Below are 230686 nucleotides of genomic sequence, written 5' to 3'. Positions count from 1 at the left end.
ACTACAAACGCGTCAATGTAGAAACGACAGCTGAAGATGTGGAGTTACAGAAAAGCAATATTTGCTTGATCGGACCAACAGGTTCAGGTAAAACATTTTTGGCACAAACGCTAGCACGTTCACTGAATGTGCCTTTTGCAATCGCTGATGCAACCAGTTTAACAGAAGCCGGCTATGTCGGTGAAGATGTGGAAAATATTCTTTTGAAGCTTTTACAAGCTGCTGATTATAATGTAGAAATGGCTGAAAAAGGGATTATCTATATTGATGAGATCGATAAAATCGCCCGTAAGAGTGAAAATGTATCGATTACTCGTGATGTCTCCGGTGAAGGTGTTCAGCAAGCTTTGCTGAAAATCCTAGAAGGAACCACTGCTAGTGTGCCGCCTCAAGGGGGACGGAAACATCCGCATCAAGAGATGATCCAAATCGATACGACCAATATTCTCTTTATCGTTGGTGGGGCGTTTGACGGGATCGAAACAATTGTTAAAAACCGCTTAGGTGAAAAAACCATTGGGTTTGGTACAAACAACAAACGTCTTGAAGAAGGCGAGAGCGTGATGCAACAGATCATTCCTGAAGACTTGCTTAAATTCGGTTTGATCCCTGAATTTATCGGCCGTTTGCCAGTGATGGCTGCTTTAGAGAAATTGACGGTAGATGATTTAGTGCATATTTTGACTGAACCAAAAAATGCCCTTGTCAAACAATATCAAAAATTGATGGCATTAGATGACACAGAACTCGAATTTGAGCCAGAGGCTTTACGTGCGATTGCTGCGCAAGCAATTGAGCGAAACACCGGTGCTCGTGGATTACGTTCGATCATCGAAAATATCATGATGGAAGTCATGTTCAATGTTCCTTCTGATGAGTCGATTCAAAAAGTCACTATTACGGAAGAAGCTGCGAAAGGACTTGGCGAACCAAAAATCATTTACAATGAAGAGACAAAAAAAGCAGTCTAATCGAGACCAAGTCGGATAGTTTCATTGCTATCCGGCTTTCTTTTTGAAAAAAATGAAAAGGAGCGATCCAATGAAAGTACATGAAGCTGAGATCGTCATTAGTGCTGTTTCACCAGCACAATACCCAGATACACCCTTACCGGAGATTGCCTTAGCAGGGCGCTCCAATGTCGGTAAATCTTCCTTTATCAATACATTGATTAACCGTAAAAACTTAGCCCGAACCTCGTCAAAACCGGGGAAAACCCAAACATTGAATTTTTATTTGATTGAAAATACGCTGCATTTTGTCGATGTCCCTGGCTATGGCTATGCAAAAGTATCAAAAACCGAGCGAGCAAAATGGGGAAAAATGATTGAAACGTACCTCGAACAAAGAGAGCAGCTGCGAGCAGTAGTATCTTTGGTAGATTTGCGCCATGCACCTTCCCAAGAAGATGTTCAAATGTATGAATTTTTAAAGTATTATGAGATCCCTGTGATCGTTGTTGCCACCAAAGCAGACAAAATCCCTCGTGGGAAATGGAATAAGCATGAAAGTATGATCAAAAAAGCGTTGTCCTTTGATCCAGCTGATACGTTCATTCTTTTTTCTTCCATTACCAAACAAGGAAAAGAAGAAGCATGGAAAGCCATCGAAGCAGCAATCAAATAATTTTGAATAAAGAAACGAAGCGAGCAAGTCGCTCCCTTCGTTTTTTTGCTTTTTAAAAGTAAAAATTGGGGATTTAGGCTATTCTACGGAGCGTAGAGTGCCAAATTTGCCCAATTTCAGCGAAAATCTCCTTAATATTTGTTAAACTTGTAACAAGGAGGTGTGGTGGAATGCATGAAACATTAAGTAAAAAATTAAAAGAGTATCGATCAAGACATAACTTAACCCAGAAGGAATTAGCTGCGAGGTTATTTGTTTCTGATAAGGCCATTTCAAAATGGGAACGAGGAAATGGGTTGCCAGACATCGAGACATTGGTTCGTCTCGCCGATTTATTAGGCACTCCAGTGGAAGAGCTATTAAAAGAAAAGAAAGAAACCTACTATTATGAATACAAAAGTGAACGGAGGGTTCTACGGCTTCCGTTAATGCACATTTTGATTCCCAATTTATTCTTATTACTGAATCAAGTGACGAGCGTTCGAGAGTTTTTTGTTCTGATGAAAGAGGTACCAACTGCCAGCGGCTGGTTTAGTCTTGGTGTCAAATCCAAAGGGGTTATTGCTTTGGGAATTGTCAGCTTAGGTTTTTTATCGATTGGCTTATTGTCCTTCGGAATGCTGGGGATTGGGACAGTCAGCACCGGTGTTATTGCAATAGGGAACCTCTGTTTTGGCTTTTTAGTTGGGATTGGCAATCTTGCTGTCGGCTCGATTGTTGTCGGTAATCTTGGCATTGGCTGGCTCGCTTTAGCAAATGTCGCAATTGCGTGGATTGGGGTTGCCAATTACGGCGTGGGGAGTTTTATGGCTGTTTTGCCATCAAATTCAACCACAGAGGATTTTAACCAAGCCATTCAACAACTCTTAGCTTCGGAGATCCCTGACTTGATCAAGACCACTATCTTTGAACCAATGATTCATTTTACAAATTCACCGATTTTTGTGGTGATCTTCGTGATGACGATCTTAGCAGCCGTCTTCCTTATTCTCTGCTTGTTGACCATTGGCTTGGTGCGCTTACGTCAAAGCATGATGTATGAAGAGCTATAAGGAAACCATTAGATGCCAATTCTGATTGCTGCATTTAAGTAGACTCAGTGGCTCATTTTCTATTCGCATAAGTAAAAAGGCAAGGGACGGAAGCGTCCTTTGCCTTTTTTATTAGTCTGCTTTCTTACTATCTTTTGGTTGTTTTTTATTCTCATCATCAGGTTCGTTTTTTAAGAAACGTTCAATATCGTTTTGTTGCTTTTTATTGTCCTTATCGTTATCGGGAAGAAAGGCAAAATCATCAAACATTTTATCTAGCGAGTCTTCTCGTTGGAATTTTAAGCCCATAAGGTTCACCTCCAAGCGCCTTTAGTTTACCACGAACGGTCGTAGATTTCACCAAAAAAAAGCGAAATAGTGTTCAATCGTTTCTCCCTTTACTATAATTAAAGAAAGGGGATAGAAAAGAGGGATAGCGATGATCAAAACTGAAAAAATTTACGGCTTTCTACAATCGACACAAATGGAAGCATCACAGTTACGTTTGTTGATTGAAAATTGGTTCGCTTTGGTTCGTCTTAGCTATCAGCCGACGGAATACTATTACAATCAGCAAGAAAAGAAACCTTATGATTTTGATGAGGTCAGTCAACTGCTGCATAGCGCCCCTGAAGAAATCAATACTGAATTGATTGTGACGGACGGCCAAAATGAGTCCAGTATCCATATCATTCAAGAGGCTGTTTTACAACGGCACCTGTTTACGAAAGACGTATTTTCCACACAGAAAACAGTGATTTTAAGTTACTTCGATGAAACGATGCAAAGAGATGGATTGTTTGGCTATTTGCGTTCATATGATGAGTACCTGATGCATAACGTCGAGCGAATCGAGAAAAGACAAAATTTTCAATCGATTGCTGAAATCAACGCGTTACCGAAGCGGAAAAATTTTGAACAAGAGATCGTTATTGATTGCAATCAATTTGCTGGGTACGATGTTTTTTACAATGGCTACACACTGACCTCTTGTTGGCGAATGTACTTTTCGGTATTCTATGCCCGTATTATTCCTCAGGTGATCATTACGGATGCGCAACAAGTCGAGCAGGTCCAAGTTAGAGATCAGGGAATCGTGATGGTGGAATTGTATCGCGATCCGTTTCAGTGGGATCACGAGTTGAATCTTTCATACCAGCGTTTGTTTCGCGATCAAACTGGGATCGATCAATTGACATGGGATAATGGCGTCGGTATTTTGAGGGAACCATATATTGAGTACGCCTTTGGCGACCAATTGATCCAAACCATCCAGTACCAAAATGATCGGCTGCAGCCGACGACTAAGCGTAACGCGACACATTTCGTCACTCGAAGCTTCGATTTGGTGAACGAAGAGTACCAGGAGCGACGGGTGAAAGGTTACTTGAATGCACAAGCGTATTTTCCTTGGATCGACCAAGACCGGTTGCACATGATGGATTATATTGTATTAAAACCGGAATTGACTATAGATGATGGAATTGAGGCATATGCCTTTTATATTCGGAATCACCTCGAAATTGATTACTCAGAGGATCGCTTTAAAGACTATACAGCTTGCTTACAATTTTATTTACCAGAAACAGCCTTGAAGGAGCTGCCGATAGACGGATTGAAAGCAGCGATGCCGGATGTTCATTTTGGCTATTTGCACCGCACGCGCAAATATACGTGGGTTAACCTAAAGAAGGATGGGAAAAAACTACGAGTGTATTTTATGAATACCCAAAAGCTAGTCGAACAGCAGCTCTTTACCAATCAAGAATGAAAAAGACCCGCAAGATCACGAGGATCTTGCGGGTCTTTTCAATTAGGCAGCTTGTTCAGGCGCTTTTTTCAACAAACCGAATACAACGCCAGAAACGATCGCACCGATTAAGATGAATAGCAAGAACAAAATTGGTTTAGATAATAATAGAACAACGAAGATCCCACCATGTGGTGCCATTAATTGGATATCAAAGGCACCGACAAGCGCACCAGTCAGTGCAGAACCAACGATAAAGCTTGGGATCGCCCGCAATGGATCTGCTGCTGCAAATGGGATCGCACCTTCTGTGACGAAGGATAGCCCCATGACGATGTTTGTTAAACCAGCTTCTTTTTGGTCTTTGGTGAATTTATTTTTAAACAATAACGTTGCGACAAAGATTGCCAATGGAGGAACCATTCCGCCCGCCATTACAGATGCCATCACGACGCTACCACCTTCAGCAACGGTCGTTGCCAATGTTGCAGTACCGAAAACATAAGCGGCTTTGTTGATTGGGCCACCTAGATCGGCTGCCATCATTGCTGCTAACAAAGCACCAAGTAAAGCGGCGTTGGTACCACTTAAGCCAGTCAAGAAGCTATTCAAACCGTCATTGATGGCTTTCATTGGCACGTTGATCAGTAACATCAAGAAGCCAGTGATCAATAGGCCGAAAACAGGGTAGAAAAGGATCGTTTTGATTCCTTCTAATGATTTTGGTAAACCTTTGAATAATGAACGCAAGAACTTGATGACATAACCAGCTAAGAAACCGCCAATCAATGCTCCTAAGAATCCAGCACCACCCGTATTTGCTAGGGCACCTGCTGCGAAACCGACGATCAATCCAGGTCGGTCACTGATACTTGAAGCGATGAAACCAGCTAAGACAGGTAACATAAAACCAAATGCCGCGCTACCGATTTGATTGAACCAAGAAGCGGCTTGGTTGTAGTTTCCTAATTGACTCAAGGCATCTTGAGGGACACCCATGAACTGGTCCACCATGAAGGAAATAGCGATCATGATTCCACCGGCAATAACAAATGGTAACATGTGAGAAACACCATTCATCAAATCTTTATAGATTCGTTGACCGACTGAACCATCAGCAGAAGCGTCCTCTTTATCAGAAGCTTGGCCACTACCGTGAAAAACAGGAGCAGTTCCGCTCAATGCTTCATTGATTAATTGCTCGGTTTTACGGATACCATCGCTCACAGGACGGTTTACTAAATGTTTGCCGTCAAAGCGATCCATTTCAACTTTTTTATCGGCAGCTACGATCACACCAGCAGCTCGGGCGATATCAGCTTCTGTTAAACGATTTTTGATTCCTTCTGAACCATTTGTTTCGACTTTGATGTCAACACCAAGTTCTTTGGCTTTCTTTTTCAAAGCATCTTCTGCCATGTAGGTGTGGGCGATCCCTGTCGGGCAAGCTGTAACTGCGACGATATAGGGACGTTCGCTAGCAGGTGCTGCTTCTTGGTTTGCCGCTTCTTCTGCTAAAGCATCGGCTTCTTGCTGTGCCTCAGCTTCTGAGAAAAGTTGTTGTACTTGATCAGCAGTTGTCGCTGTTTTTAGTTTAGCAACGAAATCTGGATCGATCAATAAGCGAGATAGAGCTGCTAACGCTTGTAAATGAGTATCATTTGCTCCTTCTGGTGCTGCGATCATAAAGAAGAGGTACGTTGGTTGTCCATCTAACGCCTCATAGTCGACACCCGCATTACTCTTTGCGAATAAAACCGTCGCTTCTTTGACTGCACTGTTTTTGGCATGGGGCATTGCGATGCCGTCACCTAACCCTGTTGAGGTTTGGGCTTCTCGGGCAAGAATTCCTTCTTTGTAGATTTCGACATCTGAAATCCGTCCGACAGCATATAATTTTGCTACCATTTCATCAATGGCACCTTTTTTGTCTGTTGCTTGCAAGTCCATGATCATGGCATCTTTCAGCATCAACTCATTGATTTTCATTTTTTCCATCCTCCTATAGATTCACTTGTTCAATAATGACTTCCGGTAGTAATTCTTCGATAAATGACGCCTCAGCTAAATCATCTGAGAACGCAGTGGCACTGCCACAAGCGACCCCCCATTTGAATGCTTCAACCACATCTTTGGTCTTTGCGTAACGCCCAATGAATCCAGCAATCATGGAATCTCCAGCGCCAACTGAATTTTTCAAAGGTCGTTTCAACACATTGGAGCGATAGATCTCATTGCCAGTAAAGAGCAGGGCACCATCACCACCTAGAGAGACGATGACATTTTTAGCGCCATCCTTTAGCATTCTTTGGCCATAAGGCAAAATATCTTCGATTGTTGAAAAAGAAGTTTCATAAAGTTCCGCTAATTCATGATTATTTGGTTTGATCAGCAAAGGCTGATCGGATAAGGCATCAAATAGTTCCGCACCAGTCGTATCAATGACAAATTCTGCACCAGCTTCTTTAACGATTTTGATCAATTCTTTATAAAAGTCGGCTGGAAGACCAGCTGGTTTACTTCCTGATAGGATGACGATGTCTTCGGCAGAAAGAGCGGCTAATTGGTGTTTCAATTCAGCGATTTCTTGCTCTTGAATGACTGGACCAAGGCCGTTGATTTCTGTTTCTTCACCGGATTTTAATTTGATATTGATCCGGGTATCGGCAGCGACTTGCGTAAAATTGCTGTTGATTTCCTCTTTGGTCAGCCACTCTTCAATAAAACGACCAGTAAATCCGCCAACAAAACCAAGGGTAGTCGAGGAGATGCCAATTCGCTTCAAAATCCGTGAGACATTGATTCCTTTGCCACCAGGTAGTTTAAAGTCTTGTTTCATTCGATTAAGGGTACCGATCTCCAAATGATCGACGTGGACGATAAAGTCGATCGATGGATTGAGTGTTACTGTGTAAATCATTGTATTACCTCCATAATGGTTGTTTTTGCTCTGAATTTCGCTAAATAGTTTTTTGGGCAATAATCGGTGATGATCGTTGCACCTTCAATAAAAGCAACTTGAGCAAAAGTTGTTTGCTGAAACTTGGAATGGTCTAGCAAGACATAGGCTTGTTGACTGTGCTCTAGTGCAATCTGCTTGATCAGGGCTTCTTCAGGATCGGGTGTGGTGAAACCAGCTTCCGAATGAGCACCGTTCATGCCCATAAAACAGCGGTTAAAGCGCAATTTACGCAACTGTTCACCGGCATTGATTCCTAAAACAGCGTTCGTAGCTATCTTAATGGTTCCCCCTAAAATCATGGTGTCGATCCCGTGATCAATCAGTAGGGAAGCGTGCTTGACGGAGTTCGTGACAACTTTCAGCGCTGTGATGGACGATAAGAAAGGAATCATTTCAAGGGTCGTTGTTCCTGCGTCTAGATAAATGACTTCACCATTTTTGATCGTTTGTGCGGCTGCGCGAGCAATTTTTTGTTTTTCTGTTTGAAATTTCGCTTTTTTTTCAGACATGTTGGGTTCAAAACCTAATTGCTGGCTTTTTTTGGCCCCGCCGTGAATTCTAACTAGAAACCCTTTATCTTCCAGTTCTTGGAGATCTCTGCGGATCGTTGATTCTGAAGCATCCAGCAGTTGGATCAGTTCACTGACTTTGACGATCTCCTCTTGCTCTAATCGTGCCAAAATCGCTTGATGCCGCTCCTCTGTAAGCATTTACATCACCTCTTCACCTGCCATAGTAACATATGATTCATTCAAAATCAATCATAAACAGTAAAAAACATTCAAAATGAAAGCGCGAATAATAGAAATCGGTCACAAACGGTCATGCTAACCTTCATTTTCCTGAGATTGCTGTCCTTATATTTGACAATTTTTACTATTATTTGGCTTAATTGAATTAAGGGGGGATAAATAAATGAATAACAAAGTCATTTTACAAGGGTTCGAATGGTACCTGCCGGCAGATAGCCAACACTGGAACAAATTGAAAGAAATGAGTAAAGAAATCAAAGAGTATGGATTTACCGCAATTTGGCTGCCGCCTGCCTATAAAGGGACAGCTGGGTCCGAAGACGTTGGATATGGTGTCTATGATTATTATGATCTAGGCGAATTCGATCAAAAGGGGTCGGTGCCAACAAAATATGGGACAAAGGATGAATACTTAGAAGCCATCAAAGCACTGCAAGAACAAGGAATAGAGGTTTATGCCGACATCGTTTTCAATCACTTGATTGGTGCCGATGAAAAAGAAGTCGTTCCAGCGGTTAAATACAATACCGAAAACCGTAATGAACCGATCAGTGATGAGGAAGAAATCGAAGCCTGGACCAAGTTCACATTCCCAGGACGTCAAGGGACGTACAATGATTACGTTTGGACGTGGCATAATTTTTCTGGTGTTGATTATGATGACCGTAACAAAGACCACGGGATTTTTAACTTCGCTGATAAGGGCTGGGAAAGCCAAGTGGATGATGAGATGGGCAATTATGACTACTTAATGGGTTGTGATCTGGACATGGAAAACCCTGAGACGGTGGAACAGCTCAATAAATGGGGGCAATGGTACCAAGAGCTGACTGGTGTTGATGGCTATCGCTTAGATGCGGTCAAACACATTGAGTTCAATTATTATGCGGACTGGATCTTGAACCGTCGGGAAGAAAAAGGCAAACCGCTATTCGTTGTGGGAGAATATTGGTCAGGGGATCTGCCAAAATTAGAAGAGTATTTAGATTCTTCAGGAAATCTGATTTATTTATTCGATGTGCCTTTGCACTATAATTTATATGAAGCATCTCACTCAAATGGCGAATATGATATGAGTCAAATTTTTGCCGGTACACTGACTGCCGCGCGCGAAGATTATGCCGTGACTTTTGTGGACAATCATGATACACAGGTTGGTCAAAGTTTACAATCTTGGATAGACGGTTGGTTTAAAGTCCATGCTTATTCATTGATCCTTTTACGAAAAGCGGGTGTACCGGTTGTTTTCTGGGGTGACTTATTCGGAATCCCAGCGCAAGAAATCGCTCCTGTTGGTGATGCTTTGATCCATATGTTAAAACTTCGAGAGAAGCTTGCATTTGGGAATCAAGTGGACTATTTTGATGATTCTAATTGTATTGGTTGGGTATTAACGGGGGATTATGAACACGAACTTTCTGGATTGGCGGTCGTGATGACCAATGCTCAAGGTGCGGAAAAAGAAATGACCATCAGCGCGATCCATGGTGGAGAGACCTTCGTGGATATATTGAGAAATAATGAAGCGAAAGTTGTTTTAGATGATACCGGAAAAGGTGTTTTCCCGGTCAATGATGGGCAAGTGTCAATCTATGTGAATGAAAAGCTAGTAGAGAAATACTTTAGCTGATCTCTTTCAATAGTCATAATAAGAGGCTGGTAAGTTTACAGCCTTTTTATTATGTAAACAAACAACGGACTGACTTTTTTCTTTCAAAACTGATGGCATCGTGAGTACTAAAATCAAAGCGCTTTTAATTAAAAGTTTTCAAAGCGTTCGGTTTTCCCCATTCACGGATAATGCTATAATTGAGAAGATTGAGAAAGAAAGGATGTTTAAAAGCATGTCATCCAAAAGTGAATTACTTAAACGCATGAATCCACGGCAAAAAGAAGCCGTTATGCATACGGAAGGGCCGTTGCTGCTGATGGCAGGGGCAGGAAGCGGGAAGACCCGTGTCCTAACCCACCGAATCGCCTATTTAATAGAAGAAAAAAATGTAAATCCATGGAATATTTTAGCCATCACATTTACGAATAAAGCGGCACGTGAAATGAAAGAACGGGTCAGTCAACTATTAGGATCGGGTGGTGAAGACGTTTGGGTTTCAACCTTCCACTCGATGTGTGTCAGAATTTTGCGCAGGGATGTTGATCGAATCGGGTATTCGAAGAATTTTACTATCATTGATTCTTCTGAGCAAAATACGCTGATGAAACGAGTATTAAAAGAATTGAATATCGATCCCAAAAAATATGATCCTCGTTCTATTTTGGGAACGATCTCTCATGCAAAGAATGAGCTGTTGACACCTGAAGCTTACCAAGCCATGGAAGGTAGTCTCTTTGAGCAAATCGTAGGTCGTTGTTATGAAAAATATCAAAAAGAGCTGCGTAATAATCAATGCATGGACTTCGATGATTTAATCATGAATACGATCCGCCTCTTCCAAGACAATGAAGATGCGCTGCAATTTTATCAACGGAAATTCCACTATATCCATGTCGATGAATACCAAGATACCAACCATGCCCAATACACGCTAGTCAATTTATTGGCCGCTCGTTTTCGAAATCTTTGTGTCGTTGGGGATGCGGACCAAAGTATTTACGGTTGGCGTGGCGCCAACATGCAAAATATTTTAGACTTTGAAAAAGACTATCCGGATGCCGCAACGATATTGTTAGAGCAAAACTATCGTTCAACGCAAACGATTTTAAATGCGGCAAACCAAGTAATCAAAAATAACCGCAACCGCCCAGACAAAAATCTGTGGACAGAAAATCGTGATGGGGAAAAAATCACTTATTATCGCGGGGATAGTGAACGAGATGAGGCGCGATTTATCGTCAGTGAAATGCAGAAACAAATTGCAGAAAAGAACCGTAAATTCGGTGATTTTGCGATTTTGTATCGGACCAACGCCCAGTCACGGATCATTGAAGAAATGCTTTTAAAAGCCAACGTTCCTTATACGATGGTCGGCGGCAGAAAGTTCTATGATCGCAAAGAAATCCGTGATATTTTGGCTTATTTATCGGCGATCGCCAATCCTCGTGATTCCATCAGCTTGGAACGAATCATCAATGTACCAAAACGTGGGATCGGTGCGACATCCGTCGAAAAACTACGAGATTTTGCGAATCTTCATGAGTGGTCATTGCTAGAAGCAGCCATGAACGTCGAGTTGGCGAATATTTCTGGAAAGGCCGGCAAAGAATTAGGAAGCTTTGGGATGATGATGGATGGCTTCGCCCAAATGGTTCCTTACCTCTCAGTAACTGAACTGACGAAAGAAATATTAGAAAAGACGGGTTATCGTCAAGAGTTAGTCAACCAGAATAATTTAGAAGCACAAGCTAGACTTGAAAACCTGGAAGAATTTTTATCGGTTACCCAAGAATTCGATAAACGATTTGAGGCGCAAAACGAAGACGATGCAGATGCACCAGATGAGAAGTTGAGTGTTTTCTTAAATGACTTAGCTTTATTGTCAGACGTCGATAGTTATGAAGAAGAAAGTAGTCAAGTGACTTTGATGACCTTGCATGCGGCAAAAGGACTGGAGTTTCCAGTGGTATTCTTGATTGGTTTGGAAGAAAATATCTTCCCGCTTTCTCGGGCTTTAATGGAAGAAAGCGAACTCGAAGAAGAACGGCGCCTTGCTTATGTGGGAATCACTCGTGCTGAGGAAGAGCTCTTTATGACCAACGCTTTTTCCAGAACATTATACGGTCGTACCCAATACAATCGTCCGTCACGGTTTATCGAGGAGATTGAACAAGATCTGCTGCAATCATTAGGCGAGCGTTCACAACCGAAAGCTGCTGCACCGTTTCAACCAAAAGTCTTTAAACCGAGCTATACACAGCCGCGTCAAACGACCGTCGCTTCTAAGCAACAGACCTCTGCAGCTGGTAATACATGGCAAGTAGGCGAGAAAGTTCAACATAAAAAATGGGGAATCGGTACGGTCGTTCGGACGACTGGCAGCGCGCAAGACATCGAATTAGATGTGGCGTTCCCACAACAAGGCGTCAAACGATTGTTGGCGGCCTTTGCGCCGATTGAAAAAGTTGAAAAATAAGGAGGATATTAGGATGGATGTCCCTTCAAAAGAAATCCAATCACGAGCAGAAGAGCTGCGTACGCAATTAAATCAGTACGCGTACGAATACTATGTAAAAGATCAACCTTCCGTGGAAGATTATCTCTATGATCAGCTGTATGCAGAACTGGTTGAAATTGAAACCAATTATCCGCAGCTAATAACCGAAGACTCGCCCACCCAACGAGTAGGCGGCATCATTTTACCTGGCTTTGAAAAAGTCACCCATGATATCCCACTTTATAGCCTGAACGATGTCTTTGACAAAGAAGGAATCGTGGCTTTTGATGCTCGTGTTCAAAAAGCATTGGGGAAAGCGGTAGATTATGTCTGCGAGTTAAAGATCGATGGATTGTCAATTTCCTTGAAATATGAAGAAGGGCGCTTTGTTCGGGGAGCGACTCGAGGAGATGGTACGGTAGGTGAAAACATTACAGAAAACCTAAAGACTGTCAAATCGATCCCACTGAAATTAAAAGAACCGATCTCGTTGGAAGTTCGTGGCGAATGCTATATGCCAAAGGCTTCGTTTTTGAAATTGAATCAACAGCGAGAAGAAGAAGGGGTGGAGGTTTTTGCCAATCCGAGAAACGCAGCTGCTGGAAGCTTACGTCAATTAGACACTCGGATCGCAGCCCAAAGAAACTTGAGCACCTTTTTATACACACTAGCTGACTTTGGTCCAATTGAAGCTAATGATCAATTTTCAGCATTGAATGAACTGGATCAATTAGGCTTTCGTACAAATCACGAACGCAGAGTGTGCCACACCATCGATGAAGTGTGGGCATATATCGAAGAGTTTCATGACAAGCGCAGTGAGCTCCCGTATGAGATTGACGGCGTAGTCATCAAAGTCAATAATTTTAAAGATCAAGATGCGTTAGGCTTTACCGTAAAAGCACCCCGATGGGCGGCGGCATATAAGTTTCCACCGGAAGAAGCGGAAACAGTGATCGAAACGATCGAATGGACCGTGGGACGGACGGGTGTTGTGACACCGACCGCTGTTATGACTCCTGTTCGTGTTGCTGGAACGACGGTCAGCCGTGCTAGTCTCCATAATGTAGATTTCATTAAAATGAAAGACATCCGCATTGGCGATTCGGTCATCATCTATAAGGCGGGGGACATTATTCCAGAGGTTGCGAAAGTCTTGGAAGAAAAACGAACAGAATCAAGTCAACCCTTTGAAGCGCCTACACATTGTCCCGAATGTGGGAGTGAGCTGATCCATTTAGATGAAGAAGTTGCCTTGCGTTGTATCAATCCGAAGTGTCCAGCGCAGATTAAAGAGGGCTTAAGCCACTTTGTTTCCCGAAATGCTATGAATATTGATGGTTTAGGGCCACGTGTTTTAGAGCAAATGTTCGATAAATCCTTAGTCAAAGATGTGGCCGACTTGTACTTTTTAACAGAAGAACAATTGCTGACCCTCGATAAAATCAAAGAGAAATCAGCTAATAACCTTTTGCGTGCCATCCATCAAAGCAAAGAAAATTCAGTTGAGCGCTTGATTTTCGGGCTAGGCATCCGTCATGTTGGTGCCAAAGCGGCTCGGATTTTAGCGGAACATTTTGGTGACCTTCGGACCCTTAGCAAAGCCAAAGAAGAAGAGATCATTTCGTTGGAAACCATTGGTGCTACAATTGCAGAAAGTGTCGTTACGTATTTTGACAATCAAGAAGTTCACGACCTTTTAGATGAACTTGAAAAAGCGGGTGTTAACTTTGCTTATCTAGGGCTGAGAACGGATCAATTGGAAGAAGTGGAGTCGCCATTTAAAGAGAAAACAGTCGTTTTGACAGGGAAATTGAGTCATTTCACCCGCGAAGAAGCCAAAGAAAGAATCGAAAACCTTGGTGGAAAAGTCACAGGAAGTGTGTCGAAAAAGACTGATATCGTTGTTGCCGGGGAAGAGGCTGGCAGTAAACTGACCAAAGCACAGTCCCTAGGCGTTACCGTTTGGGATGAAGCTCAAATGGTGGCTGCGATCGAAGGCAGTCATTCGGCAGAACAATAACTGTTAAGTATTGTCACAGACGAGAAGCAGTTGTTTCTTCTTGTCTAATTGAAATCATTTCTTCCCTGCAATACGAGGAAAGAAATGATTTCTGCTTTTATTTGCAATTATATTTGATAATTTTCAAATTCTATTTCATGATTTGTTAAAAAAATGATACAATACATTGGAAAAACGTAAACGTAGATTACGGATACGAGAAAGAGGAGGATTTTATGGCGATCAGCGAAGAACAAGTCAAACACGTTGCCAAACTAGCAAAACTTTCATTCTCAGACGATGAATTACATGAGTTTACCTCTCAGCTAGGAAAAATTATTGATATGGTTGAAACACTTGAAGAAGTGGACACCACAGGAGTACCATTCACATCGAATGTCGCAGAAACGATCAATGTGATGCGTGAAGATGTAACGACAGGTGGCTGGGACCGTGATGAATTAATGAGAAATGTTCCAGAATCCGAAGAAGGCTTTATTAAAGTGCCTGCAATCATTGACAATGGGGAGGCGGGTGCCTAATGACTGAACTATATAATAAAAGCTTAGAAGAATTGCATAGCTTATTAGTGTCAAAGGAAATTACTGCGACAGATCTAACGAGGGAAACCTTTGCTCGCATTAAAGAAACAGAGCCAAAAGTCGATGCGTTTCTTGCATTGAACGAAGAAAAAGCCCATGCGTTAGCGCAAGCTATCGATCAAAAAGGTATCACTGAAAGCAATGTGTTGGCAGGGATTCCCATTGGGATCAAAGATAACATTGTTACCAAAGATCTACGCACAACAGCTGCTTCAAAAATTTTAGGCAACTTTGACCCAATCTACGATGCAACCGTCATGGACAAAGTTTACCAAGCAGACATGATTCCAGTAGGTAAGTTAAACATGGATGAATTTGCGATGGGGGCGAGTACGGAAACGTCGTTCTTTAAGAAAACAAAAAACGCTTGGGACGAGACAAAAGTACCTGGTGGTTCATCAGGTGGCTCGGCGGCTGCCGTTGCAGCGGGACAAATCCCCTTATCATTAGGTAGCGATACGGGTGGTTCGATTCGCCAACCAGCAGCTTTCAATGGAATCGTCGGGTTGAAGCCAACATACGGACGGGTTTCTCGTTTTGGTTTGATCGCGTTTGCATCTTCGTTAGATCAAATTGGTCCAATGACCCGTGGTGTGAAAGACAATGCCATCGCATTAAATGCCATCAGTGGGTTTGATGCAAAAGATAGTACGTCAGCCGGGGCAGCTGTTCCTGATTTTACAGCAGGTCTGACTGGTGATATCAAAGGCATGAAAGTTGCTTTGCCAAAAGAATACTTAGGCGAAGGAATTCAAGCGGGCGTCCGAGAAGCGATCTTAAAAGCTGCAGACACTTTCCGTGCGTTAGGAGCGACCGTGGAAGAAGTCAGCTTGCCACATTCAAAGTATGGGGTAGCTGTTTACTATATCATCGCTTCTTCAGAAGCAAGTTCTAATTTGCAACGTTTTGACGGTATCCGTTACGGTTTCCGTTCAGAAAATGTCCGCAATTTAGAAGATGTCTATGTCAATTCGCGTAGTGAAGGATTCGGGGAAGAAGTCAAACGCCGGATCATGTTAGGTACGTTTTCACTAAGTGCTGGCTACTATGATGCCTACTTCAAAAAAGCCGGTCAAGTTCGGACGTTGATCAAACAAGATTTCGATAAGGTCTTCAGCCAATACGATTTGATCATTGGCCCAGCATCACCAACGGTAGCATTTGGTATTGGAGAAAATATCAATGATCCAATTACCATGTACTTAAATGATATTTTAACCATTCCTGTGAACTTAGCAGGACTGCCAGGGATGTCGATCCCAGCAGGTTTTTCTGAAGGACTGCCAGTCGGCTTGCAAATCATTGGGAAACATTTTGATGAAGCAACCATGTATAAAGCGGCTTATGCCTTTGAACAAGCAACTGATTTCCACACGAAAAAACCAGTGATTTTAGGAGGGGATAAGGCATGAACTTCGAAACAGTCATTGGGCTTGAAGTCCACGTAGAATTAAAAACAGAATCAAAGATTTTTTCTCCAGCACCTGCTCACTTTGGCGCTGAACCAAATAGCAACACGAATGTGATCGACTGGGGCTATCCAGGTGTTTTACCAGTAATGAACAAAGCGGCTATCGAATTTGGGATGAAAGCTGCGCTTGCGTTGAATTGTGAAATCTCAAAAGAAACGCATTTCGACCGCAAAAACTATTTCTATCCTGATAATCCAAAAGCCTATCAAATTTCACAATTCGATCAACCGATAGGTCATGATGGGTGGATTGAAATCGAAGTGGAAGGTAAAAAGAAAAAAATCCGCATTGAGCGAGTTCATTTGGAAGAAGATGCCGGGAAAAACATGCACGGCAAAGGCGGTTATTCTTATGTTGATCTAAATCGTCAAGGAACCCCTTTGATCGAGATCGTTTCCGAAGCGGATATGCGTTCACCAGAAGAAGCATATGCGTATCTAGAAGCATTGCGTTCAATCATCTTGTTTACAGAAGTATCCGATGTGAAGATGGAAGAAGGATCTATGCGTTGCGATGCGAATATTTCGTTGCGACCTTACGGCCAAGAACAATTCGGAACAAAAACAGAACTGAAAAACTTAAACTCTATGTCCTTCGTGAAAAAAGGCTTAGCATTTGAAGAAAAACGCCAAGCCAAAGTATTGCTTTCTGGAGGCGAGATCCAACAAGAAACTCGTCGTTTTGATGAAGCAACCAGCAAAACATTATTGATGCGTGTCAAAGAAGGTTCTTCTGATTATCGTTACTTCCCAGAACCAGATATCCCACGATTTGTGATCGATGATGAATGGATCGAACGTGTACGTCAAAGCTTGCCAGAAATGCCGCAAAAACGTCGTGCCCGTTACATCTCTGAATTGGGCTTACCAGAATACGATGCAATGGTCTTGACTTTATCAAAAGAAATGTCCGATTTCTTTGAAAAAACCATTGATGCCGGTGCGGATCCCAAACAAGCTTCTAACTGGTTGATGGGTGAAGTTTCAGCGTATCTGAACAGTGAAAAATTGGAACTGCCAGAAACGAAATTAACCCCAGACAATTTAGCGGGAATGATTCGTTTGATTGCCGATGGCACGATCAGTTCGAAGATTGCGAAAAAAGTCTTCAAAGAATTGATCACAAACGGCGGCGACGCTGAAGAAGTCGTAAAAGCCAAAGGATTGATCCAATTATCAGATCCTGCGCAATTATTACCAATGATCAATGAAGTACTAGATAACAACCAACAATCCGTCGATGACTTTAAAAACGGAAAAGACCGCGCAGTTGGTTTCTTAGTTGGTCAAATCATGAAAGCAACCAAAGGACAAGCGAATCCAGGCGTTGTGAACAAGCTGTTGCAAGAAGAACTAGCAAAGCGATAAGAGGCAAGCGATGAAAAGAGCAAGAGTAATCTATAACCCGACATCTGGGAAAGAATTGATTCGAAAAAATTTAGCAGATATTTTAGATGTTTTGGAAAGAGGCGGTTATGAGGCGAGTGCGTTTGCCACGACCGCTGCACCATTTTCCGCCCGTGATGAAGCAAGAAGAGCCGGTGAAGCTGGTTTTGATTTGGTGGTAGCGGCCGGTGGCGATGGTACGATCAATGAAGTCGTCAATGGGATCGCTCCTTTAGAAAAGCGACCAAAAATGGCGATCATTCCTGGAGGCACGACCAATGACTACGCACGAGCACTAAAGATTCCCCGTACAGATATCAAAGCAGCTGCGGAAGTGATTTTGAAGCAGCAAACGGTGAAGATGGATGTCGGAAAAACACCCAATACGTATTTTATCAACATTGCTGCTGGTGGACACTTAACGGAACTGACCTATGATGTTCCTTCTGAGTTGAAAAGTGTTTTTGGCTACTTAGCTTATCTAGCAAAAGGAGCCGAATTACTGCCCCGCGTCAAACCAATCAAAATGCATCTAAAGTATGAAGACGGAGAATACATTGGCGGAGCCTCAATGTTCTTTTTAGGACTAACGAATTCAGTAGGGGGATTTGAACAGATTGCCCCTGACGCTAAGCTTGACGATGGGAAGTTTTCACTGATTATTGTCAAAACAGCCAATATTTTTGAGATCGTCCATTTAGTCGCTTTGATGATGAATGGTGGCAAGCACATCAACGATCGTCGTCTGATTTATACGAAAACATCTTTTCTTGAAGTAGACGCGCCAGAGCAGGTCAATCGATTAATGATCAACCTTGATGGTGAATACGGCGGAGATGCTCCTATGCGCTTTGAAAATCTACACAATCATATTGAGTTTTTTGCGAATGTCGATCAAATTCCTGATGATGCGGTCGTTGGTGAGCAGAACTATCAAGAGATGAGCGAAGGTTTTATTAAAGAAGTCGAACGTCTTTCCGATGAGGACATCAATGGCGATGGCAAGATCGGCGACGAAACAAGATAAACGATTTTTCTTTTCATGCAAAGTGAAAGAACAGGGACTTTTGGACCTGTTCTTTTTTTAAAAAATAAATTGTGGAAAAAGTAACAGGAATATTTTTAAGAAAAGTTGATAGAGCAGCTTTTCTTAAATTTTAGTAAAGGACGTTTTTTGCGTTATGTTCCACATCGGGTGTTTGTTTCACGGCTATCAGCGCGATTCATGAAGATAAAGCGAATGAAAAAATGAAAAAACGAACGATCTTCGCTAAAAAAACGAACTTTTTGAAAATATACTCGTTAAAGTTCGTCATTTACGTATTTCTATGCAATCTAATGATGCAAAAGCCAGAGAGAATATGCTATAATGGTGAAACGAAGAAATGGGGGGACCGGAATGGAGCACATCGATTCTACAAAAGCGCTAGATCTGCTTAGAGATGACGCAGAACGAATCAAAAAGCTGATCCGAAACCAAGAAAATAGTTTATGTATCGCACAATGCAAAGCATTTGAAGAAGTGGTTGATACCCAAATGTATGGTCTATCACGGCAAGTGGCATTTGCGATCCGCTTGGGGATCGTCGATAATCAAACAGGACAACAATTGATGGCGGATCTCGAAAAAGATCTGAACCAATTGTACAGCGAGGTCTATGAAGACCAGCGGACACCTGAAATCGGCAAGGAGGCATAAACTTGCCAGAAAAAGTAAAGAAAAGACATTTATTAGATTATAGTATTTTGTTACCATATATTGTTATGTGTGTCACGGGCTTGATGATGGTTTATAGTTCCACATCTTATGTGGCGATGACCGCCACACAACCGACCACAGCTGCTTCTTACGTCATCAATCAAACATTATTTTGGTTGGTGAGCCTAGTAGCGATCACTGTCATGTATAAAATGAAAACGGATGTTTTTCGGAATAAAAAATTTGTCCAGATCGCCATGATCGTCATCTTGTTTTTATTGATCGCTGCTTTCTTTTTCCCAAGAAGAAACGGGGCCCATGGTTGGTTAACGATTGCGAGCTTTTCTATTCAACCAGCTGAGTACTTGAAATTTATTGTCATCTGGTTTTTATCGGTGACGCTATCTTATCGTCAAAAAGGCATCCAACAAGAGTTTTGGAAAACGGTTTGGCGTCCAATCGGAATCGTTTTCGTCTACACCGGGATCATGGCCTTTTATCCCGACTTAGGGAATGCTGTGATCGTCATGCTACTGGCTTTTGTCGTTTTATTATCTAGTGGATTGAATTACTTGTACACTTTGATATTGGGGTTGGCAGGTATCGTTGGGAGTATGTTGATTGTCCTATTTGTGAATCTAACTGGCGGTAAGCTTTTACCAGCTTATGTTTATAGTCGCTTTTCATCCTTTTTGAACCCGTTTGCTGATGAATACAATACAGGTCATCAAATGGTCAATGGGTATTACGCAATGTTCAACGGTGGGCTTTTCGGACGCGGACTTGGAAATAGTATCCAAAAACGTGGCTTCTTAAACGAAGCGCACACCGATTATATATTTTCGATCGTTATGGAAGAATTAGGCTTGATCCCATCGATCATTATCTTAGGTGTTTTGTTCTATATGGTGGGACGGATCTTTCTTGTCGGTATCCGTTCAAGAGATCCCTTTAATTCCATGATGTGTATCGGCATAGGGACATTATTTATGTCTCAGATTTTCATCAACTTAGGGGGGATCACTGGTTTGATCCCATTGACGGGAATCACTTTTCCGTTTTTAAGTCAGGGTGGGTCAAGTTTGCTGATGCTGTCGATTTGTATTGGTTTTGTATTAAATATCAGTGCCGAAGAAAAGAGGAAACAATATTATTTGAATTATTGATCAATTGAATGGAGTGGATTAGATGAAGAAAATTCTTGTTGCCAATCGTGGAGAAATCGCGATTCGTGTCTTCCGCGCATGTGCGGAGTTAGGAATCAAAACAGTCGGTATTTATGCTGCGGAGGATGAATACTCCGTCCATCGTTTTAAAGCAGACGAAGCGTATTTAGTGGGGAAAGGCAAACGGCCGATTGATGCGTATTTAGACATTGAAGATATTATTCGCACAGCGAAAAAAGCCGGGGCTGAAGGGATTCATCCAGGGTATGGTTTTTTATCAGAAAACCTGGGCTTTGCTCAGCGCTGTGAAGAAGAAGGTTTGATTTTCATCGGACCATCCACTCACCACTTAGATATTTTTGGCGACAAGATCAAAGCAAAAGCAGCAGCGATCGAGGCGGGGATTCAATCCATTCCCGGATCTGACGGTCCAGTGGCATCGATTGACGACGTTTTAGCATTCGCTGACGAACATGACTATCCAATCATGATCAAAGCAGCTCTTGGCGGCGGTGGTCGAGGCATGCGTGTCGCTCATGATGAAAAAGAAGCACGTGATGGCTACGAACGTGCCAAAAGTGAAGCGAAAGCGGCATTTGGTAGTGACGAAGTTTACGTTGAAAAATATATTAGTAATCCAAAACATATTGAAGTCCAAATTCTAGGGGATACGCACGGAAATGTCGTCCATCTATTTGAACGTGACTGCTCTGTTCAGCGCCGTCACCAAAAAGTAGTCGAAGTGGCACCTTGTGTGTCAATGACGACTGAACAACGGGAAAAAATTTGTCAAGCTGCCGTTCAATTGATGAAGCATGTTGGCTATATCAATGCCGGAACAGTGGAATTTTTAGTTGAAGGCGATAAATTTTACTTTATCGAAGTAAACCCTCGGGTCCAAGTGGAACATACAATCACTGAAATGATCACCAATTTAGATATCGTGACGACACAAATACTAATTGCACAAGGCAAGGATCTGCATAAAGAAATTGGGATTCCTGAACAAAAAGATATTCGCTTCGAAGGGGTTGCGATTCAATGTCGCGTGACAACGGAAGATCCAGCGAATAATTTTATGCCAGATACTGGTAAGATTGATACCTACCGTTCTCCAGGTGGATTTGGGGTTCGTTTGGATGTCGGAAATGCTTACGCCGGTGCGGTGGTAACCCCGTATTTCGACTCACTGCTTGTAAAAGTCTGTACACATGCGGCAACCTTTGATCAAGCGATTCAGAAAATGATGCGCTGTTTGAAAGAATTTCGTGTACGTGGGGTAAAAACAAACATTCTCTTCATGCGAAATGTCGTTTCTCATCCAGCCTTTCGTTCGGGTGAAGCCAAAACCACCTTTATCGACAATACGCCGGAACTATTCAATTTCCCTCGGATTCGTGATCGTGGAAACAAAACCATGAAGTATATCGGGGAAATTACCATCAATGGATTTCCGGGGATCGAAAAACAAAAGAAACCATTTTATAATGAGCCACGGATGCCACAACACATCCAAGCAACGCCCGATTTTGTCAGCGCCAAAAATATTTTAGATACGAAAGGTGCCGAGGGTGTCGTTGAATGGATCGGTCAACAAAACAATGTCTTACTGACGGATACAACCTTCCGAGATGCCCATCAAAGTTTGTTGGCAACTCGTGTAAGAACCCATGACTTTAAGAAAATTGCCGCGATGACGGAAGCTGGCCTGCCACAATTGTTCTCAAGTGAAATGTGGGGTGGAGCAACGTTCGACGTTGCCTACCGTTTCTTAACAGAAGATCCATGGGAAAGATTGCGGATGTTCCGGAAAAAAATGCCGAATACCTTGTTGCAAATGTTGTTTAGAGGCTCCAATGCTGTGGGATATTCCAATTATCCAGACAATGTATTGGAAGAATTCATCAAAGAATCTGCAGCGCAAGGAATTGATGTGTTCCGAATCTTTGATAGTTTAAACTGGGTTCCACAAATGGAGAAAAGTATTCAAGCCGTTCGCGATACAGGAAAAATTGCAGAAGCAACGATTTGTTATACCGGGGATATCAATGATCCGACCCGTCAAAAATATTCAGTACAATATTACAAAGATATGGCGAAAGAATTGCAAAACCTTGGTGCCCATATCATTGCTATCAAGGATATGGCTGGATTATTAAAACCGCAAGCGGCTTATCGTTTGATCAGTGAGCTAAAGGATACGATCGATGTGCCGATTCATCTGCATACCCATGATACGAGTGGAAATGGGATCATTACTTACTCAGCGGCTACTAAAGCCGGTGTTGACATCGTGGATGTCGCTATGTCAGCGGTCAGTGGAGCAACGAGTCAACCAAGTATGAGTAGTTTGTATTATGCACTATTGAACGGCGAACGCTGCCCAGAAATCAATGTAGACAATATCCAACAGTTGAACCACTACTGGGAAGATGTCCGCATGTACTACCATTCCTTTGAAAATGGCTTGAACGCACCTCAAACGGAAGTGTACAAGCATGAAATGCCGGGGGGACAATATACCAATCTCCAGCAGCAAGCCAAAGCCGTTGGTTTAGGCGAAAAATGGGATGAAATCAAAGAAATGTATCATGAAGTCAATATGATGTTTGGAGACATCGTGAAAGTGACGCCTTCTTCGAAAGTCGTTGGGGACATGGCACTCTTTATGGTTCAAAATGGCTTGTCTGAGAAAGATGTTTTTGAAAAAGGCGATACATTAAGCTTCCCTGAGTCAGTAATCACATTCTTCCAAGGTGAGTTAGGTCAGCCAGTTGGTGGCTTCCCGAAAGAATTACAGCGCATTATCTTGAAAGGACGTCCAGCCTTTACCGAACGTCCCGGAACATTTGCGAAGCCAGTTGATTTTGCTGATGTGAAGCAAGAACTAGCGGAGAAAATCGGCTATGAACCAAAACATGAAGAAGTCTTGAGCTACTTGATGTATCCGCAAGTCTTCCTTGATTATCGAAAAGCTTATGAACAGTTTGCAGATGTGAAAGTTCTTGATACTCCAACTTTCTTTAACGGCATGCGCTTAGGTGAAACGATCAATGTTGAATTAGAAAAAGGCAAAATCTTGATCATTCGTCTAGATGAGATCGGTGAGCCAGATATTGAAGGCAACCGAACCCTCTTCTTTAACTTGAACGGACAACGCCGAGAAATCGTTGTTAAGGACAACTCAATCATCAGCTCTGTTCAAACGAAACGTAAAGCAGAGCCAACGAACAAAGAACAGATCGGTGCTTCGATGAGTGGCTCAGTTTTAGAAGTATTAGTCAAAAAAGGCGACCGGGTGGCACGTGGACAAACCTTGATGGTCACGGAAGCGATGAAAATGGAAACTTCGGTTGAAGCCCGCTTCTCAGGCGTAGTTGAACATGTGTATGTAACCGATGGGGAACCAATTCAGTCAGGAGATCTTTTGATTGAAGTCAAAGAGAAGTAAGGAGTCGATCCACAGATGAAGCGAAGAGGATTATTGTTTTGCGGCTTATTTGTCCTAGCCCTAATAATCGTGTATTTGCAGCCAGTTTTCATGCAAAACGCTTCAGATTCAAGAGTGACGATCGAAAACCCAATCAAAGCACCAACAAACATGAATTACGAACCAATCGCAGCTCAAGGATTAGCTGAATTGATCGGGGAACCTGTTTCGGATTTCGAAGAAGTCTATGGTCTTCCAGTTCAAACATATCGATCAGGTTACGAGTTTGAAATTCGGGTCTACAATCAATTAGACGATCAACAGTATGTTGAGATCAATACCGATGGTGAAAGTGTGCAAGCAATCAAAGTAATCGGCGCCGGGGGCTCTTCCCTGGCACCTTTTACGATGGGCATGACCTTGACTGACTTGACGGAGTTGACCATGATCTATCCTAACTTTACCTTGACACAAAATGATCGTGCGATCAGTTTCGAATTGATGGAAGAAGATATGAACTACCGTCCATTAGTGGCTTTTGACAACGGGACATTTGCTGTTTTGTTCTTTGATCAGGAGACTGCCCAACTGCAAGCCGTCACTTACTTGGATCAGACCACATTACTTAAACTGGCACCTTATCCCTTGACGGAAGGGCAGCGACCGCTGTTTCAAGTTTCGCAAACAATTGACCAAGCCCAAGCCAACCTTGAAAAAGAGACCCTGGCGTTTGTTATCATCGATAAAATTCGCCAGCAAATCGGCTTAGACAGCTTCTCACAGGATACCCAAACACATCAAGAAGCAGCTGGACTTTTATTTAATTTGACGAATAACCTATCAGACTATTTGACTTCTCAACGAATCCATTCTTATCAACGAGCACTTTCTTCGGAAAAGACAAGTAATTTTGTCTTATCGAATGACGAATGGCGAGAGTTGTTAGCGGAAAAGGAATTGGAAGCATCTGCTTCAATCTTCGAAGCGCCTGTTTATGATCCAACTTTTACGATTTTATCTTGGTTCAGTAATCCAAGATTTACTGAGCGCCTGACCCATGAACAATCAGAAAAGATAGGAATTGCTTTTTCTGAAGCAAATATGGTAGTCTTAGTGCAAGAAGATGTGGAAGGGACCGAGGATAGTACGTCAGATGATTTACGATGAAGCCTTTTTTGAGATTGAAGATCAAATCGAAGCACTTGTGAAGGCAATCAAAGCAAGTGAAACGTGTAAAACCTATCAAAAAGCGAAACAGGTCATGCATCAAGACCCTGATGTTCAGACGTTGATGCGATCGTTTTTAGAAAAAAAACTAGATTTTGAAAGAATTGAAGCTTACGGTGAGTATGCGCCTGATTTCAAAGAAAAAAAACGGGCGTTGCGCACAGCCAAGCGGCAGTTGGATCTTAATGAACAAGTAAGTGAGTATCGCTGGAGTGAAACACAACTGCAGCGTTTGCTGGATGAACTGACTGTGGCGATCTCTACTTGTTTTTCTCCCTCTGTCAAAGTCGACGCTGGGAGTCCCTTTTTTCAATCAAAATCAAGTTGTGGAGGAAATTGTCATGCACGAGGATAAAGAGCCTTTTACGATGCAAAAGCGTCGAGGATTGATCGTATGGGTTTACAGCCTACGTCAACTAAAGAATTTGCGCCGTTTTGGTTTTGTTCATTATGTGTCACGCAAGATGAAATACGTGGTCATGTATTTGAACGAAGAAGAATACGAAAGCAAAAAAACAAAAATCGAGCAGTTTCACTTTGTTCGACAAGTTGAAGCTTCCTATCGACCAGATGTCGAAATGGATTTTGCTGAAAAAATTGGTACGTCAGCAGCCTATCCAGTGAAAGATGAAGGGTTTGATATCGAAGAAAAAAATACGATGATTCGATTGGCAGAAAACGTGTAATAAAAAAGTGGGGGTGCCTTGAGTCACCGCCATTTTTTTATTGCTATTTATAGAAACAGTGCTATATTTGTATTTACGAAGATCTTGGAGGGAAAAAAGCATGCGTGTAGTAGCCGGAGAATATGGTGGCCGCAGATTAAAAAGTCTCGCTGGAGACAACACTCGCCCCACGACAGACAAAGTAAAAGGGGCGATTTTTAACATGTTAGGGCAATATTTAGATGGAGGTGTTGTACTGGATTTATTCAGCGGAAGCGGGGGCTTAGCTATCGAAGCGGTCTCTCGGGGAGCTGATCATGCGGTTTGTGTCGACCGTAGTTTTCCAGCAACCAAAGTGATCCGCGAAAATATTGCTATAACCAAAGAACCCGAAAAATTCACGGTGTTAAAAATGGATGCGAATCAAGCTTTACGGCAGTTTGCAGCTGAGGGACGAGGTTTTGACTATTTGTTTTTAGACCCGCCATACGCAAAGCAAGAGATTCTGCAACAGTTAGAAGCTATGCTGAAGGATGAATTGATTCGTCCGTCTGCATACGTAGTTTGCGAAACAGACAAGTCCATCGATTTACCAGAACAAATCGGCTCGTTGCATTTGGACCGTGCCCAAACCTATGGCATATCGGCAGTGACGATCTATAGAAATGAGGGATAACGTGAAAAAGATTGCTTTATTTCCAGGGAGTTTTGACCCATTGACGTCCGGTCATGTTGACCTGATTGAGCGAGGAGCCACGCTTTTCGATGAATTGATCGTCGGCGTTTTTACAAACACCAATAAAAAAAGTTTTTTTACGAGTGAAGAAAAAGTTCATTTGATCGAAGAAGCCCTCGCCCATATTCCTAACGTCAAGATTTTGGCACAAGAAACGGAGCTGACGGTTACGATCGCAAAAAAACTAGGTGCTCAGTTTCTGCTTAGAGGCATTCGCAGTGTGAAAGACTATGAATATGAGCGGGACATCATGGAGATGAACCATCACCTAGAACCCTCATTAGAGACCGTTTTTCTTTTAGCAGACGCAAAGCACAGTTTCATCAGTTCCAGTTTGTTGAAAGAGATCTTAACCTTTAACGGCGATGTTGCCGAATATTTACCTCAAAATATCTACGATGCTATAGTAAAGAAGCGTGATACCAATGAATCTTAAATCAACGATCAAATATTTCCTCCTGTTTGTTTTAGCGCTAATCATCGCCGCTTGTGCCTTTTTGCCGATTCCCTATTATATCGAGCAACCAGGAGCAACGATCGATTTAAAAGAGCTGATTACCGTCAATCAAAAAGAAGACACATCAGCCGGCTCCTTTTCTTTGACCAGTGTTGGGATTCGACAAGCTACCGTGTTCACAGCGATTGGAACGAAATTCAATGAATTCCAAGACTTGATCAGTGAGGAAGAACTTTTAGGCGGTGCGACAAATGAGGAGTACAACCGCATTCAACGCTACTATATGGAATCCTCGCAAAATAGTGCGATTGAGCAAGCATTAAAGCTAGCAGACTTACCTTATGAAATGACCTATAAAGGGGTCTATGTCATGGGGATCGATCCAAATTCCAGCTTTGCTGGGAAAATATCCGTTGGAGATACCGTCACCGCAGTCAATGGTAAAGAATTTAAAAGCAGTCAAGATTTTATCGACTACGTCCAAAGTCAAACCATTGGTGATGAAATCACCGTGACTTACTTGCAAGATGGCGAAGAAAAAGAAGCAACGGGCAAACTAATTGAACTGGAGAGCAATCAAAAAGCCGGTATCGGCATCTCCCTCGTCGATCATACAGAGATCACTTCTGATGAAGAGATCGTGATCGATTCTGGCAATATCGGAGGACCTTCCGCTGGTTTGATGTTCACCCTTGAAATCTATGAACAGTTGACCGGAGATAACCTACGTAAAGGCCACAACATAGCTGGGACAGGAACGATCTCAGCTGACGGAACCGTTGGTCGAATCGGTGGGATCGATAAAAAAGTAGCGAGTGCCAGTGAAAGTGGTGCAGAAATCTTCTTTGCCCCAGATGATGAAATCACTGACGAAGAGCGTGAAATAGATCCTTCCATCAAAACAAATTATGAAGAGGCAGTGGCAGCAGCGAAGAAGTTAGACACGGATATGAAAATCGTTCCGATCGCCAATGTCCAAGATGCCTTGGATTATCTAGCAACACTAAAAGAAGCAAATTAAAACGGCGCTCGCCGTTTTTTTTATTGTCTAAAGAATACAGTAGGCTCAAAGAAAAGGTTATGCTATACTTTTAGATAAGGAGTGTGAATCTAGTGGAATTAAAAAGACAACAACCGATCGTTGAAGCATATCATTTCGATATGAAACCGAAAGATAAAGAAATGGAAACTAAATTGAATGTAGGCTTTGCGCCGTTAAAAGTCAAAGATGAAGAATATATGGAAAAAAACAGTATTATTGGCGCCCGGCTAGAATTTCAATTAGTGTTCCCTGATTATGTTTTGTCAGGACGTGTCGGACAGGTCAATCATATTTTGAATCGTAAAGTCAATTCTGGAGAAGATCTAACAAAAGCTGAAACTGATCGCTTGGTTGAGCCATTGTTTGATATCGTTAAACGCTTGACTTATGAAGTGACAGAGATCGTAACCGACAAACCAGGGTTACAATTGAACTTTAATACCAATTCGAATGCTGCGCAAGAAGCGAAGGAAGAAGACAAATAACGAGAAAGAGGAGGGATGCCCATTGTTTTCCAATCAAATGCAAGTGATGCTATACGTCGATGATGTGACGAAAGCAGTTGAGTTTTGGCAAGAACTAGGGTTTGCGATCATTGAACAACAAACCGTTGATGGAACATCCGTTGTCGAAATCGCGCCATCAAAAGAGGCAGAGGCTCATTTTGTCTTATATGACCGTGAGTTCATCGAAACGCACTCACCTGAAGTCGCATTAAATTCCCCATCGATCATGTTTTTTGCTGAGGATATTACAGCTCTCTATAAAAAACTTATAGAGATGGAAGCAGAAGTCGGCGAATTGATTCAGATGGAAGAACAGCTGGTTTTCAATTTTGCCGATCCGGATGGCAATTATTTTGCTGTTTCAGGAAAATAGGTTTTACCGATCGTAATCAATCATTCGTCTTTATGAACCCGACTCTATGCTGTCGAACCGTTCAAGACGAATGATTGTTTTTTGATTTTAATGCAAGACATTTTGCAGCCAAAGGGCTAAAATTGATAATAAGAGATTCAATTGCCTTTAAGGAGGGAATGACTATGCAAAACTATCTTTATGCAATCAGTGATATTCATGGAATGGCCGATCTTTTTAAAAGTCTTCTTGCGGAATATGATCCTAAAATCCATCAGTTGCTTTTGATTGGTGATCTAAATGACCGAGGACCAAAGTCCAAAGAGTGTTTAATGCTCGGAAAGAAATTAGTTGAAGAACATCAAGCGATTTATTTACGTGGCAATCACGAAGAGTATTTTCTGCAATTTCTAAATGCCCCAGAGGATTGGTTCGCCGCCTACGTACGCAATGGCGGCAAAGAAACGATTGAAAGTCTTTTACATTCAGGAGCTACTGAAGAGTATTCGCCAACGGAAATTGCCTTGATGATCCGAAGTAGATATGGAGACTTAATAGAGTTTTTGATGGAGCGGCCGCTTTATTACGAATGGGGGAAGTATCTTTTTGTCCATGCGGGCGTGGATTTAAGTAAAAAAGATTGGCGGAAGACCGCCGACCACGATTTTATCTGGATTCGCGAGCCATTTCATAAAGGAAAAAACCGTACAGGAAAAACGATCGTTTTTGGTCATACCATCACGCCAATGCTGCATGGAGATATGCAGACGACGGATCTTTGGCAACAAGACGACAAAATCGGCATCGATGGCGGGGCAGTATTTGGTGGATCGGTGCATGGCGTGATTTTTTATGACAAAGGGGTCCTTCAGGATATCGAATATCAAAATTTAGCAGGACCTTGGCAACCAGACTTTTAAAAGTCTTTTCTAAAAAGAGAAAAGCAGCCATTACAAGAGCCCCGAAGCAATGTTCCTTTCGTGCCTTCTTGTTTCCTCAATGGCTGACTTTTTTATGTTAAAATAGCAAAAGCAACAAAGGAAAGGTGAGAACGAATGGCAGAAATGAATCAAGAGGTACTTGATTTAGTGAAACAAGAACTAACCTCTTTTACCCAAAAACAAATCAGTACGGTGTTACAATTATTGCAAGAAGGAAATACCGTTCCGTTTATTGCCCGCTACCGTAAAGAAATGACGAATGGACTTGACGAAGTTCAGATTCGAGAAATCGAAGAGCGGTATCAGTACTTAGAAAACCTAGAGAAACGCAAGCAAGAAGTTTTGCGCTTGATAGAAGAACAAGAAAAGCTAACGCCTGAACTATCACAGGCGATTTTAGCTGCGACAAAAATGCAGGCCGTCGAAGACCTGTATCGTCCTTATAAACAAAAACGACGCACCAAAGCGACGATCGCCAAAGAAAATGGCTTGGAACCATTTGCTCAGTGGCTGTTAAGCTTCTCAAAAATAGGTGACGTACAAGAAAAAGCGACCGAATTTATGAGTGATGCTGTTCCTACTGTAGAAGATGTCTTGGCTGGCGCCCATGAGATCATTGCAGAAGGCGTTGGTGATACTGCAGAATTTCGAAGTTGGATTCGGAGCTATTATTCTAACAAAGGACTGTATAAGAGCACGGTCAAAAATGCTGAAAAAGATGAAAAAGGCGTTTATGAAATGTATTACGATTTCCAACATCCTATCAATAAGATGGTTTCACACCGGGTTTTAGCCACCAATCGTGGAGAAAAAGAAGACATTTTGAAGGTAACGCTTGTGGCAGATGAAGAAAAAATCATGGAGTACCTACGTCGGAAATTGATCACAAATAGTGATTCACCCGCAGCCAGTTTTGTCCAAACTGCTGCTGCTGACGCCTTGAAACGTTTTATCTTACCAGCGATCGAACGAGAGATCCGCAATGAGTTGACAGAAAAAGCCGACGAACAAGCAATTGCGATTTTTGGAGAAAATCTTCGCAATCTGCTGCTGCAGCCTCCGTTGAAGGGGAAAGTCGTTTTAGGGTTTGATCCAGCGTATCGAACGGGCTGTAAATTGGCCGTCGTTGATGAGACAGGAAAAGTATTAGCGATCGAAGTGATCTATCCCCATAAACCGGCGCCGATGAATAAACGAGAAGCGGCTGGACCAGCGTTTCGTCGCTTATTGCAAACCTATAAAGTTGAAATGGTCGCAATCGGCAATGGGACGGCGAGTCGAGAGTCAGAGCAATTCGTCGCTGAACAATTAAAATTGATCGATCAAGAGGTATATTATGTGATCGTGAATGAGGCAGGCGCTTCTGTTTATTCGGCCAGTCCGATCGCCCGGCATGAATTCCCTGATCTGCAAGTGGAAGAACGAAGTGCCATCAGTATTGGTCGCCGTCTCCAAGATCCCTTGGCAGAATTAGTTAAAATCGATCCACAATCGGTGGGCGTCGGGCAATACCAACATGACGTTTCGCAAAAGCGCTTAGCCGAACAATTGGATTTTGTCGTGGAAACGGTCGTCAACCAAGTAGGCGTTGATGTCAATACCGCAAGTGCGGCACTTTTACAGCACGTGGCGGGCTTAAATAAAACGACTGCCCAAAATATCGTGACCTATCGAGAAGAAAACGGGGTATTTACGCAGCGCAATCAACTGAAAAAAGTCCCTCGCTTAGGGCCAAAGGCCTATGAACAGGCGATCGGTTTTATGCGGATTCCTGGCGGAAAAGTCATTTTGGACAATACCGGGATTCATCCAGAAAGTTATGACACTGCCAAAGAAATTTTGGCGCTCGCGGATATTTCTCTAGCGGAGCTTGGGAAAGAACAATCGGAAGAAAATAAAGTGAAGTTGGCGCAAATGCGTCCAGCAGAACTTTCTGCTAAATTGTCTGTCGGGAAAGAAACCATCACAGATATCTTAAAAGCGTTAATGCAGCCAGGACGTGATATGCGGGATGAAATGCCAGCCCCATTATTGCGCAAAGATGTGTTGAGTATGGAGGATCTAAAACCGGGAATGGAATTGAAAGGAACTGTTCGAAATGTGATCGACTTTGGTGCTTTCGTCGATATCGGTGTCAAACAAGATGGACTGGTTCATTTGTCGAAGCTGAGCCGTTCGTTTGTAAAACATCCGAAAGACGTTGTTTCCGTTGGTGACGTCGTAACCGTTTGGATCGAGCAAGTAGATGTCAAAAAAGGCCGTATCAGTTTAACAATGGTCGATCCAGGAAATGCTAAATGACCCAACAAGAATTGCAGCGTTTGGTGGAAGAGCTTTCGCTGTCTGTTTTCAATAAACCATTTACGCATCGAGCGGTATTTAATTCTCGCTTAAAAACAACCGGTGGCCGTTACCATCTAAGTGATCACCACTTGGATTTCAATCCAGTGATGCTTACTGAACACGGGATGGAGGTTTTTATCGGCATTATCAAGCATGAATTATGTCACTATCATTTGCATTTAGCAGGTCTTGGTCATCGTCACCAAGATCCTGCTTTTAAAGCATTGCTGGCAAAAACGGGAGGCCTGCGGTATGCACCTCCTGCCAAAAGGACAGCTAAACATCGCTATCGATGTCAAAATTGCGGCTGCGAGATTCGGCGGCAGCGGCGTGTGGATATCAAAAAATATGTTTGTGGAAAATGTCGTGGACGTTTGTTAGAAATAGGAAATGATGAGAAAAGTCAAGTCGAAAAATAAAACTCGTTGCTATTTTTTTCATTTTGTATGATAATGTAGGTCGTGTGACAACCTGATATTTGTCAATACACGCGTTTTTTTACGACGCGGATTTGAGAAAAGAGGATTATAATAATGGAAAATCAAAACAAAATACATCATTTTGTTGGAATCAAAGGTTCCGGTATGAGTTCATTGGCTTTGATTCTGCACGAAAAAGGCTACCAAGTACAAGGCTCTGATGTGGAAGAATATTTCTTCACTCAACGTGATCTAGAAAAAGCAGCAATCAAATTGTTGCCTTTCGATAAAGCAAACATTCAACCAGAAATGGTCATTATCCAAGGGAATGCTTTCCCTGACACCCACGAAGAAATCATACGGGCCAAAGAACTTGGTTTAGAAGTCACTCGTTATCATGACTTTATTGGCCAATTCATTCAGCCCTATACGAGTATTGCTGTGACTGGTTCTCACGGAAAAACCAGTACGACAGGATTGCTTTCTCATGTTTTAAGCGGCATCCGGCCAACAAGTTTCTTGATTGGCGATGGTACCGGTCATGGAGAGCCCGATGCGGAATTCTTCTCGTTTGAAGCTTGTGAATACCGCCGTCATTTCTTAGCTTATTCACCGGACTATGCAATTATGACCAACATCGATTTTGATCATCCGGACTATTTCCACTCGATTGACGATGTCTTCTCAGCCTTTCAATCGATGGCAAGTCAAGTAAAAAAAGGCATTTTTGCTTTTGGTGATGACGAGTACCTGCGTAAACTTGAAGCAGATGTCCCGATCTACTATTACGGCGTCAACGATAACGACGATGTTCAAGCAAAAAACATTGAACGCACCACCCAAGGTTCAGAGTTCGACGTCTTTATCCATGGTGAAAATATTGGCCATTTTGTCTTGCCAGCGTTTGGTCAACACAACATCAACAACGCACTCAGTGTGATCGCTGTGGCTTACAAAGAAGGATTGGACATGAAAGAAGTTGCCGCTGAGATGCTCTCATTCCCTGGAGTGAAACGTCGCTTCAGCGAAAAAATCGTAGCGGATATGACGATCGTAGACGATTACGCCCATCATCCTGCAGAAATCAAAGCAACGATTGATGGCGCTCGTCAAAAATATCCGGATAAAGAGATTATTGCTGTCTTCCAACCTCATACCTTTACCCGTACGATCGCTTTAATGGATGAATTTGCGGAAGCGTTAGATCTTGCAGACCATGTGTATCTATGTGATATTTTTGGATCTGCTCGTGAATCCCGAGGGGATGTTAAAATTGAAGATCTGGGCAATAAAATTCAAAGAGGCGGAACTGTGATCAAAGAAGAGAACGTTTCTCCGCTACTAGATCATCAAAATGCTGTCGTGATTTTTATGGGAGCAGGCGATGTGCAAAAATTTGAAACAGCCTATGAAAAACTACTAAGCAATACAACTCGTAACGTATTGTAATCAAAGACTCTTGTGGCGTGTTTGCTGCAAGAGTTTTTTACATCTGAAGTTTTTGCAAAAGCAGCACCGCGAACTTGCACTTTTGTCGGCATCTGATAGAATATACTCAGATGAAACTATTCTTTTTGGAGGAATTAAATTTTGAATATAGGAAAACCGCGAAAAATAGGGAAAAGTATTGAAGATATCGAGGAAGGCGATTCGTTATCCTTAACAGAATCGATCGAAGACAATCAACTGTTGTTATATTTAGGACTTACTAATGATGCAAACCCTTTGTATATTCAACATGACTACACGCAAAATACTGAGTATCAGCGTCCAATCGTCCCATCCATCATGTTGATGGGGATCATCACCAGTGCCGTATCGAAACATTTGCCTGGTCCTGGCTCTCATGTAGTCAATTTTTCGGTGAACTTTATTGAACCTGTATATCATTATGAAACATTGACCTTTGAATTCGAAGTGATCAAAGTGGATAAAATGAAAGACGTGGTAACTATTTCGGTTGAAGCGATCAACACAGAAGATCATCGTATTTTAGATGCTGTGGTCATGGTCCAGCCGCCAAAAGCAGTAGCAGTAAATGAGGAGGAACAACAAGATGAATAATTTAAACAATGAAACCGTCCAAGCCCAAGGCTTAAATCGCTTTTATTCAAAAGTGTATTTATTCTTCGGCGTTGGGCTTGCGATCAGTGCGATTTCAGCCTATATTTTTGGGGAAGTCTTCCAAGCGCAAACCCTGCAATTTATCAACAATTTTCCGCTAGGATTTACCGGTCTTTGGATCTTACAGATCATTTTAGTCATTGTATTAGGTGTGAAGGCGCAGAAAAATCCATCCTTGACCGTTGCTGGCTTTTTAGTCTATTCGCTCTTGAATGGATTGACCTTGTCTGTGACATTGATGATCTATGACTTTGGATCGATCGTGGGAGCATTTGTTTCAGCAGCCGTCACTTTTGGTGTCATGTCAGCATTTGGGATCATGACCAAACGTGATCTAAGTGTGGTTGGTCGTATCGGCTATGGTCTGTTGATCGGGATCATCATCTCAACGCTCTTGAATGTATTTATTTTACGCAGTCAACCGGTTGACTTTTTCTTATCGATCGTGACCGTCTTTGTCTTTATGGGAATCACCGCTTATGACAATCAGCAAATCCGCAATGTATACTTCGCAACGAATGGTGGCGCAAATACAGGAGTGGCCGTTTTCATGGCATTACAACTGTATTTAGACTTCATCAACTTATTCCTAGCGTTATTGCGAATCTTTGGCAAAAACAACTAAAAAAAGTGCGAGGAAACTCGCCTTTTTTTTTGTATAAAATGAGAGAGAAAACAAAGCAATTCATCGCTTTTGTGCCCGTTCTTTGATAGAATAAAGAGGAACTTTTTGAGAAAAGGAGTAATCAAATGCCAAAAAATAAATTACTACTCGTTGATGGGAATAGTGTGGCTTTTCGCGCGTTTTTTGCGTTGCATAATTCATTAGAACGGTTTAAAAATGCCAACGGGCTGCACACAAATGCCATCTATGCGTTTCATACTATGTTTGAAAATGTGATGGCAAAAGAACAGCCAACACATGTTTTAGTGGCTTTTGATGCTGGAAAAACCACCTTCAGGACAGCGATGTATGAAGATTATAAAGGTGGGCGTTCAAAAACCCCTGGGGAATTTAAAGAACAAATGCCTTACATTCGCGAATTGATCAACGCGTTAGGTGTTCAATACTACGAATTAGATAACTATGAAGCCGATGATATCATTGGCACATTGGCAAATAAAGTCGATAAAGAGCTATTTGATGTCGTCGTTTTATCTGGCGATCGCGATTTGACCCAGCTGGCAACGGAGCACGTGAAAGTTGACATTACGGTCAAAGGCGTTAGCGAAATTGAAAGTTATACGCCCGCTCATGTGGCTGAAAAATATGACGGCCTAACACCCTTACAAATCATCGACATGAAAGGACTAGCTGGCGATGCTTCCGATAATATTCCCGGCGTCACCAAAATTGGTGAGAAGACAGCCATTAAGCTTTTAAAGGAATATGGCTCCGTTGAGGGAATCTATGAACACATCGATGAAATGAAAAAAAGCAAGATGAAAGAAAACTTGATCAATGACCGTGAGATCGCCTTTCTTTCAAAACAATTAGCAACCATCGATGTGGATGCGCCCATTGAGGTCGATGTCGACAAACTGAAATATGAAGGCAAAGATTTAGAGAAATTGGTGCCATTCTACCAAGAAATGAACTTTAATAGCTTCTTAGATAAGCTGCAAATTACAGCTGAACCAGTTGAGATGGAAGACATTTTGTTTTCGGTCGTTGAAGAAGTAACGGAAGATATGTTCCAGGGAGACACAGCATTGTATGTCGAGATGATGGGGGATAACTATCATTTGGAAGACATTGTCGGTGTTGCTTGGGGCAATCAAGAAAAAATTTATGTCAGCAATCGTGAAGAATTGTTTGAAAGTCCAGCCTTTACCGATTGGTTAAAAGACGAGAAACGTAAAAAATTCGTCTATGATGCCAAACGCACGTACGTGGCGTTAAACCGGTACACGACAGCACCAAAAGGAATCGCTTTTGATGTTTTATTGGCAGCTTATCTTTTAGACACGAATGATACAAATAATGACATCGCAGGTGTTGCCGCTCACTATGGCTATGATGCGATCCAATCGGATGAAGCGATTTATGGAAAAGGAGCGAAAAAAGGGCTGCCGGCGGATGAGGAAGACTTCTTTGCTCATTTAGCCCGTAAAGTAGCGGCGATTACAAACCTAACACCAAAACTTACGGAAGAATTGGCAGCGAAAAATCAAACAGCGCTCTTTGAAGAAATGGAACTGCCTTTATCAATGATTTTAGCTGAGATGGAGATTACCGGCATCAAAGTTGATGCGTCTCGCTTGCATCAGATGAAGGGCGAATTTGCACAACGGTTGCATGAAATTGAAGAAAAAATCTACGCCGAAGCTGGAGAAACCTTCAACTTAAACTCGCCGAAACAACTGGGTGTGATTTTATTTGAAAAAATGGGCTTACCAGTTATCAAAAAAACCAAAACTGGCTATTCGACCGCAGTCGATGTGTTAGAACAACTAAAAGAGCAAGCACCAATCGTTGAAGACATTTTGACTTATCGTCAAATCGCTAAGATCCAATCAACCTATGTAGAAGGCTTATTAAAAGTGATCCAAGGAGATGGCAAAGTCCATACGCGATATGTACAAACCTTGACCCAAACTGGTCGTTTAAGTTCTGTCGATCCAAACTTACAAAACATTCCGATTCGTTTAGAAGAAGGTCGAAAGATCCGCGAAGCCTTTGTGCCACGAGAAGCTGATTGGGTTATCTATTCTTCTGACTACTCTCAAATCGAATTGCGGGTGTTGGCACATATTTCAGATGATACCCATTTGAAAGAAGCCTTTATCGAAGGTCAAGATATCCATTCAAGCACAGCGATGCGAGTCTTTGGTATCGAAAAAGCAGAAGATGTGACACCAAATATGCGTCGTCAAGCCAAAGCGGTCAACTTCGGTATCGTTTATGGGATTTCTGATTATGGATTATCACAGAATCTAGGAATCACCAGAAAAGCCGCCCAACAATACATCGATACGTATTTTGAAAAATATCCTGGTGTGAAAACGTATATGGAGGATGTGGTTCGTGAGGCGAAGGACAAAGGGTACGTTGAAACCTTGTATCATCGCCGTCGTTACTTACCTGATATTAATTCTCGCAATTTCAATATTCGAACTTTTGCTGAAAGAACCGCCATCAATACACCGATTCAAGGAAGTGCGGCGGATATCTTAAAAATTGCCATGATCGATCTGGCGAAACGTTTGAAAGAAGAAAAATTAGCAGCAACGATGCTGCTGCAAGTACACGATGAACTAGTCTTTGAAGTACCTGAATCTGAATTGCCTCGTCTTGACGCTTTAGTGAAAGAAGTGATGGAGCAAGCCGTTGCATTGCATGTCCCTTTACTGACAGACAGCAATTGGGGCAAAACATGGTACGATGCAAAATAAATGAGGTGAACAGAGGTGCCGGAATTACCAGAAGTTGAAACGGTCCGTAAAGGACTTGAAAAACTTGTTTTGAATAAAACGATCGAATCGGTCGAGATCCTGTGGCCGCGAATCATTGAAAGTCCTGAAGTACCGATCTTTTCGGCGCTTTTGAAAGGGCAACGTTTTGAAAAATTTGAACGACGTGGAAAATTTTTGATTTTTAAATTGACAGATTATGATCTGATCTCTCATCTACGAATGGAAGGCAAGTACGAGTATTTTGAGTCAGACCCGATTGTCGATAAACATACACATGTCATTTTCCATTTTACGGATGGCAGTCAGTTAAATTACCATGATGTAAGAAAATTTGGACGTATGACCTTAGTGGATAAAGACCAAAGCGCAGCCTATAAAGGCATCATGCAATTAGGTCCTGAGCCTAAGCCTGAATTGTTTTTATTAGAGGCATTTGAACAAGGATTGAAGCGTTCGAAAAAAGCCATCAAACCGTTATTGCTTGACCAAAAGCTCGTTACTGGTTTGGGCAATATTTATGTAGATGAGGCGCTGTGGCAAGCAAAAATCCATCCAGAGCAACCAGCGGATTCATTAATGCCAACTGAAGTAGATGTGCTGCATAAAGCAATCATCGATGTCTTAGAACGAGCTGTTGAAGCAGGCGGAACTACCATTCGGACCTATCTCAATGCACTAGGAGAAGCCGGGAAATTCCAAATGTCATTAAATGTCTATGGCCAGACAGGCAATCCTTGTGGCCGATGTGGCACACCAATCGTCAAGATCAAAGTTGCCCAACGGGGGACGCATTTTTGTCCTCAGTGTCAAAAACTGCATGTGAGGTCCAACAAATGAGTTTTGTTTTAGGCGTCACTGGGGGAATCGCCACTGGAAAAAGTACTGCAGTCGCGCATTTTCGATCACTGGGTTTACCGATTATTGATGCCGATATCATCGCAAGAGAAGTCGTTGAACCGAATACGGAGGGCTTGCAGGCGGTGACGCAAGCCTTTGGTCCGCAGATTTTGACAGATGATGGGCACCTAGATCGACAAACCCTCGGTGCTTTGATTTTTAACGATCCAGAAAAACGCCGCATGCTGAATCAGACGTTATCTCCTTTTATTCGACAAGAGATTTTGTCTCAGATCGAAGAAAAAAAACAGGAAGTGCCCTTGTTGATCGTTGACATTCCTTTGCTTTATGAAGCCGACTACGACCAATACATGGATCAAACCGCAGTCGTTTATGTGCCAGAAGCGCTTCAAAAAGAGCGGTTGATGGCACGTAATCAACTGAGTGAGCAAGAAGCGCAACAACGAATCGACAGTCAGCTTTCCATTGAGAAAAAGAAACAACGGGCAGATATTGTCTTTGATAATCAAGGAACGATCGCCCAACTCAATCAGCAGATCGATGATTGGTTAGCATCCTTAAACAAATAGATAAGACAGCAGGTTCCCTTCAGTAAAAGGGAACCTGCTATTTTATCTTTCAATAGCAAACCTAGCCCTATCATTTCCAAAAACAACTGGCGCTGAAACATGTCGGAAACTGTTTGGTTTGGAAAGTAAGACGATCGTGTATGAATGGTTAAATATCAAAGTACCAGCCCTGATTTATTTTGGGGTCACGATCACGCGATTGCTGGAAAAGGGGTGAAGAATGATCGGCTGATCATAAAAAGAGGTGAGAACCTCCTCAGTAAAAATCGTCTCTCGTTGACCAGCGGCGTGGACTTTGCCGTTTTTTAACATCAGCAAATGAGTGAAAATCGGTAGTAGCTCTTCCGTATGATGGGTAACGTAAAGAAGAGTCGGCGTATTCGGCAGATGTGAAAAAGCCTCCAGACGGGTTAGCAGTTCTTCTCGCGCAAATAGATCAAGGCCCGTACAAGGTTCGTCCAAAATCAGGATCTCTGGTTGTGCCATCATGGCCCGTGCGATCATGACAAATTGTTTTTCCCCTTGAGAAAGGACGTGATAGGAACGATTGATCAAATGCGACAAACCTAAGTCAGTCAAAAGCGCTTTTGCTTGGATCAGCTGCTCTTCTTCATAGGACTCATAAAGACCAATACTGGAATAAAGCCCCGAAAGAACGATCTCTTCGGCAAGATCGCGACCATAAAACTTGCTTTGCAGCGCTGAACTGACCCAACCAATGCGCCGTTGAAGATCGGGCACAGACGTTTTTCCGTAACGCTCACCTAAGACCGTTCGTTGACCAGAAGAAGGCCATAAACTTCCCGTGATCATTTGGAGTAATAAACTTTTGCCAGCACCATTCAGACCTAAAATCACCCAATGCTCATTTTTTTTCACTTGCCAATTGATCGCTTTTAATAAATAGTTCTTGTCGCGAACGAATGAAACCTGTTGGAAATCGAGGATTGTCATCTATTGTCGAACCTTAAACAGGTTCTTCACCTCCAGTTGTAAGAATATTCAGAAAATAATCGCTCATATTATAGCATAAAGAAAAACATTTTGCTGACTGTTTGGTATCGCATTCATATCTTTTGTCAGAATTCAGAATGCTTGTTATGATGAAACTATACAGGAGGGATGATAACTATGGGTACTTTTAAAGACGAAAAAGATGTGATCGTTGGCAAGGCTAAAGAAAAAATCGGTGAGTGGACCAATAATGAAGAACTTGCCCATTCTGGGAAAGAACAAGCACACGAAGGTCAGATCAAGAAAGAGCACGATCAAAAAAGAGTCAATGAATTAGAAGATCAAAATGACGAGCGCGATGCCCGCAATGATCGAACTACCCCAGAAAATGTCAGCAGTGAAGAATTGTTGCGAGCTGAAAATCCTGATGCCAATAAAATTTCTTCTGCCGATCGTCGAGATGCAGACCAGCTGAAGCATTATACTGGAATTGAAGATAAATTATAACTGAACACGGATGCCTTCGTCTTCTAGACGAGGCATTTTTTTGTTAACCAGAGTGGATGAAGAGTCAAGAGACTACTGCTCAGTTGACAATTGCTCAACATCTCATTATAATCCATTAAGATCGCATAGAGAGAAGCAAAGAAATTGGGAGGTGGTCATCAAATGCTTATTTATGCATTGTGTACGACTGTCAAGAAAGTAGAACAGCCGCAATAGGAAACGGAAAATTAGAAAGAAGGCTTTTTTATGATCGAACCTTACCAATTTCATTCAATTAAACATCAAGTATACCAATTAGTTCGAACCTATCAATCGGTGAATGATCCTCGAACGATCAAAACGGTTGAAACGATGACCAAAGACGCCATAGAACATTTTTTTCCTGAAGAAGAAACAGCACCACGTGAAATTTTAGCTGCTTTCTTTCAACAGGGGATGACGATCAGTCGCAGCAATGAGCTGTTAACAGAACTCAAAGAGTACGTCCGACCCTTTCAGGTGCCGACAACAAAACAAATTGAAAAAATGTTTCGGAAAGTAAAAAAACTGAAAATACCTGATTTTGCTTCCGTTGATTTAAAAGAGACCACTTATCTTGCTTGGGATGATATCGGTAGTCAAAGCAAGTTTATGATCATAGTCACTGAGCAGGGATTTACAGGACTTCACGGTCATGTGTCAACCGAGGTCAAAAAAGGGATCTGTCCCTTGTGCCAGCATGAAGGAAATGTGTCGATGTTTCTTTCTTTGACCAAGAGCAACGGCGATGGAACATATACGAAACGCGGGAATTATATTTGCCGTGATAGCCAAAGGTGCAATCAGCAGTTGGAACAGCCAGCAAATTTGCATGATTTTGTTTCTTTGCTGCAAATGAAAGATAAATAACGAAATGAAACGGCAGAAATCTTTCTGCCGTTTTTTCTCATTGAAAAAAACAACAGTTATAGCATTATTTAAATTTTGTATTAAATGAACAGAATAAACCACTTTGGCTATTGTACCAATGGATTTCATGTTATAATTAATCATAGAAACCGATGACTTTACGTGAAAACGTAAGCGCATAAGAGAGAAAATGAGGTGGAACTATGCAATGTCCAAAATGTCATCATAACAATTCGAGGGTAGTTGATAGTCGACAAGCCGATGATGGACGTGTGATTCGCCGTCGTCGTGAGTGCGAAAATTGCGGCTATCGCTTTACAACATTTGAACGTATTGAAGAGGCACCCTTGCTTGTGATCAAGAAAAATGGTGCCCGTGAAGAATTCAACCGAGAAAAAATTTTACGGGGCTTGATTCGTTCTGCTGAAAAACGACCAGTGACAATGGATCAGATGGAAACAATCGTCGATCATGTGGAAAGTCGTGTCCGTGCTCTTGGTGAAAATGAAATATCTACGACACAAATTGGTGAGTATGTGATGGAAGATCTAGTTGATTTAGACGAGATCGCTTATATCCGTTTTGCCAGTGTATACCGCCAGTTTAAAGACATGTCAGTTTTCTTAAAAGAACTACAAGACATCGTCGAAAAAGCGAAAGAACCACAAGAATAGAGGGGGACAACAAGTGGGCAATAGTTTACCGAATCAATCGTACAAAGTGTTCAAAAGCCGTCCACTTACAACGGAAGGGAAAGACGCCCTCATTTATTTGTATCAACCAATTATTGAAAGTGATGCTTTAGCATTGTATTTGACACTAGCAAGCGATGTCCAAGCCCAAAGCATTTCTGGCGAGGAGTCGATGACGACCGTGCATCTAGATATCTTGAATGCCATGAATGTCGGAATGCCTCGCTTCATAAAAGCCAAGCAAAACCTAGAAGGTATCGGCTTGCTGAAATCATATGAAAAAGCAGATTTGCAAAACGGATCCTCCTATCTGTATTGGTTGCAAGAACCGGTCCATCCAGCAGCGTTTTTTCAAGATGAATTGTATGCCTATCTGTTGTTGGAAAGAGTCGGAGAGCGTAAATTTAATCAGCTGGTCAAGCTGTATCAGCCAAAGCAGTGTTCCTTGACCGATTATCAGGAAGTGACTCAATCCTTCTCAGCCGCCTATGGGTTAAATACCGCACGTTTTGCTTCCCATGAAGAAACGTTACAGGCAGTCAGTGATTCTTTTCAAGAAACCAATGCGAACTTGGTGCTTGACGAAAAGCAGTTGGATTGGGACTTTCTTTTATATGAAGCGCAGCGTCGGTATATCCGTGCCGCTAATTTCACGCCAAGTTTTCGACAAAAGTTAGTTCTATACCATTCTTTATATGGCTATGATGTGTTGGAATTGTTGGATTTGATGGCGGACAATGTTTCTTTGACCACAGGCGAGGTCGACCAGAAAAAGCTGGAACAAGCCATCATGAAGAAATCACGACAAACATTCACGAAAACATCAAAAAGAGAAGATCCCCAAGCGGAAAGTCAGTTGCGCCGCTTCAATACCTTAAAACAGAATGGTTTTTCAGAAAATGATGTATTATTGATTCAAGAAAGTGAGAACAATGCACCGATCGCTTTTCTAAAGGCGATCAAAGCGGAGAAAAACAGTTTCATGACGGATTCAGAACAATGGTTGATCAAAAGCCTTGTCGAACGATCACCATTGCCGAATAGTGTGATCAATGTTCTGGTTCATTACGTTTTAGTAGTCCAAAACAATGCCGCTTTATCCGGAAATTATGTAAATAATATTGCCGCCCAGTGGTCAGAATTAAAAATCGGTACGGCAGAAGATGCGATCAAGCATGTTCGGAGCCTTGTTCGAAGTGCCAAGGAAAAACGCAGCCGACCACAAACAAGCGGCAAAAAAATCATTCGCGAAGAAAAGCTGCCTTCTTGGGCTGAAAAACCAGTGGAAGAGACAGCATTAACGCCAGAGCGACAAGCAGAATTAGATAAAAAACTGCAAAACTACTTGCATAAGAAAGCTGGTGACAAGTAATGGAAGATGTTGGAAAAAACTTAGGGAAATTATTGGATAAACGCAATTACCGTGATCAGTTTTCATCAATGATGGCAGAAGTTTTGCAAGATCCTGATGTCAAAGCGTTTATTGCCGAAAATGAAGAAGCATTGACCGAAGCGGATATTCAAAAAAGCTATGCGAAACTGTATGAGTTCGTTCAAGAAAAGCGGAAATTCCGCATCAATGATCCATCCATGATCGCACCGGGCTATGAACCACGCTTAGCGTTAAATTTTCATTTTATTGATGTCACCTATGTGCCAACCAAAGAGTTACTGGCTTACCAGAAACAAGAAGAGATCCGCAGTCGTATCAAAGCGATGGATATGCCTAAAGATATTCAAGAAGCGAGCTTTGCAGATTATCAGCAAACGCCTGGACGCATGGAGGCTATCGCAGCCGCCGTTGATTTTATTAGTGAGTTGACAGCGAATCCGCAAGAATTTCATAAAGGCCTTTACTTTGTAGGAAGTTTTGGGATTGGCAAGACTTACCTGCTTGGAGCAATCGCCAGAGATTTAGCAGAGGCGGGGTATACAACGACACTTGTCCACTTTCCAACATTTGCGGTAGAGATGAAACAAGCAATCGGCAAAGATCAAGTGGGGGACAAGCTGAATGCAGTGAAAAAAGCCCCAATTTTGATGATGGATGATATCGGTGCTGATGCGATGAGCAGCTGGATTCGCGACGAAGTCTTCGGTGTCATATTGCAATACCGCATGCAAGAACAACTGCCGACCTTCTTTACTTCGAATTTTACTATGCATGAGTTGGAACAGCATCTTTCGGTGACGCAACGAGGTGAATCCGAACCATTAAAAGCCAAGCGCATTATGGAACGTATCCGTTATTTGACACAAGAAATTCAAATGACTGGTAAAAACCGACGAAATGATGGCCAATAACTGACTATTACTGGAGGAAGAAGATGATGACAAAACAGGTAATAATAGGATTATCCTTTGCAGCAATGCTGCTTTTAACAGCTTGCGGCAATCAGGGAAACAGCGCTGCAAATGGGGAGACTGGAACTTCTGAAACCAGCGAGCAGACCAGTTCCGTATCAAATAGTGCATCAGAAACGGAAACAACCGCAATTTTTACTGGTGTTATCCAAGAAGATGCGATAGCAGGATCGGATGATACCTTTTCACTCTTTTTGAAAGAGGTGGCGGCAGTGGAAGATGACGATCAAGTCGTCCAAAGTTTTCAAAATGATGGGGTCATCCTACATGTCCCAGTCGAGGCTTATTCAGGAGATCTGGAGGAATTGACGGAAGGTGCTACCGTCCAGGTGACGTTGCAAGGCATACCGATCATGACGATGTCGATCCCGCCGCAAATTCCGGGCAACTCGATCCAAAAGGTTGAATTAGTAGAAGATTAATGCAATGTGCGCGTTGGCAATGGCACCACAGTCAAGACGCACATTTTTTTCTATTTTTGGAAAGCGTGATATACTACGAGAGAAGGAGTGACAATATGAACGAACATGCATTATCGGATCGTTTGGCTTGTGTGGGCGCACAAATTCCCGACCAAGCACGTTTCGCCGACATCGGTTCCGACCATGCTTACTTGCCTGTTGCATTGATGCTGCAGAACAAAATCTCTTATGCTGTAGCCGGAGAAGTTGTTCAAGGACCTTATGATTCTGCTAGCAAACAAGTGCGTAAGAACGGGTTAGCTGATAAAATCGTGGTTCGTTTGGCAGACGGACTGGACGCGATTCAACCTGAAGACAACATCGACACCGTTGTCATTGCTGGAATGGGTGGCACACTGATACGTTCGATTTTAGAAGAAGGTAGCCGGAAAAATCGCTTAGCCGGAGTCAAACGCTTGGTTTTACAACCGAATGTTGGGGAACGGACTTTGCGAGAATGGCTCGTTAGCAACAACTTTATAATCATTCATGAAGTACTTTTAGAAGAAAACGACAAAAACTATGAAATTATCGTTGCCGAAACTGGAAAAACGACGTATACGTCCCAGCAATTATTTTTTGGTCCTTTTTTATTAAAAGAAAAAAATCCAGTTTTCCTTAAAAAATGGCAACATGAATTAAAGCAACGACAACGCGTCATCAAAGAGTTAGAGAAAGCCAAAGAACCACCTGCTGAAAAAATCAATGAATTAAAGGATCAGATCGAATGGATCAAGGAGGTGTTGGCATGATTTCTGGTCAAGAATTTATCAAACGCTTTGAAGCATACTGCCCTTTATGGTTGGCAGAAGAAGGCGATCCTGTTGGTCTACATGTTGGCACATTAAACAAACCGCTCGAGCGAGTCATGATGACTCTTGATGTACGTCCAGAAGTGGTTGCAGAAGCCATCGAGAAAAAGATCGACTTGATCATCGCCAAACACCCACCGATCTTTCGGCCTTTGAACCGCTTACTGACAGATGATCCACAACAAAAGATGCTAATGGATCTCGTCAAGCATGATATTGCCGTTTACGCCGCCCACACCAATATGGATATTATTGAAGATGGTTTGAACGATTGGTTTTGTGAACTATTAGAAGTTGAACCCGACACGTATTTGAAGCAAACCCATCAAGTAAAAATGAAGAAGCTAGCTGTTTTTACCCCTGTTGAATCGGCACCAGCGTTACGAAAGGCATTAGGTAAAGCAGGTGCTGGTCAGCAAGGCAATTACCAAAATACCAGCTATTCCTTGATTGGCACCGGTCGCTTTACGCCACAGCAAGCGGCACATCCTGCCATTGGTGAGATTGGAAAAGAAGAACAGGTGCAAGAAGCGAAGATCGAAGTCATTTTTCCAGAAACGATCGAGAATAAAGTGCTTTCGGCAATGATCGCTGCTCATCCTTACGAAGAGCCAGCTTATGATCTGTATGCCTTAGACAATTTGCCGAAAACCTATGGAATCGGACGGGTTGGCAACCTCGCTGAGCCTCTTTCCCTTGATCAGTTTGTCGAACGTGTCAAAGAGCGCTTTGGTTTGACTGCTTTACGCCTCGTCAGCTTTCCTGGTGCACCTGAAAAAATTCAGCGAATCGCCATTTGCGGCGGCAGTGGCCAATCGTTTTATTCGGATGCCTTACGCCATCAAGCGGATGTGTACATCACTGGCGATATCAGTTACCATTTCGCCCATGACATGCAAGCCAATGGGTTGATTGGGATCGATCCAGGGCACAACATCGAAAAGGAATGTATTCCTCGGTTTATTGAGAAATTCAACCAGTGGAAAGCAGAAGAGAACTGGGCTGTGACCTTTGTTCCTTCCACCACTTCAACAAATCCATTTGACTATAGATAGGAGAATCTTTTATGTACGAAAATTTATTGCCTCGCTTTTTGAATTATGTAAAAACAGAAACTCGCTCTGATGCGACAAGCACGACAACACCTTCTACCCAAACACAGGTCGCGTTTGCCAAAGAACTGCAAAAAGAACTTGAAGAATTAGGATTAAGCGATGTTCATTACAATGAATCAAATGGTTTTGTGATCGCAACATTACCAAGTAACGTGGATCATGACGTACGCTCCATCGGTTTTATCGCCCATATGGATACCGCCGATTTTAATGCAGAGAATGTTGATCCGCAGATCATCGAAAATTACGATGGCGAATCAACCATTAAATTAGATAAAGAAGGAAAATACACATTAAACACAAAAGATTTTCCGAATTTAAAAAATTATGCTGGGGAAACCTTGATCACTACTGATGGTACTACTTTATTAGGTTCTGATGATAAGTCAGGTATTGCAGAAATCATGACAGCCATGGAAATTTTACTTAAAAACCCAACGATCAAACATGGGGAAATCAAAGTCGCATTTGGCCCTGATGAAGAAATTGGGGTTGGTGCAGATAAATTCGATGTTGAAGATTTCAATGTTGATTTTGCGTATACAATGGATGGCGGTCCAGTAGGAGAATTGCAATACGAGACCTTTAATGCGGCGCAAGCTGAAATTACGATCCAAGGAAAAAATGTCCACCCAGGAACTGCTAAAGACACCATGATCAACGCTTTGCAACTAGCAGTCGATTTTCAAAATGCGCTACCGGCTGATGAAGTTCCTGAGAAAACCGAAGGGACAGAAGGGTTCTTCCATTTGATGAGTCTCAGCGGCTCAGTAGAAGAAGCGAAAATGGCATACATTATTCGAGACCATGACCGGACCCGTTTTGAAGAAAGAAAAGCACAATTATTAGCGGTTCAAGAAAGCTTGAATGCCCGCTTTGATGAACCGAGAGTACACGTTCATCTATATGATCAATACTACAACATGAAAGAAATCATCGAAAAAGATATGAGTATCATTGATCTAGCAAAAGATGCGATGGAAGCAGTGGGAATCACTCCGATAACAGAACCTGTTCGTGGTGGAACCGATGGCTCGAAAATCTCCTATTTAGGGATTCCAACACCGAATATCTTTGCTGGTGGAGAAAATATGCACGGACGTTATGAGTTCGTCTCACTACAATCAATGATGAAAGCGACCGATGTGATTGTGAAAATCGCCGAACTGAATGCTCAAGCATAAACGTTGATTTTTGATTTGTTGGAATAAATGAAAAACTCTTGGGCTGGGAACTCTTCACGCAGGTCTTGCGTAAGACCCGGCCTTTTTAGGATGTGAATAGGATGAAAATTCTCGTTTTATACAATGATACAGCGGGGAAAAGTGAAGCAAAAGAAACAGCAGAAAAATTCCAAGCCTATGTGAAAGAACAAGGCGAAGAGCATCAAGCGTTCTTGCAGGCCTCAAATCCAGACGTGGATCCCAAAGACGTTCGAGAGGCTGCCGAAAAACACGCAGTCGATACGATTGTGATCATTGGTGGAGATGGGACGATCCATCATGGATTGCAAACCTTTAAAGAAAAGTTAGATGTGTTGAAGGTCGGCATCATTCCTGGTGGAACCGTAAATAATTTTGCCAGAATGTTGGGGATACCGGTGAAGCCCGAAGAGGCCTTCGAGACGATCTTAACGGGGGTTGAGCGATCGATCGACTACGGGACGGTCAATGATCAAGTCATGATCTCGACCATGACCATTGGTCTTCTGGCAGATACCGCCGCAGCTACTTCCCAAGAAGAAAAACAGCAATATGGGCCGTTAGCGTTTATGAAACGGTTCATTCATCTGTTGATCAAAAAGAAACAATACAAATTAGAAGTCATTGCTGACGAACGGAAATGGCAGGGGAAAACTCAATTACTGACGATCGTCATGTCGAATTCAGCAGGTGGGTTTAAGAACTTCGATGAAGAAGCAAAGCCTGATGACGGATTGTTTCATATCATTCTTTTGCCAAAACTGAATATTTTACGATTTATTTTGTATTTACCAAGAATTATTCGTGGTAGAATTGCCAAAGTACCAAGTGTTGAATATTTCACTGCCGCAAAGGTCTCAATAAAGGCCAAAGAAAAAACGGTTCATACTCGAACCGATGGCGACCCAACGGATGATCTACCGATTGAGATGAAAGTTATCAAACATGGTTTGACGATGCTGGTACCTGAAGAAGCACAAGAATCAAAATAATGATCCCTACGATCAATCATATGGAGGAAATGGATGAATGCACTGATTTATAATCCATTGTGGTTTTATTTAATTGCAGTCAATCTTTATCTTTTCTGTCTGATGGGGTATGATAAATATCAGGCAGTGAAACAAGGTTGGCGGGTTCCCGAAGCAAATCTCCTTTTTATGGGGGCGATTGGCGGAGGATTAGGCGGTTTAATTGCGCAACGCGTATTTCGCCACAAAACAAGAAAGAAGAAGTTTCACCTCTTTTTTGCTTTTGGCACCGTTTTTGCTATCCTGCTGATGGTCTTTTTTGCATAAATTCGGTATAACAAGCAAGGAGTTAATATGAAAACTAAAGTGAAGTTCGCCCTTAATTTACTTTTACTAGTAGGGATTCTGGGTGTGATGTATTTTTTTGTCCGTAACTCGATGATGGATATTTTGGCGGGGCTAAGAGAGACCAGCTTTCTCGTCGTCTTACTGGTTATGGGGCTTGGCACACTGTACCTAGTGATTGAAGGACGAACAGTCAAAGAGATTGCCGTGACTTTCCAACCGGAATTCACCACCAAGGCGGGGTTTCTGACCGTCTGTTACAGTGGTTTTTATCGGATTGTGACGTTTGGGGCAGGCACCTTAATCTCAGAGGTGAATTTTTACCGTAAAAATGGCTTGCAGTTGTCACAGGGCGTTGGGGTCACCACCTTACACATGGTGATGTATAAGTTCGCCATATTGACTTATGCAATCGCTGGGTTGATCATTCAATTTTCGCTATTCTATGACAATGCACCCAATATGATTTGGGTAATTTTAGCGGGGATCGTACTCGTTTTTTTGATCATTGCCGCTTTGTTAGCACTTTCGGTCAGCATCAACATCCAAGTCTTTTTCGTGATCGTCAGCAATAAGCTGTTCAAAAGTGCGACATTAAGAGGATTGGTTGACAAATGCAACACCCAAATTTATTCTTTACGAGAAACAGTCAATGCGATTATTACCGACCGCACCGCTTTCTTGCGCATCTATTTGTGGAATCTTTTGAAGATGCTGCCTTGGTATGTGATTCCTTATGTGATTCTTGTTGTGCAGCATCCAGAGATCGATTTCTTGTTGACGTTATCCTTCATCAGTTTTGCCGTCGTCTTGTCCGGGGTGATTCCAACACCGGCAGGGATCGGATCATTTGAATTTATTTATATGCTGCTTTTTGGTCCATTAGTTGGCACGGTCGATGCTGCGTCTTCCATGCTACTGTACCGTTTAGCAACATTCATTTGGCCCTTCATAATTGGTTTTGCTTATGTAATGAAAGAAAAACGCAAAGATATTAGCCAAGAGTTGACTGAATTAAGAAAAGAAAAAGTGGAAAGTTAAAAACACGCTTATCTTCGAATAGAGGATAAGCGTGTTTTTTTAGTCTTTCAAATCAATGATCCGATCAACAAAGGATTCATAAAACTCGCCTTCATGGGAAACGATCAAAACTGTTCCAGGAAAGGCCGCTAGGGTTTCTTCCAAATTGTTTTTCGTATCTTGATCGATATGGTTGGTCGGTTCATCAAGAATCAAGAAGTTACTTTTGATCAACATCATTTCGGCTAGTTTGACTTTTGTCTGTTCACCACCACTTAATAGCTTCAATTCTTCCTGGGCTAATTGGCTAGGTAAACCTGCCCGAGAAAGTTGCCGTCGCAATTCTTTGTTGGTGGCCTTCGGAAAAAGATCCTCAAGGTATTGAAGAGGGGTCTGCAATGGATATTCCCAGTCAAGGTCTTGAGAAAAGTAATTGAATTTTGTATGCTGTGGGTAAGAAACGGATCCCTCAATTGCTGGGATCACACCAAGAATCGTTTTGATCAATGTTGATTTACCGATCCCATTAAATCCCCGTATAGCAATTTTTTCGCCATAGCGGATCGTTAGGTTGATCGGGGAGAGTAATGGCTTTTGGTCGTATCCAATGACTAGATTGGTGGTTTCCAAGGCCAAGGTGGTAACGATTGGTGCCAAATCAAATCCTAAATGGGGTTTAGGGACATCTTGCGGTGGGGTCAAACGATCAATTTTTGCCAACTGTTTTTCACGACTCTTTGCCATCGTTGAACGAGAACCAGCTTTGTATTTACGAATATAGCTTTCGGTTTTCTTGATATGCTCTTGTTGTGCTTCGTATTGCTTCATATAGCTTTCATTTTGCAGCGTTTTTAGTTTTAATGCTTTGTCCAAATTCCCCGTATACTTAGAAAGCTTGCCAAATTCGATATCAATGATATGGGTCGTGATTTCGTTAAGGAATTGACGATCATGAGAAACGACTAAATAGGTACCGGTAAAGTCCTGTAAAAACTCAACCAGCCATTTGATATGCTCATCATCTAAGTGGTTGGTCGGTTCATCTAAAATCAGCATGTCGGGTTTTTCTAGCAGCATTTTTGCTAAGATTAGTTTTGAGCGTTGACCACCACTTAAGGAAGCGAGGGGGGTATCCATTCCGAGAACCGAAATACCTAATCCTTCTGCTAAATCATCGATCAATGTATCCATTTGGTAGAAATTTCCTTGATCCAATTGATTTTGCAATTCGCCCGCTTTTTCTAAAAGCTTATCGTCGAGGCTTTCGCCATATGCAGTATAAAGATCGGCAATCTGTTGTTCTTTTTCGAAGTCTTCTGCAAAGGCAGAGCGCAAAAAATCACGGATCGATTGCGTTTCATCAACATTGACGTATTGATCCAAATAGCCCATTTTCAAATTTTTCGGAAATTGGACGAAGCCATCATCGGGGAGAATTTCTCCTGTAATGATTTTGATTAAAGTACTTTTGCCAGCGCCGTTCCGTCCAATCAAACCGACTTTTTCACCACGGTTGATTTGAACGGAAACGTCTTCGTAAAGCAATTTGTCGCCAAATTGTTGGCTAATATTCGTTAATGTTAACATCATTTCCTCCATATAAAAAAGCTGTAAACAGTAGACGTTACAGCTAAGTAGATAATCTTACTGAATAAAAATCGCCAAAGAGCGATCAAAACGATCAGGAAAATCGATTGTTCCTGACCAATCAGGACCTAGCATACCATTGCTGCTTCCCATCTGTCAATTTTCATGAAAGAATACTGAAATAAATCTTGATGTTCGAGGGAAATCTTTTGACCATTACTGACCAACGTTGTATAATAAAAGAGTAGAAAAAAGCATACTGCTTGCAGTGTACTTATTTTCTGACTACCATTTTGGGAGGGAAAAGTATGAACCCAGAAAAAATGACGACTACATTACAAAGTGCTATCGCTGAAGCCCAGCAGATTGCCATGACCCGTCACCATCAAGAAATTGATATTCCACATTTATGGAAGATTTTATTGCAAGCCAATCAATTCGGCCGCAATTTTTACACGGACACAGGTCTCGATGTCGATGCTTTTGAAAAAGAAGTTGACCGACTATTAGATGAACTGCCTTCGGTTGAAGGAGGAAATGTTCGTTATGGTCAATCTATGAGTCAAAATCTGTTTCATCTTTTGTCTGAGGCAGATCAATTAAAAAATGAATTTCAAGACGAGTATCTTTCCACAGAAATCGTCCTTTATGCGTTGATGAAATTGAAAAATCATCCATTGACGGTGTATTTAAAGAAACAAGGAATCAGCGCGAAAGAAATCAAGCAAACGATCGAAACATTAAGAGGAGGGGATCGTGTGACCTCACAAAATCAAGAAGAACAATACAAAGCTTTAGAAAAATACGGCGTTGACCTGGTGCAACAAGTCCGCAGCGGAAAAATGGACCCAATTATCGGACGAGACGAAGAAATTCGCGATGTGATTCGCATCCTTTCTCGGAAGACAAAAAACAATCCCGTTTTGATTGGTGAACCAGGGGTTGGTAAAACAGCCATCGTTGAAGGATTGGCACAACGGATCGTGCGAAAAGACGTCCCAGAAAACCTAAAAGACAAAACGATCTTTTCTCTGGATATGGGTGCCTTGATCGCAGGTGCTAAATTCAGAGGTGAATTTGAAGAGCGTTTGAAAGCTGTCTTACAAGAAGTGAAAAAAGCCGATGGACGGATCATTCTCTTTATTGATGAGATCCACAATATTGTAGGTGCTGGTAAGACGGAAGGCAGCATGGATGCTGGAAACTTACTAAAACCAATGCTGGCACGGGGAGAATTGCATACGATTGGCGCAACCACCCTTGATGAATACCGTCAATACATGGAAAAGGATAAAGCTTTGGAACGTCGTTTCCAAAAAGTGCTGGTACAGGAACCAACCGTTCAAGACACGATTTCGATTTTACGTGGCTTGAAAGAACGGTTCGAGATCCACCATGGCGTCAACATCCATGACAACGCGCTTGTTGCTGCGGCGACCTTATCTGATCGGTATATCACGGACCGCTTTTTACCAGATAAAGCCATTGACTTGATCGATGAGGCGAGTGCCACAATTCGGGTGGAAATGAATTCGATGCCTACTGAGCTCGACCAAGTTACCCGTCGTTTGATGCAACTTGAGATCGAAGAAGCCGCATTGAAAAAGGAATCCGATGATGCATCGAAAAAACGCTTAGGCATTTTACAAGAAGAATTGGCGGAATTGCGTGAAGAAGTCAATACCATGAAAATGCAGTGGGAAACGGAAAAAGAAGAAGTCAATGCAGTTTCCAACAAACGGGCAGAGATCGATAAAGCCAAGCATGAGTTGGAAGATGCTGAAAATAACTATGATTTGGAACGGGCAGCTGTTCTTCGTCATGGGACGATTCCACAACTGGAAAAAGAACTAGCTGAACTGGAAGAAAAAAATCAAGATGAAGGCATTCGGATGGTCCAAGAATCAGTGACCGAAAATGAGATTGCCCTAGTCGTTGGACGTTTGACAGGGATTCCTGTTGCGAAATTAGTGGAAGGCGAACGGGAAAAACTGTTGAAATTAAATGAGACCTTGCATCAACGAGTGATCGGACAAGACGAAGCCGTCGATGCCGTCAGTGATGCCGTCATTCGTTCACGAGCTGGCCTGCAAGATCCAAATCGACCATTAGGTTCCTTCTTGTTCTTAGGTCCGACCGGCGTCGGTAAGACCGAATTAGCGAAAGCGTTGGCGGTCAACCTCTTTGATTCAGAAGAGCATATGGTTCGGATCGATATGAGCGAATACATGGAAAAACATTCGGTGTCTCGCTTAGTCGGTGCCCCTCCAGGCTATGTAGGGTTTGAAGAAGGTGGCCAATTGACTGAAGCTGTTCGACGCAATCCATACACGATCGTCTTATTGGATGAGATCGAAAAAGCCCATCCTGATGTTTTCAATATCTTATTACAAGTGCTTGATGATGGCCGTTTGACAGATTCAAAAGGGCGAGTCGTTGATTTCAAAAATACAGTCTTGATCATGACTAGCAATATCGGCTCTCAAGTCTTGCTAGATGGTGTGACCGCAGAAGGGACGATCCCAGAAAACGTTGCTGAAAATGTCCGTAATCTTTTGAGAGGGCATTTTAAACCAGAATTCTTAAATCGGATCGACGACACGATTTTGTTCACACCGCTTAGTCTAAACGATGTGACAGGCATCGTCGACAAGATCATCGCACAGCTGTCACAACGACTGGAAGTCCAAGATATACTGTTGACGATCACTGAAGAAGCCAAACGCTGGATCGCTGAAAATGCTTATGAGCCAGCGTATGGTGCGCGACCTCTACGTCGGTTTATCACGAGAGAAGTCGAAACTCCGTTGGCAAAAGAAATCGTTGCTGGCAGAGTCTTACCAAAGACCCAAGTCACGATCGAATTATTGAACGAACAGCTGGTTTTTGAAAATACGCCAATTACCGAGGAATAAAAAGATAAAAAATGGATAAATGCAAAACGATGGTTGCCGTTTCATTGGTAGCCATCGTTTTTTTTGTCGCTCAACATAAGACAAAAAAGTTCCTCTTGCTTGTTGTTTGGAGGAAATTCGCACTTCGATTATACTGTTCTTATGGAGTAGGAGAGGAATGAAAAGATGAATACTTTTTTTGAAACGTTGAATGAGCGAAAAGGGGAATTGCTGACAGCTGTCTTTGAGCATTTGTCATTGTCGATCATTGCGCTGCTGGTGGCGATCGTTATTGCTGTCCCGTTAGCCATTTGGCTGGTTAATCATAAACGGGCAGCGGAAGTCGGCCTACAAATAACGAGTGTGCTACAAACGATTCCATCACTGGCACTGTTAGGTTTATTGATTCCATTTGTGGGGATCGGAACGCCGCCTGCGTTGATCGCACTAGTTATTTATGCGTTATTGCCGATCTTTCAAAATACCTATATTGGCCTTTCGGAGATCGATCCATCAATCGAAGAAGCTGCGGCGGCATTTGGCATGTCTCGGATGCGACGATTGATCAAAGTCGAATTGCCGATTGCCTTGCCTGTCATAATTTCTGGGATTCGCACAGCGCTGGTCTTGATCATCGGAACAGCAACCTTGGCCGCTTTGATTGGCGCTGGTGGACTAGGTTCCTTTATTTTACTGGGGATCGATCGAAATGCCCCTGAATTAACCTTGATCGGCGCGATCGGGTCTGCTTTACTGGCTATTATTTTCAGTACGTTGATCCGTTATCTACAACACCTGAAACCGCGCTATACCTTGATTACGCTGGCAGCGATCATCTTGCTGATTGGCGGCGTTTCTTTTTCACAGAGCGGATTTTTCGCGCCGAAAACCATTACCATAGCTGGGAAGTTAGGGTCTGAACCTGATATCTTGATCAACATGTACAAAGAATTGATTGAGCAAGAAGATCCTGATGCCCAAGTTGAACTAGAGCCAAATTTTGGAAAAACCTCTTTCTTATTCAGCGCATTGGACAATGGTCAAGTTGATATATATCCAGAGTTTACTGGTACCGTGTTGGAGAGCTTAGTTGAGGTACCAGAAGAGCTTGCGAGTCAAAAACTTGACTCAGACGAAACCTATACCGAAGCAGTCAATCTGTTACAGGATCAGTTTGAGATGACCTTGCTTCAGCCGATGGCGTATCAAAATACCTATGCGTTGGCTGTGAAAAAAGAATTTGCTGAGGAAAATGGACTAACCACGATCTCTGATTTGAAGAAAATCGAAAATAAAATCAAAGCCGGCTTTACCCTCGAATTCATTGATCGGACGGACGGTTATGCGGGCATCCAAGAACTCTATGGGCTAGATTTTCCAAGTGTCCAAAGTATGGAACCAGCATTGCGTTATCAAGCCATCAATAATGGCGACATCAATCTACTGGATGCCTATTCCACGGACAGTGAATTGCGTCAATATGGCTTAGTTATTCTAGAAGACGATCAAGAACTATTTCCACCTTATCAAGGAGCGCCTTTGATGAAAGAAGCCTTTGCCAAGGAACATCCAGAAGTCGTCCGTGCATTGGAAAAGTTGGCAGGTAAAATCACCGAAGAACAAATGAGTGAAATGAATTATCAGGTCAATGTCGAAGGAAAAAATCCAGCAGAAGTCGCGCGTACCTTCCTGATAGATGAAGGATTAATTAAGGAGGGACAAGAATGACACCAATTATTGAATTTAAAAACGTCAGTAAAAAGTTTGATCAAAAAATAGTGATCGATCAATTAGATCTGAGCATCAATAAAGGGGAAATCTTTGTTTTGGTCGGTCCTTCTGGGAGTGGGAAAACGACGACTTTGAAGATGATCAACGCGTTGTCAGAACCAACGGATGGCGATATTTACTTCAAAGAAAAACGAATCAAAGAATACAATATCCAAAAAATGCGTTGGCAAATGGGGTATGTTCTCCAACAAATCGCCCTGTTTCCGACAATGGATGTGAAGCAAAATATTGAAGTAATCCCAGAGATGTTAGGGTGGTCGAAAAAAGATCGCTCAGAAGCCGTGGATCGTTTGCTGACACAGGTCAAACTTGACCCAGAGCAATACCGCCATCGAATGCCTAAAGAGTTGTCAGGAGGAGAACAGCAGCGGATAGGAATTTTAAGAGCGTTAGCTGCTAACCCAGAAATTATTCTGATGGACGAGCCCTTTAGTGCTCTTGATCCAATTTCTCGAAATTCCTTACAGGAGTTAGTCCTCGATTTGCACCAAGAGCTTGGGACGACGATTATTTTTGTCACGCATAACATGAAAGAAGCGGTAAAACTAGGTACGCGCATTGCTGTCATGAATCAAGGGAAGATCGTCCAATGTGATACACCGGAAGTGATTGTCTCGCAACCAAAAACTGCTTTTGTGAAAAGCTTTTTTGAAGAGACCGGTGAAGACGAAGCAAAACTGGTCACAGCAGGGGATTTGATGCGGATGAACTTTTTCAGCGATGAAGTCAACCCAGTGGCTCCTCAAATCGCTGCATCTACTACTTTAAATGAGTTGTATACCTTATTTGCAACTCATGACACGGTAGTGATTGAAGAAGAGCAGAAACTGGTAGGGAGTCTAAGTCGAAAAGATGTGTTTGCTTTCTTGAGTCGTGATCGAACGTAAAAGGTTCTTTATGGCTACTAGAAATGTCATATTTTTTTAAAAATCGATGATTTCTCTTGCTCAATGTAAAAATTCCACGTAAGATTGAGGAAGATATCTTTTGTCAGAATGCCAGAAACGAGCTTTGATAATGACAAAAGATGCAGTAAAGGAGCGAAAGAGCAGCTATGGTAAAAATCCTAAAAGAGAATTGGTTACTGCTTTTCTTTATCGTCGCCGTGGTTCTCATCCGTTTGTTTGTCCTGACGCCAGTTCAAGTCAGTGGCCATTCTATGGATCCAACTTTGGCCGATAAGCAGCGTTTGATTGCATCAAAAATTTCTTCATATGACCGCCAAGACATCGTGATATGTGTTGAACCAGATGATCCAAGCAAAATCGCTGTCAAGCGGCTGATTGGTTTACCCGGTGATACCATTGAAATGAAAGATGATGTCCTAACAATCAATGGAGAAGTATACGAAGAACCCTATTTAGATGATTTTAAAGAGAAATTTGCGGACGATCAATTACAAGACGAATATTCTTATCGCGAAATGTTTCAGCAAATCGCCGCTGGTGCCGAACACTTTACCGATGATTTCACGGTAACGGTTCCTGAAGGCAGCTATTTTGTGATGGGAGACAATCGTTTGATCTCTCGGGACAGTCGCAGTTTCGGGGTTGTAACAGAAGATCAAATGGAAGGGAAAGTGCTGCTGCGTTTTTGGCCTTTGAATCAAATCAAACTTTTCTAATCACAAAAAAACATTCTTGCCTATGCAGCGAAAACGCCGCAACTGGCAAGAATGTTTTTTTAGATGACCCAAGCGACAAATGCAACCATTGAAAAGAACATCGTCCAAACCGCAATAATAGCTGATGCGATAAAAATAATTTTGATTGATAAAGGTTGGACAAATTTTCGGGCATCTTTAGAGAACGCATAGGTGATCGATGAAAAAATCAAGCAGCATAAAATAAAAAACACTGTTAGAACCATAAGCCTCTCCTTTACTGACGCAATGTCAAATGAATAATGTAATTATAACAGACCATGGTTTTTTGGGGAAATAAAAATGATTAAACGAGGGAATTTTCTTGTAGTTGTAACCGTTTTATAGGGAAGTGTAAGGAAGGTCGAACCTTGTTAGACAGCGAATCCATAAAAATAAGATGTGTTATTTAAGTATTTTTATAAATTTTTCTTTATCAATAAAAGAACAAAAGAAAAAAGCTTGTTGAAAAACGATGGTTTCAACAAGCTTTTAAAGGTTGGTTATGATAATTTTTTAATCCGATAACTTTCAAAGTAATCAGGTTTGCCTCGTCCTTGAACATACGCGATCACGCCCATCAAAGCAGCACCAATCGTGTTGGTTAGTAAATCACCCATCGTATCCATCAATGCTTCACGACCAATAAACGGGGTGCCATCTAAGGTTGCATAACGTTGGAGATTCATTCCACCAACAGAGTCGCAGATGAATTCCCAAAACTCCCAGAAAACACCACACAAGCCAGCAAAAGCAAAGCCCATCAGTAAAAATAACCAAGGCGAAACTTTTGAAACGGGCACTTCTTTTAGTAAGAGACAGATCAATCCATAGCCTACAGCCGTCAAGACCATTGGGCTTACCGCATGCAGAATTTTATCCCAGAAAGCAATGGTTTCAATCAAATGTAAGATCGTCCCCATGAATACGGAGATCAGCAAGAAAAACCAATAAAAGTAGACGGTGGCATTTGGTAGCTGGATTTTTAAGAACTTTTTACTCATTTCTGGGACAAAGATCAATAAAATCCCAAGTAAGGCTTGACCCAAGAAAATCAGTCCTTGTGTTTGCGGATAGACGCCACGGAAAAATTCCCACAAAGAAAAACAAAACACGAGAATACCGAAAATAGTGAATACCTTTTGCAGTCGCTGATAATTTTGCCCCATTTAGTTGTCCTCCGAAAGATAGTCTGCTAAGCCAGCTAAAAGGGCTGCTTCAGAGGAATAAATCTCACCGTTTAGCTTGATCAAACCCACCGTATAAAGATTGACATAGTGGAACTGATTTTCCGCAACGGTTTGTAATGCTGCCAGCTTTTGCTGATTATCGGCACCTTGTTGGCGACTATCTGTATAAAGCCCTAACACAGGAATGCCTTTTGCATAGGCGACACCGATCTCAGAGGCAACCCCAGCATCGATGGTCAAACCATCCAGCAAAGCGATCATCAAATCGCTTTCCAGTACTTTTTCGGTATCTGCCAACGCAATCATTTTGCTATCCGCGTAGGCGGACTTATCATTGATCGCGGCATTTTCTTGAGGTAAATAAATCTCCAGCTGCGGATACTGCTGACGAATCGACGCAACAAGTTCGGCGTTGTAGCGAAGGTCACTAGCAGCAAACAGGGGAGCAGCAAAATATAGTTTCATTAAAAAACACTCCTTAATCATTCATAGTTGTACGTTTTGTTGATTCGTTGTTTAGAAATAATCACTGAAATAGGCTTCCATATCAGGGATGATCGATTCTAGTAATGCCAGTGTTTCTGAATCGGTATTTAGCCGTTCCACACGCTCTAAGTAAGCTGGACGGCGGTAATTCATCAACAGACAAGACAATGTCTGAATATCCAGCTGGACAGCTTTTCCGATGGCTTCTCTTGAAACCACGATCTCCCCGTGATTGTATTGGACACCGAAGATTCCGTTGTTCCAATCGGCAACTGGGTCAGAAACAACAAAGTGAAAGGGTGTTTGAAAGGCTTCAAATGGGAAGTTTTTCAAAAACTGTTCAACATCGACGATCCGCGCCATGTAATAAGGCTCAATGGTTTCTTTGATTTGGCTATCATCCAGGTAGAAGGACAGGGGTTCATTTGAATAAATGTCTCCTTTGACCCAATAGACCATTGAGAAATGAGCAGAGATAAAATTCCAAAGACCATTGCGGGCTTCTTGATTTAAGTAGAACATTTCCTTTACATGGAAGACTTCTTCGGCTACCCAATAAAAAAGTACACCAGTCGGATGACCACTGGCATTGTAATAGACAGCCGCGGTGCGCTCTTCTTCATTTTCATAGCGCCAATACTCTTCCCAGTGAAAAGAGGTCCGCTGCAAGGCGCCATGGTTGTCGCGGGAGAATTGGTTGTAGACAGTAAAAACATCAGGGTCATCCACTTCTTTGCGCTCTACGATCCCAGGGACTTCTTTGGTTTTCGGAAGCTGGGTATCACGAATTTTGAAGGTCAGCTTGTCGGACATGATCTCCCAGCCTTTGCGACGATAGTAGGGCACATTGTATGGATAAAGGTAGGAGATCCATTGCTGATCTTCCCGCATGGTTTCTAAGGCAAGCTTGATCAAGTCTTTCATCAGGCCATGTCCGGCATATTCAGGGTAGGTCCCAACACCGGTCACTCCGCCCATTTTGATTAATTTGCCGTGTATATTGACTTCACAAGGATAAACGGCGATTTGCGAGATCAACTTGTCTTCATTGAACCAGCCAAAGACCTTGGAAAGCTCTAAGATCGGGCGCTTAGATTTAATCATTTCCCGTTTGCTCTCATAGCCGCTTTCTTCAATATCCGATTCAGTGATCTGAAAAACGTAGCTTAACAGTTCATTGAACTGATCAACGTCTTTTTCATCCACCGCTCGAATATGTAGATTTTGATGAAAATTATTGTCCATTCTTTCAACTCCAATTTATTTGCTAGCTCTAGTATAGCAAAACCTGAATGAATATGTCTAAATAACGGTTAAGAAAAATACTTTAACTATTGGCGTTTCGTTGGTATAATAGAAAAGCTGACTAAAAGAAATGAGGAACGTATCCATGAACATAGAAGAAATGAAAAAACGACAGGAGAAGATTCGTAATTTCTCCATTATCGCCCATATCGACCATGGGAAATCAACACTGGCGGACCGTATTTTGGAACAAACCCATACGGTGACGTCTCGGGAAATGCAAAACCAATTATTGGACTCCATGGATCTTGAACGTGAACGAGGAATCACGATCAAATTAAATGCTGTGGAACTTAACTATACCGCCAAAGATGGAGAAACCTACATCTTCCATTTGATCGACACCCCAGGGCACGTCGATTTCACCTATGAAGTTTCCCGCAGTTTGGCCGCTTGTGAAGGCGCCGTACTCGTCGTTGATGCGGCTCAAGGGATCGAAGCACAGACATTGGCAAACGTCTACTTGGCGTTAGACAATGATTTAGAGATCCTACCAGTCATTAATAAAATAGACTTGCCAGCTGCCGATCCTGAGCGGGTACGAACAGAGATCGAAGATGTTATCGGAATCGATGCCAGTGAAGCTGTTTTAGCGAGTGCCAAAGCAGGTATTGGGATCGAAGACATTTTGGAACAAATCGTTGAGTATGTCCCAGCTCCAGCAGGTGATATTGAAGCACCGTTAAAAGCGTTGATCTTTGACTCCGTGTACGATTCCTATCGTGGGGTGGTCTTAAACGTCCGCATTATGGACGGGATGGTCAAACCTGGAGATAAAATCAAAATGATGAGCAATGGCAAGACCTTTGATGTCACGGAAGTCGGCGTCTTTTCACCCAAAGCCATTCAACGAGATGCGTTGATGGTGGGTGATGTTGGTTATATCACTGCTGCCATCAAGACTGTTAAAGATACGCAAGTCGGAGATACGGTGACTTTAGCCAACAATCCAGCAGCCGAAGCATTGGAAGGCTACCGCCAAATGAATCCAATGGTTTATTGCGGATTGTACCCAATCGATACCTCACGCTACAACGACCTTCGAGAAGCATTGGAAAAATTACAACTGAATGATGCAGCATTGCAATTTGAGCCAGAAACCTCTCAAGCGTTAGGATTTGGGTTCCGATGCGGCTTCTTAGGCCTATTACACATGGATGTCGTGCAAGAACGGCTAGAACGTGAATTTAACCTTGAGCTGATTACGACTGCACCATCCGTAATCTATCATGTCAACAAGACAGATGGCTCAATGGTCGTCGTTGATAACCCAGCAGAATTTCCTGAACCAGTCACGATCGACAACGTGCAAGAACCTTACGTCAAAGCACAAATCATGGTCCCTAATGATTACGTCGGTGCTGTAATGGAATTGTCCCAACGCAAACGGGGAGACTTTGTCACGATGGATTACTTGGATGATTATCGAGTAAACGTCGTTTATGAGATCCCATTATCGGAAATCGTCTTTGATTTCTTTGATAAATTGAAATCCAGCACGAAAGGGTATGCATCACTCGATTACGAAATGTCTGGTTACCGCACTAGCAAGCTAGTGAAGATGGACATCTTGCTGAATACTGAAAAAGTCGATGCGTTAAGCTTTATCGTTCACCGTGACTTTGCTTATGAACGCGGCAAAGCCATCGTTGAAAAACTGAAGAAACTGATCCCACGACAACAATTTGAAGTACCGATCCAAGCAGCCATCGGACAAAAAATCGTTGCCCGTTCAGACATTAAAGCCTTGCGTAAAAACGTATTGGCGAAATGTTATGGCGGTGACGTTTCTCGGAAACGCAAACTTCTGGAGAAACAAAAAGAAGGGAAGAAGCGGATGAAACAAATCGGCTCTGTCGAAGTACCGCAAGAAGCCTTCATGGCAGTTCTGAAAATGGATGAGGATGAACCGAAGAAGTAACTCGTTTCAATTTGAAAAGTCTAATAAAGCAATCTTTTCTTGTGTTAGAAAAAAGTGATTTAACCGTTTATAAAATTTAAACAGTTATACGGATTGTCACTGTTGAATAAAAGGACAAGAAAAAAATCTCTTGCTTGAGAATTTTTAGTTGTCAGCGTATGAAAGAGCATCTCATAAGGAGGTGCTTTTTTCATACCATTACATAAAAATGAATGAATCCATAGAGGAAAGCATTTAAAGAAAAGCAGATTATCCAATCGTTCAACTCTGGAATATTTAGCGATGAAGAAAATTCTTTTCAAGCTGCTATTGAAAAAAGAAAATGGGTTGAGTGACCTATCTTAGCAGTGTGATAAAGTTTTGAGTATGATACAAATGTATAAGAGAAGTAGCTCAAAAAAAAGTCTCGGCTATTAACAGAGATAAAGAAATAGCAGCGTATTAATTACTTCTCTCCTGAAACACTATCAAAAAACTAAATTGAGATGCCACTTTTAAATGATCATCAAGAAAGCACGCTAGAAAAAGAGAAGAAGCTTTATTTCTTGACGGCGATCACCAAACCGTTCTACTATCAAATTGATAGCCCTCCGTATGATTCGATAATTAAATGAAGGGTGAGCAATCGACGCCAGCTCACTCAAATATCGTCAATGGAAAATTCAGAGAGTAACTAATTTTTTGGATGCAAAATCCGTATTGAAATGACATCGATCATCAGAGGGAAACAAACATGTTTTACGGGTATTTGAACTTTAAGAATGAAATGTTTCTGTAGTTGATCTAAGTAGCAGGCCGATAGATCAAGCTGTTTTACATCCACGAGTAAAAGAAAAGAGGAACGGAAATGAAGTAGGCAGGTACTGGTGCCACAGTGAATTTAGGCAGTCGAGTAGTGAAAGAATTTAGTCGTTTGGTCGATAAGAAAGAAATATTTGCTCTTGTGCATACACTGTCTCTATGAGCAATAGTCAGAGCTGCAGAAAAAGCAAGTGAATGACAACGCTATTTCTTATGAGTGGTGTCGAAAGATGTGAAGACGTAAATCAATTTCATTTGTAAAGAAAAAGCCCACTGAGATGTCAGTATCTCAATGGGTTTTTTGGTTTTATAAAAATGGCTCAAGAAAAGATTTGTTTTCCGGTCGTTTGCTTTCCTCTAAACTTGCAATACTTGTTAATAGAGAGAACAGATTGATTTTCGCCATTTTTTCTTCGACAGTTACTTGCAATTCATTATACGCACCATCCAGTACTTCTTGTATATTTGCACCAACAATGCAGTCTGGATTCGTTTTAGGATCGACTTGAATGAGATTTGTGTTTCCATGAATACTTTTATATATATCAAGTAGACTAATATCTTTGGGGTCCTTTGCTAAATAGGGCTTTGGTTTCCCAGTAGTTGTTCGAATCAGTCCAGATTTTTTTAAGTTTGCCATTATTTTTCTGACATTTGCAGCATTAGTTTCTACACTTTGAGCAATCATCTCACTTGAGAGCATATTAGTATCTTTATAGATGACGATATAACACATAATATGAATTGCATCACTGAGTTGAATAGAATATTTCAAGTGAATTCAGTCCTTTTTAGATTTTCTTCTTGACTTATCTTAACATACTATTTATTATATAGGTGTATCTTATAATTGTACAGCTGAATGTACGAACTAAAAAGGAGTGTTTTATATGACATATTTAGTAACAGGAGCTACTGGTGGTTTTGGAGGATATGCACTTGAATTCTTGAAAGATTTAGTTTCTAAAGATCAGATCTATGCTTTGGTACGATCTGAAGAAAAAGCAGCTACACTAAAAGAGAAAGGCTACAATGTAAGAGTAGGGGATTATTCTGACATCAATTCGTTGAGTAACGCTTTTGACGGCATTGACCGCTTGCTTTTTGTGTCTGGCGCACCAGGCAATCGTCAAGAAGAACATGCTAATGTGGTTAAGGCAGCCAAAGACGCTGGTGTTCAGTATATTGCTTATACAAGTTTTGCTGATGCAGATCACTCAACAAGTGCATTAGCTGCTGATCACATCTTTACTGAAAAACAAATCAAAGAAGCGGGAATTGCGCATACATTTTTACGTAATAACTGGTATTTAGAAAATGAAATGCCGATTATTGGCGGTGCGTTAGCTAGTGGGAAATTCGTTTACGCAGCTAAAGAAGGCAAAACCGGCTGGGCTTTGAAGCGCGAATATGCTGAGGTTGCTGCAAAAGCACTAGCAGGAACAGAATACCCTGAAATCCTTGAATTATCGGGCAGCCCTATTACTTATGCTGAATTAGCAGCAGCTTTAAAAGAAGCAACAAGGAAGGAAATCGAAGTAGTTTCATCTGATGATCAAACCTTTGTAGATAGTTTGACAGCAGGCGGTTTACCACAACCTGTTGCAGAAATGTTCTTGTCTTTCCAACATGATATTAAAAATAATCAATTAGATGTGACATCTAGTGACTTTGAACAAGCTTTGGGTAAGCCTTTGACGAGTCGCGTAGAAGCAATCAAAGAGTTGTTAAATTAGTCTTGCTATTTCCCGATTATCGAAAATAATCGGGAAATTTTTATAAAGAAGGTGTTGACGATGAACCATAGCGAAAAGAGGAAATGGCTGATTAACTATTTATTAGAGGAAAACAGTCACTTAAGTAAAATAGTAGATGCTAGCTCGGATGATCCGAAAGAACAAAATGATTTATTGCGATGCTTATTAAATATAAGAGAAGCGCGACCTATTCATAAGGACTTTATTGACATTCAAAATCAATTTCTTTTAGAAGAAAGAGCTGAAAATCAGATTTTTTCACTAAACGATGCGCAACAGTATACAAAAAAACTTTATCTCTGGCAAGGAGATATCACGAGGTTGGAAGTGGACGCCATCGTAAACGCTGCAAACGCACAGCTACTAGGATGTTTTGTTCCATTACACAGGTGCATCGACAATGCGATCCACTCTGCAGCAGGTATTCAATTAAGACTAGCATGCAAAGAAATCATGGACGCACAAGGGCATTTGGAAGAAACCGGCTATGCAAAAATCACCGACGGCTATAACTTGCCTGCAAAAAAAGTGATACATACTGTTGGGCCAATCATAAAAGATACCGTAACTAAAGAACACGTATCCTTATTGGCTGACTGTTATCGTCGCGTCTTGTTGCTTTGCGAAGAGTATCAATTGAAGAGCGTCGCTTTTTGTTGTATCTCAACAGGAGAATTTCGTTTTCCCAATGAGTTAGCTGCAGAGATCGCTATCAAAACAACGCAAGAATATGTAACGCGTGTTCATTCACCTATAAAAATTATTTTCAATGTGTTTAAAGACATTGATAAGGAGTTGTACCATGAAAAACTACAACAATTATCAGAAAGTTTATCAAAAGATAACTGAAGCAGAGGCAATCGTTATCGGTGCTGGATCAGGCCTTTCTGCTGCTGCCGGGTTAACCTATTCTGGTGAACGGTTCAAAAAATATTTCAGAGACTATATTGATCATTATTATTTAACCGATATGTATTCTGCCGGATTTTATCCCTTCGATTCATTAGTGACGTATTGGGGTTATTGGAGTAAACATGTTTTTCATAATCGATATCAGCCTGAGGCTTTGCCGCTATATAAAGAGCTTCTATCTTTGGTAGAAGAAAAAAATTACTTTGTCATTACTACTAATGTAGATCATCAGTTCCAAAAGACGGGCTTTGATAAGAGACGATTATTTTATACACAAGGTGATTATGGGTTATTTCAATGTTCACGTGCTTGCCATAACAAGACGTACGAGAATGAATCATTGATTATGCAAATGGTCCATCAGCAGAGTCAGTTCAAAATTCCCAAGCACCTCATACCATATTGCCCCAAATGTGGACAACCGATGCGGGTCAATTTACGGATAGATCAATTTTTTGTACAAGATGATGGTTGGGAAAGCGCAGCTAACCGATACAAAGAATTTCTAGAAAATTATTTAGGTACTAAAATCGTTTTTTGGGAGATCGGCATTGGTAACAACACGCCTTCCATTATAAAGTATCCATTCCAAGAAATGACGAGGGCAACGAATCAGTCGACCTATATCGTCTGTAACCAACAAGCACAACGCATACCAGATGAACTCATGGATAAAACGATTATTCTGCAAGGAAATATAGTTGAAACGATCAGAGAAATCGATCATTTTAGATAGGAGCGCATTCATGGACCATTCAAAAATGAAGACAGAAGATTATTTGAATTATTTAAAAAATGAGATTCATTCTACCGTGTTCGCCACAGTAGACGAAAACGGAAATCCGGTCACCAGAGTAATCGATATTATGTTGGTGAAAGAAACGAAGCTGTATTTTTTGACTGCAATATCCAAGCCGTTTTATAAACAGCTCAAAATGAACCCGGTCGTTTCCATCACAGGTATAGAAGGAGAAACATCAATGGAATCGTTTTCTATCACCTTACAAGGAAGAGTAAATGAAATAGGCTCTACCTATTTAGATGAAATTTTCGAGAAAAATCCTTACATGTCAAAAATATACCCCTCTGTAGAAGACCGAAATGTTTTACGAGTCTTTGAAATTTATAAAGGCATTATGTCAATCTTTGATTTAAGCAAAAAGCCTATCTATCAAAACGTTAAATCTTTCGGATAACTCAAAGCAAAAGGAGACAATCACATGGCAAATAAAGTATCAGAAGAGGAAATGAAGGAAGAAGAGTGGTTAAACTGGTATAAGAAGCAGGAATTACCACAATATCCAAAGCCAGCATTTACTGTTGACAATTTGATATTCAATGTCACGTCGGATGCAGTATACATTTTACTTGTCAAAAGAAAAAATCATCCTTTCAAAGGACGGTTCGCTTTGCCAGGTGGCTTCGTTAACGAAGGAGAAAATATCATTAAGGCCGCCATCAGAGAGTTAAAGGAAGAGACGGGCGTGGAAGTGCAGGAAGTTTCTTTATTAGGTGTATATGGAGATAAAAATCGGGATCCCCGTGGATGGACCGTTTCTGCTGTCTATATAACTGTTCTACAGCAGATGAAGATTCTTTATGCAGGAGATGATGCTTCTGAGGCTTTTTGGTATAGGGTTGATAAGGATAAAGTACTCTATCAATATGTTACGTCAAAAGAACGATCCTCTACGGAGAACTGGGAATCTCTTTTTGCTTTTGATCATGCGCAAATCATCCATGATGGATTTAAGTGGTTGAACGACGAATTAAGGCAAAGAGGCCTTTAACAAGTAGAAGCGATGTGGCTTAATTTTTTTCGAGTGGGGATAATTATTTATATGATAAAATTGATTGATCGCCGGGCGACTTATGCCATCTCTTTCCTGATATCCTCTAAAAACCATGGATAGTCAGTTTGGTTCCGATGTAATGAACTACTTCTGAGGATTTGTCAGACTTAAAAGATGATGGCTTCAAATCCTCACTTCTTTCTCTTAGTAATAGTCAGCTTTGTTATAATCCTGTTTTACACAAAAGTAGTTGATTTATCTAGGAATAAGGTGGGTTAGACATAACTGGAATTGATAAGGAGGATCTGAACGAATAATCTACTTTGACGAATCTCATCTAGAAGAATAGAATGAAAGTATCTTCGTGAGAAGGTGCTTTTTTTATAGTAAAAAATGACCAAAAGAACTTAAATTATTTATTTTTATATGATTTCAATCTAATGATAGTTGGCTAAGTGATAGAGCTTTGGTTTCATAAAGAAAATCACACGATTTTGATTGGCAAAAGATAGGAGATGTTTTGTGCATGAAGGCATTGTACTTTAAAGAATTTGGCGATTCAGATGTGTTAACTTATGGTGAATTGCCTGATCCCGTCATTCAAGAAAATGAGCTAATGATAGAAATGATGTATATTGGGTTGAATTATGCAGATATTTATCGAAGAAAGGGCAGCTATCATATTGAATCCCGAGACCCTTTTATCAATGGCTATGAAGGAGTAGGGAAGATTGTTCAAAAAGGAAGATCAGTCTCCAAATTTCAGCTAGGGGAAACGATTCTTTTTGTGGATGTTCCTTTTGCCAACGCAGAATTGGTGGCTGTTCCTGAGGAAAATGCCATCCGTATTCCATCTGGTATACCACCTAAATTAGCAGCCAGTATTGGTCTGCAAGGGTTGACAGCTGATTTTTTAGCTCATGATCTTGGCAATAATGTGAATAATAGTAAGGTCTTCGTCCATGGGATAAGTGGTGGTGTCGGACAAATTTTATCGCAACTATTAACCGCAGATGGTCTAGAAGTTTATGGCGTCACTTCTACGGAAGAAAAGCGACAACTGGCTTTAGACCAAGGAGCAAAACATGTCTTTTTAAGAAATACAGAATGGCAAGAAACCTATATTTCTTTCTTTGATACCGTTTATGATGGCATTGGGCATACATTAGCCGAAAGTGTCGACTTGCTCAGAAATAGAGGGAAGGTTATCTTTTTTGGCATGGCCGGCGGAAATCCGCCAGCGATCGACTTTATTCCCTTGTTATCAAAATCAAAAAGTATTTTGACAGGAGATCTGTGGGATTACTTGACAAGTTATCAAGAGCGGGAGAGAAGAAGCACCCGACTGTTTGATTATTTTAGCAAGAATCAAATTAAAATCAGTCAACCAACCATTTTTTCCTTAGTTGACGGAAAAGCTGCCCATGATTATTTAGAATCTGGAAAAAGTGTCGGGAAAATTTTGCTGCAACCATAAGAAAGTAAAAAAGCTAAATGACTTTATCATAAAAGATACACCGAATGTTTGCTAATTCACTAAATTATCTTTTTATATAATCGATACTTTTCTTATGATAAATCATTAAGGATAAAAATAAGTATAAAATGAGTAGAATATTGCAAGAATCTAATGTTTTCTGTTTCTTCAGTGAGAATCAGATAAAACTTTGTGATAAACAGTACATTTAATTTGAAAATATTTAATTACAGCAGTAAGATAAATATATCAAATACTTAAGGAGTGATATCTATGACAAACTATGAAGAAAAGGAAGCAAAAGCATTGGTAAAGATTGCAGAGGTTCTTGATAAGTTAGATAAGAATTTAGCTGAATTAGACACACTAGACGCTGACGCAAAAAAACATAGTATGAAGAAATGGATCGTTGAGAAAAAAGCGATTCACGAAATCAAAAAGATCGCACACGAAGCCGGTAAGTATGAAAAGTACGATGAAAAAGCACTACAAAAAGAAATTGATGAAGTTGAGAAGTATATGTAATTGAAGAAAAATAAGAAATTGTCTTCATTATTCAGCAATTGAAATCTGAATTGATAAAAGCCAGATTTTAATTGAAGATTTAGAATTGACGATGATCTCACTAAGCCCATGCTCTTATGAGTGTGGGCTTGTTTGCTGTACATATGATTAAACACGACAAGCTGAATAGGCATGGAAGATCATGTTCTACAACGACAAGATAAAACCTTAGTTAAAGGGAGACGGGGAAAAATCAAAAAAAACAAAGAAAGTCTGTTTTTTCGTTTTTTTCATCGACTTTCTCCATTTTTTTAGACAAGCTTTTCGCTTATTCTAAATTTATGAGCGGTATCAAAGTAAACAGTTAACAAAACGTTTAGACCATTTGAAAATATCTTTGCAGAAAATAGTGACGAGAGATTTATGGCTGATAAGCAATTCGATTGCCTTTTACAACATAGTAGAAAGTTCTTTATTGAAGATAAAATAATAAACTATATAGATGAAACGGGTGATTACATGGAAACAACATTTTTCATTTCTAAAAATACTTCTGTCACGTCAAAACAGCTGGAAAATGAAGTGATTGGGCATGCTTGCGAGATATTGCAGCGTGACATTTTAACCGTTGTGGCAGACACAAAGAAGGCAAATGAAATTGAATTGGTTTTACTTGATGAAAAAAATGAAACGGATGCTTTTCATATACTTTTCGTATCGCCAGATAAAGTAAAAGTGTGTGCTGAAACACCGTTAGGATTAATGTATGGGGTTCTTGAAATCTCTCATAAAATTTTAGGTGTTCAACCCTTTTGGTATTTCATGGAGATTCCCCCAATAAAAAAGCCATTTATTGAATGGACAGGTTTTGACTTAACATTGCCTGATTTTGCAACGGACTATCGGGGCTGGTTCGTTAATGATGAGTTGCTGCTGGATCAATGGGAAGATAATGGTTCAAATGAATATGTATGGGAACGTATTTATGAAACATTGTTACGTTTAGGCGGAAATGTCATCATCCCTGGAACAGATAAGAACAGTCATAGACATCGAGAAAGTGCGCAAGCGATGGGGTTGATCTATACACATCATCATGCCGAGCCACTAGGCGCTGAGATGTTTGCTAGAAGGTATCCCAGTTTGAAGGCTTCATACGAGGAACATTTTGTGTTGTTTCAGGAATTATGGAAAAAAGCCTTACACGAGCAAAAAGGTACCAAGGTTATTTACACACTCGGTTTTCGTGGACAAGGGGATTGTCCTTTTTGGTCAGAAGATCTTGATCGTCAGTGGTCTGCAGCGGAAAAAGCAGCAGTGATCAACGAAATCGTCCATCTACAATATCATATGGTTAAAGAAGTCGATCCTCATGCAGTATGCTCGATGAACATTTATGGGGAGATGACGGAATTATTTAATCTTGGCTTACTTGAGCTTCCAGATGATGTGATTGAGATTTGGGCGGATAATGGTTATGGCAAAATGGTTTCTCGTAGACAAGGGAATCACGATCCACGAGATGAGGTGTTAACAAACACACCAAAACCAAATCAATCAAGAGGAATCTATTATCACGTTGCCTTTCATGATTTACAAGCATCTAATTTCTTGACGATCTTGCCTAATAGCCCAGAATTTGTTTCTAGAGAGTTAATGGCGGTTAGAGAAGTCAAGATGGATAAGTTTGTCTTAGTTAATACAGGTAACATAAAACCGCATATTTTGTTCTTACAAGAAATAGCGAATTTCTGGCGAGCAGATTATCAGTTACGAACCAATCAAGAGATAATTTTAGAGCATGTAACACAATACTATCAAAATCAGCAAGAAGAGATCCAAGCTGTCTACGAAGCTTACTTTGAAGCGGTTATCCGCTATGGAACATATGAGGATCAAACCGCTGGGGATGAGTTTGCCTGTTATTTGATTCGAAAAATTATTCAATCCTGGCTCAAGCAAGAAACAAAAATTCCGAGGTTAGAATGGTTGACGGGTGATCGGAAAATCAAGGAGCAAGTCACAGAAATTTTCTCTATGGTAGGAGAAAAGATAGTAGCCTGGGAGAATCTATTGCTGAGATGCCAGCAGATTACATTATCCCTTCAGGATAAAAATCCGGAAAATGCTCGCTTTTTTAATGATATTTACCTCTCAGTAGCCGTTCAATGCAAAACATTAAAAGCACTGCTCCGTTTGTTAGACGCTTATCAGATGATTGATCGGGAAGAAATGGTTTTTGTATTTGTAAAAGTTTTCGATGCGTTAGAAGAAATCCATCAACTAATTCAAATACTGAAAGAAATTCCAAGTGATACATGGTATGATTTTTATGAAAACGATGGCTATACCAACCTAAAATTGACAAAAGAGATGATTAAAAGTCTGTTGTCTTACATTCGCATCATTGGCGATGGTCCAGATCAAGACCAGTGGGAGAGGAAATATATTATGGACTCCACTGAATCAAGAGTTATGTTGCTTTCAAATACAAAAAAAGCGTTGACGGATGAAAACTTGGCAAGAAAAATCAGAGCAGGTTTGCGAGATGTGCGAAATTAATTTTTCTAATAGACTTATGCGTTAGCTTTTCAAGATTTCTTACTTATAAAACAGCTGAGGATAGTACATGATAAAAAAATGGCGTAAATATTACCATGATCTTTCTTACCAAACTAAATTAAGCATTCTTTTTTATGTTTTATTTTTAGTGGTGACTTTATTACTCCTTTTTATCGGTTTATTTTTTATTAAGATGTTATCCACTGAAATTTATAATAATAATCAGGAAAAACTCTCGATTTTATCAATGAATGTAGAAAATGAATTAAATACGATTGCAAACATTCCCACCGAAATTCATCGTAACGCCACAATACAGAATGCTCTGGAAGAGTCAATCAATAGTGAGTTAGCCCTTTACGACTTATCAAGTCTTCAACGAAAAGCCCTCAAAGAATTGAATTGGATAATCGCTGATAAACCTAATGTGAAATCAATTGAACTTCTAAATAATAAAAATGAACGAATTTCGGGTACTACTTCTCATGATCAGAATTTTTTTGACGGAAAAAGTCTGCTATCAATCGTAGAAGAGAGTCCTAGAACTGCTAACAGTGGCTCGTGGTATTTCGATAAAGAACTAAAAGAATCGGTGTTTGTTCAAACAATTTTTAGTACTCGGGGAAGCTCAAAGATGGCGCCAATCGGGACAGTGGTCATTTCTGTTAATACAATGTTTATTCAAAACTTTCTAAAAGAGTCACCTGTCTTTTCAAGAGAAGACTTCTTTGTTTTAATCAATGGCAAGTCGATTTCCTCAACAAATTGGGACGGACAGGAGAGCTTTCTGCCTTTTATTCAAACCAAGGAGGGGCAGGCGAGGCGTGAGAATAAATATGAAATTGGAAAAATCAATGGGAACAAATTCTTTATCATGTCTGCTAATGCTAGAATAGGTCAAAATGAAATTACATTTTATTACTTTATTCTAAACCATTTGCTCGTTGAACAATTAGTCAAAGCTGAAATTTTTATTATTATTACAATCATTTTTGTATTTAGTATCAGTATTTATTTTGGGAAACGCTACTTACAAAATCTGATTGATCCTATTAATCGTCTAGCAAAGCAAATGAAAAAATTCAACGGGGAAGCAGATTTAAATGATTTAAAAACTATTTCTCAGTCAACTAGCGGTCCAATTCGTTCTGATGAAATCGGTGTTTTATATGCGAGCTTTAATAAATTGATCCATCAAATCGAAGAACTAGTGATCAACGATTATCAGTCAAAGCTATTAACTAAGGAAATGGAATACAAATTTCTTCAGGCTCAGTTAGATCCACATTTTCTTTACAATACACTGAATTCGATCAATTGGATGGCTTTAGGCAAAGGCGAAACAGAAATTTCTGAGATGGTCACTTCCTTAGCGTTTCTCTTTCGAAATAAATTGGATAGTGGGGACTCTTTTTGGTCTTTACGAGAGGAAATGGAAGTAATCCAAGCATACCTTAATATCCAATCTAACCGTTTCGATACCAGATTGATTTTCAAAAGCGATATCCGAGATGATGCCTTTCGGGTTCGAGTGCCAAAACTAATCATACAGCCTCTCATAGAAAATGCCGTGAAATATGGTGTAGAAAAAGTTGATCGCCCTGTCACTATTCTTTTAAAAATTGTTGTCCAAGAAACAACCATAATAATAGCTGTGAGTGATGATGGCCCGGGATTTGAAAAAAGCAAAGATTCTACAAACCATTCGACTGGTTTAGGGCTTGAAAATATTCGTTCAAGAATTCAACTTGTTTACGGAAAAAAAGCATCTCTCAGCATTCATTCTAAGGCCTACGACAACACAATAGTCACTATTTTACTGCCCAAGGAATTCGAGGGTAGGAATATAGGAATAGGTGACTAAGAGGATCAAAGAAACCTACTTTTCTTGGGGTGAGTATACGCTAAGAGAAGTAGGATTTTCATAAAAAATTTTTAAGTTAGGAATAAATACAGTTTTAAGAAAGGGCAGAGTGAAAACAAACTTTCATTCAATTGATTTTTAGAAAGGGCTTGCAATTGATTGTGTCTCCGGTTACAATCAATTTGTAATTATTGATTATTTATCAATATACAAAAAATTGTACATTCATAAGGAGGAAATTGTGATGAAAAAAATAGTTATCGGCGGTCAAATCGATAAGGACGAGGTGAAAGCATTAGTCGAAACGTTTGGTGAGGATCAGTTCGAGATTGTTATCAAAAGTGATTTAGATGCTGCGATGGCAGTCAAAAATAAACAAGCTGACTACTACATCGGGGCATGTAATACTGGTGGTGGGGGTGCTCTGGCAATGGCATTAGCTTTATTAGGCCATGATAACTGTGTAACTGTTTCTATGCCTGGAAAAGTGATGCCGGAATCTGAAATAAGAGAACATGTCAGTGCAGGTAAAAAAGCTTTTGGATTTACCGCTCAGCATAAAGAAGCAGTAGTACCTATCATTATGGACGAACTAAAAAAACAATAGATTATATAATTTGGGGGAAAAGAGATGGAATCGTCGAAAATTGTTGAATTAATTGCTATTGCACTTTTAGGGGGACTTTGTGCAGTGTTAGCAAATAAAGGAATCGCTGTTTTTAATGACGGATTAAGGCCAATCATTCCGGAATTTTTAGAAGGAAAAATTGGTAAGAAAGAAATTGCAGCGACAAGTTTTGCTTTAAGTTTTGGATTAGTCATTGGATTTGGCATTCCTGTTTCAATAGGTGCATCTATTCTATTAGTCCATAGTGTATTATTAATGACAGATATTATCGGATCTTGGGCACCGGAAGGCAAAATCGGAGTTATTGTTTCTGCTAGTGTAGGAGCTATTTATGGTGTTGGATTAGTTATTGGGCTCCAAGCGGTTGTTGATCTCTTTGCAATGATGCCGGTGAACTTTATGGACTCACTTTCGCAAGTAGGTGCTCCTGTAGTTATTGGTTTTAGTATTTTTCCAGCGATTGCAATCGCTAGTCAACATGGATTCAAAAAAGGTGCGGTTTCATTCACCGCTACGCTTTTAACATTGTTTGTTGTGAAACGTTTTGGTACATTTGATTTAGGAAATGGCGCAACATTAACACTTAGTGCAGAAGGAATGTCCCTACTTGTTGGGATGCTCTTCATGATTGTTTATGCCATTCAAGTGAAAAGCGATGGTAGTAACTCAAATGAGAGCCTTGTAAGTGTATTTTTAGAGCGTGTGAATCGTATTAAGAAGAACTGGTTATGGTTATCCGTTACAGGGGGCTTAGTGGCGGCATCAACAAGTTTGATGATTATTGCAGGTGATCCTATTTCATTAAATTTGCTTTCAGAAGGAAAAATGAGTGAAGCTGCATTAGCTGCTTTTGCTCGCGGAATAGGCTTCATTCCATTAGTTTTTTCAACTGCAATCGTTACAGGTGTGTATAGCCCAGCTGGCACGACTTTTGTATTTGTCGCAGGAATCTTATTGAATGGTAATCCTCTTGTTGCTTTTCTAGTGGGCGCACTGCTAATGTTTGTTGAAGTACAATTGTTGACCTTAATGGCAAAAGCCCTTGACAAATTTCCAGGCATACGCGAAATGGGTGAACATATTCGTACAGCTATGAACAAAGTATTAGAAGTTGCTCTTTTAATTGGGGGAGCGATGGCATCTGAGCAAATTGCACCAGGAATAGGTTTTTTCTGGGTCATCGGTTTGATGCTTTTGAATAGAAAAGCGAAAAAACCAGTCGTAGAATTAGCCGTGGGTCCTATTGCTGCAATCAGTTTAGGCGTTATTGTCAACATTTTGTATTTATTGGGATTATTCGCACCAATAGTTGCAAACTAGGAGGATTGAAGTGATGTTGTTAGACGGTATAACTTATATGCACGAACATACTACGATCGATCTTTCACGTTTGAAGAAAGATGATGATACGAACTTAAATTGTTTTGATGAGACTGTTTCAGAATACAAAAAATTGTATTCTAAGGGAGTTCGTAATATAGTAGACCTGACAAATATGGACATGAGAAGAAATCCCGAATATGTTCAGCAAGTATCTGAGCTATCTAAAATCAATATTGTCCAAGCAACAGGATTTTACCAAGATAAATTTTTACCCGAATTTGTGACGTCAGCTACGATTGAAGAGTTGACTGATTTTATGGTAAATGAGATAGAAAATGGAATTGCGGAAACCAGTATCAAAGCACAACTTATCGGTGAAATAGGGACAAGTAAAAATCATATGACTGAACGAGAAAGAAAAATATTTATCGCTGCTGTCCTCACTCAAAAACATTGTAATGCTCCTATATCGACTCACACAACATTGGGAACCTTTGGCCATGAACAAGTAAACTTTTTTAAAGAGCATGGGGCTGATTTAAATAAAGTGGTGATTGGACACGTGGATTTGACCGGTAATAGTGATTATATTTTAAGAATGTTAGATCAAGGGGTATATGTAGAATTTGACACGATTGGAAAAGAGAACTATCAACCAGATCTGCTAAGAATAGAGATGCTAAAAGAGATTGAAAAACGTGGTTATCAAGACAAAGTATTTCTTTCAATGGATATTACTCGAAAGTCAAATTTAGCATATCGAGGTGGAATAGGGTATTCTTATTTATTGGATACATTTGTTCCACTTGCACTTGAAAATGGTTTATCTGAGAATTTTATCGATAAAATGCTACGAGATAATCCAAGAATATTTATGAATTAGGAGCGAAATTATGGAGACATTCCCTTTAGAAAGTTTGTCGATAGAAGAAGCGACTCAAATGCAGTTTCGCTTTGTAGATGCTATAACCAGAAACTTCTCAGGTGAAGAAAGTCTAACACGAGGGGATCTTGGTGTTGTAAAAGGGTTAAATCAGCCGAGGACTACTCAAAAAGTTGAAAAGGTTTTGGCAGATTTTTTTAATGCTGAGGCTGCGATGCTTGTACGCGGTTCTGGTACGAATGCCATCAGGTTAGCATTATATTCTCTTATAGGAACTAACAAAACTTTAATGGTTCATGATGCACCAATCTATCCTACGTCAAAAGTATCGATTGAGATGTTAGGATTAAAAACAATTTTTGCTGATTATAATCATCTCGAGGAAGTCAAAGAAAAACTTTTGAATAATAAAGTAGACGGAATATTGATTCAAGTAACAAGACAAAAATTTGATGATTCCTATGATTTAAAATCATTGATTGCTTTTATCCGATCGTTTGATAAAACTATCCAGATCATTACTGATGACAATTATTCGGCTCTAAAAACTAAGGGGTTAGGTTCCGAATTCGGTGCCAATCTATCTTGTTTTTCTACGTTCAAATTGCTTGGTCCTGAAGGTATTGGTTGTATTGTTGGTGAGAAAAAAGCGATTCAACGCCTGAAGAATGACAACTATTCTGGTGGAGGGCAAGTTCAAGGTCATGAAGCAATAGACGTTTTAAAAGGGTTGATCTATGCACCGGTCTCATTGGCTATATCAGCAAAAGTAAGTGAAGAGGTTTGTGGTCGAATCAATCAACAAGAAATTGGAGGGATTGAAAAAGCATTTCTAATCAATGCTCAGTCGAAGGTAATTGTCGTCAAATTAAAAAAGCCAATTGCAAAAAAAGTCATTGAACAAGCTACAAGTTTTGGTGCCTTGCCCAATCCAGTAGGAGCAGAATCAAAATATGAGTTCTCTCCACTTGTCTATCGGGTTTCTGGCACATTTAGAGCAGCTGATCCAGATGCTGAACAATTCATGATTCGTATAAATCCCAATCGATCAGGTGCAGACACGATCATGCGGATTTTAAAACAGGCAATGGATGTTGTTGAAAAAGAGGTGTGAGTCTATGGGAGAAGAATTTTTAAAGAAAAAAGGAATCATTGTTAACTACTTAGCATCAGATCTTTTACAAAAGAAAAAGGGCGATCGAGTTCAAAGTGTTACGGAATATCAACAGAAATATAAAGTAGCCAGAGGGACTGTTCAAAATGCTTGGAGTTTTTTAAAAGAGATTGATGCAATAAAAGTTAAAAGTCACGGTCATATGGGTACATTTATAGAAGAAATTAATTATAATATTTTGCAAGAATATGCGTTATCAGATACGATTCTCGGTACAATGACCTTACCATATTCACGTCTATATGAGGGATTAGCAACAGGAATATATGAAGCCTTCAAACAAAATAAAATTAAATTAAATCTTGCATATATTCGAGGATCAAAAGAGCGTGTTCGATCGATCTTGAATAAAACGTATCGTTTTGCAATTGTTTCAAAATTTGCGGCAAATCAAGCAATAAAAAATGGAGAACCGGTTGAAATCACATTGGACTTTGGACAACATACTTATCTTAGTGAGCATGTGTTGCTATTTAGGGACAAGAAAAAAAAGTCAATTGAAAAAGGGATGAAGATTGCTATTGACTATAGTTCAATTGACCAACAATTATTAACGAAAGCAGTCGTTAATGAGACACAAGTTGAATTTGTTGAAATGCAAGGGCATCAAATCGTATCTTCTTTACAAAATGGTAGTATTGATGCTGGGATCTGGAATTTTGATGAAATTAGAGATAAAAACCATCAAGGGCTCTATGCTGTTCCATTAGAAGGAAGTGAAATGGAGCAAGAAATGAGTACTTCCGTTATCATTACCCATACGGAAGAAACGTCTATGAAAGCATTCTTCCAAAAAAGCGTAGATAAAGAAAAAATTCTTACTATTCAAAAAGAGGTTTGTGAAGGGCGTTTAATTCCTCAGTATTGATTTCATTTATAGTTTTATACCAGGGCAGGCAATCAGGAAACCTAGTTTCTTATCCATTGCTTGATAGAATATGTTTTTGTGTTTTGAGTGAAATAGGGGGATTAGATGATTAGAGAAAAATTAGCAATATTACTAAATTCAAAAGTAATCGATGAAAATACTTATGAGTATGTTTTGCGCGTATTAGATTATTTATTACAGCTAAAAATTATTGATAATGATAAAAAAGCGGATGTCTTTTTGACTCATCTAGCGATGGCAGACCAACGACGAAAGCAAAATGAGACGATAAATGACCTCGAATCTTTTATCAGTCAGGAAATCCAATCTGATCCAAAATTTCTTCACTCGAAAGAATTATGGCAGGATCTTCAAAGAATGACAAAAGGAAAGCAATTTGCTGAAGCTGAGCTTGATTACTTTTATCTTCATATCATCAATATGTTGAGGGAGGAATAACATGTTTTTGAATGTTACCATCCAAAGAAATCAAAAATTGGTTGACGCTGCAATCTCTCTCCATAAAGAAGGAAAAATACTTCCAGATACCTATGTCTTGGACCTTGATATGATTGAAAAAAATGCTACAAGCTTAGCAGAAGATGCCAAGACACATGGAATAAACTTGTTTTATATGACCAAGCAATTTGGTCGCAACCCATTAGTTGCACAAAAGATACATGATTCGGGAATCAAAAAAGCGGTGGTCGTGGATTATAAAGAAGCATTGATTCTTATGGAACAAAATCTACCATTAGGAAATGTGGGTCATTTAGTTCAAATACCACGGAATCTTTTAACTAGAATCATGAATTACGGAACTGATTATATCACGGTTTATTCTTTGGAGGCGTTACAACAAATCATTCAAGCGGCTGAAGAGCTTACTATAAAACAAAAGATTCTAGTAAAAATCATTGAATCTGATGATCAGATTTACGAGGGGCAATTTGGTGGATTTCATTTAAACGAGTTATCTTCAATTGTTGAATTGGTCAGACAAACAGACCATGTAACCATTGAAGGTGTGACCTCTTTTCCTTGTTTCTTATTTGATGGCGAATCGAAGTTATTACCTACCAATAATGTGAAAACGATCCAGCATGCGAAAAAAATTTTTGAAGAGTTAGGGATCGTAATAAAAGAAGTGAATATTCCGTCAGCAACTTGTCACGAAACTATTCCTTTCATTAAAAAAATTGGGGGAACACAAGGCGAACCAGGACATGCACTTACTGGAACTACACCATTACATTCAAAGATGATGTTACCGGAACATCCAGCTATGGTTTATGTGAGCGAAATATCGCATAACTTAGATAATCATGCTTATTTTTATGGTGGTGGATATTATCGACGTGGACATCTTGACTCGGCACTGATTGTAAGTTCGGAATCAGTTAAAAAAGACCGAGTTCGACCTTTTAGCAATGAAAATATTGATTATTATCTTTCAACAGAATCCACCCACCCTGTGGGAGCTACCGTTATCGCTGCATTTCGAACACAAATTTTTGTTACTAGAAGTGATGTAGCAGTTGTTTCAGGTATTCAAAGTGGCTCGCCAAAAGTCGAAGGTATATATGATAGCCTTGGAAATATAGTTAGAAGGTGAAAAAATGGGGAAATTTGTTGTTATCGTTTTAGATAGTTTTGGCGTTGGCGCAATGGATGATGTTAAGGAGGTTCGACCTAGAGATCTAGGAAGCAACACTGCTGCACATATCATTGCCTCCAATCCGTCAATTAATATACCAACGTTGGAAAGCTTAGGTTTGATGAATGCTCTTGGTTTTGAGATAAAAAATCATAAATTTTCACCGACAGCAAATTATGGCACAGCTGATCTAGCACACTATGGAGCCGACTCATTCTTAGGACATCAAGAAATTATGGGCACAACACCTAAGATTCCATTGATTCAACCATTCAATCAAAAAATCGATGAAGTCGAAGCTAATCTGATAAAGTATGGTCATCAAGTTCGAAGAGTGGGGGAAAGCGGGACACAGATTTTAGTTGTAGATGAACTTGCAACGGTCGGTGATAACTTGGAAACAGATTATGGACAAGTTTATAATGTTTCCGCTTGTCTGGATTTGATTTCCTTTAATGACTTGGCAAAAATTGGGCATGTTGTAAGGGAAGTGGTTGAGGTTTCTAGAGTCATTACTTTTGGTGGTGAAAACATAACATTAAAAGACTTACTCGGAGCAAGAAAAACAAGGAATGGAGAAATTGCAGGAGTAGATGCTCCACAATCTGGCGTATATAATACTGGTTATCAAGTCGTTCATCTTGGATATGGTATTAATAAAAATGTTCAAACTCCCACAATCTTAGATCATGCAAATATCCCAGTTTCTTTTTTGGGCAAAGTCGCTGATATTATCCAGACGGATAGTAAACGCTTATTTCCAGGAGTTGATACAAATCGTCTTTTTGATGATTTGATCAATGAAGTGAAAACGCTTGATCATGGTTTTTTTGCGTTGAATATTCAAGAAACTGATTTGGCTGGTCATGCGGAAGATGTAAATCGTTATTCTGATCGTTTAGAAATTAGTGATAAACGAATCAAAGAATTGCTTCCATCCTTAAAAAGGGGGGATATCCTAATTGTTATGGCAGACCATGGGAACGATCCCACAATAGGGCACAGCAATCACACTCGAGAAAAGGTTCCCTTATTGCTTTATAGTCCAGGTATCAATAATAAATATTTAGGAAACAGACAAACCCTTGCAGATGTTGGCGCAACTGTAGCAGATTACTTTAACGTTTCGCCTCCTCAAAATGGTCAGTCATTTTTGCCAGAATTATTTATTAATTAAATGTAATGGCTCGATTAATGGTAGTAAAACCAAAATCGAGCCTTTTAAGGAGTTTATAACATGGAGCAGAATAAAGTTCAAGAGTATTCCAAGCGAACAAGTTTAGCAATGGCAAATTTTTACAACTCCGTCATTAAAGTATTTCCCAATTGCATAGAGAAAATCAGTTCCTCTTCTGGATATTATATTGGACTGAAAGATTCTATAATTTTCACATCTTTCTTTATAGATTTTTTGGAGAAAAATGGCTTCCATCTTCACACGATTGACAAAGCAAGTCATAAAGGAAGAGGGATAGATATAGATTTAAAAAATCCAATTACTGGTGGTGTAATGACTGGTTCATCGAGTGGAACAGCTGTGAACGTTTTTTTAGGTATTAATGATGTTGGAATCGGCACGGACGGAGGTGGTTCAGTTTTAGCTCCAGCAGCAGCTTTAAACTTAGTTGGTTATATCCACCCGGAAGTGGGAAAGAAAATGCTCAGTTTAGAAAAAATGGTAAAATCTTCAACAGATGGCATATCCTTCACACCATCCATCGGACTTATTAGTCGTGAGATAGATCTCATAAAGCAATTAGCACAAATCTTTACTGATCATAAGGACCAAGAAAAGACAGTAATTGTTGCTGTAGAATCAGAAATAAATAAGGATCTTTTATCAGTAGACATGGAGACTATGAAAATAATTACGAAGGATTTTTCCTATAAGTATCAAGAAAGTCGTAAAAAATTAATTGATGAATTAGAACGATTGTTTTTAGATGTAGATATAATTATTTCGAAGGAAGGACCAATTGACATTTACGGTATTGGTGAAACACTCATCGGACATTTTGATGATCAGACGCGAGAAAATCAAATTGCTGGTAAAAAAGGATTTATTAGAGTTGTCAATATGTGTAATGCTATCGGGTTGATCGTTCCAACTACAAGTCTAGCTACTGGGTACTTAATAATCGGAAAGCCTCAATCAGGAATTGAGCAACAAATGTTTCATTTAGCAAAAAAACTTATCGCCAAAGAAGATAGATTGCTGAAGAATTATTTTCTCGATCATCATTCTTATTTTGACGAAGGATATAATTTATAAAAGAGCTTTCGCTGGTGTTTTCTCAACGAGTTCTAGTCAATAACATTTATCAAACCATCGACATTTCTTTGTCTTTGGGTTTTTCGTTTAAAAAGTGTTGACGGATTCCTCATAAAACGTAAAGGTTAAAAATTTTTATCACTTGAGAAGAAAAGTCGGATTATAGAAAACGTCTCTTTATCGCCAGATCAGAATGAATTATTTGACGAATTTACCGGTTTTGAACACCTTGACCTATATCGTCATATATGTTCATGGATGAAGAGATGAACGGGCTAGATCCCACCAATGTTTTATTGGTTTCGACTATTTTGCAGCAGCTGGCTGCAGAAGGAAAAGCGATCATGGTTTCTTCTCATATTTTGTATAATTTGGAGGAGATCTCTCAGCAGATCTTATTTCTGAAAGATGGCGTTATGTTTGAATACAATGATCCTAAAAAAACATTGATGGAAAAATATCAGGAGATTTATGCGAAGGGAAAAAGTATTGGTCATTGATCCTTTACTTTTGCTATTTGATATTATGTGGAAATTGAGATAAAGCACTGAATTTCGGAAACTTATTCAAGGTAATGTATGGAGCTTACTGGAAAGTAGGCTCCTTTATTTGGCGTTCATTAGGCGTATCGTCCAACTCTAGTACCATATTATACCAAGCAACACCTGCATGTTGTGATTCTGACAGTCCTTCTAGTTGATAGCCATGCTTTTTGTAATATGGAATCAATGATTCTAAACAAGTTAAGGTGATTCCTTTTCTATTTTGAAGACGACATTGTTGTTCAAGAACTGACAGTAGTTTACTACCAATCTGGCAGTTTCTATAACCAGGAGCGACAGCTAAGCTAAGAATACTTTGGTAGCCACCAAAAGGCTGATTAGGACGAGTACTTTCAAAAAGATCGTCAGAGAGATAACGTTTAGAAATAATGGGCCCAACAACGTAGCCGATCGGACAATCCGTCTCATTTATAGCAACAATAAAACTGTCACTTAGTATACGTATTCGATCCATCATCGCTGTTTTGGATGCTGCTTCATCCGCTGTAAATCCTGCATTTTCAATCTGCATGATTTGATCAATATCATCTTCTTTTGGTGGTCTGAAAAAAACGTTCATTCAATCACTCCTATACTATTTAGGAATAGTTTATCATATAATGATCCTTTTAAAATCCGTCTTACGCGCTTCTATTTTATTTTTGCTTGTCTAACGTTTTTTACCATAAACGCATTGACTTTTTCGCCACATATTTGAGGAAAATCGGAAGATAAATGGAAAAGTCGTCAACAAATTATTGTTTACGTCTTTTTGAGTGCTTTTGCAGGAATGACTTTTTGTGAGGGAGTTGTGAGAAAGGTGTAAAAATTAAGACAAATTTTATCTGAGTGTCTTGCCTTAAAGTCCACTTCAAGAAATATACTGAAACTACCATTACTTATGGAAGATGAAAGGAGCAATACGATGAGAAAATGGACAAAAGGACTTTATCTGGCTATGATCTTTCTTGCAGGATGCAGCAGTGATCCAACGAATGAAGAATTAGACACTAATTCAGGTGAAACAAGCAATCGTGACTTAGTAGCACAAGAAAATGAAGAAATCTCTTTGATTGATAGCACGGATGACATTTTAATTGCCTACTTTACACGACCTGAAAACTTGGAGCAAGAGCCCGCAGTCGAAGCAGTTTCTGGAAGTAGTTTTAATGTGATCGATAACACTTTAATAGGAGATGTTCAAGTCATAGCAGAGATGATCGCTGAACAGACAGGAGGTGAGTTATTTTCGATTCAAACAGAAGTAGGTTACCCTAACGTTTACGATGAACATACAGCTTTTGCTACTAGAGAGGTGGAAGAAGATGCTCGACCAATGTTGATGGCTGACGTTGCACAGATGTCTGATTTTGATGTTATTTTTATCGGCTTTCCTGTTTGGTGGAACCGTGCACCGCGAGCTGTTTTAACATTTCTTGAAGCCTATGATCTTGCTGATAAACAAATCATTCCCTTTGCAACCCACGGTGGAAGTGGATTGACCAATAGTCGAAACGAACTTCGAACATTGTATCCAGATTACCAGTTTCTCGAAGGGTTTGCAGCTAGAGCGGGAAGTGTTGAAGATGCTGAACCAGAAGTATTAGAGTGGCTAAATCATTTGGGATTATAGAAAAAGCATCAATAAAGAATAAAAGAATATCTTTAATTATAGAGGGAGCCTTGTTAAAGGCTTCTTCTTTGTTTTATTTTTCTATGAGACTGTTAGACGTCTATTTGAGATATATGATATGATTAATCTAATGATTTAGCGTAAAAGCAAAGAATCTTATTTTCAGCTATAATACTCGTCGATTCAATAAAAATTTTTAATCAATTGCTGTCTTAATTTAGGTAAATTAAATATTATTCCATTTAGCTAAAATTGCGTACATAAAGATTGTTTTAGGGGGACTAAAAGTGGCTGTATTAAAATATGAAAAAATCAAACAAGATATTCTTCGAGATATTGAAGCTGGTAAATTTAAACCGGGGGACCGTATCTATTCAGAGGGAGACTTGAAAGCAAAATATGGGGTAAGTAATACAACCGTCATCAAAGTGATGAATGATCTGGTTGCACAAGGTTATCTCATTCGGAGACAAGGCGAAGGAACATTTGTACGAAAAAACATTCTAAATAAACGTGTTTTCTTTAGTGAAAATACACGCCCCTTGACTAATGATAAAAAAGAACCAATATCTGAAAAGACTGTCGTGGAAGCGGTAGATCTCATTCAACAAATAACGAATTCAGATATAGCAAAGATTTTACATGCTCCTTCGTTTGAAGAGACAAAAGTACCGTTTTTAAAACTAAGTCAAGTTGCATTTATTAATAATAAGCCGTGGAAACTTCAATTTAGATATGCACATATCAGTGGACCGACAGATATTCCAATCGCTCAGCTGAAAAAGGGGCTGTCATTTACTAAAGTACTAGAAGATTTAAACCAAATACCAGAATCAGAGAAAATGACAATCTCTGTATCTGACTTTGAATCGATCATAGATAGTTTATCAGAGAAAGATCAGAAAATAATGAAAAGCTATTTTAAGAATAATCGACCAGCAGCTTTGTTTGTGAGGAATCGAATTGTTTATGATCGTTTTGAAAATGCTATTGAATATGACCAGGCATTTATTCATCCTGATTACTATAGTATTGATATTATTAATTAGTTAACATCTATATTTCAAAAGCATATAGCTGCGTTATATGCTTTTTTTATTCCATTAAAATAAATAATCTTGAAAACGCTTGCGTAGCAAACAAGAATATTATATACTGCAATCAGATAACACGTTAACGCTATAAGTTGTGAATGGAGGAAAAACATGCTTTTGAAAAGAATTGAACCTTTAAAGGAGAATTATCAAAAACTAGAAGTATCAGAATTAAGTACGAAAGAAATTGATCAAGCGATTAACGAGTGTTTACAAAAAATTGATCAAAATATGGCTATATTTGGAGAGAAATTTCCTGCACCTGCCACTAAAAACCAAAATTACCAAGTTATTGATAACACAGAATGGACGACGGCTTTTTGGACAGGCATTTTATGGATTGCATATGATATTACCAAGGAAAATAAGTATAAGGATTTAGCAGAAAAGCATATAGAAAGCTTTTCCAGAAGATTGTCTCAAAATATAGAAATCAATCATCATGATCTAGGTTTCCTTTATACTCTTTCGTGTGTCAGTTTTTACAAAATCACAGGCAATTCCCAAGCTAGAGAACTTTCCATTAGCGCAGCTGACAAACTCGTTGAGCGATTTCAAAATAAAGGGAAATTTATACAAGCTTGGGGAGATTTGGATGACTCTAATGAATATCGTTTAATTGTTGACTGTCTCTTAAATCTACCATTATTGCATTGGTCATATGAGGAGACAGGTGACGATATCTATAAAGCTGTGGCAGAGAAACATTATAAGACCACCATTAAATATGCGATTCGAGAAAATGCTTCAGCATTCCATACTTATTATTTCGATCCCACAACAGGTCAGCCCCTATATGGTAAAACGAAGCAAGGATTTTCTGACGACTCCAGTTGGGCACGCGGTCAAAGCTGGTTGATTTATGGAATAGCATTAAATCAGCATTATTGTAGAAAGGAGGAAAATATAAAGCTTTATGAAGCTGTAACGAATTACTTTTTAAATCGTTTGCCTAGTGATTTAATCTGTTTTTGGGATTTGATTTTTGAAGAGGGATCTGACCAACCTCGGGATACTTCTGCTAGTGCAATAACCCTTTGTGGTATGAATGAAATGGAAAAATATCTAGCGGACAACCATCCTATGAAAGAAATGTATCACAATATCCAACAAGTTATGCTAAGAAATTTAATAAACCGTTACACAGAAAAAAAGGGCACAGGGGCTGTAGCGCTCATCAATGAAGGGGTCTATTCCTGGCATTCCGGAAAGGGTGTGAATGAAGGGAATATCTGGGGAGATTACTTCTATATGGAAGCACTGGTAAGACATAAAAAAAACTGGCAATTATTTTGGTAAAAAGACTAAAGGAGGGAATCAAATGGCACAACCAAATATTAAAATGACACGAATTGATGAACGCTTGATACATGGTCAAGGTCAAATGTGGATCAAATCATTGGGTGTCAACTTATGTATCGTAGCTAACGATCAAGCCGCAAATGATCCATTTCAACAACAATTGATGAAAGCGGTGGCACAAAATGTGAGCATGCGCTTTTTCACGATTCAACAAACATGCGAAATCATTCATAAAGCCTCGCCTAAGCAAATGATTTTTATCGTTGTGGCTAATCCGCAGGATGCATTAGTACTTGTCAAAGGTGGTGTACCGATTAAGCAAATCAATGTGGGGAACATTCACAATGCAGTAGGAAAAACGAAAATATCCAACTATATTTTTATCGGTGAAGAAGATAAAAGAGCGTTAAAAGAATTAAAGAATACATTCCACATCAAGTTTGATACTCGTACCTCACCGATGGCTCCAGACGTTGATTCATTGAAACAACTCATGTCTCATCTTGAAAAAGAATAGGAGATAATAAAATGAATATATCAATTATGCAAGCTTTTTTACTGGCACTTATGGCAGGCGTTTGTTATTCGGGTCTATTGCTAGGCATTTTTACAAATCGTTGCATTGTCCTTTCCTTTTTTGTAGGGTTGATTCTTGGTGATGTTCAGACTGGATTAATGATGGGTGCCATTGGTGAACTTGCTTTTATGGGATTTGGCGTTGGCGCTGGGGGAACGGTTCCGTCTAATCCTTTAGGTCCAGGAGTGGTGGGGACCATAATGGCGATAACTTTAAAAGATAAAGGGGTCACACCTGAAAGTGCCTTGGCATTATCTTATCCATTTGCAGTATTATTTCAAATTTGCCAGACACTCATTTATACAGTATGTGCTGGTTCATCCGAAGCTGCAAGAGTTTCGGTAGAAAATGGCCGTTTCAAACGCTTTAAATGGTTTGCACATACAACTTTCATTAGTTTTTTCTTTGTGGGATTCTTTATTGCATTACTTTCTGCTTTAAGTATGGAGCCTCTTAGAAAATTTGTCGAAATGATTCCGAATGAATTGGTTCAAGCACTGACTGTTGCTGGAGGCTTACTACCCGCAATCGGTTTTGCGATGATTCTATCGGTCATGGTTTCCAAAGACGTTATTCCTTACGTGATCTTAGGCTACATTTGTATTGCGTATTTAGATTTACCTGTTATGGCGATTGCATTAGTAGGAGCAGTATTTGCAATGATCGATTACTATAATCAAGAAAAAAGACAAGAACTTTCAATGACTTTCGCTCAACAAGGAGGAATCAAAGAAGATGGAATCTAAAGAACAAAAACTAACGAAAAACGATTATTTTATAGCAACTATGCGCTCATATTTCCTCCAAAATGGCTTCAACTATAACACGTATCAAGGAACGGGTTATGCAAATATTATTTTTCCGGGATTAAAAAAGATCTACAAAGATGATCAGGAAGCATTGAAAAAAGCCACTATTGATAACTTGGAATTTTATAATGTCAATCCTCAAACAGTTCCCTTTGTTACTAGCTTACAATTAGCAATGCTTGATCACGGGGAAGATGTATCAAAAATTAGAAGTATAAAAATGGCATTAATGGGTCCTTTGGCAGGAATTGGGGATGCAATATCTCAATTTGGTGTAGCACCGTTATTTTCAACGATTTTTGCTAGCATGGCGATTGCGGGTATTACTGCTAGTCCAATCATGTTTTTGGTTTGTATGATTGGCTTTAATCTGTTTCTTAAGTGTCTTTTAGGCTGGCTAGGTTATCGAATGGGCACAAGTGCGATTGAAATGCTCAGCCAAAAAATCAACCAAATCTCTCGGGCAGCGAATATTGTAGGAGTCACAGTTATCTCTGGTTTAGCGGTGAGCTTCGTAAAAGCTGAAATGGCGATCGAGTACGCAACAACTATTGATGGCGAACAACAAGTAGTAGCGCTCCAAACTGTTTTTGATCAAATTTTGCCTCGGCTCTTGCCTGGATTAGTTACGATTATGGTTTATTATCTAATTAAAAAGAAGAATTGGAATGTTTACAAGCTGCTCATTTTATTGTTTGTTTTGGGTATTTTAGGGTCGCTGTCAGGTATCCTTGGATGACTTTTATAGAAGCAAATAGTGCGAATTTTGACTACTTAAATAGTTTATCAAGCTTTAGAGATATTGCACTAGCAAAAACAATATTATCTAATCCTGATATAGCCTCCGATAGTCCTTACACAACAAAACTTACAAATTTTGCGAATATGGATCGAATGACCTATTTTAATAAAGATTTTGATTTTAGTTTTGGGTTAAGTATGTCCTCTAGTAGAATCAAACGATACGAAACAATGAATAATGAAAACCTTCAAGGATGGCATACGGGCGATGGAATGCTTTATCTATATAATGATGATCTAAATCAATTTAATCAAGACTTTTGGGCGACAGTTGATCCCTATAGATTGCCAGGTATTACTGTGGATAAGCAAATTCGACTTGATCAAAGCGGTTATAGTGTAGCGGAAACAGACTTCGTGGGAGGTTCCACCGTTGATGATCGTTATGGTAGTTTTGTCATGGATTTTATCAATTATGAAAGAACGTTGACAGCTCAAAAGTCATGGTTCATCCTTGGTGACGAGCTTGTTGCTATTGGAAGTAATATAAACTTTCAAAATGACCGTATCATTGAAACAGTTATAGAGAACCGAAAGCTAAATGAGACGATTGATTACAGATTATTTGTGAATAATGAACAGATTGATTTATCAAATGGACAACAAAGCTTTTCTAATGTTGAAAGTGTTTATTTGGAGGCTTCTGATCCGCAACAATCTATCGGATATAAATTTATCAACCCTCAAGATTTAACTTTGATGATTGAAGAACGTACAGATAGTTGGAATCGGATCAATGGATCAGGGAGCATTGACCCGATTACGAGAAGCTACTTTACAATGTGGAAAACGCATATCCATCAAGAAGATGAGTACAACTATGCTATCTATCCTAATAGGGACAGAACTGAATTCGAAAAAATTGAACCCGCTAAAATATTGCGCAATGATAAAAACATTCATGCAGTACAGTCAAATAATGTAATTGGTATTAATGTCTATAATGAAACCGAAGTCGAAATCCTTGATATGAAATTTCAAACCCCAATGGCACTTACACGAGTGGACAGCGATGAAACGATTATACTTTCACATTCAGATCCTACAATGAAGCGTGCTCAAAAGGATTTGATTCATCTAAAAGACGATGGTTATCGTATTAAAGAAGCAGATAGTAATATTTCAGCGAAAAAAATCACTTCTTTAGATGGTCTCGATTACTGGGAAATCGAAATTGATCCAACAGGTTCAAATGGTCAAAATAGCCAGATTCTATTTAACAAAAAGTAAAGAAAACCAAATAATAGCTTAACTTGATTGGCTATCATAATAGTGGGGCAAGTCTTTTTGTCCCTCTATTATTAATGTGCGAACAATTTTCTCATGTCATTCCATAAAACGATCTTCTTAAAATTCTACAGTCTTCTCCGCTTTTTTAGCATGATTCGCTGAATTAGCGATTCTTTGTTATTATTAAAAATGAATAGACCAAGAAGTAGGATGATTCTTTTCATTGCTAAGAGTTAAAATGTTGCAAAAAAGAGGAGGCGATTTAGTGGAATTTCGTTTATTAAAATATTTCTTCACGATTGCAGAGGAAGGGACAATTTCTCAAGCTGCAGAAGTGCTCCACATCACCCAACCGACATTGAGCCGTCAATTAAAAGAATTAGAAGATGAATTAGGAACGGCTCTTTTCATTCGTGATAATCGTACAATGCTCTTAACGGAAGCAGGTCGTTTTTTAAAAAGCCGTGCCGAGGAGATATTGAGTCTAACGGATCAAACCATGCAAGAGTTTGAAGATCGTAAGAAACAGTTGTTTAGTGGTCATTTCACAATTGGCTGTGTGGAAGCAGATAATTCCGACACGCTTTCCTTGATGTTGGAAGAATTTATCAGTGACTATCCAGATGTCCGCTTTCATATTCACAGTGGCACAGGAGATGATATCAACGAGCGTTTAGAGAAAGGCTTATTGGATTTGGCGATTTTGATCGAACCCATCGAAATCGAGAAATACGAAAAAGTCGTTCTACCAAGAAAAGAAACTTGGGGCATGTTGACATCGGCTGATTCTTTTCTCGCCCATAAAGAGGAGATCACACCAGCAGATATCAAAGGGGTGCCATTGCTACTTTCAAGGCGTCCGGAGGTGCAGCAAATGTTCAGTCAATGGTCAAAAATACCAATAGAAGAATTACCGATCGTTGGAACATATAACTTGATTTTCAATGTCTTTTCCTTAGTAGAAAACCATGTTGGTTCGGCGTTGACCATCAGCGGAGCTGTCGGAGAACGGAGGGATGAAACGATCAAATTTTTGCCTTTAGTCCCTCAAATCGAAACCAGCTGTGTCTTGGTGTGGAAAAGAAATCGTGTGATGTCGCCGGTTGTGACGGCGTTCATTGCCCGCTTTCGTGACGCTTTTGAATAATTGCATCCTAAAAGCCAAAAGAAGTGGAGTGATCCGCTTCTTTTGGCTTCCACCTCTCCCTATGCTTCGTAAGCATAGGGACTTTTTATAGAAAGCATTATTCAACGGCTCCGCTTTGCCTTACTATTAAATATACCAAGAAGAGAAACCAAGGAGGTGACAAAATGCCGGCAATACTTGTGTATTCACGAGCAGGGGAGAATCTTATTGAAGGGCAGCGAAAAAAGCTGATAGTGGGAAATACGCGGGTTCTAGCAGAGAAAATAGCAGAGAAATTACAATGCCCGCTTTATTCTCTTGAACCGACTTATCCTTACCCTGAAAGCTATCAAGCAATGGTCGAGCTAGCAAAAAAAGAAAAGGCGGCTAATGATTTCCCTTTCTATCAAGAGATATCGGCAGCGTTTTTTAAAGAACGGGTCTTGTTTATCGGTTTTCCCAATTGGTGGGGCACATACCCGATGATCCTAGCGAGTTTTTTAAAAGATCACCGATTGGAAGGGAAGATTATTTTTCCGTTTTGTACTCATGAAGGCTCAGGATTCGGCAATAGCATTGAAGACTTTAAAAAGACTTGTCCTGATGCAGTTGTTTATCCTGGATTAGCTGTTCGTGGTTCAAGAATAGAGAAAGCGGATACAGCTATTCGAAATTGGTTAAATCAGCATTTCATTAAAATAGATGAAGGAGTCGATCGATATGGTCAAGAAACAAACAGCAGGAAGAGATAACTTAGGCAACTTTGCGCCGAAATTCGCGCAACTGAATGATGATGTGTTATTTGGTGAAGTTTGGTCACGTGAGGCAGAATTGGCTCCTCATACGAGAAGTTTATTGACGATATCTGCCTTGATTTCCGGTGGCAATTTTGAACAGTTGACTGCCCATTTAACGATTGGCAAGGAAAACGGGATCACTGTAGAGGAAATTGCAGAAGTAATCACTCATCTGGCTTTCTATGTTGGCTGGCCCAAAGCTTGGTCTGCTTTTAACATCGCCAAAACGGTTTATCAAGAAGAGCTAGCTGAATTGGAGGAAAAATAAATGTCAAAAGCTGATGCAGCAAAAGAAGCAGGAATCTTTTTATTGGGCAACACAAATGATGCCTATGCGCAATATTTTAGCGGTCAGAGTTACTTGAATCCTTTAGTAGCTGATTCAGCGATTCCAGTCAACGTTGGCAATGTGACCTTTGAACCGGGTTGTCGCAACAATTGGCATCGGCATATCGATGGTGGGTATCAATTGTTGTTGGTGACTTCAGGAGAAGGCTGGTACCAAGAAGCAGGTAAGAAACCGCAAAAACTTACTGTTGGGGATGTCGTAGTCATCAAGGAAGGGGTCAAACATTGGCATGGGGCAGCAAAAAATAGTTGGTTTGCCCATGTAGCGATTACTGCTGGTGCTTCAGAATGGTTAGAAGCAGTCAGTGATGAAGAATACGATCAATTGCCTGACGCATAAGTGATGGTAAGGCAGCCGTACTTGAAGGCGTGTAACAAATCTTATGAGGTCTCACCTGACTGGCAGCCAATACTGTGGCTAGTCAAAAGAGATCGAAGAGATCAATGTGAATGAATGTACGGTCGATTCGATGATTCAACCGGGGGAAATAGGAAAGAAAAAAGAAGCGTCCGCTTGCACAACTAACGTGCGAATGGACGCTTCTTTTTGTTTAGCCAAGATAAAATTCAATCAACGTTTTTGCAATTAGTTTTGTCATGGGATGACCTTTAGTAAAGCTTGATGCTAAATAAATCGTCCTTGATAAGGGGAAATCTGCTAGTTCACGTAAAACGAAAGGCGCCTGATCTTCATAGCCCCAAGTAATTTTAGGAAAGAACGTGATTCCTAGTCCTTGATTGATAAGGGAGCGCAGCGTCGCTGGATCGTCCGTCGTTGAACCGATAGCCAAACTGATTTTTTTTGCTTCAAAAGCTTCGTCGATGGTTCTACGCAGCGGGCTGTTTTCAACCAGCATCAGCAAAGGCACGTGTTGGATATCGGCAACTTGCAAGTCTTTTTTTTCTGCCAAGGGATGCTTTTTGGGGATCGCCAGTAAGATGGGTTCCGTGAATATTGGCAGATTGGTCAAGCCGTTCTTTGGCTCAGAGGTAATGTAGAAGGCTTGTTCTTTGTTGGTCTCCTTACTGCCGTGCTGCTTGATCGAAAGTTGGATCTCAGGGTGCTTTTCAACGAATGTCGCCACCAAGTTGGGCAAGGAAACAGAAGCGACTTCAGAGTAAATCGTCACTGCAGGGACCATTTTTCCATTTAAGGCTTGGATCGCACTCATTCCTTCGTCGAAACGTGCTAACGTCTCAACGACATAGGGATAAAATTCTTCAGCAAACATCGTCAACTCGATATGCCGACCGGCATGATAGAACAAAGGAATGCCTAGTTCACTTTCTAGGTGTTTCATGGCACGGCTCAAGGCAGGTTGTGAGATGTATAATTCTTGTGCAGATTGGGTAATATTTTTCGATTCGGCTACTTTTTTAAAGTAGCGTAAATGATCAAGGTTCATCAGATACTCCTCTTTCCATACCTTTTGGTTATGGATATTCACGAAACTGGTATTTTTTATTATAACAAACTTCCGTTATTATGACACAGGAAAGAGAAATTGTTTAGGAGGTGTTTCATGAGTACAGGTTTCTTATACCCAGGACAAGGCAGTCAGACCAGCAAGATGCTTGAAGACGTACCTGCCAGTTATTTCCATCGGCTAGAACAGGCGACAGGCTTTGATTTACACCGTGTATCGGAGAATCTCGAACAAGATACCGTCTATATTCAGTTGGCGATTTTAGTAAAAGCGGCTTTTTACACGGACCAGATGAAAGCCTCTGGTGTGCAACCTCAGCTTGTGGCGGGGCATTCGATTGGCGCTTTTTCCGCTGCGTTAGCTTGTGAAAGCTTAAGTTTCGAAAATGCCGCTAGCTTGGTCTATCATCGGGCGACATTGATGAAAGAAGCCTATCCGACTGATTATGCCATGGGGGTACTTGTTGGTGTAACGAGAAGTGAAGCAGAAGCGCTCGTGGCAAAAACATTTGATCCTGCTGCTCCCGTCTATTTGTCAAATGAAAATTGCCCCATGCAGCATACGATCTCTGGTCATCTCAAAGGCTTGCGCAAGACGCTGGCTCAAGCGAAAGACTATCATGCGCAAACCGCCAAACTTTTAGCAGTGCCTGTGCCGTCCCATTGTGTGTTGATGACAGAACCCGTGAAACGGTTTGCGCCATTTATGAACACGGTATCCCTTGATGTGCCTATCTGTCCGTACCTCAAAAATACAGATGGGCGGATGACCATGAATCCTGAAGAGATCCGTCGTGATTTGCTGCAAAATATTGCTTTTCCGGTGCAGTGGAACAAGATCATGGATGTTGCCTACGAAGCAGGACTTGATTTGGCTCTTGAATTTCCTCCGGGCAACACCTTAACAAAACTGATCCAAGCAAAATTTGGTGAAAACAAAGCGATCCGTGTGATCAATTTGGATCAACATGGCATGGATGATGCTTTATTCCTATATCAAAAATGGAGATGAATACAATGGAAAAACCTGCAAGAAACTGGGCAAGTAAACGTGAAAAGAAAGCCCAAACCATGAAAAAAATCGAGCATCTTCTCGATGGAAAATATGTCCCAACGGAAGCAATCATTGAAGTCTTAGAACAGTTGATCCGTCCGGGAGACAAAGTGGTCCTTGAAGGCGACAATCAAAAACAAGCAAGCTTTCTATCAAAAAGCTTAGAACAAGTCGATGCTCAAAAAGTCAACAATTTGCATATGATCATGTCGAGTATCTCCCGTCCAGAACATTTGACGATATTTGAAAAAGGCATTGCAGCGAAAATCGATTTTTCTTATGCAGGCGCACAAAGTACGCGCGTTGCCCAAATGATTGAAGACAAAACCATGAAATTAGGGGACATTCATACGTATTTGGAATTATATGGTCGCTTATTTATCGACTTGATTCCGAATGTGGTCCTTGTGGCGGCGGACAAAGCCGATCGCCAAGGAAATCTTTATACAGGTTACAATACGGAAGAAACACCAACGATCGTCGAAGCAGCAGCCTTTAAAGATGGGATTGTGATCGTCCAAGTTAATGAAGTGGTCGATCGTTTGCCGCGGGTCGACATTCCCAGCGATTGGATCGATGTCGTCGTGGTAGCAGACCAACCGTATCAATTAGAAGCGCTCTTTACGAGAGATCCGCAAAACATTACAGAATTACAAATTTTGATGGCGATGATGGCATTAAAAGGAATCTATGCAGAACATGAAGTACAATCGTTGAATCATGGGATCGGTTTTAATACCGCTGCGATCGAGTTACTTTTACCAACCTATGGAGAAACCCTTGGAATCAAAGGAAAAGTAGCGAAAAACTGGGTCTTGAATCCTCATCCAACGATGATTCCAGCTATCGAATCTGGTTGGGTCGAAAGCATCCACAGTTTTGGTGGGGAAGTTGGTATGGAAAAATACATTGCCGCTCGTCCAGATGTATTCTTTGTCGGAAAAGACGGCACGATGCGCAGCAATCGAGCATTATCCCAAACTGCAGGTCAATATGCCATCGATATGTTTATCGGTTCGACCTTACAACTGGATTATCAAGGAAATTCTTCTACAGTGACGAAAGGCCGCTTATCTGGATTTGGTGGTGCACCAAATATGGGGCATAATCCGGGGGGCCGTCGGCATTCGACTCCAGCTTGGCAATCCTTGCGGGATGAAACAGATCCTTTAGCAAAAGGACAAAAATTAGTCGTTCAAATGGTTGAAACGTATGGTTCCAATAAAAAACCTGTTTTTGTAGAAACGTTAGATGCGTTGGCTGTCCAAAAGCAAGCTGGTTTAGCCAATGCCCCAATTATGATCTATAGCGAAGATACGACGCATATCGTGACAGAAGAAGGCATCGCTTATCTTTATAAAGCAAACTCAAAAGAGGAAAAACAAGCAGCAATCGCAGCCATCGGTGGTGTAACCCCACTAGGAATGACCAGCACAAAAGCTTCTCTGGATGCCTTGCGCAAAGCGGGAATCGTGAAATTACCAGAAGACTTAGGGATCAAACGCAGTGATGCCAAACGATCATTGCTAGCAGCTCAAACCGTTGATGATTTGATCGAATGGTCCGATGGGTTGTATGAACCGCCAATGAAATTCAGAACGTGGTCTTAATAAGAGCAAGAGGAGAGAAGAAGAGATGGAAAAATTAGCTTATACGTATCAAACAACGAAACCAGTCACCAAAAAAGTCCATGTTGGCGTGGTTGGTTCTGGTGACTTGGAAATTCTGCTTTTTCCAACGGACAAACAAGAAACCACCGTTTCAGTTTGTACAGGAAGTGATGGCTTTGGCGATGTGTGGCAAAATGTCTTGACACGTTTTTTTGAGCGCTATCCAATCAGTGCGCAAATAGTGATCAACGACTTTGGCGCCACTCCCGGTGTGGTTTACCTACGATTAACCCAAGCAATGGAGGAACTAGCAGATGAAGAATAGTTTTGTAGAATTAAATGCCCGAGAACGGGTGCACGCATTATTGGATGCCAAGAGCGGTCGTGAATTGATCGATCCATTCGACCAAATGATCGCACCCAATCTGGTGGCTCAAGACATCGTGCCACAAAGCGATGATGGGATCGTTGTTTGCCGTGGAACGATTTCTGGAGAAAACGTGGTCGTGATCGCTATGGAAGGAAAATTCCAAGGTGGCGGGATCGGTGAAGTTTCTGGTGCTAAAATCATCGCGGCATTGACTCATGTGTTGGAAGAAAACCAAAAGGGCAATCCGATCACACCGATCATCATCCTCGATACTGGTGGCGTACGCCTCCAAGAAGCGAATTACGGCTTATTGTCGATTGCAGAAATCGGCAATTTGATCGTTGCAATAAAATCGTATGTGCCAGTGATTGGCTTAGTGCCAGGTCGGGTGGGTTCTTTTGGCGGTATGTCGATTACCTCAGCACTTATGAGCTACTTGATAGCGACGAAGAAAGCCCGTATCGGTTTGAACGGTCCTGAAGTCATCGAACAAGAAGCTGGCGTGAGAGAATTTGATTCCAGTGATAAAGATTTGATTTGGAACACCATTGGCGCCAAACAACGTTTGGCAGCACAAATGATCGATGAACTAGTGACTGACAGTGTCGAATCGATCCAAGAAGCTGTGATTGCGGCGATGGTTAAAAAGAAAGACAGTCATCGCAGCGAAAAAAGTGGTTTTTATCTTTCTCTTTTAAACGAACTTGATCTATCAAAGCCGCTGACTATCGAGGCATACAATAAGGCTCTTGCAGCGCATAAAGCAACTGGAGTGGCACCTATTACTGTAACAGAAGGCAAAGAAGCTGCTGCTGACAGTATCGGTTATCACTGGTTTTCAGCATTGACGAATCTGCAATTCCCAACCTCAACTAGTGCAACTGTCTATGCAGCTGCATCTGACCTTTTTACTGAAGAAGTCGTTGTTACAGCGATCGTGCCAAACCCAACTAATCCGATGTATCGGGTACGCAAGGGAGAAGTTGGTTTAGTCGAAGGGTATGAGATGGGCCACCTGTTAGAAACTGTTTATCAAGAAGACAAAGAGAAAGCAGTCAAACGACCAATCATTGCGGTCATCGATGTCCCTAGCCAAGCGTATGGCTACAATGAAGAATTGATTGGTATTCATGCAGCTTTAGCAAACAGTGCGGCAGCTTATGCCAAACTACGCCAAGCGGGTCATCCAGTGATCGGTTTTATCGCTGGTAATGCGATCTCTGGGGCTTTCTTAGCGCATGGCTTGCAATCAAGTCGTCTGATCGCACTATATAGTGAAAAAATCACTGTTCAGGCAATGTCAAAAGAAAGTGCAAGTCGGGTCACCAAACGGTCGATTGCCGCGATTGAAGCCGCTGCGGAAAAAGTACCAAGTATTGCTTATGATATCAAAAATTATACGAAACTTGGGGCAATCTTCACTTTCTTATCCTCCATTACGGATCAGTCTGTCACCTCTGAAAGCAAAGCGACTGTAATTGAAGCGATCAATGAGGCGATTGATGATGTGCGTAAAACGAATGACACGATGTTGACCAGTCGCTACACCAATCCGATCGCTAAAAAGAGCGGCCGGCTGGAAACGAATAACGTATTTGAAAAAATGAATGCAGAATGGAATGAGTAACGAATGAACCGTGCCCACGATATCGTTCAATTAGATAAAGAAGTTCTTGATATGATTGATATTCCCAAATGGTTTTCTGAAAAAGAACAGCTTTTTGCGACCGTCCGTCGTGGGAAACCCCGTAACCCCAGCTATTTACCAGTGGGGTTGCGCGGGGAAAAGCGGCAAGAACGGTTTGCCTTTGAGGCACCCTGCAACATGATCAAACGAACGATCCATCCTTGGGAATTGATCACTCGTGAGAGCTTTCGATTCAATGAAGTAGCCAATTATCCAGTTTACCGCAACTATCAACAAGCACGGCTTTTATTGAAGCACTATTCTTGGGGAATCGGTGGCAGCTTGGGTTTTGAATTGGCTGCAAAACAGGCAGCAATCAAGCCGACAAGTGATTTAGATCTGTTGCTTTATGCCGACACGAAAGAAAAGCTGCCACTGGAACTATTGGAAAAGCAGGCAGCCTTTTTTCAACAGATCGATGTTCAAGTTATCACAAAACAAGGCGGATTTGCCTTAAAGGAGTATTTGGAACATCCATCAAAAAAAATCTTAGTAAAAACAGACGAAGGGCCAAAACTCACCACTGAGATTTGGTAATTATTAGAAAAGTGAGCGAAAAACATGTTTGAGAACAACGATTTAAAAATCAACATCAGTGATTTCCAAAAAGTATTTGCCGTGACAGCAGTAATGATGCAAACGATTTTGACTTTTGCCTTATCCAATACCCAAGATGAAAAGACTGCAGCATTCATCGGTACCTTTTATGTCTTGGTGAAATTTACCGCACCCCTGTTTATTTTTGCTATTGTTTATAACATGGTTAAGACAAGTCAACATCTGTCTTATCTAGAATTTTTGAAAGAAAAGTTTTTTGAACTTGTCGTGCCATATGTGCTTTGGACGACGGCTTATTTATGGCTCTTTCCCGCTGTCCAACAAGGAAAACCTTATACTGATACAGCAACGTTTTTACTGAAATATGTGACGGGGGATGCGGCGCCACACTTGTGGTATACGATCATGATGCTGCAGATCCAATTGTTGATGCCGTTTTTTGTCTGGTTAGGCTACAAAGTGTTGACGAAGAAAAAAGCTGTTTGGCCAGTATTGATCGTCGCAACTGCTTTGTATGTCGCTTGGTATGTGTTTTATGATCGCCAAGTTTTTGAAGGACCGCATCATGAAAGCTGGTATTTATTGGATCGGTTTGTCTTTAGCTTTGTGATCTATGGGATCTATGGCGAAGCCGCTTTGATTTATCACGAAACCGTCTATCGCTTCCTATACAAGATTCGCTATGCTTTCTTGCCAGTGGGTTTAGCATTGGGGCTATTATCTGCCAATCATCTGCTACATTATGCAGGTGATCTAAGTTTCGCTCATGCACCGTATTTAAATACATTGCAAAGCTTATATAGCTTAGTATTGATTTTTGCAGTCTTTATGTTTGGGTCAACTATGATCAAGAACAATGCCCCTCAGTTAGGGACATTTAAGTGGCTATCTACTTATGCGTATCGAACCTATCTTGCCAATGTTTTTGTCTTTCAAGTTTTGTTCCTATGCTTCAAAGATTTGTTGCTGCAACTGCCAATGGCCATCATGATCATCGTCGCTTATTTGGCAACTGCCAGCTGTGGTTTTTTAACAAGCTATGTTTTGCATGTTTTATGGGTAACGATCAAAGGTCAAATCAAAAAATAGAGGAGGAGTTGGATGTTTGCATTTGCTGTAGAAGAAAATTGTCGACGACTCGCCCAATTGGTAGAAGAAGCCTTGATTGCAGAAGTGACATTGTCCCCAAAACCTGGGTTAGTGGATGCCATTGATTCAGGTGCCCATCACGATATGGATCAAGCACTCTTTCTGCGATCAGCTCGAGCATTGACGCCATACTTTGAAGAAATGGCCTTGGTGTCTTGGGGAAGCAGCATGTCTCAAGAGTTGCGGGAAGCAATCGCTGCAATCGGTCGGAAGGCAGAACAGGCGATGTTGGCAGCCACTGGTGGCATCAACACTCATAAAGGAGCCATTTGGGCATTAGGCTTGCTCATCAGCGCCGTCAGTAGCCAACTTAGTCGCAAACAGCGGATTTTTTTGCCAGAAGTCTTTTCTGACATCCAGCTTCTCACTGCATTTCCTGATCGTGCGCTGACTCAACAAACGGAAAGTCATGGCAAAACTGTTCAAGCCAAATATGGACATCTCGGTGCGTATGGGGAAGCTGCTGCTGGGTTCCCCCATGTTCAAATCGCTCTAGCGGATTATTTTTCTCGGGATTGTTCCAATGAGACTGAAAAAAGGCTCCACATGCTGTTGGCGATCATCGCTACACTGGACGATACGTGTATTTTATACCGCAGCAATCAAGAGGTACTGGCACTGGTTCAGCAACTCGCACAAAAAGCCAATCAGCAAGCGTTGCCGAACCCAGCATTTCATGCACTAGCAGCCTTCTGCCAGTCAGAAAATGTGTCTCCAGGCGGCAGTGCTGATCTGTTGGCTGCCAGCTTCTTTTTATTGTCCATCAACTCGGTTTTACCCGTAAACGAAGGAAAGACCGTTTACCAATAACTCTTTTCCTTAGAAGAAAGCCAACGATTCTTCTAAGGATTTTTTGTTTCATTTTTTCGCTCGATTAAGAAAAATAAAATCTCTTGCTATTTGCATAGTTTAATGATTAGATAATTCTTAGGCACTACTGAAATGCTTCGTTGCTCCATTGCAACGAATAAAGGAGTTACAGATGAAATACTATAATGCTTTTCTTCAAAATCTTGTGTTGCGGCGCTGGACGGTCCTGTTTATGCTTGCGGGCATTCTTTTTTTGTTTCGCAGTATGATGACCATTCTTTTGCTGACCTTTATCTTTACGTATCTGATTTATCGGCTGGTTCTTTTGCTCCATCGAAAAAGTCATCTGCCCATTAAGCTTACGAGCATCTTGACTTACAGCTTGATTGTTTTTATTCTTTATTTAGTAGCAACAAATTATGTACCAATCATCATCAAACAATCCGTCCAATTAGTCAATTCCGTTGCTGATTTCTACCAACGGACAGACTCCAATAATGAATTGATCGAATATGTCTTGAATTTATTGCAAACCAGTGAATATATTCAGAAATTACAAAGCGGCGTTCTAGTCGTGATCAATTATCTGTATAATTTCGGTGAGTTGGCATTGACGGTGCTGATCTCATTTCTGCTTAGTTTCTTCTTTATGATCGATAACAAAAAGACCGTTGCGTTTTCTCGGCTATTTTTGCAAGGGCGAGGGGCGTGGTTCTTTGAAGATGTTTACTATTTAGGAGCTAAGTTTACGCGGGCTTTCGGAAATGTGATTGAGACGCAGTTGGTGATCGCCTTAGTTAATACAGCAATCACTGTCTTCGCCTTAGCGGTGATGGGCTTTCCGCAGCTGTTGAGTTTGGCGTTGATGATTTTCTTTCTCAGCTTGATTCCTGTTGCTGGTGTGATCATCTCGTGTATTCCATTGACGTTTATTGCCTATTCCATCGGCGGATTTAATGACGTGATCTATATTCTTTTGATCATAGTATTTGTTCATGCGTTGGAATCCTATATCTTAAATCCCCGCTTGATGGCCAATAAAACAGAGATTCCGATGTTTTACACGTTTATTCTCCTGTATCTTAGCGAACATCTCTTTGGTTTGTGGGGCTTGATCATTGGGATCCCATTGTTTACTTTCTTTTTAGATTTAATGAATGTGAAAGAGATTCCGCGATTGCGTAAAAAAACCGATGACACCTTGCAGGACCAATAAAATGATTGCTGTAAAGGATGGCAATTGATAGAAAAACCATCTCTGCCGATGAAAGGCGAGATGGCTTTTTTATTTCGCAGCAATTTTTTTCGTAAAGGAGACAAAGCAGATTGCTGAAGAGGTGCTTTGAAACCTGCCTGTTGGGGAATACCCCAAAGAATGATAAAAGTGAACCAGCTTGGGTTCTTGCAGGATCGTATTCAAATGTATCGTATCTGTTTGTACGTTCCTTTCAATCAAGGTCATTGCTTGTCTACCGATCCCGCGGTTCTCGTAGGAGGGAAGAAGGGCGATGGAAGATAGCTTCGTCGTATGCTCCTGCTCAACCGTCAGTTTTAGGAAGCCCACGGTTTTCTGAGCGGTCATGATTAAATAATAAGTGGTATTCGACGCAGAAAACTTTGCGTTTAGCTTCTCAAAACTTTGTAAATAGGGAGAAGTTTCTCCATCTTGATAACGGAGAAAGAGAGATTTGAAGGCAGCTTTTTGTATCAAGTAGATAGAAAGTAAATCGGAAAGCTTCGCTTCTTTAAGCTGAATGAGCATGCACACTCCATAAAAAGTCAGACATCATTTGTTGAAAGACATTGATTCGGTATAGAAGGTCCTGATGAAAAAGCCATCGAAGAGCAGTCTTTCATTGGCTCGTTTCCGTTTTGATCCTTCCCTCAACCAGAGGTTCAAAAACGAAGAGATCCGCAGGGCTTCGTGCCAACGGTGTTTTATTGAAAAAGATCATTTATCGATGTAACCAAGTCGTCATAGGTTTGACCGGTAGCGATTGCATAAACGGAAAGCAAAAAGACGAGGGCTGCTGCCAGCACGTAAAAAATTCGGAGGCGATAACCGTCACCTGTCCGGCGATTTTTTACAAAAGTAAAAATCGTCACAGCTAGATAAGCGAAGGTCAATAAACAAATAAGATAAGTAATAATTTCTGGTGTCATGGGCGTTTTCCTTTCTTTTTCTATTTGTATAAAAATATACTCAATAAATATAATATAACCATTTCGATACCGTCAAAGAAAGCGCTCAATTTTTGATACAAAAAACTGACCGAGTGGTAGCCACTGGTCAGTTCTATTCAAAAACGATGGGGCATGATCTTAATTGTCTTTTTTTTCCGCATCTAGCAAGCTTCTTAGTTCATCTGCTAAAGCGATACAGGCAATACTATCCGTTAAGGACATCAGGGAATTTTCGAGTTGTCCTTGTGCAAGAGCGGTGTGAACTGCTTGAATCTCTGAATGGAAATCATCGATCTCGTACCCAATATCATAGACCGTGTCTTCTTGGTCAATCGTCACGGTAAAAGAAGCGGGGCGATGGAAGTTGGGGATCGTGATTTTCCCTTTTGTTCCTTGTAATTCCGCCACCGTCTCTTTTGTTTGGTCAAATCCAGTCTCAATCACTGCAACAAAGTCTTCACTGACAAAGCGTGCTTCAACATAGGTATCAACCCCAGTTTCATAAAGGCTGTAATCGATTATTTCGGCAGTTAAATTTTCTGGTGAAAAATCTTGGATAAAGGCTAAGTTATAGATCCCCATATCCAGTAAAGCACCCCCTTGTTTTGGCAGATAATGGTAAGAACTGACTTCGACTGGTAAATGGCGGCGAAAAGTAGTCGTGACACTTGTTAGCTCACCGATATGACCACCATCCACAAGTTCTTTTAGTTTGCGATACGCTGGGGTGAAGCGTGGCTTCATGGCTTCCATAAAGAAGACTTCGTGTGCTTGGGCTTGTTTTTGTACATCGCGCATTTCTTGTGCAGTCAAGGTTGCTGGTTTTTCACATAAAACAGCTTTTTTTGCTTGAAAGGCTTTGATGATCCATTCATAGTGATACAAATGCGGCAAAGCAATATAAACGATATCGATAGCTGGATCATCTAATAGGTTTTGGTAGTTATCAAAGACGGCATCACACGGAAATTTTGCTTGAAACGCTTGCGCTTTTTCCATCGTACGACAAGCAACCCCATAAAGCTGGGCATCTTGAAAATTTTCTAAACTTGCAGCAAAGCGATTGGCGATATTTCCGGCACCAATAATTCCCCAATTGATCATTTCATTTCCCTCTTTTCTTCAGTTGACGGGTATTCTGAGAGAATCCCTGATTCCAAAACAGATTGTTTTTTTCTTAACTCGACAATATTTTTTTGATATTCTTTGGCATACAGCAAGGCAAACAGTGAATCTAAAATATACTCAAAGGCGACCTGTGAAGAAAAGGTACCGACTTTGAGAAAATCACGTTCATCATGAGAAGCGATGATCGCATGGGTCGCTAATGGGATGATTTTCGCATGGGCGTTGCCAGAGATTACGATCACCGGTACCCCGACATCACGTAAGTGCTGCATGATTTTTTCGTATTGCGTATTTTTCCCACGGTAGGTAATAAACACGGCACAATCATTTTGCGTGACGTTCGATGCATTCCACGCATCATCCCCATATTCATCCGCAATAATCAGATACTTATTGATTTTGACCAACTTATTTTGAAAACTTCTTGCCCGGATCTGAGAATCACCGCGAGCAAATAAGAAAATCCGCTGCGCAGCTTCCAACGATTGCACCACTGCTTCCATCGTTTCTGGGGCAACCTGAGCATGAGTTTTGTGGATCGAGTTGATCGTTAGATCGGCCATTTTTTTCAAAATATCAGGTGTTTGATCCTTGGGCGAAAAGGGAAAATTCGCGTCAACAAAGGTTGGATTGAACATCTGATTATGGGCAATTTCAGCCAGACCTAAGCGAAAACTTTTAAATCCTTCATAACCCATCTTTTTGGCTAGACGAATGACGGAAGAGTGGGATGTGTACGTATGCTTGGCGATGACTTCAATCGTCAACGAAGGCACATCATTGATATTTTGCAAAATATAACCGGCAATCCGTTTCTCCGTATTGGTCAATCCTTCTTGAAGCCGTAATTTATCTCCTAATAACATCAAACCACCTCTTTCTAATCATAGCCTAGGACAAAGAAAACCAAAAGCAAAAACTGTGCCTTTTTGGCAATTTGGTAAAAATGTTCAGAACCACTCAACAGTTTGCGAAAAAGTCTGGTCAAAAGAACCTGTTTTTGGCAAAAGACTTCCCATTTCGAAGGATTTCATCAATAATCAAGCTATCAATTCATAGGAGGCGTTACAATGTTAACTATCGCATATCTCGGAAACGGAAAAAGCACCAATCGCTACCATCTGCCTTTTTCAACCAAGCTACAGGATAAGATCAAAGTAAAGACGATCTATTCTCCAAGCGGCAAGCTGACCTGGCCAACACTGGAAGACGTTCATTACACCTCTGACTTAGAGGATATTTACCGTGATCCTGAAATTCAATTAGTTGTGGTCACGACCCCTAGTCATTTGCATTATAAATTAGGCAAGGATGTCTTGCTCCATGGGAAAAATGTCTTGATCGAAAAACCTTTTACGGAAACCTCGGCACAAGCAAAGGAATTGTTCGCACTGGCGCAGGAAAAAGGCTTGTTTGTGCAATGCTATCAAAATCGACGCTTTGATTCTGATTTTTTGACCACGCAAAAAGTGATCGAAAGCGGCGTGCTCGGAGATCTCTTAGAAGTAGAGATGCATTATGATTATTTTCGCCCAGAGATTCCACGGTCAGTGACCGAATTTTCACTGAATACTAGCTACTTGTATGGACACGCTTGTCATACACTGGATCAAGTGATCTCCTATTTTGGGCAACCAGACGATGTCCATTATGAGGTTCGGCAATTGCTTGGAAAAAATCGCATGAATGATTACTTCGATTTGGATCTGTTTTATGGTCGAATGAAAGTCTCAGTCAAATCTAGTTACTTCCGATTAAAAGAACGGCCTAGTTTCGTTGTTTATGGTGAAAACGGCGTTTTTGTTAAACAAACGAAGGATCGACAAGAAGAGCATCTAAAACAGTTTTATCTCCCGGATCATGCCGATTTTGGGATCGATTTACCGGAACACTATGGCACACTAACTTATATGGATGCTAACGGTGACTACCATGAAGAAAAAGTCATCTCTGAAATTGGTGATTATAGCCGTGTGTATGAGGGCGTCTATGAAACGATCATCCATGGCAAAGAGAAAATCGTGAAAGACGAAGAAACGATTTTACAAATCGAAATGCTAGAAACAGGCATCAATCAAGTGATCACTGAGTCATAAGGCAGGGTGATTATGGGGCTTTTGACAAACAAAGCGCCTGGAGGCATCAACTGACTCAACGAAAAGGAGTAGATACGAATCGAACCTTCAGAAATCCTGCAAGAAGAACAGCAGCTGCAGTTTGCTCATTTTGACAATGACCTCGCATTGCGGTTGGTTATTGCCATCGATCAGTACGTTAAAAGGAACTACCCGAAGCCTGTAGGGATCAAAGTTGTTCATCATGGCTTGCCGATCATTCGATTTTTAATGGCAGGGCGGAAAGAGAGCCCTTGGCTTGAAAGAAAAGAACGAACGGTACTAGAAAGCGGGCATAGTTCACTATACGTCTATGCGCAAAAAAATAGAGATATACAATTTGCTAAATGGGCACAAGACGAACATTATGCAGTTTGTGGTGGTGGTTTTCCAATTATCGAAGATAGAGAAGTCACTGGTGCTATCTGTGTGTCAGGTTTGGCCCATTTAGAGGATCATAAAGTGATCATCGAGGTATTGAAACAAATGATCTAAGAAGATAGAAAAGGGGAAGCAAGATGAACTTAGCGATTTTAGGGGCAGGCATGATCGTCCATGATTTTTTGACGGTGGCAGGGGATGTCCCGCAGCTTGAACTGTCCGCTATTTTTGGGACAGAAAATGATTTAGAGAAAATGAATCACTTAAAACAGCAATACGGGATTCAAACCGTCTATACAGAGTTAGGGGCATGTTTGGCGGATCCCTCCGTTGACACCGTGTATGTCGCATTGCCCAATCATTTGCATTATTCCTTTGCCAAAGAAGCGATCCTCGCTGGCAAACACGTCATTTGTGAAAAGCCATTTACGTTGCAGGCACGAGAATTAGTAGAATTAACAGAATTGGCTGCTGCCCATGGGGTGCTTTTGATGGAAGCCATCACGAATCAGTACTTAGCCAACTACCAAGGAATAAAAGCGCAGCTTGAAACATTGGGAGAGCTGAAAGTGATTGAATGCAACTATTCGCAATATTCTTCTCGTTATGATTCATTCAAAGAGGGAACCGTTTTACCTGCATTTAACCCAAAAATGGGTGGTGGGGCATTGATGGATATCAATATCTATAATATTCATTTTGTGGTCGGGCTTTTAGGAAAACCTAAAAGTGTCCGCTATTTTGCTAATGTCGAAGAGGGGATCGATACTTCTGGCATGCTGTTTTTAGACTATGAACAAACAAAAGTCGTTTGTATTGGCGCCAAAGATTCGACAGCGACGATTCGCTCAACGATCCAAGGGACGAAAGGATCGATCATCGTCAATGGACCGACGAATATGCTTGCCAGCTATGACGTTGAACCGGTCAATGGGGCAAAAAGCCATCAGGATCAAAGCGTTCACGGACATCGTATGTTTGAAGAATTTGCCCGTTTTGCACAAGCCATTCACGAAAATGATCATGCCTTTGTCAAGGAACGCCTTGCACATAGCAAGCTGGTGATGGAAGTAGTGGAAAAAGCATTGGCAGATGCCCAGATTGTATTAGGATAATCGCATCAATGTGGAAAGACACCAGCTTCTTAGAGAAGTTGCTGGTGTCTTTGTCTGTTGTCTTATTTTTTCTTCTTTAAACTCAATAAGGTTAGTGGGATACCCAAGGTGAGATAGCCGACAATTGTCATCAAACAGACGACCAGCCAAAAGTTATCTACTGCTAGAAACGCAATCAGGCCATAGGCCACCAGAATCGAGAGGAAATAAAAAAGAAAGAGCTGAAAAAACGTTTAAAACTCACAGTCATTCATTCTCCTTTGTCGTTAAACTGACAAGAAAAGTATACCATATCAAACGCAATTTTAAGGGATGATTGTGATCATTCGCAGGAGCCGTTAAAGGCGAATTGTTTTGTGGGCTGACCGTGATTCGCTATACTTGAAGGGAAGAGAAAGAGCAGGATTTTTTTAAGAGAAGGAGGAGACAGATGAAAAAGGTGGATGTACTGATTATCGGAGCGGGTCCAGCTGGTACGGCTGCTGCCTACGGGTTAAAAGCCAAAGGAAAGACAGTGGCGATCGTCGAAGCTGATTTATGGGGTGGCACGTGCCCCAATCGCGGGTGCGATCCGAAAAAACTACTGATGCGAGGCGTAGAAGTCAAAACAGAGGCGAAACGTATGCAAGGCAATGGCGTTCAAGGGCAGGTAGCCATTGATTGGCCGGCACTGATGGCGTTTAAGCGCTCGTATACTGATCGTGTGCCGGAGTCAACCAAACAAGGGTTACTAGCAGAAGGAATCACTACTTACTACGGACAAGCCGCTTTTCGTGATGCCCATACGGTCGTCGTGGACGCCGAAGAGATTCAAGCAGAAAAAATAATCATTGCGACAGGACAGCGTCCAGCCGTACTACCAATCGTCGGCAAGGAGCATTTACAAAACAGTACTGATTTTCTTTCCTTTGAAAAGATGCCAGCAACGATTGCTTTCATAGGTGCTGGATATATTACCTTCGAATTGGCGATGATCGCTCAAGCAGCAGGTGCTGAAGTTCATGTGATTCATCATAATGACCAGCCACTAAAAGGATTTGATGCTGAATTGACCGCAGAAATGGTTCGTTCAATGCAGGACCAAGGTGTTTCGTTTCACTTTAACCAGAACACACAGCGAATCATGAAAGAACAAAACCACTATACAATTCAGACACAAGCGTTGTCTCTCACCGTAGAAGCAGTGATTGGTGCCACGGGACGCAGACCCAATAGCGATCAGCTGCAACTGGAAAAGGCAGGGGTAGAAACGTCAAAACAAGGGATCGTTGTAAATGAGTTTTTGCAGACTAGTCAAACACACATCTACGCAATCGGAGATGTGCTAGCGAAAAAGCAGCCAAAACTGACGCCTGTTGCTAGCTTTGAAGCCGCCTATCTTGTCGAGCATATAGATGACCAGAAAACGCCCATCCGCTATCCGCTAATCCCTACGCTGGTTTTTGGTGCGGAAAAACTGGCAAGAATCGGAATCAGTGAGCAAGAGATTGCCGATCATGCCTCAGAATATCATAGCGAGGTGATGGATCTTTCTTCTTGGTACACCTATCGACGAATCAATGATCAAGAGGCAAAAATCAAATTGGTTTATGACACATCTGATACAATCGTTGCTGTCACGATTTTTTCTGCATTGGCGGATGAGTTGATCAACCACTTCGTTTTTGTGTTGGAAAATCAGCTATCGAAAGAAGCACTGGCACAAATGATTTTTGCCTACCCCACACCTGCTAGCGATTTGTCCTATTTTCTATAAATAAACAAACAAGCCTGCGCTAGTTTCCGCTAGCACAGGCTCTAAATTATTATGTCCGTATTGACTATAGTCTGCCAACCTTAAATGAACCTTAAAGTTAGGCTGGGTTTCATTTAAGCAATGTCTTTGTTTTCTAGTAACCCTAGGTTTAGGCTTTTTTTGAAAGCCGACGGACAGCAACAATCAGTACGATCGATGACAAGAAGAGTCCGATCAAATAGATGATGAAAATAAAATCCGGCTCATAATGCCGATAATTGAATATTTTTATCATAAAAAAGAGAAACGGGATCGCTGCAATAAGGGTTGAAACGAAACGTTTCCGCCATTGTATGAAAAACGATCCAATCACTAGAAAAAGACAAAATGGGACCCAGAAGATCAGATGTCCGATAAGTTCGATTTTTCACACCTCCTAGCAAGTAAAATCATCATAACGTTTCTTCCTAAAAAGCAAGCGTGAATGAAAAAATAATCCCATTAGGCACGAATGAAATTATGAGTGGAGTCTTCTGAAAAGTTCACAAGAAATCTGAGAATTTCAAAAGGAAATGAAAATCGAGCAATTAGGAATGTCCCAATAGTCCGAGACAAGAAAGCACCTGTTGCAGCATTCGTTTTCACTTGAATCCTGCAACAGGTGCTCTTCCGTAGAAAATCTGGTGCTTTATTCAATTGATATCAAAGAAATGATTAGGAAGGAACGGCAGTCTTTTTTTATGGCAAGATATTCTTACTATACAAAAGGGAAATGATCATACCTATATCCAATAGATCCTTATAATAAAATCCTTTCAGTGGACCAAAGTGTAAGAAAAATCCGAGAATCAGTAATACAAACAGCAGCAGGAAGAGCAGGTTGAAAATGGTCATCAAGCGAAAACTGAAATGCCAATTACTCAAGAAATACTGATATTTGGCTGCTCTGTAAATTTTGTTTTGAATTGGAATTTTCTTGAGTGCAGGGATCGATTCATGATAGGACGTAAATAATTCGTAGTCTTTTTTCGTCAGCACTTCTGAGAAAATGTGCGTCCCCGCTTGAAAGTCGAAATAGCCCCAATGGAATTGTTCTTTATCCTCTGGTGATTCGTGCTTCATCAGCTTTCTTGGCTTGATGGTGAACGCCTTGATGTTCTCATAGGGGTAACTGAAATAGGTGTTACTTTCTAAATAGTCGATGATGACCAGAAAAAGCATTCGGGTTTCTGTGAAAACCAACAAACGATTGCCGCGGGTATCATGAAAGATGTCACGGTATGCTTTTGCTTTCTCAGTTGTTGCATACGCATAGGCGCCAAGCCCTTGGTTGGCGAAGGCGAGGTTTCCATCTGGCGTCAAAGGCAGATAGCCAAGAATCGTTTCGTCTTTTGCTAAAAGCGTCCGAAGCTCCTCTAATAGATCTTGCAAGAAAACATATTGTTTGGACAGCTCGAAGGTTGTTGCTTTTTCTTGTTCAGTTACTTTTATCAGTGATTTATTTTCATTTAAGACTAACTGTTTAAAATCCATCGATAGTCATCCTTTCTTTTAAGCGTTTGCGGCCACGGGAAAGACGATTGTAGATTGCTGAGACATTTAAGTCCGTCTGCTCTGCGATGGTTTCGGGTGATTCCTGATAAAAATAGTAGAGCAGAAAGATCCTTTGATCAAGGGCTTCAAGGTCTTCAATAAAGCCCAAAAAGTTTTCCTTTGTTAAAGGTGATTCTTCAATAGCTAATTCCTGCTCATCAACAGGTTTTTCTTCCAATGAGCGCTTGTTCAACTTTCGCTTGTGGTCAATCGCACGACTACGACTGATCAAAAGCAGCCAAGTAATCAAGCGGCTTCTGTCAGGTTGATACGCAGCAATCTTTTGCCAAACCTCGTAAAAAACTTCGTTCGCTACATCTTGGCGCTCGCTCACTTCATGCGGTTGGGAGAGGACACTATGAATCGTCCTCAGCATGCTATCACCATAAACAGCTAACAGTTCTTCTAAGCCGGCATAGTCTTTCTTTTTGATTCGTTTAATGATTTCTTCATCCTGCACCTTTTTCACCCCTTCACACTATATACGAAGAATTTTTGTCTTTTCTATCAGAAAAAGAAAAAAACCTCTGTTAACGAGGTTCATGTTCTTTGGCCATAAGATCTGTTGCTAAGCGCTGTGCCAAATACTCCCAAAGAATGCCACCAAAAAAAGCGCCTATCATATAAAGAGTGGCTGCTTGCAGCTCCAATGGATTATTTGCTAGCCGGAAAGAAAACAGCGAGCCGATGATGAATAGGTAGCTGCCAAAAAGCACTTGCCGCCACGAGCGTTTTTTAACAAACTTGCTAATGAGAAAGGTTGAAAGGATCATCAAGAGAATTTGGATGAATGCCAGAGAAGGAAAAAGTGCAAAGTCAGAAACAACCATTTCCCTCAATTGTTGAATCAAGAAAAAGAAAGCAAAGAGAATGAGCCCGCGTGAGAATATACTAAGCCGCAAGGAAGATATTTTTTTTCGCATTGGTTTACTCCTTGAAAGGTTTTCTTTATTATAGCAAATTTTTAGTTAAACAATGTAAAAAGATGAACGAGAAGGTCTGCAAAAAACTTCTCCTAAGTATGCGCTCTTTTAGTATACTTGAAAGAAACGAGTGGATGGACTCGATACATGAGGAGGATTGCATGCCAATGATTCTTTTTGCACCTGCGGTATTCAACTTGGCTGAAACGACACGGATGATCGAAGTCGCTAAACAAATGCAAGGAAATCACCACTGTGAGTTCTTTGGTTTTTCAAAGACCTTTGCTTCACTTATCATTGAAAGTGGTTTTACGTACCATTTATTGACGCCGACTCTGGCAGAAAAACAAGAGGAACAGATCATAAAATTAGATCAACTGCGCTCATTCAAAAATCCCTTCACCAAAGAGATGGTTGCTGCGCGTATCCTGAGCGAAAAAAAACTGGTCGACAAGCTTGCTCCTCAGGTGATTGTAACTGGATCGAATGTCACGATCTTTCTATCTGCTCGCAGCAAACAGATTCCCTTAGTCTACGTAAAACCCTATGCGATGAGTGATCCCTTTTTCGATCAGATAGCGCGTTTATCCCTTCTAGTTTGCGTTTCTTCGGACCGTTAAGGAAACCACTTTGGTATTGGACAAGAAAACAATTGGTAAAATCCCGCTGGATGCCCCGAGCATTCAAACACGCTGCCCAAACAGAAAAACTTTCTATGCCTGAAACGAGCTTACGAATGATGGACGCTGATTTAAATCTCATCACCACTCCTGAACGCTTTATAACAAAAGAGCTGCTGCCAGATAATTATCGAATCGTGGGGCCGATTTTTGCCAAGATGGGGGCGTCCTTGCCAGAAGAAGTGTTGACTTTTATTGAACAAAAGCGGCGGGAAAGAAAACGAATCGTTTATTTTGCAATGGGCAGTTCGGGGAATCCGCGCATGGTGCGAAAAATCTTAGCTTTCTTACAAAACCGTTCGGAACTAGCGATCATTGCTCCGGTTACTCATCTACTCAAGGGGAAACACAACGTCTCAAAGAATTTGTTCCTGACCGAATATCTGCCAAGTCATCTATGGCATGAGCATATCGATTTTTCTTTTATCCATGGTGGGGAAGGGACTGTTCAAACAGCTTGTGCCTCTGGGAAGCCGTTTATCGGAATCGGGATGCACTATGAGCAAAGCTGCAATATTCAGTACTGCGTGGCGTATGGCAATGCAATTGCACTGACAAAACCAGTAACTGAGAAAAAGCTGGAAACTGCTCTGACAGAGGTTGGAGATCTGAAGATTTGCCAACAAGCCTGCCAGCTAAAGAATCATTTCCCGACAAATGGTCCTCAGAAGGCGATGCAGGAGATTGAGCACTTTTTAGAAATAAACAATAGTGATTATCATTGAGATAATCACTATTGTTTAATAGAGATCTAATAGCATCAGCAAACCTGGGACCCACGTAGTGAAGATACCGCAAGCGATCGCAAAATAATGAATCTTACGACCAAAGTTTACCTTCACGATCGTATCCAAAAAGCCGCAAAACCATAATGCTCCCCATGTTAACCAAATCAGTGCAAAAAGGGGATCTTGCTCCCATTGCCAAGAGACCCAGGCAAAAGGCAAGGTATTGATGGCTACGAATAGCGCAAAAATTCCATAAATCCGTAGATCCAAACCAAAGAGATAAATAATTCCTACTAGTAAATACGTGAAGGCAAAGAGAAAGCCTGTGCCTGCTTCATAATAAGCACCTTGGAGCATATAGATTAGATTGATAATGAAAGATAACGAACCTGTAAAAAGATTAATTAAAGCAAGTGAACGATAGTCAATGTGAAGTAAACTTCCCCAGCCGTTGATTATCAAAGTAATTCCTACAAAAAATAAGCCGATCCCTAACATAAAATCCTCCTTTACTTAAATTTAGAATAACAAATTCCAAGAAAAAATAATACCTTTATTTATTTTTTGTCAATAAAAAGGAAAATAATTTTCAAATTTACTATTTTTTGCTGTTAAATTTGATAAAATCAATAACAAAGAGCGCTGCTTGCCGATGTTTTTCTCGTTAAGGGGAAAATTCCAGCGTTTAAAAGGAACTTTAACTCGTTGGAAGAATGGGAAAAGAGAGAGGAACAATAGATTTTCAGTGTATTAATTGGACAAAAAGCTGACGAGGCAGTAGCTTATCGGTTTTTACGAATTTGCAGCAGTGAAGACTGTTTTGCGGAAAGGAGGAATTATGCCGAGAAAAGATCGAATCTTACTTTTTATTGACGAATATATGCAAGCTCAAGGTTGCGCACCTACCATACGAGAAATCTGTGCCAATGAAGAGATAAAAACAACTTCTTTGGTTTATCGTCATTTATTGCGTCTTGAAAAAAGAGGCCTGATTTACCGAGCTTATCGCTTTAAGTCACGTTCGGTTCGTTTTACAGACGAAGGGAAGGCCTATGTCAAAGTGTTGCGACAAGCACAAGCCAACGAAGAATAAATAAAACCAAAATAAAAAAGCCTAAGGCTTTTTTATTTTGGTGCACGGTAGCCGGCAGCTTCCGCTTCAGCGATGGTTTTGAACCATTCTTTCGGGTTGGTAGTATCCTCGTAGTATTTAGATCCGGGCAAATGATAGATGCCGCTTCTTGATCCTTTGATCAAACCGTTTCCTTGTTGATCGACATATTCTTTCTGTTTTTCCTCTGTTTCACTGCTTTGAGAAGTGGCTGTTGTCGTGTTGTTTTCACTACTTGTAGCATTCTCCGGCTGCGTCATATCTTCGTTGGAAATCTCGCTGCTACCATCCGCATAGTTGATTGTGACACCATCTTGGATGTTGAAGATATAATAGTTGAATTGGATCGTATCCTCGCCAATAGATTGGGCTTGCATCTGTACCCCACGGGCAACCAGCTCGTCATCGCGATAGATCGGGGTGACGGAATATCGGACATAATGATTTTTATCTTGCTTGAGATAATAGTTGATATCCATTTCTAAGCGCAACATCTCGGGATTGTTCAACTGACTTGTCCCTGTGATCAGATTCTTCCAGTTTGCATTTTCGCCAGCTAAAGCAAAGCCAATCAAGTGGGTTCGATTATATAAATATTTCCCATTAGGGAGCTGTTTATTACGCCAACCTGTCGGTTTTACACTGGAAATATCGCCACGCTTTTCCGTGGGCATCAAGGATTGATTCAACATTGCTTCAGCAGAGGTCGCACGATTGAGGTGATCGAGGTCGCCGTATGCTTCCCAGGCACCATTTTCAAGGGAAAGATCATCTTCTGAAAACTCAGGAATGTTCTGATTGACTTCAATCGTTTGGGTGCCTTGGTAAGTTAACTGTGCCAGCTCATCTGCACGAATATCCTTAGCAGAAGTGATTGCCACTTCTGATGATGGTGTTTTGTGATTTGGGAATAGATCATTACTGTGTAGGAGACTAAATCCGACTGCTGCGAGTGCGAGAAGCGCAGTGACCGATCCGATAAATGTTTTTTTCTTTGCCATCTTTTTTTGCCTCTCTTTTCATTGATGTATAGTTAGCATAAACGGGGAGTAAAAAAACTGCAACCCATTCATCATACCATTTGCATGGAGCGTTTTACAGAACTTTCAGGTTTCTTTTGCTTTTTGATCTCAAATGTTCTTAACCCACTTTCTTTACCAAGGGAACATGCCTGAATGGTTTTTTTTATTTGCAAGTCAAATTTTTCATGTTTTAAAAAAACTATGTGATATAATGAATAAAGTTGTTGCTATTTCCCTTTGATGCTTGTTTTAATAACAGGCATCTCCAGCTGCGGAATGAAATTTCAGCTGTATAGCACGCAACCTTCAAACGAAAGAAATCTGGACAATTTTCTGAACGATTTCCTTTCTTTCTTTGAGCAAAATTACAGGAGAAGGAGTGTATCCCATGAACCAGCAAGAAACCATCTTACATTATTTAAATCAGAAAGACTCTGAAAAATTAAAAGAACTCGTATCAGGAATGGAAGAGCTGCCGCTGTTACAATTGTTCAGCAATTTATCCGCGGATGAAAAAGTGATCGTTTTCCGACTATTACCAAAAGATAAAGCACTTATCCTGTTTGAAGATTTGACACCAGCTACACAACAACACTTATTACGCTCTTTCACCGATGAACGGGCAACCGAGTTTGTGAACGAAATGGCACCAGATGTCCGAGTAAGACTCTTGGATGAGTTGCCAGCGACCGTAACACAAAAACTTTTACAATCAATGGCACCGGATGAACGTGCTGCAACAAACCTCTTATTAGGGTATGAGGCTGAGACTGCTGGACGTTTGATGACACCGGAATTCATCACATTGAAAAAAAATATGACGGTCAATCAAGCGTTAGAAAAAGTGCGAATGCAAGCCAAAGAAAAAGAAACGATTTATACGCTTTATGTTACTGATCAAACGAAAACATTAGAAGGTGTTTTGTCGCTGAAAGATCTCTTAATGGCGCAAGGGGATCAACTCATCAGTGAAATCATGTCCCAAAAAGTTATTTATGTTACCACGGACACGGACCAGGAAGAAGCGGCACGTTTGCTAAATGAACTAGATATCATTGCGCTACCAGTCGTAGACAAGGAATCGCGAATCGTTGGGATCATCACTGTCGATGACGCCATCGATGTCATCGAGCAAGAAACGACAGAAGACATGTTTAATGCCGCTGGTTTAGTCGATGTTGCTTCTAATGAAGCAGACCGTAGTAACGTTCTGATCAACGGCACCCTTTGGCAAATTTGGAAAGTCCGATTGCCGTTCCTAGTGATCACTTTGGTTGCCGGTCTTTTAGCTGGGGTAGTCATTGATGAATTTGAACAAACATTGGAATCGGTGGCAGCCGTTGCGATTTTTATCCCTTTGATCATGGATATGGGTGGAAACGTTGGTACACAGTCCTCAACTGTTTTTGTTCGCGGGATGTCATTAGGGCATATTGATCTTTCGACCTTCACTCGCCATTTCTTTAAAGAAGTTTGGATCGGCTTAAGTCTAGGTTTGATCGTAGGGGTCATCTCTGGGGCTGCTGCATCACTTTGGCAAGGAATCCCGATGTTAGGTGTGGCTGTTGGTATTTCGTTAGTTTTTGCCATGACCTTAGCCGCAGCACTTGGCTTCTTAGTCCCGTTTGTACTGATTAAACTAAACATCGACCAAGCAGCCGGTTCGGCACCGATCATCACATCGATCAAAGATATCGCCGGCTTGTTTATCTACTTCGTTTCAGTAAATGTTCTTTTGGGTCATTTGCTTTAGCATACTGTCCGTTCCGGTGGTATAATAAAGCGACATCACATGATGAGCACAACATAGAAAGGGGAAATGTCTTATGACAAATCAAATGAAGCAACATCAACTCGGAGGTTTCTCTTTTTAAGTGCGGCCTCCTAACTAACTGGAGGGAAATCATGGAAAAACAAGGAATTGTGGTCTTTCAGGCCAAAGATATTGCAAAAGTCCGCTTGACCACAGGAGAAGAATGTTTAGCAACGGTTTCAGGAAAATTTCGCCAACAGGCACTAGCGCCAAAGGATTATCCGATCGTTGGTGATTTTGTACAAGGACAGGTGTACGATCAAGATCATTTCTTGATTGATGCTTTGCTGCCACGAAAAAGTTTTTTACAACGAAAAGTAGCTGGAAATCGCACGGACGAGCAAGGCATTGCGGCGAACATCGACACAGTTTTTATTGCAACTAGTGCCAATGAAGAATTCAATTTGGCTCGGTTAGAGCGCTTTGTAACGATCGCTTGGGACAGTGGGGCTAATCCGGTGATTCTCTTGACCAAAGCCGATCAAGTTACTGCTGATAAAAAAGCAGAGCTGCTGCAAGCATTAAACGATGCATTTGGTGTGAAAACATTTGCTACGTCCATTTTTGAACCAAACGAATTGCTGATGGAAACGTATTTTTCTGACGGACAGATCAGCGCATTTATCGGTTCATCTGGGGTCGGAAAGTCCAGCTTATTAAATCAGCTTATGGCGCAAGACGTTCAAAAAACCAATGACATACGAGAGGATAGTCGAGGACGACACACGACGACGAGTCGCCAGTTGTTCACTCTGTCCTCTGGCGCAATGATCATTGATACTCCTGGCATGCGGGAAGTTGGCATCAGTACCGTCCGGTCAGCTTCGATCGACCAATCCTTTGAAGCGATCAGCCAGTATGCTGAAGGTTGTTTTTTCAGAGACTGTCGTCATGAAACAGAACCGAAATGCGCGGTCAAAGCGGCCATTGCTGCCGGTGAACTTTCAGAAGAAGCTTTCGCCCGCTATCGTAAAATGGAAAAAGAACTGGCGTATTTGAAGCGAAAAGAACAGATCAAAGAATTGAAAAAGTAAAAGTTAGCACTCCTTTCTTTAAGAGGAGTGCTTTTTTGTACGTGTTAAGAGAGTCTTGTTGAGTAAAGAAGAGGGACGTAGACAATGTCCTTGTGTTTTCACGAAAAGTCGGCCAATTCCACTGGGCACTACATGCTAAATGGTTGAACTAAGCTAAGAACGCCTGTCTGGTTGAAAGCTACCGTCAAGAAAGTCAGTATAAAAAAACACAGTGGGGTGTTTTCCCACTGTGTTTTGAGCAATGATTTGCCCCTGCCAAGGTATTTCAAGTATAAAGCGTTGATTCTTAAATAGCAACTCGAAAAAAATCGCCTCATTCAGCAGAGCGCAGAATTTTCGTCATGGCTTTTCCTTTCGCCAGTTCATCGATCAGTTTATCTAGATAACGAATTTCTTGGACCATTGGCTCTTCGATCTCTTCTACCCGAATGCCGCAAATGACACCAGTGATCTGCTTTCGTGCGGGATTGAGCTGAGGGGCTTGACTAAAAAAACGTTCAAAAGAAAGCTCTTCATTCATCTGTTGCAGCGTTTCTTGGTCATAACCGGTCAGCCAGGTAATAATCTGATCCACTTCTTCTTTTGTTCGATTTTTCCGCTCTGCTTTGGCAATATATAGGGGATAGACTTTCGCGAAACTCATTTGGGTGATCTTTTGATTTTTCATGATATACTCCTTTAGTCTTTACACAAAGTATACTTTATTTTCTTCGTTTTGCCGAGATTTTCGACACTTGTTGTGTGCCAAAAATAGGCGAGGGGACTAAAGAATGATCTTTTCTTCTTGTTCACGAAACCCTAGAACTTTTTGACGTGACTCGCCATCCCAATAGAGTAAGTCCAAATTCTTATGCAGCATTAGCTGTGTATATAATTCTTTCAGCGTCAGAGCGGGTTTTTTTGGTTCAAAAAATAAAATCAATTGGTTATGGCTATCTTGGGCGATCGTCGTAAAAGGAATCAGGTTTTCTTTGTAAGTTAAATAAATTCCTTGGTAATCTGCTGCACTCGACGACGTTGTCAGTGCTGTCAAGAGGTCTCTTGCTCTCATAATGAACCCGCCTTTACTGTTTTTTGTCGATAGGCATCGATATCCAACATGATTTTCGTTTTGCCGTACACCGTATACTTTTGCACCACGAATTGACGGCGCTTATTCCAATAGCCGCCCACGGTTAGAAACATACCGTCATCAACATCCCCTAAAAAATTCAAACTGTGTTTCGCAATCAAACAGTTGGTGGTACCTAGTGTAAAGCGGACCAAAGGGGAGGGGGCAAAGGAGACGATTCTTATTTTTGAGACAGATCCTTTTTGTGTTTCCATCAGGTATTCCTCCTTTAGTAAGTAGTAAAAAGCGGATCATTCGTTGAGATCAAACCATTTTTTCTCTTCATAAAAAGCAACGTGACGAATCTCATCATAATGGATTTTTTCCGTTGTTTCTCCCGTCAAATAAATACCTAATGGGTCATAACCGCTGATTTTCCCGATAATATCTGGAGGATAGCCGCCTTCTTCATTAACTTCTTCTCGTTGGATCGCCACAGTTAGGTTCTTTTTCATGGCTTCAAATAAACACTGATTGATTTCTTCCGTTGTGAGTGACGGCTTAGGTGGACAATCAAACTTACGTGTCGGTTCCTCTTCAATTTCAGTTGTATGCTCAGATAAAAAGAATCCTTGCCACTTTAGCTTTTTTCGATCTTCATATGGTTGTAGCATACCCATAGCAATCACCTCTTATCTATATAATACAAACATACGTTCTCTTTTGTAAAGCGAACAGATTTTTAAATTTCTGATTCTTCTATGAAACATCTAAAAAGGGCATCAAACAAGGGGCTAGTGGTGGGTATCGTTTTTTTGCACTATATCTGTTATAATTTATCCTGAAGCGACGATGAACGATTTGGAAAATAGCTGGCGAAAAAGGAGAATAGTATGTCTGGATTAATCGTGGTCCTGCTTACGATCTACTTTGCAAGTAGGAAAGATAAAGAACAGTGGCTTTTTGATCGCAAACGATTGACTATTCTGGCGCTTATGTTTGTGATCGTCGGCATAAGTTGGGGCTTAAATGACAAAATAATGAAGGATCCTCTGAACCAAAATATTAGAAGTAATTTACTGTTTAATTATTCGTTTCCCTTATTGATATGTATGCTAGGTTTATTTATCAAAGAAATACCACGTTGGGGACGGATCGTGACTTTGTCATTTGGCTTTATGATTTTCGGGTATTTAGCTTTGCACTATTTGATAGGTTTTCACAACCCGTATTGGGAAAATCTACAGCTAAGTCCATTGTATTGGCTGCCAAGTGACTAGCCATACGAAAGTATCGCCAATGGAAACGCAAAAAAGCACTCCCTTTATTGAGTGCTTTTTTGCGGCTAAATAACTGCAGCAAGGTGTTTCTTTTCCCAAAAAAATAGGTTAGACCTAAGTAACGAGGGGATCATATAAGGAGAAGTCATGACTGTTTAAATCAAAACGATTGATTCTTGACTAAACCGTGTCTTTTGATCATTGCCAAAGTAAAATATGCGATGAGCGTTCCTGCAATACCAAAAAGTAAATCGATTCGATCAGGGGTGTTCATAAAGCCAAAGACAGTCTCGCTCAATAGATTGGCAATGAGTAAGAGCAGGGTCAATAGCGTGACGGCTTTAAATGGCGCACCTACGAGAAGCCAAAAGTACCCCAGTAAGCCAATAATCAAACTAATCGAAAAATTGGAGATATGAAGATAAAAGTCAGCATACCTCGAAGTAAAGAAAGAAATGTCCAAGTACTTTGATAAATAGAGGAAAAGGGCTGTGAACACGAAAAGTAAGTAGAGGAGTGACGCCCATAGCTTTGGTAAAAAGGCTAGCTTTAATTGATTATTCGTTTTCATTTTTATTCTCCTTTTTAGGAATTGTCAGCCATACTTATGAAATTGCTTTTATCGGGTATTAATTACACAAATGGAAAAACAAGCTGCAGACTAGGCAAATCAGTAGTCTGCCTAAAATGAGTTGAGGTGATAAAATGACAATAATAAACAATGAGCGATTATGGTTAGGCTTAGGGGTAGAAATTATTTTGCTCATATCATTCAGCATGATTATGTATTTCATCCTGACTAGTGGCAATTTGAAGCAAAGTCCGTTCACCAGTCAACGAAATGGAAAAATAAGCTTCTGGATAGCTGCTGGTTTGATTTTACTTGCCAACGAAATATCCTAAGTTATCTACCTGATTTTAGGGTTCTTTTTTATAGAATCATGTAACGGGTATTTGTTAGCATTTGCAACATCTAAGCACTAGTGTTAGAACTTTGAAACGGATTGGCTATATATGAATAAAGTTCGAGAAAAAAGCTCAAAGATTTTCAAAATGATTATAGCATACAATCAAACCGATTGGTTCGTAAATCAAGGCTAAGGCTGATAGCTTGAATCTGTATTTGCTGAGATAAAGAAAGTAGGACGACGAATCCGCAAGTACTTGCTACCAGACAGTTATCAATCTGTTAATCAGCAAATCAAAAAAAGAATCTGAAGAACATGTAAAACAAGAAATTCTTAGTTTTAATTGAATTTTAGGTGCATTAGCGACAATCTACTGATAAAAGTCATTCGGAGGGAGGTAAAATGATACAAAATTGTTTTGAACTATTTAGAATGGCACGAACCCTTTTTTGAATGTAACTTTGTATAATATATATTATGTAAACTAAAATAAAAAATTTTTTGAACACCGTATTTAGCTAGTAATTGTGCGACTCTCCTCCCTCTTATTCATGATTATTTCCTTCAAATTAACCTAATTAGCAGCATAATCCAAAAAAAACGGTTATTTAAGCGATAGTTTAGGATTTTTGTTTATTTTACGACTGATAAGAAAATCAACTGACAAATTATATCTGTACCTTTGTCTGTATTTGATTTTGTTGATCCTTGAATCTTTGAATTCAAAGATAGTTTGCAGCTGCTGGCCAATCTCAATGAATCACTCAATGCTTAATGAATCACTGTTCACGATTTTATCAGTAATGATTCGTACATAACCCAGCCAAATTTGTTCTAACTAAATAGCCTAATGGGAATCTTGATCACAGGCAAACCAGCAACGATAAACAACAAAAGTTGAGTTGCGTTCAGTTTTCACCTAAACGGATCCGATTCCCATAGCGAGTCCTAATCAAGGGATCACAGTCATCTAAGTACAATTTTCTTTTTGTTGCTGCTAATAAAGCAATGACAGCTACGGAAAGTTTCAAACTATGTAATACAGGATCGCCGAAAAGACAATGATCAAAACGACCAATACAATGATTAGTTGATTTAAACGTCGAATAAGCAGGTTTTTCTTATTTTTTTCAAATTCTTTTCCTTCATTTCGATAATATTCTCTATCTTTTGTTCCCACGAGCGCCAACTCCTTTTCCCTGATTTTATCACTATCCTGAAAACAATGGGTGCAACCAAGGTGTTTTGTACAATAAATGGCAGTATTTTGTTAGAGCTTACCATCGTATACGTATAGAGACTAAATAAGACGACTGACTAGTTCCAAGTGATTCATAACCGCAGCTTTCCGAATAACGCCCATACCTGGAAACGACCTTTGCTGATAGGCAGCAATTAATAGCTGCAGCCCAGCTGTTTGTGTAGGATACTCTTCTTCATGCTGTAACAAAGCTTCCATGACTTCGAAAAACTTTTCTTTCTGATTTGGTAATTCTTCCTCAGAAAATAAGTGAACGATTCGCAAATCTTGCTCAGTTGTCGGATAGATCCAATGCAAAACCAACCGCTTTGAGGGATAACTGTGCTCATAATAAATTTTGCTATCGACAGAAAAATCACTAAACCCAGCATAACCCAATTTTTGATAAAGATGATGGGTTTTTGAAAACCCTTCGTCCGGACATTCTGTATAAAAACTATTTTTAGGTAAACGTGTAAACGGATCTTCCATCAGTAGTTTCGGGCCGATGATTTTATTTAACAAACGAAACTCTTTGCCTACCAGCACCGGCAGTGTATTTTCCCGCCAATCACTAGCGAGTGCCGGGTCCGCTTGATGAACGATCCAAAGATCAGGCGTTTCTTCCACTGTTTCAATGGGTCGATCTACGATCATTGCTTTAGGGGCAGCAACATTTTGCAACTCTGCTAACCCCTCTGCAGTCAGAAAAGCCCCAGCCTGTGGATTGCGAACAAGATAAAAAGGATGCTGCTTCCTTTGAAACAGGTCAATGGTCGTCCAAAACGTTTTTGATTGCTTGACCGGTTCAATGATCGGCTGGATCGCTTCTGACAAGCGATCTTGTTCCAACAGTGCTTTCAACGCCAATAAATCAAATTGTTTTCCACGAATATACGGGAAGTACATCTTCTTCTCTCCTTCTTACTCGCCTGATAAAAAACGTTTTTCCAGCGCTTCATAGGCTGCTCTCGTAGCGGCCAATTCTTCTTTCAAGGCTTCGATCGCTTGCAGCTGAGTATCTTCAATAAATCGATCATAGTAATTGACTCCACCACCAAACAAGTCATACTCAGGCTGACGTTTCTTCAGTTCTTGGTACAAACGTTCTGTTGAAAATACCCGCAATCCTCGAGCAGTCTGTTTTGCTTTGCCGACTTCTCTCGCTTGTGCCGAAATCAACCGAAACAATAAGCCATTTTCTGGAACCTGCAGCTCTTGCCGTTGGGGTTTCTTTTCGACACTGAAATACCCTTTGCTGCCCGTTTCTTTTTCAAGAAATGCATGATAGACCAAAACACCAATTGTAGGTGCAATCTGATCTTTGACTTTTTCATACAATGTCTTGGGTAAGACAAAATAATTATAATTCCCAATAAAGGATAGTTTTGCTTTTGAGCGAAAATCTGCCAAACTAACTTTGAGTTCGTAGCAACGCCATTCAAATGTATTTTCAGTCGTCAAGCGACAACTCAAAGTATCCACGATGCCGTGATCATCTGGCATGACTACCTCTTCTACCACAATATCACTGTTTTCACGACAATAATAATAAAGTGCCTCTTCCATTTCTAAAGTTAAGGATGTCTTCACAAATTCACGACCTTTATCTTGTTTCACCTATTATAAAACATATGTTCGCATTTTAAAAGAGGGAAATAAAAGCAACCTATCATCCCCTCACTCATTCGGGCATCCGTTACCGAGAATCTCTTCAACCGTCCTCTTTGTACCGCGGAATCGTAACAAAAAAAAGCAGCAAGAGCACACAAGTTGCGTGATTAATAGACCTTTAAAGGGAAATTCAAAAGTAAAGCCTGCGGGAAGATGAAAGAAATGAAAAAAATCCTGCAGTGCTTTTTGACTAAACCACAAACCGCTGACAAGCCCTATCAAACCAATAACAATGCTTTGAATGCCTACAAAGAAAAGCTCTTCTAAGGTGACCACCAACGGAGACTGTCCTAACAACAACCGAATACTCAGAGATTGCTGCTCCTCCCCCATCAAATGAAAACGATACATGTGATTGCAGTGCCATAAAAAGGCGGCGATCAATCCTATAGCTAGAATGCTAAGTACGAAGCGCAGCAATTGCAAAAAGAAAAGCCAACTGGCATATGTGAGATCCATCTGATTCTCACCACTATTTGTTTCGTAGTGCAGCCATTGACGAAAAAAAACTAGCCAATTCTTTGCAAAGATGGCAATGATCAGTAGAAGAATCGCCAATACACCACTCATCAGCAAACTGCGCCTACGAAGTGCTGCGTGCCAGCGGAATTGGCAAGGATAGTAGAAGTACCGCCATTTGTTCATGATATCCCTCCTTTTGGCGCCTATTTTACAGAACTTTTCAAATTTAGACAAACATCTTCTTGTTTACATAATATAATTATGATCAAAAAAAGTGCGGCACGTAGCCCACACTCTTTTCCCTTTAGCTATCGACGTCTACAAATACCTTGTCAGCAGCTGCAACAAGCGCTGCGGAAATTCTGTTAGATTGGAAAGATCAATAAAGCGTTCTTCCCCATAAATCGCTTTGATCACCTCTTTGTCTTGGCCAATGGCAGCTGCCAGAAACAGCACCCCTTGTCGTTCATAGTCAGCGATCACCTGCTGAATATCTTCTTTGGCTTTTACCCCTGTATAATCAGGAAGAGCTTTTGGCTGGCCATCACTGATATTCAAGAGTAATTTAGTGGTTGCCGGCTGATGAGCGAGCTTTTCAGCTAGCACGCGCAAGACAGCCCCATCACGGTTATTTTGCCGAGGCTTCATTGTCATGAGTTTCTCTGGCACAAATTCAAAGCCTTCATTAAATTCTTTGTAAGCAAAAAGCGAGGTTTTTTCACGAGCGGTCACGTCCGCTGTATCGCCATAGATCATCAATGGCAAAGATAAACGTTCGGCAAAAGCATTCACCGCTAAGACCGCCTGTTGCGCATACAATATCCGATCTTCTCGAATCATCGAACCCGATTCATCGATGCGCAAAGCAAGAGCTAAGGAAGGCTGTTCATGAGGTGGATTCTTCTTGTCAAAGGTCCGGAAATCTTGATACGCAACCTTGCTGGCATCAAAGCGTGTGCCGCTGTACTTACCTTTACTGTATGCCGAAGCTTGTTCATTTTCCAATACTTCTTGGGTTTGCTTGATCAATGACTCTACGATCGGCAGCAACGGCTGCAAACGCTGTTGGGCTTCAGTCGCTTTTTCTAAATCGACGGGTGGTCGATGAACGATCAGCCCTTCTTTGGCATGGATTGATTCTTTCAATGCTTGTCGTGCTGCCTTTGATGCCGTAGTTTTCTTTTCTTTCTCCTGGGCTTCATACGCTTCGATCGACAAAGAATGAGCAGCAGGAGCTGCCTCTTGTGCCTCACTCCCAGCTTTTGCTTGGTCATCATGACTATTGCGTTCTAGTTCTTCTGAAAACGTCGCCTCAGTTGCTGCGCTTTTCGCTTCTTGTTTGTCAGAATCACTGGTTTCCATCGTTTCCGCCTCAGTTTCTTGATTGGGGGTCTCAAGGACTTGCTCATTTTTTAGGACGGGCGTGCCTTCTTCCACTACATTGCGCTGGTCCGCCTCTTCGCTGCTGATTCGGCGTCCTTTGATTTGTTCTTTAAAGGCATTTAGCGGTTGTCCAGAAAACAAAAGCCGCAATTGCGCCAATAATCCTGAAGCTTCTAGCGCCTGTTGTAAAAGAGGAAGCTCATTCGGATCGGTGGTGATTTTGTATAGCACTTTGCTATCAATTGCTGTAAAGGGATCTTGTCCTTGCTTGACTGCATTTAACCAATAAAAATAAGAACGCATGCCCGCCACTCCTTTGATGGCATTGGCTTTGGCGGTCACGTCTAGCAAGCGTATGATCTCAGCCATTTTCTCCGCAGTCGTTTTGTCCGGATAATTGGTTTTGGCAATGCCTCGCTGCACCATGACTGCTAGCTCAGGTAAATCCATTTTTTCAGCATGCTGCATCCGATCTCGCAAGGATTCGTTCAATGGTCGGTTGCCTTGGTAATTCCGATTCGTTGTGATGATCACCACACAGTCAGGGTGTCGTCGGACGAAGCCAGTCGGGATATTCAGCATTCCATTTTTTTCAAGGGCCGAGTTTAGTGCCACTAGTACCGAAGCATCACGAATGACCGTTGGCTCTTGAATCTCAAGCAAGTAGCCTTTTTCCAGCGCCCGTACGATTTCGGAGGGATAAAATTTGTATTGAATCGTCGGTTGCTGATCACTGGTTTCAATCCGTTCGATCAGTTCCGCAAATTTCGCCCGTGCCCGCTCACGAGTCAGGGAAAAATGCCGCTGGATCAACCCCAAAACATCTTCAAAACAATCACTTTGATAAATCGCATCCAGCAAGTCCTTGTCCTCTTCTTGGTCGGTGTTGATCACTGGTAATAAAGCACCAAATACATCTGACTTATCCATATCCGCAAAGCAGGTGATTTTGGTGTAGGGCAGTTGCAAGTCGGCAGAAAGTGCCTTTGCCAACTGAGTCTTACCCGACCCAGCATCGCCTTCCAGCAACACATTGAAAATCTTCATCTCTGGATCCGCCCAATTCAACGCGATCTCTGAAGCGATTCGTAGTTCTTCAGCACTGGTCTGATGACTTTGTGGTTTTTTCCAAATCATTGTTTGTTCTAATTTGCTAAAAGCGCGTCCTTTCGTTACGACAAAAGACGGTTGAATTTGTGTCATGGCAATCTGCTCCTTTTCTTAATAACCTAGCTCATCCAAAAGCCGCTTTAGGATTTTGAAGCGTTCACCATAAAGTTCGCCATCTTTTTGCAAGGAATCATAAAAAAGTAAAATGTCTTCATCGATCTTAGGATTTTCGGTGTCTACTTCAACGGTCATACGATTTCCTTGTAAGCCAATGATCTCGATCAACGGATTTTCAGGATCGTAAAACTTTTCATGGCGATAAGCCTCTTGAAAATACAAACTGGATTGCGCCACTAAGATTGCTAGATCTAAGATTCTAGTGAGCGGTAGTTCTTCTGACTGACGAGACCATTTTTCACCTGTGTGGCGCCAAACCTTGCCTGAGATATCGACTTTTCCCCGGTCGTTCCATTGTGCCAATCCGAGGGAAAGGCCTTTTGCATCCGTATGTAACGCATTTTTTCCGTCAACAGTATCATAGTCTTCCACTTTAATGACGGGCTTATGTTTCAAGTTTTCTGGTATTTTCATTGTTCTCACTCCTTGTTTAGTAAATTACTAATTTACTAGATAGAGTAAGTATAATGAGGAAGCTGGTTTGGAACAAGCAAAAGGTCTTTTCTAGTAGCTAGGGACAGATGTCTAGTTGATTTTCAGTGGCAAACGATTCTGTCCATGACTGCGGCGATTTCAGGAACCAATACCAATGTGACCACTGTGTCTTCGCTGAATGAGGAAACAAGTCGTAAAAAAAAGCACTTGATAAGAAGTATCTAAAAACAAACGCTCTTAAAAAGTGCTTTTTTATGACGCATTACTTCAACTTCACTAACTCAATCGATTGAAAAAAAGGCGCAATTCTTGCTTTCTCTCACTTACAAGCTGCGCTTTGGGAATGCCTTGGATCGCCCCTTCAATGCCGTAGAGCATATGCAAGCAAGCGCCCGTATCGCATTGTTGGCGGATAGCTAGAAAAACCTCTTCGGCCGTTTTTGTGCGTAGTTGTTCAGGGGTGTTGATGCCGATACGAACCAGGTGATCCGCTAAAACTTGACCTACATTTGGTAACTTTTGCAGTTCATTCATAGGTTTCTCCTTTTTGATTGTTGTCATCCTGCCCGTCTTCCTCTTGACGAATCAACGCATAGAGCTTCATATCGAACAGCTGCTGGTTTTTCTCCGCATGCTTTCGCAAAACGCCTTCTAATGTAAAACCTGCCTTTTCCAACACACGACAAGAGGAATGATTCTTCGCAAAAGATTCAGCAGAAATACGAACGATAGTTGAAGTAGTAAATATATAGTCACATAGTTGTTGAACGGCTTGTGTCATCAAACCTTTTCCCCAGTACTCTTGTGCAATAGAGTAGCCAATCTCAGCCGTTCTATAATGGATATTTTCTTTGCGAACAGCACGGATACTGCCGACTGCTCGGTCATCCACAGTGATTGCAAAGGCAAATTCTGCTTCTTCCACAGATCGAATATAGGCTTGTGCATCTGCGACCGTATACGGGAATGGCAACCCATGCATTAAATAATCGTGGATGGATTGATTATTTAATGCATGGGCTAAATCTTGCGCATCGCTCATTTGCCACCTTCTTAAGGAACACTTCATAGCAATTCCTCCTTTGCCAGTCCTTCATTTTGATCCTATTGTACGAGTTTGTGTGATTTTTTACAAGCGAATCTCAAAAAAGCAGAAAAAAGAACCAGCTAGACGAACGTCTAACTGATTCTTACATACATTGTCTTGAGGAGATAATGGCGTGAATAAACATAGAAAAAATAAAAATTATTGCGCTGAAATAGCGATGCCAATGGCTTTTTCCCCTAAATGCGTGCCGATAACTGGTCCGAAGTGACCAATCTCAATTTCTGCATTTGGGTATTTCGCTTGAAGCTTCGCTTTTTCTTCTTTCGCTACTTCTAAATTATTGGCGTGGATTACATAAAATTTAACAGGCAATGCGATTTCTTGCTCCCGTTGACCAATGATATCTTCCGCGCGATTGAATGCTTTTTTGCTGGAACGAATGCGCTCGTAAAGCACAATTTTTCCTTGATCAAAGGTCAAAATCGGTTTGATTTTTAATAATCCGCCAATCAAGGCTGCTCCATTGGTTAAGCGACCGCCACGAACCAAGTTATTCAAGTCGTCAACGATCAAATAGGCATAGGTATTGTCTCTGATAGTGTCCAGATGGGAAATGATCTCTTCTACGGTTTTGCCTTGACTTGACAGATCAAGAGCGGTTTCTACCATGTGCCCCATCGGCATACTTGTGATTTTCGAATCGTAAGGAATGATTTGAACGCCTTCGATTTCATCGGTAATTCCATAAAGCGTTCCGATAAATCCAGAGATACCGCTTGATAAGTGGATACTAATGATCGTGTCGTAACCGCGATCTTTCAATGACTCATATAAGGCTAACACTTCTCCTAATACCGGTTGAGAAGTGGTTGGGAATTCTTTGCTGTTTTTCAACAAAGCGTAATACTCATCAGCTTCAATGTCGATGCCCTCATTGTAGACTTTTCCATCTAAAATAACAGGGATCGGTATGATAAACAAATCTTCATGGTTTTTGATCCGTTCCGGCAGATAAGCTGTACTGTCAGTAACAACGGCTAATTTCATTCTTTTTCCTCGTTTCAACAAATTTCAAACGTCATTAATAATATAGCATAAATTTACTTACTTTCAAATGGTTTTCAGAACTTTTCATTCTGCTTACTCATTAAGAAAATTCCTGATCGCTTGTTGATTGGTTTCAAGATTGACGACTAACACACTTCCGGCACTCGCACTTGAACCGTATTGCCAAGAGTCAGCGACTGGGACAGTCAAGCTGTCGACTCCTCCCGCCCCTCGAGCAATCGAGAAGGTATTTTTTAACAGGAAAGACATTGGCAGGTTGGTGGAAGCATAGCCTAAGACTTTTCCAGCTGCATAAGGCAATTTTAAAATAGCTAAAGGATTTTTCATTTCGCTAAAGATCGCATCCATTACTTGCTGCTGTCGTCTTACACGACCGAAGTCACCTTCTTCGTCCATCCGAAAGCGTGCGTATTGCAACAGCTCAAGCCCATTCATTTGTTGTTGCCCTTGCTTGATGGCAACTTCAAGATTTTTACTCATATCTTTTTCCGCGTTGATAGCAACGCCTGAGGGAAACAATGTGTCGATCACTTTTTCAAAGGAACGAAAGTCAACTTTTGCATAATAGTTGGTTTCTAGCCCGAAGTTCTCCGCTAACGTTTGTCTAACCAAATCAGCACCACCAAAGGCATAAGCCGCATTGATCTTGTTTTCGCCATAACCGGGAATCGTAACTAAAGTATCCCGCATAAAGGAAAGTAGCTTCGGTTGCTTACTGGGACCATCTAATTGCAAAACCATAATAGTGTCTGCTCGTCCAGCTTCTCCTTCACGACTATCACTACCAATGAGCAATATATTCCGAGCACCATTTGCAGCGGCCGTACCATTAAAGGTCTCTTCATCAGTCGTAGCAAAAGCAGCGTCACTTCTTGCGACTTGCTGACCGACAAGAAACGCAATCAATGAATAGGCAAAAAGCACCAATAGTACCCGAACCACAATACGCAGAACTGGGTGCTTCCGCTTTTTCTTTTGTTTGGGTTGCTTGGTCTTCTTAAGCTTTGACGGTTTTTGTTTGCTTTGTTCCTGGCTTTGATGCATCGCAGGCCTCTGAGCAGATAGCGGAGGGATCGCGCTTTTTCGTCCCTCAGATTTTATTGCTCCTACTTGTGACTGTTCTCGAGAACTTTGAGCCGCACGAGAGTCGCTTGCCCTAGGATGCTCGGTGTTTTGATAAGGAATGTCTCCTACTCGCTCATCAGCAGAAAAAGTAGAATCACTCGGTCTGACGCGCTGGTTTCTTCTTTTGGCTTCTCGACGGGCAAAGATACTTTCTTTGGCTGCCTGACTGGATTCCTTTTCTAGCCGTTCATGCAGTTTTTTATTTTTTTCCATCCTGCTCATTGCTTCTGATCCTCCAACTAAAAAATAGCTCTCTGTCTATAAGGATACCCTAGACCTTATAGAAAGAAAGCTATTTTCTGAAATTTTAACCTTTTTCTAGGAAATTTCTTCATATTTTACCTTAGATGCTTTGATGCACCTTGTCGTATGCTCACAAATCCTGCTTGCTCATAAAATGATTTCACTTGGTTTGCCGACCAAAAGTTTAGTGAGAGATCATCGAAGCCTTTTTCCAGCGCAACGTTTTCAGCAAATGCCAACAATTGTTTTCCAATATGCATCCCTTGGTACCGAGGGTCAACAGCGATCGCTGCAATTTCCAGCCACTTTCGTTCATGCATCATCGCATTTTGTGGCAAACAGACCTCTTGAAGATGCACAAAGCCACAAGGCTGGTCCGCCAACCAAGCGATAAAAAAGTGGTGGCTTGGCTCTTGCAGCTGCTGTGTGATTGCTTGTTCAAATCTTGACTGATCAAAGGGCTTAAAAATCGTTGGGTACCATTGATGGTGCTGTGTTTGGATCTCTTTATGAAACGTTGCTAAAAGGGTTTCATCTTGGCTAAATTTTATTTTGACTTGAGTCATTTTTTGTCACTTCCTCAACAACATTTACGGAATACACGCCGAGAAGATGGACTTGACCACCCAACAACTGAATCTCTTCAAAAGCATTTACAATCAGTTGCCACGGCTTGTCCATCACCAGATCGATCACGAAAAAGTATTCCCCTAAGGTGGTTTTTGAAGGCCGCGATTCAATTTTGCTTAAATCAATTTCTCGCCAGCCAAAGGTTGCTAAGATTTTGTGCAAGATCCCCGGTCGGTTTGCTGGGAGCGTCACAAAAATCGTTGCTTTCTCAGCAGTCTGCTCTGGTAACTGGGTGTTTGCTGCTTTCTTCGTCAAAACCCAAAAACGGGTTTGATTAAAGGCAACATCTTGAATATTGGTTTCTTTGATCGTTAATTGATAGGCCAATGCCGCTTCTTTGGAAGCAATCGCCGCAACTGCTTCTTCTGGATGTTTTGCTACGTAGGCTGCTGCAGTCGTTGTGGAAGCAACCGCCTCAACAGTAGCTCCAGCAAATCGGGCTTCGATGAAGTCGGCACATTGCGCTAAGGCTTGCGGATGAGAAATAATCTTAGTGATGGGACGGTTGTCTTTTGATGTTTGCTGAGAAACTAACAATTGATGATTGATCGGTAAAATAACTTCCTGTTCGATGCTCAACTGATTTTGACGAAAGAGCGTATCAATTGTGGCATGAACAGACCCTTCTAATGAGTTCTCGTTCGGAACGACCGCGCGATCGATCACGCCGTTAGCTAGCGCTTGAATACAAAGCGGAATCGATCCATAGGGGATACAGGTATTTTCCGGATAAGCTTCTTGCGCAGCTATATGCGTAAAGGAACTTTTCGGTCCTAAATAACCAATCTTCATTTTATGCACCCGCTTTGATCAAAATTTCCTGTACGATTTCTTCTGGTGCTTTGTTCGTCGTTTCAACGATCAATGAAGCAGTTTCTTCATAAAGAGGGATCCGAGGACGGTAAACAGCCAATATTTCTTCTGGTGATTTTGAGACGACTAAGGGACGAATGCTGCCATTATCCGCCTTTAAGCGATGAATCAGCTCCTCGGGATCTGTTTTTAAATACACGACGAGCGGCATCTCTTTTAAAAGTTGACGATTTTCTTCTTTTAATACGATGCCCCCACCAGTGGAAATAATTTGTTCCTTTGCCAAAGTTTTAGCTAAAATATCCGTTTCGATTTTGCGAAAGGCTTCCTCACCGTGTTGGTCGAAAAATTCTTGAATGGTCATGCCGATCTCAGCAACGATCAAGTCATCAAAATCCACATGAGACTGTTTCGTTTCTTCAGCCAAAAGACGACCAATCGTGGTTTTTCCAGCACCCATAAATCCAATTAATATCACTTTTTTCACTCGCTGTTTCCTCCTTTAGCCAAACGTGCGACATCCTCAAAAAAATCAGGATAAGAAACTGCTACGGCTTCGGCTTTTTCTAATTCTACCTCTTCATCTGTCAATAAGGCGGCAATTTGCAGCATCATGCCGATGCGATGGTCCCCCCGACTTGACACACGTCCGCCATGCAAAGGGGTTGGACCGTTGATGATCAACCCGTCCTCGGTGGGAGTGATGTCCGCTCCAAGTTTTGTCAACTCTTCGGCAGTTGCATCAATTCGGTTGGTTTCTTTTACTTTTAGTTCTTCCGCATCTTTGATCACCGTTTTGCCATGAGCCTGCGTGGCTAACAACGCAATGATCGGCAATTCATCGATCAAACGTGGGATAATATCGCCAGCGATGGTCACTGCCTGCAAGGTAGAACTTCGAACGGTAAGGTCAGCTGATTGATTCTGATCGTCTTGATTAGAAAAAGCAATTGAAGCACCCATCTCCTCTAGTACGTCAAGAATTCCTGTACGAGTGGGGTTGATCCCGACATTTTTTAAAACGATCTCACTTTCTGGCATAATCGCGCCGGCTGTTAGGAAAAAAGCAGCGGAGGAAATATCACCAGGAACAATTACTTCTTGTCCTTGGAGTGTTTGAGGTCCCGTCACAGTGATCGTTTTGCCTTGTGTTGTAATGACACCACCGAATTGACGAATCATTTCTTCGGTATGGTTGCGACTTGTCTCTTTTTCAATAATCGTCGAGGTACCTTGTGCTTGCAATGCCGCAAAAATCAGCGCCGATTTTACTTGGGCACTTGCTACGGGCATCTGATAATTGATGGGCTGTAAAGAAGCAGTACCATTAACGGTGATCGGTGGGAACTCCGTCTGCTCATGCCCTCTCACATTGGCACCCATTTCTCTTAATGGCAGCATCACTCGGTTCATCGGACGTTTATTCAAAGAGTTATCGCCGAATAAGGTGGTTGTAAATGGCTGTCCAGCCAAAATCCCCATCATTAAGCGAATTGTTGTACCAGAATTGCCGATATCAATTGGGTCTTGGGCAGGCTTAAGGCCATTAAAGCCCTGTCCTTCGATCGTGATCGTCTGACCGTCATCATGGATTGGAACGCCTAATGATTGAAATGCATGAAGGGTGCTATAGCAGTCTTCTCCACGCAAGAAATTACGGACAATCGTTGTCCCTTCGGCTAACGCCCCAAACATGATACTACGATGCGAGATTGATTTGTCAGCAGGGACTGCTATCGTCCCTTTTAGATGTGTTGCTTTTTTTAGTTTCATAAAGGCCTCCTATTTTTTTCGACATGAATAGGTCGTCTTTTTTTGAATCAGCTGCTCTGCTTGCAGCAAATCATTTTGCGTTTTGAATGAAATCTGTAAAACACCAATAATATCTTCTCGAGTTTCAAGAATTTTCAAGTTGATCAAAGAGAGCTGATGTTCGCTCAATAGCCCCGTCACTTCAGCGACAACGCCGGGATGATCCGGTACATCGATGAATAGATCATAGAATGCTGGGATCGCCCCATTTTGATGAACCGGCAATTGATCCCGTGTTTCCTTCGCGGATTCAAAAAACCGAAAGATCGCCCGTTCGTCTTTTTTCTGCAACCAGTGAGCCATGGTCGTCATTTGTTTTTGCCACTCATCGATCAGCTGCAGCAGCTCCTGTCGATTACTCAATAAGATATCGGTCCACATACGAGGATCTGAAGAAGCAATGCGAGTGATATCGCGAAAACCGCCTGCTGCAAGTTGCTGTGCTCTAGGGTGTTCGTGGTTGAAGGCATCTGCCTGATTGACTAATCCCGAAGCAATAATATGAGGCAGATGGCTCAACATCCCTGTGATTTGATCATGCTCTTGGGGAGCAAGTGCCACATATTTGGCTCTAGTGCCGCGAAAAAGCTCTTGTAGTTCTTCCACCCGCTGACTTTTCGTCGGTGTGAAGATATAGTAAGCATTCTCGAAAAGGTTCTCATCGGCTGCTGTGATCCCTGATTTATGAGAGCCAGCCATCGGATGGCCCCCAATAAAATCAAAGGAAAAGGACTCGGCAAATTGCGTGATTTCCGCTTTGGTACTGCCGGTGTCTGTTACTAGCACCGAAGGCTTTAATGAAAGTGCCCCCAGTTCGGCAAGATAGTTTTTGGTGATCTCTACCGGCAATGCCAACAAAATCACGTCGGCACGGACAGCACCTTCAGAAAATGAAGGGGGCACTTCGTCTACTAAATTTGTTGCTAATGCGATCTCATTAGTTTCCTGACAATCCCACCCCATCAAATGCACTTGCGGATGTGCCTTTTTGATACATGTTGCTAAGGAAGCGCCGATCAATCCTAGACCGGCGACGAAGATATTTTGGCTCATGAAAAGAATCCTCATTTCTACTGGAATTTTTTGCTGTTTCTTTAATCAGTAGGTTAACAAGTATTCTCGATACGCCTGAACAGATGCGGTCAATTCTTCGAAAGAATCACTTGGAAACTTTTCTAATAGTTCATTGGCCACCACTGTTGCCACCACACTCTCACAAACAACACTAGCTGCTGGTACAGCGGTGCTATCTGAGCGTTCGACGCTTGCTTTATACGGTTCTTTGCTGTCGATATCAACACTTTGCAACGGCTTGTACAAGGTCGGGATCGGCTTCATAACCCCGCGAACCACAATTGGTTCCCCGTTCGTCATGCCGCCTTCAAAACCACCTAGGTTGTTGCTGCGACGGGTGTAGCCCCGTTGTTCGTCCCATAAAATCTCATCCATGACTTTTGAACCCGGTAAAACACCTGCCTCAAAGCCAACACCGAACTCAGCACCTTTAAAGGCGTTGATACTGACCACGGCTTGGGCAATCTTCGCATCAAGTTTTTTGTCCCATTGCACGTAACTGCCAAGACCAGCAGGAACGCCGCCAACAAGCACTTCCACTACGCCGCCGATCGTATCACCATTTTTCTTCGTTTGATCGATCAACTGCTTGATTTCTTCTTCGACTGACGGATCTAACACCCTTACTTCTGAAGCTTCAGAACGTTTTGCGATTTCTTTAACGGTCAACCCTTCTGGAATTTCTACTTTGATGCCGCCTAACATCGTTACATGACCTGCCACATCGATGCCAAGCTCCTTCAAAATTTTCTTCGCGATTGCGCCGATGGCTACCCGCATAGTCGTTTCCCGGGCAGATGAACGTTCCAGGACGTTTCGTAGATCTTGATGGTGGTATTTCATACCGCCGACCAAGTCAGCATGACCAGGTCTTGGTCGTGCCACTCGTCGTAGTTTGCGGTCTTTTTCTGGTACCTCTTCGATTGCCATGACCTTGGTCCAATTTTTCCAATCTTTGTTCTCGACCACTAAAGTCACAGGAGAGCCTAATGTTTTTCCATGACGGATACCGGAAGTGATACGGACTTGGTCTTTTTCAATCAACATCCGTCCCCCACGACCATAGCCGGTTTGTCGTCTCGCTAATTCAAAATTGATGTCTTCTGCTGTTAATGGCAATCCTGCCGGTAACCCTTCGATAATGGCGGTCAACTCTGGTCCATGTGATTCGCCTGCTGTAATATAACGCATGATCCGTTACCTTCCTTTCTTATACTAGGTAGTCTTTGATTTTTTCAGTCGGGATCGTCACGATTTTCGCCTGTCCGATCGCTTCTAATAGAATAATCTTCAATTGTTGCCCGCGGGCTTTTTTATCATGAGTGATTGCTTGGTATAATTGCTCTTTATCTATTTCCCTTGGTGTAATCGGCAAGTGAAACTTCTCAACCATTTCTGTAAGCTGCTGGGTCGTACCTTTTGGTGTTAATCCGGTGGCTTCTGCATGTCGGGTAATCATAATCATCCCCATCGCAACGCCTTCTCCGTGACTAGTCTCAAAAGCAGCCGTTCTTTCTAAGCCATGACCGATCGTATGACCGAAGTTCAGTGTCAGACGACTACCATGATCAAAGGGGTCTTCTTCCACTACTTTTTGTTTAACCTTTAAAGAAGCTGTGATCACATTTTCAGCGTGGGCCAACAAATCGGCTTCATCTTTCAAACCTGCTAACGTTTGCCAAAGTTCAGGATCTGCAATAGCGGCTGACTTGATGATTTCAGCAATGCCTTCTTGGACGCGTTTAAGCGGTAAACTTTCAAGTAAATCTGGATCGATCATCACACCGGTTGGTTGGGCAAACGTGCCAACGAGATTTTTGGCACTGCCAGTATTTACAGCTGTTTTCCCGCCGATACTTGAATCGACCTGTGCCAATAACGTCGTCGGAATCTGCAAGAAATCAATGCCGCGCATATACGTAGAAGCAACAAATCCTCCGAGATCACCGATCACACCGCCACCAAGGGCAATGATCCCATCGCTTCTGGTCATTCCGAATTGGGCAAGACCATCATATAAACTAGCTGCTTGCTCTAGTGATTTGCTTTTTTCGCCGGCTGGTACGACTAACAGTGTTGCCTCAAACCCGGCAGCGGTTAAGGAATCAACGATTTGTCCGCCATACAGGGGTGCGACATTGCTGTCTGTAATGACGGCAATGCGCTGTTTGTCCCACAACTGTTGTACCCAAGTTCCAACTTTTTGAAACGACCCTCGTTTAATGAGGATATCATAGGAATGGTCTTCTAAGTGAATGTGTAACATTGATTTTTGCACCTCTTTTATTGGTTGTCTTCACGCTTAGTCTTGCAACGCTTTGATTTCTTTCATCGCTTTTTCCATGATATGGACTTCTTTCATCATGTTCATGTACGTTTTTTCATTAAGTGATTGAGGGCCATCAGACCAAGCATTGGCTGGATCTGGATGGATCTCAACGATCATCCCATCGGCGCCAGCAGCAACACCCGCTCTTGCCATTGGTGGTACAAGATCCCAAATACCTGTTCCATGACTAGGATCAACGATGATTGGGAAGTGGCTCAGTTTTTTGATGATTGGTACTGCACTTAGATCAAAGGTATTACGGGTTGCTGTTTCGTAAGTTCGGATCCCACGTTCAATGAAAATCACTTCACTTTTATCTTGAACAGCGATGTATTCCGCTGCATTCAACCATTCGTCGATCGTGCCTGAGATGCCTCGTTTAAGGCCAATTGGTTTCCCAGTTTTTCCAACGGCAGCTAGCAATTTGAAGTTTTGCATGTTCCGAGCACCAATCTGCAAAATATCACTGTATTCCGCCACCATATCGATATGTCCTTCGTCCATGACTTCTGTGATGACTTTCATGCCAGTTTCATCAGCTGCTTGGCGAATGTATTTTAGCCCTTCTTCTTCAAGCCCTTGGAATGCGTAAGGCGACGTGCGGGGTTTGAAGGCACCACCACGTAAGATTTGTGCACCACCAGCTTTGGCGATTCGGGCACATTCACGAATTTGGTCTAAGCCTTCAATCGAACATGGACCAGCCATCGTAACAAAGTTGCCGTCACCGATTTTCACACCATCTACATCCACAACCGTATCTTGCGGATGGAACTCACGAGAGGTCAATTTGTAAGTATTTGAGATCCGAATGGCATCTTCGACACCTTCGTAGCTGCGAAAAGCAACATCTTGGATGCGGCGTGTATCCCCTTTTAACCCGATAACGACCTGTTCTTTTCCTTGGTTGACTTGAACATCTAAGCCTTCTTTTTTGATTCTAGTTACAACAACTTCAACTTGTTCTGGCGTAGCGCCTGGTTTCATAATTACGATCATTTTTTCTTCCTACTTTCGTTTTTTCTAATTTTTTTATTTTTTACATGGATTCAATAAGTGCTTTTACTTTTTCAACAGGCATTTCTTGGCCTGTCCAAAGTTTAAATGCAGCTGCACCTTGATACAGCAACATGCTTAAGCCGTTTGCAGTTTTGGCACCGACTGCTTTCGCATCTTTCAAAAGCTGCGTTTCTCTTGGATTATAGATGACATCATAGACAGCTAATGATTCCCGCAAGAGTGTTTTGTCTTTTAGAGGACTTACCGTATCATTCGGCTTCATCCCCACGCCAGTAGCATTAACTAAAAGACTGCTTTGATCGATGGCTGTTTTTAGAGCCGTCTGATCTTCTAAATCCGTTAATGTGATCTCAGAGGCGGTCTTTTCTGCAATCTGTGTCAATTTTTCCTGGATGATTGGATAAAACTCATCCTTGCGGTTAAAGACACGGATTGTTTTGACACCATCTAGTGCAGCTTGACTAATGATTGCTGTCGCTGCTCCACCTGCACCGATCACAGTCATCGTTTTTCCAATGATCGACACTTGAATGTCTTCAAGTGCGCGCATAAAGCCGATACCATCTGTATTGTGCCCAATCAATCGCCCCTCTTGATTGACGATTGTATTGATTGCGCCGATCAGCTCGGCTGCTGGTGAGCATTCATCCATCAACGGTACTGCTGCCATTTTATGGGGCATTGATAGATTGACACCTAAGAGATCCAACTGACGGATGCTTTGGATACTAGCGGCTAAATCATCCGGCTCAACATCAAAGGCCAGATACACGGCGTCGATCCCTTGTTCTTCAAAAGAAAGATTGTGCATCGCTGGAGAGATGCTGTGTTTGGCTGGTTTGGCAAATAGTGCCGCCAACCGTGTGTGACCGGTTATCATTTGTTTCATCTGGTTCATTCCTTTCAACAAAAAAAGATGTCCACCGTAAATTTAAGAATCTACAGTGAACACCTTCAAACATTACATAGCGACAGCGCCGATATGTGAATATAAAAAATAGCCACTATAGATTTTACGATCTACGTGGCTGCGAATTCATTACGAAATGCTCTAGCCATCATAGATACAAACTTAGCGTTTGTATCCATGCCTTCATGAATACAAACCTATCTAAAATAGCTAAAGTAATATTTATTCAGTTGTGTGGGGTTCGTTAGCAATAATTTTTGCATAGTCCTTCGCTCCAAACTGATGTAAGATTGACCTAAGTATAGGTTTAACTTTGAAAGATGTCAATGATTTTTTCTTATTTTTTTCATTTATTTGATTATATTTTTCGAAAACACTGTTCTATCAAGGGTTTATAAGTCGTCTTCAAAGAACAGTAACAGTTCTGGTAAACTTAAGCGAGCTTTTTCATCTGCTGAAAGATCCTTGACGATTTCCCCTTTTCTGAGCAGGATCAGGCGGTCTCCGTATTTTAATGCATCTTCCATCCGATGGGTGATCATGAGACAAGTTAGGTTTTGTTCTTCCACGCGTCTTGCAGTGATTTGCATCAGCTGTTTGGAGGTCTTTGGGTCTAACGCAGCCGTATGTTCATCTAGCAACAACAGTTTTGGTGTTTGAATCGTTGCCATCAATAAACTTAGTGCCTGTCGTTGACCACCAGATAAACTGCCCGTTGGCGTATCCAAATGATTTTCCAACCCGTTGCCGATTTCTTTACAAAGCGCAAAGAACATTTCCCTTTGTCCTTGGAGTTGTCGAAGACCAAGTGACCGTTTTTGCCCTCTTTTTTGTGCTAACAGCAGATTTTCTGCCACTGTCATACGTGGAGCCGTCCCCATTTTCGGGTCTTGGAAGACACGTGCCAAAAAGCGGGCGCGTTTTTCTTCCGAAAGTGCGGTCACGTTTTGATCATCGATCATCACTTGCCCACTCGTCAAGGGCATGGTGCCTGAGATGCAGTTGAATAACGTACTTTTGCCGGCGCCATTTCCTCCGACGACCGTGACAAATTCTCCTGGTTTTAAAGAAAGATCGATTTTATTCAAGAGCACTTTTTTCTCATTCGGTCCGTTGCCGACAACTTTAAAGGCTTTTTTTAAGGCTAACATTATTCATCCTCCGTTTCAAAACCAGTGCGTAGATGCAAGGCTTGTTTAAATTGAGGGATCAACAGGCAGATCGTCAAGACGATTGCAGAGAAGATCTTCAAGTAAGTCGTATCAAATCCAGCTTTGATCACAAATAGGATCAATAATTGGTAGATAATGCTGCCGATCACGATAGCGATCAGACGTTCCAGCAAGGTCAATTCACCATATAATACCTCACCAATGATGATTGACGCCAGTCCGATAACGATCACACCGATTCCCTTGCTTATGTCGGCGTAGCCGTCGTTTTGAGCGATCAATGCGCCTGAGAGTGCGATCACGCCATTGGAGACGATCAGTCCAATGATTTTCATTCGATCCGTATTGATCCCCATTGACTTGGCCATGTGTTCATTATCCCCGGTAGCAATATAAGCTTGACCCAAGTTGGTATGGAAAAAGTAAACCAAGACGCCCCCAATCAACAAGACCATGATCAATCCGATAATCACCGTATCATAATAATTCGGTAAATTCATTCTAGTAAAAAAATCTTGAATTTTCGGTTGGTTTAATAAAGAGAGGTTTGGTGAGCGCATCACAAACAGCATGACCGAGTTCAATGAAGACATCACCAAAATACCTGCTAAAATCACGGGAATTTTGCCTTTTGTATAAAGAAGTCCTGTCACACAGCCCGCACACATCCCAGCCAATACTCCTAACAAAGTCGCTAAGACGGGCGACACCCCATGGGTGATCGCTGTCACACAGACAGCACCGCCTAACGGAAAGGACCCTTCCGTCGTCATATCCGGGAAATTCAAAATACGATAGGTCATAAAAATCCCTAATCCCAGGATTCCCCAAAGTAGCCCTTGCCCTATTGCTGAAACAATCATCATTCTTCCTCCATATTCTTACAAGTTTTCTCTTTCAAGACTCTCTCGGTGATCGCAGGTGATTGCTGTTCCTAATTGTTACTCATCACTTGCTTCACTTTCCGGTGTCGTTGTAATCAATTTTGCCTCGTCTTTGAGGTTTTCTGGGATAGTGATTCCCAATAACTGCGCTTGTGTTTCATTAATGATCGTTTCGCCATCGCTGAATGTATAGATCGGCGTTGTCGCAGGTTCGGCCGTCCCGTCAAGAATTGCTGCCACCATCTTCCCAGTTTCGACCCCAATCGTAAATTGATCTTGCCCAACCGTTGCTAAGCCGCCTTGTTCCACCATCGTATCAACAGACGTGATGATGGGCGTTTTTGATTTATTGGCTTCTTGTACTACCGTCTGCATTGCGTTTGCAATCGTATTATCTAACGGAATATAGATAAAGTCGACTTCTCGTGCCATCACTTGCACCATTTGAGCAATTTCGTTACTTGAAGGAACGGCATACGATTTGCTGGTCAAGCCATTTTCTTCGGCAGCAGCTTCTGCTTCTGCCACTTGGTATTTCGAATTGTCTTCGGTCGAAGAATACAAAATGCCGACTGTTTTTGCCTCCGGTAGCAAATCTTTTGCTAGTTTGATTTGCGCAGCGACGGGTGCTTTATCTGAAACACCAGTGATATTTCCGCCGGGTTGATCCATATCTGCCACGAGATTTGCCCCAACTGGATCAGTGACCGCTCCTAAAACGATTGGTACATCCTGAGTGACATTCGCCAACGCTTGTGCTGCGGGTGTTGCTACCCCAACCAAAACGTCGGCATCTTTATTTAGCAGCTGCTGACTCATCGTTGCCAATTTACTTTGATCCGCTTGGCCGTTTTGGAATTCGATCGTCAAGTTGTCCCCTTCGGTATAGCCTGATTCTTTAAGGCCTTCTTTGATCCCCTCGGTGATCGCATCTAACGCTTCATGACTGACAAACTGCAGGATCCCAACTGTTTTTTCAGCTTTTTCTACTGGTTCCGAAGTCTCACTGGCTTGATTGGTCCCACTTCTCATTCCTAACTGATAGACAAAGGTCGCTCCTAAAAATAATAAAATAACGGCAACCGATGCAATTAATCCCTTGTTTTTCATTTTTCATTCTCCTTTTTCTGCTTACGTTTTTCGTGTTTTCGTTTTTACGGTTTTTGAGAACAAAAAAAGCAACTGCCTATGTGACGGCAATTGCAAGTAAGCAAAAGCCGCATAGAAGGTTGTCCTATGCGGCGATAAATTCAACTACCAGCATAGATACAGCACTTTAGAAGGTTCTCTAAAAAGTTGTATCTATGGAATGAGGTCCCATCAATACAACTATCTACGCCAGTTTTGCCATGATTTCACTTGCAATGGAATAAATAGTTTCATGATTGTTCCTCCTTCTCAACTTGTTTTCTTTCTTGATTGAATTCAGTTTAGCCTATTGATAAAAAAACGTCAACAATTTTCTGTCAAATTGTCAGATTTTTTTATCAATCATTGGCAGAAGAACGAATCGTCCACATGGGTAAACGATTCAATTCTGGGATGAATTCCGTCGTTGGCTGCTCAAATGAATCAAAAGTAAAGCGATTTTTCTCGACTCCTTCTTCATAGAAGACAAAGGTCACTTTATCAGGATCAATGTCATATTCATTGGAGAAAAATGCCACGTCATAGACGATCGGATAATAAAAAAATGTTCGATTCATTTCGTCTTCCTGTGCTTGGATCAGATCAAACACTTGATCCAGCTGTGGGCCATTTGGTTTACTGTACATCACAGAAATCGCTCTTGTTTCTCGAATCGTCTTATCAGCTGTCAAATATGGTAATGGCTGTACTTTTTCCGAAGGTAACTTGTCGAAAGCGATTCGATCCACTAAAGAGGCGTTGATGCGATTTTGAGAAAAAACGATCAAGCCTGCAAAAACCAGCGCGAAAAGAATGCCTCCGATCAGCGTGAAAATCGTTTTTTTCTGATCTCGGTATAGATCATCTAACAAAGCCTGCCAGCTTTCCACTGTTTTTTCTTTCGTGTAATGAACAAAGTTCCTAACTTGTTCCATAATTTGCCCACCTTTTTTAAAAATCCTACTATTAATTCATACTATCAATTCCCTTCTAGAACGTCAAGAAACTTCACATTTCTTCGATAATTCGGTAAGATAAAAGAAAACGGTAAAGGAGTCATTATGCATAATCTAGCTAGTTCTTTGATGACTGGAGCCAACCCAATCTTCGATTTCATTGTTGTCTGTTTAAACTTTCTCTCCATTTTCGTCATCGTTTGGGGTGTATTGATCGCAGGCATTGATTTCGTGCGCTACGAATTAACAGAAAAGGACCGTTTGGTGGCAGCCAGAGAGAATAATTTTATCCGCAATTATTTAGGGAGTTATGTCTTATTAGGTCTTGAGATCTTGATTGCAGCAGATATTATTGAGACGATCATCCACCCTACTTTCGAAGACATCGTACGTCTAGCTGCAGTCGTTATTATTCGAACAGTCATCTCTTATTTCTTGAACAAAGAAATTGAGCGTGCACTGCAAACCACCGATCACCAACCTAACAAGAAAAAGGAAAGCTAGCTGCCATGGCTTTTCTTTGGATTCTTCGGTATAATAGATAGGAATATTTGACATTGGAAGGATCAATCCCTCAGTCAAACTATCCTTATAAGAAAAGAGGGAAACAATATGTCTTTTGATGGTGTTTTTACCCATTTAATGGTCAAAGAATTACAAAATCAATTAACCAGTGGACGTGTGAACAAAATTCATCAACCTTATGAAAATGAGGTCGTATTTGTGATCCGTGCCCAAGGGAAAAATCATAAACTTTTGCTATCCGCACATCCCACCTATGCTCGTGTGCAATGCACAACGATCGCCTATAGCAATCCAGAAACCCCACCGAATTTCTTGATGATGCTACGGAAATATTTAGAAGGGGCGATCTTAGAATCAATCGAACAAATCGACAATGACCGTGTGATCCATTTTCATTTTACTCGACGAGATGAATTAGGTGATTTACAATCCCTCGTCTTGATTGTCGAATTGATGGGCCGTCACAGCACGATTCTATTAATGAATAAGACGAGCGGAAAAATTGTCGATACAATCAAACACATTGGTCATTCACAAAATACGTATCGTACTTTATTACCGGGTGCTACTTATATTGCACCACCAAAGCAAACAACACTTAATCCTTTTACAGCCTCTCGCACCAAAATTTTTGAAGAATTATCGACCATCGATCCCTTGACGGCAAAAGAACTTCAACAACGATTCCAAGGCTTAGGCCGCGATACAGCAGAAGAATTAATCGCTCGAATCAATGCCAATCCCAATGAAAAACTGCGTCAGTGGGATGCTTTCTTTACAGAGCTTACCCAGGAGCTAGCACCAAGTTATCTCCAGTCAGAGAAAAAGGAACATTTTACACCAATTCCCTATCCATCATTGATCGATGCGACCACCACTGTCACCTCTTATCAGAGTCTGAGCGAGCTTTTAGATGCGTTTTATCACGACAAGGCGGAAAGAGATCGGGTCAAACAACAAGGTGGCGAATTACTAAAGAAGATTGAGAATGAACTGAAACGCAACCAATTGAAGTTAAAGAAACGCCAACAAACGTTAATCGATTCAGAAAACGCCGAAGAATTCCGTCAAAAAGGTGAGCTTTTGACGACTTTTATGAATCAAGTCCCCCGTGGTGCTGCTTCAGTTGATTTGGAAAATTACTATGATGAGAATCGGCTTTTGACGATCAAATTAGATCCCGCTCTTTCTCCCAATCAAAATGCTCAGAAATATTTTCAACGTTATCAGAAATTAAAAAATGCAGTCAAACTGGTCCATCAGCAGATTGCCGAAACGAAAGAAGAAATCGCGTATCTCGAATCCGTGTTAGCTCAATTAGAAATCGCCTCTCCAATGGATCTGGCGGTTATTCGGGAAGAACTGATTGCACAAGGCTATGTCAAAAATCGGACGAAACAGCGTAAAAAAGCCGCTCCTTCGCAACCAGAACGATTTCTTTCTTCAGACGGAACAGAAATTTTCGTTGGAAAAAACAATTTACAAAATGACCAACTGACTTTAAAAACAGCTCGTAAGAGTGATATCTGGCTGCATACCAAAAATATTCCTGGCTCTCATGTCATCATTCGTTCGGATGATCCTAGTGAGACAACCTTAATGGAAGCTGCAGAGCTTGCCGCATATTTCTCAAAATATCGTCAATCTGCCCAAGTACCGGTGGACTACGTGCAAGTCAAACATATTCGGAAACCGAATGGTGCCAAACCTGGATTCGTCATTTATGAGAATCAAAAAACGCTTTTTGTGACACCTGATGAGGGAATTTTGAGATTAAAACAGTCCTAGCTGCTCCTCAGTCTATTCGGATCAAAAAAACATAGTGTAATCAATAAAAGAACCGACCACAAAAGCACTGCGAAACTACACGCGCTTGTGATCGGTTTTTATGCTTTTTCCTTCTATCTACTGCTCTTCCAGCGACAATTTTGCTTAGCTTGAAATACAAAAGGCAAGCCTTCTCAGAATTTAGCCATCGACGTATCTGCTAGATCCGATAGAATGGCATTCGAAAATCACCGTGAGAAAGTAGCTTCTGCTAGCTAATAAATACCGCCATCCTCCATAGTGACTTTCTTCTCGAAATCAAAATGATACAGCTTTTCCCAATGATTGATATTCAACGTTCCTTTGGTCAAATGGATTGCTAGAAAGCAACAGCCTTTATCATTCTCATTGTTGACTTCGTCGTACCAGACAAAGGCTTTGCGAATTTTGCTTCTTAATTCTGCATTTTTAGGGTCTAGCACCCAACCTAAATTCTCCCCTTGACCGACCACAGTAAACCATTCACCGCTAACGGCAATGGAAACTGCTGGGTTCTTTTTGATTTGCTTGATTTTATTGGATTGCTCGTGTGTCGACACGTAAAAAACGCCCTCTTCATAAAAAGCATCAACTTCTCGAACGACTGGTTGTATGTGTCCCTCTACAGTTTTGTCACAAGCTGTCGTCGCAAGGGCAATCACATTGTCTTTAAAATGTCCGAATTTTTCTTCAAGCAGCTTTATTCCTTCTTCATACTGGTGAGTCATTATTCTGTTCCTCCTTGCATCTTAATTCTTTTTTTAAAAGGAATCCATAATTCGACATGAACCACATGATTTTCCCCTTTTCGATAAAGCTCAGGAAAAAAATTCTCAGCAATCCAGCCATTTTTCTTGAGCCAAAAACGGGTATAACGCATCGCCTTTCCCATATTGATGATCAGTTGCTCTGAGACCGTATCAAAACTGCAAACAATATACTCACGTTCTGGTAAAGTCCATTCAGTGCAGTTGAGAAATTGCGAACCATCAGATATTTGACCAACAAAATAACTTGAATAGCCTTCAGGCGCATCTCCCGGAAATGAAACACCGATCAGGCAATGATCGGTGCGAGGCTGATTGGCAGTCTTTTGATAAAAATCATGCCAAATATCATCAATCGGATCAATCCCTGTTCGTTGGCCCAGCATTTTTCCATACTTAAATGGATAGTAACCAACAACGCCACAAAAAACCAACGGTTGCTGATTTCGCTTCTTCTGAATCTCCAAAACGACTCCTTCGCTGATCAATGGATTGCCTTCTTCTGTGACAATATACCCTAAAGATAGATCCGGCTTATCAAAATTTTGCAAGCCGATCGGAGCTTTTTGGTAAAGAGAAGGTGAAAGTCCATAAACGGTCTTAAAGGTTCTTGAAAATACTGCATGGCTGCTAAAACCAACCTCAAAAGCGACCTCAATGACTCGACTTTTTCTGTCTTTTAATAAAACAGCGGCTCTGGCCAGACGACGCAGTTTTATATATTCCCTAACAGAAATTTTAACTAAGCGAGTAAATAAGCGTTGATAATAAAATACAGAAAGCGATGCGACTTGTGCTAACGTTTCGATCTCTAGCGACTCAGCAAGATTGTCTTCGATAAAATCGATGGATTTTTGGATTGCTTCCCATGCATGCATATGGATTTCCTTTCTTTCACTATAAAATACTCAGCCAAAAAAGCTTTACCGTGTCTGCTCTTTTTCTAAAAAAAAACTATATTTGTATTTATTTTCACAATGCATTAACTGCCGAGAATCAGCTTATTTAATATTTTAGCATAGACTTCATGGTCCTAGAATATAAAAATAAAAAAAGACGAAGAGTTTTCGTCTTTTTCTAGTCAATGACATTCTAAAAATTCTAACATCATTTTTATAGATTACCCTTACGAAGTGGTTTCTATACTGACCATCAAATGAAGTCAGTGATAAACACTACGTAAAAGGATCTATTTTTATAAATTAATAGAAATAAATAGGCCGATCTTTGCGGTCTTGTAATGGGCGATTATTGTTTTCTAACACTTCTTCCCGGAATTCCAAAATGAAGCGGCGGCTCATCTCCCCGATCCAGTCAAAGACGAACCAATTGATTGGCCCTTTGGTTGGCGGTGTCGTCAACGAACCCACATAATGGAAATGGTGGGTGCGTTCTGGTAAGAACATAGTCGGATCAAACCATTGCGTATGGTTTTCAAAGTCCCAGATGCTGTCGTCTTGCTGATTGCAGATCCAGTTGAGCTTATCCGTCAATTTGAATAAGATGCCCACAACCAAGTTTTCTCCGTCCTCATTCATATGGACGAGATGAAACTCTAATTCTTGCTGTTCATCATCGATAATATGTTCAGACGGCATGTGGAAATGAATATCCGTCAAATAGTAGTTGATCCCTTTAAATGTGACATAACTTTCTTTGTTATATGGAACGAAGTGAATCGTATTTTTGAATTCTTTTTCCGTGAACCGCTCTCGTTTATAGTGAAAAGCCAAGTCCTGATCGATAGGTTCTTCGGTTTCATCGTGAACTAAAGCAATTGGGGATTGGTAAGGAAATTCGGCGCCTTGTGCATACCAATCGCACAAAGTGTGCCAATGTTCAGGTCCATTGTCTCCGGAATAACTCCAGGGAACATCCATATTTCTTTTCAAAAAAACAGCCTCCTAATTCAAGTTGACAGCAAGGAATAGCCCTTCCTATCAAAAAAACTTTCTCCCAATGCTATCAGAAAATAGGTGAAAATAAAACGAATATGCTTGGTCATTCCCTCACATATCCGTTTCTTATTTCAATTCCTTATTCACTCAACCAAGCAGCAGGATCTTTTCGCCACTCTTGTAACAGGGCAACATCAGACTCTTGAATAGCACCCGTTTCTAAAGCCGACTCGATCAACGCTGTATAGTTTGTCAAAGTCACATAGGATAGACCTGCTTGGTCAAAATTCTCTTGGACTTGAGGCAGCTCGTAAGTAAAGATCGCAGCGACGCCTAATACGTCGGCTCCTTCTCTTTTGGCTGCTTCACAAGCTTCTAAGACACTGCCACCTGTTGACAATAAATCTTCAATGACGACCATTTTTTGATTTGGCTGAATACGACCTTCAATTTGATTGCCTTTGCCATGTTCTTTTGCTTTGCTGCGAATATAAACCATTGGCAAATCTAACAATTCAGCGACCCAAGCAGCATGGGGAATCCCGGCTGTTGCGGTCCCTGCAATCACTTCTGCTTCGGGATAAGTCGTTTTGATGACTGCAGCTAAGCCTTTCGCAATGGCGCTACGTACATGAGGATAACTCATAGTGATTCGATTGTCGCAGTAAATAGGGCTTTTGATGCCGCTTGCCCAAGTAAATGGTTCATTCGGTCGTAAAAAAATCGCCTCGATGTCTAAAAGATCTTTGGCAATTTGATTGGATTGTTCTTTCATTGGCTAGCTTCCTTCCATTCTTGTTTTATTTGCAGATAACTTTCATACGGTGTCTTAGACTGGGTGATTGGACGTCCCACAACGATCATGGTAGCCCCCGCATTGCGAGCTTGTGCAGGTGTCATGATCCGTTTTTGATCGCCAACTTCACTGCCAGCTGGTCGGATACCAGGCGTCAAGCGTATGAAGGCATCGGTTGTTCTTTGCTTGATCTGTTTTGCTTCGTGTGCGGAGCAAACAACACCGTCTAATCCAGCTTTTTGGGCACAAGTGGCGTAATGGATAACACTTTCTTGCAGTGACGTCATGATCTGCTGATCATGATGCATTTGTGCCTCACTAGTGGAGGTCAATTGGGTAACTGCAATCAAATCAGGGACTTTGTCTCCAGCGGGGGTTCCTTGTTGCAGACCTTTTTTAGCAGCAGTCATCATTTCAATCCCGCCGGCTGCATGAACATTCGTCAAAGCAACACCTAAAGAAGCTAAGCGCTCCATTGCTCGTCCAACAGTATTAGGGATATCATGTAATTTTAAATCTAAAAAAATGTCATGGCCAAAGGATTTCAACCAAGTGACGATCGCTGGTCCTTCTTGGTAGAAAATCTCCATTCCAACTTTTACAAATAATTTTTCTCCCGCAGGAAATTGCGCTAAAAATGTTTCAATAGCCTGTTTGTTGGGGAAATCTAAGGCAATAATTGGTCGTTCACTCATCACACGTGCTCCTCTCTCACTTCTTTTATCAACTGTTCCAAAGAAGTGATCCCTAATTCTGCCATTCGGATAGGCAATTCTTCAATCAATTTTGGGCAAATGTAAGGATCGGTAAAGTTTGCAGTTCCTACTGCAACTGCACTTGCACCTGCCAGATACATTTCAAGTACATCATCCACTGACATCACGCCCCCCATGCCAATAATTGGTAATTGAGAAACTTGCGCCACTTGTTTGATTAGGCGGATCGCCACTGGTTTGATTGATGGACCAGACAAGCCCCCGGTTTGGTTGGCTAAAATCGGTTTTCGTGTTTTTAAATCGATCCGCATGCCCAAAAGCGTATTGATCATCGTAAACCCGTCGGCGCCGCCTGCTTCGATCGCTTTTGCAATTGGGACAATATCCGTCACATTCGGCGAAAGTTTGACATAGATCGGCACTTGCGAGACTTTTTTGACCGCTTCAGTCAATGCACCAGCAACCGCAGGATCGGTTCCAAAAGTGATACCGCCATGTTTGACGTTAGGGCAAGAGATATTCAGTTCGATCGCTTTGACATTTTCTGCCTGACTGATTTCCTGACACACAAGAACGTAATCTTCGACGGTCGAACCAGCAACGTTTGCAATGATCGGTAACTCTGGATGTTTTTGAGCTAAGTCCGGCAATATTTGATTCATGACCGTTTCTAACCCAGGATTTTGCAACCCGATGGCATTTAACATACCACTAGGCGTTTCCGCTACCCTTGGGGTTGGATTGCCGAAACGTGGTTCAGGTGTGGTCGCTTTGATCATCACCGCACCTAATTGACTGATGTCATAATATTTATCATATTCTGCACCAAACCCAAAACAGCCGCTGGCAGGCATGATCGGATTTTTTAGACTCAATCCGGGTAGCTCGACGTTGATCGACATTAAATGACCACCTTTCTCGCCTGAAATACAGGCCCTTCGTCACAAACTTTGACACTTTTTGTACCTTGTTCGTCATCTTTCGTATGGCAAACACAGGCATAACAGGCACCCATCCCGCAAGCCATTCGCGCTTCCATGGATAATTGAACATCTGAAAGGTCTTCGAAAAGCTGGGCGGTGGTTTTTAAAAGACCGTTATTTCCGCAGGCAAAGACCGCCGCAGGTGTTTGCTCTGCAGCTAACAACAGGTTGCCAACATTTCCTTGTAAACCAGCGCTGCCATCATCGGTAGCAATCCTCGTGTCTCCTAGTGCACGAAATTCCTCTTCATAATACATGACGTCTTTGCTGGCAAAGCCCAAAAAGTGAATGACGTGGACGCCTTGTTGGGTCAGACGTTTCGATAATTCATAGAGCGGCGGTACACCGATACCGCCACCTACGATAAATGCAGTGTCCCCTTGATTTAAATGATGATAGCGAAACCCATTTCCTAACGGCCCCATCACATCGATTGGATCACCAACGGTCATTTCTGAAAAAATTCGTGTGCCATCTCCTTCGACCCGGTAAATGATTCGGCATTCTTTTTTCTCAGCATCGATATGATTGATACTGATCGGTCGGCGAAGAAGAAAGGCATTTTGAGGAACCCGCAGGTGCAGAAACTGCCCTGGGGTCCTCATCTCATTGACTAATTCACCAGTCAATGTCATTTCAAAAATCCGTGGTGCCAGTTGACGCTGTTTGCTGATGGTCATGATTTCTTGCTTCATCAAAAAACTCCTTTATCTGCGTTAAATTGCTTTTGTTGAAAAACTGCGGGATTCCATCACTTTTAGAATTGCATCCGCTGTATCAAGAGAAGTAAAGGTCGGTACACCATGCTCCACTGCTTCTCGGCGAATGATAAATCCGTCTTCCGTTGCATTTTGGCGATCTTTGTCCATGGTATTGACTACTACTTGGGTCGTTCCTTTACGGATCAAATCAACAACCGTTTCTTCTGCTTGTTGATCAGAGATTTTAGCAACTCGTGTCACTTGCAGGCCTTTTTCTTCAAAGTAATCAGCGGTTCCATTGGTAGCCATTAAGGTGAAGCCGACCTCTACGAAACGCGCCGCCAGTGCTGCTGCCTCTTCTTTGCTTTCGTCTGCAACGGTGAAAAGTGCTTTTCCAAATTCAGGAATATGCAGGCCTGATGCCTCAAAAGCTTTATAAAGTGCTTTTGCCAAATCTTTGTCTGATCCCATTACTTCACCCGTTGATTTCATTTCAGGGCCTAAGTAAGTATCGACTTTTAAAAGTTTTGTAAAGGAGAAGACAGGTGCTTTGATGTGTACTTCATTTGGTGTTGGAGCAAGTCCGTCTTGATAACCTAACGCTGTGATCTCTTCCCCGAGAATCGCCTTCGTGGCAATTTGTGCCATTGGGATCTCTGTTACCTTGCTTAAAAATGGCACGGTTCGGCTAGCACGAGGATTTACTTCAATGACATACACTTTGTTCTCATGGATGACAAATTGGATATTCATCATACCGATACAATTTAAACCTAATGCCAAGCGTTTGGTATATTCTTCGATCGTAGCAATTAGTTCATCCGAAAGATTTTGCGGTGGATAGACTGCCATTGAATCTCCTGAATGGACCCCTGCACGCTCGATATGTTCCATGATTCCAGGAATCAAAACAGTTTTGCCGTCACAGATAGCATCGACTTCACATTCTTTACCAACCAAGTAACGATCGACCAAGACAGGATGTTCTGGTGATGCTTTCACTGCATGACGCATATAATCTTCTAAATCGGCTTGGTTTTCCACGATTTCCATCGCACGTCCCCCTAAGACATAACTTGGGCGGACTAAAACAGGATAGCCGATTTTTTGTGCGATGGCGATCGCTTCTTGTTCGTTCGTCGCCGTGTCGCCTGGTGGTTGCGGAATATCTAATGCTTGTAATGCTTGCTCAAAGAGATCGCGGTTTTCGGCACGATCAAGATCTTCAATGCTGGTGCCTAGGATTTTGACTCCGGCTTTCACCAAAGGTTCGGCTAAATTGATCGCCGTTTGCCCGCCAAATTGGACGATGACCCCAATTGGCTGTTCCAAATCGATCACATGCAAGACATCTTCTAAGGTCAACGGTTCAAAATACAGCTTGTCGGAGATAGAAAAATCAGTCGAAACCGTTTCAGGATTACTGTTCATGATGATCGCTTCATAGCCAGCAGCTTGGATCGCTTTCACCGAGTGCACTGTTGCATAGTCGAACTCCACCCCTTGTCCGATTCGGATCGGTCCAGAACCTAGGACAAGAACAGATTCTTTTTCACTGCGCTTGCTTTCATTCTCAAACTCATAGGTGCTGTAGAAATAAGGTGTTGCTGATTCAAATTCTGCGGCACATGTATCCACCATTTTGTAGACTGGCAAAATCTTTTGCTCATGGCGCAGCGTGCGGATCTCAGCTTCCGTGGTTTCCCACAGCTCAGCGATCTTTTTATCCGTAAAGCCGTTTTGCTTAGCTTTTTTCAACATATCAAGGGATTGTGGATCGTTTGCTAATGCTTGTTCGATCTCAAAGATGTGAAGCATTTTATCTAAGAAGAATAAATCGATTTTCGTCATTTCATTCAAATCTTCGATAGTATACCCTCTTCGGATGGCTTCCATGACGTAGAACAGGCGATCATCTTGCGCCTTGATGACCTTCTCCATCAGATCATTGTCAGAAAGAGCTTCTAGTTCTTTCATTTCGATATGATGTGTGCCGATTTCCAATGAACGAACAGCTTTCAGTAATGACTCTTCAATATTACGACCAATGGCCATCACTTCTCCAGTTGCTTTCATTTGTGTTCCTAATCGACGTTCCCCCGTTTCAAACTTGTCAAACGGCCAGCGAGGAATTTTTGCCACAACATAGTCCAGGGCAGGTTCAAATTCTGCATAGGTGGTTTCTGTGACTGGATTTTTCATTTCATCCAATGTTAAACCGACGGCAATTTTCGCTGCCAGTTTGGCAATTGGATAACCTGTTGCTTTACTTGCTAGTGCAGACGAACGAGAAACCCTTGGATTTACTTCAATCACATAGTAATTAAAGCTATGTGGATCAAGTGCCAACTGAACGTTACAACCACCTTCTATTTTTAATGCGCGAATAATTTTTAATGACGCATCTCGCAACATTTGGTATTCATGGTCTGACAGTGTTTGACTAGGGGCAAAGACGATGGAATCGCCGGTGTGGATGCCGACTGGATCGAAGTTTTCCATATTACAAACAACGATCGCGTTGTCTGCAGAATCCCGCATCACTTCATATTCGATCTCTTTAAACCCAGCAATACTACGTTCAATCAAGCATTGGGTCACGGGCGAGAGCTTCAAGCCGTTTTCAGCGATTTGGCGTAATTCTTCTTCATTGTTACACATGCCACCGCCCGTTCCTCCTAGCGTAAATGCTGGACGAACAATGATTGGAAAGCCGATTTTTTTCGCAAATTCAACTGCTGCTTCCACCGTTGATACGATTTCGGATTCTGGGATCGGTTGATCCAATTCTTCCATTAATTGTTTGAATAAATCTCGATCTTCTGCCTGATCGATTGCCGCTAATTTGGTTCCTAGCAACTCAATTCCTAATTCATCCAAAATACCTGAGTTGGCTAATTCCATCGCCATATTCAAGCCCGTTTGTCCGCCTAATGTCGGTAAAATTGCATCAGGCTGTTCTTTACGTAAAATCCGTGAGACAAACTCAAATGTGATTGGTTCAATGTAGACTTTGTCAGCAATTTCTTTGTCCGTCATGATCGTTGCGGGATTCGAATTGACTAACACCACTTCGTAACCTTCTTCTCGTAAAGCTAAACAAGCTTGTGTACCGGCATAATCAAATTCTGCCGCTTGTCCTATAATAATCGGTCCAGAACCGATTACCATGATTTTCTTGATATCTGTACGTTTTGGCATATTAGTTCTGCTCCTTCCATGCATCGATCATCTCTAAAAATTCGTCAAATAAGTGGACCGCATCATGCGGGCCCGGTGCCGCATCTGGGTGGTATTGGACACTGAATGCTGGGTAGCGGCGATGACGAACCCCTTCGATCGTGCCATCGTTCACTTCGACGTGTGTCACCATTAGTTTTTCAGGATCGATGGATGCTTCATCCACAGCAAAGCCATGGTTTTGTGAGGTAAAATCGATCCGACCAGTGGCGATCTCTCTTACCGGATGGTTCAATCCGCGGTGACCGAACTTCATTTTATAGGTATCTGCCCCATTCGCTAATGAGAAGAGCTGATGGCCTAAACAAATCCCGAAGATCGGTACCTTGCCTTGAATCCCTTGTATCATTTTAATTGCTTCTGGCAAGCTTTTAGGATCACCCGGTCCATTTGTCAGCATTACACCATCTGGTGCGAGGTCTAAAATTTCTTGCGCTGTCGTATTGTATGGTAAAATCGTTAAATTGCAGTTGCGGCGTGACAATTCCCGTAAAATACTGTGCTTCAAGCCGAAGTCGATGACCACGATATTGCGACCAGTTCCAGGACTTGGATAAGGTTTTGAGGTAGAAACTTGTGCCACTTGATTGGTTGGTAAAACCGCCGCTTTTAATTGATCAAAGGCATGGTCAAAGACATCTCCTGCATCAACGATACTCGCTTTCATGGTCCCATGTTGACGGATCTTTCTTGTCAGCGCGCGTGTATCGATTCCTGCGATCCCTGGAATATTTTTGCGTTTTAAAAATTCATCTAACGTCAGCTGTTTCCGCCAATTGCTCGCTAGACGCGCGTGTTCTTTCACAACGACCCCTTTACAAGTCGGTGAAATTGATTCGTAGTCGTCTCGGTTGACGCCGTAATTTCCAACCATCGGATACGTAAACGTAATGATTTGTCCGTTAAAACTTTGATCCGTAATGGCTTCTTGATAGCCCGTCATGCTGGTGGTAAAAACAATCTCGCCAAAAACATTGATACTGGCACCAAAGCCTTCGCCTTCAAAGTATGTTCCATCTTCTAAAATAAGCCAACGTTTCATATTATTGCCCACCTTTTTGCCATACTAATTTTCCATTTACAAATGTATAACTTGTATCCCCATATAACGTCCATCCACCGAAAGGCGTATTGACTCCTTTTGATAGAAATTGCTTAGGATCCACGTTATAAGCTGATTCTAAGTCAAAAATCGCGAGATCGGCTTTGTCTCCGACCATCATCGTTCCGGCGCTTAGACCAAAGATTGATGCTGGTTTCACGGTCATCCAATCCACTAGTTGCTGCAAGGTAAAGCGTCCTGTTTTGACAAAATGAGTGTACAACAATTGGAAGGCATATTCTGATCCGACGATGCCAAATGGTGCTTTTAAAAAGCTTTTCATTTTTTCTTCATAGCCATGTGGGGCATGATCCGTCGCGATACAATCGATCGTGCCATCCAGCAGACCTTCGATCAACGCTTCACGGTCTTCTTGCCCACGTAACGGTGGGTTCATTTTCCAAAAGCCTTCATCGGCAGGAATATCTTCATCGATTAGAAGCAAATGATGAGGAGAAACTTCAGCTGTCACATGGATACCAGCTTTTTTGGCATCTCGGATCACTCGAACACTTTCTTTGGTCGAGACATGGCAGACATGGTAATGAGCACCTGTTGCTTCCGCCAAAAGTACATCACGAGCGATTTGAGAAGCTTCCGTTACACTCAAGATCCCCGGTAGTCCAAGTTCTTCTGCTTTTTTACCAGCATGCATCACGCCGTCAAAGAGTAAGGAGTCATCTTCTGTATGGGCAACCAAGGCCAAGTCATTTTCGGCTGCTTGCTTCATTGCCAGATACATTGTGCCAGCAGTCTGAACACCCACGCCATCGTTCGTCAAGGCGAAAGCGCCAGCAGCTTTCATTCCAGCTGCATCCGTCAACGTTTCACTGCGTAAGTTTTCTGTGATCGGGGCGTATTGTAAGACATTGATTGACGCATCTGCGTTGATTTTTTCGTAAACAGCTGTTAATTTTTCCGGTGTATCGGGAACTGGGTCAAGGTTTGGCATTGCGCAAACTGTCGTGAACCCACCGCGAGCTGCTGCGATGCTGCCCGTTTCAATTGTTTCTTTGTACTCAAAGCCTGGTTCTCTGAAGTGTACATGAACATCCACTAAACCTGGCGTGATCAATTGCTCTTTGGCATCGATGACTTCGTCAAAATCTGTTTCGGGAAATGCTGTACCGATCCCGCGAATGATTCCTTCTTCGATCCAAATTGCTGCAGGAACACAGTGATTGTCTTTTTTGATGATTTTACCGTTTTTAATGAGTGTTTTCATGTAAACTTCCTCCTCTAATTCTTTCCTTTTTGCCTGTTAGGCCTTACCGTTCAACACCGCTTCAAGAATCGCCATTCGAACAAAGACGCCATTGGACATCTGTGTGATGATTCGTGAGCGTAAGCTTTCAACTAAGGCATCAGCCAATTCCACATCGCGATTGACCGGCGCTGGGTGCATTATGATCGCATGCTCTTTCATTCTTGCGGCGCGTTCGACGGTCAACCCGTGATTTTTTAAGTATTCTTCTTTTGAAAAGCTTTCCGTTCCATCATGGCGCTCGTGCTGGACACGAAGCATCATCATAACATCGACTTCTGCGACCAATTCGTCTAATGGTAGCCAATGACCGTATACTTCAAATTCTTCGTCATACCATTCCTTTGGACCTGAGAAGAAGACTTTCGCTCCGAGACGCTTCAACATTTGCATGTTTGATTTTGCGACCCGTGAGTGGGTGATGTCACCTACGATTGCGACTTTCAAGTCGTCAAAATGCCCAAACTCTTCATAGATCGTCATCAGATCTAGCAAGCATTGCGTTGGGTGTTGCCCGCTGCCGTCCCCGCCATTGATGATACTGCACTGGATCGTTTTGCTTTGGATCAAAGCGTCGTAGTAATTTTCATCGCCGTGGCGAATGACCGCAACGTCTACACCTAAAGCCGACATCGTCAAGACCGTGTCATACAAGGTCTCGCCTTTTTGAACAGAACTGGTGGAGGCTTCAAATTCGATGACTTCGATCCCTAGTTTTTTCTCAGCAACATCGAAGCTTTTGTGGGTTCTGGTACTGTTCTCAAAAAAGAGATTTGTTGCGAAATATTGTTCTTTTTGGGGCATCCATTTCGCCCCTCTTTTGAATTCTTGTCCTCTGCGGATGAGTCCCATCACTTCACGGTCCGTCAATGCTTCTACCGTCAAAAGATGCTTTAAGCTGATTCTTTCGGATTGAATAATCATGAATGAATTCCTCCTTTGATTCTGTTTAAACGATGAGTTGGCACAAGTTATTTTTCTTCGCTGCGAGAGCTGTCAGGTAAAATAAGATTCAAGAAGATCCCTAGGACAGTTGCTAACGCCATTGCGGATAATGTGAAGGTACCGACCGTGAAGACAAGACCGCCGATTCCTACCACAAGGATCACTGACGCAATGATCAAATTCTTCTTACGATCAAAATCGATTTTGTTGTCGATCAAAATTTTCAACCCGCTGGCAGCGATGACGCCAAAGAGCAGGAAGCTGATCCCTGAGATGACTGGACCAGGAATACTTAAGATCAATGCGCTTAGTTTTCCAACGAAGCCTAGTACGATGGCTAGAACTGCTGCTCCACCGATGACGAACACACTGTGGACCCGTGTAATTGCTAAAACCCCAATGTTTTCTCCGTAACTTGTCACTGGGGGGCCCCCAACGAGACCGGCTGCAATTTGAGCAAACCCATCTCCCAATAGTGTTCGGTTCAAGCCTGGCTCTTCAAAAAAGTTCCGCTTCGTTAATTTGTTCAAGACCATCAGATGACCGATGTGTTCGGTCATGGTAACAAAAGCGATCGGCGCCATCGTCGTGATCGCATTCAGATACAGTTTTGGTTCATAGTTAATGAAGGGAATCTCGAAGCTTGGCATGCCAAACCAGTTGGCGTCAATGATGGGCTGCACATCGACGATCCCCGCTGCTAAGGCGATCAAGTATCCGCCCACGATCCCCAGAAGGATCGGGATCAATCCTAAAAACCCACGCAGAAACATATTGAAGAAAATCGTTAATCCTAAGGTAGCCAAAGCTACCAGAATGTACTTGAAATCGTAGACTGAGTCATTGTACATTGCATTCTGGGCGGCGTTAGCGGCTAACCCTAATCCAATCACCATAATCACAGGACCGACAATGATCGGTGGTAAGATCTTATCCAACCAAGCTGCACCGGCACGTTTAATGATCATCGAAACGATCACGTAAACCAACCCAGTCGTGATGGCGCCTTGTGCGATAGCTGGGTAGCCATCAGATTTCATCAGCATCTGCATCGCTGCGATAAACGCAAAGCTGCTGCCTAGATACGCAGGAATCTTCCCTTTCGTTGTGACCAAGTAAACCAATGTTCCAATACCTGAACTAACTAAAGCGATGCTGGGGTTGATCCCAACGAGGATCGGAACTAATACTGTTGCCCCAAACATCGTGAAAAGATGTTGTAAGCTTAGACCTAACCAAGGCAGTGCTTTGGGCCGATCTTTGATGTCTAAAACTGCGTCTGGATTACGAAATTCTTGCTTCTGCATGTTGCTGTCACTCTTCTTCCTAGTCGTTTTCTTTATTGATCATGATCCGGTCAGAACCATCTGATTCTTCCATCTCCACGATAATTTCTTCACTTAAAGCAGTTGGAATATTTTTCCCAACGAAATCTGCCCGAATCGGCAGTTCACGATGACCGCGGTCAACTAGAACGGCGAGTGAGATTCGTTTTGGTCGACCAATATCCATGATGGCATCCAAAGCTGCCCGAATCGTCCGTCCTGTAAACAAGACATCATCGATCAAGATAACTTCTTTGCCATCAATGGCAGTCGGGATGTCTGATGAATGGATCTCTGGATCATCTTCTGCCTTTTTGTCATCTCGGTACAAGGTGATGTCCAATTCACCGACAGGTACTTCTACGCTTTCTAGTTGTTTTAAACGTTCTGCTATTCGTTGAGCGATATAGATGCCTCTTGTCTTGATCCCTACCAGCACCAAGTTATCAATGCCGCGATTTCTTTCAATAATTTCATAGGTGATCCGCGTTAACGCTCGTTTCATTGTTACTGCATCTACTACTTCTTTCGCTGCCATATGTTATTCCCTCCTAATTTTGAACATAAAAAAACTCCTACCTGCTTGAGGTAGGAGTCATGTTTTCCGATCGTTGCCTAAAATCCCATTCTGTGGATTTTGGGTACACGTTATCATCTAGTAAGGGTTCGAATCTCCAACGCGGGAGTCGTCTGCTTACTCATTCCTTCTTAGCCTCACGGGACTACATTTAAAGGAGCTATTTAGTTGTTACAATTACTATACAGTTCTCAAACAAAAAAATCAATCATTTTTTCGCAATTTTTTTAACGTGTCCGCGAACAGCTCTGGTAATGGGGCTTCAAAGACCATTGACTCACCCGTTGTGGGATGTGTGAAACCTAAAAGCTTGGCATGTAAAAACTGGCCGTTGCCTTTTAAGGTGCGCTTTGGTCCGTAGATTGGGTCACCGGCTAACGGGAACCCGATATATTGCATATGCACTCTAATTTGGTGGGTTCTTCCAGTTTCCAATTGCAATTCCACCAAGGTAAATTGATCAAAGCGTTCCAACACGGTGAAATGCGTCACTGCGGGTTTGCCATTCTCGATCACGGCTTGCATTTTCCGATTGACTTTCGAGCGGCCGATCGGTGCATTGATCGTGCCTTTTTCGTGGCTGATATTGCCATGGACCAATGCCACATACTTGCGTAACGAGGTTTTGTCTTTCAATTGTTTCGCTAACGACTCATGCGCCTGATCATTTTTGGCAATCATTAACAGACCCGACGTATCTTTGTCGATTCGATGAACGATGCCCGGCCGAACAACATCGTTGATCGTCGATAGGTCCTCCATATGGTACAACAATGCGTTGACTAAAGTGCCACTCGGATGACCAGCGGATGGATGAACCACCATCCCTTGCGGCTTGTTGATGACTGCCACATCAGCATCTTGATAGACGATCGTCAAGGGAATATTTTCTGGCTCTAAATCTACTACTTCCGGCTCTGGCACTTGGATGACCAAGTGATCGCCTGCTTTTACTTTATAATTAGCCCGAACCATCTCACCTTCTAAAGTAACGGCATCTTCTTTCAGCCATTGTTGGACTTGTGAACGGCTATGGTCAGGCAAGCGTTCAGCCAACACTTTGTCGACCCGCCCTTTTTCTTCTTTAATGATTACTTCAATTTGCTTTTCCATTTGATTCTCCTTGTTTCCCTTTTGCTACATCATCTACCAGTGCATAAATAAAAATCAAGATTACCCCAAACACTAATGACATATCAGCGATATTGAATATTGGGAAATTGATAAAATCAAGCTGGAACATGTCCACCACAAAGCCATGCTGCAAGCGATCGATGAAGTTTCCGATAGCGCCACCTAGAACAAATGCCAATCCAAAGCGAAACCACAAACTGCTTTTTTGGTAACGAAACAATAGGTAAACAACGACGGCAACCGCGATAACGGTGATGATCGCAAAAAAAGTGATTTTTCCTTCTAGAATACTCCAAGCTGCACCGGTATTCTGAAGATAGGTCAGGGACAACACATTGTCGATCAGAGAATGTGTTTCACCTAGTTGATAATTGGCAACGATCCAAATTTTCAGCCATTGATCCAAGCCAATGACAACAGCACTTAACAAAAAAAACAACGCGATCATAAATTTTCCACTCTTTCTTCTTTAAAAATATCTCGTGGACGGATGATGCCCAAGAGATTTCCATTCGGATTTTTATCCTTGGTGATCAAAACCGCCTCAAGCAGGGCATTTTTTTGAAACAATTCTTCCACTTCTACGATGGTCGTTTCAGCCGACACGAAACAATAATTTGATCGTTTCCCATCTCCTGCTAATAATTCATCTGCCGTTCTGCCTGTCAACTTGATTTCACCATGGAGGCTTTCTTTCGCTAACCAGTATCCCAGCATCCGCAAAGTGATCAAGCCCAAAAATCGACCATTATCATAGATCGGAAATTGTGAATAGCGCTTTTGGGCAACGATTTTCAATAACTCTGGTAATGGCAGGTGCTTTTCAAAACCAGTCACTCGTTTCGCAAAACGCGGCATGACTTTTTCAGGTGCCAGTAAAGAGCGTTCAATTTCTTGAATGCGATTGACGACCCATTCATTCGGTTCAGCAATGACAAAGTTTTCTCCGATTTTTTCATGTACGATGGCATTGCGCAGCTGAGCCATTTGTAATAGATCATCTTCTGCTCTTCTGACATTGATATTTTTGCTTTTTGACAAGCGACGAACCATTTCAGAAAAACCCATATTCCGTGGATTATCCAATTCGTCACGAAGCCGCTTTTCGATTCGATTAAAACTACTCAAAAATTGATCTGCACCACTAGCCATGAGGAACCTCCTTGATAAGATACGCTTTTTTCAAATAAATCAAAACAAAGGCAAAATAAGCCACCAAATACACACCAACAAAAATCAACGAGTAGAGAGAGAGTGATAATAAGCCCAATACCCCCATCATGAGAAAAAGGCTTAAATAAAAGCCGATATATAATCTTTTAAGCGTAGGATTCATCACGATCTCCAGCTTGAGCGCTGATTGGCCTTGTGGTAGCTGAAAAGGCTGACTTTCTAAAAAAAACATGCGCACACGAATCGGTGTCTGCTCAGCTAACTCTAAAAAAATCGTTTGCTGATGATTGACTGCAGCGATTCTTTTTTTCTCCTGCATAATCTCTAGGGGACTGCCCATTCCATAAAAGCCAGTCCGTCTGGTCAGTTGTATCTCCATTGACAAGGATCACCTCAATTTGTTAAGTATACTTGATTATCAAAAGAAAGAAAATAGACTTTTACTTGCTTCCTTGATTATTATAACAAGAATTCCTACTTTAATCTTCCATCACGTCTAATGAACGAGAAAAAGACGGATGCAGCGTGCATCCGTCCTTTCTAAGCACCTCTTTGCGTTTTTTCGCTTCAAACGCAGTGAATGCCCGCTTTGTTTGTGACCACTCTTTTAGAAAAGACCGATCGCTTGGCCATCAGAAGTCACGTCCATATTGATGGCCGCAGGTTTCTTGGGTAGTCCCGGCATCGTCATCACGGCGCCAGTCAAGGCAACGATAAAACCAGCACCTAATTTTGGCACGACTTCGCGAATCGTTACTGTGAAGTCATCTGGTGCGCCCAATCGCTTTGGATCATCACTGAATGAATACTGGGTTTTCGCCATACAAATCGGCAGCTGATCCCAGCCTTGCTCTTTGAAGCTTTGCAACTGTGCCTTGGCTTTAGGCGCAAACTCAATCTCTGCCCCGCCGTAGATCTCACGCACAATCAAAGAAGCTTTATCCGCTAAAGGCAAATCGTCGGTATACAAGCGATGATAGTTGGCGGGTTTTTCCTCGATTAGTTGAACCACTGCTTTTGCTAGATCCGTTCCACCGGCGCCACCTTCTGCCCAAACGGCTGTCCGTGCGATGGTGACGTCGATTTGCTGACACAAGGTTTCGACTAATGTTCGCTCCGCTTCTGTGTCTTGTGAGAACTCATTAAGCGCAACGACAACTGGAATACCATATTTACGCATGTTTTCAACATGACGCTTTAAATTACTGAAGCCTCGCTCTAATGCTTTTAAGTTTTCTGTCCCTAAATCAGCGACAGCGACCCCACCATGCATCTTCAGTGCTCTGATCGTTGCTACCACTACGATCGCATCTGGTGCCTTTGATAAATTCGGTGTTTTGATATCAAGAAATTTCTCTGCGCCTAAGTCAGCACCAAACCCAGCTTCGGTCACCGTGTATTTGCCTAAGTGCAAAGCCGTCTCGGTTGCGATGACACTGTTACACCCATGGGCGATATTCGCAAAAGGTCCGCCATGGATCAGCGCAGGGGTTCCTTCAATCGTTTGAACGAGATTCGGTTTGAGGGCATCTTTTAAAAGTAAGGCTAAAGCACCTTGGACCGCCAAATCTTTTACGTAAATTGGTTGTTTCTCAAAAGAATAACCAATTAAAATCTTTCCTAATCGCTCTTTTAAATTATCAATGCTTGTTGCCAAGCACAAAATCGCCATGATTTCACTAGCAACGGTGATGTCAAAACCGTCTTCTCGGGGAACGCCTTGTAACGGTCCCCCTAGACCGACAATCACTTGTCGTAACGCTCGATCATTCAAATCGACAACGCGTTTCCATGTGACCCGACGTCCGTCGATCCCCAACTCATTGCCTTGCTGGATATGATTGTCGATCAATGCAGACAAGGCGTTATTGGCAGCCGTGATCGCATGCATATCACCTGTGAAATGTAAGTTGATGTCTTCCATCGGTAGAACTTGTGCTTTGCCGCCGCCGGTGGCGCCGCCTTTGATGCCCATTACTGGGCCCAATGATGGCTCCCGCAAAGCAATGACGGTTTGTTTCCCGATTTGATTCAGGGCATCCGCAAGTCCGATGGTCACCGTTGATTTACCTTCCCCTGCTGGTGTCGGGCTGATGGCTGTGACTAAAATAAGCTTACCTAACGGCTTGTTTGCTTTTTCTTTGATTGCTGACCATTCGATTTTTGCTTTATATTTGCCATAAAGTTCTAGGTCATCCCCTGTTAAACCAAGTGGTTCAGCAATTTCAATAATCGGTTTAGGCATTGATTCTTGTGCAATTTCGATATCTGATTTCATTTTTACCCTCAATTCACGAACTATTTAGCACTTTAAAATGTATTTTGTTTGCTATGCTCTTATTATACTTGATTTTATTCAGAAAGAAAGAGAGATTTTCCACACTTTTACAAGAAGTTTGCCGAATCCTCTATGTAAACAAAAAACAACGTCCTTCCTAAGGCTGTGCCGCCAAAAGGAGTGATCGCTGTTTTCTAGATTTCTATGAATTACTCGTTGGTTTCGACCTGCACCCTTTTTTCAGGGATTTTTTCTTGAAAAAAAGTTTCTAACCATACCACATCTTTTTTACGTAACGTGAAGGTATACGTTTTTTGATGATCGGTAATGCTTATTAAATGGTTTTCAATTTGCCATTTTTCTATCTCAGGTAAAGAAACAAGGCTTTTCTTCCATAAGCGGGCATAGCGAATAAGGAGCAAATCATTCCTGATGAGTATGCTTCGATGAATACCTAACCATACAAAAAAGAAAAAGACGGCTAAAACGAGGTTGCTTTTCCAATAAGGTCTGGTATTTTCTAACGAAAGAATCAAACTGATAAATAATATCATCATAGTAAACGACCAATAAATGATCGCTGTAGCAGCTTCCGGTTGCCAATACAATTTACGCTTCATAAAAGTTCCTCACAACATAAAATTTCTAGTATACTATCTTTATCATATCAAAAAAGGGTGAGACAATGTTAAAAGTTTATCTTGATGCTTCCACGAAAGGCAACCCCGGCCCTAGTGGCGGTGGAATCGTCATTGTCGGTACTGATCTGCATGAGCAAATTGCGTTTCCGCTACCTGATTCAACCAACCACCAAGCAGAGTTCGCTGTGATGGTCAACGCGTTGCAGCTGCTGATTGACAAAGGGTTACAGGAACAGACGATTATGCTCTATACCGACAGCAAAGTCGTTGCGCAGACTATCGACAAGAATTATACCAAAAACCCTGCTTTTTCTGATTATTTAACGGAAATTCAATGCTTGTTGAAACAGTTCCCTTTAGCGATCATCCAATGGATCCCTGAGAGCCAAAACAAAGGTGCCGACCATTTGGCACGCCAAGGATTAGCAAAGGCGTTGAAATTAAAGGATCGGAGACAATAACCGAGAGAAGTTTTGTTTGAAGCGCAACCAGTAAGACTGCTTAGCTAAAATTTCATCCGTCAGTAATGTTGATTGCGCCATATCCTCTTCAAAGAAGCCTTTCAACGTTTGCGTGACATCGTGATCGTAGGCAAAAGCATTGACTTCAAAATTCAAGGCATAACTCCGAATGTCTTGATTTGTCGTCCCAAAGGAACTAATGGTATCATCCATCATGACCGTCTTCGCATGGAGGAAACCATTGTTATAGATGTAGATTTTTGCACCACGACGATGCAAATAATTGGCATAATGCTGTGTTGCCCGGTAAATGAATGGGTGGTCAGGCATACATGGGATCATGATTCGGACGTCTACACCTGAGTGGATGGCAATTTCCAATGCGTTCATCATACTGTCATCAGGAATCAAATAAGGCGTTTGGATCCAAATCGATTCTTTGGCAGCTAAGATCATTTTTACAAAACCGCCTTTGAGAATTTGGGTCTCACTTTCAGGACCATCAGCGACAATCTGCAAATCAACATTTCCAGAGAGCTCTTTCGGCGGTAGAATAAAGTAGCGATCCTCGTATTCCAGTTGATCCTCTTCTTTTTTTACAGATGCGTTCCAGTCACGAATAAAAATCTCTTGTAGTGTAAAACTGGCAGTACCTACGATTCTCGCATGGGTGTCTCGCCAATAGCCAAATTTGGCCTTTTTCCCTAAATATTGATCGCCGACATTAAAGCCGCCAGTCCACCCGATTTGACCATCGATCACAACGATTTTTCGATGTAGATGATAGTTCAATCGTGTGTTACGGATCAGGTTCTTCGAAGTGATGAAAGGCACGACTTTTCCACCGGCATCAATCAACGGTTGAAAGAATTTCCGATTGGCTTTCGGTGACCCCCATGGATCATAGACCAAACGCACTTCAACACCTTCACGGGCTTTATTGATCAAGATAGACAGAAATTGGCCACCGATCTCATCATTAAAAAACGAATAATATTCCACATGCAGATTATCTTCTGCTTGCTTCATGTCTTCAAACAATGCTGCAAATTTTTCTTTTCCATCTGTATAAAATTCTACTTTGTTTCCTTTAGTCAAGGGCGATTCATCAAGGTTCTTAAAATAGCGCTCTAATAGATGATTGTCATCTGAGTAAGGATGTTCAGGAAAAGAATAATTGTGCACTTTGATGATTTGATTCAACTCATTGATCCTACTTTGGTGGTGCTCACTAAATTTATAAATAATTTCTCCGTCGATCCCCCGACCACAAAACAAGTACAACAAAAACCCGATGCCGGGGATGAATACCAACGTCATCATCCAAGCAAAGACACTTGCAATCGAGCGTGGTTTCCGAAAAACAGTAATAAAGGCAGCAATCGTATTAATAAACAAAAGTGCCAATAATACCGTGGAAATCATGCTCATATCCATTTTTATCATAGTTTCCTCCTATATCCTGTAACCCTATAATAGGTAACTATGATCGAAAGCAAGCTTCAATTCATAGTTCCCTAGTGTTTCTTTGATTTTTTGTTTCAGCATTTCTTCGATTTCTTGATCACTATACGCCGATTTTGCGGGAATCACTAAATCAAACGCCAACAGATCTCCTTTGACCTGAAAATCATGCATCCGTAACTGCGGATCAACGAAGCGAATGATCTTTGACACTTCTTTTTTTAAATACCGATACTGCTGATCTTGAATTGGTACTGGATCAAGATGACAGACAAGGTCGACCTTTAAAGATTGGCGAAAATCTTGTTCAATAGCATCAATCACCTCATGCGCTTCTCGTAAAGACCACGTTTCATCCACTTCGATATGCACACTGGCAAAGCGATTTTTCGGTCCATAATTATGAACCAGTAAATCATGGTAACCGAGAATCGTCGGATAGTGATCCAAGCGCTGCTCCATGGCAGCTACTTCTTCTTGCGTTGGGCGTGCCCCTAATAATTCGTTGATAAAGGAACGAATCATTTTGATTCCGCTAATCAAAATATACAAGGCAATCAGACAGCCGACAAAGCCATCAATACGTAGGCCAGTCAACCACTCGATCGTCGCTGAAAACAAAACCGCACCCGTTGTATACACATCGTTGAGACTGTCTTGCCCACTGGCTTTAAGTGTTTGAGAGCCAATCAGGTTCGCCAGTTTGCGGTACATCGCTCCCTGCCAGATTTTGATCAAAATCGATAAAACCAAAACGATAAACAATAGTGGTGAAAGACGGATACTCGTCGGTTCCATGATGCGTTGCACAGAGCTGATGAGAAATTGACCGCCAACAAACGTGATAATCAAAGATACCACAAACCCACTGATGGCTTCAAATCGCTCATGTCCATATGGATGTTCACTGTCGGCTGGTTTCGCCGAGATCCGAAAACCGATCAATGTTAAAATAGACGAGGCTGTATCTGAAAGACTGTTGATGGCATCGGCCATAATCGAAACAGATTGTGCAGATAAGCCAATGATAAATTTTCCGGCAAATAATAGGAGGTTGGAAAGCAACCCGAGGCTACCCGCTAACTTCCCAATGGCTGTGCGTTCGTAGACACCATTTTTTTTGCTACGATTTAAAAAAAAGTTTAGCAAATCATCACCCTCTCAAAAAACCATCTTTCTTATTTTACCCCGAAGGAATTCAATTAAACAACTATTCGTATCGCTTTTTCGAAAAAAAAGCGAATTCCCTTCAATTATCGAACGCATTTTCAGATAACACGTAGGAAAAAAGGAAAAAGATAACGGAAGGGTCTCCCCCCTCCGTCATCTTCGTTCAAAAAAGGACTGTGCTAAAGACCTGCGCTCCTCTTTCATCTATCATCTTAAACGAAAGAAATTCCCTGGCACAGATTCAACCAGTTAGTGTGATTACTTGGCAGCTAACCACGCTGCTGCGGTCTCAAGTGCTGCTGTGATTCCTTCAGGATTCTTCCCGCCGGCTTGTGCCATATCAGGACGGCCGCCACCGCCGCCACCAACTTTAGGTGCGATCTCTTTGATCAAATCGCCCGCTTTCAATCCTTTTTCATTGGCTACTTTGTTCATAGCAGCTAAAAGATTCACTTTGCCATCATTCGCGGTAGCTAACACTAAAATATCAGAATGGTCTTTTTGTTTCCATTGATCGGCTAGTTGACGTAATTGGTTCATGTCCTTAACAGTCACTTTCGCTGTGATTAGACGCAGACCATTTACTTCTTTGACATCTTTGAAAACATCCCCTGCTTGCTGATTTGCTAACTTGCTGGCAAGAGCTTCGTTTTCTTTTTGCAATTCACGTAGCTGCGCTTGCAGTTGTTCTGTTTTGGCAACGACTTCTTTTAATTGGGCAGATTTAACGATCCCTGCGATTGCTTTTAATTGCGTTTCTTCTTCATGCAATAACGTATAGGCCTCTTGACTAGTCACGGCTTCGATCCGACGAACACCAGCACCGATTCCTGATTCAGAAACGATTTTGAAAATACCGATATCCTCCGTATTTGCCACATGGGTTCCCCCACATAATTCGATCGACCAATCGGCAACATTGACGACGCGAACGTCATGCCCATATTTTTCACCAAAGAGTGCCATCGCTCCCATGCCTTTTGCGGTATCGATATCCGTTTCGATCGTCACAACAGGGAGGGCTTCCCAAATTTTTTGGTTGACGATTTGTTCCATTTGGCTCAGTTCTTCGCTGGTCACTTGCCCGAAATGACTAAAGTCAAAGCGCAAATGTCCTGGAGCAACTAATGAACCTGCTTGGTTCGCATGGCTACCTAATACTTCTTTTAACGCTTTATGCAATAAGTGAGTCGCCGTATGATTTTTGATGATCTTATTGCGACGATGCTGATCCACTTGTAAGAAATAGTTCACGCCTTCTTGTAGTGGCGCTTTGACTGTAGCAGTATGCAAGAACTGACCGTTCGGTGCTTTTTTGACATCCGTCACTTCCGCTACGATCGTACCATCTTCTGCTACGATCGTGCCTGTGTCCGCAACTTGTCCACCCATTTCTGCGTAAAATGGTGTTTCGGCAAAAATCAGTTTTGCTTCACCTGTCGAAACAGAATCGTGTAACGCTTCGTCTTGGATGATCACTAACAATTCACTGTTAGCTTCAAGTGAATCATAGCCAACGAAACGGCTGTCTACTTTGATATCCGTCAATAAAGCGGATTGTACGCCCATTGAAAGCTCCGTTTGTCGAGCCGCACGAGCGCGGGCACGTTGTGCATCCATTTCTTGTTCAAACCCTTGATGGTCCACTTTCAACCCTTCGTCTTCCGCCACTTCTTCTGTCAATTCAACTGGGAAGCCGTAAGTATCATACAATTTGAAAATATCTTGACCAGCTAACGTATCTTGGTTGTCTGCTTTTACTTGGGCAATCACTTGATTTAAAATATCTAACCCTTCATTGATGGTTTCATGGAAACGTTCTTCCTCGTTGCGGATCACTTTTTCAATAAATTCTTGCTGCTCTAGTACTTCAGGATAGTAGCTTTCCATGATCTCGCCAACGATCGGTACTAATTTGTATAAGAAGGCAGCATCGATCCCTAATTTTTTCCCATGCATGACTGCACGACGTAATAAACGACGTAAAACATAGCCACGGCCTTCATTTGAAGGAAGTGCCCCATCGCCGATCGCAAAAGAAAGCGCGCGGATATGGTCTGCAATCACTTTAAAGGAGATATCTGTCGTTTTGCTGTCGCCGTAGTTCACACGACCGCTTAAATCTGCCACTGCATTGATGATCGGCAGAAACAAGTCTGTTTCAAAATTGGTTGGTGCATTTTGAACGATGGAAACCATTCGTTCCAGCCCCATCCCCGTATCAATGTTTTTATGTGGTAGTGGTTCATAGGAGCCATCTGGTTGATGATTGAATTCTGAAAAGACCAGATTCCAGATTTCCAAATAGCGCTCGTTTTCGCCACCAGGATAGTTTTCGGGATCATCTTCCGCTACGTCATTAAACTCAGGACCACGGTCATAGAAAATCTCCGAATCCGGTCCACATGGTCCTGCACCGATGTCCCAAAAGTTGTCTTCAATCTCAACGATATGCTCTGGTGTCAAGCCGACTTCTTCTGCCCAGATCCGTTTTGCTTCTGTGTCTTTTGGATAAACCGTGACATATAACTTTTCTGGATCAAAAGCCATCCATTCTGGGGAAGTCAAAAACTCCCATGCCCAATGAATCGCTTCATTTTTGAAATAATCGCCGATCGAAAAGTTTCCTAGCATTTCAAACATCGTATGGTGTCTTGCTGTTTTCCCAACGTTTTCGATGTCGTTGGTCCGAATTGATTTTTGCGCATTGGTCATTCTTGGGTTTTCAGGAACAACACTGCCGTCAAAATATTTTTTTAGCGTTGCCACCCCTGAATTGATCCATAATAGGGTTGGATCGTTGACTGGGACAAGGGACGCACTTGGTTCAATTGAATGACCTTTTGATTGAAAGAAGTCCAAAAACATTTGGCGTACTTCTGCACTGGATAATTGTTTCACGTTATTCTCCTACTTTCTTCTGTGTTCGCTTAAGATACAGGGGCTGACAAAATTGCTGGTAAGGCGTTCTTATGCCTTTAGAGTCATTTTGACGATAAAAAAACACCATTGCAGAGCAAGGACGTCGATACGCGGTACCACCTTGCTTGCAATGATGTGACTCATTACCTCTTAGACTCGTTAACGCGGAGTGGACGGCAACATTTCTGCTGCAGTTGAGCACCAAAGGGAGCAATCCGTCTGAATTCATGTTTTTCTCTCAGCAGTGAAAAACTTTCTGTAATGAATCATCAAACCGACCATATCCTTCGTCATTCAAAGTATAAGGAAATGTGTCGAAAAAGTCAATCCTCAAATCCGGTCTTTATTGATCAGAATCGCTTTGCGGTAACGATAGCTCTGCGGAGAAAGCTTTTGATCTGGCTGTAGCATTTTCCGTGAACGGTAATAACTGGCATAAGGCAATGCATCGAATAAGGGATGCCCACAAATTTGCCAGTTCTCCATTTTTAAAGACAAGCCATCTGTCAGCTCCCACGCATCCGCAAGCCCATAGGTGCAGCCAAATAAATTCGGTTCAAGCAATTCAGCGGTTGGCAAAGAGACACCATCGTCGCAAGACTTTTCATTGCCCCAGCGAAAAAGTCGCCGAGTAGCAGCACCGCAGACATATTCCCATTGATCCTCTGAAAGCAGCTGAAAGCCTTGTTTATCTAACTGCTGTTTCAATTCTGTTTGACTGACGGATTCGTGGGTAAATAACTGATAGGTTTCCGATAACGGCTCTAGTGCAGCAAAATAGCGATTCTCTTCGTGATAAAAAGCGGGTAATTCCCAACGCAAGCTTTCCTCAAAGGACGCTGGTGCTGTGAATTGTGCCTTTAGCTCTTTTTCGAAAACACTGAATTGATCGACTAACCCGTGAAACTCCCCAGTGATCGTATTTAACTGCCCGATATACCTTGCGCCAGCAGGCAGAGAACTTTTTTGGACTAGCATGGGATCAATCACAGCTTTACGCAAAGGGCTCGTCGACTCATTGACAAAAATCCCCCAATCCTGGCTGGTTTCTAACTCATAGATTGTTTCCAGTTGGCGAATGATCTCATTGGGTGGTGACTGCCAATTTTTACTCCAGCAAGTAGCCGGTAATCCTTGCACACCGAGATCCCAACCTAAGATCGCCTCAGAATTCCCTGGTATAAAGACAAAGTCTTCGCCATCGATCGTTAATTCAAAGGTAGCACATTTCAATCCTGCATACGTCAACTGACTAAAATGGACATCGGTGATCTCCTTTAAAGGACTGACAAAATACATTAAAATTTGCTGGATCAGCTGTTCTTTGATTTCAAAGGACAGTGTCTTCCAATTTGACCATTGTAACGCCTCAAAAAAATCCACGTCATTTCTCCTCTCATCTGCTACAATTACTATATAACGAGTATACCACGAAAAAGGAGGAAAACGACTGATGCTTTATTTTGGACGCAGTCCGTGGATGCTACAAGCGGTTTTCGCCTTGCGGAAAGCCGTTTTTGTAGAAGAACAGCACATTCCGGCAGAATGGGAATTTGATGAAAAAGACCAAACCTGTCCATACTTTCTTTGGCTTGATGGAAACACACCGATCGCTACCATTCGCTATCAATTCTCTACACCGAACACTCTGCAACCTGATCGCTTTTGCGTAGCTAAGGCCTTTCGGCACCAAGGATACGGCACCAAATTATTGCATTATCTCGAAATGCGTGGTGTCCAAGAGGGTGCCCTCCAATCAGTGTTATCCGCAGAGATCGACGCTTGTGCGTTTTATGAATCCTGTGGGTATCAAAAAACATCTGAACCCTATGCTGAAGATGGCGTATTGTGTGTAGAAATGACCAAACAATTAAAAACAGCAGTCAAGGAAGAGTAGTTCTCTTCCTTGACTGCTGTTTTGGTAAGCATTAGCTATTCGAATTTTTCTTGTTTTTGCGGGCGGTTCGAGTCGTTTGACGACGTTCGATCTTCCGTTTTTCTTTGTTCTTCTTATCAACGGCCCATTGAATTTTTTTCTTGTAGCCAGGCTTGATTTTTTTCTTCTTTTTCTTGACTAAGCCAATCAAGGTTGGGTCTAATTCGTCACGAGATTTTTCCCGCTTTTGCCGACGATTCCGATCGTAAGTCGCAACGATCTCGCCATTTTTGATTTCCTTCGGTTGGAAAACAACCCCTAGATCTTCGATGGCTTGGATTGCCCCTTCATCGCTTGGATCATATAAAGTGATCGCGGTCCCATCCATTTGATTTCGACCGGTCCGACCAACACGGTGGATAAAGAAATCCAAATCAGCTGGAATCTCGGCATTGATGACATGAGAAACCCCTTCAATATCAATTCCTCGCGCAGCTAAATCTGTTGCGACAACATATTGGTAGTCCAAATTTTGCACTTGGCGCATGATCCGTTTTCTTTCACGAGGACTGATGTCGCCGTGGATCTTCGCTACTTTTAAGCCTTGTTCCTTTAAGTAATCCGTAATTTCATCCACACGGCTCTTCGTGTTGGCAAAAACGATGGCAAGATAGGGATGGCCTGTAGTCAATAATTGATAGATCAATTTATTGGTATTTTTCCCTTTGGTAGAAATCAACCAATTCTCGATCGTATCAGAGATGACTGCTTTCGATTTGATTTCTTCGATCAATGGATTGGCCATGTATTTTTTCAAGAATGGGCGCAATTTCTCTGGAATCGTTGCGGAGAAAACCAGCATTTGTAGTTTCTCAGGCAAACGCCCCGCAATTTGATCGACTTCTTCCAAAAAGCCCATATCCAAGGTCATGTCTGCTTCATCCACGACAAATACATTGGCAGTGTGAACCCCTAAGGCTTGTTCGTTGATCATATCCAAGATACGACCAGGTGTCCCAATCACGACATGGGGCTGTTGATTTTGCAGACGGCTCAATTGGCGCTGTTTATCCGTTCCTCCAACAAAATTTGACACACGAATCTCCGGATCATGAAACCCGCCGATCTGTTTTGCGGCTTGATAAATTTGTGTGGCTAATTCACGACTCGGTGCAGTAATCACGACTTGCACTTCATCTTTTTCGGCATCAATTTTATCCATCAATGGCAGTAAAAATGTATGGGTCTTACCACTCCCAGTCTGAGATTGTCCAACAACACTACGGCCTTTTTGGATAACAGGTATCAATTTTTCTTGCACTTCTGTTGGATTAGAGAACTTTTTATCAGCAAGTGCTTCATAAATAAATGGTTGAAATTTAAATGACTCAAAAGACATTCAAACACCTTCTTTCTTTTAGCATCCTTTGGATTATAGCATATGTTGCCTTGATTTCCTAACTTTCTTTTGTCACGGGTTTTGGATCAATCGTGCTAATTGTATACGTTGCACTGCGGCGTTCATAGAAAAAGCGGCTTTCTTTTTTTATTGCAGCCCAAAAGAGATTCATGTAAAAGCCAAACTGGATCAAGCCAAAAATGATCACCATCAATAAACTGACGACCAGAAGCAGCGTATTATCCGAATCAAGAAACGGTGCAAAAAAGATGTTGACCCGACTGATGCTGGCATAAATCAGATAAAACAAACCATAACGTTTCAATAACGCAGCCAAGCTGACCCTCTGACGGGCTTCTTGCATGATTTTGATTCGTACGAGTTTTTTTCCAATCGTTTGTCCTTTGGCAAGATAAGCAAACAACACAAAGTACAGTAATACTTCAAGAGCAAAGTACCAATAGTCCCCACTAAAGTCCCTTACCGTCTGTTGAGTAAGCAAACGAACAGCGATCACCACAATGAAACTGACCACATTCAGTATTCCCCAATCGATCAACCAAGCAAATATCCTTCGTGTTACGGTTACCCGAGTACCTTTGGCGTATGAATCGGCATCCATCTCTTCTCTTGATGGCAATAAGAACGTAAATAGCGGGGCAATGCTCCACCCCAACAATCCTCCTAGTGTATTGACAAAGAGATCATTAACATCAAATAAGCGATAAGGACGGGGATAAATAAAATAAAGTCCTGTCAGCTGAGTCAATTCAAAAAACAACGTCAGACAAAACGTAATCGCCAGCGTTTTCAGAAAAGAACACTTGAAGTAATAACGTAAGTAAACGCCGAAAGGCAAGGTCAACAATAAATTAAAGAGTGGTTCGAGAAAGACCCCCTGCTTCATGGCAGGAAGATAGGTTTGCGGGTCGTGGATATTTAAGACCGTCTGTTGGACAAAATGGTGCCAGGATGCTCCTAGCTGCAATTCCATCTTAGGACCAGTCATATGAGCTACCTCTTCAATCGAGGGCAATGGCAAAATAACTAAAAAATAGGCGCATAATAAATAGAAGACAAACGAATAAAGAACCAGTGCACGAGAAAAGATAAAACGACCGTATTTTCGATATTGGATAACAAAAAAAATCATTGATATCGCCAATGCTAGAAATGGAAAAACCAGCAGAGCAACCTTTATTGGGGTAATATAAGCGGACATAAAGAACTCCTTCACGTTTTCTTTTTATCTTACACGCTATTTCCCAAAACGTAAATTTTGGAGTATCATAAAAGAAAAGGAGGTTAAAAAACCATGTTAAATCCCTATTTTGCCTTTGGCGTACCGGCATTCCTTTTGGTTTTATATGTAGCTTTTGCTCTTTTTCGCCGGTCTTCCGATATACCCTACTTAGGATTTGCCCTATTCATCATTGCTGGTTTTCTGACTGGATTTAGTTTACAAGTCATTCAACAAGCCATCAATGAAGTGGAGAAAACTTCTCTTGAACACGTGCAAGAAACCCACCTTTACTCGCCCTACTTATTAGCGATTCCATTGATTGTGGGCATTCTTTTACTTATTCTCAACTTGATTCGCGGCTATCTAAAAGTCAAAAACGTTCGTCTGCGGACAAAATAAAAGCAACCTACCTAGAAATACGAAATGATCCTGTTCCTCTTAATGGGAAATGAGATCGCTTCGTATTTTTTTTGGTAAGCTGCCTAGATTGCTAAACCCCTTCAAAAGATCCAACCACCACTCCCGTAGTAAAACAGTTTATCAACCACAAAAAGCGTTTATTCGTCGGCTAGTTCTTCATCCAGGTCTGTCTCTGACGTATCAGCAAAAGATTCTTTTACATCATCATTGACTTGTTCCAATAAATATTGCCAGTCACTATTCGACACAACCACCACATCGATATTCTTTTCTTCATCGATCAGCTCGAGATTCGAAACATCCTCTCCTAACTGCTGGAATAGGTCAATCAATGTTTTGTCTTGGAGTGTTACGTATTCAGTCCGTTTCATTCTTCTTCCCCCCATGAATCAAAAAATTCATAAAACAAGATATCGAAACTAGTAAGATCGGTCATCTTTTGTAAAGTAGATAGATCTAAACGAATAAACGCTTTTTCCACTAATAAATAATGGTTTTCTTCCAACGCTTCTTCGATAAATGGTAAAATCTCTTCCTCGTCCCCTAATGTCTCACTAGAGATTTGTTCGATTTGATCAAACAAGCGATCATCTTGCAACAAAAAGAATTGATCGTCGTAAAGATAGACTGCGATTTGATATTGCCGGATGGGTAGCTCAGCCCGAATGACAAAAAAGCATTCCCCTGAATTGGAAATCGCTGGCAATAGTTCACTCGGTTGTAATGCCTGTTGGTAGTACATTTCCATCCCTCCTTTGTACTTACTATTATAAAGAACAATAAAGGAAAAAGGAAATAATCGAATTTCAGTTTAAAAAACTCTAAACAAAGTTAGACATCCCATTCTGCATAGAATTCTTCTAAAAAATCCTTCATGAAAACCACACGTCGCTGAGCTTCTTTTTTGCCATAATCCGTGGTCATCTTTTCAGGAAGCAAAAATAGTTTTTCATAAAAATGATTGATCACCGTCGTCCCTTTTCGGTAATCCTCATGATTTTGAAACGTCTTTGGGGCTAAGTCACTGACATGGATCGGGTGTTGATGACTGCCACCAAAATAGCTCGTCCGTAAAATACCGATCGCACCTAAAGCATCGAGACGATCTGCATCACGAACGACGCGGCCTTCTACTGAGACAACTTGTGCGCCTTGCAAAAGTTCTTTTGAAAAAGACAGATTTTCGATAATAGAAAAAATTTCTTTCGTTTGTGCTTCACTTGCCCCTGCTGCGGTCAAACAAACTCGCACTTCGGCATAAGCCGCTGTGACATCCGCCACAACTTTGTCATCCACCGTATCATGCAAGTAAGCTGCCGCCTGTACGACAAAACGATCAACCGCCAATTCGTCGGCATCGATGATAGCTTGACTTAAGCCCGCCACCCGTTTGACATGATCAAACCCATGTCCTGTGTAATCATTCCCCAAAATACTTTCGGCATAGGCAATTACTTTGCTAAGATCGGTAACATTGTTTTCTTCCTTCATCTTTCTCCTTCTTTCGATACGAAAGCAGCAAGCCTTCCTTTTTTCAGTGGTTATCGATACAAAAGGAAAAGAAGTTCAACAAAACGAGCACCCCACGAAACAGTTAGGGCGGCAACGTCTTGCGAAGCTTCTTTCCACTCGTTATTTTTAAGCGAAATCTTGCGTCTCGCTGATTTTATAGACACTAAAATAGATCTTACGTAAATAGTCTAATAGATATTGAGGATTCAATAATTCATCCGTTGCATCTAAAATCAATTCATTTGGTTTCTTGGATGCGCCATATTGATGGATATTTTCAGTCAGCCATTTACGAATCGGTGAATAATCATCTGAAGCCAACACTTCATCGACATTGATTTCTTTTTCCATCGCATGCAGTAATTGCGCGGCATACATATACCCTAACGCATAGGATGGGAAGTAACCAAAGCTGGAACCTGACCAATGAACATCTTGTAAGATTCCTTCAAGGTCATTCTCTGGACGAATCCCTAAATATTCCTCGTATTTGTCATTCCAGATTTTCGGCAGTTCATCGATCGATACTGTTTCGTTAAAGATCATTTTTTCGATCTCGTAACGAATAATGATATGGATCACGTAAGTCAAACTGTCAGCTTCAATACGGATCAAGCTGGCTTTAGAATGCTTCAAAGAATCATAAAAGGTGTCAAAAGACACATCATCAAACGAGCCTTCCGCACATTCTTGGAAAAATGGGTATTGCTTGGCCCAGAAATTGCGATTACTGCCGATAATGATTTCATTAAAAAGCGATTGAGATTCGTGGATCCCCATAGACGCCCCTTCATGAACCGGTGTTCCTTCGTATTTTTCGTCAATATTTTGCTCGTACATTCCATGTCCGGCTTCATGAATTACACCGAATAGTCCCATTGAAAAATCGTTTTCGCTCCAACGAGTAGTCAAACGCACATCGTTGTGATTGATCCCCGTAGCAAATGGGTGGACCGTATTATCCAAGCGGCCGCGAGAAAAGTCATAGCCTAAGTCGGCAATCACTTTTGAGATAAATTTACGTTGCTGCGCTTCGGTCATCTTACGTGACAGGATCGAAGTATCTGGTGCTGTTCCTTTTTCAGCCAATTGACGACGAATATCCATGATACCGTCTCTCACTTGTGAGAAAACATTATCCAAGATCTCAACCGTCATATTTGGTTCGTATTGGTTTAACAACACATCATAGTTTGTCAGCTCATTCTTCTTCCAATAAGGAATCAATTCTTTCGTCAAGCGAATATTTTCAGAAAGTGCGTCTTTAAATAAAGAAAAATCTTTTTCTTTACGGGCTTTGAGCCAAGCAGTATGTGCTTTTGACGTTGCTGCGGAAGCCGCCATCGCCAACTCATTTGGTACATCTTTTTGCAATTCATACTCTTCTTTGACTAGCTGATAAGCCGCTTTCCCAACTTCTGATAATTCTTCTGGGTGTTTCCCAAAATAGCTGATTGCTTCTTGGATCGGCTCTCCAATTTTTTTGTCAAAATAGAGGCCATATAAATAGCTGTCAACTTCCGCCCGGTAATCACTGGCTTTTTCTGGCATCCCGGTTTGATTGTCCCAGCCTAAGATCCCCATTGCTTGTTGTAATAGATCGATTTCTTTTAATTCTTTCAGAAATTCTTGTTCTTTCATTCAGCAAACTCCTTTTTGCGTGGCGGACGTTGTCCCCAGTATTGGAAGAGATCGGTACGAATCGCACCGTTGTATAATTTGCGTTTTTTTGTCGCTTTTTCGCCGTAATGGGTCTCAAAAGTCAAGTCACTGGTCAAAAAGTATTTACTCCAGGTTTTAAGCGGTCGAAACACTTGGCCCATTTCTTGATACAGTCGCTGAACAGACTCTTCTTCTCCTAAGCGTTCGCCATAAGGAGGGTTAGCCACAACGACACCATACTCTTTTTCTGTTTTAAAGTCTTTAACAGCTTGTTGTTTGAAGGTGATCGAGTCTCCTAGACCGATTTCTTCCGCATTCCGGCGGGCGATCTCAATCATTCGACCATTGATATCCGAACCGGTAATATCTAATTCGACATCATAATCTGCTGCTTCATCTGCTTCTTTCCGTACTTTTTCAAATACTTCTGCTGGGAACCAATCCCACGTTTCGCAAACAAATTCCCGATTAAATCCAGGGGCAATATTATGGCCGATCAAAGCTGCTTCAATACACAATGTGCCTGATCCACAAACGGGATCGACAAAAGGCTTGTCTTTGTACCAATTTGTCAGCATCACTAAAGCCGCAGCCATGTTTTCTTTCAGAGGTGCGCCCCCTTTTTCTAAACGATAGCCGCGTTTAAACAAACTAGGGCCAGTCGTATCCAATGTGATCATCGCATGGTCTTTCAATAAAGCGACTTCTAATTGGAAAAAAGCGCCAGTTTCAGTCAGCGGCACACTTGCCGGACGATGATATACTTCTCTTAAGCGATTGACGATTGCTTTTTTGGTAATCGCTTGGCAGTCAGGTACACTATACAATTTTGATTTGATTGATTTTCCGGCTACTGGAAATTCAGCGTCTAACGGTAAAAAGTCTTCCCACGGTAACGCTTTAACTTCTTCAAACAGCTGATCGAAAGTCAATACGTCAAATTCCCCAACGACGATTTTGATACGGTCGGCTGTACGGAGCCACAAGTTCGCGGTAGCAATGGTCTCCATTGTCCCTTTAAAGCGCGCTCGGCCGTTTTCAACCTCACACTCGATCCCTAAATCCCGTAATTCTTTGCCCACTAGTGCTTCTAAACCGCTCGCAGCGGTGGCAATACAATTAAATGTTTTTTCAGTCATAACGCTCTCCTTCTTGGTATAAAAAAACCTTCCGTTGCTGGAAGGATTCCCTGATAGGTTGTGATTTTCTATAAGCCATGTTTTGTCCGTATTTTCCTCAGGGAGAAGAAAACACTGGGTAATTATCTATCTGCAATTACTTGCCTTCTTGCTCCGTTCATTTCCGTGCAAAAAGTGCCCCTACCATTGTTTGGGTTGCTCGCTCGAGGGGTTTACCGCGTTCCACCAAGACGGTTTCCCGGCTTGCTTCGTCACTGTGGCACTTTCAAGGATACTTTGGCATAGCTTGCACCTTAGCCATTTTTCCTGCCGTTACTTTCTCAAGTACCCTAGCTTATGGTTTCGCTAGGCACGAACACTACAAGCGTCTCAGCTTGTGCGAGCATGGACTTTCCTCAGCATAATCGAGTTATGCCGCAATTACCCGAAAATCACAACTATCTTTTCTACATTAGAATTGACGGGTTTTTTCGTTGTCGTCTTCAAAATCAGCATTTGTATAGTTGCTGTTGTATGAAGAAGAACGAGTGACAGGTTCTGATTCACGATCAAGCTTTTTGCCAAACACTTCTTTTTCAAGATTAGACAAACGTTTTAAAATATCAAAATTTGTGACTGTTTGGCTTTTCGGTGCTTCTTGTTGAACACGAGAAGCGATTGCTTGGTTTTTCGACAATTGATCGATTTTCGCTGTCAGACGATCGTTTTCTTCTTGCAGGGCTAAGATCTCTTTATTGTAGCTTTCGTAGTCTTTAATGATATTATCTAAAAACTCGTCCACTTCCACTGGATCATATCCACGCATTTTTGTTTTGAATTCTTGTTGCAGAATATCTTTTGGACTATAAATTAAATTTGCCATTATTTACACCTCATTGTTTATTCCAAATGGTTTTCACTTTCTAGACCATTCTATCAAAAAATATACGAAAATCAAAGTAAATTACTATCAAATGTTGCGTTTTGTAAATCATCCATTGTTATTTGATGAATAAAGTAGGGATTTTGCTCACTATAGGCTTTCGCATCTCTTAAGAAATAATTAGGTTTTCCTGGAAATTCGTCATCATATAACACAAGTGCACCTTCAGTATGCTCCAGTAAAAACGCTGTGTGATTTCTTAATTGACTGGGGTCTTGGTAAGGCTTATGGCTGGTGGCATTGACATAATCGGCAAATGACTTCGCTGTTTGCAGTGCCTGTTGATTCGTTTCGTTCCAATTTTCACCAAACCCTTCAAAAGGAAAAATAATTCCTAGTTTCAGTTCCGGGTATGTTTGTTTTAATTGTTCAATGGCTTCGGCACACCACAGCTCTGCTCCAAGATTCCCGCTGATCAAGAGCCATTCTAGCCCTTCTTCGACATAATTGGTCAATGCCGACATTATTACTTCCTTAATAACTGCAATCTTGGGATCTTTTGCTTGAAAGACACCTAATTCATAATTACGATAGCCAGTAAAGTATAAGGTTTTCATTGTTTCTCTGGTCATCTCTTTTCTTTCCAAACGACTTTTTGGTATAATGTTGCCTAGGAGTGTGAACAACATGGTTATTCGTTACCCGAATGGACAATCTACTACCTATGATGACGGCAAAAAACAAAAAATGCAAGAAAAACTAATAAAGCCAAAAACGTATGCCAATCGTGGGATGCGTTTTGAAGAAGCGATCAATGAAAGCAACCTTTATTATTTAAATCGCAAACTTGCGGTCATTCATAAGAAACCGACACCAGTTCAAATCGTCAAGGTAGATTATCCGAGAAGAAGCGCCGCCGTAATTAAAGAAGCCTACTTTCGAGAGGCCTCTACCACCGATTACAATGGGGTTTATCAAGGGCAATATATCGACTTTGAAGCGAAAGAGACTCAAAACAAAACGTCATTTCCCTTTAAAAATTTTCATCCACACCAAATCAAGCATATGGAAGACTGTTTGGAACAAGCGGGATTATGTTTTGTTCTTTTATGGTTTTCTAGTCTACAACGCTGCTTTTTTCTAGATAGCAAGTGCTTAGTTTCTCAGTGGCACCTGCAAAAGGAAACTGGAAAAAAATCAATGACGTTGGCCTATATCGAAACCAATGGGATCGAAATCATCCCCACTATTGCGCCGCGTATTCCCTATTTAAAAGCAGTTGATCAATTTTTAACGATGAAGGAGAATGATGAGTATGGCAAATGAATCACAATCGAGGACCTCTCGGCATGATTCTAAGAAAGGCACTGCTAAAAAAGCACCAAAGCCCCCTAAAGCCAAAGGCAAACGAAGTATTGGGAGTATTATTTTAAAAGTGTTTATGGGCCTATTTTTCTTAGGCTGTATCGGGATTTTATCAGGAATGGGGCTGTTTTGGTGGTACGCCAAAGATGCACCAGCACTTGATGAAACACGTTTGGATTCGACTGTTTCTTCGCGCTTTTATGCCTCCAACGGTGAATTGATCACTGAATTCGGAAGTGAAACGAGAGAAAAAATCACCGCAAGTGAGATTCCCCAACTGCTGGAAGATGCGATCGTCTCTGTCGAAGATCGTCGGTTCTATCAGCATATCGGGGTCGATCCGATCCGAATCGTTGGTTCTGCATTATCCAATGCCACAACCGGCGGTATGCAAGGCGGAAGTACGTTGACTCAGCAATTGATCAAGCTGTCCTTCTTTTCTACCAGCGCCGAAGATCAAACGTTACGAAGAAAAGCACAAGAAGCTTGGATGGCGGTTCGGCTTGAACAAACCAAATCAAAGCAGGAAATTTTGACTTACTATATTAATAAGGTATATATGTCCAACGGGGTTTATGGAATGCAAACAGCTGCTATGAAGTTTTACGGCAAACCTTTGGCTGAACTAGACCTAGCGCAAACCGCTTTGATTGCTGGTTTACCAAATGCCCCTTCTGCGTTTGATCCTTTCGCTCATCCTGATAATGCGAAAAGTCGTCGAGATGTGGTTTTAGGCGCAATGCTTGAAAACGAGAAAATCACGCAAGCGGAATATGATGCGGCCGTTGCCGAAGATATTCAAGAAGGATTGCAAGAAAACCCTCGAGAAAACCAAGAGTGGAAATACTTTGATAATTACTTCAACGAAGTGATCGCAGAAGTTAAAGAAAAAACCGGCAAAGATGTTTATACCGATGGCTTAGATATTTACACCAATGTCGATATCGATGCGCAAAAACGGTTATATGACATCGTCAACAGCGATGATTATGTTAATTATCCAGACGATAAGATGCAGGTTGCCGCTACTTTAGTTGATGTCAATACGGGCAAAGTCACGGCTCAAATTGGTGCCCGCAACGTTGATGACGTTCTAGCAAACAACCTGGCTGTCAACGTCGCTCGGGACTTTGGATCGACCGTTAAACCGATCACAGACTACGGCCCTGCCTTCCAATTTCTACAAGACTCTACCGGTAGAATGATTTTAGATGAACCTTATACTTATAAAGGAACCGATATTCCTGTGTACAACTGGGATCGCCAATATATGGGCAATATCACGCTTCGAACTGCTTTAGCAGAATCCAGAAATGTACCAGCAGTGAAATTGTTTGATGAAGTTGGAGCGGATAATATCGCCGACTTTCTTAGCGGGTTGGGTATCGAATACCACACGATTACTCAATCTAATGCGATTTCTAGCAATACGGATAAATTAGATGGCACAAAATATGGGATCTCCAGCCTGAAAATGGCCGCTGCTTATGCTGCGTTTTCAAACGGTGGAACCTATTATGAACCTCAGTACGTCAACAAAATCGTCATGCAAGATGGGACCGAAGATGAAGAATCCTTTAAAGTTGATGGTCAAGAAGCAATGGATGATACGACGGCTTATATGGTGACCGATATTTTGAAAGATGTTATTTCTGTCGGTACTGGAACCAATGCGCAAATCGATGGGTTATACCAAGCAGGGAAAACGGGAACTTCCAATTACACCGATGACCAGCTAGCACAACTGGATACATCAAACGGTGCTTATCCGGATATTACTTTTGCCGGCTATACTCCCTCCTATTCATTGGCGGTATGGACCGGATACAACGACAAAATGACACCGATCACTGATAGCAGTACCCATGTGGCTTCAGATGTCTATCGTGAATTGATGCGCTATGTTTCTGCTTCTGTAGAAAACACGGACTGGACAATGCCAGATGGACTGACACGGATCGGAAGAGAGCTTTATCTTGAAGGGACATACACGCAGCCAAGCTATTCAGCACCAAGTTCGTCCAGCAGTAGTTCGTACGTTGAACCGACGACACCTTCTACAGAAAGTAGTGAAGCAACACCATCAAGTACAACAGAATCATCAAGCGAAGTGACACCCCCAGTGACAACACCTGATGAGGATGATTCATCTTCGGTCGTTACACCTCCTGCTTCTAGTCAGGATCCTGGCTCAACAACGCCTTCCAGCAGTGAAGAAAATCCTTCCTCACCGCCGGATCCACCAGAACCAAATGATGGTAACTCCGAATAACTGAGAATAGTGAAAAACAGTAGATCAGATTTTGATCTACTGTCAGACTGTAGACAAAGTACTTATTTATAGTGCTTTGTCTTTTTTTATACGTTAAAATAGAACTATAAATTGGAGGTGTAACCCGATGCTCTCAAAACAAGATATGAGTAAGCGCGCACAAATGGTTTTTTTTGCTCTCGAAGACTTAGTTCCTCAAGATCATTTATTACGACAAATTGATCAGTTGATTGATTTTTCCTTTATTTACGATTTAGTAAAAGACAAATATGACGAAGTCCAAGGAAGACCAAGCTTAGATCCCGTTCTTTTAATTAAATTACCGATGATTCAATATCTCTTTGGTATAAAAAGTATGAGGCAAACGATCAAGGAAATTGAAGTAAACAATGCTTATCGCTGGTTTTTGGGATTAGGGTTAGAAGATGCCGTTCCTCATTTCTCTACATTTGGTAAAAACTATACAAGGCGTTTCAAAGGAACCACTCTATTCGAGCAAATCTTTTATGAGATTTTGACTCAGTGCATGTCTGAAGGGATTGTCGATACCTCAGAGGTTTTTATTGATGGGACACATATCAAAGCACATGCGAATCGAAACAAGAAAGAGTCAGCTGAAGTGATGGATCAAGCGTTCTTTTATACGGAAAAACTGACAAAAGAAATCAATAAGGATCGAGAAAAGCGCCTAAAAAAGCCCTTAAAAGAAGCAAGCGCAGAAAATAAAACGGCGATGAAAAAAAGAAGTACGACCGATCCTGAAAGTGGTTGGTTCCATAAAGGTGAACACAAAGAAGTCTTTGCCTATAGCTCGCAAGTTGCGTGCGATAAAAACGGATGGATATTAGGTTATACGACACACCCTGGAAATTTACATGATAGTCGTACGTTTGTTTCTTTATTTGAAAAGCTCAAAAGAGCTTTTCCCTTAGATAAGTTGATTATGGATGCCGGTTATAAAACGCCCGCAATTGCCCAGTTACTCCTTGAACAAAAGTTGACACCCATTTTCCCCTATAAGCGTCCGATGACGAAAAAGGGTTATTTTAAGAAGTACGATTATGTTTACGATGAGTATTATGATTGTTATATCTGTCCTAATAATAAAATCATTTCTTATTCTACAACCAATCGAAAGGGTTATTTAGAATACAAAAGTAATCCAGAAGATTGTAAAACTTGTCCGCTTCTATCTACCTGTACAAATTCAAAAAATCATACAAAAATAATTACCAGACATGTTTGGGCGAAAGCCATGGAAATATGTGAGGAAATTCGCCACAAAAGTAGTTTTAAAGATCTCTATAAAAAAAGAAAAGAAACCATTGAACGAATATTTGGTACAGCAAAAGAATTTCATGGATTACGTTATACCAATCAAATAGGAATTGAAAAAATGCACATGAAAATTGGGCTTACTTTCACTTGTCTAAATATGAAAAAGCTAGTAAAAATCAAAAAGTTCCGAGCAAGAAAGGAGTATTTTTTCTAAAGAAAACCAAACCTATTTCTCTTTTATTTTTTAAAACATACATATAAAAAAGACAAACCTCATTTTTACACAAGGTTTGTCTACAATCTGACAGTAGATCAGATTTTGATCTACTGTTTTTTTTAATAACGACCATATAAATGTAGAAGCTTACTTTTCAAGCTCTTCAAAAAGCAATTTTTTATCTGAAAGCTGATAAACTTGATTATGCAGATCGTCAAACAAATGAATCACATTTTCTTTTGTCTCGTTCACTTCAAAAAGAATCTCCTTGGCACGATCATGAATGCCATCGATTCGCATTTCTGTCGTACGGATCATTCGTTCAGATTCGATCTTCGCTTCTTGAATCGTGCGATTTGCTTTTCTTCTAGCAAAGACTAAAACCTCACTGATTTCTGTTTGGAACTGCTCGTTTTCGATTTGTAGGGTTGCATTTTCTTCCCGTAGTGCTTCGATCTTCGCCTGAAGCTCTGCGACTTCTTCATTTGATTCGCTAGCTGAAACTTTTGCTGCAAGCTCTTCTTTTTCTGCCAATTGCTGTTTCAAATCAGCAATTACTTCTTGCAACTGCTGGATTTCTTGCCGCTTCAACGTCCATTCAGCGCGTTCCTTTTCGTAATTTTGTTTCTCTTTTTGCTCTTTTTCTTGCTGAACAGCTAACTTAGCTTCTAATTGCTGGATCTTTGCTTCAAGTTTTTCTGTATCTACTTTTGTAAGCTGTTCTTCTAGGTCTTTGACTTTCTTATTCGCTTCTACTAGCGAAGCTTTTAATTCTTTTGCCTCTGCTTCTTGTTGAGCCACTACCTTCTGCTGTTTTTTTAACTGTTTTTTTTCTTCCTGTAGTTGCTCATTTTCTAAAATCAATTCTTTAATTTCAAAAGATAAATTTTCAATCATATGATCCTTTTCTTGTTCTTCTGACTCTTGCTTATGTGTCTGGTTTATACTCAATTCTTTCTCCATACGTTCTCCTTTGTCTTCAACGAGTTGACTATCTTTGGCGTGGTTATCACGGTTCCCAGAGGATTTTTGCTGCACTGCTATCTTTTTGACACTTTGATCTGTCTGTTGATCAACAGATACTCTTTGGTGAGAAATCGGTTTTGCTAAAGTCTGTGCGACAGGTTTCGCTGTTTCTTTCTGGGTTTTAGGGGGTTCATTGTCCGCTTGTCGATTGGTTCCTTTCTCTTTTTTTTCAGGCGTAGCCTTTGCGGACCCTTGATCCTCAATGATTCCCTCTTCTTGATTTGTCTCCTCAAATTCATTCAGCTCTCCTATGGATAATTGATTTACTTCATCCATTAGCTTTTGGACAGAAAACAAACCTTTGTTTTTCTTTTTCATCATTAATTTTTCACACTACCTTTTTGTTCATTTGTATTGATCGTTTCACTTTGATCCGTTTGAGGAGTAGAGGATATGCTTTCGCTCCCCTCGTTATTAGCTACTTCTTGAGCGTCAGTGTTTGGAAAGCTGCGTTCTAAAAGGGTCCAAACTCCATTCTCATCACGAATGATCGTCTGCTCAAAGGACTGATCAGAATCCTTGGAAAATTGAACAGAGAAGGTTCCTTGGGTGATCAAGGGAACGTTCTGCATATCATGTAGTAGACTAGAAAAATTTTCTTCCCATCCGTTTAAGTCATCAATTGATGGTAATTTGCTAGATAGAACAATCGAGATTTCTTGCAAGGGCTGATCAACAAAAATCATCGCTACGGTGCGACCTAGATATGGTGATAACTGATAGGCCAACTCATATTCAGCTGCAAACTGTGCTTCACGATCATTGGATACGAGTAAATGCTCCCAATCAATCGCTTCAAAAGCAAAGCCGTTCTCAGGATAAGCAAAAATCGGCATACGCATCCATTCCGTTTGCTCAGTTCTTAGCGCGAAGACTTCCTCTTTCAATTGACTAGTTTCTTCTTGCAGCCTTTGCAAATGAATGCCGCCTGTCAGCTGAAAAACTGTTAGTAGCAAGACACTTACGATTATGGCACTACTGCAGCCCAATACAATTAGCAGGTGCCCACTGCGCAGGTTGTGCTTAAATAAACGCAGTTTCCTTTTGGCTAAAGCATCTGACGACAGCTGCTTTTCAACTTTTCTTAATAAATATTCTCGATACAATCGCCAACCGATGATACTACCTGCTCCAATGGCAAGCAGTATCATCCCAATATAGATAAAAATCACAGTCTCTTCCTTCCATCAAAACTAAAATTCGTTTTATTCATCCCTTTTGATACAAACTTAGTCTCGTTGATATGTTGCAAGAAATGAATCATCGCAAACTTCCTTTCAAGAAGCTGATGTGTCAGAAGAACGTGGTCACCACACCATAAAAGGTTTTACTTGAAATGATTCCAAATTCTCTACTATCACTTGAAGTGAGCAGTGCATCGCCAACGACAAAGTACTCATCTTCTTTGAGGTACCCCCGAATCGGCAACGCCTCAACGGCTTCATCCTTCACAGTGATCATAAATGAAAAATCAAAGTCAGTATCCTCCGCCCCAATCAACAAACGCTCCTGTGTACGAACGAAGGAATCCCCCGGCACACCAATCACTCTCTTGATCAAAAATTTCCCTTCCTGTTCGAAAGCGATCAGCTGATAGCGATTTGGCTGGCGCTTTTTATGGATCAGCACAACTTGTCGATCCTCGATCGTCGGCAGCATGGACGTTCCTCTGACTAACGCCAGTCGATACGGCTGAAGAAACGCAATAAGCAAAAGGACCATCAAAAAGATACCGCTGATAGGAAGACCTATTTGTCTATGCCTTTTACTCATATTGCCAGCCCTCCATCCCTATTTTGGCATAATATATGAAACACTTGATGAGTGCGCCAATTCATTGCTGATTACACGATAAGAGATTGTCGTTCCACCATAGACGTTTCCTTCTGAAACCAAAATACCATTTGGACCAACGGCTTCAACAAAAGCGACATGCCCATAACGAGGATCAGATCCAGCTGTTCCAGGTGCAAAAGAGATCATACTGCCTGCTTTAGGCGTTTGACTGACGTTGTAACCTAAACGTCGTCCGGTATTGCCCCATTGACCACCATTTCCCATGTAGTCATCTACTTGACCGCCTAATTGACTCACGCGATTGAACACATACCAAGTACATTGTCCAACAGGATACGAACCAGAAAGATTGTAGTCACGACCGTTGTATTCTCGAAATGTCATGAGGGAGCGATACTCTTCTGGAATTTGTTCTTTTTCTTGGATAAACAAGCCTGTTTCTGTTGCGATCACTTGGTCATATTGCGTCAATCCATAGACCGCAATCAGTGAATTGATTTTTTTACTATAATTAACATCGGTCGCATAAGTGCCCGTCAAAGCATCTGCTGCCCGAAGATAGTTTTTTGATTCAGAGCGCCACACGTCTTGATAAAAGGTTGGATTTCCAGAGATTCCTCCGCGAATCAATTTGACATAATCAGCCATGGAATCTCGATAACTTGAATAGGAACGAAAGTCGGCTTGAATTTGGAATAGTTCTCCGTTGCCTTTATCTTCCATTGTTGGTAAAGTCACGCTGTTTCCTTGATAACTGCCTTTGATCCCAAAAAGGTTATAATGGGGACTGCTGGAAAGCCCGCTGTCGCCACTGCCGCTTTCAAGGATCGCTTGCGCGATCAATACAGAAGCAAAGACATCGTATTCTTGCCCTAAGCTTTGGGCTTCTTGTGCCAATGTTTCAATAAACGTCTGGGTCTTTTGATTCACTGTAAATTCGTAAGGGGCTGGATATTCAGTAACTAGCTTTTCGCCATATGTAGCCAATTCAGGATTTGATAGCCGTCTGATCGATAGCAGCTCTTCGATAGAAACCCGCTGAACTTCGATGGCAGTTTTCGTTGGCTCTTCTTGATTTGTCACTAAACTTGCTTGGTAACCATCTGCGAGGTAGATACCGATTAACTTATTTGCGTCATATAAAAGATCCCCCGGTTGTAATTGTTCAACCTGCTGTTCTTTTTCTATCCAGCTAGCTTCTCCTTTTATAACCGCTTTGATCCGTTCATTGATCCATTCGTCCATCGTCAATGGTTCTTCTAGTTCACCAATTTGCCCGATGATCTCGTAGACGAATGCCGCTTGCCATTGCGCATCATAATCAGCTAATATCGGCAAGGTGAAATCTAACAGATTCGAATCTGCGATCTTTGCTGCCCGAAAACTCTCTGGTAAATCAATGGTACGTCCATCATAAAAAGAATTTTTCAAGTGAGAAGTAGCATCTGGTGATTGAACGACAGGGTTTATTACTTGCTCAGGTGCAATAATCGGAGGTGTTTTCGGCTCCTCTTTTTTTGCATTTTCAGTATTTTCGTTGCTCTCAGTTGAAATTTCATTTTCTTTTGGTGCCAATGACTCATCAATCAAGTCGGTCTCTTTTGGCTTGTTCTCTGTTTCTACTTCTAGATCGTCCGTTTCAGCATCTATTTTTTCCTCTTCCTCGGAAGGTTTCGTGGACTCTAATTCCTCTAGTTCGGTCGTTTGTGTTGAGTCTGATTCTTCAGACGAATCAAGAGATTCTACAACGGTATCTGCTGTTTCTGAATCCATAAGCGGTTCATTTGATTCGGAGGATAACTCGGTCGAGTCCTCCGTTTGCTCTTTGCTGACGTCTTCTTGACTTTCTTGGTCTTCTGCTGCCGATGAATCTTGGTCATCAAGTTGCTGTTCGACATTTGTATTTTCTGAATAGTTATCAGGCTGAGGGCTTTCGTTCGCCAGTAATACGGGAGAAACAAAAAGTTGGCTTGCTAAAATCCCAGCACTGAATAATGTTAAATATGACTTCTTTTTTCTACTCTTCATACAGTTTCCTTTCTCTTGTTTCAGCCGGCATCCTTGGTTTTGATCAAAACCTGACGAACTGATTCAAAGTTGCTTGAATAGTTTTTGCACGAGTTTAGGTGAACTCTGTATCTTCGCGATTATTTTTGAAGCAAACGATTGATTTAGCCAGCATAAGCAGATTTTGCTCAGCAGCGTGATCTACCATAAAAAAGCGTTAAAATCCACTGCTTTTCAACCGATTTACTCACTGTCTTCCTATCAAGAATGGAAGCTGTCATAGGCGTCAACAGCTTCCATTTGATAAGATTGAGCATCGATCATTCGGTAGATGGGACAAAACTTAACTCCCATTCAATCGTTGCTTGATAGGTCATATTACGCGGATTTGATCCAATGGGTACTTCAAGTTTGACACTATCCCCCATCGTCCCCATATCCCCGTAGCGCTGAATCCAGGTACCGCTTCCTTCATTTGCATCCGCTTCAGCGATCAAAGCGGGTACCCCAGGATCAAGGATCATTGATTCACTATAAGTGGGAGGAATTGCTGAATTGGCGGCATTCGTCAGCATAACTGCATTTTCTAAAATAATTCGTGCACCCCGAAGTTCTTCTCCTCGATCATTACGAAATCCTGCAGCAGATAATGTCGCGTTTAGTTCCCAGCCGGTAAATTGAGCGCGACGGTCAGAAATCTGCACGTAATTTGGCCGTTCCTCAGTTACTGAGCCATCTGCACTGCTAAGACGTTGTGGCAATGCATTGTACTGTTTGGTATCTGCACTTATTGATACATCTCCAAAGCTATACTGGGAGATGAAATCGATACTGATAAACCCTAAATGTTCTGGTATATCCGGTTTATTTTCTGGGTTCACTTCAATATCTGGCGCGATCGGATCTCGTGGATTCATTGTGGCAATCTCTTGAACAACTGTTTCAGCTGTATCGAATTTCCCATTTAAGAAAGCGTAAGCCGTCACCGTATTATGTTTTGTAAACCGATCCCCCTCGGCTAAGGTCAAGCTGAAATCACCATTGGCATCTGCTTGAAGATGAAACAAGCTGTTATCATCAAAAGAGGGTGATTGCAGTTGCGGTGCGGGAATCGCTGGATCTCCGTCAAAACGAATCACACTATAAGGTGTGGCTTTTCCCCTAATGATTCTTGAGCCTTCCAGTGCCGGATCTTCCGTTAATGGTTCTAAATGAACCTCGACATCTGGAATATATTCAAATAGAATACGTTGTGCTCTTGTGGTAAAATTCGCGCGAAAATGATCAACGATCTCTTGTGAGATGGAAGAAACATTCGAAATCGATGACAAGGTAGAGGCAAAATTCACTTTTAAATTGAAGATTGGACTCCAACTGAAGTCTGGTTCCTCCGTCAAGTTTCCATGCCGCCATTGCTTCGCAGCTTGAATATCCACATCTAATAGCCCGCCGCTGCCGGAAATCGAAATAAGGCTACTATTTGCTGCATTTCCGGTAACCGCCCTTGTTTTCTCTAAATTGATGCGTTGTGCATCCGCAAAAGTGAAGGTTGAGGCCGAGCTCAAAAATGTCATCAAGGAATGAGAGGGATTGGTTCCGTCCGACTTAATATCCAAGACTCCTTCTTTAGCAACAATAAATGTGGCGGCACCGGCTACATGGATCACTCCGGAGGTGGTGGTCCCTTGATTCACTGCATCAATTTCGACACTGCTTTTATTTCCAATAAGCATCGTGCTTCCAGCACCCATGTAGATAATGTTATAGCCCCATCCATTGAGGCTTGTGGTACGTCCGTCAGCTTTGATTACCACTTTGCTATCCTCAGACATTTCAAAGTGGGCGCCGCTTGCATACATACTGATTGCGGGGGAGTTGGCTCGGGCAGTCAAATGAAGCTCTGATCGATTACCGATATTGATCCGTCCATTCGCAATATAAATATTTGCTCCAAAAGCCTCACCGGCTGTTCCTGCAGCACGCAGGGACATCTTTGCATCATTGCCAATAGTCATACGCCCCGTTGCATAATATAAATAGATATTGCCGGAATTTATTGTCGACATGTCAACTGTTGCGTTATCAAGAATTTCCAATTGTGTTACTTCCATATTTGCTTGGTTGGTTGCATTGATCGTTTGCACACGTCCAGATCTGGAAGTATATGTCGGAGTTTGATGCGATATTACTTCGCCAGACATAATAACAGGTGTCGCTAACGAGTGGATCAACTGATTGCCCGCGTTGGTTAAATTGTGGTAACGCATTCTGGATAGATTTTGTTGCGGAATACTCATATTCGTAAAATTCATGAAGCCATAATAGTTGCCATGAACGATATCGATATTTTGGTACGTGATATCCCACGGCGATGCACTATTGACGGTACTATCATAAAATCCGACAGCAACAGCTCTAAAGTCGATTTGATACCCATTGCCTTCGATCACAAGCGTTCTCGAAATTCCAGAAGCATTGGTCCAAATATAGGCTACCCCATTCGACGGGTTGGAAGTTGCACTTCCCGCAGCCACTCCGGAAACTCCTTGAGTAGGATTGTTTGATGATTCAAAGTCATTTACGATATTGATATAATTTACTTCTCTATTCACGATTGCCGCCATAAACTCTTGCCAGTTGGAAACATCCCGATGACTGATTTCGTCTAACGGTGTGACCGGTTCTGTCAATTGGGCAATTGCTTCTGCTTGGTCAGCTTCTGTGTCTTGCTGATTCTCATTTAGGTTCGCGTCATTAGGAGGTTGCGTGGTTCGTTTCCCTTCCTGCGGCGTGTCTGATGGTGAGACCTCTGTCTCGATCGTTTCATTATCTGCATCATCATCCAAGTCCTCTTCCCCGTCATCTTCTGCCTGTACTTCGATCGTTAGTTCCGCTTCACCTATAAAAAGTCGATAATCGCCTATTTTATTAAAGACGATAGGAATCTCGAACTCCATTAGCTCTTCATCAAAGGTAAGCGTCCATTCCTGTTCTTCTTCAGACAGCTTCTTATTCTTCACTTCTGCAGCAAATTCTTCTTCCACGATCGCTGCTTCTTTCGCTACAACTAGCGTAATCTCATTTAAAGGTTGGCTTGATACGACGAAAACGTCGATCGGTTGATCCACGACACCTTCAATCACACTAACTGGAAACTGAAAAAAAGGTTGATGGATGTCAAATTCTTTTGTTTGGATCGGTTGTGTTGCTTTATCAAGCAAGGACATATTCTGCGTTTCATCCAACGGTTCAATCGTGTGATCGATGGCGTGGATTTCCGGCAATAGGATACTGCTCAGACTTGGAAAAAAAGTTTGCACACTTAGTAATCCAATAATGATCGCAATTATTACCTTGTGCGGGGTATTCTTCATTTCAACTTTTCCCACCTTCCTTTGCATTTTTTTTCTTATGAACAATTAGGATGATCGCAATAATTAGAAGCAAGCTGATTAGACCAGCCGTGGCGATCATCCACCAATTGAGTGACGTATCTACAGTGACATCGAGTTCATTTAAGCGGCGAGCATCTTCTGCCTCTACGCTAAATATCTGTTCCCAAGACCACTCTTCCTCTCCTGACCGCGCAGTAAGATTCAATACATACTCCCCATTACGAAAACGATCGCCATCCAAGGGAATTGGGAAATGCATATGTGAATTAGGAGCCATTTGCATAGATGATTGACTTGTTTCATATAAGATCGTCTCACCACCAACAGAACGAATTTCAGCTGTTACTTCCAATTGATTGACAAATGTTGCTGTATAATTTTGGATAACAGCACTAAATACGTTTCGGTAGTTTACTTGATCGGCAAAAACATCAAGCAGTTCCAATCCCGGATCCGTTGCGGACCGATTGTTGCTTACTACCACACCAATGACATAGGAAAATGCATTCCGAATGCCTAATCCTTCTTCAGCAGATTGTGTTTGCTCCTCTTCCGAAATAACCTCTTTGATTCGAATGCCACCTGCCAAAACCCCTTTGAATTCCTCTTCTGGCATCGTAATCGGTAAAGAAATGATTCGTTTTTCTAATGGATCGAACAATACGGTTTCAGGCACCTCTACCAGTTCATCAATTGATGCAGGTAAAGTCGGATCAGGGGATTCTGCATCCCTGCCATATTCCACAACACCATTCACATTCGTAAATGCCGTATGGGCAGAAATTTCTATTTCGATCGCTTGATCAGAACCATTTTCGATCTCTAAAGCCAATTCATCACGTTCTCCTGCCCCAAGATTTAAATCGAAATACCCCAACGCCCCTCCTTCCAGCTGACTTTCCGGTAAGATAGGCGTCACATAAAAGTTTAATTCTGATTCTGTCTGAGCATAACTCATTCTTGGTGAAAAAAAGAATGATAGTAGGATGACCGCACAGGTAACCGTTTTTATCCATTTCATTCTCATACGTTGTTCAGTCAAAAGTGGTTCTCCTTCCAAAAAAGGCAGGAATAATTTACTATTCCTGCCAGTTGTTTCTTGTTGCAAGCTATGATCCTTCTTACGGATTTACTGTTTCGCCGCCACTATCAACAGAAGCAGTTAGCGTCCATGTCATTTCCGCAGTATAGTTAGTTGCTAGCTGCGTGGTAGAGCCTGGTACAAATAGTTGAATATCATCATTTCTGATCATTTCGCCTTCTTGTTTATTAAGATTTTGTTCCGTCAATTTTTCCTGATCTCCCCAGTAAATCGATGAAGCGCCCGCGCCTTGACCGACCGAAGCACGCATGACAGGAATGTCTTGATCGTTGGCATCTAGGATCAACGCATTTTGTTCTTCATTATTGATAACGGCACTTGGCTGTAAGTCTCGATCACCCTCGCCTTTGTTGAACACGATTTCAGGGTTTGCCAACTTGATTTTTTCCCCAGTCAAGACATCTCCTGATTCAGAAGTAAAATCAGTTAGACTAACATTTAATGTCCAACCAGCATGCGTTCCTCGGGTATCTTGCACTTGGGCAAACGATACGTACGGTGTCGTCCCTGATTGATCAGCCAAATTACGCTCATCAGCAACGATTGAATACCAACGATCACTGGTAGAAATAGCATTCTGACCAAAATCGAATGTTTGTGGTGCATAAGCAATGGTAAATGGGCCCGTTTGTCCTGGCGGTGTTGGTTCGATTGTTTCTACTTCTGGGTGCACGACTGGCGGTTGTACCACTGTTAGATCGCTTCCGTCTGAGGTAAACCCTACAACGTTATCGGTAATCGTTTCTAATGAAGATTGGGCAAAGGCTTGAACGCCTCCTGCTAGTAAAGTGGTGGATAATACAGCGACCGTAGCTAAACGAATCTTTTTCATTTCTAGTTCCTTCTTTCTTTTTTTATTCAGTACAAAACCAAGTTACTGAACCGTTTCTCCGTCCGGTCCAGCTGTTGCAGCCAAAGTCCAAGTAAGAGTTGCTTCATAAAGAGCAGCGTCTTTTGCTGTTGATCCAGGAACAAGTAACTCAATTCCAGCATTTTCAACAACCTCTGCACCTGCTTCTACTTGTCGATTGATTTCTTCCTGATCGCCCCAAACGACTGACGATACGCCAGCACCTTTTGTTTGAGCAGCGGTCAGAACCGAACGTTCACTATTTGTAGCATCTAAAATCAATCCATCCGCATGAATTTGTGGCTCATTTTCTTGGTTGCTTCCGTTATATTCCAATTTTGGCGAATTAAAACGAATTCTTGCTCCAGTCAGTTCATTATTCTGTGTTCCTGATTCAAAAGCACTTAAGGAAACTTTTAAATCCCAACCAGCATTTGTCCCACGCGTATCTTGGACTTGGGCAAATGAAACATAAGGAACTCTTTCTTCACTATCTTCCGCGTCTTTTAGCTTGTGTAATTCAGCCACTAGCTTATATTCTTGATCGGTATTAGAAATCACTTGCTCACCGAAATTAAGCGTAGGTGCGTAAGCAATGGTCAATGGTCCCGTTTGTCCTTCCGGGCCGACTGGATTGATCTCTACATCTGGACCATTAGGACCAGGATTTGGTGGTTGAACTACTGTCGCTTCGCTATCGTTTGGTACAAAGAGAACTTTCCCTTCTGTATCATGGTTTGTTACACTCTCAGTAGCGAAGGCTTCCGCGCTAATAGTAAATAAAGTTGCAGCTAAAACAGCTGCCGATGCAAATCGTACGAATTTCAAATTCATCCCTGCTTTCAAATTATTTGTCTTTTCTTTTTAACCATCACAAATTTTGATCGATGTTTGGTATATTGCACATACAATACAACCAGTACAAGCAGTAATCCAAGAAAGATTACGCCGTAAGTTCTTGTCTCGTTGGTCTTTGGTAAAATACCACCTGGTTTTGCTACCTTGTTTGGTGGCGATATATTCTCTGTAGGGCCTGCTGGCGGTGCTGGTTCGGGTTGCCCAATAGGCTCATAAACACCGGTAAAGAGCACAGAGCTTTCTGTTTCAACCGACTGCACTTCCTGAGCATTCACCGCTGCCGTAGAAATAGTTATCCCATAAAAAAGAGTGCAAAACAGAACCATACGAACTAATTTCCATACCTTTTCTCCTTTCATTCTCCCTCCTCCTCTATACTTGCCACGTCTTATAAGTGATCTTTTCAAAACAGCGTTTGCCTAAGACCCGTTAACAAAAATGATTTTGAGATCGTTTTAGAATCATTTGAACTGTGCAACGCTTTTTCTGTCATTCGTAAAATAGCAGAGAAAGACTTATAACTTTTGACAAAGTTCACTATACTGATGATTTTCACAGATTTGAAATATTATTTTTCACCAATGGGTGAATTTTCTTATTAATATTCCTTTTTATTGACCAAAAATAAGCATTTTTATAAAAAGAAAGGGTAAAAATTTTGCGAAAGAAGCCCATCATACTAAGCTTACAAATAGTTTCAAAAAAAAGGCGTATTGGAAGGTTCATTTCGCATCGAGCATCACCCCTCACACGATCTATTTGTGAAAAAACACCTGATTTTGAGTGGTGTAATCAAAAAAATTCAGTAAGCTTATGTTTTTCCAGTTACTTGAAAGGGCTTTAATAAAGGGTATTACGTTAATTACCTGTTTTTTTATCAATTTGTGCAAAAAAAAACGCTAAGCGATTTCGCTTAGCGTCTTGATCCTAGATACTTTTGGTCTATGTTCACCATTAAATGATTTTCTTCCCCTTCATGCGAAGCTTTCCTTCTTGGCACATCGCCAACAACGGGCAAATCTCACACTTTGGCGCCCTCGCGGTACAATGATAACGGCCAAAGAAAATCATCGTATGGTGGGTTTTGACCCATAATGGTTCGGGAATCTTTTTCATCAACGTTTGTTCAACTTCTAGTACATTGGCATCTAATTTACAAATGCGCAATCTTTTTGACACCCGTTCGACGTGGGTATCGACAGCGATTGCCGGTATCCCATAGGCATCACCAAGTACCACATTCGCAGTTTTTCTGCCGACACCTGGCAAAGAAACCAAATCTTCTCTTGTTTTCGGCACTTCACCACCAAAACGTAGCAATAGTTCCGAAGCACAAGCTTTGATATTTTTTGCCTTGTTTCGATACAGACCGATCGACTTGATTTTTGCAATCACATCTTCTAAAGGTGCTTCGCTCAAAGCTTGCGGTGTAGGATAAGCCTCAAAAAGTGCCGGGGTGACTTTATTTACCGAGACATCTGTTGCTTGCGCACTTAAAATGACTGCGATCAATAATTCAAACGCATTTTTGGATACCAATTCACCATGCGCTTCGGGAAACATCTCGTACATTGTTTCGATGGCGATCATTGTTTTTTCTTTGCTGATCATAGGACTATTTGAACTCCTTGTCTGTTACTCTCCTTCTAACCAATTATGCATAGGGATTTTGGGCATTGGCCCTTCTTCCTGTGAAATATTCTCATTTTGAAGAAATTGTTTTTTTCTTCTTTTTTGTTCTTCCTCAACTTGCGCTTTCGACGTGATATTCTTACGTTCCCAAGAAAGTAAGATACGATCGATGTAATTTAAGCTATAAGCCTGATTCAAAACCGCTTCTCGCAAAGCAAACTGAATCAGTTCCGGATCGTAATGGTCCTCATCCAACCACTGCCCGATCCGTTGGTATTCGATTGCTGACAATGGCCGACCAAACTCGCCTTCAAACAAGCGATATAACCCACGGATTTTTTCTTCATTTGATTCTACTGCCTCATTTTTCGATTGCTGTGTCAAGAGAAATTCTAAACGGTCATAGATTCCTGTGAAATCATAATAATCAACCATTTTTCCGGCAGCATCTTTTTTTGATTCCATTCGCAGTACATCTTTTTTAAGTAATTGATTTAACCAATGATAAATTTCTTTTTGATCACTCCCCATCACAGAGGCAATCTCACGTAAATCGGGGAAATCATTTCCTTGCTCATGACTGCGATACAACTGCAGCCATAACAAAAATTCGTCATTTGTCAATCCAAGATGATGGTAATTTTCTAAAAGCAAATTTGATATCGTTGTTTGCCCTTTTGCTAAATAGTCCTTTAACGAAACCATACTGTATCCTCTTCTCCTTGATTCACCTGAAACTCTATGATCCTTTGGTCCAAGATCAATCCAATAAAAAGGGGACGACGCAAAGGCGGACGTCCCACGATTCATTCTTGGTTACGCTTTTTCTTTGACTGCTGCGATGATCTCAACTTCAACCAAAACATCTTTTGGCAAGCGGGCAACTTCTACAGCAGAACGTGCAGGTAACTCTTCATTGAAGAATGTGCTATAGGTATTATTGAAAGGAACGAAATCATTCATATTTTTTAAAAAACATGTCGTCTTAACGATGTCATCTGGCGTAAGTTCCGCCGCTTCAAGAATCGCGTTGATATTTTTCAATACTTGCTGAGTCTGTACTTCAATCGTCGTACCGACAACTTCCCCCGAAACAGGATCTAATGGCACTTGACCAGAAGCAAACAAAAAGCCGTTTGCGATTTTTGCTTGAACATAAGGACCGATTGCTTGTGGTGCTTGATCTGTAGAAATTATCTTCATTTTGTTTCCTCCTCTTTCACTTGGCATTCGGGACATAGACCATAAACTTCTAGTCGATGGTTATTTATTTGATACCCAGTTAATTTCGAAGCCGCCATTTCGACATCTTCCAATCCTGGATAGTAAAAATCAGCGATCTTTCCACACTTTTGGCAGATAGCATGATAATGAGGCTCCGTTGTAAAATCAAAACGACTGGAGGCATCTCCATAATTCATTTCTTTTACAAAGCCAATTTCTGTGAATAAACGTAAGTTATTGTATACCGTTGCGACACTAATACCAGGAAAATGAACTTCAATCGCTCGATAAATCTCTTCAGCGGTCGGATGGGCATCGTGACTGGCTAAAAACTCTAATATCGCTACTCGCTGCGGTGTAATACGAATATTTTCATGTTTTAATCGTTTGATCGCTTCATCGTAGATCGTACTCACAGGAGTTCCTCCATTTCTCTTATCTCACCTATCATACTATGTAAAACCTAAAAATTCAAACAGCTTTCCTTATTTTTTCAAAGGCAAAACGCTTTTTTCAGCCCGCTTCCGTCCCCTTTTTTCGAGAAAGAAAAGCAGACATTTCAATGCCTGCTTTCTCTCGATTGTTAGTCTTCAAACTGATACAGTGCTGTGGACAAATAACGTTCGCCATTGTCAGGCACGATTGCTAAAACTTTTTTGCCTTTGCCTAGTTCTTTTGCTACCTGTAAAGCAGCTTGGATCGCAGCCCCTGAAGAGATTCCAACTAAAATCCCTTCTTTCATCCCAACTTGCCGTGCAGTTTTCATCGCATCGTCACTGGCAATTGCAATGACTTGATCATAAATTTCGGTATCTAATACTTTAGGGACAAATCCAGTACCGATCCCTTGAATCTTATGCGGTCCTGGCTTACCACCTTCTAAAATCGCAGATTCAGCAGGCTCAACACCAACTATTTTCAAATTAGGATAGACGCGCTTCAGTTCTTTGCCCGCTCCAGTGATCGTTCCACCAGTGCCGATTCCAGCGACAAAAGCATCTAAACCTTTTGATTCAAATGCATCCTCAATTTCTTTTCCTGTCGTTTTTTCATGAATTTCTGGGTTAGCTGGATTTTCAAATTGTAATGGCATATAGTAGCCGTCTTGCTCCGCTAATTCTTTTGCTTTGTTAATGGATCCTGTGATCCCTTCAGACCCAGGCGTCAAAATCAACTCTGCACCATAAGCTTGTACGATTTTCCGTCTTTCGATACTCATCGTTTCTGGCATAACCAACACAACCCGATAGCCTTTTGCCGTACCGATCATGGCTAAACCGATCCCCGTATTTCCTGAGGTTGGCTCGATAATCGTATCGCCGGCTTTCAATAAGCCGCTTTTTTCGGCTTTTTCAATCATGGCTAAAGCAATTCTGTCCTTTACGCTACCCCCAGGATTGAAAAACTCTAATTTCACATACACATCAGCAGAACCTTCTTCTACGATATGATTTAATTTGACGATTGGCGTATGACCAACTAATTCATTGACCGATTGATAGATTTTTGTCATTGAAAATCCCTCCCGTTCTTATTCTTCCATTCTACCTAAAATACCTCGGAGTTGCGAATAAAAAGTAAGCAATTTCAAATTTTTTTTCATATAGTTTTATACTTTGTTCTATTTCCACTGACCAGAGTTTGATTGCCACGTCAAAAAAACCTTAAGATTGGCTGCAATTGTAGCAATCCATCTTAAGGTTTTTAACTTACTTATACGATCAACTCTTGTCCGATAACGATGATCTCACTGGATAATCCATTCGATGCCATCAACGCATCAACGGTTGTGCCAAATCGGTTGGCGATATCCCAAAGCGTATCCCCAGAAGCAACTTGATAGCTCTGTGCTGAAGATGTACTACCTGAATACGTGGTCGTCGTTGTTTCGCTGGTCGTTGTGCTAGTTGTGTTTGTCCAGGCTGTATTTTGTGTCGTTCCTGTATCGAACCGTGTAAGCTGATAGGTTTCGATCAACCAGTTCAGTTTTTGTGCGTAACCTGGATCGGTAGCATAACGTCCCGTCAAGTAATTCGTTGCATCATAAAATGAGGTTGTTTGGCTTTTCCAGACACCACTGTAATGAGCAGTCCCTGTCGCGAAACTTGTACTTCGCAAGACGTTCGCATGATCCTGAAACGATTCCCAATAAGAGTTATATTGACGAAACGGTTCATTCATCTCTACCCACTGACCATTCAAATACTCTTGGGTAGGCATATACACACTTTGTCCGTTGTAACTGCCTTTGACCCCAAATAAATTGTAATAGGGGGCATTGGATAATGCGGAAGAACCATAGCCGCTTTCCAAAATCGCTTGAGCGATCATCACAGAAGCATATAGATCATTGTTGGCAGCAACATCTTGTGCTGACCAGCCAATTTGTTCGATGAACCCTGAGATGTCCTGCGTTGCATATTGATTCTCAGCAGCTTGTACCTGTTGAGGAACGAAAGTGACCGTCATTGGCGCTAACATCATTCCTGCACCCATCAAAGAGACCACCGCCTTTTTACTAGGTCTTTTCATCGTCTTCTTTGGTTGATGATGTCTTTCACTTCTTGTTTGATAACTTCCCATCTTTTTCCTCCAGTAACTGTACGTTTTTTCAAATAAATCAATAAAGCTATTATACGGAAAAATGCCTAGCAGTGCAAACAATGTTCACTTCCGACCCGACAAAAGACTTTTAAAAAACTTTCTGGACATCCCTCTCAGTTTGTTAATCACTGAGAAGTTTTTAAAAAAACTATTAGAATGGGGTTGTATTGCTTCTCTCTTACTATTTAAAAGAGTCTATATCTTGTGGTGAAACCATTTTTCAGAAATCTTAGCCACTACTACCTTAAATAAGTCACTCTGGCACTTTCAGAGTGAGCAGTACTCGAAAAAAACACGCTCGAAAATCGAAAAGATTCTCGAACGTGCTAGCTTTGATTGATTGTCGATCAATTAATCGATTGATTTAAAAGTATTCACAACATTTTCAACACTAAAGCCGAATTCTGCTAATACTTTGTCGCCAGGTGCTGATGCACCGAAGTGATCGATCGCGATCACTTTTCCATGGCAACCGGTGTAACGTTCCCAACCAAATGGGGAAGCCGCTTCAATCGCTACCCGTTTCTTCATTGCTTTTGGCAAGACGCTTTCTTTGTATTCTGAGCTTTGTGCTTCAAACAAATCAAAGCTTGGTAAGGAGACCACCGATACATCGATGCCTTCTTCTGCCAATTTAGCTTGTGCTTGGACCGCAAGATTCACTTCAGAACCTGTGGCGATCAAAATACCCGCTGGTGTTTCACCAGCTTGTTTTGAAATCACGTAACCACCTTTTGCGACATTTTCATCCGCACCGGTTTGCGTGCCTTCGATCACTGGTAGGTTTTGTCGGCTTAAGACTAAGACCGTTGGTTTATCCGTTGTTGTCATAGCCAGTTTCCAAGCAGCACGGGTTTCGTTGCCGTCTGCTGGACGAATCACTTGGACATTTGGCATGCAACGGACGCTAGCTAATTGCTCGATTGGCTCGTGGGTCGGTCCATCTTCTCCCACCGCCACGGAGTCATGTGTCAAGACATAGATCACAGGTGCATGCTGGATCGCAGACAAGCGCACCGCTGGACGCAAGTAATCAACGAAGACGAAGAAGGTCCCGCCATAGATTCGGGTACCGCCATGCAATTGGATGCCGTTCATGGCTGCCGCCATCGCAAATTCTCGGACACCAAACCAAATGTTGCGGCCTTCGTATTGGCCAGGTTCAAAGTCTTTTTCTGCTGCCACCATCGTGTTGTTGGAGCCAGAAAGGTCAGCCGATCCACCCCAGAGACTAGGGACGGCTTTGGATAAGGCTTGGATCATCTCTTTGCTAGAAACCCGACTAGCTTGTGAGCTGCCAACTTCGTAGCTTGGTAATGTTGCATCCCAATCTGCTGGCAATTCACCCGCAAAGGCTTGTTTGAATTGCGCAGCAAGTTCTGGGTAGGCTGCTTCATAGGCACGGAAGGTTTCGTTCCAAGCGGCTTCAGCTTTTTGCCCTTCATCGATCATGGTTTCTTTGAAGCGCGCGGCAACTTCTTCAGGTACGGTAAATTCTGGGTATTCCCAACCATAAATCGCTTTAGCTGCAGAAATGCCTTCGGCACCGATCGGCGCACCATGAACGGCAGAGGTGCCTTGATTTGGCGCACCGTATCCGATCACAGTCTTGATTTCGATCAAGGTTGGTTTGTCGCTTTCAGCTTTTGCTTCGTCGATCGCTTTTGAGATTGCTTCTAAATCATTGCCGTCTTCAACGAGAATGTGTTGCCAGCCATACGCTTCAAAACGCGCACCGACATTTTCTGTAAAGGCTTTTGAAGTCGGACCATCTAGGGAAATGTCATTTGAATCGTACAAGACGATCAGTTTATCTAATTTCATGTGACCCGCCATGGATGCAGCTTCTTGCGAAACACCTTCCATCAAATCCCCATCGCCACATAAGGCATAGGTATAGTGATCGATGACTTGATACTTGTCGCGATTGTAGGTTGCAGCCAAGTGGGCTTCGGCCATTGCCATACCGACTGCCATGGCGATCCCTTGTCCTAAAGGTCCAGTGGTTGCTTCCACGCCGTCTGTGTGATCGACTTCTGGATGTCCTGGCGTGCGGCTATCCCATTGACGGAAGTTTTTTAGATCCTCAATGGTCACATCGTAACCAGACACATGCAACAAGCTGTACAATAACGCCGAACCGTGTCCAGCAGACAAAACAAAACGGTCACGATCCACCCACTTGCGAGAAGTCGTTGGATTGACTTTCAAGTGTTTGGTCCACAAGGCATAGGCCATGGGTGCTGCCCCCATCGGTAATCCTGGATGTCCTGAATTGGCTTTTTGTACGGCTTCGATACTTAATGTACGAAGGGTGTTCACTCCTAATTGATCGATTTTATCAAACAATGGTAGTTCCTCCTAATTTAGGTTTTTTTTACCTTTATTACATCTTTTATTATACGTGATTCAGATGCTTATTTCAATAGCAATGAAAAGGAATTCACAATTATCTGCCGTGGAGACCTTTTTTCTTTTGAATATCTTTTAATTTCTCTGGTGTCACATCAGCACCTTCAGGATCAACGATCTTCATTCCTTCGATATGGTGACGCATTCCTCCACGAAAGGCGGTTAAATACTCGTCACGTAGAACTTTTTGTTCGTTCGTTTCTGCCTCAGTCAAACCCTCTGTTTTTTTCTTGTTGGCAAGTTCATTGATTCGAGCTAATTTTTCTTGAGATAGCATATTCGTTCCTCCTTTTCCCTCTTGATTTTACTACAAACTAGCGAATAAAAACAATAGTGTAAAAAGCGAACATTTGTTTGAATATTCGATATACCTATGGTACACTAATGTTATCAAATGAAAGAAGGTGTCAGTTTTGGCAAAACGAACAGAAAATCGACAAATCGAAATTCTTAAGTTCATTCATACCCGTGTCACTGAAAAAGGCTATCCGCCGACTGTTCGCGAAATTGGCGAAGCCGTTCAGTTATCTTCTACCTCAACTGTTCATGGCCATTTGTCCCGACTTGAAAAAAAGGGGTTGATCTTGCGAGATCCTACAAAACCCAGAGCCATTGAATTAACTTCTTCCGGTCTTGAAAAAATCGATGTTCAGCCAGCATCCATTCCGATGCTTGGTGTCGTAACTGCGGGAGAACCGATTTTAGCAGTGGAAGATGCATCCGATTTCTTTCCGATTCCGCCAGATTTAGCAAATAGTACCGGTAGTTTGTTTATGTTGACGATCCGAGGAGAAAGTATGATCAATGCTGGCATCCTTGACGGCGATCAAGTGATCGTTCGCAAACAACAAAGTGCGCAAAATGGTGATATTGTGATCGCTATGACAGATGAAGATGAAGCTACTTGCAAACGATTCTATAAAGAAAAGAATTACATTCGTTTACAACCGGAAAATGATTACTTAGAACCAATCATTTTGCCTGACGTAACGATTTTAGGATTGGTTGTTGGGTTGTATCGACATCTGCTTTGATGCTCAACGAGCTGACTAGGAAATCTTCGTTTTTACGAAGATTTTTTTTCTTTCCTCTTTACAAACCGAACAAACATTCGTATAATAAGTATACAAACATAAGTTCGTATTATTTAAGGAGTGAATGAGATGAAAGCAGTTCGTCGATTTGGTTTTATGTTATGGGTTTTATTGATGGGTATTGTTATTGGCTATTTTGGCGTTCTAAGTGCTGTTCTGATTTTTTGTCCTCTAATGATGCTTTGGTTCATGCTATGGGATGAAAAGAAATTCCGCCAAGCAGAGCTCAAACGTAACCGCCATTATTATCACGATCATGATTTTTATCGTTACGAACCATGATCCTTCCCCTACATACGCCATAAGGCAGAAGAAACAAAAAAGGACTCCTGCGAGTCCTTTTTTGTTTCTTCTTTTTTAGTATTCCATTAACGTCTTGATTTCAACACCTTGGATTTTATCTCTTCCATGTAAATCCATTAGTTCGATCAAAAAGGCACAGCCCACAACGATACCGCCTAGTTTTTCTACGAGTTCAATCGTTGCTTTGATCGTTCCGCCAGTTGCTAGTAGATCGTCACAAATCAGGACACGTTGTCCTGGTTTGATAGCATCGGCATGCAACGTCAAAACATCCACGCCATACTCTTTTTCATACTCTGCTTCAATGGTTTCCCGTGGCAATTTGCCTTTTTTACGTACTGGGGCAAAGCCGACACCTAACTGGTACGCAACTGGGCAACCAACGATAAATCCGCGGGCTTCTGGTCCTACCACCATATCGATGCCTTTTTCTTGTGCATACTCAACGATCTGCTGTGTCGCATAACGATACGCTTCTCCATCAGCCATTAGCGGCGAGATGTCCCGAAAAATAATTCCCTCTTGGGGATAATCCGGAATACTAGCAATATACTCTTTTAAATCCATTTTTTTTCCTCCTAGACTGTCAACCACTGACGTAGGGTTGATAAATCACTCATTAATAAAAATTCTTCTGTTTTGATCATTTTTTGTCGTTGCTGATACAAATGACTCTCTGTCAGCGGACGAGAAACAGGATCAGCCGTTTTATTCAAAACACCATCTTGTATTGTAACAAATTCCAGCTCAGAAAACACCTGAATCATAAAAATAAGTAATTTTTCTGGAATTTTTAGATAGTTAGCGACCATCTTTAATTTGTAGCGAATATCCAAACGAGGCTGCTGCTTGATCAATTGAAAAAGCCGACCATATTGCTCTCTGGTGCCTACCCCGTCTAAATAGGCATCTTCCGTCGAGTAAAACACAAACGCAATTCTTGAAGCATGAAGCGCTTGAACGACCTCTTTGATCACAGCAATATCAGCAGGACAATCTAAAAACGCGATCTCTTGGAACGGACCAGCACAAAATGTATCTTTCACAGCAGCCACCGAGTCGAATAAGATCGTTTGTCCACAAAATCCTTGCAGCTCTCGAGGCAGTTTCTTATTGAAAACGACCCCTAATGTTTCATTTCCCAGAGAGACACTTTGCCGACTCCTTTTCGAACGATAATCAAACAACTGCAGCCCTTCCACTGCAAAGTCATCCAACATCAGCTGCGGTTTTTTGTTGCCATTCCATTCATTGATTGAAAGCTGACCGACGATCGATAGTCGATCATTTTCAAACTCTACTGAGTCTTTTCCAAAACCAAAGCCAATCACATCTAGCTGTAGATTGGACTCATCTGTCATCACTAACTTCAAGTGCTGGTTTTCGGTACCAATCTGGCGGGCATTTTGAGTCGATAAATTGGAAAACAGAAATTTCGGTAACGGATTGTCCGTTCCGAAAGGCGCTAAAACGTTTAAAGACTCAATAAAGTTGATCGATACTTCCGCCAATGGCAGTTCCTCATCGATCGCTAAGGGGATTCCCTGACTAAGATCAATTCCATTTTCTTCCACATAGCGATTCATCTGAGCTTGTAGCATGTCCAAATGATCAATCGGGATACTTAAGCCAACCGCCGCATGATGACCACCAAAACTGGTAAACATGTCTTTCATCGTAGCCAACATTTCAAATAGATTCAACGCAGCGACACTTCTACCTGACCCTTTTGCTAACCCATTTTCTTTTTTGGTCAAAACAATCACGGGCTGTCCGGTACTTTGCATGATACGTCCAGCTACGATTCCTAAAACCCCTTCGTGCCAGTTATCACTTACGACCAGATGAACATGATTGGCAGGGTCGATTTTTTCTTGCGCTTCTTTCATGATTTCTTCAACGAAAGTTTTTCGCTGCTGATTGATCGTATCTAATGTCTTGGCTAAGGTTACTGCTTCTTCTTCATCAAATGTGGTTAACAAACGAACAGCAGGATTAGGATCTTCCAACCGACCAATTGCATTGAGGCGGGGGCCAACAGCAAAACCAATATCGGTTTCGTTGACTGTTCGTTTTTTCAATCCACTGACCGTCAACAACTCATTCAAACCAAGCCGATCAGTTTGTTGGATCATTTTCAGGCCATTGCTGACTAGTAGTCGATTCTCATCTGTCAAAGAAACCATATCAGCAATCGTCCCAATTGCAACAAGGTCCAGCAGTTCGACGGGCACTTCTTCTAATAGGGCACAAGCCACTTTAAATGCGACTCCGACTCCCGCTAAATCACCAAACGGATAGTTTCCTTCAGGGTGACGGGGATGAACGATGGCAAAGGCTTCTGGGAGTTCTGCAGGAAGTTCATGGTGATCCGTCACGATCACATCGACCCCTTGCCCTTGAGCATAAGCAATTGCCTCATGTCCAGATACCCCATTATCAACGGTGATGATCAATTGCGTCCCTGCCGCAATTTTATCTTGATAGACAGTTATGTTGGGACCATACCCATCTGAAAAGCGATTGGGCAGATAATATTCAGCTTCAGCCCCTAGCAACTCCAGTGTTTCTTTTAATACGGTGGTGCTCGTAATCCCATCTGCGTCATAGTCGCCATAAATCAAGATCCGCTCACCATTTAAAATGGCTTCATGGATCCGTTCCACGGCCTTATCCATATCATGAAAGAGAAACGGATCATGAAGGTATTGCAGATCCGTTGATAAAAAAGCGTCTAGCGCTTCTGCTGTTCGAATATTTCTTTGCCATAGCAACGCGCCGATGCGCTCAGGAATCTTTCTTGCTTGGATCAATTCTTTAAATACAGGGGTAGCTTCGCTATCTTGCGGTAGCACCCAATGAAAATTTGCACGTTTCACCAAATCACTCCTAACTAGGTTATTATAGCAAAGTTTATGTAAAAAGGAAAAACAACGAAAGAAACAATTTATTTTTTCATGTCACAAAAAAGAGCTTGCAGCGAACGATGCGCCGGCAAACTCTTTTCTTAATTGCTCTCATGTATTCTAGGCTTGCGATTCAAAAGACTTCATTTCTTCATCAATCGTTGGCGGCGTTGAGGCGCCTGCAGCACGTGACGAAAGTTGTGCTTCTTGATCGTCGAGTTGTTGCTGCCTAGCTGCTAACTCCGCCTGCTTGTTGATATATTCTCGTTCCAAGGCTTCTCGTTCATCTTGCAGAACTTTCTCGTTATTCGTGCGATAATCCGAGAGCTCTTTTCTCAATTGTTTTAGTTCTTTTTTTTGACGGAACATTGCACTTGTGGAAACCAGCAACAAAATCAATGCGCCTAACAAAGCAGAACCAATAATGACTAAGATCAGTGGCGATTGAATCGTTGTGAAGCCAAAATTGATCGGAACAGTCATATTGTTTGCAACCGCAAATAAAACGATCACTAAAATCAGTAAAATACCAACGATAACACGCCATTGATTTTTCATGGGTTTCAACTCCTATTTTTTGTTGAACATCGTTCCTGCCATATAATCCCCGATTGCAGGAAACAGTGTATACAGTTTTGCTGCCGCCCCTAAAATATGTGGGCGATTGATTTCTCGTTTTGGATGAATCATGGCTTTGACGATCGTTTGTGCCAATTTGTTTGGTTCAAGGACAAGGCTGCCCACCGATGATAAGTAACTACCGCTAGGATCTGCTTGGTCAAAGAATGCCGTTTCGATCGGCCCTGGGTTGACCGTTGTTACGTTGATCCCCAGTGGTTTTAGTTCTAAACGTAAGGCGTTAGAAAAACCAAGTACAGCAAATTTCGTTGCAGAGTAAACTGCGGTCTTCGGCGTAGCGATCTTACCCGCAATTGAAGCAACGTTTATGATATGACCATGCTTTTGTTCAGCCATTTGAATCGCAACTTGCTGAGTCAAAACCATCATCCCAAGTACATTGACTTCAAACATATTACGGATGACCGCAGGATCCATCTCTGTAAACTCTTGAAAGATCCCGTAGCCAGCATTATTGACAAAGACATCGATCTTTCCGACTTTCTCACTGATTTTTTCTAATAAGCGCTCCACGCTTTCAGGATTTGCTACGTCCAATTGAAACGCATACGCTTCTTTGCCGCTTAATTCCATACATTGTTCTTTGACTTTTCCGATCAAATTCGTCCTCCGGGCACAAGTCACGACGATCGCACCACGTTTTGCGGCTTCATAACAGATTTGTTCTCCAAGTCCGGCAGAACCACCTGTTACAACGACAACTTTATTCTCCAAGTTCATCTGATTCTTCCTCTCCGGCAAAAGGGATCTCGACAACATCAAAATCTTTGACGATCAACGTATTCGGAAATACTTCTTTTGCTTCATTTACTAAATTTGTAATATCTTTGCCAACATAGCGCGCGCTGATATGGGTCAATAGCAAACGCTTGGCGTGAGCTTCTTGGGCAACTTCAGCAGCTTGTCGCGTCGTCGAATGAAAATAAGCGCGAGCCAACTTGGCTTCTTCTTTGTTGAAGGTACTTTCATGTACCAAAACATCCGCATCTTTCGCTAAAAGCACGGCGTTTTGACATTTACGGGTGTCACCTAATATTGTCACGATCCGTCCTTTTTTGGCTTGACCTAAAAAATCAGCTCCATTGATTTGACGACCATCATCGAGGGTAACTACTTCACCTTTTTTCAAACGTCCGAAGACAGGACCAGGTTTCAGCCCAAGTTCAAGCAATGCTTTCACTTGCAACTCCCCTTGATGGCTTGCTTCGACAATACGATAGCCAAAACTATCAATCCCGTGATCAAGGCGCAGACAAGATACTTCAAATTGCTGATCTTTAAAAAGAATCCCTTCTTCTTCAATCTCAAAAAAATGCAATGGATAGCTGACTTTCGTCTGAGAAATCCGCAAAACGGTTTGAATGTATGTTTTGATCCCCTTGGGTCCATAAATCTCTAGAGGTGTGTCTCCGCCTTGAAAGGAGCGGCTGCTGATCAATCCTGGCAATCCATAAATATGATCACCATGAAGATGGGTAATAAAGATTTTTTCAATCTTTCTCGGTCTAATCGTAGAATGCAAGATCTGCATTTGTGTCCCTTCGCCACAATCAAAAAGCCAAACGGCATTGCGTTCATCTAATAATCGTAACGCAGTGCTGGTCACGTTTCGATGTTTCGCAGGCACTCCAGCACCTGTTCCTAAAAATTCTAATTCCATAAGCTTCTTTCCTTTCATCTCTTTCCAATTTTAGCGGAAAAGAAATCAAGTTGCAATTGAAGCTTGCGGTTTTTATTTCTCGGATTGGCTATCGGATTCATCGTTATGGGAATTTTTCCAATCCTCTTGAACACGTGCCTTGGTGGATTCTTCGACTTTTTTGGCCGTCTCGATCTCTGCCTCGACATCATCGTAGTCAAAACGAGTGATGTCACCGCCTAATTCATTCATGATCAGTTGGTTCAAAGGACGATTGTCCTCTTCATCGGCAATCAATAATAACCCCGTATCGCCTACACCAATTTGGTTTCCGACGTGTTCGAAGAGCATTTGCGCATTTTGGATCTCTTTTGCGTCACGAGTAGCACCGATCATACTACCGCCAAACCAGCCCAGCATGATTCCCAAAGGCCCACCTAACACACCAACGAGCATCCCGATCAAACCACCAGTTGATGTCTTATTGTTTCCAGTAAAATCAAGAAAATCCTCGACTTTAAATTGATGCACGCCTTCATTGGTGTGGGTAAGAACCGCCATTTGCTCTCCTTTGATCTTTCGTTCCATATGCATCCGTTTCACTTCAGAAAAGGCTTGATACGCTTTGGCACTAGCATCAAAGTTCATTACAATGACTCGTTTTGACATAAAAATCGCTCCCTTTGGTTTATTTGTTCTTTTCTTTATTTTAACAGTAAATCATTTAAATGAAAAAAGAAACCAAAAAGACTGCTGATCATTGATTTCTTAGAGAAAATCAATGATCGGCAGTCAAAACCAATTCAACTATGAAGGATTTTTTTTAAAAAATGATGTTCTTTTAAACGCTTATTCGACAAACTCAAATTCAAAATTACCGATACGCACAATATCACCGTCTTTGGCACCTCTCGCACGCAATGCTTCATCGACACCCAATCCACGTAATTGACGAGCAAAACGCATCACAGTCTCATCGTGATCAAAGTTCGTCATTTGGAATAGTTTTTCGATTTTCTCACCGCTCAAGATCCAAGTTGCATCAGGATCGCGATCGATTGCAAACTCCGGTTCATCCGATTGGAAGCCGTAATGAACCACATCTTCTTCGATTTCTTCATCGTACAAGAGGAACTCAGGAGTGACTTCCAATAGATCCGCTGTCGCATTCAGCAAGGCATCGATTCCCTTACGAGTGACACCAGAGATTGGGAAAATCATTGGTTCATCCGCGAACTCATCCGTTTTTTCTTTTGCCAGCTGCTCTTTGAAAAGGGCTAGGTTTTCTTCAGCATCCGGCATATCCATCTTATTGGCAACGATGATCTGTGGGCGCTCTAGTAAGCGCAAGTTATGGGTCGACAATTCATTGTTGATGGATAAATAGTCTTCATATGGATCGCGCCCTTCCATGCCGCTCATATCGATCACATGTAAAATGACCCGCGTCCGTTCGATATGACGTAAAAACTGAGTCCCTAAACCAACACCTTGCGAAGCACCTTCGATCAAGCCAGGCAGATCGGCTACTGCAAAACTACGACCATCAGTGGTCGTTACCATGCCTAAATTTGGTACCAGTGTTGTAAAATGATACGCGCCGATTTTTGGACGAGCAGACGAAATCACAGAGAGTAATGTGGACTTCCCAACTGAAGGGAAACCAACTAAACCAACATCTGCTAAGACTTTTAGTTCGAGCTCGATCTTTCTTTCTTGACCGGGTTCTCCGTTCTCTGCTAATTCTGGGGCTGGATTTTTTGGAGAAGCAAACCGAATGTTCCCACGGCCGCCCCGCCCGCCTTTTGCGATTACTAATGTTTGACCTTGCTCAATCAAATCACCTAATAAGGCACCTGTTTCAGCATCACGAACGGTGGTGCCTTGGGGTACTTTGATGTAAGTATCATCTGAGCCACGGCCGTGCATTCCTTTACTCATGCCATTTTCCCCGGGTTGCGCTTTAAAATGACGATTAAAGCGGAAATCCATTAATGTACGCAAACCTTCGTCTACGACTAAAATGACATCACCGCCACGTCCCCCGTCCCCACCTGCGGGTCCGCCGTCTGGGACATATTTCTCTCGGCGAAAAGCAACCATCCCGTCGCCGCCTTTTCCTGCTTTGACATCGATTGTCACTTGATCTAAAAACATGGACATTATTTGTCCTCCATTCTTTTTTTACTACCTTCTATACTTTTTGATTATCAGTTATCTCACTTTAAGTGGTTACTATTTCTCTAATAAGAAAGTCTATTTTATTGTAACGACCGAAACGCCTTTTGTCTATCTTTTCTCATGGGTTTCCGTAAGAAATCGCGAATTCTTAAGGGTTATTCTTTGACAGTCACAGGAAATCGTAGCAAACTTTTAAGTGTACCAGTACACAATCAAAGGAGGAAACAAGAAATGACAGTAAAAGTTGGAATCAATGGTTTTGGACGAATTGGACGTTTGGCTTTTCGTAGGATCAGAGAAGTTTCTGCTGATATTGAAGTTGTGGCAATCAATGATTTGACGAGTCCAGTCATGTTAGCACACTTATTGCAATTTGACTCGACCCACGGCACGTACCCTGGAACTGTTACTGCAACGGATAATGCTATCGTTGTCGATGGCAAAGAGACCCGAGTGTACGCTGAACCAGACGCAAGCAAAATCCCTTGGGCAAAAGAAAATGGCGTCGATATCGTTTTAGAATGCACGGGTTTTTACACTTCCGCAGAAAAAGCCCAAGCTCATCTTGATGCGGGTGTCAAACGAGTCGTGATCTCCGCACCAGCTGGTAATATGAAAACGATCGTTTACAATGTCAACTCCGACACGTTAACAACAGAGGATACTATCATATCCGCAGGTTCTTGTACGACCAACTGCTTAGCTCCGATGGCCTACTTCTTAAATGAGGAATTCGGGATCGAAGTTGGTACGATGACGACGGTACATGCCTATACTTCTACCCAAATGCTATTGGATGGTCCAGTAAAAGGCGGAAACTTAAGAGCCGCTCGGTCCGCTGCAGACAACACGATCCCTCACTCGACGGGTGCTGCCAAAGCGATCGGTCTAGTTATTCCAGAATTAAATGGCAAATTACAAGGCCACGCCCAACGGGTTCCTGTCGTCGATGGTTCTTTAACAGAATTAGTCTCAATTTTGAAAACCAAAGTAACCGCCGATGAAGTCAATGAAGCGATCAGAAAACACACCGTCGATAATCCGTCATTCGGTTACGATGACCGTGAGATCGTCTCTGGAGATGTGATTGGTACCACTCAAGGGTCTATCTTTGATCCGACACAAACAGAAGTAACCACGGCTGGGGATTTCCAACTGGTGAAAACCGTCGCTTGGTATGATAATGAATATGGCTTTACATGCCAAATGATTCGTTTGCTAGAAGAATTTGCTCGTTTATAAGCCAAAGGTCAAGCAAAAAATGCCGGTTCTTTTTTAGAACCGGCACTTTTTTATTCATTTGCAGGGTGATCGTATTTGTCCAAAAAAGCTGCAATTTTTTCTTTATAAAGGTCTGGATCTGTTTTATAGCTTTTCGCATGCTCGGCACCTGAAACAACCCACTTTTCTTTTGGTGCATCGGTCGCGTTATACAAAATATCCAGCATCGAATAAGGAACAAACGTATCCGCATCGCCATGGATAAAAAAGATCGGACGCGTATTCTTTTGCAGTTGTTTGACTGCATCTGCTTCACCGAAGAAATACCCCGCTCGGATTTTTGTGACAAGACTAGTGACATTCATCAATGGAAAGGCCGGTAGACCAAACAATTGATCGAGTTGATAACCCAATTCTTCATTGACGTTGGTATACCCACAATCTTCAATAATAGAAGTGACATTTTTCGGTAAATCTTCCCCACTGGTCATCATTACCGTGGCAGCCCCCATACTGATGCCATACAAAGTGATCGTTTCTTCAGAACCATTTTTTGTGAGTACTTCATCGATCCATTGCAAATAATCCTTACGTTCGTGCCACCCAAAACCAATATAATCTCCTTCGCTTTGACCATGCCCTCGAGCGTCTGGAACCAAGACATTATAGCCTAAATCATGATACATCTTAGCGTAGTCCGCCATCGTTTCTGCGTTCCCCATATAGCCATGCGCGATGATCGCCGTTTTCCCGCGATTCTTCTCCTCCGCCGGTAGATAAATGGCGGATAATTTTAAATCATCTTCAGAAGTTAGCTGCCACATCTCACGATTTGCTGGATCTGTAAACCAATTTTGCGATTCATTTCCCGTCTGATTTTCATCCGTACCAGGGGTATCTCCTTCCAAAAAATCTTTTTCTGAAGGAACCACCGCATAATCATAAAAATAGTTTCCTGCATACCCTAACCCCGCAATTGCTAATACAGCCACTCCGATGGCAATCTTCCAGCGCAATTTCACACTTGTCACGTCCTCTTGTTATATAGTTTACATAATATTATTATGGTTTCATCATTCCTCAAGGAAAGAACCCACTACATAAATTACCGTTTTTTGCTCATGTTTGTCAATCGCAAGCGCCCAAAAAGAAAACCATTGCCAACAATCTTTGTTGGCAATGGTTGATTTTCGTGGTAATTAGTTATTTTCGACCAATTTAAAACTTGACCAAGGTTTCAAAAATTCTAATAAGAATAGTTCCTCATCAGCGATCTTACCAACGACATTGACTCGACCATCATTTTTCATTGCTTTCAAGGCGATTTGCGTCTCCCCTTTGTATTGTCCATAGCCAGCATTATCGATCAAGACATCCCCTCTTACCATATCACGGGTATCATGAGGTGGAAATTCCTTGTCTTTATAATAGATCCGCGTCATCGTTGAACGCAAGATATATTCCGAACGATCTCCTCGATAGCTGTGCAGATTATCGAAGAGACAAATTCGTTCATCTTCAGTGATTCCGTCAACGACATCGACTCTTAATGTCGGATAATCCGCGTGAAACGCTTCAGCCATTGCTGCCAATTCTTCTTCTGAAGCATAGGCATTTCCAACAGAGATATCATCGATCAAGCCAGTCAACACTAAATGTTTGACTTGCGTAGCTAGTGGCAGATCACGATGATCTTCCAAAGAGCATAAACCATCTTGTGTTGGCCATGGACCGAAATCAGCTTCGTGAGAATTCACGAAAGCCATCGTATTTAAATTGTATTTGCGGAATTTTTCCGAACAAAAAACGAAATGGTCGTAGCCCAACCCTGAATAGCGATGAGGATAGAAGTTATGCGAGCCTAGTAAATTTTCATTATTAGGCGAATAACTCATGATGTTATCCACGTAGCTCGTACCACTGCTCATATTGATTTCGATTTTAATCCCGTAAGGATTACGCGTCATTTTGGCTTCTTCTGAACCAGTAAAACCAATATCTAACCGAACACCGTAAGCCCCCATCTCATCAAAGAAGGATAAATCATCATAAGAAATACCTAGCTGTTCGAATAAACCAGGATTGATATCTACCATGACTTCCATTCCTAACTGATTGGCATAATCCACGACTTGTTTAAAGTCTGCCAAGACTTTTTCTTTGTCATCGTTGATTTGCAGCAAACTGGTAAATACCCGTTTAAAGCCGTATTTGTGTGCCAAGTCTAAATACGCTTTGTCCTTTTCAAACGTTGAGCGCTCTGGATAAATCGATATCCCTAATTTTCCCATCAAAAAAACCTCCTGTAAATTCTATCCGTTTATTATAATGAATCCTCTTTCATTATAGCAAACATCTAAAAAGTGGTCTACACCTTTCCGCCTGTTTCTTTCTCATTCCACAAAATCTGCGCTTTCTTCTATGTCTCTTTTTTGTTATGATTATCATTAAGAAAACTGGAAGGAATGAAAGAATGAAAAAAATCCTATTCACACTGACAGCAGCTGCTAGCCTTTTATTATTAGCTGCTTGTACAGGTTCAAGTACCACCGATCCCTCATCAAGCAATTCGGCAGAAAGCACGTCGCCCTCAGAATCCGTTGACTTGAATGCCCTGGAATTGCCGCAATTATCAACGGATGTGCAAGAGAATGAAGCTTTAGTTGAAATGGTGACGGAAGAAGGCTCGATCAAAATCAAACTTTTCCCAGAGATCGCGCCCAAAGCAGTCGAAAACTTTTTGACCCATGCCAAAGATGGTTATTATGACGGCTTGACTTTCCATCGTGTCGTAGAAGAGTTTATGATCCAAGGGGGCGACCCTAATGGTGATGGCACTGGCGGAGAAAGCATATGGGGCGAAGGATTCGGCGAAGAATACTCGAACCAGCTTTATCACTTGCGAGGCGCATTGGCAATGGCAAAATCAAGTGCGCCAAACAGCCAAGGCAGTCAATTCTACATCGTTCAAAATGATCAAGACGTATCCGACGGTCTAGCGATCCAACACTATCCTGAAAAAATCATCGAAGCCTACAAAAATGGTGGAACACCACAATTGGACGGTAGCTATACCGTTTTTGGTCAAGTGATCGAAGGCATGGATGTCGTAGATAAAATTGCGCAAGCAGAAACCCAAGACTCTGGCAATGGTGAGAATTCTCAACCGGTTGAGCCAGTGAAGATCGAAACGATCAAGGTCTTACAAGAAGCCAAAGAATAAATAAAAAAAACCGCTGAAGTCTCCGATACTCGGGAATTTCAGCGGTTTTCTTTTACTTTTGGTCGCCTACGATAAAGGTAAATTCGCACTCAGCAGCTTTTTTGCCATCCACTGTCGCTACCGCATCAGCAGTTCCAACGGAGCCTTTGATTTTGGTGATCTCAAAAACAAGTTTCATAGTATCTCCCGGAACAACTTTTTGACGGAATTTGGCTTTGTTGATGCCGCCGATATACGCCGTTCTACCTTGGAATTCCTCGGATTTCAAGATCAGGATCGATCCTGCTTGTGCCAATGTTTCTAAAATCAAGGCACCCGGCATTACTGGATTTCCCGGAAAATGACCTTGGAAAAAGTCTTCGTTGATGGTAACATTTTTCGTTGCGATAATCTTTTTGCCAGACTCGATTTCATCGACATAATCAATATATATAATTGGGTAGCGATTTGGAATCAAATCCATGACTTCTGTTTCAGTCAATAGTTTTTTCATGGTTTCCCTTCCTTGCTTAAGAATTTATTATAGTTTGATTATCAAAGTATCATAGTTCAGCGGAATTCGCAACTAAATATTTATTAAGAAAAAAATAGTTTGACAATCAAACAATTATGCTTAATAATTAGAAATCAAGATAGTTTGATTTACTATTTGTCATTATACGTATTTTATTATTGTTGAATTAATTAAGGAGTGGAATTATGAGTTTTTTAACCGGTAAAAAAGTTGTCGTCATGGGCGTTGCCAACAAACGCAGTATCGCTTGGGGCTGTGCACAAGCATTAAAAGCACAAGGAGCCGAAGTGATCTACACGTATCAAAACGACCGCATGAAGAAGCCTTTAGAGCGCTTATTGGAATCTGATGAATTTGTAGTGGAGTGTGACGTCGCTAATGACGAAAGCATTGCTGCCGCCTTTGATACAATCAAAGAATATGCTGGAGAGATCCATGGTGTCGTCCATGCCGTCGCTTATGCTAATAAAGAAGATCTTTCTGGCGACATTTTGAATATTTCTCGTGACGGTTATGCTTTGGCGCAAGACATCAGCAGTTATTCATTGATTGCCGTCACTAAATATGCCAAACCAATCTTAGCTGAAAATGCTGGAATCGTTACCCTTTCCTACTTAGGTGCCGAACGGGCAGTACCAAACTACAACATGATGGGTATTGCGAAAGCTGCTTTGGAATCAAGTGTTCGCTATTTAGCTGCCGAACTTTCACCGCAAAAGATCCGTGTCAATGCGATTTCAGCTGGCGCCATCAAGACGCTGGCAGTAACTGGTGTAAAAGACTATCAAAAACTGATCCAATTGTCAGAGGATCGAACACCAGATCATATTGGTGTAACGATCGAAGAAGTCGGCAATGCTTGTGCCTTCTTGATCAGTCCTTTATCAAGCGGGATTATCGGCGAAGTGATTTTTGTTGATAAAGGCGTTCATTTATCTTAATCAATGATAGTCATAGAAAAGTCTGCTATTTGCCTACCCGTTGGCTGAGCAGGCTTTTTCTGAAAAAAACAGGTATTTCAGAAAACCTCCTTTGCATTTCTATTTTATCTTCGTTAAAATAGATGCAGTAAGACTTGGAGGGATTTTATGAAACAACTGCTACTCGCAGCTAGCACGACCGATTCAAGTGGTTCCAGCATTACTGAACCAGCAGCTGCTCAGCTCAATGCATTGCAAAAATGGTGGGCGTCCATCGACTGGGAATCGATCATTGGCCTACTGATTCAAAAAGCATTGATGTTGCTTTTTTTATGTATCCTATTCGGTATTTTATTGAAAATAAGCAATATGATCATCGATCGGATCTATCGTTCCTATGAAAAAAAAGCCAGTTTCAATGTGAGTCGAATCAACACGATCCATACCCTGATCCGCAATACGGTTCATTACACATTAGGCTTCTTTTTTGTCTATGCACTCCTTTCAACCATCGGCGTACCTGTAGGCTCTCTATTAGCAGGTGCCGGAGTCGTCGGTGTCGCACTTGGTTTAGGCGCCCAAGGTTTTATGAACGACTTGATTACTGGCTTCTTTATTATTACCGAGCAACAAATCAATGTTGGTGATTACGTCCGCTTGACCAATCTGACGCTTGAAGGTACGGTGACGGCAGTCGGTATTCGGACTGTTCAATTAAAATCCGTTGATGGAACCGTTCATTATATCCCAAATCGTAACATCACGACCATCAGTAATACATCAAGAGCCAATATGCAAGTCGTGGTCGACGTACGTATCTTACCATCTGAAGGCTTAGATGAAATACGTGCCATCATTGAAGAAGTCAATGAACAGATTGCTCAGCAGCATGAAGAAGAGATTCAAACGGCCCCTACGGTCTTCGGTTTAGTGGATCTGGGGAACAACAACTTTGCAATTCGTACGACCATGTATGTGACCAATGGTACGCAATGGAAAATCAAAGAGGAATTTTTGGCCGCATCGATCGATGCTTTAACTGCCAAAGGCTATACGATCCCCAATGCGCCGATCGTCGGTATTTAAAAAAGGTTATCCCGAAGCTGGGATAACCTTTTTTCTATACCACATGCAGTTCATCTGTCATCTTTGGGGCATCCTCTTTAGAAATCAGCAAATAGCGTCTTTCAATTTCGTGCGCCAAATGATTGACGGATTTTAAAATCTCTTTGCGGGTGATAATCCCAACAAAGACATTGTCATCATCAACGATCGGCAAGAATGCTTGATCTACTAACAAATGCAGCATACTTTCCAACTCATCGTTTTCTTTGATGCAATTCACATTGACTTCCATGACATCTGCCACAGTCAGCCCTTCAATATTTTCCATACTGAAGCCAGTGAGATCCATCATGCGTTCTACGATGTTTGAGAGGCTGATTAAGCCGACTAAATGGTCCTCACTATCTAGTACAGGGATCTTTGAATAGCCCACTTTTGATAAAACAAGCAATGCGTGACTCAAAGGGTGGTTATAAAATACCGATGCCACATTTTCTGCCGGCACCAAGAAATTTTCTTGGTTCTCGAGTAATATTTTTTCTACGGTCTGTCCTATCAATCTAATTGCCTCCATTTCACAGCTACTCTTCTATTTTACTTGAAAATAAGAATAGAAAGTTGAAACCTGCAAAATTATAATGAAATTTTTACTTTTTGATTCCGCTTACTTAGCGTGTGAAAACAAAAGCTAGCTCAGGGACTTTATGAAAGGAACGATCATAGTATTGGATTGCCCATTGTTCTGGCGTACTTTCAATAATCGCAAAGCTTTTGATTTGAATTTGCCCTCGCGGTTGGGAAATACTGCCGGGATTCAAGAAAAGCCGATTCCCAACTTTCTCACAAGCAATTTGATGCGTGTGACCAAACAGTGCGATCGAGGCATCGGCTTGTTGCGCTTGCAGCCCTAATTTCGTTACACCAAAACGGACATCTGCTAAGTGGCCATGAGTCATATAGATGGTGTCCAGCGGCGTTTTGATGATACGCTCATTGGGAAAACCACCGCCATAATCGCAATTGCCGCAAACGACTTGAAAAGTATCCCACAAAGGGTCTGTGTCAGGTAGTTCGGAGTCCCCACAGTGCAGGAATAAATCGACTTGATTTTCGAATTCATTTTTAAGATCAACAAGAATCTCACGATCTGAATGATTGTCACTGACAACTAAATATTTCATGCATTTTCTCCTTCTAACCACTCCTGCCACTGTTCCTGCAGCTTTTTGATTGCTAGACCACGGTGGCTGACTCGGTTCTTTTCTTCTTGACTCATTTGGGCTGCGCTTTGCTCTGAACCATCAGGAATAAACAATGGATCGTAACCGAACCCATTTTCTCCACGAGGGATACGGCCGATTCTTCCCGGCCATTGAGCTTCAACCACCAAACTCTCTTTTCCTGGCGCTGCGAAAACTAACGTACAGTGAAATTGAGCACTGCGCTTGTCATCTTCGACATCCGTCAATTCGTAAAGTAATTTTGCATTATTAGCAGCGTCACTTTTTTGCTCACCAGCAAATCGAGCAGAGTACACCCCTGGTCGCCCCCCTAATGCATCGACTTTCAGTCCTGAGTCATCAGCTAACACCGGTCTTCCCAAAATTCTGGCGATGGTTTCCGCTTTAAGGCGGGCATTTTCTTCAAAGGTGGTGCCGGTTTCTTCAACATCCGGCAAGGAAGGATAGTCTTTTAAGGTGCGGACATCGTAACCTGCTGCGCCAAATACGGCTTTAAACTCCTTGGCTTTTCCTGGATTGCCTGTAGCAATGACAATCGTTTTTTCGGGAATCTCATAAGGGGGTTCATCTGGTAAAAACAGTGCCTCTTTTTGATAGGCAATCAATTCTTCGATAGCTGTTTTTCCGTAGATCAGCATCTCATTCAACTGCTGGCCATCAAAGGTTGCTTCTTCCCCAGTTCCTTGCAATTCGACAAATCGACCAGATTCCGTCATCACCAAATTCATGTCAACAGCAGCTGAAGAATCTTCTTGATAATCGAGATCAGTCACACAGGTACCATCTGGTAAGATCCCGACACTAATTGCTGCCAAATGCTCCTTGATTGGATCTTCCGTCAATGCTTTGTCACGCAACAAGGTATCGATAGCTAAACGCAACGCGACAAAAGCGCCGGTAATACTGGCTGTTCTGGTACCGCCATCCGCTTGGACGACATCACAATCGACGACGATACTACGTTCCCCTAATTTTTCTAAATCGACTACGGCTCGTAAGGAACGAGCGATCAGCCGTTGGATCTCCATCGTACGACCAGAAAGCTTGCCTTTGGCACTTTCTCGACGATTACGAGTGTTGGTCGCTCGTGGGAGCATACTGTATTCGGCTGTGACCCAGCCTTTTCCCGTATCTCGTAAAAACGGAGGGACCCGATCTTCAATCGTTGCCGAACAAATCACGGTTGTGTCACCAAAAGAGATCACAACCGATCCTTCGGGGTGTTTGTAGACGTTGGTTTGAATGTTGACTGGTCTTAACATTGTTTCTTTTCTGCCATCATGTCGCATTTAAAAGCCTCCTAAATCAGTGTGAATCGATGAGATCGTGTCTAAATCAAGCCAATCATTGGCAATCTCATCAAATATTTTCGGTGAACCAGTAGTAAAAAATGCATGTTGCGGATGCGGATCGTCCTGACTCGTTGCTGCAATGGAAAAATAGTCCAACAAGGTACTGACTTCCCCCACCGTTTCTGCCCCTGAATCAATCAGCTGGATATGGGCGCCTAATTCATTTTGGATCAAAGGGCGCAATAAAGGATAATGAGTACAGCCCAGAATCACTGTATCTAACCGCTTGTTTTTCAATGGACGCAACGTTTCTGCCACGATTTTCTTGGCGACCGAACTATGGTATTGTTTGCTTTCTACGATCGGCACAAACTTTGGGCAAGCCAAACTGACGACTGACGCATGGGGCGCTTTGCCATGAAGAGCGCGCTTGTAAGAGTCGCTTTTGATCGTTCCATTTGTTCCGATGACACCGATTCGCTGGTTTTTGCTTGCTTTGACTGCTGCTCGACTACCGGGCAGGATCACGCCAATCACCGGGATCGCTAGTTTTTCTTTGATTTCTTCAAGGGCGACCGCTGTCGCTGTATTACAAGCGATCACCAACATTTTAATGTTTTTTTCTAATAAAAAACGGGTCATTTGCCACGTATACGCGATAACTTGCTCAGCAGGTCTCGGACCATACGGGCATCTGGCTGTATCTCCCAGATAAAGAATCGATTCGTTGGGTAATTGCTTGATTGCTTCTTTGACGACCGTCAACCCACCAACACCAGAATCGATAAAACCAATTGGTCTGTTGTTTGTCATAGTTTCCATCCTTTACATGAAAAAAAGAGTTTGGTGCGTTTTTCTCTCTTATTCATTTTGGACTTTTTTTGTCTATTTTTCAAGTATTCCTTTCGTTTGCTAAAAAAGCTTTCCCAAAAAATACGAAACGGTCAAAAAAAAAAGCCCCAACGATTGGCTCACAACCCACAAGTTGCACTTGCATGGGTAAAAGACCGATCGTGGGGATGTTTTTGTCGATTATTCTTTTTAGTAATCGTACTGACGTTTTTCCAAAAAGCCAGAAAGCAATGACAATGCATAACAAACCAAAAAGTATAAAACAGTCATTGCCAAAAACATAGGCAAAACATAGTTTGTATTTTGACCATAAATGATTCGAGCATGATGAGTCAGCTCTGGTAAAGAAATAATCACGGCTAATGACGTATCTTTGATCAAAGAGATCAACTGACTGACGATCGCTGGCAACATCGCTTTAAATGCCTGTGGCACGACGATACTCCGCAATACTTCGACATAGCTTAGCCCTGTTGACAAACCAGCTTCCATCTGCCCTTTTGGCACAGCATTCAAACCAGCACGAAAGATTTCAGAGAGCATCGCTGATTCAAAAATCGTCAACGCCACAACCGCTGACCAAAAAATATTAAAGCGGATACCGATCTGCGGCAATGCAAAGTAAGTGAAAAAGATGATCAAGAGCAAAGGCAAGTTACGAATAACATCGATCACGACACCTAATACTTTCGAAAAGACCGGGATCGAGCTGAAGCGCAAAATGCCGGCGATCCCTCCGATAATAAAGCTAAATAAAATCGATAGGATCGACACTTCAACTGTTACCCGCAAGCCATCGATCAAGAAGCGAATGTTAATCGCTGAAAAAGCTTCAAAAAAATCCATAGTTCGTTAGCTCCTTTCTATGAGCGGACAGCCCAACGCCGTTCCAAGTAAACCATCAAATAAGACAATGGTAGGGTAATGATCAAATAGAAAAGACCAACAATGATATACGTATCGAATGTATTGAAGGTCTCACTTGCGATCAAATCCCCTTGATACATAATATCTAATCCTGCGACCATCGCCAAAATTGATGAGTTTTTAACAAGATTGATAAATTGATTGCCTAACGGCGGTACGACGATCTTAAAAGCCTGAGGCAAAATAATGTAACGCATCGCTTGGCTGTACGTAAAACCAGAAGACAAGGAAGCTTCCATCTGGCCTTTAGGAACCGTTTGAATCCCTGACCGGATCGTCTCAGCGATAAATGCCGATGTATAGATCGTTAAGCCAATCGTTCCCGCTTGAAAACCGTCAAAAGAAACCCAATACATTGGCACAACGACATAAAAGAACATCACGATGATCAATAAGGGAATATTTCTAAAAAACTCAACATACGCTTTGGCAATCCCTTTGATGAGGCGATTGTCTGACAACTGAAAAATTGCCATTAAGGTTCCGATCAAAAGACTAAAAAACAGTGCGATCAAACTCGCCATGACTGTGTATTTAAAGCCTTCAATAAACTGACCGGTATACGTTTGAAATAATTCAACCATTCAGTTTCCTCCTACTCTACTTTTCCTGATTCGTCTTCAGGGAACCACTTGTTGTATATCTCATCATAGGTTCCATCTTCACGCATTTCCCGCAAGGCTTGATTCACTGCATCAAGAAACGGCTTTTGTCCTTTATTGATGGCAATCCCATAAGGTTCTTCTGTAAAAGTTTCGCCAACTAAATGGTAATTGGGATTTTCACTCGCCATCCCTAATAAGATCGCATTATCCGTGGTCATAGCATCCCCTTGACCAGATTGTAAAGCAGTAAAGGCTTCCGCATAATTCTCAAGTTCTAAAATTTGCGCTTCTGGTGCTGCTTCACGGATGTTCACAGCTGAGGTAGAGCCTTTAACGACCAATACAGTGGTGTCTGCGGTCAAATCTTCGATCCCTTGAATAGGACTGTCTTTGGCAACTAATAACGATTGACCTGCATCAAAGTAGACATCGGAAAAATCGACCTGTTTTTTACGTTCTTCCGTGATAGTCATCGTGGCGATGATTGCATCGATGTTGCCGTTTTTCAAAAGAGGAATCCGGGTTTTTGAGGTAACTTCAACAAAGATGGCATTGCCATCACGACCTAAAATTTTCTCAGTGATTGCACGAGCGATATCAATATCGAATCCCCGTACTTCTCTAGTCGCGATATCCATCAATCCAAAAAGACGGGTATCGTTTTTTACGCCCCAAACGATCTGATTCGTCTCTTTGCTGTTTTCTAAAATATCGATATCTGCGGCACTTTGTCCTTTACAACCTGAGAAAGTCACAAGGGCAAAGGCTAAGACTAGAAAGGAAAATATTTTCTTTCTCATAAGGGTTCCTCCTATTGCTTAATGATTTGTGACTTTACTCAAGAATTGTTTTGCACGTTCGTCTCTGGGTGCATCAAAGAATCCATCGACATCGCGCCGGTCTTCTAAGACTTGTCCTTCCGCCATAAAGACGATTCGATCTGCTACTTCACGGGCAAAGCTCATTTCATGGGTAACAACGATCATGGACATACCTTCACTGGCAATTTTCTTCATGACATCCAATACATCACCAATCATTTCTGGATCCAATGCTGACGTTGGCTCATCAAAAAGCAGCATCTCTGGTTTCATCGCAAGCCCTCTGGCAATTGCGACCCGCTGCTGTTGTCCGCCGGATAACATGGAAGGATAGGAATCTTTTTTATCTAACATCCCTACCCGATCAAGAAGTTTTTCCGCCAAATTGATGGCTTCTTGCTCATTTTGTTTTAATACTTTAATCGGTGCCAACGTAATATTTTCTAACACGGTTTTATTTGGATACAAGTTGAAATGTTGAAACACCATGCCGATGTTTTTTCTAATTTCTGTCATTTTGACA

At 41.6% G+C, this 230686-nt stretch carries 224 protein-coding genes, 1 other RNA gene and 1 pseudogene (2 of these 226 cut by a window edge); 109 read left to right on the top strand and 117 right to left on the bottom strand.

Annotation, left to right across the window (positions count from 1 at the left end; genetic code table 11):
- The 3 genes from clpX to IGJ17_RS09035 all read left to right on the top strand — a co-directional run.
- Window positions 1-971: the 3' portion of an ATP-dependent Clp protease ATP-binding subunit ClpX gene (clpX, locus tag IGJ17_RS09045; protein WP_005235713.1), read on the top strand. It extends 274 nt beyond the left edge of the window; the window shows 971 of its 1245 coding nt (coding positions 275-1245); its start codon lies off the left edge, out of view; its stop codon occupies window positions 969-971.
- 70 nt (window positions 972-1041) lie between these two features.
- On the top strand, window positions 1042-1626 hold the full coding sequence (gene yihA / locus IGJ17_RS09040) for a ribosome biogenesis GTP-binding protein YihA/YsxC (protein WP_008382206.1): 585 nt from the start codon (window positions 1042-1044) through the stop codon (window positions 1624-1626).
- A gap of 170 nt (window positions 1627-1796) precedes the next feature.
- The gene (locus tag IGJ17_RS09035; RefSeq protein ID WP_016620052.1) at window positions 1797-2678 is read left to right on the top strand and encodes a helix-turn-helix transcriptional regulator; all 882 of its coding nucleotides are present in this window, start codon (window positions 1797-1799) and stop codon (window positions 2676-2678) included.
- A gap of 111 nt (window positions 2679-2789) precedes the next feature.
- Here the strand turns inward: IGJ17_RS09035 and IGJ17_RS09030 are convergent, their stop codons facing one another.
- Window positions 2790-2966 carry an SPJ_0845 family protein gene (locus IGJ17_RS09030; protein WP_005235717.1) on the bottom strand — a complete coding sequence of 59 codons (177 nt, stop codon included), beginning with the start codon at window positions 2964-2966 and terminating at the stop codon, window positions 2790-2792.
- A gap of 130 nt (window positions 2967-3096) precedes the next feature.
- Here IGJ17_RS09030 and IGJ17_RS09025 point away from each other — a divergent pair, with 130 nt between their 5' ends.
- Window positions 3097-4428 carry a hypothetical protein gene (locus tag IGJ17_RS09025; protein ID WP_429961273.1) on the top strand — a complete coding sequence of 444 codons (1332 nt, stop codon included), beginning with the start codon at window positions 3097-3099 and terminating at the stop codon, window positions 4426-4428.
- Window positions 4429-4470: 42 nt separating this feature from the next.
- On the opposite strand, the gene IGJ17_RS09020 is transcribed toward IGJ17_RS09025, so the two are convergent.
- From IGJ17_RS09020 to IGJ17_RS09010, 3 genes are read right to left on the bottom strand one after another with little or no spacing between them, the layout of a single operon-like run.
- Entirely contained in the window at window positions 4471-6396 is a 1926-nt protein-coding gene (locus IGJ17_RS09020) for a PTS fructose transporter subunit IIABC (protein WP_005235722.1), read from the bottom strand.
- Between the two features lie 13 nt (window positions 6397-6409).
- The gene (gene pfkB, locus IGJ17_RS09015; protein WP_429960756.1) at window positions 6410-7327 is read right to left on the bottom strand and encodes a 1-phosphofructokinase; all 918 of its coding nucleotides are present in this window, start codon (window positions 7325-7327) and stop codon (window positions 6410-6412) included.
- Window positions 7324-8079, bottom strand: a complete 756-nt coding sequence (locus IGJ17_RS09010) for a DeoR/GlpR family DNA-binding transcription regulator (RefSeq protein ID WP_005235726.1) — start codon at window positions 8077-8079, stop codon at window positions 7324-7326. The genes pfkB and IGJ17_RS09010 overlap by 4 nt, the downstream gene beginning before the upstream one ends.
- A 205-nt stretch (window positions 8080-8284) precedes the next feature.
- Here IGJ17_RS09010 and IGJ17_RS09005 point away from each other — a divergent pair, with 205 nt between their 5' ends.
- The 27 genes from IGJ17_RS09005 to coaE all read left to right on the top strand — a co-directional run bounded on the left by IGJ17_RS09005 (window position 8285) and on the right by coaE (window position 39642).
- Complete coding sequence (locus tag IGJ17_RS09005; protein WP_429961272.1) at window positions 8285-9751, top strand: alpha-amylase; 1467 nt, start codon at window positions 8285-8287, stop codon at window positions 9749-9751.
- A gap of 214 nt (window positions 9752-9965) precedes the next feature.
- Window positions 9966-12209, top strand: coding sequence for a DNA helicase PcrA (pcrA, locus tag IGJ17_RS09000; RefSeq protein WP_101699062.1), 2244 nt, complete (start codon window positions 9966-9968; stop codon window positions 12207-12209).
- A 13-nt stretch (window positions 12210-12222) separates the two neighbouring features.
- On the top strand, window positions 12223-14253 hold the full coding sequence (ligA, locus tag IGJ17_RS08995; protein ID WP_429961271.1) for an NAD-dependent DNA ligase LigA: 2031 nt from the start codon (window positions 12223-12225) through the stop codon (window positions 14251-14253).
- Between the two features lie 215 nt (window positions 14254-14468).
- Window positions 14469-14774 (top strand): Asp-tRNA(Asn)/Glu-tRNA(Gln) amidotransferase subunit GatC, encoded by a 306-nt coding sequence (gene gatC, locus IGJ17_RS08990; RefSeq protein WP_429961270.1) that lies wholly within the window; start codon window positions 14469-14471, stop codon window positions 14772-14774.
- On the top strand, window positions 14774-16246 hold the full coding sequence (gene gatA / locus IGJ17_RS08985) for an Asp-tRNA(Asn)/Glu-tRNA(Gln) amidotransferase subunit GatA (protein ID WP_429961269.1): 1473 nt from the start codon (window positions 14774-14776) through the stop codon (window positions 16244-16246). The genes gatC and gatA overlap by 1 nt, the downstream gene beginning before the upstream one ends.
- A complete protein-coding gene (gene gatB, locus IGJ17_RS08980) occupies window positions 16243-17673 on the top strand; it encodes an Asp-tRNA(Asn)/Glu-tRNA(Gln) amidotransferase subunit GatB (RefSeq protein ID WP_005225979.1) in 1431 nt (476 codons plus the stop codon). The genes gatA and gatB overlap by 4 nt, the downstream gene beginning before the upstream one ends.
- Before the next feature lie 10 nt (window positions 17674-17683).
- Window positions 17684-18718, top strand: a complete 1035-nt coding sequence (locus IGJ17_RS08975) for a diacylglycerol kinase (protein WP_005235735.1) — start codon at window positions 17684-17686, stop codon at window positions 18716-18718.
- A 372-nt stretch (window positions 18719-19090) separates the two neighbouring features.
- Window positions 19091-19390 carry a YlaN family protein gene (locus IGJ17_RS08970; protein ID WP_008380108.1) on the top strand — a complete coding sequence of 100 codons (300 nt, stop codon included), beginning with the start codon at window positions 19091-19093 and terminating at the stop codon, window positions 19388-19390.
- A gap of 2 nt (window positions 19391-19392) precedes the next feature.
- Window positions 19393-20556 carry an FtsW/RodA/SpoVE family cell cycle protein gene (locus IGJ17_RS08965; RefSeq protein ID WP_008380107.1) on the top strand — a complete coding sequence of 388 codons (1164 nt, stop codon included), beginning with the start codon at window positions 19393-19395 and terminating at the stop codon, window positions 20554-20556.
- Between the two features lie 22 nt (window positions 20557-20578).
- The gene (locus IGJ17_RS08960; protein WP_005235747.1) at window positions 20579-24007 is read left to right on the top strand and encodes a pyruvate carboxylase; all 3429 of its coding nucleotides are present in this window, start codon (window positions 20579-20581) and stop codon (window positions 24005-24007) included.
- Window positions 24008-24022: 15 nt separating this feature from the next.
- Window positions 24023-25153, top strand: coding sequence for a CAP-associated domain-containing protein (locus IGJ17_RS08955; RefSeq protein ID WP_005235750.1), 1131 nt, complete (start codon window positions 24023-24025; stop codon window positions 25151-25153).
- A complete protein-coding gene (locus tag IGJ17_RS08950) occupies window positions 25140-25568 on the top strand; it encodes a YlbF family regulator (RefSeq protein WP_005235752.1) in 429 nt (142 codons plus the stop codon). Before IGJ17_RS08955 ends, IGJ17_RS08950 begins: the two co-directional genes overlap by 14 nt.
- The gene (locus IGJ17_RS08945; protein ID WP_005235753.1) at window positions 25555-25899 is read left to right on the top strand and encodes a YlbG family protein; all 345 of its coding nucleotides are present in this window, start codon (window positions 25555-25557) and stop codon (window positions 25897-25899) included. Before IGJ17_RS08950 ends, IGJ17_RS08945 begins: the two co-directional genes overlap by 14 nt.
- A gap of 100 nt (window positions 25900-25999) precedes the next feature.
- Entirely contained in the window at window positions 26000-26554 is a 555-nt protein-coding gene (gene rsmD / locus IGJ17_RS08940; RefSeq protein ID WP_429961268.1) for a 16S rRNA (guanine(966)-N(2))-methyltransferase RsmD, read from the top strand.
- 1 nt (window position 26555) lies between these two features.
- On the top strand, window positions 26556-27050 hold the full coding sequence (gene coaD / locus IGJ17_RS08935) for a pantetheine-phosphate adenylyltransferase (protein ID WP_005231326.1): 495 nt from the start codon (window positions 26556-26558) through the stop codon (window positions 27048-27050).
- Window positions 27040-28092 (top strand): SepM family pheromone-processing serine protease, encoded by a 1053-nt coding sequence (locus tag IGJ17_RS08930; RefSeq protein ID WP_016620064.1) that lies wholly within the window; start codon window positions 27040-27042, stop codon window positions 28090-28092. The genes coaD and IGJ17_RS08930 overlap by 11 nt, the downstream gene beginning before the upstream one ends.
- Before the next feature lie 92 nt (window positions 28093-28184).
- The gene (locus IGJ17_RS08925) at window positions 28185-28598 is read left to right on the top strand and encodes a DUF1149 family protein (RefSeq protein WP_042890719.1); all 414 of its coding nucleotides are present in this window, start codon (window positions 28185-28187) and stop codon (window positions 28596-28598) included.
- Window positions 28599-28620: 22 nt separating this feature from the next.
- The gene (locus IGJ17_RS08920) at window positions 28621-28992 is read left to right on the top strand and encodes a VOC family protein (RefSeq protein ID WP_429961267.1); all 372 of its coding nucleotides are present in this window, start codon (window positions 28621-28623) and stop codon (window positions 28990-28992) included.
- A gap of 164 nt (window positions 28993-29156) precedes the next feature.
- Window positions 29157-29891: a metallophosphoesterase family protein gene (locus IGJ17_RS08915; RefSeq protein WP_315041897.1), complete on the top strand. Its 735-nt coding sequence runs from the start codon at window positions 29157-29159 to the stop codon at window positions 29889-29891.
- A gap of 135 nt (window positions 29892-30026) precedes the next feature.
- Window positions 30027-32213, top strand: a complete 2187-nt coding sequence (locus IGJ17_RS08910) for a Tex family protein (protein ID WP_429961266.1) — start codon at window positions 30027-30029, stop codon at window positions 32211-32213.
- Entirely contained in the window at window positions 32210-32674 is a 465-nt protein-coding gene (locus tag IGJ17_RS08905) for a SprT family protein (protein WP_008380085.1), read from the top strand. Before IGJ17_RS08910 ends, IGJ17_RS08905 begins: the two co-directional genes overlap by 4 nt.
- Window positions 32675-32788: 114 nt before the next feature.
- The gene (murC, locus tag IGJ17_RS08900; RefSeq protein ID WP_005235767.1) at window positions 32789-34123 is read left to right on the top strand and encodes a UDP-N-acetylmuramate--L-alanine ligase; all 1335 of its coding nucleotides are present in this window, start codon (window positions 32789-32791) and stop codon (window positions 34121-34123) included.
- A 141-nt stretch (window positions 34124-34264) separates the two neighbouring features.
- Complete coding sequence (locus IGJ17_RS08895) at window positions 34265-34738, top strand: MaoC family dehydratase (protein WP_005235769.1); 474 nt, start codon at window positions 34265-34267, stop codon at window positions 34736-34738.
- Window positions 34731-35423 (top strand): Bax inhibitor-1/YccA family protein, encoded by a 693-nt coding sequence (locus IGJ17_RS08890; protein WP_016620070.1) that lies wholly within the window; start codon window positions 34731-34733, stop codon window positions 35421-35423. The genes IGJ17_RS08895 and IGJ17_RS08890 overlap by 8 nt, the downstream gene beginning before the upstream one ends.
- 125 nt (window positions 35424-35548) lie before the next feature.
- Window positions 35549-38194 (top strand): DNA polymerase I, encoded by a 2646-nt coding sequence (polA, locus tag IGJ17_RS08885; RefSeq protein WP_086299407.1) that lies wholly within the window; start codon window positions 35549-35551, stop codon window positions 38192-38194.
- A gap of 15 nt (window positions 38195-38209) precedes the next feature.
- On the top strand, window positions 38210-39052 hold the full coding sequence (mutM, locus tag IGJ17_RS08880; RefSeq protein ID WP_016611848.1) for a DNA-formamidopyrimidine glycosylase: 843 nt from the start codon (window positions 38210-38212) through the stop codon (window positions 39050-39052).
- Window positions 39049-39642, top strand: coding sequence for a dephospho-CoA kinase (coaE, locus tag IGJ17_RS08875; RefSeq protein ID WP_016611847.1), 594 nt, complete (start codon window positions 39049-39051; stop codon window positions 39640-39642). Before mutM ends, coaE begins: the two co-directional genes overlap by 4 nt.
- A gap of 174 nt (window positions 39643-39816) precedes the next feature.
- Here coaE and IGJ17_RS08870 read toward each other — a convergent pair whose 3' ends face one another.
- Window positions 39817-40596 (bottom strand): ABC transporter ATP-binding protein, encoded by a 780-nt coding sequence (locus tag IGJ17_RS08870; RefSeq protein WP_086332401.1) that lies wholly within the window; start codon window positions 40594-40596, stop codon window positions 39817-39819.
- A gap of 177 nt (window positions 40597-40773) precedes the next feature.
- On the opposite strand from IGJ17_RS08870, the gene IGJ17_RS08865 reads away from it, so the two are divergent.
- The 12 genes from IGJ17_RS08865 (at window position 40774) to IGJ17_RS08810 (ending at window position 50994) form a co-directional block, all read left to right on the top strand.
- Window positions 40774-41103: a hypothetical protein gene (locus IGJ17_RS08865; RefSeq protein WP_008380072.1), complete on the top strand. Its 330-nt coding sequence runs from the start codon at window positions 40774-40776 to the stop codon at window positions 41101-41103.
- Window positions 41104-41349: 246 nt separating this feature from the next.
- Complete coding sequence (locus tag IGJ17_RS08860; RefSeq protein WP_061054210.1) at window positions 41350-41991, top strand: FusB/FusC family EF-G-binding protein; 642 nt, start codon at window positions 41350-41352, stop codon at window positions 41989-41991.
- 203 nt (window positions 41992-42194) lie between these two features.
- On the top strand, window positions 42195-42665 hold the full coding sequence (gene nrdR / locus IGJ17_RS08855; protein ID WP_005226004.1) for a transcriptional regulator NrdR: 471 nt from the start codon (window positions 42195-42197) through the stop codon (window positions 42663-42665).
- A gap of 13 nt (window positions 42666-42678) precedes the next feature.
- A complete protein-coding gene (locus IGJ17_RS08850) occupies window positions 42679-44055 on the top strand; it encodes a replication initiation and membrane attachment family protein (RefSeq protein ID WP_005235791.1) in 1377 nt (458 codons plus the stop codon).
- Window positions 44055-44987 (top strand): primosomal protein DnaI, encoded by a 933-nt coding sequence (gene dnaI, locus IGJ17_RS08845; RefSeq protein ID WP_016611842.1) that lies wholly within the window; start codon window positions 44055-44057, stop codon window positions 44985-44987. The genes IGJ17_RS08850 and dnaI overlap by 1 nt, the downstream gene beginning before the upstream one ends.
- 23 nt (window positions 44988-45010) lie before the next feature.
- On the top strand, window positions 45011-45469 hold the full coding sequence (locus IGJ17_RS08840) for a hypothetical protein (RefSeq protein WP_016611841.1): 459 nt from the start codon (window positions 45011-45013) through the stop codon (window positions 45467-45469).
- 95 nt (window positions 45470-45564) lie between these two features.
- Window positions 45565-46260 (top strand): tRNA (adenine(22)-N(1))-methyltransferase, encoded by a 696-nt coding sequence (locus IGJ17_RS08835; RefSeq protein WP_034872664.1) that lies wholly within the window; start codon window positions 45565-45567, stop codon window positions 46258-46260.
- Window positions 46257-47375: a Nif3-like dinuclear metal center hexameric protein gene (locus IGJ17_RS08830; protein ID WP_301280254.1), complete on the top strand. Its 1119-nt coding sequence runs from the start codon at window positions 46257-46259 to the stop codon at window positions 47373-47375. The genes IGJ17_RS08835 and IGJ17_RS08830 overlap by 4 nt, the downstream gene beginning before the upstream one ends.
- 11 nt (window positions 47376-47386) lie before the next feature.
- Window positions 47387-48619, top strand: a complete 1233-nt coding sequence (gene pepT / locus IGJ17_RS08825) for a peptidase T (protein WP_301389208.1) — start codon at window positions 47387-47389, stop codon at window positions 48617-48619.
- 101 nt (window positions 48620-48720) lie between these two features.
- Window positions 48721-49629, top strand: coding sequence for a diacylglycerol/lipid kinase family protein (locus tag IGJ17_RS08820; RefSeq protein WP_016611838.1), 909 nt, complete (start codon window positions 48721-48723; stop codon window positions 49627-49629).
- 33 nt (window positions 49630-49662) lie between these two features.
- Window positions 49663-49935, top strand: coding sequence for a DUF1294 domain-containing protein (locus tag IGJ17_RS08815; protein WP_005235800.1), 273 nt, complete (start codon window positions 49663-49665; stop codon window positions 49933-49935).
- Between the two features lie 27 nt (window positions 49936-49962).
- Window positions 49963-50994, top strand: a complete 1032-nt coding sequence (locus IGJ17_RS08810; RefSeq protein WP_429960763.1) for a lysylphosphatidylglycerol synthase transmembrane domain-containing protein — start codon at window positions 49963-49965, stop codon at window positions 50992-50994.
- Between the two features lie 39 nt (window positions 50995-51033).
- Here IGJ17_RS08810 and IGJ17_RS08805 read toward each other — a convergent pair whose 3' ends face one another.
- On the bottom strand, window positions 51034-52560 hold the full coding sequence (locus tag IGJ17_RS08805) for an ABC-F family ATP-binding cassette domain-containing protein (protein WP_087664105.1): 1527 nt from the start codon (window positions 52558-52560) through the stop codon (window positions 51034-51036).
- A gap of 308 nt (window positions 52561-52868) precedes the next feature.
- On the opposite strand from IGJ17_RS08805, the gene clpB reads away from it, so the two are divergent.
- The 4 genes from clpB to lepB (IGJ17_RS08785) all read left to right on the top strand — a co-directional run bounded on the left by clpB (window position 52869) and on the right by lepB (IGJ17_RS08785) (window position 58869).
- A complete protein-coding gene (gene clpB / locus IGJ17_RS08800; protein ID WP_005235805.1) occupies window positions 52869-55475 on the top strand; it encodes an ATP-dependent chaperone ClpB in 2607 nt (868 codons plus the stop codon).
- 165 nt (window positions 55476-55640) lie between these two features.
- Window positions 55641-57182: an ABC transporter permease/substrate-binding protein gene (locus IGJ17_RS08795; RefSeq protein WP_005235809.1), complete on the top strand. Its 1542-nt coding sequence runs from the start codon at window positions 55641-55643 to the stop codon at window positions 57180-57182.
- Window positions 57179-58132, top strand: coding sequence for an ABC transporter ATP-binding protein (locus tag IGJ17_RS08790; protein ID WP_005235811.1), 954 nt, complete (start codon window positions 57179-57181; stop codon window positions 58130-58132). The genes IGJ17_RS08795 and IGJ17_RS08790 overlap by 4 nt, the downstream gene beginning before the upstream one ends.
- 167 nt (window positions 58133-58299) lie before the next feature.
- Window positions 58300-58869, top strand: coding sequence for a signal peptidase I (lepB, locus tag IGJ17_RS08785; protein WP_008380056.1), 570 nt, complete (start codon window positions 58300-58302; stop codon window positions 58867-58869).
- A gap of 59 nt (window positions 58870-58928) precedes the next feature.
- On the opposite strand, the gene IGJ17_RS08780 is transcribed toward lepB (IGJ17_RS08785), so the two are convergent.
- From IGJ17_RS08780 to IGJ17_RS08765, 4 genes are all read right to left on the bottom strand, one after another.
- A complete protein-coding gene (locus IGJ17_RS08780) occupies window positions 58929-59114 on the bottom strand; it encodes a hypothetical protein (protein ID WP_005226019.1) in 186 nt (61 codons plus the stop codon).
- 276 nt (window positions 59115-59390) lie between these two features.
- Window positions 59391-60056: a hypothetical protein gene (locus IGJ17_RS08775; RefSeq protein ID WP_008380055.1), complete on the bottom strand. Its 666-nt coding sequence runs from the start codon at window positions 60054-60056 to the stop codon at window positions 59391-59393.
- Entirely contained in the window at window positions 60057-60542 is a 486-nt protein-coding gene (locus IGJ17_RS08770) for a nucleoside 2-deoxyribosyltransferase (RefSeq protein WP_010748216.1), read from the bottom strand.
- 51 nt (window positions 60543-60593) lie between these two features.
- Window positions 60594-61808: a GNAT family N-acetyltransferase gene (locus tag IGJ17_RS08765; protein ID WP_008380051.1), complete on the bottom strand. Its 1215-nt coding sequence runs from the start codon at window positions 61806-61808 to the stop codon at window positions 60594-60596.
- A gap of 145 nt (window positions 61809-61953) precedes the next feature.
- Here IGJ17_RS08765 and lepA point away from each other — a divergent pair, with 145 nt between their 5' ends.
- Window positions 61954-63789 carry a translation elongation factor 4 gene (gene lepA, locus IGJ17_RS08760; protein WP_005235823.1) on the top strand — a complete coding sequence of 612 codons (1836 nt, stop codon included), beginning with the start codon at window positions 61954-61956 and terminating at the stop codon, window positions 63787-63789.
- 1108 nt (window positions 63790-64897) lie between these two features.
- On the opposite strand, the gene IGJ17_RS08755 is transcribed toward lepA, so the two are convergent.
- The gene (locus IGJ17_RS08755) at window positions 64898-65365 is read right to left on the bottom strand and encodes an Rrf2 family transcriptional regulator (RefSeq protein ID WP_008380035.1); all 468 of its coding nucleotides are present in this window, start codon (window positions 65363-65365) and stop codon (window positions 64898-64900) included.
- A 115-nt stretch (window positions 65366-65480) separates the two neighbouring features.
- On the opposite strand from IGJ17_RS08755, the gene IGJ17_RS08750 reads away from it, so the two are divergent.
- The 19 genes from IGJ17_RS08750 to IGJ17_RS08660 all read left to right on the top strand — a co-directional run bounded on the left by IGJ17_RS08750 (window position 65481) and on the right by IGJ17_RS08660 (window position 84764).
- Entirely contained in the window at window positions 65481-66326 is an 846-nt protein-coding gene (locus tag IGJ17_RS08750) for an SDR family oxidoreductase (RefSeq protein ID WP_005235843.1), read from the top strand.
- A 60-nt stretch (window positions 66327-66386) separates the two neighbouring features.
- Window positions 66387-67196: a protein-ADP-ribose hydrolase gene (locus IGJ17_RS08745; protein ID WP_400450928.1), complete on the top strand. Its 810-nt coding sequence runs from the start codon at window positions 66387-66389 to the stop codon at window positions 67194-67196.
- A complete protein-coding gene (locus IGJ17_RS08740) occupies window positions 67150-67995 on the top strand; it encodes an SIR2 family NAD-dependent protein deacylase (protein WP_429961265.1) in 846 nt (281 codons plus the stop codon). The genes IGJ17_RS08745 and IGJ17_RS08740 overlap by 47 nt, the downstream gene beginning before the upstream one ends.
- 10 nt (window positions 67996-68005) lie before the next feature.
- Window positions 68006-68455, top strand: coding sequence for a pyridoxamine 5'-phosphate oxidase family protein (locus IGJ17_RS08735; RefSeq protein WP_086316153.1), 450 nt, complete (start codon window positions 68006-68008; stop codon window positions 68453-68455).
- A gap of 24 nt (window positions 68456-68479) precedes the next feature.
- A complete protein-coding gene (locus tag IGJ17_RS08730; protein WP_429961264.1) occupies window positions 68480-69049 on the top strand; it encodes an NUDIX domain-containing protein in 570 nt (189 codons plus the stop codon).
- A 529-nt stretch (window positions 69050-69578) separates the two neighbouring features.
- The gene (locus tag IGJ17_RS08725; RefSeq protein ID WP_429961263.1) at window positions 69579-70529 is read left to right on the top strand and encodes a zinc-binding dehydrogenase; all 951 of its coding nucleotides are present in this window, start codon (window positions 69579-69581) and stop codon (window positions 70527-70529) included.
- 273 nt (window positions 70530-70802) lie between these two features.
- Window positions 70803-71054 (top strand): hypothetical protein, encoded by a 252-nt coding sequence (locus IGJ17_RS08720; protein WP_005235871.1) that lies wholly within the window; start codon window positions 70803-70805, stop codon window positions 71052-71054.
- Between the two features lie 402 nt (window positions 71055-71456).
- Window positions 71457-73595: a glycosyl hydrolase 115 family protein gene (locus tag IGJ17_RS08715; RefSeq protein WP_429961262.1), complete on the top strand. Its 2139-nt coding sequence runs from the start codon at window positions 71457-71459 to the stop codon at window positions 73593-73595.
- A gap of 67 nt (window positions 73596-73662) precedes the next feature.
- Window positions 73663-75459 carry a histidine kinase gene (locus tag IGJ17_RS08710; protein ID WP_429961261.1) on the top strand — a complete coding sequence of 599 codons (1797 nt, stop codon included), beginning with the start codon at window positions 73663-73665 and terminating at the stop codon, window positions 75457-75459.
- 244 nt (window positions 75460-75703) lie between these two features.
- The gene (locus IGJ17_RS08705; protein WP_429961260.1) at window positions 75704-76066 is read left to right on the top strand and encodes a DUF2620 domain-containing protein; all 363 of its coding nucleotides are present in this window, start codon (window positions 75704-75706) and stop codon (window positions 76064-76066) included.
- 24 nt (window positions 76067-76090) lie between these two features.
- Window positions 76091-77407 (top strand): YhfT family protein, encoded by a 1317-nt coding sequence (locus tag IGJ17_RS08700; RefSeq protein WP_429961259.1) that lies wholly within the window; start codon window positions 76091-76093, stop codon window positions 77405-77407.
- 13 nt (window positions 77408-77420) lie between these two features.
- Window positions 77421-78293, top strand: coding sequence for a phosphotriesterase family protein (locus IGJ17_RS08695; protein ID WP_429961258.1), 873 nt, complete (start codon window positions 77421-77423; stop codon window positions 78291-78293).
- 10 nt (window positions 78294-78303) lie between these two features.
- Window positions 78304-79407 carry an aminotransferase class V-fold PLP-dependent enzyme gene (locus tag IGJ17_RS08690; protein ID WP_429961257.1) on the top strand — a complete coding sequence of 368 codons (1104 nt, stop codon included), beginning with the start codon at window positions 78304-78306 and terminating at the stop codon, window positions 79405-79407.
- A 4-nt stretch (window positions 79408-79411) separates the two neighbouring features.
- A complete protein-coding gene (yhfZ, locus tag IGJ17_RS08685; protein WP_429961256.1) occupies window positions 79412-80335 on the top strand; it encodes a GntR family transcriptional regulator YhfZ in 924 nt (307 codons plus the stop codon).
- A gap of 105 nt (window positions 80336-80440) precedes the next feature.
- Window positions 80441-80794, top strand: coding sequence for a PRD domain-containing protein (locus tag IGJ17_RS08680; RefSeq protein WP_429961255.1), 354 nt, complete (start codon window positions 80441-80443; stop codon window positions 80792-80794).
- Window position 80795: 1 nt separating this feature from the next.
- Complete coding sequence (locus tag IGJ17_RS08675) at window positions 80796-81950, top strand: YhfX family PLP-dependent enzyme (protein ID WP_429961254.1); 1155 nt, start codon at window positions 80796-80798, stop codon at window positions 81948-81950.
- A 4-nt stretch (window positions 81951-81954) separates the two neighbouring features.
- Complete coding sequence (locus tag IGJ17_RS08670) at window positions 81955-83169, top strand: phosphopentomutase (RefSeq protein ID WP_429961253.1); 1215 nt, start codon at window positions 81955-81957, stop codon at window positions 83167-83169.
- A gap of 60 nt (window positions 83170-83229) precedes the next feature.
- A complete protein-coding gene (locus IGJ17_RS08665; RefSeq protein WP_429961252.1) occupies window positions 83230-84264 on the top strand; it encodes an amidase family protein in 1035 nt (344 codons plus the stop codon).
- A gap of 266 nt (window positions 84265-84530) precedes the next feature.
- Window positions 84531-84764, top strand: a complete 234-nt coding sequence (locus tag IGJ17_RS08660; protein WP_429961251.1) for a hypothetical protein — start codon at window positions 84531-84533, stop codon at window positions 84762-84764.
- An 85-nt stretch (window positions 84765-84849) separates the two neighbouring features.
- On the opposite strand, the gene IGJ17_RS08655 is transcribed toward IGJ17_RS08660, so the two are convergent.
- Window positions 84850-85386 carry a GNAT family N-acetyltransferase gene (locus tag IGJ17_RS08655; protein WP_429961250.1) on the bottom strand — a complete coding sequence of 179 codons (537 nt, stop codon included), beginning with the start codon at window positions 85384-85386 and terminating at the stop codon, window positions 84850-84852.
- Between the two features lie 345 nt (window positions 85387-85731).
- On the opposite strand from IGJ17_RS08655, the gene IGJ17_RS08650 reads away from it, so the two are divergent.
- The 11 genes from IGJ17_RS08650 to IGJ17_RS08600 all read left to right on the top strand — a co-directional run bounded on the left by IGJ17_RS08650 (window position 85732) and on the right by IGJ17_RS08600 (window position 94863).
- Entirely contained in the window at window positions 85732-86439 is a 708-nt protein-coding gene (locus tag IGJ17_RS08650; protein WP_176256997.1) for a flavodoxin, read from the top strand.
- A 287-nt stretch (window positions 86440-86726) separates the two neighbouring features.
- Entirely contained in the window at window positions 86727-87488 is a 762-nt protein-coding gene (locus tag IGJ17_RS08645) for a GntR family transcriptional regulator (protein WP_016611818.1), read from the top strand.
- A 156-nt stretch (window positions 87489-87644) separates the two neighbouring features.
- A complete protein-coding gene (locus tag IGJ17_RS08640) occupies window positions 87645-88832 on the top strand; it encodes a glycoside hydrolase family 88 protein (RefSeq protein WP_429961249.1) in 1188 nt (395 codons plus the stop codon).
- Window positions 88833-88854: 22 nt separating this feature from the next.
- The gene (locus IGJ17_RS08635) at window positions 88855-89352 is read left to right on the top strand and encodes a PTS system mannose/fructose/N-acetylgalactosamine-transporter subunit IIB (protein ID WP_086372990.1); all 498 of its coding nucleotides are present in this window, start codon (window positions 88855-88857) and stop codon (window positions 89350-89352) included.
- Window positions 89353-89363: 11 nt separating this feature from the next.
- Entirely contained in the window at window positions 89364-90158 is a 795-nt protein-coding gene (locus IGJ17_RS08630) for a PTS mannose/fructose/sorbose/N-acetylgalactosamine transporter subunit IIC (RefSeq protein ID WP_429961248.1), read from the top strand.
- On the top strand, window positions 90148-90960 hold the full coding sequence (locus tag IGJ17_RS08625; protein ID WP_016611814.1) for a PTS system mannose/fructose/sorbose family transporter subunit IID: 813 nt from the start codon (window positions 90148-90150) through the stop codon (window positions 90958-90960). Before IGJ17_RS08630 ends, IGJ17_RS08625 begins: the two co-directional genes overlap by 11 nt.
- A complete protein-coding gene (locus IGJ17_RS08620; RefSeq protein ID WP_429961247.1) occupies window positions 90957-92252 on the top strand; it encodes a polysaccharide lyase family 8 super-sandwich domain-containing protein in 1296 nt (431 codons plus the stop codon). Before IGJ17_RS08625 ends, IGJ17_RS08620 begins: the two co-directional genes overlap by 4 nt.
- Window positions 92253-92517: 265 nt before the next feature.
- Entirely contained in the window at window positions 92518-93399 is an 882-nt protein-coding gene (locus IGJ17_RS08615; RefSeq protein ID WP_429961246.1) for a LysR family transcriptional regulator, read from the top strand.
- A gap of 164 nt (window positions 93400-93563) precedes the next feature.
- Window positions 93564-94130, top strand: a complete 567-nt coding sequence (locus tag IGJ17_RS08610; RefSeq protein ID WP_016611811.1) for a flavodoxin — start codon at window positions 93564-93566, stop codon at window positions 94128-94130.
- The gene (locus tag IGJ17_RS08605; RefSeq protein ID WP_016611809.1) at window positions 94099-94443 is read left to right on the top strand and encodes a carboxymuconolactone decarboxylase family protein; all 345 of its coding nucleotides are present in this window, start codon (window positions 94099-94101) and stop codon (window positions 94441-94443) included. The genes IGJ17_RS08610 and IGJ17_RS08605 overlap by 32 nt, the downstream gene beginning before the upstream one ends.
- Entirely contained in the window at window positions 94444-94863 is a 420-nt protein-coding gene (locus IGJ17_RS08600) for a cupin domain-containing protein (protein ID WP_008379994.1), read from the top strand.
- Window positions 94864-95074: 211 nt separating this feature from the next.
- Here the strand turns inward: IGJ17_RS08600 and IGJ17_RS08595 are convergent, their stop codons facing one another.
- On the bottom strand, window positions 95075-95929 hold the full coding sequence (locus IGJ17_RS08595) for a LysR family transcriptional regulator (RefSeq protein WP_429961245.1): 855 nt from the start codon (window positions 95927-95929) through the stop codon (window positions 95075-95077).
- Between the two features lie 117 nt (window positions 95930-96046).
- On the opposite strand from IGJ17_RS08595, the gene IGJ17_RS08590 reads away from it, so the two are divergent.
- The 8 genes from IGJ17_RS08590 to IGJ17_RS08555 all read left to right on the top strand — a co-directional run bounded on the left by IGJ17_RS08590 (window position 96047) and on the right by IGJ17_RS08555 (window position 104403).
- Window positions 96047-96961, top strand: coding sequence for an ACP S-malonyltransferase (locus IGJ17_RS08590; RefSeq protein ID WP_218193061.1), 915 nt, complete (start codon window positions 96047-96049; stop codon window positions 96959-96961).
- A 5-nt stretch (window positions 96962-96966) separates the two neighbouring features.
- Window positions 96967-98613 carry a malonate decarboxylase subunit alpha gene (gene mdcA, locus IGJ17_RS08585; protein ID WP_015509676.1) on the top strand — a complete coding sequence of 549 codons (1647 nt, stop codon included), beginning with the start codon at window positions 96967-96969 and terminating at the stop codon, window positions 98611-98613.
- 25 nt (window positions 98614-98638) lie between these two features.
- Window positions 98639-98938 carry a malonate decarboxylase subunit delta gene (locus IGJ17_RS08580; RefSeq protein ID WP_005226050.1) on the top strand — a complete coding sequence of 100 codons (300 nt, stop codon included), beginning with the start codon at window positions 98639-98641 and terminating at the stop codon, window positions 98936-98938.
- On the top strand, window positions 98928-100610 hold the full coding sequence (gene mdcD, locus IGJ17_RS08575) for a biotin-independent malonate decarboxylase subunit beta (RefSeq protein ID WP_244731686.1): 1683 nt from the start codon (window positions 98928-98930) through the stop codon (window positions 100608-100610). Before IGJ17_RS08580 ends, mdcD begins: the two co-directional genes overlap by 11 nt.
- A 3-nt stretch (window positions 100611-100613) precedes the next feature.
- Complete coding sequence (locus IGJ17_RS08570; RefSeq protein ID WP_005231351.1) at window positions 100614-101207, top strand: malonate decarboxylase holo-ACP synthase; 594 nt, start codon at window positions 100614-100616, stop codon at window positions 101205-101207.
- Window positions 101208-101231: 24 nt separating this feature from the next.
- Window positions 101232-102317: an acyltransferase family protein gene (locus tag IGJ17_RS08565; RefSeq protein WP_142437574.1), complete on the top strand. Its 1086-nt coding sequence runs from the start codon at window positions 101232-101234 to the stop codon at window positions 102315-102317.
- Window positions 102318-102329: 12 nt separating this feature from the next.
- Window positions 102330-103187 carry a triphosphoribosyl-dephospho-CoA synthase gene (locus IGJ17_RS08560; RefSeq protein WP_142437573.1) on the top strand — a complete coding sequence of 286 codons (858 nt, stop codon included), beginning with the start codon at window positions 102330-102332 and terminating at the stop codon, window positions 103185-103187.
- A gap of 172 nt (window positions 103188-103359) precedes the next feature.
- Complete coding sequence (locus tag IGJ17_RS08555; protein ID WP_008379977.1) at window positions 103360-104403, top strand: AI-2E family transporter; 1044 nt, start codon at window positions 103360-103362, stop codon at window positions 104401-104403.
- A gap of 69 nt (window positions 104404-104472) precedes the next feature.
- Here the strand turns inward: IGJ17_RS08555 and IGJ17_RS08550 are convergent, their stop codons facing one another.
- From IGJ17_RS08550 to IGJ17_RS08535, 4 genes are all read right to left on the bottom strand, one after another.
- The gene (locus tag IGJ17_RS08550; protein ID WP_016611801.1) at window positions 104473-104949 is read right to left on the bottom strand and encodes a GNAT family N-acetyltransferase; all 477 of its coding nucleotides are present in this window, start codon (window positions 104947-104949) and stop codon (window positions 104473-104475) included.
- 176 nt (window positions 104950-105125) lie between these two features.
- Window positions 105126-105350, bottom strand: a complete 225-nt coding sequence (locus IGJ17_RS08545; RefSeq protein ID WP_005235901.1) for a hypothetical protein — start codon at window positions 105348-105350, stop codon at window positions 105126-105128.
- 159 nt (window positions 105351-105509) lie between these two features.
- Window positions 105510-106475 (bottom strand): Gfo/Idh/MocA family protein, encoded by a 966-nt coding sequence (locus tag IGJ17_RS08540; protein WP_005235903.1) that lies wholly within the window; start codon window positions 106473-106475, stop codon window positions 105510-105512.
- Complete coding sequence (locus IGJ17_RS08535) at window positions 106472-107365, bottom strand: MurR/RpiR family transcriptional regulator (protein WP_142437572.1); 894 nt, start codon at window positions 107363-107365, stop codon at window positions 106472-106474. The genes IGJ17_RS08540 and IGJ17_RS08535 overlap by 4 nt, the downstream gene beginning before the upstream one ends.
- Window positions 107366-107569: 204 nt before the next feature.
- Here IGJ17_RS08535 and IGJ17_RS08530 point away from each other — a divergent pair, with 204 nt between their 5' ends.
- The 4 genes from IGJ17_RS08530 to IGJ17_RS08515 all read left to right on the top strand — a co-directional run bounded on the left by IGJ17_RS08530 (window position 107570) and on the right by IGJ17_RS08515 (window position 111865).
- Window positions 107570-108595, top strand: a complete 1026-nt coding sequence (locus tag IGJ17_RS08530) for a Gfo/Idh/MocA family oxidoreductase (RefSeq protein ID WP_142437571.1) — start codon at window positions 107570-107572, stop codon at window positions 108593-108595.
- 72 nt (window positions 108596-108667) lie between these two features.
- Window positions 108668-109108, top strand: a complete 441-nt coding sequence (locus IGJ17_RS08525; RefSeq protein WP_429961628.1) for a heme-binding protein — start codon at window positions 108668-108670, stop codon at window positions 109106-109108.
- A gap of 23 nt (window positions 109109-109131) precedes the next feature.
- On the top strand, window positions 109132-110109 hold the full coding sequence (locus tag IGJ17_RS08520; protein ID WP_008379967.1) for a Gfo/Idh/MocA family protein: 978 nt from the start codon (window positions 109132-109134) through the stop codon (window positions 110107-110109).
- Between the two features lie 430 nt (window positions 110110-110539).
- A complete protein-coding gene (locus IGJ17_RS08515) occupies window positions 110540-111865 on the top strand; it encodes a dihydrolipoyl dehydrogenase family protein (protein WP_008379964.1) in 1326 nt (441 codons plus the stop codon).
- Window positions 111866-112582: 717 nt separating this feature from the next.
- Here IGJ17_RS08515 and IGJ17_RS08510 read toward each other — a convergent pair.
- From IGJ17_RS08510 to IGJ17_RS08500, 3 genes are all read right to left on the bottom strand, one after another.
- Window positions 112583-113377, bottom strand: coding sequence for a hypothetical protein (locus tag IGJ17_RS08510; RefSeq protein ID WP_005235915.1), 795 nt, complete (start codon window positions 113375-113377; stop codon window positions 112583-112585).
- Window positions 113367-113906 (bottom strand): sigma-70 family RNA polymerase sigma factor, encoded by a 540-nt coding sequence (locus IGJ17_RS08505; protein WP_051013026.1) that lies wholly within the window; start codon window positions 113904-113906, stop codon window positions 113367-113369. Before IGJ17_RS08505 ends, IGJ17_RS08510 begins: the two co-directional genes overlap by 11 nt.
- A gap of 61 nt (window positions 113907-113967) precedes the next feature.
- A complete protein-coding gene (locus IGJ17_RS08500) occupies window positions 113968-114360 on the bottom strand; it encodes a hypothetical protein (protein ID WP_008379958.1) in 393 nt (130 codons plus the stop codon).
- A 161-nt stretch (window positions 114361-114521) separates the two neighbouring features.
- On the opposite strand from IGJ17_RS08500, the pseudogene IGJ17_RS08495 reads away from it, so the two are divergent.
- Window positions 114522-115765 (top strand): annotated as a pseudogene (locus tag IGJ17_RS08495) (glycosyltransferase).
- Window positions 115766-115780: 15 nt separating this feature from the next.
- Here the strand turns inward: IGJ17_RS08495 and IGJ17_RS08490 are convergent.
- Window positions 115781-116266: an AmiS/UreI family transporter gene (locus IGJ17_RS08490; protein ID WP_005235922.1), complete on the bottom strand. Its 486-nt coding sequence runs from the start codon at window positions 116264-116266 to the stop codon at window positions 115781-115783.
- Window positions 116267-116606: 340 nt separating this feature from the next.
- On the opposite strand from IGJ17_RS08490, the gene IGJ17_RS08485 reads away from it, so the two are divergent.
- On the top strand, window positions 116607-116861 hold the full coding sequence (locus IGJ17_RS08485; RefSeq protein WP_016620130.1) for a LexA family protein: 255 nt from the start codon (window positions 116607-116609) through the stop codon (window positions 116859-116861).
- Window positions 116862-116893: 32 nt separating this feature from the next.
- Here the strand turns inward: IGJ17_RS08485 and IGJ17_RS08480 are convergent, their stop codons facing one another.
- Entirely contained in the window at window positions 116894-117880 is a 987-nt protein-coding gene (locus tag IGJ17_RS08480) for a DNA/RNA non-specific endonuclease (RefSeq protein WP_016611790.1), read from the bottom strand.
- 409 nt (window positions 117881-118289) lie between these two features.
- On the opposite strand from IGJ17_RS08480, the gene mgtE reads away from it, so the two are divergent.
- Both mgtE and rsgA read left to right on the top strand, forming a co-directional pair.
- Complete coding sequence (mgtE, locus tag IGJ17_RS08475) at window positions 118290-119654, top strand: magnesium transporter (protein ID WP_016611788.1); 1365 nt, start codon at window positions 118290-118292, stop codon at window positions 119652-119654.
- 152 nt (window positions 119655-119806) lie between these two features.
- The gene (gene rsgA / locus IGJ17_RS08470) at window positions 119807-120748 is read left to right on the top strand and encodes a ribosome small subunit-dependent GTPase A (RefSeq protein WP_016611787.1); all 942 of its coding nucleotides are present in this window, start codon (window positions 119807-119809) and stop codon (window positions 120746-120748) included.
- Window positions 120749-121061: 313 nt separating this feature from the next.
- Here rsgA and IGJ17_RS08465 read toward each other — a convergent pair whose 3' ends face one another.
- The 4 genes from IGJ17_RS08465 to IGJ17_RS08450 form a co-directional block, all read right to left on the bottom strand.
- Window positions 121062-121415 (bottom strand): DUF2200 domain-containing protein, encoded by a 354-nt coding sequence (locus IGJ17_RS08465; protein WP_005235929.1) that lies wholly within the window; start codon window positions 121413-121415, stop codon window positions 121062-121064.
- A 96-nt stretch (window positions 121416-121511) separates the two neighbouring features.
- Complete coding sequence (locus IGJ17_RS08460; RefSeq protein ID WP_005226077.1) at window positions 121512-121799, bottom strand: hypothetical protein; 288 nt, start codon at window positions 121797-121799, stop codon at window positions 121512-121514.
- A complete protein-coding gene (locus tag IGJ17_RS08455) occupies window positions 121796-122074 on the bottom strand; it encodes a hypothetical protein (protein ID WP_016611786.1) in 279 nt (92 codons plus the stop codon). The genes IGJ17_RS08460 and IGJ17_RS08455 overlap by 4 nt, the downstream gene beginning before the upstream one ends.
- A gap of 36 nt (window positions 122075-122110) precedes the next feature.
- On the bottom strand, window positions 122111-122479 hold the full coding sequence (locus IGJ17_RS08450; RefSeq protein WP_016611785.1) for a hypothetical protein: 369 nt from the start codon (window positions 122477-122479) through the stop codon (window positions 122111-122113).
- A gap of 213 nt (window positions 122480-122692) precedes the next feature.
- On the opposite strand from IGJ17_RS08450, the gene IGJ17_RS08445 reads away from it, so the two are divergent.
- Window positions 122693-123079: a hypothetical protein gene (locus tag IGJ17_RS08445; protein ID WP_016620132.1), complete on the top strand. Its 387-nt coding sequence runs from the start codon at window positions 122693-122695 to the stop codon at window positions 123077-123079.
- Between the two features lie 160 nt (window positions 123080-123239).
- On the opposite strand, the gene IGJ17_RS08440 is transcribed toward IGJ17_RS08445, so the two are convergent.
- The 23 genes from IGJ17_RS08440 to IGJ17_RS08330 form a co-directional block, all read right to left on the bottom strand.
- On the bottom strand, window positions 123240-123650 hold the full coding sequence (locus tag IGJ17_RS08440) for a hypothetical protein (RefSeq protein WP_016620133.1): 411 nt from the start codon (window positions 123648-123650) through the stop codon (window positions 123240-123242).
- Window positions 123651-125287: 1637 nt separating this feature from the next.
- On the bottom strand, window positions 125288-126136 hold the full coding sequence (locus IGJ17_RS08435) for a sce7725 family protein (protein WP_194188443.1): 849 nt from the start codon (window positions 126134-126136) through the stop codon (window positions 125288-125290).
- Window positions 126137-126151: 15 nt separating this feature from the next.
- Window positions 126152-126820 (bottom strand): hypothetical protein, encoded by a 669-nt coding sequence (locus IGJ17_RS08430; protein ID WP_194188442.1) that lies wholly within the window; start codon window positions 126818-126820, stop codon window positions 126152-126154.
- A gap of 87 nt (window positions 126821-126907) precedes the next feature.
- Window positions 126908-127546, bottom strand: a complete 639-nt coding sequence (locus IGJ17_RS08425) for a hypothetical protein (RefSeq protein WP_429961244.1) — start codon at window positions 127544-127546, stop codon at window positions 126908-126910.
- A gap of 135 nt (window positions 127547-127681) precedes the next feature.
- Window positions 127682-129949, bottom strand: coding sequence for an AAA family ATPase (locus tag IGJ17_RS08420; protein ID WP_429961243.1), 2268 nt, complete (start codon window positions 129947-129949; stop codon window positions 127682-127684).
- An 18-nt stretch (window positions 129950-129967) separates the two neighbouring features.
- Window positions 129968-130447, bottom strand: a complete 480-nt coding sequence (locus IGJ17_RS08415; protein ID WP_005235941.1) for a DUF6530 family protein — start codon at window positions 130445-130447, stop codon at window positions 129968-129970.
- Between the two features lie 297 nt (window positions 130448-130744).
- Window positions 130745-131002, bottom strand: a complete 258-nt coding sequence (locus tag IGJ17_RS08410; RefSeq protein WP_315042361.1) for a TfoX/Sxy family protein — start codon at window positions 131000-131002, stop codon at window positions 130745-130747.
- Window positions 130995-131537 carry a GNAT family N-acetyltransferase gene (locus IGJ17_RS08405; RefSeq protein WP_422705952.1) on the bottom strand — a complete coding sequence of 181 codons (543 nt, stop codon included), beginning with the start codon at window positions 131535-131537 and terminating at the stop codon, window positions 130995-130997. The genes IGJ17_RS08410 and IGJ17_RS08405 overlap by 8 nt, the downstream gene beginning before the upstream one ends.
- 177 nt (window positions 131538-131714) lie before the next feature.
- On the bottom strand, window positions 131715-132563 hold the full coding sequence (locus tag IGJ17_RS08400; RefSeq protein WP_005235946.1) for a DegV family protein: 849 nt from the start codon (window positions 132561-132563) through the stop codon (window positions 131715-131717).
- Window positions 132564-132656: 93 nt separating this feature from the next.
- Entirely contained in the window at window positions 132657-133931 is a 1275-nt protein-coding gene (locus IGJ17_RS08395; protein WP_142437565.1) for an LCP family protein, read from the bottom strand.
- A gap of 116 nt (window positions 133932-134047) precedes the next feature.
- Window positions 134048-134518, bottom strand: coding sequence for a GNAT family N-acetyltransferase (locus IGJ17_RS08390; RefSeq protein ID WP_005235950.1), 471 nt, complete (start codon window positions 134516-134518; stop codon window positions 134048-134050).
- Complete coding sequence (gene pheA, locus IGJ17_RS08385) at window positions 134493-135374, bottom strand: prephenate dehydratase (protein ID WP_086299442.1); 882 nt, start codon at window positions 135372-135374, stop codon at window positions 134493-134495. The genes IGJ17_RS08390 and pheA overlap by 26 nt, the downstream gene beginning before the upstream one ends.
- Before the next feature lies 1 nt (window position 135375).
- Window positions 135376-135882, bottom strand: a complete 507-nt coding sequence (locus IGJ17_RS08380; RefSeq protein WP_008379901.1) for a shikimate kinase — start codon at window positions 135880-135882, stop codon at window positions 135376-135378.
- Window positions 135879-137168 (bottom strand): 3-phosphoshikimate 1-carboxyvinyltransferase, encoded by a 1290-nt coding sequence (gene aroA, locus IGJ17_RS08375; RefSeq protein WP_008379900.1) that lies wholly within the window; start codon window positions 137166-137168, stop codon window positions 135879-135881. Before aroA ends, IGJ17_RS08380 begins: the two co-directional genes overlap by 4 nt.
- A gap of 9 nt (window positions 137169-137177) precedes the next feature.
- Entirely contained in the window at window positions 137178-138260 is a 1083-nt protein-coding gene (locus IGJ17_RS08370; RefSeq protein WP_008379898.1) for a prephenate dehydrogenase, read from the bottom strand.
- A gap of 45 nt (window positions 138261-138305) precedes the next feature.
- Entirely contained in the window at window positions 138306-139472 is a 1167-nt protein-coding gene (gene aroC / locus IGJ17_RS08365; RefSeq protein ID WP_429961242.1) for a chorismate synthase, read from the bottom strand.
- A 19-nt stretch (window positions 139473-139491) separates the two neighbouring features.
- Window positions 139492-140547 carry a 3-dehydroquinate synthase gene (aroB, locus tag IGJ17_RS08360; protein WP_086299444.1) on the bottom strand — a complete coding sequence of 352 codons (1056 nt, stop codon included), beginning with the start codon at window positions 140545-140547 and terminating at the stop codon, window positions 139492-139494.
- 36 nt (window positions 140548-140583) lie between these two features.
- On the bottom strand, window positions 140584-141609 hold the full coding sequence (aroF, locus tag IGJ17_RS08355) for a 3-deoxy-7-phosphoheptulonate synthase (protein ID WP_005226100.1): 1026 nt from the start codon (window positions 141607-141609) through the stop codon (window positions 140584-140586).
- Window positions 141610-141649: 40 nt separating this feature from the next.
- Window positions 141650-142519 carry a shikimate dehydrogenase gene (locus IGJ17_RS08350; protein WP_034872642.1) on the bottom strand — a complete coding sequence of 290 codons (870 nt, stop codon included), beginning with the start codon at window positions 142517-142519 and terminating at the stop codon, window positions 141650-141652.
- A gap of 413 nt (window positions 142520-142932) precedes the next feature.
- Window positions 142933-143691 carry an ABC transporter ATP-binding protein gene (locus IGJ17_RS08345; RefSeq protein WP_005235966.1) on the bottom strand — a complete coding sequence of 253 codons (759 nt, stop codon included), beginning with the start codon at window positions 143689-143691 and terminating at the stop codon, window positions 142933-142935.
- A complete protein-coding gene (locus IGJ17_RS08340; RefSeq protein WP_008379889.1) occupies window positions 143691-144575 on the bottom strand; it encodes an ABC transporter permease in 885 nt (294 codons plus the stop codon). Before IGJ17_RS08340 ends, IGJ17_RS08345 begins: the two co-directional genes overlap by 1 nt.
- A gap of 78 nt (window positions 144576-144653) precedes the next feature.
- Window positions 144654-145706, bottom strand: a complete 1053-nt coding sequence (trpX, locus tag IGJ17_RS08335; protein ID WP_010748363.1) for a tryptophan ABC transporter substrate-binding protein — start codon at window positions 145704-145706, stop codon at window positions 144654-144656.
- Between the two features lie 377 nt (window positions 145707-146083).
- Window positions 146084-146659, bottom strand: a complete 576-nt coding sequence (locus IGJ17_RS08330) for a hypothetical protein (RefSeq protein WP_005235969.1) — start codon at window positions 146657-146659, stop codon at window positions 146084-146086.
- Between the two features lie 126 nt (window positions 146660-146785).
- Between IGJ17_RS08330 and IGJ17_RS08325 the strand changes: the two genes are divergently transcribed.
- Window positions 146786-147184, top strand: a complete 399-nt coding sequence (locus tag IGJ17_RS08325; protein WP_005235970.1) for a DUF1622 domain-containing protein — start codon at window positions 146786-146788, stop codon at window positions 147182-147184.
- A gap of 108 nt (window positions 147185-147292) precedes the next feature.
- Complete coding sequence (gene efbA, locus IGJ17_RS08320; RefSeq protein WP_429961241.1) at window positions 147293-148993, top strand: fibronectin-binding protein EfbA; 1701 nt, start codon at window positions 147293-147295, stop codon at window positions 148991-148993.
- A 254-nt stretch (window positions 148994-149247) separates the two neighbouring features.
- Here efbA and IGJ17_RS08315 read toward each other — a convergent pair whose 3' ends face one another.
- From IGJ17_RS08315 to IGJ17_RS08225, 19 genes are all read right to left on the bottom strand, one after another.
- Entirely contained in the window at window positions 149248-149739 is a 492-nt protein-coding gene (locus IGJ17_RS08315; RefSeq protein ID WP_429961240.1) for a pyridoxamine 5'-phosphate oxidase family protein, read from the bottom strand.
- Window positions 149739-150656, bottom strand: coding sequence for a helix-turn-helix domain-containing protein (locus IGJ17_RS08310; RefSeq protein WP_005235975.1), 918 nt, complete (start codon window positions 150654-150656; stop codon window positions 149739-149741). Before IGJ17_RS08310 ends, IGJ17_RS08315 begins: the two co-directional genes overlap by 1 nt.
- Before the next feature lie 324 nt (window positions 150657-150980).
- Window positions 150981-151658 (bottom strand): carbonic anhydrase family protein, encoded by a 678-nt coding sequence (locus IGJ17_RS08305; protein ID WP_016620153.1) that lies wholly within the window; start codon window positions 151656-151658, stop codon window positions 150981-150983.
- 157 nt (window positions 151659-151815) lie between these two features.
- The gene (pyrE, locus tag IGJ17_RS08300; protein WP_429961239.1) at window positions 151816-152451 is read right to left on the bottom strand and encodes an orotate phosphoribosyltransferase; all 636 of its coding nucleotides are present in this window, start codon (window positions 152449-152451) and stop codon (window positions 151816-151818) included.
- The gene (pyrF, locus tag IGJ17_RS08295) at window positions 152448-153167 is read right to left on the bottom strand and encodes an orotidine-5'-phosphate decarboxylase (protein WP_008379878.1); all 720 of its coding nucleotides are present in this window, start codon (window positions 153165-153167) and stop codon (window positions 152448-152450) included. Before pyrF ends, pyrE begins: the two co-directional genes overlap by 4 nt.
- Complete coding sequence (locus tag IGJ17_RS08290; protein WP_016611756.1) at window positions 153167-154090, bottom strand: dihydroorotate dehydrogenase; 924 nt, start codon at window positions 154088-154090, stop codon at window positions 153167-153169. The genes pyrF and IGJ17_RS08290 overlap by 1 nt, the downstream gene beginning before the upstream one ends.
- On the bottom strand, window positions 154090-154866 hold the full coding sequence (locus tag IGJ17_RS08285) for a dihydroorotate dehydrogenase electron transfer subunit (RefSeq protein ID WP_005235982.1): 777 nt from the start codon (window positions 154864-154866) through the stop codon (window positions 154090-154092). The genes IGJ17_RS08290 and IGJ17_RS08285 overlap by 1 nt, the downstream gene beginning before the upstream one ends.
- Window positions 154867-154887: 21 nt before the next feature.
- Entirely contained in the window at window positions 154888-158073 is a 3186-nt protein-coding gene (gene carB / locus IGJ17_RS08280) for a carbamoyl-phosphate synthase large subunit (RefSeq protein ID WP_086299447.1), read from the bottom strand.
- A gap of 1 nt (window position 158074) precedes the next feature.
- Window positions 158075-159154 carry a carbamoyl phosphate synthase small subunit gene (locus IGJ17_RS08275; protein ID WP_005235984.1) on the bottom strand — a complete coding sequence of 360 codons (1080 nt, stop codon included), beginning with the start codon at window positions 159152-159154 and terminating at the stop codon, window positions 158075-158077.
- Window position 159155: 1 nt separating this feature from the next.
- A complete protein-coding gene (locus IGJ17_RS08270) occupies window positions 159156-160439 on the bottom strand; it encodes a dihydroorotase (RefSeq protein ID WP_086299448.1) in 1284 nt (427 codons plus the stop codon).
- A gap of 36 nt (window positions 160440-160475) precedes the next feature.
- A complete protein-coding gene (locus IGJ17_RS08265; protein ID WP_005235988.1) occupies window positions 160476-161402 on the bottom strand; it encodes an aspartate carbamoyltransferase catalytic subunit in 927 nt (308 codons plus the stop codon).
- A gap of 47 nt (window positions 161403-161449) precedes the next feature.
- Window positions 161450-162730, bottom strand: a complete 1281-nt coding sequence (locus IGJ17_RS08260) for a solute carrier family 23 protein (RefSeq protein ID WP_005235990.1) — start codon at window positions 162728-162730, stop codon at window positions 161450-161452.
- Between the two features lie 19 nt (window positions 162731-162749).
- Window positions 162750-163286: a bifunctional pyr operon transcriptional regulator/uracil phosphoribosyltransferase PyrR gene (gene pyrR, locus IGJ17_RS08255; protein WP_429961238.1), complete on the bottom strand. Its 537-nt coding sequence runs from the start codon at window positions 163284-163286 to the stop codon at window positions 162750-162752.
- A 243-nt stretch (window positions 163287-163529) separates the two neighbouring features.
- The gene (locus tag IGJ17_RS08250; RefSeq protein ID WP_429961237.1) at window positions 163530-164438 is read right to left on the bottom strand and encodes an RluA family pseudouridine synthase; all 909 of its coding nucleotides are present in this window, start codon (window positions 164436-164438) and stop codon (window positions 163530-163532) included.
- Window positions 164422-164907 (bottom strand): signal peptidase II, encoded by a 486-nt coding sequence (gene lspA / locus IGJ17_RS08245; RefSeq protein ID WP_015509729.1) that lies wholly within the window; start codon window positions 164905-164907, stop codon window positions 164422-164424. The genes IGJ17_RS08250 and lspA overlap by 17 nt, the downstream gene beginning before the upstream one ends.
- A complete protein-coding gene (locus IGJ17_RS08240) occupies window positions 164904-165611 on the bottom strand; it encodes a CBS domain-containing protein (RefSeq protein ID WP_005235996.1) in 708 nt (235 codons plus the stop codon). Before IGJ17_RS08240 ends, lspA begins: the two co-directional genes overlap by 4 nt.
- Window positions 165604-166011, bottom strand: coding sequence for a hypothetical protein (locus IGJ17_RS08235; protein WP_429961236.1), 408 nt, complete (start codon window positions 166009-166011; stop codon window positions 165604-165606). The genes IGJ17_RS08240 and IGJ17_RS08235 overlap by 8 nt, the downstream gene beginning before the upstream one ends.
- Before the next feature lie 228 nt (window positions 166012-166239).
- Window positions 166240-167910, bottom strand: a complete 1671-nt coding sequence (locus tag IGJ17_RS08230) for a formate--tetrahydrofolate ligase (RefSeq protein ID WP_429961235.1) — start codon at window positions 167908-167910, stop codon at window positions 166240-166242.
- A gap of 209 nt (window positions 167911-168119) precedes the next feature.
- Entirely contained in the window at window positions 168120-168530 is a 411-nt protein-coding gene (locus IGJ17_RS08225; protein ID WP_016611747.1) for an EbsA family protein, read from the bottom strand.
- Between the two features lie 65 nt (window positions 168531-168595).
- On the opposite strand from IGJ17_RS08225, the gene IGJ17_RS08220 reads away from it, so the two are divergent.
- Window positions 168596-169012 carry a ribonuclease HI family protein gene (locus IGJ17_RS08220; RefSeq protein WP_005236004.1) on the top strand — a complete coding sequence of 139 codons (417 nt, stop codon included), beginning with the start codon at window positions 168596-168598 and terminating at the stop codon, window positions 169010-169012.
- On the opposite strand, the gene cls is transcribed toward IGJ17_RS08220, so the two are convergent.
- The 4 genes from cls to IGJ17_RS08200 all read right to left on the bottom strand — a co-directional run bounded on the left by cls (window position 168992) and on the right by IGJ17_RS08200 (window position 175951).
- Entirely contained in the window at window positions 168992-170458 is a 1467-nt protein-coding gene (cls, locus tag IGJ17_RS08215; protein WP_429947591.1) for a cardiolipin synthase, read from the bottom strand. The genes IGJ17_RS08220 and cls overlap by 21 nt on opposite strands.
- Window positions 170459-170482: 24 nt before the next feature.
- On the bottom strand, window positions 170483-171625 hold the full coding sequence (locus IGJ17_RS08210) for a cation diffusion facilitator family transporter (protein WP_016611745.1): 1143 nt from the start codon (window positions 171623-171625) through the stop codon (window positions 170483-170485).
- 279 nt (window positions 171626-171904) lie between these two features.
- On the bottom strand, window positions 171905-174547 hold the full coding sequence (gene alaS / locus IGJ17_RS08205) for an alanine--tRNA ligase (protein WP_005236010.1): 2643 nt from the start codon (window positions 174545-174547) through the stop codon (window positions 171905-171907).
- A gap of 351 nt (window positions 174548-174898) precedes the next feature.
- Complete coding sequence (locus IGJ17_RS08200; protein ID WP_005236012.1) at window positions 174899-175951, bottom strand: DUF7278 family profilin-like fold-containing protein; 1053 nt, start codon at window positions 175949-175951, stop codon at window positions 174899-174901.
- 70 nt (window positions 175952-176021) lie between these two features.
- Between IGJ17_RS08200 and IGJ17_RS08195 the strand changes: the two genes are divergently transcribed.
- On the top strand, window positions 176022-176465 hold the full coding sequence (locus IGJ17_RS08195) for a GNAT family N-acetyltransferase (protein ID WP_005236014.1): 444 nt from the start codon (window positions 176022-176024) through the stop codon (window positions 176463-176465).
- A gap of 31 nt (window positions 176466-176496) precedes the next feature.
- Here IGJ17_RS08195 and IGJ17_RS08190 read toward each other — a convergent pair whose 3' ends face one another.
- Complete coding sequence (locus IGJ17_RS08190; RefSeq protein WP_005236016.1) at window positions 176497-177843, bottom strand: DEAD/DEAH box helicase; 1347 nt, start codon at window positions 177841-177843, stop codon at window positions 176497-176499.
- Between the two features lie 58 nt (window positions 177844-177901).
- Window positions 177902-179065 (bottom strand): VanZ family protein, encoded by a 1164-nt coding sequence (locus tag IGJ17_RS08185; protein WP_034878571.1) that lies wholly within the window; start codon window positions 179063-179065, stop codon window positions 177902-177904.
- A 93-nt stretch (window positions 179066-179158) separates the two neighbouring features.
- On the opposite strand from IGJ17_RS08185, the gene IGJ17_RS08180 reads away from it, so the two are divergent.
- Window positions 179159-179485 carry a hypothetical protein gene (locus IGJ17_RS08180; RefSeq protein WP_005236019.1) on the top strand — a complete coding sequence of 109 codons (327 nt, stop codon included), beginning with the start codon at window positions 179159-179161 and terminating at the stop codon, window positions 179483-179485.
- 158 nt (window positions 179486-179643) lie between these two features.
- Here IGJ17_RS08180 and IGJ17_RS08175 read toward each other — a convergent pair whose 3' ends face one another.
- The 8 genes from IGJ17_RS08175 to IGJ17_RS08140 form a co-directional block, all read right to left on the bottom strand.
- Window positions 179644-179877, bottom strand: a complete 234-nt coding sequence (locus IGJ17_RS08175; RefSeq protein ID WP_005236021.1) for a hypothetical protein — start codon at window positions 179875-179877, stop codon at window positions 179644-179646.
- On the bottom strand, window positions 179874-180254 hold the full coding sequence (locus tag IGJ17_RS08170) for a hypothetical protein (protein WP_005236023.1): 381 nt from the start codon (window positions 180252-180254) through the stop codon (window positions 179874-179876). Before IGJ17_RS08170 ends, IGJ17_RS08175 begins: the two co-directional genes overlap by 4 nt.
- An 83-nt stretch (window positions 180255-180337) precedes the next feature.
- Entirely contained in the window at window positions 180338-180997 is a 660-nt protein-coding gene (locus IGJ17_RS08165; protein ID WP_016620164.1) for an HD domain-containing protein, read from the bottom strand.
- Window positions 180998-181144: 147 nt separating this feature from the next.
- On the bottom strand, window positions 181145-182659 hold the full coding sequence (locus IGJ17_RS08160) for a carboxypeptidase M32 (RefSeq protein ID WP_005236028.1): 1515 nt from the start codon (window positions 182657-182659) through the stop codon (window positions 181145-181147).
- A complete protein-coding gene (locus IGJ17_RS08155) occupies window positions 182656-183819 on the bottom strand; it encodes a THUMP domain-containing class I SAM-dependent RNA methyltransferase (protein ID WP_005236030.1) in 1164 nt (387 codons plus the stop codon). The genes IGJ17_RS08160 and IGJ17_RS08155 overlap by 4 nt, the downstream gene beginning before the upstream one ends.
- A 66-nt stretch (window positions 183820-183885) precedes the next feature.
- An RNA gene (rnpB, locus tag IGJ17_RS08150) (RNase P RNA component class B) lies at window positions 183886-184251 on the bottom strand.
- Between the two features lie 19 nt (window positions 184252-184270).
- Window positions 184271-184681 carry a cell division regulator GpsB gene (gene gpsB, locus IGJ17_RS08145; RefSeq protein WP_005226142.1) on the bottom strand — a complete coding sequence of 137 codons (411 nt, stop codon included), beginning with the start codon at window positions 184679-184681 and terminating at the stop codon, window positions 184271-184273.
- A gap of 71 nt (window positions 184682-184752) precedes the next feature.
- Window positions 184753-185298, bottom strand: coding sequence for a DUF1273 domain-containing protein (locus tag IGJ17_RS08140; RefSeq protein ID WP_429961627.1), 546 nt, complete (start codon window positions 185296-185298; stop codon window positions 184753-184755).
- A gap of 70 nt (window positions 185299-185368) precedes the next feature.
- Here IGJ17_RS08140 and recU point away from each other — a divergent pair, with 70 nt between their 5' ends.
- The 3 genes from recU (at window position 185369) to IGJ17_RS08125 (ending at window position 189810) form a co-directional block, all read left to right on the top strand.
- The gene (gene recU, locus IGJ17_RS08135) at window positions 185369-186007 is read left to right on the top strand and encodes a Holliday junction resolvase RecU (protein WP_008379833.1); all 639 of its coding nucleotides are present in this window, start codon (window positions 185369-185371) and stop codon (window positions 186005-186007) included.
- On the top strand, window positions 185997-188318 hold the full coding sequence (locus tag IGJ17_RS08130; protein ID WP_034872636.1) for a PBP1A family penicillin-binding protein: 2322 nt from the start codon (window positions 185997-185999) through the stop codon (window positions 188316-188318). The genes recU and IGJ17_RS08130 overlap by 11 nt, the downstream gene beginning before the upstream one ends.
- 127 nt (window positions 188319-188445) lie before the next feature.
- Window positions 188446-189810 carry an IS1182 family transposase gene (locus IGJ17_RS08125; protein WP_429961234.1) on the top strand — a complete coding sequence of 455 codons (1365 nt, stop codon included), beginning with the start codon at window positions 188446-188448 and terminating at the stop codon, window positions 189808-189810.
- Between the two features lie 150 nt (window positions 189811-189960).
- Here IGJ17_RS08125 and IGJ17_RS08120 read toward each other — a convergent pair whose 3' ends face one another.
- The 17 genes from IGJ17_RS08120 to IGJ17_RS08040 form a co-directional block, all read right to left on the bottom strand.
- Complete coding sequence (locus IGJ17_RS08120) at window positions 189961-191160, bottom strand: hypothetical protein (protein ID WP_420658132.1); 1200 nt, start codon at window positions 191158-191160, stop codon at window positions 189961-189963.
- Window positions 191160-192011: a hypothetical protein gene (locus tag IGJ17_RS08115; RefSeq protein ID WP_429961233.1), complete on the bottom strand. Its 852-nt coding sequence runs from the start codon at window positions 192009-192011 to the stop codon at window positions 191160-191162. Before IGJ17_RS08115 ends, IGJ17_RS08120 begins: the two co-directional genes overlap by 1 nt.
- A 121-nt stretch (window positions 192012-192132) precedes the next feature.
- Window positions 192133-192612 (bottom strand): signal peptidase I, encoded by a 480-nt coding sequence (gene lepB / locus IGJ17_RS08110; RefSeq protein WP_015509748.1) that lies wholly within the window; start codon window positions 192610-192612, stop codon window positions 192133-192135.
- 18 nt (window positions 192613-192630) lie between these two features.
- Window positions 192631-194664 (bottom strand): glucosaminidase domain-containing protein, encoded by a 2034-nt coding sequence (locus IGJ17_RS08105; RefSeq protein WP_429961232.1) that lies wholly within the window; start codon window positions 194662-194664, stop codon window positions 192631-192633.
- A gap of 299 nt (window positions 194665-194963) precedes the next feature.
- Window positions 194964-198017: a pectate lyase-like adhesive domain-containing protein gene (locus IGJ17_RS08100; protein WP_429961231.1), complete on the bottom strand. Its 3054-nt coding sequence runs from the start codon at window positions 198015-198017 to the stop codon at window positions 194964-194966.
- A gap of 1 nt (window position 198018) precedes the next feature.
- Entirely contained in the window at window positions 198019-199146 is a 1128-nt protein-coding gene (locus tag IGJ17_RS08095) for a DUF916 and DUF3324 domain-containing protein (protein ID WP_016611732.1), read from the bottom strand.
- A gap of 13 nt (window positions 199147-199159) precedes the next feature.
- Entirely contained in the window at window positions 199160-199972 is an 813-nt protein-coding gene (locus IGJ17_RS08090; RefSeq protein WP_429961230.1) for a WxL domain-containing protein, read from the bottom strand.
- Window positions 199973-200014: 42 nt separating this feature from the next.
- The gene (locus tag IGJ17_RS08085) at window positions 200015-200818 is read right to left on the bottom strand and encodes a WxL domain-containing protein (protein ID WP_008379814.1); all 804 of its coding nucleotides are present in this window, start codon (window positions 200816-200818) and stop codon (window positions 200015-200017) included.
- Between the two features lie 14 nt (window positions 200819-200832).
- Window positions 200833-201207 (bottom strand): LPXTG cell wall anchor domain-containing protein, encoded by a 375-nt coding sequence (locus IGJ17_RS08080; protein WP_005236050.1) that lies wholly within the window; start codon window positions 201205-201207, stop codon window positions 200833-200835.
- A gap of 595 nt (window positions 201208-201802) precedes the next feature.
- Complete coding sequence (gene nth / locus IGJ17_RS08075; protein ID WP_429961229.1) at window positions 201803-202459, bottom strand: endonuclease III; 657 nt, start codon at window positions 202457-202459, stop codon at window positions 201803-201805.
- 24 nt (window positions 202460-202483) lie between these two features.
- Window positions 202484-203185, bottom strand: a complete 702-nt coding sequence (locus IGJ17_RS08070; RefSeq protein WP_005236055.1) for a DnaD domain protein — start codon at window positions 203183-203185, stop codon at window positions 202484-202486.
- A gap of 111 nt (window positions 203186-203296) precedes the next feature.
- Complete coding sequence (locus tag IGJ17_RS08065) at window positions 203297-203683, bottom strand: RidA family protein (RefSeq protein WP_429961228.1); 387 nt, start codon at window positions 203681-203683, stop codon at window positions 203297-203299.
- A complete protein-coding gene (locus tag IGJ17_RS08060; RefSeq protein WP_005226158.1) occupies window positions 203680-204120 on the bottom strand; it encodes a Fur family transcriptional regulator in 441 nt (146 codons plus the stop codon). The genes IGJ17_RS08065 and IGJ17_RS08060 overlap by 4 nt, the downstream gene beginning before the upstream one ends.
- A 167-nt stretch (window positions 204121-204287) precedes the next feature.
- A complete protein-coding gene (gene cysK / locus IGJ17_RS08055; RefSeq protein WP_005236064.1) occupies window positions 204288-205217 on the bottom strand; it encodes a cysteine synthase A in 930 nt (309 codons plus the stop codon).
- Window positions 205218-205417: 200 nt separating this feature from the next.
- Window positions 205418-206287, bottom strand: a complete 870-nt coding sequence (locus IGJ17_RS08050; RefSeq protein ID WP_016611726.1) for a glucosaminidase domain-containing protein — start codon at window positions 206285-206287, stop codon at window positions 205418-205420.
- A gap of 372 nt (window positions 206288-206659) precedes the next feature.
- Window positions 206660-208657 carry a transketolase gene (gene tkt / locus IGJ17_RS08045; protein ID WP_429961227.1) on the bottom strand — a complete coding sequence of 666 codons (1998 nt, stop codon included), beginning with the start codon at window positions 208655-208657 and terminating at the stop codon, window positions 206660-206662.
- Between the two features lie 100 nt (window positions 208658-208757).
- Window positions 208758-208997, bottom strand: coding sequence for a DUF896 family protein (locus IGJ17_RS08040; RefSeq protein WP_086316104.1), 240 nt, complete (start codon window positions 208995-208997; stop codon window positions 208758-208760).
- Window positions 208998-209133: 136 nt separating this feature from the next.
- On the opposite strand from IGJ17_RS08040, the gene lexA reads away from it, so the two are divergent.
- Together lexA and IGJ17_RS08030 are read left to right on the top strand one after the other, a co-directional pair.
- A complete protein-coding gene (gene lexA / locus IGJ17_RS08035) occupies window positions 209134-209754 on the top strand; it encodes a transcriptional repressor LexA (RefSeq protein ID WP_008381880.1) in 621 nt (206 codons plus the stop codon).
- A 129-nt stretch (window positions 209755-209883) separates the two neighbouring features.
- Entirely contained in the window at window positions 209884-210096 is a 213-nt protein-coding gene (locus IGJ17_RS08030; RefSeq protein WP_429961226.1) for a hypothetical protein, read from the top strand.
- Window positions 210097-210171: 75 nt separating this feature from the next.
- On the opposite strand, the gene IGJ17_RS08025 is transcribed toward IGJ17_RS08030, so the two are convergent.
- The 7 genes from IGJ17_RS08025 to obgE all read right to left on the bottom strand — a co-directional run bounded on the left by IGJ17_RS08025 (window position 210172) and on the right by obgE (window position 217464).
- Entirely contained in the window at window positions 210172-210684 is a 513-nt protein-coding gene (locus IGJ17_RS08025; RefSeq protein ID WP_005226167.1) for an adenine phosphoribosyltransferase, read from the bottom strand.
- Between the two features lie 11 nt (window positions 210685-210695).
- A complete protein-coding gene (gene recJ / locus IGJ17_RS08020; RefSeq protein WP_429961225.1) occupies window positions 210696-212996 on the bottom strand; it encodes a single-stranded-DNA-specific exonuclease RecJ in 2301 nt (766 codons plus the stop codon).
- Between the two features lie 147 nt (window positions 212997-213143).
- Complete coding sequence (locus IGJ17_RS08015; RefSeq protein ID WP_005236087.1) at window positions 213144-213581, bottom strand: lipopolysaccharide assembly protein LapA domain-containing protein; 438 nt, start codon at window positions 213579-213581, stop codon at window positions 213144-213146.
- 12 nt (window positions 213582-213593) lie between these two features.
- Window positions 213594-214382, bottom strand: coding sequence for an SDR family NAD(P)-dependent oxidoreductase (locus tag IGJ17_RS08010; protein WP_016612306.1), 789 nt, complete (start codon window positions 214380-214382; stop codon window positions 213594-213596).
- Window positions 214366-215322: a ribonuclease Z gene (rnz, locus tag IGJ17_RS08005; RefSeq protein ID WP_042890375.1), complete on the bottom strand. Its 957-nt coding sequence runs from the start codon at window positions 215320-215322 to the stop codon at window positions 214366-214368. The genes IGJ17_RS08010 and rnz overlap by 17 nt, the downstream gene beginning before the upstream one ends.
- A gap of 72 nt (window positions 215323-215394) precedes the next feature.
- The gene (locus IGJ17_RS08000; RefSeq protein WP_005236092.1) at window positions 215395-215970 is read right to left on the bottom strand and encodes a DUF456 domain-containing protein; all 576 of its coding nucleotides are present in this window, start codon (window positions 215968-215970) and stop codon (window positions 215395-215397) included.
- 180 nt (window positions 215971-216150) lie between these two features.
- A complete protein-coding gene (obgE, locus tag IGJ17_RS07995; protein ID WP_042890376.1) occupies window positions 216151-217464 on the bottom strand; it encodes a GTPase ObgE in 1314 nt (437 codons plus the stop codon).
- Between the two features lie 249 nt (window positions 217465-217713).
- Between obgE and gap the strand changes: the two genes are divergently transcribed.
- The gene (gap, locus tag IGJ17_RS07990) at window positions 217714-218724 is read left to right on the top strand and encodes a type I glyceraldehyde-3-phosphate dehydrogenase (RefSeq protein WP_034872607.1); all 1011 of its coding nucleotides are present in this window, start codon (window positions 217714-217716) and stop codon (window positions 218722-218724) included.
- A gap of 50 nt (window positions 218725-218774) precedes the next feature.
- Here the strand turns inward: gap and IGJ17_RS07985 are convergent, their stop codons facing one another.
- Both IGJ17_RS07985 and IGJ17_RS07980 read right to left on the bottom strand, forming a co-directional pair.
- A complete protein-coding gene (locus IGJ17_RS07985; protein WP_429961224.1) occupies window positions 218775-219725 on the bottom strand; it encodes an alpha/beta hydrolase in 951 nt (316 codons plus the stop codon).
- A gap of 177 nt (window positions 219726-219902) precedes the next feature.
- Complete coding sequence (locus tag IGJ17_RS07980) at window positions 219903-220994, bottom strand: DUF871 domain-containing protein (protein ID WP_086317400.1); 1092 nt, start codon at window positions 220992-220994, stop codon at window positions 219903-219905.
- A 182-nt stretch (window positions 220995-221176) separates the two neighbouring features.
- On the opposite strand from IGJ17_RS07980, the gene IGJ17_RS07975 reads away from it, so the two are divergent.
- Window positions 221177-221926 (top strand): peptidylprolyl isomerase, encoded by a 750-nt coding sequence (locus IGJ17_RS07975; RefSeq protein WP_429961223.1) that lies wholly within the window; start codon window positions 221177-221179, stop codon window positions 221924-221926.
- A 52-nt stretch (window positions 221927-221978) separates the two neighbouring features.
- Here the strand turns inward: IGJ17_RS07975 and fabZ are convergent, their stop codons facing one another.
- Window positions 221979-222419 carry a 3-hydroxyacyl-ACP dehydratase FabZ gene (gene fabZ, locus IGJ17_RS07970; RefSeq protein WP_005226178.1) on the bottom strand — a complete coding sequence of 147 codons (441 nt, stop codon included), beginning with the start codon at window positions 222417-222419 and terminating at the stop codon, window positions 221979-221981.
- A 206-nt stretch (window positions 222420-222625) separates the two neighbouring features.
- Between fabZ and fabI the strand changes: the two genes are divergently transcribed.
- Both fabI and IGJ17_RS07960 read left to right on the top strand, forming a co-directional pair.
- Window positions 222626-223381 carry an enoyl-ACP reductase FabI gene (gene fabI, locus IGJ17_RS07965; protein ID WP_005236100.1) on the top strand — a complete coding sequence of 252 codons (756 nt, stop codon included), beginning with the start codon at window positions 222626-222628 and terminating at the stop codon, window positions 223379-223381.
- A gap of 147 nt (window positions 223382-223528) precedes the next feature.
- The gene (locus IGJ17_RS07960; RefSeq protein ID WP_005236101.1) at window positions 223529-224446 is read left to right on the top strand and encodes a mechanosensitive ion channel family protein; all 918 of its coding nucleotides are present in this window, start codon (window positions 223529-223531) and stop codon (window positions 224444-224446) included.
- Between the two features lie 34 nt (window positions 224447-224480).
- On the opposite strand, the gene cbpB is transcribed toward IGJ17_RS07960, so the two are convergent.
- The 8 genes from cbpB to IGJ17_RS07920 all read right to left on the bottom strand — a co-directional run.
- Window positions 224481-224984, bottom strand: coding sequence for a cyclic-di-AMP-binding protein CbpB (gene cbpB, locus IGJ17_RS07955; RefSeq protein ID WP_005226181.1), 504 nt, complete (start codon window positions 224982-224984; stop codon window positions 224481-224483).
- A gap of 109 nt (window positions 224985-225093) precedes the next feature.
- A complete protein-coding gene (locus IGJ17_RS07950) occupies window positions 225094-225606 on the bottom strand; it encodes a metallophosphoesterase (protein ID WP_005236103.1) in 513 nt (170 codons plus the stop codon).
- Window positions 225603-226955: a ribonuclease PH gene (gene rph, locus IGJ17_RS07945; RefSeq protein ID WP_016612128.1), complete on the bottom strand. Its 1353-nt coding sequence runs from the start codon at window positions 226953-226955 to the stop codon at window positions 225603-225605. The genes IGJ17_RS07950 and rph overlap by 4 nt, the downstream gene beginning before the upstream one ends.
- A complete protein-coding gene (gene racE / locus IGJ17_RS07940) occupies window positions 226956-227771 on the bottom strand; it encodes a glutamate racemase (RefSeq protein WP_008381904.1) in 816 nt (271 codons plus the stop codon). It abuts the gene before it with no gap.
- Between the two features lie 228 nt (window positions 227772-227999).
- Complete coding sequence (locus IGJ17_RS07935; RefSeq protein WP_005236107.1) at window positions 228000-228656, bottom strand: amino acid ABC transporter permease; 657 nt, start codon at window positions 228654-228656, stop codon at window positions 228000-228002.
- Between the two features lie 17 nt (window positions 228657-228673).
- Window positions 228674-229321 carry an amino acid ABC transporter permease gene (locus IGJ17_RS07930; RefSeq protein WP_005226186.1) on the bottom strand — a complete coding sequence of 216 codons (648 nt, stop codon included), beginning with the start codon at window positions 229319-229321 and terminating at the stop codon, window positions 228674-228676.
- A gap of 11 nt (window positions 229322-229332) precedes the next feature.
- Entirely contained in the window at window positions 229333-230142 is an 810-nt protein-coding gene (locus tag IGJ17_RS07925) for a transporter substrate-binding domain-containing protein (RefSeq protein WP_008381907.1), read from the bottom strand.
- Window positions 230143-230160: 18 nt separating this feature from the next.
- Window positions 230161-230686 carry the 3' portion of an amino acid ABC transporter ATP-binding protein gene (locus tag IGJ17_RS07920; RefSeq protein WP_008381909.1) on the bottom strand. It continues 212 nt past the right edge of the window, so the window shows 526 of its 738 coding nt (coding positions 213-738); the start codon falls outside the window, past its right edge; its stop codon occupies window positions 230161-230163.

Origin of the sequence: Enterococcus sp. DIV1096b (assembly GCF_050498765.1) — a bacterium.
In the GTDB taxonomy this organism is placed as follows: domain Bacteria; phylum Bacillota; class Bacilli; order Lactobacillales; family Enterococcaceae; genus Enterococcus_D; species Enterococcus_D entomosocium.
Note: the sequence above shows the minus strand (reverse complement) of the source record. Positions and strands in the feature narration are given on the sequence as shown.

Excerpts from the sequence above, each read along its gene's own strand:
- IGJ17_RS08750 (WP_005235843.1), top strand. The coding sequence starts at position 65,481 with ATGACATATTTAGTAACAGGAGCTACTGGTGGTTTTGGAGGATATGCA.
- IGJ17_RS08420 (WP_429961243.1), bottom strand. The coding sequence starts at position 129,949 with ATGACACAAATTCAACCGTCTTTTGTCGTAACGAAAGGACGCGCTTTT.
- rsgA (WP_016611787.1), top strand. The coding sequence starts at position 119,807 with ATGGAAAAACAAGGAATTGTGGTCTTTCAGGCCAAAGATATTGCAAAA.
- IGJ17_RS08435 (WP_194188443.1), bottom strand. The coding sequence starts at position 126,136 with ATGTACTTCCCGTATATTCGTGGAAAACAATTTGATTTATTGGCGTTG.
- IGJ17_RS08340 (WP_008379889.1), bottom strand. The coding sequence starts at position 144,575 with ATGATTGTTTCAGCAATAGGGCAAGGGCTACTTTGGGGAATCCTGGGA.
- cls (WP_429947591.1), bottom strand. The coding sequence starts at position 170,458 with ATGATAAAAATGGATATGAGCATGATTTCCACGGTATTATTGGCACTT.
- IGJ17_RS07925 (WP_008381907.1), bottom strand. The coding sequence starts at position 230,142 with ATGAGAAAGAAAATATTTTCCTTTCTAGTCTTAGCCTTTGCCCTTGTG.
- IGJ17_RS08125 (WP_429961234.1), top strand. The coding sequence starts at position 188,446 with ATGCTCTCAAAACAAGATATGAGTAAGCGCGCACAAATGGTTTTTTTT.
- IGJ17_RS08730 (WP_429961264.1), top strand. The coding sequence starts at position 68,480 with ATGGCAAATAAAGTATCAGAAGAGGAAATGAAGGAAGAAGAGTGGTTA.
- ligA (WP_429961271.1), top strand. The coding sequence starts at position 12,223 with ATGGATGTCCCTTCAAAAGAAATCCAATCACGAGCAGAAGAGCTGCGT.
- IGJ17_RS08955 (WP_005235750.1), top strand. The coding sequence starts at position 24,023 with ATGAAGCGAAGAGGATTATTGTTTTGCGGCTTATTTGTCCTAGCCCTA.
- IGJ17_RS08865 (WP_008380072.1), top strand. The coding sequence starts at position 40,774 with ATGGGTACTTTTAAAGACGAAAAAGATGTGATCGTTGGCAAGGCTAAA.
- IGJ17_RS08180 (WP_005236019.1), top strand. The coding sequence starts at position 179,159 with ATGTTAAATCCCTATTTTGCCTTTGGCGTACCGGCATTCCTTTTGGTT.
- IGJ17_RS08890 (WP_016620070.1), top strand. The coding sequence starts at position 34,731 with ATGAATAATTTAAACAATGAAACCGTCCAAGCCCAAGGCTTAAATCGC.
- IGJ17_RS08780 (WP_005226019.1), bottom strand. The coding sequence starts at position 59,114 with ATGGTTCTAACAGTGTTTTTTATTTTATGCTGCTTGATTTTTTCATCG.
- pyrE (WP_429961239.1), bottom strand. The coding sequence starts at position 152,451 with ATGAAAGAACAATCCAATCAAATTGCCAAAGATCTTTTAGACATCGAG.
- pcrA (WP_101699062.1), top strand. The coding sequence starts at position 9,966 with ATGTCATCCAAAAGTGAATTACTTAAACGCATGAATCCACGGCAAAAA.
- clpB (WP_005235805.1), top strand. The coding sequence starts at position 52,869 with ATGAACCCAGAAAAAATGACGACTACATTACAAAGTGCTATCGCTGAA.
- IGJ17_RS08330 (WP_005235969.1), bottom strand. The coding sequence starts at position 146,659 with ATGGAACAAGTTAGGAACTTTGTTCATTACACGAAAGAAAAAACAGTG.
- lepB (WP_008380056.1), top strand. The coding sequence starts at position 58,300 with ATGGTAAAAATCCTAAAAGAGAATTGGTTACTGCTTTTCTTTATCGTC.
- IGJ17_RS08260 (WP_005235990.1), bottom strand. The coding sequence starts at position 162,730 with ATGCAGAAGCAAGAATTTCGTAATCCAGACGCAGTTTTAGACATCAAA.
- IGJ17_RS08285 (WP_005235982.1), bottom strand. The coding sequence starts at position 154,866 with ATGAAGCAAGAAATCATGACCATCAGCAAACAGCGTCAACTGGCACCA.
- IGJ17_RS08520 (WP_008379967.1), top strand. The coding sequence starts at position 109,132 with ATGAACTTAGCGATTTTAGGGGCAGGCATGATCGTCCATGATTTTTTG.
- IGJ17_RS08130 (WP_034872636.1), top strand. The coding sequence starts at position 185,997 with ATGGCAAATGAATCACAATCGAGGACCTCTCGGCATGATTCTAAGAAA.
- IGJ17_RS08835 (WP_034872664.1), top strand. The coding sequence starts at position 45,565 with ATGAACGAACATGCATTATCGGATCGTTTGGCTTGTGTGGGCGCACAA.
- pyrR (WP_429961238.1), bottom strand. The coding sequence starts at position 163,286 with ATGGCAGCGAAAGAAGTAGTAGATGCAGTAACAATGAAACGAGCGTTA.
- IGJ17_RS08915 (WP_315041897.1), top strand. The coding sequence starts at position 29,157 with ATGCAAAACTATCTTTATGCAATCAGTGATATTCATGGAATGGCCGAT.
- pfkB (WP_429960756.1), bottom strand. The coding sequence starts at position 7,327 with ATGATTTACACAGTAACACTCAATCCATCGATCGACTTTATCGTCCAC.
- IGJ17_RS08695 (WP_429961258.1), top strand. The coding sequence starts at position 77,421 with ATGTTGTTAGACGGTATAACTTATATGCACGAACATACTACGATCGAT.
- IGJ17_RS08225 (WP_016611747.1), bottom strand. The coding sequence starts at position 168,530 with ATGAAGCGTAAATTGTATTGGCAACCGGAAGCTGCTACAGCGATCATT.
- IGJ17_RS08720 (WP_005235871.1), top strand. The coding sequence starts at position 70,803 with ATGACAAACTATGAAGAAAAGGAAGCAAAAGCATTGGTAAAGATTGCA.
- IGJ17_RS08170 (WP_005236023.1), bottom strand. The coding sequence starts at position 180,254 with ATGGAAATGTACTACCAACAGGCATTACAACCGAGTGAACTATTGCCA.
- IGJ17_RS08235 (WP_429961236.1), bottom strand. The coding sequence starts at position 166,011 with ATGGAGATACAACTGACCAGACGGACTGGCTTTTATGGAATGGGCAGT.
- IGJ17_RS08570 (WP_005231351.1), top strand. The coding sequence starts at position 100,614 with ATGAACCGTGCCCACGATATCGTTCAATTAGATAAAGAAGTTCTTGAT.
- IGJ17_RS08945 (WP_005235753.1), top strand. The coding sequence starts at position 25,555 with ATGCACGAGGATAAAGAGCCTTTTACGATGCAAAAGCGTCGAGGATTG.
- IGJ17_RS08175 (WP_005236021.1), bottom strand. The coding sequence starts at position 179,877 with ATGAAACGGACTGAATACGTAACACTCCAAGACAAAACATTGATTGAC.
- IGJ17_RS08025 (WP_005226167.1), bottom strand. The coding sequence starts at position 210,684 with ATGGATTTAAAAGAGTATATTGCTAGTATTCCGGATTATCCCCAAGAG.
- IGJ17_RS08405 (WP_422705952.1), bottom strand. The coding sequence starts at position 131,537 with ATGAAGTGTTCCTTAAGAAGGTGGCAAATGAGCGATGCGCAAGATTTA.
- IGJ17_RS08220 (WP_005236004.1), top strand. The coding sequence starts at position 168,596 with ATGTTAAAAGTTTATCTTGATGCTTCCACGAAAGGCAACCCCGGCCCT.
- lepA (WP_005235823.1), top strand. The coding sequence starts at position 61,954 with ATGAACATAGAAGAAATGAAAAAACGACAGGAGAAGATTCGTAATTTC.
- IGJ17_RS08620 (WP_429961247.1), top strand. The coding sequence starts at position 90,957 with ATGACTTTTATAGAAGCAAATAGTGCGAATTTTGACTACTTAAATAGT.
- IGJ17_RS08690 (WP_429961257.1), top strand. The coding sequence starts at position 78,304 with ATGGAGACATTCCCTTTAGAAAGTTTGTCGATAGAAGAAGCGACTCAA.
- gatA (WP_429961269.1), top strand. The coding sequence starts at position 14,774 with ATGACTGAACTATATAATAAAAGCTTAGAAGAATTGCATAGCTTATTA.
- IGJ17_RS08160 (WP_005236028.1), bottom strand. The coding sequence starts at position 182,659 with ATGAAAGAACAAGAATTTCTGAAAGAATTAAAAGAAATCGATCTATTA.
- fabZ (WP_005226178.1), bottom strand. The coding sequence starts at position 222,419 with ATGAAAAAACTATTGACTGAAACAGAAGTCATGGATTTGATTCCAAAT.
- IGJ17_RS08050 (WP_016611726.1), bottom strand. The coding sequence starts at position 206,287 with ATGGGAAGTTATCAAACAAGAAGTGAAAGACATCATCAACCAAAGAAG.
- recU (WP_008379833.1), top strand. The coding sequence starts at position 185,369 with ATGGTTATTCGTTACCCGAATGGACAATCTACTACCTATGATGACGGC.
- cysK (WP_005236064.1), bottom strand. The coding sequence starts at position 205,217 with ATGACAAAAATCTATCAATCGGTCAATGAATTAGTTGGTCATACGCCA.
- IGJ17_RS08590 (WP_218193061.1), top strand. The coding sequence starts at position 96,047 with ATGAGTACAGGTTTCTTATACCCAGGACAAGGCAGTCAGACCAGCAAG.
- IGJ17_RS08500 (WP_008379958.1), bottom strand. The coding sequence starts at position 114,360 with ATGCGAAAAAAAATATCTTCCTTGCGGCTTAGTATATTCTCACGCGGG.
- IGJ17_RS08530 (WP_142437571.1), top strand. The coding sequence starts at position 107,570 with ATGTTAACTATCGCATATCTCGGAAACGGAAAAAGCACCAATCGCTAC.
- IGJ17_RS08230 (WP_429961235.1), bottom strand. The coding sequence starts at position 167,910 with ATGAAATCAGATATCGAAATTGCACAAGAATCAATGCCTAAACCGATT.
- IGJ17_RS08950 (WP_005235752.1), top strand. The coding sequence starts at position 25,140 with ATGATTTACGATGAAGCCTTTTTTGAGATTGAAGATCAAATCGAAGCA.
- IGJ17_RS08840 (WP_016611841.1), top strand. The coding sequence starts at position 45,011 with ATGATGACAAAACAGGTAATAATAGGATTATCCTTTGCAGCAATGCTG.
- IGJ17_RS08165 (WP_016620164.1), bottom strand. The coding sequence starts at position 180,997 with ATGAAGGAAGAAAACAATGTTACCGATCTTAGCAAAGTAATTGCCTAT.
- IGJ17_RS08910 (WP_429961266.1), top strand. The coding sequence starts at position 30,027 with ATGGCAGAAATGAATCAAGAGGTACTTGATTTAGTGAAACAAGAACTA.
- mdcA (WP_015509676.1), top strand. The coding sequence starts at position 96,967 with ATGGAAAAACCTGCAAGAAACTGGGCAAGTAAACGTGAAAAGAAAGCC.
- IGJ17_RS08100 (WP_429961231.1), bottom strand. The coding sequence starts at position 198,017 with ATGAAGAATACCCCGCACAAGGTAATAATTGCGATCATTATTGGATTA.
- IGJ17_RS08660 (WP_429961251.1), top strand. The coding sequence starts at position 84,531 with ATGAACGGGCTAGATCCCACCAATGTTTTATTGGTTTCGACTATTTTG.
- IGJ17_RS08395 (WP_142437565.1), bottom strand. The coding sequence starts at position 133,931 with ATGAGCAGGATGGAAAAAAATAAAAAACTGCATGAACGGCTAGAAAAG.
- IGJ17_RS08805 (WP_087664105.1), bottom strand. The coding sequence starts at position 52,560 with ATGTTAACATTAACGAATATTAGCCAACAATTTGGCGACAAATTGCTT.
- IGJ17_RS08290 (WP_016611756.1), bottom strand. The coding sequence starts at position 154,090 with ATGTCGATCAACGTCGAGCTACCCGGATTGAGTCTAAAAAATCCGATC.
- IGJ17_RS08190 (WP_005236016.1), bottom strand. The coding sequence starts at position 177,843 with ATGTCTTTTGAGTCATTTAAATTTCAACCATTTATTTATGAAGCACTT.
- IGJ17_RS08480 (WP_016611790.1), bottom strand. The coding sequence starts at position 117,880 with ATGGCAAAGAAAAAAACATTTATCGGATCGGTCACTGCGCTTCTCGCA.
- yhfZ (WP_429961256.1), top strand. The coding sequence starts at position 79,412 with ATGGGAGAAGAATTTTTAAAGAAAAAAGGAATCATTGTTAACTACTTA.
- mdcD (WP_244731686.1), top strand. The coding sequence starts at position 98,928 with ATGAAGAATAGTTTTGTAGAATTAAATGCCCGAGAACGGGTGCACGCA.
- IGJ17_RS08000 (WP_005236092.1), bottom strand. The coding sequence starts at position 215,970 with ATGTCAAAACGAGTCATTGTAATGAACTTTGATGCTAGTGCCAAAGCG.
- IGJ17_RS08610 (WP_016611811.1), top strand. The coding sequence starts at position 93,564 with ATGCCGGCAATACTTGTGTATTCACGAGCAGGGGAGAATCTTATTGAA.
- IGJ17_RS08140 (WP_429961627.1), bottom strand. The coding sequence starts at position 185,298 with ATGAAAACCTTATACTTTACTGGCTATCGTAATTATGAATTAGGTGTC.
- IGJ17_RS09010 (WP_005235726.1), bottom strand. The coding sequence starts at position 8,079 with ATGCTTACAGAGGAGCGGCATCAAGCGATTTTGGCACGATTAGAGCAA.
- IGJ17_RS08490 (WP_005235922.1), bottom strand. The coding sequence starts at position 116,266 with ATGTTAGGGATCGGCTTATTTTTTGTAGGAATTACTTTGATAATCAAC.
- IGJ17_RS08065 (WP_429961228.1), bottom strand. The coding sequence starts at position 203,683 with ATGAAGATAATTTCTACAGATCAAGCACCACAAGCAATCGGTCCTTAT.
- nrdR (WP_005226004.1), top strand. The coding sequence starts at position 42,195 with ATGCAATGTCCAAAATGTCATCATAACAATTCGAGGGTAGTTGATAGT.
- pepT (WP_301389208.1), top strand. The coding sequence starts at position 47,387 with ATGTACGAAAATTTATTGCCTCGCTTTTTGAATTATGTAAAAACAGAA.
- aroA (WP_008379900.1), bottom strand. The coding sequence starts at position 137,168 with ATGAAACTAAAAAAAGCAACACATCTAAAAGGGACGATAGCAGTCCCT.
- IGJ17_RS08565 (WP_142437574.1), top strand. The coding sequence starts at position 101,232 with ATGTTTGAGAACAACGATTTAAAAATCAACATCAGTGATTTCCAAAAA.
- IGJ17_RS08155 (WP_005236030.1), bottom strand. The coding sequence starts at position 183,819 with ATGACTGAAAAAACATTTAATTGTATTGCCACCGCTGCGAGCGGTTTA.
- yihA (WP_008382206.1), top strand. The coding sequence starts at position 1,042 with ATGAAAGTACATGAAGCTGAGATCGTCATTAGTGCTGTTTCACCAGCA.
- gpsB (WP_005226142.1), bottom strand. The coding sequence starts at position 184,681 with ATGGCAAATTTAATTTATAGTCCAAAAGATATTCTGCAACAAGAATTC.
- IGJ17_RS08705 (WP_429961260.1), top strand. The coding sequence starts at position 75,704 with ATGAAAAAAATAGTTATCGGCGGTCAAATCGATAAGGACGAGGTGAAA.
- IGJ17_RS08120 (WP_420658132.1), bottom strand. The coding sequence starts at position 191,160 with ATGATGAAAAAGAAAAACAAAGGTTTGTTTTCTGTCCAAAAGCTAATG.
- IGJ17_RS07975 (WP_429961223.1), top strand. The coding sequence starts at position 221,177 with ATGAAAAAAATCCTATTCACACTGACAGCAGCTGCTAGCCTTTTATTA.
- IGJ17_RS08740 (WP_429961265.1), top strand. The coding sequence starts at position 67,150 with ATGAAAAACTACAACAATTATCAGAAAGTTTATCAAAAGATAACTGAA.
- polA (WP_086299407.1), top strand. The coding sequence starts at position 35,549 with ATGCCAAAAAATAAATTACTACTCGTTGATGGGAATAGTGTGGCTTTT.
- IGJ17_RS08650 (WP_176256997.1), top strand. The coding sequence starts at position 85,732 with ATGAGAAAATGGACAAAAGGACTTTATCTGGCTATGATCTTTCTTGCA.
- IGJ17_RS08010 (WP_016612306.1), bottom strand. The coding sequence starts at position 214,382 with ATGAACTTGGAGAATAAAGTTGTCGTTGTAACAGGTGGTTCTGCCGGA.
- IGJ17_RS08815 (WP_005235800.1), top strand. The coding sequence starts at position 49,663 with ATGAATGCACTGATTTATAATCCATTGTGGTTTTATTTAATTGCAGTC.
- IGJ17_RS08410 (WP_315042361.1), bottom strand. The coding sequence starts at position 131,002 with ATGAATGAACTGCAAAAGTTACCAAATGTAGGTCAAGTTTTAGCGGAT.
- IGJ17_RS09035 (WP_016620052.1), top strand. The coding sequence starts at position 1,797 with ATGCATGAAACATTAAGTAAAAAATTAAAAGAGTATCGATCAAGACAT.
- IGJ17_RS08250 (WP_429961237.1), bottom strand. The coding sequence starts at position 164,438 with ATGGAAAAGCAAATTGAAGTAATCATTAAAGAAGAAAAAGGGCGGGTC.
- IGJ17_RS08540 (WP_005235903.1), bottom strand. The coding sequence starts at position 106,475 with ATGATCAATTGGGGAATTATTGGTGCCGGAAATATCGCCAATCGCTTT.
- IGJ17_RS08270 (WP_086299448.1), bottom strand. The coding sequence starts at position 160,439 with ATGAAAACACTCATTAAAAACGGTAAAATCATCAAAAAAGACAATCAC.
- lepB (WP_015509748.1), bottom strand. The coding sequence starts at position 192,612 with ATGAGTAAAAGGCATAGACAAATAGGTCTTCCTATCAGCGGTATCTTT.
- IGJ17_RS08600 (WP_008379994.1), top strand. The coding sequence starts at position 94,444 with ATGTCAAAAGCTGATGCAGCAAAAGAAGCAGGAATCTTTTTATTGGGC.
- murC (WP_005235767.1), top strand. The coding sequence starts at position 32,789 with ATGGAAAATCAAAACAAAATACATCATTTTGTTGGAATCAAAGGTTCC.
- IGJ17_RS08105 (WP_429961232.1), bottom strand. The coding sequence starts at position 194,664 with ATGAAGAGTAGAAAAAAGAAGTCATATTTAACATTATTCAGTGCTGGG.
- IGJ17_RS08560 (WP_142437573.1), top strand. The coding sequence starts at position 102,330 with ATGTTTGCATTTGCTGTAGAAGAAAATTGTCGACGACTCGCCCAATTG.
- IGJ17_RS08515 (WP_008379964.1), top strand. The coding sequence starts at position 110,540 with ATGAAAAAGGTGGATGTACTGATTATCGGAGCGGGTCCAGCTGGTACG.
- IGJ17_RS08390 (WP_005235950.1), bottom strand. The coding sequence starts at position 134,518 with ATGACTCAAGTCAAAATAAAATTTAGCCAAGATGAAACCCTTTTAGCA.
- IGJ17_RS07950 (WP_005236103.1), bottom strand. The coding sequence starts at position 225,606 with ATGAAATATTTAGTTGTCAGTGACAATCATTCAGATCGTGAGATTCTT.
- IGJ17_RS08970 (WP_008380108.1), top strand. The coding sequence starts at position 19,091 with ATGGAGCACATCGATTCTACAAAAGCGCTAGATCTGCTTAGAGATGAC.
- rph (WP_016612128.1), bottom strand. The coding sequence starts at position 226,955 with ATGCGACATGATGGCAGAAAAGAAACAATGTTAAGACCAGTCAACATT.
- IGJ17_RS08350 (WP_034872642.1), bottom strand. The coding sequence starts at position 142,519 with ATGAAACAAATGATAACCGGTCACACACGGTTGGCGGCACTATTTGCC.
- IGJ17_RS08070 (WP_005236055.1), bottom strand. The coding sequence starts at position 203,185 with ATGGTTTCGTTAAAGGACTATTTAGCAAAAGGGCAAACAACGATATCA.
- trpX (WP_010748363.1), bottom strand. The coding sequence starts at position 145,706 with ATGAAAAACAAGGGATTAATTGCATCGGTTGCCGTTATTTTATTATTT.
- IGJ17_RS08275 (WP_005235984.1), bottom strand. The coding sequence starts at position 159,154 with ATGAAACGTTGGCTTATTTTAGAAGATGGAACATACTTTGAAGGCGAA.
- IGJ17_RS09030 (WP_005235717.1), bottom strand. The coding sequence starts at position 2,966 with ATGGGCTTAAAATTCCAACGAGAAGACTCGCTAGATAAAATGTTTGAT.
- IGJ17_RS08450 (WP_016611785.1), bottom strand. The coding sequence starts at position 122,479 with ATGGGTATGCTACAACCATATGAAGATCGAAAAAAGCTAAAGTGGCAA.
- carB (WP_086299447.1), bottom strand. The coding sequence starts at position 158,073 with ATGCCAAAACGTACAGATATCAAGAAAATCATGGTAATCGGTTCTGGA.
- pyrF (WP_008379878.1), bottom strand. The coding sequence starts at position 153,167 with ATGAGTGAACGACCAATTATTGCCTTAGATTTCCCCAACAAACAGGCT.
- mgtE (WP_016611788.1), top strand. The coding sequence starts at position 118,290 with ATGAACCAGCAAGAAACCATCTTACATTATTTAAATCAGAAAGACTCT.
- IGJ17_RS08240 (WP_005235996.1), bottom strand. The coding sequence starts at position 165,611 with ATGGCTAGTGGTGCAGATCAATTTTTGAGTAGTTTTAATCGAATCGAA.
- dnaI (WP_016611842.1), top strand. The coding sequence starts at position 44,055 with ATGGAAGATGTTGGAAAAAACTTAGGGAAATTATTGGATAAACGCAAT.
- IGJ17_RS07980 (WP_086317400.1), bottom strand. The coding sequence starts at position 220,994 with ATGGGAAAATTAGGGATATCGATTTATCCAGAGCGCTCAACGTTTGAA.
- IGJ17_RS08550 (WP_016611801.1), bottom strand. The coding sequence starts at position 104,949 with ATGCTCATTCAGCTTAAAGAAGCGAAGCTTTCCGATTTACTTTCTATC.
- IGJ17_RS07935 (WP_005236107.1), bottom strand. The coding sequence starts at position 228,656 with ATGGATTTTTTTGAAGCTTTTTCAGCGATTAACATTCGCTTCTTGATC.
- aroB (WP_086299444.1), bottom strand. The coding sequence starts at position 140,547 with ATGTTACACATTCACTTAGAAGACCATTCCTATGATATCCTCATTAAA.
- IGJ17_RS08460 (WP_005226077.1), bottom strand. The coding sequence starts at position 121,799 with ATGAGAGCAAGAGACCTCTTGACAGCACTGACAACGTCGTCGAGTGCA.
- IGJ17_RS08905 (WP_008380085.1), top strand. The coding sequence starts at position 32,210 with ATGACCCAACAAGAATTGCAGCGTTTGGTGGAAGAGCTTTCGCTGTCT.
- gatC (WP_429961270.1), top strand. The coding sequence starts at position 14,469 with ATGGCGATCAGCGAAGAACAAGTCAAACACGTTGCCAAACTAGCAAAA.
- rnz (WP_042890375.1), bottom strand. The coding sequence starts at position 215,322 with ATGGAATTAGAATTTTTAGGAACAGGTGCTGGAGTGCCTGCGAAACAT.
- IGJ17_RS08655 (WP_429961250.1), bottom strand. The coding sequence starts at position 85,386 with ATGAACGTTTTTTTCAGACCACCAAAAGAAGATGATATTGATCAAATC.
- IGJ17_RS08735 (WP_086316153.1), top strand. The coding sequence starts at position 68,006 with ATGGACCATTCAAAAATGAAGACAGAAGATTATTTGAATTATTTAAAA.
- IGJ17_RS08765 (WP_008380051.1), bottom strand. The coding sequence starts at position 61,808 with ATGGACAATAATTTTCATCAAAATCTACATATTCGAGCGGTGGATGAA.
- IGJ17_RS08775 (WP_008380055.1), bottom strand. The coding sequence starts at position 60,056 with ATGGGGCAAAATTATCAGCGACTGCAAAAGGTATTCACTATTTTCGGT.
- IGJ17_RS08675 (WP_429961254.1), top strand. The coding sequence starts at position 80,796 with ATGTTTTTGAATGTTACCATCCAAAGAAATCAAAAATTGGTTGACGCT.
- IGJ17_RS08185 (WP_034878571.1), bottom strand. The coding sequence starts at position 179,065 with ATGTCCGCTTATATTACCCCAATAAAGGTTGCTCTGCTGGTTTTTCCA.
- IGJ17_RS08665 (WP_429961252.1), top strand. The coding sequence starts at position 83,230 with ATGGAGCAGAATAAAGTTCAAGAGTATTCCAAGCGAACAAGTTTAGCA.
- IGJ17_RS08015 (WP_005236087.1), bottom strand. The coding sequence starts at position 213,581 with ATGAAAAATCAATGGCGTGTTATCGTTGGTATTTTACTGATTTTAGTG.
- IGJ17_RS08485 (WP_016620130.1), top strand. The coding sequence starts at position 116,607 with ATGCCGAGAAAAGATCGAATCTTACTTTTTATTGACGAATATATGCAA.
- IGJ17_RS07930 (WP_005226186.1), bottom strand. The coding sequence starts at position 229,321 with ATGGTTGAATTATTTCAAACGTATACCGGTCAGTTTATTGAAGGCTTT.
- IGJ17_RS08090 (WP_429961230.1), bottom strand. The coding sequence starts at position 199,972 with ATGAAAAAGATTCGTTTAGCTACGGTCGCTGTATTATCCACCACTTTA.
- IGJ17_RS08030 (WP_429961226.1), top strand. The coding sequence starts at position 209,884 with ATGAAAGCAGTTCGTCGATTTGGTTTTATGTTATGGGTTTTATTGATG.
- IGJ17_RS08770 (WP_010748216.1), bottom strand. The coding sequence starts at position 60,542 with ATGAAACTATATTTTGCTGCTCCCCTGTTTGCTGCTAGTGACCTTCGC.
- rsmD (WP_429961268.1), top strand. The coding sequence starts at position 26,000 with ATGCGTGTAGTAGCCGGAGAATATGGTGGCCGCAGATTAAAAAGTCTC.
- IGJ17_RS08580 (WP_005226050.1), top strand. The coding sequence starts at position 98,639 with ATGGAAAAATTAGCTTATACGTATCAAACAACGAAACCAGTCACCAAA.
- IGJ17_RS08445 (WP_016620132.1), top strand. The coding sequence starts at position 122,693 with ATGTCTGGATTAATCGTGGTCCTGCTTACGATCTACTTTGCAAGTAGG.
- IGJ17_RS08795 (WP_005235809.1), top strand. The coding sequence starts at position 55,641 with ATGAATACTTTTTTTGAAACGTTGAATGAGCGAAAAGGGGAATTGCTG.
- IGJ17_RS08605 (WP_016611809.1), top strand. The coding sequence starts at position 94,099 with ATGGTCAAGAAACAAACAGCAGGAAGAGATAACTTAGGCAACTTTGCG.
- IGJ17_RS08700 (WP_429961259.1), top strand. The coding sequence starts at position 76,091 with ATGGAATCGTCGAAAATTGTTGAATTAATTGCTATTGCACTTTTAGGG.
- IGJ17_RS08635 (WP_086372990.1), top strand. The coding sequence starts at position 88,855 with ATGGCACAACCAAATATTAAAATGACACGAATTGATGAACGCTTGATA.
- IGJ17_RS08325 (WP_005235970.1), top strand. The coding sequence starts at position 146,786 with ATGCATAATCTAGCTAGTTCTTTGATGACTGGAGCCAACCCAATCTTC.
- IGJ17_RS08345 (WP_005235966.1), bottom strand. The coding sequence starts at position 143,691 with ATGTTAGCCTTAAAAAAAGCCTTTAAAGTTGTCGGCAACGGACCGAAT.
- lspA (WP_015509729.1), bottom strand. The coding sequence starts at position 164,907 with ATGATCGCGTTGTTTTTTTTGTTAAGTGCTGTTGTCATTGGCTTGGAT.
- IGJ17_RS08830 (WP_301280254.1), top strand. The coding sequence starts at position 46,257 with ATGATTTCTGGTCAAGAATTTATCAAACGCTTTGAAGCATACTGCCCT.
- IGJ17_RS08555 (WP_008379977.1), top strand. The coding sequence starts at position 103,360 with ATGAAATACTATAATGCTTTTCTTCAAAATCTTGTGTTGCGGCGCTGG.
- IGJ17_RS08715 (WP_429961262.1), top strand. The coding sequence starts at position 71,457 with ATGGCTGATAAGCAATTCGATTGCCTTTTACAACATAGTAGAAAGTTC.
- IGJ17_RS08640 (WP_429961249.1), top strand. The coding sequence starts at position 87,645 with ATGCTTTTGAAAAGAATTGAACCTTTAAAGGAGAATTATCAAAAACTA.
- IGJ17_RS08370 (WP_008379898.1), bottom strand. The coding sequence starts at position 138,260 with ATGAGCCAAAATATCTTCGTCGCCGGTCTAGGATTGATCGGCGCTTCC.
- aroF (WP_005226100.1), bottom strand. The coding sequence starts at position 141,609 with ATGATCGTAATTATGAAACCAGGCGCTACGCCAGAACAAGTTGAAGTT.
- efbA (WP_429961241.1), top strand. The coding sequence starts at position 147,293 with ATGTCTTTTGATGGTGTTTTTACCCATTTAATGGTCAAAGAATTACAA.
- IGJ17_RS08425 (WP_429961244.1), bottom strand. The coding sequence starts at position 127,546 with ATGAACAAATGGCGGTACTTCTACTATCCTTGCCAATTCCGCTGGCAC.
- IGJ17_RS09005 (WP_429961272.1), top strand. The coding sequence starts at position 8,285 with ATGAATAACAAAGTCATTTTACAAGGGTTCGAATGGTACCTGCCGGCA.
- fabI (WP_005236100.1), top strand. The coding sequence starts at position 222,626 with ATGAGTTTTTTAACCGGTAAAAAAGTTGTCGTCATGGGCGTTGCCAAC.
- IGJ17_RS08195 (WP_005236014.1), top strand. The coding sequence starts at position 176,022 with ATGCTTTATTTTGGACGCAGTCCGTGGATGCTACAAGCGGTTTTCGCC.
- IGJ17_RS08040 (WP_086316104.1), bottom strand. The coding sequence starts at position 208,997 with ATGCTATCTCAAGAAAAATTAGCTCGAATCAATGAACTTGCCAACAAG.
- IGJ17_RS08810 (WP_429960763.1), top strand. The coding sequence starts at position 49,963 with ATGAAAACTAAAGTGAAGTTCGCCCTTAATTTACTTTTACTAGTAGGG.
- IGJ17_RS08400 (WP_005235946.1), bottom strand. The coding sequence starts at position 132,563 with ATGAAATTAGCCGTTGTTACTGACAGTACAGCTTATCTGCCGGAACGG.
- coaE (WP_016611847.1), top strand. The coding sequence starts at position 39,049 with ATGAGTTTTGTTTTAGGCGTCACTGGGGGAATCGCCACTGGAAAAAGT.
- IGJ17_RS08305 (WP_016620153.1), bottom strand. The coding sequence starts at position 151,658 with ATGGATGTTCCCTGGAGTTATTCCGGAGACAATGGACCTGAACATTGG.
- IGJ17_RS08790 (WP_005235811.1), top strand. The coding sequence starts at position 57,179 with ATGACACCAATTATTGAATTTAAAAACGTCAGTAAAAAGTTTGATCAA.
- IGJ17_RS08465 (WP_005235929.1), bottom strand. The coding sequence starts at position 121,415 with ATGAAAAATCAAAAGATCACCCAAATGAGTTTCGCGAAAGTCTATCCC.
- IGJ17_RS08265 (WP_005235988.1), bottom strand. The coding sequence starts at position 161,402 with ATGATTATTCAATCCGAAAGAATCAGCTTAAAGCATCTTTTGACGGTA.
- gap (WP_034872607.1), top strand. The coding sequence starts at position 217,714 with ATGACAGTAAAAGTTGGAATCAATGGTTTTGGACGAATTGGACGTTTG.
- IGJ17_RS07960 (WP_005236101.1), top strand. The coding sequence starts at position 223,529 with ATGAAACAACTGCTACTCGCAGCTAGCACGACCGATTCAAGTGGTTCC.
- IGJ17_RS08625 (WP_016611814.1), top strand. The coding sequence starts at position 90,148 with ATGGAATCTAAAGAACAAAAACTAACGAAAAACGATTATTTTATAGCA.
- IGJ17_RS08315 (WP_429961240.1), bottom strand. The coding sequence starts at position 149,739 with ATGACTCACCAGTATGAAGAAGGAATAAAGCTGCTTGAAGAAAAATTC.
- IGJ17_RS08535 (WP_142437572.1), bottom strand. The coding sequence starts at position 107,365 with ATGTTATTAGGAGATAAATTACGGCTTCAAGAAGGATTGACCAATACG.
- nth (WP_429961229.1), bottom strand. The coding sequence starts at position 202,459 with ATGATCAGCAAAGAAAAAACAATGATCGCCATCGAAACAATGTACGAG.
- IGJ17_RS08455 (WP_016611786.1), bottom strand. The coding sequence starts at position 122,074 with ATGGAAACACAAAAAGGATCTGTCTCAAAAATAAGAATCGTCTCCTTT.
- aroC (WP_429961242.1), bottom strand. The coding sequence starts at position 139,472 with ATGCGTTATATTACAGCAGGCGAATCACATGGACCAGAGTTGACCGCC.
- IGJ17_RS08415 (WP_005235941.1), bottom strand. The coding sequence starts at position 130,447 with ATGAAAATACCAGAAAACTTGAAACATAAGCCCGTCATTAAAGTGGAA.
- obgE (WP_042890376.1), bottom strand. The coding sequence starts at position 217,464 with ATGTCCATGTTTTTAGATCAAGTGACAATCGATGTCAAAGCAGGAAAA.
- IGJ17_RS08630 (WP_429961248.1), top strand. The coding sequence starts at position 89,364 with ATGAATATATCAATTATGCAAGCTTTTTTACTGGCACTTATGGCAGGC.
- IGJ17_RS08725 (WP_429961263.1), top strand. The coding sequence starts at position 69,579 with ATGAAGGCATTGTACTTTAAAGAATTTGGCGATTCAGATGTGTTAACT.
- IGJ17_RS08440 (WP_016620133.1), bottom strand. The coding sequence starts at position 123,650 with ATGAAAACGAATAATCAATTAAAGCTAGCCTTTTTACCAAAGCTATGG.
- IGJ17_RS08930 (WP_016620064.1), top strand. The coding sequence starts at position 27,040 with ATGAATCTTAAATCAACGATCAAATATTTCCTCCTGTTTGTTTTAGCG.
- IGJ17_RS08080 (WP_005236050.1), bottom strand. The coding sequence starts at position 201,207 with ATGAAAGGAGAAAAGGTATGGAAATTAGTTCGTATGGTTCTGTTTTGC.
- IGJ17_RS08310 (WP_005235975.1), bottom strand. The coding sequence starts at position 150,656 with ATGCATGCATGGGAAGCAATCCAAAAATCCATCGATTTTATCGAAGAC.
- IGJ17_RS08870 (WP_086332401.1), bottom strand. The coding sequence starts at position 40,596 with ATGACAATCCTCGATTTCCAACAGGTTTCATTCGTTCGCGACAAGAAC.
- IGJ17_RS08960 (WP_005235747.1), top strand. The coding sequence starts at position 20,579 with ATGAAGAAAATTCTTGTTGCCAATCGTGGAGAAATCGCGATTCGTGTC.
- IGJ17_RS09025 (WP_429961273.1), top strand. The coding sequence starts at position 3,097 with ATGATCAAAACTGAAAAAATTTACGGCTTTCTACAATCGACACAAATG.
- IGJ17_RS08975 (WP_005235735.1), top strand. The coding sequence starts at position 17,684 with ATGAAAAGAGCAAGAGTAATCTATAACCCGACATCTGGGAAAGAATTG.
- racE (WP_008381904.1), bottom strand. The coding sequence starts at position 227,771 with ATGACAAACAACAGACCAATTGGTTTTATCGATTCTGGTGTTGGTGGG.
- IGJ17_RS08680 (WP_429961255.1), top strand. The coding sequence starts at position 80,441 with ATGATTAGAGAAAAATTAGCAATATTACTAAATTCAAAAGTAATCGAT.
- IGJ17_RS08545 (WP_005235901.1), bottom strand. The coding sequence starts at position 105,350 with ATGACACCAGAAATTATTACTTATCTTATTTGTTTATTGACCTTCGCT.
- gatB (WP_005225979.1), top strand. The coding sequence starts at position 16,243 with ATGAACTTCGAAACAGTCATTGGGCTTGAAGTCCACGTAGAATTAAAA.
- IGJ17_RS08510 (WP_005235915.1), bottom strand. The coding sequence starts at position 113,377 with ATGGATTTTAAACAGTTAGTCTTAAATGAAAATAAATCACTGATAAAA.
- IGJ17_RS08710 (WP_429961261.1), top strand. The coding sequence starts at position 73,663 with ATGATAAAAAAATGGCGTAAATATTACCATGATCTTTCTTACCAAACT.
- IGJ17_RS09020 (WP_005235722.1), bottom strand. The coding sequence starts at position 6,396 with ATGAAAATCAATGAGTTGATGCTGAAAGATGCCATGATCATGGACTTG.
- IGJ17_RS08745 (WP_400450928.1), top strand. The coding sequence starts at position 66,387 with ATGAACCATAGCGAAAAGAGGAAATGGCTGATTAACTATTTATTAGAG.
- IGJ17_RS08595 (WP_429961245.1), bottom strand. The coding sequence starts at position 95,929 with ATGAACCTTGATCATTTACGCTACTTTAAAAAAGTAGCCGAATCGAAA.
- IGJ17_RS08670 (WP_429961253.1), top strand. The coding sequence starts at position 81,955 with ATGGGGAAATTTGTTGTTATCGTTTTAGATAGTTTTGGCGTTGGCGCA.
- pheA (WP_086299442.1), bottom strand. The coding sequence starts at position 135,374 with ATGAAGATTGGTTATTTAGGACCGAAAAGTTCCTTTACGCATATAGCT.
- IGJ17_RS08820 (WP_016611838.1), top strand. The coding sequence starts at position 48,721 with ATGAAAATTCTCGTTTTATACAATGATACAGCGGGGAAAAGTGAAGCA.
- IGJ17_RS08860 (WP_061054210.1), top strand. The coding sequence starts at position 41,350 with ATGATCGAACCTTACCAATTTCATTCAATTAAACATCAAGTATACCAA.